The organism is Wukongibacter baidiensis (genome assembly GCF_050888315.1).
Taxonomy (GTDB): Bacteria; Bacillota; Clostridia; order Peptostreptococcales; family Caminicellaceae; genus Wukongibacter; species Wukongibacter baidiensis.
Map to the genome: position 1 here is coordinate 3,402,610 of NZ_CP138202.1, position 230,686 is coordinate 3,633,295.

Consider the following 230,686-nt stretch of genomic DNA (forward strand, 5'->3'; position numbering starts at 1 on the left):
ACTATATGTATATTAGTTTTCATAGACCCATCTTTGTAAACTCTTTATCTAATCCATAGCATTGTATCCATTTAAAATAAGTGCTCCAATAGAACTTCTGATCACTTCTTATCTGGAATATATACAAGAATATCATCTATTTTACAATTTAAGACAGAGCACAAATCATTTATTAAGGCTGTGGAAATACCACTATTGCGCCTCAAACGATGGACAGTATGGCTGCTAAAATTGTGTTTCTTAATTAAAGTGTACGTTGTAACACCTTTCTCCTTCATTGTTTTCCATAAAGGCTCATAGCTAATCATGTACCTACCTCCATAAAAAAAATTGTAAAATTTAGTCAATATGTTGAATATAGTCCATATATGGAGTATAATATAAATAAAGAAAAAAAACAACTGTTTTAGTTTGTAAAACTTTGTTGTTTTAAGTGAAAATGGGGTGGAAAAGTGCAGGATAAAAATAGTTTTTCACAACGGGAAATTAGTAATACAATATATAATCTTCGATTAAAACTAAATAAAACATATTTAACACATGGACATACTGATGAAGTAGTAAGAATAAGTCAAGAATTGGATAGATATATTGTTCTTGTACAGCAACAGCTTAGGACAAAGTCTCTCATAAGCATTTAAAAAAAGGAAAGTCAATTCAATCTATGATTCTCCTGCTTTAATACCTATGAGGTGTTTCTTTATATGCTCTTATTACGTCATAGTTTTATTAGCTCTTATACATATTACTTTAAATCGACTAGTTTGTTTAGTTAGGTTTTCAATCATATGTTCAGCTTCTTCTGAGCTTGCATTGAATTCAATATGTAAAGTAACCAATTCTCCCCTATCAATGTCTAGTATCAAAATAGATTCACACACCATGTTGCAAAAGATTAAAACCTTAGCTTTGTATTACACTCAGCTAAGGTTTTTATTAAACTAGTTTTCAAAAGTGGCAAGAGGTTATTTCTCCCCCACAGTATTGGATTTCTTCTTAGTTCTCTTTAAAATATCGTCTAAAATTGCATAATTAATAGGTACAATAATTAGAGTAACAAATGTTGACAAGGTTAATCCACCTACGATAACTCTTGCTAAAGGTGCCTGCATTTCTGCTCCTTGACCAATACCTATAGCCATCGGTAGCATCCCTAAAACAGTGGTCATTGTTGTCATCAAAATGGGCTTTAATCTAATGGGACCAGCCTTCAATAATGCTTCATTACGGTCATACCCACTATCTCTCAACTGGTTGGTATACTCTATAAGTACAATCGCATTATTAACAACAATACCTACCAGCATTATAAATCCAATTAACCCCACAATGCTCAATGAAGTTCCTGAAACAAACAGTGCAAATACTCCACCAGTCATGGCATAGGGAACCGAAAACATAATGATAAATGGGTAAAAAAAGGATTCGAACTGGGCAGACATAATAAAGTAGATTAACACGATACTTATTATTAAGACTCCTCCTAAGCTAGTAAAAGACTCTTGCATACTTGATACATTACCACCAAATTGATAGCTGTATTCATCTGGCATATTATATTCACTAAGGCTGTTTTCAATGGCCTTTTTTGCGGTGTTAAGATCAATACCGGATAAAGCTGCATCTATAGTAACAACCCTTGTTTGATTTACTCTTTTTATTTCCGATGGTGATTGCTCCTTTGTTATACTTGCGACCTCACTTAAAGGTATTTTCGTACCGTTTGCAGAAGAAATTGGTAAGCTTTTTACAATCTGCAAACTGTTGATTTCACTGTTATCATATATTATCTTTATATCTGCTTCATCGTCATTAATTTTATAACTTGAGGGTGTATTCCCATTAACCACACTTCTGAGTTCGCTTGCTATAGATGATATCGTTAATCCATAGTTTGATGCCCTGTCTCTATTAATTCTAATAACACCTACTTCGCTACCATCTCCTAGAGATGTAGTCACTTCCCTTGTCCCAGGTACATTTTTAACCATCCTTGAAATATCCCTAGAAATTTCCTCTAGCTTATCATAATCATTTCCAGTTACCTGGATTGTAAGTGGCTTGTCACCACCGCCACTTGCCTTCGAACCTAAACTTACAGAATTCACCGAGAATTCTGCTCCTGGTATACCTTTAATAGCTCTTCTGACTTCTTCGACTACTTGATTAACGCTTCGCTCTCTTTCACTTACCTCACCAATATATCCTTCTAAACTAGCGGTATTTTCGTCAACTTCAATATAGAGTTTTTGTATTTCTTCAATATTTTTTAATTTTTGTTCAACCTCTTCAACTATCTTTAAGGTTTCCTCTACTACTATACCATTAGGAAGATTTACATCGACTTTGAAGGTCCCCTCATCCATTTCAGGCATAAATTCCATGCCTAGCTTTGGAAATAATAATAATGTAGTAGCTAAAATGATAAAGGAAATAATAGTAGTTTTAAAACGATGGTTTAATGCGATTTCTAATATTTTTCTATATTTCTTTTCCATAACAACAAATAGGTTATTCCATTTACTAAATATCTTTGAAATAATATTAACTTTATTTTTTTTAGCTCCATTTTTTAATAATTTTGAACACATCATAGGAACAAGTGTTAAAGCAACTAATAGTGAAGCTATAAGGGAAAAAGTAACCGTTAAAGACATATCACGAAAAATTTGTGCTGCAAATCCATCCATAAATACGATTGGAAAGAAAACGGCAATACTTGTTAGGGTGGAAGCAACAATTGCCATTCCAACTTCTGAAACTCCCTTCATAGCTGCCTCTGCAATAGAAAATCCATTTGCTCGATATCTATATATATTTTCTAAAACAACGATAGCATTGTCTACTAACATACCTATACCTAAGGCAAGACCCATGAGAGAAATCATATTAATTCCTACTGTAAAGAAATACATGAAAGCAAAGGTGATGACAATAGATATAGGAATTGCAACCCCTATGATTACAGTACTTCTAAAGTTTTGTAAGAAAATAAATAATATAGCAATTGCCAAGGCTCCACCTATAACACCTGCATTGATTACCGAATCAATAGAAGAATTAATTGTGGTGGAATCATCTTTATTGATAATAATGGACATATCCGGATTTTCTCTTTGTACCCTAGATAATTCCTTATTAATTTTTGAAGCCAGTTCTACCGTATTAGCATCCGATTGCTTTTTTATAGATACAGTAATACAAGGATTTCCATTGGCAAAGGCATAGCTATCGGTATCCTTATATTTTTCTTCTACAGTAGCAATATCCTTGAGCTTAATAACACTAAAGTCAGTATGTACTGGTAGATTTCTTATCTCTTCAAGATCTTCAAATTCACCTTCAACCTTCAAACTTAGTTTTTCTGTTCCTCTTTCGAAATTCCCTATAGGCATACTAATATTTTGTGTCTTTAGCACTTGAATTACATTATTTATACTTAGATCATAACCATATAATTTTTCCTGATTTAAAATAACTTCTATTTCCTTTTCTCGATATCCAACTAAATCTATGGATGCAACACCATCTATTCTTTGCAGAGGTGTTACAATTTTATCTTCGATATCCTTTTTCAGTTCTTCCAAATCACTGCTTTTACTTGCGGCTACTGCAATTCTAATAATTGGTTGGGCATTAGGATCAGCCTTTTTTATAATGGGATTTGAAGCATCATCAGGTAGCTTATTCGATATACTATCAAGCTTCTCTCTAACATCATTTCCCGCGATATCTAAGTCTGTTCCATCTGTAAATTCCAATAGAATTTGAGAATAACCCTCATAGGAATAGGAGGTTAAGTCTTCTAGATTACTTACTGAGCTTACCTCTTTTTCTATAACCTTTGTTACAAGTTCTTCAACTTCTTTAGGACCTGCGCCAGAGTAGGTGGTCTTTACTGATATCTTTGATATACTCATGGGTGGAAATAAATCAACTGACAAAGCCGTAAGACCAACTATCCCGAACAGAATCATTATGATAACCATAGAAATTAATGCTACAGGCCTCTTGATCGATAAATTTGATATTTTCACTTTTTCACCACCCTCTTATTCATCTTCAACAATTTGAATATGATCCTTATCCTCTAGATACTCTTGCCCTTTGATAATGATCGTATCATCTGCATTTATTCCCTTAAGTATTTCTATGTATCTTTCGTTCTCAATACCTGTTTCCACTTCAACCGCATGGGCTAGTCCATCATCTCCAACAATAAAAACAACTTTTTTCCCGTCTTTTTCTATGACTGACTCTGAAGTAACAAGAATAGTATTTTTACTACTTGAAATATTAAAATATACTCGACATAGCATTCCCGGTTGCAGCAATTTATCATTATTATCTATCTTGATCCTTGCTTGATAATTTAAGTTCTTATCATCGGCCGCTGGACTTATGTATTTAAACTCTCCATCAAATGTCTTACCTACAAGAGCATCCACATGAACTTCTATGGCTTCAGAGGTTTTGACTAAATATATACTTTCTTGAGATACCTGAACATCAATAAAAACTTCGTCTAATTGTACAATCTCAAAGGCAGAAGTATTATTTCCAATTATCTCTCCTTCTTGAATCTGTCTTTTATTTACAAGCCCTGTTATGGGGCTTTTTATAATTGTGTCACTCAATTTATTTTTAGCACCCTCCAAAGCAATTTCCAATCGTTCAATATTCAGTTTTGACTGTTTAATTTGTTTTTCTGCTTTCTTATATTCCGTTTCTACCTTTGTAAAATCATTCTGCGAAATAGCTCCGACTTCAAGCAGTGCTTTCTTTTTTTCATATTGATCCTTGCTTTGATCATATGTTGTTTGTTGTAATTCTAAAGCAACCTCAGCAGATTTTATTTGATTTTTTAAATCGGCAATAGAGCTTGCTATATCCCTATCATCAATGACGAACAAAGTATCTCCTGCCTTTACAGGATCTCCCACATCAAAATTTATCTTTGTTACGGTTCCAAAAATTTTATTATTAATACTTAGTTCTGCCTTAGGAATAAGCTTACCCGAGTAGCTCACCCTTTCGGATATATTATCTTGTATCACTTCAGCAATCCTTACGGGAGTGAAGTCTTGATTATTGACCTCAACAGAAGAAATATCCTTTTTTCTATTACTGCAGCCTGAAATAATCAGGAGTAGGCCTATACACAATATAAAGATTCGCTTTCCAACTTTCATTAAAAAAACCTCCATTTTGTAATTTCCTAAATATTATAAAAAAAAACTGTGTCATTTTGATGACACAGTTCAAATTTTAACTATAGATAAATAACATTAAGATTCAAAATAAATTTCAGAAAAAATAATGAACGATTCTACATTTTTTCTTTGAAATTTATTAAACCTTGAAGTTGCTTATCTCTACCTATATTTAATTTCACCCAAAATCTTAAACCACCGTCTATAGCCTCTACTCCATATTCACCATGATGCTTTTCTACAATATTTTTAACAATTGCTAAACCTAATCCACTTCCACTTCTTTTTCTATTTCTCGACTTATCTATTTTGTAAAACCTATCCCAGATCCTTTCAATTTCATCCTTTGGCATAACCTTACTTTTGTTATACACCGATAACAATACCTTCTTATCATGTACTGTTAATGAAACATCAATAAACTCTTCAGTACTGTATACTAATGCGTTCATAATCAGATTTTTTACAACCCTGTCTATTTTGTCCCTATCACCCTCAATTTCTATATCTTCCATAGAAGAGTGAAATCTAATAACTCTATTGTATTTATCAGCAATTGCAATAAGTTTTTTTATGTTAAACTCGATTAAATTGTTTAATATTATTGGCTCAAATACAAGGCTCACAGTATCAGATTCAAGTCTTGATAATTCTAATAGTTCTTCAACCATGTTTTCCATTCTGTTTGATTCTTCATTTATTCCTTGTAAATAGTAGCTCTTATCACCTACCCCATCCATTAGGGCCTCTGAATAGCTTTTTATTATAGTAATAGGAGTTTTAAGTTCATGTGATGCATCGGAAACAAATTGACGACGCATCCTTTCTTGTTCAACCTTTAGATTTATGTCTTCCTTAAGTTTTACATTGGCCTTATTCAACTTGTCAATGGTTTCCCCTAACTTATGGGATAGAAAGTTAAAGGCGTCTCCCAATAATCGTATCTCCTTAGGGCCCTTAACATCAATAGGTTCGTTAAATTTCAAGTCTGTAACCTCTTGAGCTTTTCTAGTAAGCAAGAGTATTGATTTACTTAAGGTGTTTGAAAGAAAATTTATGATTACAAGAGCAATGATGCTGCTTATAGCTAGAATCTTAAAGAGTAATATATTGATGATTTCTATTGCTTCCTTTGTTTTCTTGATACTACTCAAAACTATGAGCTTTTCACCACCTTTAAAAGGGTGTATAGCCAATAAATAATCATTCTTAAGATGTTTTATATTTTCAATAAAATATCCAGATTCCTCCTCTTGCATTACATGACCAAATATCTCATTAAATGTTTTCTCAAAATTCTCTTTGCTAGGATAATTTATATTAGCAGAAAGTGAGAATATAATTTTCTTATTTTCATCTAAGAAAATTACTCCGTTCCCACTATTTAGCATATAATTGGCAAACTCAACACCGACTTTTGCCGGTTTTCCTTCTTGTTGAAAAGTAATATACTTTTTCTCAAGTTCTTCACAATCTTTGATAATACTCTTATATTTTTCCCTATAGTAATACTCATCAGATATGGTTGTCTGAAGGAAAAAAATAGTTAGAATAAAAAGAACGATAAATATACTAAAAGATATGAATATCCACTTTTTCATTCTCCCACCCCAAATCTATAACCGTAACCTCTAATGGCTTCTATGGGAAGGTGTTCATTACCGATTTTCGATCGTAGTCTCTTTATAGTGGTATCTACAGACCTATCTAGTCCTTGAAAATCAATTCCCCAAACGTTGCAAATTATTTGTTCTCTAGATAAGGCTATATTTTTATTATTTATGAAATATATTAGTAAGTCGTATTCTTTAGAGGTAAGATTTATCTCCTCACTAAACTTAAATGCTTTACGAGAAAATAAATCAATCTTAATCGATTTATTAATGAAAACTATTTTTTCATCATTCAAGTGATTAGTCTTATCTATTCTACTAAGCAAGGCAGATATCTTCGCTCGTAATACTTTGGGGCTAAAGGGCTTAGTTACATAGTCATCGGCTCCAAGTTCATAGCCAAGGAGTTCATCATTTTCTTCTGATTTTGCCGTTAACATAACGATGATTACATTAGAATTTTTTCGAATTTCATTGCATATCTCCCAACCATCTTGTCCCGGAAGCATGATATCGAGTATTACTAAATCAATATCTTCTTTTTCTAGTATTTCAAAACCATATATACCCTCATCTGCTTCATAAACTGTAATGTCATCACCTTCAAGATAGTCTTTAATTACTCTTCTTATTCGCTCTTCATCTTCAATGATTAAAACTTTATTTTTCATATATGCCGTGCCCCTTTAAGAGTATGTTTTCCTATGTATATTTTATAAAAAAAGGGGGTTAAAATCAAAGTATGACATAAAATATCCTCCCTCTTTCATGAACATAACTGTTCAGCATATTCTATTGATATTTATGGATATTTTTGCTAAGATTTTTAATAAAGTGATTTCTAAGTATAAAAATTTCATTAGAAATTGCCGAAACCTATAATTGAAGGTGAAAACTAAATATTTACAGGAGAGGGTTTTATGAAAGAAAAAATTCTTGTCGTTGATGATGAACCGAAATTTCGTAAGATCATTAGAATATTCCTCGAAAATGCGGGATATTCAATCAACGAAGCGACAAGTGGCACGGATGCCCTCGATAAGTTTTACAAGTACAATTATTCCCTTGTACTTTTGGATGTAACCATGCCGGAAATGGATGGCTGGCATGTGTGTAGAAGAATAAAGGATGATTCTTCTATTCCAATTATTATGATTACAGCAAGAGAAAAGGAACACGAGAAGTTACTTGGCTTTGAACTGGGAATTGATGATTATATAACAAAGCCTTTCAGTCCTAGTGAAATGGTTGCACGGGTAAAAGCGGTGCTTAGAAGATCTCGCAGTCCTGACAGCCATGAAAAAAGTACTTTGAAAATTGGAGATCTAAAAATTAATAATCTATCAAAAAAGGTGTATCTTGAAGAAAATGAACTTATCCTTACACCAAAGGAATTTGAACTCCTGCGATTTTTAGCTCGAAATCCTAAGATCGCTCATTCAAGAGATCATATTCTAGACAGAGTCTGGGGATATAACTTTATAGGTGACTTAAGAACAGTTGATACCCATATTAAACAACTCCGAACAAAACTTGGAAAATGCAGAAATTATATATCCACTGTCTGGGGATTAGGATACCAATTCATGGTGGAGCGCTGAAATGAAGAGCATAGGAAAGAAGCTTTGGCTGGGTATCACGTCTGTTATACTATTAATACTAGTTGTTATATGGCTTTTTCAGGCAGTTTTTCTTAAGGAGTTCTATATAAAAGAAAGATCAGACACGCTTTTAAAGGAAGGCAAAAAGATTGTTTCACTTTTTCTAGAAAATACAGAGGATGGAAGTATTCCTCAAAGCGTAATAGATGAAATAAATAATTTTGCTTCTTCTCCAATGGATACTAATATTTTAATATTTGATTCAGATAGTAACATATTATTTTCAAATTTTTTTAAGGAGCTAACAATTTTAAGGGAAGTCTATGAAAAAAGATTTTCAGACTTCAATAAAAGCTTAAATATACAGTCAGCAACTTTAATAGATCAGCCTCTTATTCTGGCAAGAATAGATGGAAGTAATATTATATCAAGGAGCTTTATAATTGTAGGAGTACCAATTAAAAAAGATGGAAAAATCATAGGGAATATTCTCCTCATCTCACCTATGGAACGTATTGAAGAGACTGTTGCAATACTCAAAAAACAGCTTTCTGTAATAAGTTTTTTATCTCTTTTAATAGGTACAATTATCGCACTGTTATTCTCAAAATTTTTAACAGTCCCAATACTTAAAATCACTGAGACTTCAGAAAGAATTGCTGAAGGAGATTTAAATGTAGATTTGGATATTGACTCAGAGGATGAACTTGGTACCTTGGGAAAGGCTATAAAGAATATGGCCTTCAAGCTTGGCCAAATAGAAAAACTGCGAGAAGAAGTAATCTCCAATACATCCCATGAGCTCAAAACCCCTATAGCTGTTATAAGCTCCTATGCAGAGCTTATGCAAGTTATGGATATAAGTAAACAGGAAAGAAATGAATATCTCGGAATAATTATTGATGAATCAAAAAGACTTAACAACATGATAGGAGATATACTCTCCCTTTCTGAAATAAAAGCAGGTTATGCAACACCCTTATATTCTAGTTTCAGACTTTCTGAAGTAATAAATGATGTACTAGCTAAGCTTTCTTTTCTTTCTTCAAGAAAAGACTTAAAGCTAATACCTGAGTTAGATGATCCAAATGTTTTAATTTACGCAGATATAGATAAAATATACCAAGTAATCTATAATTTAATAAACAATGCCATAAATCATTCCTTTGAGGGTAGGTCTATTAGAATAAAGACAAAAACTAATATAGAAGAAGTTACTCTTTATATTATAGACACCGGCAAGGGAATCGCACCAGAGGATTTACCATATATTTGGGATAGATTCTATAAAGGTGATACATCAGGTGAAATAAGCAGTACAGGCCTTGGAATGTCTATAGTTAAAAATGTACTTGAAATACACAGTTTTGAATACGGGATAGAAAGCCAAGTAAATAAAGGTACTACTGTCTGGATAAAAATGAATAAAGTATGATATGGATGAAGACTCTGGAGTTATTTCCAGAGTCTCAGATTGTTAACAAGATGTTAGGCTGTTAAGAAACTTGAAGTTCAAGGCGTGCCGAAGCCAAGAGACCGCAGCGTATATAGACATACGTAAGGGTTCTTGGTTGAAGCAACAACGCAGAAATTCAGGTTTGTTAACAGCCTCAGACTCTGGAGTTGTTTCCAGAGTCTTTTAGGTTTGTTTGTCTATCTTAACAGCTGTAACACTTGTTGTGGCTGCTGATTTGCTTGAGAAAGCATTGATTGAGCTGATTGCTGTAAGACATTGTACTTTGTAAATTCCATCATTTCTTTTGCCATGTCTACATCTTTTATTCTTGATTTTGCAGCGGTTAAGTTCTCTGAAGATGTACTTAGGTTATTAATCGTATGCTCTAATCTATTTTGATAAGCTCCAAGTTTTGCTCTTTCGCTAGATACTGACTTTATAGCAGTATCCAGTGATGTAATGGCTTTTTCTGCGCCATCTGCCGTAGTAAGATCAAGATCGTCAACACCAAGAGCATCCGCAGACATATCATTTATACCTATATTCATAGTTTGTCCTGCATTAGCTCCGATCTGCATTGTTAGAGAATCATTTGTAATAGTAATATCTGTATCAGTACCATCTGTTAGATCTGCATTAAAATCAACCTCTACACCTGCAATTTCTATTTCCGATTTATTATAGTCAGTTACAGTTTCTGTAGCAACTGTATTGCCTGCACTATCCTTCAAGGTGAATGTATGATCCCCTTCTACATCAAATGAAACTGTTCCATTACCAGTTATTGCACTATTATCAATATCAATTCCTGCTAAGGTAGTAGTTCCAGCAACACCAGCAGCGACATTATTTTGTGAAGCTATTTCTTCTCCCGTTGAGCTATCTATTAATGTTAATACTTTCATTCCCGAATTATCAGCATCATCTTCTATCTTTAACTGATAACTTCCATATGAAGCATCTGCAGCAGTACCTATTGTTATATTACCGGCAGCTAGTCCTGTCCCTGCATCAAGAATATCAGCAACCTCTTGATTTGCAGTCCCACTAACTTCTAGAGTGTATGATCCAGTTGCTAAATCTGCATTTTCCGTTTGAGCACTATCAATCTTGGCAGTATTGGTACCTCCAACGGTTGCAATACTTGCAGCATTTCCGTTAAGTAGCTTTTTCCTATTGAATTCAGTAGTATCTGCAATTCTATTGATTTCTTCACTAAGCTGATCAATCTCTTGCTGCATAGCCTCTCTATCATCTGCTGTATTTGTATCATTTGATGCCTGTATTGATAGTTCTCTCATTCTTTGAAGGATTGCTTCTGTTTCAGTAAGAGCTCCTTCAGCCGTCTGAACAAGAGAGATACCATCTTGAGCATTTCTTGATGCTTGGTCAAGACCTCTTATTTGTGCACTCATCTTTTCTGATATTGCAAGTCCAGCAGCATCATCTGCTGCACTGTTTATTCTAAAGCCTGAAGATAGCTTTTCTATTGATTTTGCTGCCATACTATTATTCATTGTAAGCTGGTTGTGAGCATTAAGTGCCATAACATTCGTATTTATTCTCATGTAAATCCCTCCGTGAAATATATGTTTTTTAGAATCCTTTCTTCTTAAATGTAAATTTTTGAAACAGGCATCATCCCGGGAAAGTATACTGCCTCTTTACTAAGTAGTAATTGTTTGCTAGTTAGTAACTAGTTCTTATGTTAAGAATAAGGAAAAACATTGGGATAATTATGGTCATATAATGTTAAATATTAAAAGATTGTATTAAATTATGTAATGACTCTTATATATGTAATTACTGTTATTTTCTTTCAAAAACAATAAAAAGATGGTGTCTCATAAAGGTTTCTTATGAGACACCATCTTACAAGTTAATAACAACAATCTGCATGTGTTATTATGTTTAGTATCCACAGCTTTTGCCTACTTTTTTGTCTACAAAGTATCCATAAACCTGCTGCTGTCTTTTCAAATATCCTCCTAGTATAGCTTTTTTCCCGAGATTTACTCTTTTTATGCAAGATCTTAATTCCTCCACCATTTCCTTAGTTCTAGTGTAATTATGAAAATAGCTTAGATATATTTCTTCCGTTTTAGACTTGATTAGTTGGCTAATTTTTAAACTTTTCTCATCGTAATAGACTTCCATATCCATATGGTTAATCTGATTGTTGATCTTATTGATTCTATCTATAAAATTTCCACTTTCATCAATGAGGTTTATTAATTTCTTTGAATTTTTGTGTTTTATGGCTTTTTCCTGCATTATTATATTTTCATAAAGTTTTTCAAGAAAAGTCAGCTTTTGTATAAGCAAATCCCTATATTTTATCTGCTTATTCTCCAATAAAATCACTTCCTATTCAAACATAGACATTATACTCTCAAGCTGTGCGTTCATCTGCTGGATAGCGACTTCCATAGCAGCAAACTGATCGTAATAGTCATTTTCTTTTTCTATCATTTTTTTCTCAAGCTCTGCTATCTCTTCTTCATAATCTTCTATTTGGCTATAATAGAAATTATCGTATTCCGATGAATCTCCGACCATTCCTACCTTTTCAAGAAGTGCACCTTTTTGCCCATTTTCATTTCTGTATATGGATACATTATCTTCCATAATGTCGTACATTCTATAGGCGATACCTTCTTCTTCATATCTAACTTGCCTTTCTTCACCATCTAACGGCCTTACATCCGTTCCTGGATAAGAAGAGGATTCCTGGCAAAATAGACTCATTACAGCCTGAGGATTTTCCTCAATAGACTGCTTAAGTTTCTCTTCATCTACAACCAGCTTGCCATGTTGGTCATAGGATCCCGTAGTTATACCTATCTCGGGAAGAGTTATGGATACGCCTTCTACAGGCTCATATAGCGCTTCTCTCATATCTCTGAGCATATCCTCTATTATGGGATCATTGCTAAGTAGCCCAGTTTGAGCCTTTTCTTCCCAAAGTCTTATTTCTTCTTCGCTCATTTCTGCTTTCTGCTCTGGAGTAAGGGGTGGGTATTCTCTATCATATGGTTCTGATATCTCTCCGTAAAGTGAATCTATAAGCTGATTGTATGCATCTACAAAGCTCACTATGTTTTCATAGATAGCATCTGTATTTAATGATACTGACATATTTACAGGCTCTGTTGTTTCCGTAAGAACAGTATATGTTACGCCTGCCACAGTAAATGTATTATCGCTTCTTGTAAGCCTTTCTCCATCGAGTATTACTACTGCATCTTCTCCTGCTGTGTAATCATTTATCCCTGCGCTACTCATAAAGCTGCTTCCCGATTCCGTTATTTGAATGTTATTCCCTGCTCCTGTCTGGGTAGCAGTAAAAATAAACTTGTCTGAAATTTCATCATACATCATATGGACACCGGCATTTGGATTTGTGTTGATCTCATTCATCATCTGATCTAGGGTAGTATCTTTATCAAATTCAAAGGTTTCATCATTAATTGTAAGGACGACCTGTCCATTTGAATCAAAGTTAAAAGGAGTTTTCATACTCGAAGCTACATCTTCAAGACTATCTGATGTATCAATGCGATTACTTAGAGTAGACCCACTTCCAAATCCTAAGCTATTAAGGGCATCATTATCTGGTGTACTGCTTAGAGTTATGTTATGTACACCGCTGTTAGGAACGGGTTTAAAGGTCAGAGTCCCACTAGTAGTAAGGGCTACTTCTATTTTATTACTTCCGAATGCCTCATCTACAGCAGTTTGCATATCGTTTACATCATTTATTGAATTATCTATAGCAATAGTTTTTGTTGTTCCATCTACATCCATTTGAAAGGTTTGTCCATGGGCTGCGGTAAAATCAGGAGGAGATGTTCCTTCAATCTCCTTGCTTATTCCTGAACTGCTCTGAAGGTTAGCTGCCGTAGCTGTATTCAAAACCTCAAGGCTATGATTTCCTTCTACTGCATCGGGTCCAGCAGATACTTTTACTGCATTTTCATTGCTGGAGGTACAATTGTATATGATATAAGTAGATGGTGACAGCATATTGTTTGAAGGGTTAAGATAATTGAAATATGTGTCTTCAAATCCTTTGACTTCCATTATTACTTCTCTATATGCATCCATCTTCCATTCCATCAGTTGCTTTTCTTGATATGCTTTATCGAGGGGCTGTTTTTCCACTTCCATTAAATCTTTTACCATCTGATCGACATCCATACCCGTTACCATTCCTGTCATACGTGAAGAACTAGTCGTTCCTGATATATACATACTATTCACCATCCTTTACCCTACATTATCCGCAGGCCCTATAACCATATCCATATATGGTCTCTATTCTTAGATTTGGAAGCTTTCTTCTCAATCGTCTTATGAGGTCATCCACAACTCTATCATTTACGTAGCTATTTAATCCCCATATACAGTCTATGATTTGTTCACGAGACAAAGCATGTCCAATATTCTCAGCTAAAAGCCTTAAAAAATCGAATTCCTTTGATGTAAGTTCTATGATCTTGTTGTTCTTTAAAACAACTCTTTGCACTTCATCTATTACATAATTTTGAAAGCTAAACTCCCTCACTTGTCCATTTGTTGAAGGGCTCTCATATATCGACTCAATAATTCTATGAATTTTTATAATCAGCTCTCTTGGCGAAAAAGGTTTTTGAATGAAATCATTTGCTCCCATTTCAAGTCCCAAAACTCTTTCTGAAGTTGAAGAGTTTGCAGACATGAATAGTACAGGGACGTCCTTACTATTTTTCTTGATTTTATGTATAAGGTCATATCCATTCATATCGGGAAGTCTTACGTCAAGAATCCAAAGATGAGGAAATTCGTATATAGCATTTATAGCGTCTCTTCCTTTTACGAAGGATTTTACATTCCATCCCTCATTTTTAAGATACAATGTAAGAACCTTATTAAAATTTATTTCATCCTCTACAACATATACCTTATATGACATCATCATCATCCTTTTCATCATAATTCTATAAAGATATGAGCAAAACGTGATAATAAGCTTTTACCGTTTAAATCTCTAATATAGAGATTTAAGTAAAGACCTTAACTTATACACGTTCAAAACTCCCCAAAATGCTGAGTATTTGTACATATATAAATTAAGTTTTACTATGAAAACCCTATATAATTAATCTTATCAAAAAAGTGTGATTAAAATTTGATGGAACTCTTGTGAATTATGTTTTTTTGTGGGATTTAAAGGTGGACTCTGAGAGGGCTTTAAAGTTTAGAATACATCATTTGATATAGTCCGCAAGGGATGGGAGTATAATCTTAGAACCAGCTGCAAGGGAGGCCTCATATACGGATTGGGCGCTTGCAAGCTCCATTGCGACTTCTGCCATATCTACATCCTCATTCTTGCTCATAAGACCAGTATAAGTTACATACTCTTTACTAAGCCTTTGTTGTGTAAGTTCTACAGATCTCATCTTTGCCCCTAGGTCTGCTCTTGCACTAAGAACTTGATCGAGGTTTTCATCTAAATCATCTAATAGCTGACTCATATCAAGGGGATATGTTTCTACTACTGGCGGAGTCACACTATCATTAATTACCTTATATTCCGTTTCCCCTTCAAGGGCCATCTCTATTTTTTGAAAGGTTTCAAAAATACCATTCACATCATCTCCGAAAACTTCATAGCCTTCAACGTTAATGTCTACCTGCTTGCTTAGCCCTGTATCATACATTATGTCCTGATTTTTTTCAGTATCAGAAAGCATTTGGCCTGAATTGTCATTATAAAATTGCAGGTATTCGTCATCAGGTACGGAGCCGGGTACTGGTCCTCCAAGGCACATGTATTTGCCGTTATACATTAGTTTTTCCCCAACAGAAGTCTCTACTACCTCAAAGGGTGGATCATCTGTATTGTACCCTCCAAAAATATATCTACCTGCATAGGAGTAGTTTCCTATATCAATAAGCTCTTTCTCTAACTGCTCTATTTCAACGGCTATTTTTTCATAGTCCGATTCCGAAAGGCCTCCTTCATTTGCTGCCTGCCCTACAAGTTCCCTTGTTCTAATTATTACATCTCCCATTCCATCTAGAGCTTCTTCTGTAACCTCCATCCATCCCAGAGCATCATCGGCATTTTTTTGATACTGCTCAATCTGAGATACATGGGTACTATACTGCATGGATTTTGCCGCACACACAGGATCATCAGAGGGTTTTTGTATCTTTTTCCCTGTGGCCATTTGAATGTTAAGATCATTCATATATTGAAGGTTTTTATTGATATTCCACATTACATTTTGAGACAGCATGCTATTTGTAACCCTCATATTACTATCCTCCTATCTCATTGATTGTGACTTCATATATCTCTTTCCACACATTTATCATTTTGGAAGCTGCAACATAGGACTGCTGATATTTGACCATATTGACCATCTCTTCATCTATAGAAACACTCGATATAGAAAGTCTATTGTATTCTATCTGTTTCACCATGCTCATTTCATTTTCCATTCTTCTTGTAGCATACTGACTTTCCGTTCCCAGAGTTGTGATGACCGAGTTAATATAATCCTGTGTATTTCCTTGGTTGAATACCTCATCGTCGTTACATACGGCTATCATGTCCTGAATGTTTTCATTGTTGCTTTCTTCTCCAGGTTCAGAAGACGCTGCTATTTTGTTTAAATCATCTTGGACATCTGAAGAAATAGAAATGTTAAGGGCTGTTACTTCTGAATACCTAGAATCCATATCTAAGCCGCTATTCATAAAATCATCCGATGACATATCATCATAGGTAAAAAATCTTATTCCTGTACTCCCATCGAGCCCATATCCACCTGCATGCCCTTCGTAATACTTATTTCCATCGGCGTATATGCCTTCATTAAAAGCCATTGCAAAGGTTCTTGCAAATTGGTCCAGTTCCTCCATATAGTAAGGTATTCCCTTATATTCTCCGTTCTCTCCTGTACCATCCCTTAAATCAAAGTATCCTTTTAGCTCTCCACCTTTAGGCTCAACATCGACTCCAGTGTCTTCCCACCTTATTCCCCAAAGCGGTTCCCCTGTAGAGGATGTATCAGCTTCATAACATTCTAGTTCATTGGTCTGATCATGATTTACAAGATAGTGCCCATTTAAGGTTATCTGAAATTTAAGGTCAGGTTCTCCATTGGGTAGAGTCCCTACCTGAATTTCCTGTGCCTCGACTTCTATTATTTTTGAAAGATCATCTACAAGCAGGGTTCTCTGGTCTCTAAGTTCGTTGGCATTTCCTCCGTTTAACTCTAATTCATATATCTGTTCATTTAAATCGGCTATCTGTTTTGTCAGTGAATTTATCTCACCAACCTTGATTTTTATAGTATTGTTTATTTCCTGCTGAAGGTCTATAAGCTTCTGAGCAGTAGTATTGAGACTATCACAAATAGCCGTTCCTGTTTCAAAAAGAAGAGCCCGTGCAGCCATACTTGTAGGGTCCTTTGAAACTTCTTCAAGGGCAACATAAAAATCATTCATAGCCTTGTTTATACCATAATCTGAAGGCTCCGCGAATATCCCCTCGATTTCTAAGAGTATATTGCTTTTTACTTCCCACTCACCAAGCTGAGAGTTTTCATTCCAGTACTTAGTATCTAAAAACTCATTTCTTACTCTAGTTACAGAGGTTGTATTTGGACCTGTTCCAATCATAATATTTCCGCTCACAATAGGGCTGCCATTTGTCTGATTTGAAACTTGTCTTGAATACCCCGGCGTATTAACATTGCTTATATTATTGTTTGTGGTATATAAGGCGCTTTGGCTCGCATAAAGACCACTTAAGGATATGGACATTCCCGTGAAAGTTGAAGCCATAAAATCTCCTCCTGTTTTACCAAACCTAATAGGATATACCTAATCTATTGATTATAGTGTCTACCATTTCATCTATGGCTTGGAACACCTTGGCATTTGCATTGTATGCCTGCTGATATATAATCATATTGTTCATTTCTTCATCCATAGATACCTGTGAAAGGGCCTGCCTCTGAACCTGTACTTGATTCACAAGGGCTCTTTGATGAGTTGCAAAGGCTGTGGCTTCTTTTCCTGCAGTTCCTACTGATGTCGTAAAGGAAATACAATAATCATCAATGTTCATCTTGGAACCATCATAGTCAAAGTATTCTTCATTTCTAAAGCTCACCATTTCATTTGCAATTGTATTATCTCCAGGCTCACCACTCTTCGATGTAGCTATCTTATTCAAGTCATCAAGTTCTGGATTCACTTGGATATTCCCCATTCCTATAGGCTCACTAGAGTCAATAGCTACAAAGAAGTCTATTCCTGTGCTTCCATCTAGACCATAACCACTTGAATGGATTGTGTTAACTTCAGTTGCCATAGTATATACAAGGTGATCCAGCTCTCTTCTCGCTTGAGAGATTATGCTCTCTGAGCCTTCTACGCAGTCCATTAATCCCTTTAGCCTTCCATCCTTCACTTGGACATCTTTATTGCTGCCTTCCCATTTCACCTGTACATAGCTTCCAGAGGAATCTGAAAATTCTACTTCCATCTTGTTTGCTTTACTACCATTGACAAGGTAGGCTCCACCTATTGTTATATCTATCATTCCATTTGGTTGCTCTACAGTCTCTATATCTGTAAGATATGAAAGCTCATCTATCAAGAGGTTTCTCTGATCCCTGTAATCATTTGCATCTAATCCCTTCGCTTCACATTCCATAATTTTTACATTAAGGTCTGATATATCCTGTGCAATCTGATTGACTTCATCAACTGTAGATGCTACCTGACTGCATATATCCTGTTGAATGTTGGTAAGCTGCTCATCTATCTGATTTACTGTATCAGTAAAAGCAACTCCATATTCCACAACCATTGCCCGTGCAGTTAAACTTTCAGGATTTTTAGAGAGTTCATCCCATGCATGAAAAAAATTATCTATCGAAGATTGTAGTCCATACTCTGAAAAAGTCCCTAAAAGAGACTCTATATCATTTATCACGCCTGCCTGTGCCTCCCAATATCCAAGACTGCTGTTTTCAGTTCTATAGGAGTTATCAAGAAAGGAACTTCTAATTTGTCTTACCTGTTGAATATCTACTCCTGTTCCAATCTTGTAAGAACCTTGGGTACTGGGACTCGTATTGCATGATATTGACTGCTGTCTTGTATATCCTGGAGTGTCTACATTTGATATATTACTGTTCGTGACATATAGAGAACTCTGGCTTGTATAAAGACCACTACTGGGTATCATATAGCTTCCCATAGTTGAGGGCATCTTACCCCTCCCTTCTCTTAAAAATATTTATATATTATCTCTTTAGATTGATAAGCTCCTCTAGCATTTGGTCAACTGTAGTGATAATCCTACTGTTTGCTTGAAACCCTTTTTGCGTTATTATCATTTCTGTAAACTCCTTTGAAATATCTACATTCGACATCTCAAGATATCCTACGTTTAAGGTTCCTGTGCCTTGGGTTCCTGGAGGATATGCCCTAGTAAACTCTCCTGAGTTAGGTGTTGCAACAAAAAGGTTGTTTCCTACTCGTTCTAGTCCTGCAGGATTAGAAAATTCTGCTAGACCTACCATCCCAAGCGGCTGCTGCTTACCATTGGAATATACTCCCATGATGACTCCATCAGGTGACACATAGAAATCCTTAAGTTCTCCAGAAGGATATCCATCAGTTCTAAGAGTTTTAACAGAGCTTTCACCACCATACATAGATATAGATCCAAAATCCATAGTCACAGGAAATGGACCTGTACCAGTACCTGCATCAGGGGTTATTACTACATCTATCTTTGTTTCAAATCCCGCTTCCTCAATGATGTTTCCCTCTCCATCAAATTTTAAATATCCGCTGGCAGTAGGAGTTCCACCATCCGATGGCATTTCCCAATACCATGTGGTTACTGGATTGGCAGGGTCAGTTTCATCTACAAAGCATTTTGTAAAGTTAACATCTACCTCATAGTCATTTCCCAAGTCATCATATACAGTAAAGGGTGTAGTAAAATCCGGCTCAGGTGAAGTAGTTCCTATGTCATCTAAAGCTACTCCCTCTGGAGATTCAGAAGCATCTAAATTTCCATTAAGAACTACATTTTCTGTGGCCTTGGGTGCTATATTGTTCTTGTTGTTGTTATATTCGTCGGAGAAGATATTAATCGGCTCTGGATCTTTATTTGTATTAAATTCATAGCTTCCATCGGGATTGACTTCATACTCCTGCCATCCACATACATATAGTCCATCCGCAGTTACAAGATTTCCATCATTATCTACTCCAAAGTTCCCTGCCCTTGTAAACATATATCCGCCACCTTCATCCTGAACAACGAAGTAGCCTTCTCCATCAATTGCAAAATCCGTAGAATTTCCAGTAAGCTGCATGCTACCTTGTGTGTTGATAGTATTTATGGAGCTTATTCCTACGCCATGACCTAGCTGCATTGGATTTGTTCCTCCACGTCCACTATCACTAGGACCGGTTGCCCCTTGAAGAGTCTGATTATAGACTTCCTTAAAACTCATAGTTTGAGATTTATATCCTACTGTATTCACATTTGCTATATTATTACTAATTACATCCATCTTCATCTGGTGAGCTTGCATGCCAGACACACCTGTATACATCGCACTCGTCATCTTTCAGCACCTACCTTTTTAATAATAAAAACTCGAGGACATCGAGTCCTAATAAAATTTTCTATAAATCATGGGATTTCAAATACGGTTTTGGAGTTATACTTCAGGTGTTTCCTCTCCATCATCGCCTTGATTATCTTCCTTTGGTTCACTGACTTCTATTACATGTTGAGGATCAATCTCTTTTTCATTTACTATAAGATAAGATTTTCCATTTTTATAAACTATGGATTCTACTGTTCCTTCCTCTAAAATCGGAAGCCCTGTGGAGTTATCAATGGTGTTAAATGTCACTGTTTTTCCCATCATAGAAGAAGTCTGCATAGAATTAAGATATCCATTCATAGCCTGCATCTGCTCAAGGGCACTGAATTCAGCAAGTTGAGCTATAAACTCTGTATCATCCATAGGTTCTAATGGATCTTGATATTTAAGTTGGGTCATTAAAAGATTTAGAAATTCCTCTTGTCCCAGTTCATCATTTGCTTTTGGAGGATTCATATTTGTAGGTTGTATAATCATATCTTGACTTGTAGTTGATTGAATCATCATTATCAATCCCTCGTTTCTTCCCTTAATTTTTATGTATATCTTATAAAAGAAGGTTGGGATAATTTTGGGATAAATTTGATAAATAATTTTGAAATGTGAAAAATTATGAAATGAGTAAAAATCCTTAGATAGTTTTATCTAAACCGTGTTATTTGTTTGGAGTTTGTGTCTCTCTCTTTACGGCAAAAAAATAAAAGAGGCTGTCTCATGAAAGTTTCTCATGAGCTCAGCCTCTCGAAAAAGAGAGATTTCTCACTCTCCTCATATATTACTGCTATGCTGTTATTATTATAATCCCGTTAAACCCTTTCAACCAGGTAACTTATTTCTTTATATTTGTAATTTCACAGGCTACAAATCTACCATATTCTTCAAATCCGATATTCTTATAACATTTTATGGCCGGTAGGTTTTCGACCTTTACATTAAGTCCTATATACTTAATTTTCTCTCTTAAATCCTTTATTAAAGCAACAATAGAGTCTCTACCATACCCTCTATTTCTATACTCAGGATGGGTTGTTACATGGGCTACAGCTGCCACCTGTTGTGCTGTTGAGTAGGCGTGTATCCCAGCAAAGCTTACAAGTTTATTATCTACCTCTACTCCAAAGTTATCAGTAAGCTTTATCAAGCTATCGTCTAGCCAGCTATCGGGATAACTCTCTTCAAAGAGTTCCTCTATTCTTTTAAAATCTGCGTAGGTTATAGTTACAGTATTTTTCCTATCAAGACTTTCTATTTTAGAGTAATCATCGATACCCATATTCACATATTCGTAGTACTCTGATATATCCCTTTTATCAAATACTGCCTCCAATGTTTCCTTATCTATATGGGTATAAAATTTAGGTGGTAGGTACCCTTTAATTCTTGAAATAAGTTCTTTATTATAGTTACCTTTTTCAAAACAGGCAGCTATAAGCACAGGTATATCATATGCGGTATAGACCATAGCTATTTCTCTTAAAGTAGAGCCATCGTATAATCCATAACATATTGTGTTAGGCCATTCCCTCTCATCTAAATTATTAAATTGATATATATAGTTGTATCTTGTTCTATTCTTTATAAACTCAAATACTTCATTTTGGTTATGAATTATCTTTACTTTCATTTATATCACCTATTATAGTCATGACATCTTAAAATTTATCACTCTTTAAAATGTCATGAATTTATAAAGAGTTCCAAGTGAATCTTACCTTATACATATCAAAATATCTGATATTTCTAGAGATTTTTGATGTGTATAAATTATAGTTTTGATTGGAATCTCTGTAGTTTTTAGTCGTGTGCGTCCTGTTGAGACTAGGATGTGCAAACCTCATTATTAGATTTCTCACGAAGCTGTCCCTTAACACTCTTATCATGGGTTAAGTATTTCTCCCATAGCTTCTTCAAATGTCCTTCTGTAGCAATAAGCTCCTTAAAAGATCCTCTTTGAACTACCCGTCCGCTATCCATTACTAGCACTGTATCAAACATCTCTAGTAAATGTAGACGGTGAATAGTACAAATCACACCTTTGCCTTTATAATTCTCTAAAATTTGCTCCATAATTAATCTTTCATTAAGGGCATCGACGTTACTAGTAACCTCATCTAGTAATAGTAACCTTTTTGATTTGGAAAAGAATAACCCCCTGGCCAAAGCAATCCTTTGCTTCTCACCACCTGATAGGTTTACTCCCCTTTCCCTTATGTCGGTTTCAAGTCCCTTAGGTAATCTCTCTAAGACTTCACCTAACCGAGCGGCATCTATAACCTTTTTAAGTTCATAGGGGTCAGCCTCCAGTCCAAAGGTTATATTATATAAGATAGTATTTTCAAAAATCTCGGAATCCTGTGATGCTAATATTGCTGTATGGGCTGCCAAATCTAGATTTGAATACTCCTTATTGTCTGCCATTAATTTGACTTTATTCGGCTGATAAAGACCTGCAAGTAAACTCATCAATGTGCTCTTTCCCGAACCACTAAGTCCTACTATAGCTATTTTACTGTCATTAGCAATATCTATGTTAATATCGGAAAGTATCGTTTTTCCTTCGGAGTATTTAAAACTTAATTTCTTAATATGAAGATCATTCCAGTTATAGGCATCTTCTTCATACTTAGGTAGCAACGGCTTCTTTCTTCCCTGTATAATTGGATTAACTGACATCAAAGACGTTTTCCAGCGCAGTGTCTCATAAAAACTGCTAGTGATTTGAAAAAAAGCATCGCTCATCTGCCTAAAATAGTTGACGATCATAACAAGACTTCCAACCATAATAGGTATACCTGACACTTTATGAGCCCACAGGTAATATGATATCACTATTAATTCTGTGACTATCAAACCAAAGGATATTACGAAGCAGCGAGGTTGATTGATCTTAAATTCATTCATATTTTCCTTATAATATCCAATGAATTTTTTATCTAACTCTTTACCCGTCTGCCTTCTAAGTCCCAAGGAAATTATAGTTCTAATATTGCTTACAAAGTCTATTAATCTAGCAGAATAACTGTGAAAATTCTCAGTTTTTCTATGCAGTATTATCTGAATTGCTTTATTCATTTTTTCAACAACAATTAAATTTATAATGGTAAGTACTAAGCTGATTAAGGCAATCTGCCATGATATCCTACTCAAGATTATAATAGGTCCAATGGATAAAACTATATGCTCAATATATTTCCATTGGGCAAAGCCGAAATCTCTTAGGGCTAATCCTGCAACATTGATGCGGTTAACAACCTCACCAGAATGATGATCCATATGCCACTTCATAGGCAAGTTACATACTCTATCATACATATCATTTATAAACCTTTTTTGATTTCTCAGTGCTGTTGTCACTACAAAATACTGCCCTGTACGATGGAAAATTTCAAACTGGAAAAATCCTGCAATGTATACTATCATCCACATTATAGTTGGCTTTAGATCATTAATTCCATTAACCTGAAGCTCATTTATAGCCCTTCCAAAGGCATAGGGTTTTAACAATACCCCTCCAAAGGAAATGGAATGTAGTATATAAAAAAGAATTACCTTCCATCTGTCTTCTCCAGAATACTTCCAAACCTCTTTAAATAAATATATCATCTGTATTCGCCTCCTCTTCAAGTCCTGTCTTTGTAAAGCTTTATCTCACAAGAACTTGTTAAGGCGGAGGTCTAGGTTCTTCAGTATAGAGTGCTTCTAATCTAACTGCATGTCAAGGTTACAATTTGTTAAATTCCTTTTTCATATTTTTTTACCTCCAATTGATTTGTAATATAAGGCTATTATACCAAAAATTATTATATGAGTGATCTATAACTTAACATACTTATTAAATGTCTCGATTATATTTTCAAAATGCTTCTGATCTTCTTCATCAAATCTTGAAAGTATAGGGCTATCTATATCTAAAACTCCCTTTAATTCATTATCTTGAATGATTGGAACTACTATCTCCGATTTAGATGCTGAATCACATGCAATGTGTCCAGGAAAATCATCAACATTTTTCACCACTTGAGTTTTCCTTTCCTTCGCAGCCGTTCCACATACACCTTTACCGATTTCTATATGGGTACACGCTGGCTTTCCTTGAAAAGGTCCGAGTACAAGCTCACCGTTTTTATATAAGTAGAAGCCTGCCCAGTTAATATCATCCAACAAAAGCCATAGCAAGGCAGAGGTATTTGAAAGGTTCGCTAGCCAATCAGGTTCATCGCATATTAAACCTGTAAGTTTTAAGTTTAAATAATCATAAAACTGCTTTTTATCTTTAAATTTTACTTTTTTTATCTCATGCATAGCTCTCAACTCCTAACATTTTTCATTATTATACCCTATAATCTAAGTGCTAACAATGATTTATGCCTTTTTCATAGACTATGGGATTATTATACTTTACAATACTTTATCTCACCATGTTCAGTCATGAATTTCGATTTAATCTCAATAAAATAGATTAAATCATTGAAGTATTGATATAAGACGGCTCTATTTTCAAATTCCTTCCTGGTTTTGGGCAGCTCAGTATTTTGATAATGCTCCTTTAAGGAGTCAGCCTCTGCTAAAAGATGTTCTCCAGTATTACATTCATTTAATTCCTTAGCTAGTTTTTCAGTAAACTTACTTAATAACTTTGCTCTCTCACCAGTAATAAAGGTTCTTTGAAAATGTTTTTGCATATGCATAAGGATTTCATATTGTTGTCTTCTCATCTGAAAATACTTAATAAAATAGCTATTCTCCTTTAATACAAAATTATTATTGAAACTAATAGCATAATCAAGACCCTTAGCTATAATGTAGTCTAACCTTTTCAAAAGATCTTCTTGATCTTCTATGGAACATTGATTTAGTAGCTGCAGCTTCATATTGTTTAAAATACTTTTTATTAGCTCTTCTACTTCTAATTGTATGTCTTTTATTTCTTTTTCTTTGTTAGGTACGTGAAGAGTCATCACCCAAGCTACCATCATCCCAATTAATAGTAGAGCTATCTCATTAAACATAATATCTAGGTTCAAAGTATCAAGATTATAAATATGGCTTACTAAAACTGTACTAACTGTCAGCCCTTCTGTACTTTTTAAGACCGTTAATATTGGTATAAATAGCATCAAGAAAATACCTAACAAAATTAAATCATGTCCACCGGTTCGAACTAAAATAGTTGCTATAATTATTGCAATCACCGATGTTATGAGTCTTTTCACCCCCACCACGTATGTTTGAACTCTTGTATCAAGGATACTAATCATACATATGATACCAGCTGTGGTACTATACTTTAGTCCAATAAAATCCGATATAAGTATGGATAGAACAACACCAATTGCTATTTTTGTTGCTCTGTAGAGTAAATCTCTCATTTAATTTCACCTCAATTTTTTTCTACCCATTTCTCTTTATAGTATTCATTGATTCCCTTTCATCCAAATTTTTCATAAGAAAAGGGATGTCCCATAAAAAAATCCTATGAGTACACCCCCTTAAAGCTTCTCATCATTCTCTCAAATGATCCATACCAATTTTAATAATAACATATATTTAATTTATTAAGCACTGACAATGCGGTTTCTACCCTTTTCCTTAGCTTGATATAATGCTCCATCTGCAAGCTTTATCATTTCTTCTGCAGATTCCTTTTCATAGGTTCTTACTCCACCACTTATAGTAACCCTAGAAGATAGTCCAAAATCCATTTTTTCAACTTCACTGCGGAGCCGTTCACTGAACTTCATTGCATCATCTTTATTGGTGTTTGTAAGAACTATAAGAAATTCCTCGCCTCCATAACGACCTACATAATCGGTTTCGCGACAAATCTCAGTTAACAGCTTTGAAATCTTAATTATTACTTGGTCACCAACTTGATGACCATAGGTGTCATTGATATTCTTAAAATGATCTATATCAGTCATAAGTATACTAACAGGCTGCAAATTTCGTTTTGATCTCTTGATTTCTTGGATTAGTGAATCACATATAGTTTTATGATTAAAGAGATTTGTCATAGAATCCTTTAACGCTAACTCCTCTAAAGTCTTCTGCTCAAGAAAAACCTTTAAACGTAGCCTATATAAAATAATTCCTATCACACAACAAATCATTGTCATTAAAAATGCATCCATTATATAATTTTTAACACTTTGTAGATTAAAAAGCGTTTCTGCTGGAGGATGTGGAACCGACGGCGAATATGGAGCATGACCTCGTGGAAATTGGTCAATCGTAGGCGAGCCTGGCGGATGATTTCTCAAAGGCATATTTCTAAGCTCTCCCATCATGGATGCTTTTTCTAATAGTTTGATTTTAAGATTAAAATATATATAGATTCCAAAGTTCGTAACTAAAGTTACTAATTCACGTCTGTAAAAAAGTGCCGATGTTCCCGTCAATGTAAGTATAAACATTGTAATTGAACCAGTTCTGATTACTTGCTTAAGACTAACAGTCACAGCCCAATATACAAGTATAATGCAGTATAGATCTATAATAATCTGTGTTATCATTCCATTGGTTCGCTTCCTCTTAAATCCTAACCAAAATGAAATTAAAATGGCTATAACATGAAAAACGATTATAAATTCTAAGAATTTACCTCTATCATCTATATGCATATTTACTTCTGTAAGCCTAACTTGTATTTCAAACAATATGTATATAATGCTTATAATTATAATCCTTGTAAAATTTTCTTTCGCAATCCTTCTGTAAAATTCATCTCTAAGATCATTTGAAATTGGAGCAAATGGACTGCTGAACCTTTGAAAAGTGTTATTACTATCTCTTACCTCCATCGTGTCCTCCTCTATTTCTCCGTCTAAATTTTTTTCTTATATAATCATGCTGTACTTTCACAAAGAGTTAGCTTATATGCTGTGAAAAGTAAAGTTAGAATTCCCTTCATATGTCCCATTATAACATTCTATCTCCTCTAAGTTCCAATTGATTTAATAAAGTAGTACTTTATACTTATTGCTTTAAGGATTTGCTTGCTGTAAATTGATTGATCTGTCTCTATATGATAAAATATCCCTAGTTTAAAGAATTATAGGGGTGACTTTTATTGAACGATATACTCTTCGGATATAATATAGTTTTAACAATATTTTTTACCATAGCCCTTACAGGCTTTTATGTTATTTATATGAAAAACAGAAACAGAGGATTTTTGTTTTTATCTTTACTGTATTTGCTGCTGATAATTGATAATTCTATGATTTATATGTCTGAATTTTCATCTAGTTTTGAGTCGTTATATGGAACTAGCAATATAATTTATATAATTATTTACATGGTATATTTCGCAATTATATTAACTACTAGACTAATCATTTCAGAGCTATTTAATGATAAGTTTTCAGTTAGAGAAAAACAGCTTTGTGTGGCGTTGCCTATTGTTTTAGCTATAATAGTTATTTTAGCTCCCTATGAAATTGGTGAAGGATTAATCTACATTTCCTTTTTCATAGCACTTTGCTATATAAGCCTTAGAACCTATAAAAATATTAATAGCAACCCCAATAGGTTTAATGAAAAGATATCAAAAAGATATAGAATTCTTGCAGTAGCTATTATTACATTGAGCATCTTAGCTATTATAGATAGTAGTCTTTATTATATAGATTCTTATATGAATCCTTCTACCAATCCACTTCAAACACCTATGGCAGTAGCACTAGAATATAGGAATATTCCCTTTGACATTATAAAGCTTTTGATTTGCGTACTTGGGATAAAGAATCTATACAGCAGCTTTGAGGGTTTATTTGATAAAAAGAGTATAGATGAAAAGTTAAATGAATTTTGCATAACCTATTCCTTAACCACTAGGCAAAAAGAAATTATAGGATTGGTTATAGATGGGTATTCAAACAAAGAAATTAGTAATACACTTCATATTACAGAAGGAACTGTAAAGACACATATTTATAATATTTTTAAGAAAGCCGATATTTCTAATAGAAATCAAATAATGAAAAAAATAATGAATGATTAAACATTTTAACTCTGGTTTAAGTCTTGGTTAATTCTAAAGTGGAATTTAACCGAGGCTTTTTATTTTTTGTTTAATTTCTATATTTTTCAAATTTATTCCTAAAATTAGCTTTCTTACAATCTAAGCATTTTCAACAGTTTAAGGCCCTATAACTTTAGTTATAGTCGCCTTATATTACTTTTTTACGACTACAAATATTAAAAAGTACTACTGATGACAGATTTTAATGATTACAAATATTTGCTACTTTTAGATTACAAACAAAATTAATACAACAGAGTTGAAAGGAGAAATACAATGTTAAACAAAAATTTTAAATTATTATCATGTTTAGTAATTCTAACTATGCTTCTTTCTATTGGGTGCGCAAATGCAACCATAGATCATAAGGAAGATACTAAAGCAGTAGATGATGGTAAGAGGTATTATTTTCCCCATGAAAATTCAGAACATGAAGGGACTTGGTTGCAGTGGCCCCACGATTATACATATGAAGGTACCAGCGAGGTCTATGACCCCATTTGGATAGAGATGACAAGGGGGCTCGTAAAAGGCGAAAATGTACACCTTATAGTTTATGATGAAAAAGAAAAAGAACGTGTAAAAGCTTTATTGGAAAAAGAAGACATTGATATGACTAAGGTAGATTTCTATGTCTTTCCTACTGATGATGTTTGGGTTAGAGATAATGGGCCTATATTTGCATATGATGAAGAAGATAACCTGGTAATACAAAATTGGCAGTTCAATGGTTGGGGAAACAAAGCTCCCTATGAAAAAGATAATTCTATACCAACTAAGATAAGTGAATCAATTGGAATTCCAAAGGTGGATATTGATATGGTAATGGAGGGTGGAGCCCTTGAACTAGATGGAAATGGAACCGTTATATCTACACTTAGCTGTGTCAACAATGATAACAGAACAGCAAACTTTTCAATTGAAGAGATAGAAGCATATCTCACTAAATATTATGGAGTAACTAATTTTATATGGCTAGATGGAGTAGCCGGTATGGATATTACCGACAATCACATAGATGGGATGATAAAAATCTATGATGATAAAACTATAATTGCTGCACCAGAATTTAATCCAGAATCCCCTGATTTCGAAGAATATGAGGATACTGAAAAATTATTATCGGCTAAGAATATTAATGGTAGACCCTATGACTTTGTATTTCTACCTTCAACTAAGAATAATGTTGTGAAAGTTGATGGAGAATGGATGAAAGGGGCGTATATGAACTTCTATGTAGCCAACGAGGTTGTTCTAGTTCCAAATTATGATGACCCAAATGATAAGGTTGCAAACAAAATTCTTCAGGATATATACACCGATAGAGAAGTAATAGGAATAGATGTAAGAGATCTGTTCGCTGACGGTGGAATGATACATTGTGTTACACAACAGCAGCCTATAGCAAATCCCAAATAAATAAAGAATTATCAACAAGAATATGTAAAGGAGGCTCTGAGTTATATTTCAGCGTCTCCTTTATCTATATTTTACTTTTACATCTTAAAAACTATTAATTGCTGTAAATTTCATCCAAACCCAATGCGAATTCAAACCAAGTATTTTCAACGGTTTAAGATCTACAACTTTAGTTATAGTAGTCATATATTACTTTTTTATGACTCTGAATACTCAAAGTCATACTGATAGCAGATTTTAATTATTATAAATTTTTGTTACTTTCAAATTGTATAGTAGGTCTGATTAAGCAAGATTGAAATTTAAGCAGATCCTATTACTATAACTATAGAAGATTGATGATTGAGTAAATTGCATAATTCTAACTTGGCAGAATTGCATAATAAATATGGTATAGCTCTAGGGATTTTAAGACTATGTATAGTCGTAAGTTTTTTAGGATGGTAATTATGCAATTTGCTCGATTAACAGGAGGGGCAATAAATATGAATGAAAAGAATTTTTTTAGCAAGTTGATATCATTTGCCGTCGATAGATATAAGGTTATCTATCTAATGATATTCTTAATTATTACTTTAGGGGTTTTATCCTATGGACAAATTCCTAAGGAGGTATATCCAGAGATTCGATATCCCTATGCAATTGTGTCAGTAACATATCCAGGGGCCTCTCCGGAAGATGTTGAAAAGCTTATTACAACACAGATTGAGACTGCTGTTTCTGGTGTTGGTGATATAAAGGATATAGATTCTTGGTCTTATTCATCCTATTCAGAAACAATAATCAAATTCAATATGAATACTGATTTATCTGAAAAGCTAAGAAAAATCAATGAGGAAGTAGATAATATAGTAGACAAACTGCCAAGTGGTATTGAAAAACCTACAGTTAGTGAATATGACTTAAGTAAAATGCCAGTACTACAAATAGCAATGAGTGGTGATTTTTCAAAAAGTGATTTAATAGAGTATTCTACCTTGACTGCAAATAGAATTAAAAGGATTCCAGGGGTTAACAAGGTAGAAATATTTGGAAATAGTACTAATGAAGTTCAGATTTTAACAGATCCAGCAAAAATGAGCCAATATACTATAACAGAAGAAATGATTGTAGAAAGCATTAATAGCCGAAATCAAGACGTACCGGCAGGAGAGCACGTGTTAAATCAGAAGAACTACTCAATACGCATAAAAAACAGCCTGAGTACTGCTGAAGAAATTGAAAATATAATTATTAGCAACGTTAATGGTTTTCCTATCTTTGTAAAGAATGTCGCACAGGTTAAATACGGTTATGGGGAAAAAAGCAATTATTCAATAACCCCCATCAACTTTAAAGAGAAGAATGAAAAGTTTGGAGATATAGTTCTATTAAGTGTTTTGAAGGATAAAGGAACCGATACTATCAAAATAAACAATGAAATTAAGAAGACTATAGAAGATTTAAAAGGTACCTTGTTACCGAAAGAGTTAGTTATAAAATATCAGAACGACCTATCTAAATACATAAACAAGAGTATAAAGGATGTATTTGGAAATGCATTTTCAGGTCTTTTGATCGTTGTAATTGTTTTATTCTTCTTCGTAGATCTAAAGGAATCCTTAATAGTTGCTTTTGTAATTCCTTTAAGCTTACTAATAAGTGTATTTATGTTCCAATTTTTCAAAATATCCTTTAACGTTATAAGCCTTTTGGGCTTGATTATTTCAATAGGGATGTTGGTGGATAATGCAATTGTAGTTATTGAGAGTATTCAGGTTATAAAGAAAAAACATGGAAATATCCGTGATACCGTTAAAGAAGCAACATCTATCGTTTCAGCTGCAATTTTTTCTTCAACCTTAACTACTATTAGTGCTTTTATTCCCGTTGCTATGATGGGTGGAGATGAAGGGGCGGCCATTAAACAAATACCAATTGCCGCAACCTTAGCTCTAACAGCTTCTTTTGTATTATCCATTACAGTAACACCGACAATTGCATCACGATTCTTAAAAGTAGATAAAGACAAAGAAAAGCATAATGAGGTTAAAAAATGGATATCTATCGTCTTCGTTGCGCTACTTTCGCTATTTGCTTTTTCAAATGATGGAAAGCTTACATTGCTTTCATATATTTTCACACCTATATTTGTGTGTGCAATTTATTATAAGTTATTTATAGCAAATGGAGAAATCCATGAAAACAAGCTTATTGATAGCTATAGTAAAATGATTAGAAAAATTCTACCTCAAAAAACAAAAAGATGGAGTGTACTCATTATTTCACTTTTTGTGTTTCTTTCAGCTATCTACCTTCTAACTTCTGATTTAATAAAAAAAGAGGGAATGCCTAAAACCGACGCAACTCAATTGAATATAGAAATAAATTTACCCGGAGGTTCAGTGCTCGAAGATACGAGGACTGTAGTTAATAAAATTCATGAGGGAATAAAGTCAAAGGATTATGTAGAGTCCTATATAGCAAGCATTGGTGATAAAAATTATAATCATGCAACTATCTATTTAGAGTTAGTTCATAAAAGTCAAAGAGAACTCCATAGCACAGAAATTGAAGTCGAACTTGCAAGGGAATTTAAAAAAATTCCAAATGCTTTGATCGACGTAACATCTGGTGGAGATGATGAGCAGTCCGCATCCCTAGTAATTAGGCTAATAGGAAAAAATTTAAAGGACTTAAAAGAAGCTCAAAACCTCCTATCAAATGAATTAATATCCACACCAAGTGTGGCACACCTTTGGAGTGATTCTAACAATGGGATTCCACAGCTTATAGTAACCTTTAACCATCAGAAAGCTTCCATGCTAGGGCTTGATACCTCACAGATGAGCATGGTTGTTAGAAATGTAATTAATGGTCAAAAAATTACTGAGCTTATATCAGGTGATAAAAAAATTAATGTTACTTTAAAAGATAATAATATTGGCATTCAAAATATTGAAGATCTAAATAAAATTCACTTTGTAAACTCTGAGGGAATGAAGATTCCCTTTGTAACAGTAGCATCTATAAAGGAAGTTAAAGGCTCTTCAGTTATTATAAGAAAAGATAACGCTAGAGTAATTGACATTAACATTAAATCTAATAAAGATACTGCAATGTCAGAGTTAGTAAGTGATATTAACTCAATATTAGAAAAACATCAAGTTAATATCCCAGGTGGAGTAACTGTCAAGTTTGCTGGTGATTATGAGGATATGACAAATTCATATTCTGACTTGAAAAACAAGTTAATAATAGTCCTCGTGATTATTTTCATTATACTTTTAGTCCAATTTGACTCCTTTACTCAAGCTCTTGTTGTAATATTAGCCGTTCCTATGGCTATAATAGGGGTTGCATATGGTCATTGGATATTCAACATAAAATTTAGTACATTATCCATGCTTGGTATTGTATCCCTAGCTGGCATATCAGTAAACGACTCTATCGTGTTAATAGATACAATAAATCAGAATAGAAAATTTCAAGGAATGGAAAGGTTAGATTCTATAATACGCGCAGGAAAGTCAAGGTTTATTCCAGTCTTGGCAACGAGTGTTACTACTATAGCTGGTGTCCTTCCCCTTGCTTTATATAATGAGGATTACTCACAGATGGCATGGACAATCGTCTTTGGTCTCATGGCCTCAACGATTTTAATATTAATATTGGTTCCAATATTTTTATACCAACTAGAATTATCGTTCGATAGTAGAGCTCCTAGGAATTTATTTAACAAAGTAAAATCTGAATAACGGAGGTGGCTCAATCCTCCGTAATACTTATAAATAAAAATATAGAGGTGTTTAAAATGATAAGTAAAAAGCTTATTTCAATTATTTTGTTTCTAATGATTATTATTACAGGCTGTTCATCTAATATCAATAACGATGAAGACGATACAACAAGTAAAAAAATTGTTCCCGTAGAGGTAGAAAAGGTACAGATAGGAAGTATAGAAGATAAATACTTTACCGTTGGGAGAGTAGAAGCTTTAAATTCAGTTATTGTAACAAGTTCGCTTGAAGGTATGGTTGACCAAATATTTGTAAAACCAGGGGATAAGGTAGATAAAGGACAACTTTTATATCGTATCATAATTGATGAGAACTTTAAGGAAGTAAAACTAAAGTATGAAAGTGCTGCTAAGGAAAAAGAAGCTAGAAATAAGGCTTATCTAGACACCAAGGACCAGTTTGACAAAGTGAATCATTTGTACAAACAAGGCTCCATATCCGAATCTAAATTAAAAGAGATGAAACTTGAATTAGAGCAAAGTAAAATCCAATTGAATATAGCAAAGCGAACCCTTGAAACAGCACTGGAAGTCTATAATATGTCAAAAAATAGATATGAGATTAAGAGTCCAATATCTGGTTACGTTTCAATCTCCCAAGTAAAAACTGGTCAAAATGTGACATCAGAGCAAATCATTAAGATTAATGGGAAAAAGGATAAGGTTGTAATCCTTGGTATACCGGAGGAATACATTGATAAGATAACGCTGGATACTGATGGGAAAATAAAGGTAAACTCAGTTAATAAAGTCTATGATGGTAAAGTCGTTGAGATATCACCAGAGATTGATAAGAGTTCTAGTTTATATCCTATAAAGGTTAGTTTGGAAGGTGGAGAAGGGTTAATTGATGGACTTTACGCAGAAGCAGAGCTCATTCTAAATGTTTTTAATGACCAGATAATGGTTCCTAACAAATCCATTGTTTTTGAAGAAGATCAGCCCTTTGTTTTCAAAGTTAGCAAAAATAACAGGCCCTTAAAAGTAAACATTGATATAGGCATCAGTAAGGGAGAGCGAGTTCAAGTTTTACAAGGATTAAAGAAAGGAGATATCATTCTCGCAAAAGGTCAACATTTTGTAGATCACAATTCATTAATCGAGATAGTTAATAATGAATAGAAACAGCGAAAAAATACTATATTCGAAAGGGGATAATTATTATGACAGAAGATAAGATATCTCTTGGTGTCCTAACCGATGATTGTGATAGATATCTTGGAAGGAAGATTAAGGAAAGAAATAGAACGTTTGATTTTATTAAAGGATTTGCAGTATTTTTTATGGTTATAGTCCACGTATTGTCAACCTATTCTGCTAATAATATTCAAGAGTCTTTTTTTGGTGAGGTTATTGATTTTTTAGGTGGCCCACCAGCAGCTCCTGTTTTTATGTTTTCAATGGGCGTTTTCTATATTCTATCTTCAAAATCAGATAGTTTAAAAGATGGAATCATAAGAGGGTTTAAGCTCCTCTTCTTAGGATGTTTATTGAGCTTTTTAAGATCTGATTTCCTTGTTTTATTAAACAATAATTCCGTTCAAGTAAATTACTGGGATCCCAATATATTATTTAGTATTTGGGAAGTAGATATTCTTCAATTTGCAGGTTGGGCTTATATTTTAATGAGTTTAATTAAGCGCTATTTTAAAAAACCTATCTGGTGGTTGATAATTGCAGTGGGTATTATGGGAGCTAGTCCAATTTTATGGGGTATATCGTCAGATATAAAAATTGTACATTGGATATTCAATTTTTTATGGGGTGAAGGAGATTTAGTATATTTCCCTATATTTCCATGGTTATTTTATCCTTTAATAGGTATGATATTTGGGGTATATATAAAAGCTTGTTCTAATATTGAAGAGCTATTTAAATCCTTCTTTAGATTAGGCTTAGTTTTATTTTTCATTGGTAGTATTGTTATAATAACTGATTATGATTTCCATGTGGGAGATTATTATAAAAGTGGTCCAGGATTGATAATCTGGATAACCGGCTTCGTTTTTATTTGGTTATGGATAAGCAATAAAATTATCCAAAATATAAAAGAAAGTAGATTTTTAAATGTGATTTATTATTGGGGTAAAGAAACTCCATCAATATATTTTATTCACTGGCTCCTAGTCTCATGGGGAATTATAATATTTGGAGAACAACAATACGGATATTTGACAACAATTTTGTTGATAGGATTAATATTGGCAGCATCTCATTTTTTATCAAAAGTATATAAAAGAGTTTAAAGTGAACTTTTTCGGGTGTGAAATTAAATCTGTGCTTTAACTACTATCTCTTGTAAAACTCTAGAATCCGCCAATATATGATTCAGGCAAGTCACTTAATTAGTAATTCTTTATATGATTATTCATCAATTTAAAACATAAAAAAAAGGGGGGTGTCTTATGAGACACACCCTTTATGTTACATTTTCTAGATATTCCTATTCATCTTTTACCTTTAATCATTTTGAATTTCAAACCAAAAAGCTACTCCTTTTTGAGTATTATACACGCCATATTTTATTTTATGAGCATCAAATATGCTTTTGACAATTGAAAGCCCTAGCCCAGTTCCTTCTATATCTCTATTATGTGAAGTATCTACCTTATAAAATCTTTCCCATACTTTTTCAAGTTCTTCATCGGTAAAGGGTTTACAATCATTCTGAATTTCTATCCTTGTTTTACCTTCTAACGATATTCCTTTTATAGTGATTTTTGAATTCTTAACAGCATATTTTACTGCATTGCTAAATAAATTTAAAAAAGCACTACTTACTTTCTCCCTATCAACACAACAAATGCCAAATTCACCTGTTATATTGACTAAGAGTCTATTCTTTGACAATAGTTTTTCAAATGTTTGTACCACATCATTAATTAGAACTAACATATCTGTCTTTTCTTTTTCTATTTTTATATCCATGCTATCATATTTAGAAATCCTAAGCATTTCAAAAATCAATTTGTCCATTTTTCTGATTTCATCAGTAATAACGTCAATGTATTCATCTCTTTCTTCTTCATTTATGTCGTCTTTTATACCTTCTGCGTAACCTTTGATAACACCTAGAGGAGTTTTTAGTTCGTGGGAAGCATTTGCGATAAATTCTTTCCTTGCTTGTTCTTGTTTTACTTCCTTTTCGTAGTCTTCCTTCAATTTTTCATTAGCAACTGTTAACTCTTTCAATGCAGTTTCCAAACTTGAAGAGAGGGTATTAAGGCTATTTGACAGTTTTCCTAGTTCATCTTCTCTTGTTATATCCAACTTTCTATCAAAATTCATTTTTGCCATGTCATCTGCTACGTTTGTTATATTACGGATGGGTTTTGTTACACCTATCGAATAAATAAGAGATATTATAAATGATAGAATCAAAGAGAATATAAAGAAGTAGGGATAGAAGTTTTTAATCACATTAAGGGTCTCACTTATTGGTTGAAGTGACGCATTGACAAAAAATATTGTTTTTATGCCTTCTTCATTGGTGATTCCCTTTGTAAAATCCACTTGTTTTATCCCTGTATGAGGGATTTCACTAATTTTGTATTCAACACCATTAATCTTTTTTGAAACTAATTCAACATAATTCGTCTCTTCTGTTTCTGTAAGGTTTGGAAGCGTAAGGTTATCTTTTATATCTACGATTTTTACATTATTTTTAAAGCTTTTGTATTCACTCTCAGTTGTTTCACCATTTTCTAGCATCACACCATTTACGCTAGTAGGTACAATAACTTCACTGTCTCGTAAGTAGCCTACCAGTTCTATTGTATCGCCTTTATTCAAGTTAATAACCATATAACGTTCTGAAGAAATAAAGAAATCAAAATAGTTGTTTTCACTATCAACCGTTGTGATTAAAACAAAGTTAGATTCATTTTTCTCATGTCCTAATTTCTCGTTTGATTCATTTTTCTCATGGTCTGATTCCTCGTTTGATTCATTATCATTATCCTTTTCATACCTAATAGCCATAGTTACATTGTTTGAAGAAGAGAAAAGGTTCGTTTGTCTATATAATTCTTCCTTATTCCACTTATTTTGACTGTAATCATTAGCAAATTCATTAATGCGTTTTATGGTATTTTCTATTTTTATATTTTCATAAAAGTTATTAAAATAAATATCAAGAGCGAATACTATACCTGTTATCATAACGACAAAAGCAAAAAAAATAGTTGCAAAAAGTTTTAAACTTAGGGATTTTTTCATTCTGTTACCTCAAATTTATACCCTTTACCTACAACGGTACGAATATACTTGGATGCTGTTCCAAGTTTCTTTCTAAGGGTTTTAATATTTGTGTCAACTATCCTTCCGTCACCAAAGTAATCGTATTCCCATATTTCATTTATAAGTACGTCTCTTGAATAAACTCTTCCTTCATTTTGAGCAAGTCTTGATAACAAATCAAATTCTCTAGCCGTTAGAGTCACAGGCTTTTCCTCCACTTTTACACTTAAACATTCAATATCAATGTATAATATTCCTTTACGAATAGTGTTCCTGCTATCCTTTTCATAGGTTCTATTTAGCAGAGCCTTGGCCCTTGCTACAAGCACCTTTGGACTAAAAGGTTTTGTTACATATTCATCAGCCCCGTATTCAAATCCCATGAGTTTGTCAGCTTCTTCACTTCTGGCACTTAAAATAATAATTAAAACTTTAGATTTTTGTCTTAACCTTTTACAAACTGAGAAACCATCAAGTTTCGGTATCATAATATCTAAAAGAACAAGGTTTATATCTTGTGTTTCAAAGATTTCAATAGCCTCTTCACCGTCAAATGCCGAAAAAACAGTGTAATTATCTTTTTTTAAATAGTCACAAATAATTTTGTTCATTCTTTTATCATCTTCTACTACTAAAATATTCATTGTATTTACTCTCCTTTGCAAATAGTAAACTACACCTATTTGTATTATATCAAATGTGTGTAGTTTAGAAAATTTACAATATAGCTTTTAGCGCTCTTTAGTCATTATCTCCTCTATGTGATGATTCATCAGCTTCACCTTCGCCATTATCTTCTCCTGAATCATCGTCATTATCTTCTCTTTCAGATCTACCATCTTCACCTTTTTCTTCTGATCCTTCTTCATGCCTTGAATCTTCTTCTGGACCTTCTTCTCCATCTTCAGAGTCTGATCTTTCTTCTCTTCCTTCATCATCGCCCTCTTCATGAGATTCTTCATTATTTTCCTCTTCGCTGTTACCTTCTTCTGACTCATCGTCATTATCTTCTCTTTCAGATCTACCATCTTCACCTTTTTCTTCTGATCCTTCTTCATGCCTTGAATCTTCTTCTGGACCTTCTTCTCCATCTTCAGAGTCTGATCTTTCTTCTCTTCCTTCATCATCGCCCTCTTCATGAGATTCTTCATTATTTTCCTCTTCGCTGTTACCTTCTTCTGACTCATCGTCATTATCTTCTCTTTCAGATCTACCATCTTCACCTTTTTCTTCTGATCCTTCTTCATGCCTTGAATCTTCTTCTGGACCTTCTTCTCCATCTTCAGAGTCTGATCTTTCTTCTCTTCCTTCATCATCGCCCTCTTCATGAGATTCTTCATTATTTTCCTCTTCGCTGTTACCTTCTTCTGACTCATCGTCATTATCTTCTCTTTCAGATCTACCATCTTCACCTTTTTCTTCTGATCCTTCTTCATGTCTTGAATCTTCTTCTGGGCCTTCTTCTCCATCTTCAGAGTCTGATCTTTCTTCTATTTCTTCATCATTACCCTCTTCATGGGATTCTTCGTTATTTTCGTATTCGCTGTTACCTTCTTCTGAATTATTGTTGTTATTTCTTCTTTCAGATCTACCATCTTCACCTTTTTCTTCTGATCCTTCTTCATGTCTTGAATCTTCTTCTGGGCCTTCTTCTCCATCTTCAGAGTCTGATCCTTCATCATTACCCTCTTCATGGGATTCTTCGTTATTTTCGTATTCGCTGTTACCTTCTTCTGAATCATTGTTATTATTTCTTCTTTCAGATCTACCATCTTCACCTTTTGCTTCTGATCCTTCTTCATGTTTTGAACTTTCTTCCGCGCCTTCTTCTCCATCTTTGAAATCTAATCCTTCTTCTATTTCTTTATCATTGTCATTTTCATGCGATACTTCATTAGCTTCATTTGCGTGGTTACCTTCTACTGCATAAACATCACTATCTTCTCTTTCAGCTTTGCCATCTTCGCCTCTTACTTCTAATCCTTCAATATGTGTTGGATTCATTTCTGGACCTTCTATGCTATCTCTAAAATTTGCATTTGCCAATGCGGCTGTCGTTCCTCCTAGCGCAATTAATCCTACTAGACCTATTATCATTATTTTTTTCATTGTTTTTTCTCCTTTTCATATTAATTTTGTACTAATTATTTTTTTGTTTTAACCAATAGTCATTCTCTATAAAGTCTACTTTAATTAAATTTCATGAGATCTTTTATAACTTACAATCCATCACCTCCGTTTATTAACTTGTTCTCAGTATAATAAACCGATGTGTAGATAATGTGAGTCTGGTTTGTGGGTTAAAAGAAAATGCAAAAGTTTTTAAGTATATCAAATCTCTCTTAACGCTTTTAATCACCACCATAACCGTGTTCACCACTGTCTTCGCTGCTTTCACTTCCTTCACTGCTTTCTCCAATACCATGCTCGCTACCACCAACTTCAGCATGGGGAGTCCATCCATCAAAGGCCTTGGTTGTTGCTTGTAGAATAACATCAACTTTCTCTCCGGGTATGAGGTCTACAGGTTTTGTTGGACCAAGTTCTGTTCCATTTGATAAATGCACTTCAACGCGAACTTTTGTCAAGGTCTTACTAGTAGTATTTTTTACTGTTCCTTTAAATGAGTTACTTTTCTTGTCGTAGTTCATAATCAGTCTAGCACCCTTTCGAACTACATCGTATGTCTCATTCAGGTTAAGTTCATTGCCCGATTCTTCTCCGCCTTCACTTCCTTCGTTGCCTTCTCCATCTTTGCTTCCTTCGTTACCATCTCCACCATTTCTTTCTTCCCTGTCTTCTCTCTCTTCTCTTCCGCCTTCGCCTTCTTTACTCCATCCAGTGCCATTATCTTCTTTTAATTCTTTTTTCTCCTCTGCCGCTTTTATATTACTACTTATTTTTACAGTTCTAGTTTCGTTATCCCAATCAACTAATGCTCCGAAGCTTTCTGCAATAAACCTTGTTGGCACTAGTGTTCTTCCATCTACTATTGTTGCTGGTACGTCCAATTCAATCTGATAGTTATTTACTGTCACAATTTTACTGCCTATTGGTAGCGCAATTGTTATTTTCTCATTACTTACCGTAACCGTTCTTGTTTCTCCATTCCATACAGGCTCTACATCAAGAGCCTCAAAAACTGCCCTCAATGGAACAAGGGTCCTTCCACTTATTATTTTAGGTGATACATCAAACTCTATTAAATTACCATCAACCGAAACTTTTATATCATTTTGTTCATTTGCACTTGCAGTTCCTACCATACTAAATAGACTCACTAATAAGGTAATAACAATAATTAATTTATTTCTTTTCAATTAACCTCAACTCCTTAACACTTTTTATAATCTATCAATCCTACTGTCTCAACGTACCTTATATAGGTATCCCATCCCCATATCGTATATGTCTATGATCAAATTATTGCTATTTTCTAAATCAGATCTTGTATTTGCTTTTAATCACCATCAGAGCCATGTTCACCATCACTCTCGCCGCCTTCACTTTCTTCACTGCTTTCTCCAGCACTATGCTCGCTATCACTAACTTCAGCATGTGGGGTCCATCCATCAAAGGCCTCACTTGTTGCTAGCAGTGTGACATCAACTTTCTCCCCGGGAGTAAGATCTACTGGATTTGTTGGGCCAAGTTCTGTTCCGTTTGATAAGTGCACTTCAACACGAACTTTTGCCAAGGTGTTATCAGTAGTGTTCTCCACTGTTCCCTTGAATGAGTTACTTTTCTTGTCGTAGTTCATAATCAGTCTAGCACCTTTTCTGACTACATCGTATGTCTCATTCAGGTTAAGTTCATTGCCCGATTCTTCACTACCCTCTCCCTTGCTGGTTTCTCCGCCGCTTTCGTCAGTATTAGTATCACTTGAACAGCCGGTGATACCCGCTGCAAACATGGCGCAAATAAGCACCAACACCAGTACGATATTCATATTCAATAGTTTCTTGTTTTCCACCATTGTTGATTTTTTCATATTTTTCCTCCTTTCATTGTGATTTTTGTGATAGTTATTTTTTGTTTATCTTTAACCTACTCTCAATATAACAAACCGATGTGTAGATAATGTGAGTCTAATTTGTGTGTTAAAAGAAAATGGAAGTTTTTAAATATATCAGATCACTTTGTATCTCTTCAATAATAAACACTAAAAATAACTGAAACCTCAATACTGGCCTCAGTCATTTTTTATTACTTACTATGTTAATTTTATCTATCTCGGTGGCTTTTAAGGATTTTTCTTTGGCGTGTTCTCACATACCATATCATATAGCAATTCTTAGTTTTATACTCCTTTTTTAATCTTTTTAACATCATAGTCGTAATTCCGTCTCTTAGAGCATTGCGCGAGAAAACAATTCTCCTAGAAACTGTCGTTACTTATGCTACTGTTAACCACACATAGTGTAGCAACGGCTAATTACTAAAAATTGCTCTCCTTCACTTATGTGTATACTTATCTTTAGTCCGAATTATTTCTTCGAGTACTTCACCATAACTCTGTTCTCAATGACTTCGGCTGTTTTCCATCAATGTCAGTAATCCCATAATTCTCTGCCATTTCTGCTGTTATTAATATTTTCCCTGTATCCTTAATAGCATTGTTATCATTGCCTAAAGCTGCAATGCATCTACCCACAAATTGTGGAGACTCCATTTTACTAGTATCTATGGAATCATTATATTTCGCAAATTCTATCATCCCTTCAGTACTTACCTGTCCCGGATATAATGAGAAAACAGGAACATTATACTCCTTTAATTCATATGCCATGTCAGCCGATAATCTGTCTACAGATGCCTTACATACTCCATATGAAACATTATTTAAGTACCGCCTGCCTCCATAAAATGATATATTGACAATCATTCCGCTTTTTTGTTTTGCCATGATCTCAGCAGCAAATTTACTAGCAACATAGTTTGATCTTACTCCTACAGTATAGTTATCGTCCCATAGTGAAATAGGCTGTTTCCAAAAAGGTTTATCAAAGAAATAATCTTCTAATGCGTGTATTCCACCACCCCAAGCATTGTTTACCAGTATGTCCAGCTTGCCCTGTTCAACCATAACTCGTTTGAAGAGTTCTTCTACTTCCTTATCCTTAGAATGATCACATCTTTGAGCTATACCAAAGCCTCCAAGCGTTGTTACTTCCTCAGCTGTCTTATATATATTCGTTTCCCTTAAAAAGTCAGGTAACATTTCACCTTTTTCTGTACGCCCTGTAACATATACAGTTGCGCCATATTCGGCAAGCCCTAACGCTATCCCCTTTCCGACTCCCCTGCTAGCACCTGTAACAATGGCAACTTTGCCTCTAAGACTAATCATGAAAGCTCGCTCCCTTCTAATAAAATAGCTAATATTGAAATCAACAAAATTTCCTTCTGTTGATATTAATATTAGCTACTTTACATCATGGTTTCATGACTTTTCTTGCTGTTTATTTTGACTTTTTTATAGGTACTAAGATTTGAACATTTCCATCACCTGAATAATCATTACCATATATATTTACCATTCCCACTCCATTAGGGTTAAACTCTATCTCCTTTAACATAATCCATCTATATAAGTCATCAGTAAATGTTTCTCTTATATCAAACATATTGCCATTATATAAAAATTTGGCATACCACCCTTCGGGAACAATACGGGATTGAAATATTGATTCACCACTATGTGTATGGGCTTCCTTACCATAGAATATAGTGTATTTGCCGCTTTCATCTCCATGGCAGTTCACTACCGTATAAAATCTTTCATGGTCTAGATAGTTAACTTTTTCAGATTCCTCTAGAAAAGTAGTTCCAGTTGATTTCATTAACATTTCAAACCTATCCTTATTTAAGTCTACTTCTAAGTACGTCCCTTTTAAGTATAAATCATTTAGATATTCGTAAACCCCTTTTAGTGTCAGAACTCCCTTGTAATTAATGATATCTCGCTCTATAACAATAGCTTTTTCAACTAAATCTATATCAATTTCTCTATCTCTACAGGCAGAAGGCGAAATGCCAAATTGCTTTTTAAACGCCCTACTGAAAACTTCAGGATATTGAAAACCTATGTCATAGGCAATGTCAATTATAGAATTATCACATTTCCTTAATCGGTGATATGCCAATGTGAGTTTTCTCCCTAAAATATACTGCTTGAGGGTTTTTCCAACAACGGTTTTAAACATCCTGTTAAAGTGGAATTCGGATACACAGAATCTACGTGAAATATCTTCAAGGGTAAGCCTTTCATGAATATTTTCTTCTATATACTCAATAGTGTTATTGATTAGGCTAATATATAAATTCATACCCTCTCCTCATTTCTCTGTTTATAAATATTTTATCGCTATTGCTTTATATTAAAAAAAGTCATTATTTCTTCTATTATACCGTGTTTTATATGTTCTAGCCTGAACATAATTTTTAAGTTATCTTACATTCTTATACAGTTTTTTATATCTGTTTAGCACCAATCTGACCTACAATCATATAATATAGCAAAAATAAGGGTGTATGTTATAAATAGCTCTCATTCTTAAAAATATTTTCATAAAAATTTATGTAACTTAACAATATATGAGAGGTGAGTTAAATGAAGAAAAAAACGAAATTAACAGGAACCGTAATTTATCCAAATGATCCTGGCTATGAGCAGGCTCGTATGAACTGGAACCCCTTCACCAATGCCTTTCCCATAGTTTTTGTTTTTGCACACCAAAATGAGGATGTATCAAATGCTGTTAAATGGGCACGTGAAAATGGTGTTCCTATAAGGATGCGTAGTGGAAGACATGCATTAGCAAAGGATTTTTCGCAGGTAGATGGTGGAATAGTTATAGATGTCAGTCAAATGAGGCAGGTTATGTTAGATAAAGTAAATGGAATTGCCACCGTTCAAGCCGGAATACGTGTAGGTGACCTTGTAAGGATGCTTGCAAAAGAAGGGGTTTTAGCACCTTTTGGAGATAGTTCAAGCGTTGGTATAGGTGGAATCAGTACAGGTGGAGGAATCACGGTTGTCCAACGTACAGCGGGACTAATCTCTGATAATATCTTAGCTGCCACCATAGTCGATGCCAATGGAGAGGTTATCAATGTCAGTGAATGTAGTAACCCAGATCTCCTTTGGGCTATACGAGGAGGTGGAGGTGGAAATTTCGGTATTATAACCTCCTATAAATTTAAAGTCCGTGCTGCGCCTTTCCAAGTTGGAATATATCAAATCATCTGGCCATGGGAGCAATTAGAAGAGGTTATCGATACATGGCAGAAATGGGCTCCATCTGTTGACGAAAGATTAGGTTCAATAGTGGAAGTGTATTCGCAAATGAATGGCACACTCCGTTCTCAAGGAATTTTCCTCGGCCCTAAAGAAGAGCTTGAAAAATTATTGGCACCTTTAACAGGTGTTGGAACTCCAATCGAAATATTTATTAAAGAGGTTTCATTACTAGAGGCTATAAATTTTTGGGCACCAAATATGCCACTATCTATCGATCAGAATACTGTATTTTCATCTACTTGGCTACAGCAATGCTTACCTGAAGAAGGGCTCAAATCGATTCGAAGCTTTCTAGAACAAACAACAGGAACCTCCAATTTCTTTTTCCTTAACTCTGGAGGTGCTATGAATCGTATTTCTTCCAGGGAGACTGCTTTCTTCTGGCGAGATACAAGGTATTACACAGAATGGAATGCTAAATGGACCGAAGACTCTGAAACCCAAAGGAATATAGATCTAGTTGAAAACACACGTATAGAACTACAGCCATATACAATAGGATCATATGTCAACGTCCCTGACCTAGGTATTAAAAATTACGGTCAAGAATACTATGGTGACAATTTTGAACGACTTCAGCGTGTCAAAGCAGCATATGACCCAGAGAATGTTTTCAAATTTGCTCAGAGTATCCCTCCTGCTTCTAAATGCTAATAGTAAAAAGGGCTTCCTTAAAGGTTAGCCCTTTTTACTATCTAAGGTATATATACTACAATTTCATCAATCTCTAAATCCTTTGGTATATCATTACTTCTATTATCTTTGACTTTAAATATGATTGTTTCGCCAACGCTTATGTCTTTAACCATTTCCCTAAGTTCACCCATTTCAAGCTTCTTATGACTGGTACTATTAGGTTTTCTTCGAGCTACTATAGTTATTTTATCCAGCTCATACTCTATTTTGTGATTTTGGGTAATCTCTCTTACATCCTTATACATACTTAGAGTAGGTGATACCTCAACTCTAGTAATATGATCTTTTTCAACTTTGCTTACTACTTTACCAATGTAATAGGCTTTTTTATTTCTGTTTTCATGATCTTGATTTATGTTAATAATACTAATTGCACTGCTTACTATGATTATAACAAGCGCCAGTATGATAAATTTATTTTTCATTATTAATCTCCCTTAGGTTGTATAATAACTCTAGTGATACTCAATGTTAGTTTATCATAGTAACATTAATGCTTTCTTTAGTGAATCTTTTAATTAATTCTTCTCGATTAGAGCAACTGGCTTTTTTCAATATGTTTTGCATGTGCTTTTTTACAGTGGTTTCTGCAATGAAGAGTTTTTCACTGATTTCCTTATTACTCAGCCCGACGACAGCAAGATCAAAAACTTCTCGTTCTCTTCTAGTCAAATCCAAGGAAGATTCACTTATTGCAAGTGTTTTATCAATATTGTTACTTACAACTCGACCTAATATATTCATGCCTGGTAAATAAATAAGCAAACAGAATAGCATGGGCTTTAAACAAAGTATGATTTTATTTAAAATGTTTTTATATTCAAGTGAACCACTCAAATAGCTTAGCATCAAAAACAATGACATCAACATCCCTGTAAAAAATAGATTAAATCTGAACTTATCCAAAAGCCTAGGATAGTCAATATTTTCATCCTGTCCAAGCAATATTAAGATCGTAGTGCTTATGAGAATAATAGCAATCATTCGAATGTCTTGTAACTTAAGGAATCTAAAATCCGTTGTCCAACTAATCAGTCCTATGAAAATTACAGTCAACCCTACAGTCATTCCTATGCTATTTATCTTTCCAGTAGTTTTCATTGTTCTCTGTAAATGATCTCCTTAGCAATTTTAGCACTAACCCCATGTTGGACTAAATTGATGACAAAGGCATAAAAAATAGTAAGTATACAAACAGCTATAGACGGCCCTATACTTGATGGATCATCTAAATACTGAAGAATAGATATAAAGCCAGTAATTACCCCTATTACTGAAGAAATATATACCAGCTTAATACACAAATCTACAGCATTCTTACTCGCTTTAAGCTCCTTCAAGGTATACTCAAGGTTTCCAGCTGCAATCTTATACCCACGTATAAAATCCCCAAATGAATCTGCTAAGATTAATATCGGACATGTAAGCAAAATAATTAATACCAAACTTGGTGCATCTACAAATGTAGTAACCCTAGAACTAATAGATATAATTCCTATTAGCGATATCATTAGGAAAATAATAGTCAATGTATGCTTTAACTTACTTTTTCTTTTTCGTTCTGTATTCATATTTTACCCCTTTCGTTGCATTCTTTGTATGTATATTTTGTCATGATAAACTACCATCGATGGATAACACTATCATAGCAAAATACTGTGACAAACGAAAGCTTAATGAAGGAGTATATTGGTAGAATATTGGTAGTAAGAAGGTAGTAATACTTGTAAATACACTAGATACTATCTACAAGATTTATTGCTATACTACTTATTCACTAACAACTAAAGCACCTAAATATCTATTAGACATTTAGGTGCTCTTTGTATAAGTTTTATTAAAGTAGTTCCTACATCACATAATATTTCGCAAAGGTGATACTTCATGATAAAACAAAGATCCTTTACAAGAAGCAGGCCCTTATTTATGATACGGTTTGCCCTTTCCACATGTATCAATCTAGAATAAGTGTTATTAGCTTAGTATGTTCAACTAAGTCTTTTTCTTGCAAGTATTTAATAACAGACTCCAAATATGTCTTATCAGGAATAATAGTTTTTGACAATGATTGAATCAGTTTAAGGGCTAATTCATCATTCATTCCTTTATTATAAGTAGCTAATCCAACTAAGTTGAATTTTAATAATCCGTAGACCACACATAACTTCAAGTATGAATTCCAAATATTATCTAGTTTGAAAAGGTCACTACTATAAATAAAAACATAGTTCACAAGAAAATTCTCTAAAATATAGGATTTTTTATCTAGATAAGGTTTCAGATATTTTTCATAGTTTTTGTTATAGTGCTTTTCCAAGTCCTTTTCCTTAACCCTTCCAAAGACATCCAGGACCTGCATTAGACATTCTATATAACGTTTTGAGAAGAATCTAATGCTGTCGCCTTCTTTAAACTTCATGGAAAGCATAGTATTTAAATGGTTGAACTGCTGTCTGTTTTGAGGCTTGTTTACATTTATGGTAGTTTGAAGTTCTTGAAGATTAATGAGGTCCTTTGTCTCTTTAATCCTTGATAATACTTCCTCATAATTAATATTAGAATAATCAATGCTTTCTACAACTAGATTTAGAAAGTAGCCTACAACTGCCACTCTTTCACTTAACTCAATTGTTCGAGTTTGCAAGAGATCAATAACATCTGTTCTAATCTCTTTTGCAATTTCTAATTGCTTCAAATCTTCAGCCTTAGGTGAAACTACATATATGTCATCAAACTCTACATCATCCATAACTCTCTCAAATTCAATACCCTTCTCATTTAGTAGAGCTAATTCAGCAGCAACAGAACAAGACATTTCTAGTCCGCGTTCTATTACATTCTCTACTAATATACATGCTCGAGGATAGCTCTTGCACGTTTTTGACAAGCTACGCTCTCCCATATTGATGAATATCTCGCAAAGATTATCTTGATTTAAAAAAGGACATACCATTTCGTTATCTAGATTGATGATTGCAAAGTCGTCATCATTTATAGATTTTTCATTTACAGAAAGTCCTGTTTTTACAATCTCCTTAATGATAGGATTTTCACTTTGAGTGTATCTCTCGTAAGTGTTTTTATCAATGATTATTTGCCATCTCTCACAGCAGGTATCATGGCATTTTGTTGGTTCACATTGAAACTTGCTGTAATACTTGGGTTGTAATATTTTGTATTGTTTATCAAAAGTCATATTCTTAAGTAATCTCCTTATCAACTTTTTATTTCATTAGGTTAATTGCGTTCTTAGCTTCGTTTTGGTCAGATTTCTCTTCGAGGAATAATCTCAATAAGTCTCTGTTTTCTCATATTATTATATTGGTCAATACTAGTCAAAACTATTTTATATAAATTGCATTTGAAGGACATGAAACAAGACAAGTTCTGCATTTTATACACCTAGAGTTATCTACTTTGATTACGTCTTCTTTTAAAATCACACTAACAGGGCATGCCTCTATACATTGTTCACAACCATTACACCTGTCGTGATTAATTTTTATTATCATATTTTCTCCACCTCATCTTCAATTACCATAATAGTTATTATATATGTTTCTATCTTAATTACTACAGAAAAGTTAGTACGCCATCGTAACTTATACTAAGTACCTTGGGGATAATATCTACATATGCACTTTCTGAATTGAATGTTTCGCTATTATCTAATTGATCAGTACTTTCATGTTTACTACCAGTGGAGAATACTGTTATCAAGCAGTCATCGAAATGATATCTGAATCCACCATCCACACATTCATGTCCTCTAATTAGAATATCAAATCCAAACCTTTCTCTAAATTCATTAAAATGTTCCTGCGCAAATTGAAATCTTTTTGAATTTTCTCTTAAGTCTCCATCATCTTTATAGGGGTCACTCCACATAATGTCATGACATATATTTTTCCCAACATGATCTACAATTGATTGATCTGTTAAATCTGATAATACTTTTAAATGTTTATAGAATTCAGAACTCCCGTACTTTGGTCTCGGAATGCCTCCATGAACTGCGAGAAGGGTTTGGTATCTATTTTTAATTGCAGCAATATATGATAATGAATTGAAGAAGTCAAGATACCGCTTGAGCAGAGTTGGCTTAAAAAGCTTATTTTTTAAACTTAGTACTTTTAAATAGTGTGGAAAGTACATCTCTTTAGTATCTTCTTCTGGTATTCTGTATGGTAGTGTCAATGATCCATCATCCTCTAAAATACCGCCATCATGGTTGCCACGCAATAAAAAGATATATTCAGGAAACAGGTATTTCAATATCAATATGCGTTCCATAAGCTTTAAATGCACATAACCTCTATCCACATAATCTCCAGTAAATACAAGCCTTATTTTCTGATTGTTAACAACTTTTTTATAGAAGTTTGTTGATTGTAACGCTCTTTTTAAAGATTGGTCGTCTGAATGTAAATCACCTATAAAAACATAATCATAATATTCATTAAACATATATATTTTATGTGCGCTTTTAGCATCATTAATTTCTTCTAAACTTATGTTAAAGCATGTACCCGTTTTCAATATTTCTGCATTTTTATCACAAACTTCATTTTCATGGATATCTATGACTTTTTCAATTAAATACTCATGGAAAAGACTAAAGTCTTTTAAATCCATATGATATAGATCTTCATTTTTTAATAATCGATCTTTAAACCAAAAAGAATCTACTACCTCGTCCAACTTTTTTTCCAAGTCTTCTCCTGAATTATATATTTTATTAATTACATTTTCTTTCACACTCTTCAATAACTCTATTTTGTTTGATATCTGCATATTACCTCCTGATACTTAAGTAAGTTTACTCACTAACGATTTTTTAACATCTATTTTTAGTATATCATTATAGTCCAACTTTTTGATCCCGTGTCCTCATTTTGAAGAGATTTTTACTATCTTTTCTATGCTCCGTTTTTAAGCACCCTTTGACTCCTAAATACATATTATATAACAATAGTTTAATTTAAAGAGGTGTGTATTGTGAGTGAAATAATTAATCCTGAAAAAAAATACCTTTCTGTAGGAGGGAATACTTATTTTAAAGGCTATTGTCCTATTAATGTTTATGCTGCATTCATTGGTCCTAATCCAATAACGTCATTTACTCCCCATGCTTATTTTCCAAGGATTCACCAATCTAGCTTTGTCGGACCCTTTTCAAGCATAATCGGAGCAGTTGAAATAGCGGAAAATGTATTTATAGCTCCAAGCACTTCTATAAGGGCTGATGAGGGATATCCCTTCTACATTGGTAAAAATACAAACTTACAAGATGGAGTAACTCTTCATGGGCTTGAAGATGAACGAATAAATGTAAATGGTAGGCTTTACTCAATATATATTGGAAATAATGTTAGCTGTGCCCACGGTAGTCTTATTCATGGCCCTTGCCATATAGGTGATAACTGTTTTATCGGATTTAAATCTATAGTATTTAACGCTATTCTTAAGAAAGGTGTATACGTATCTTCCGATTGTGTAGTAACTAATGGCGTGACCATACCAGAGAAAAGATTTATACCACCTGGGGCATCAATTGACAGTCAAGAGAAAGCTGATAGCCTAAGTAGAATCCCACCTGATAAAGAGGCCTTTGCAGAAGAGGTTAGTAGAGTTAATTCTGAATTTCCATCGTCCTATTCTCTTTCATTTGGTCGTTATCGCTGCTCCTGTGGTTTAACCTGTGATGGCCCGTTGTGCTCTGATTAGTACCATTATAAAAAAGAGCATATGAGCTGTGTATTGAATTTCAATTTAAACACACAGCTCATATGCTCTAAGTAAATTAAACATAAATTCTAAAAGTCCACCTTAGTGAGTTTAGACTTCTATTACAAGATCTCAATTATTTAGATTGACTCACAAAAAGTTATAACTGAACCATCAATAGTTGTAACATCACAGGTTCTACCACCCCATGGTTGCTCTTTCATTTCTGTAATCTCATTCCAACCATTCTCTTTCACAAAAGAATAAAGCTTATCAATTCCATTAATATTTGTGAACAATATTACCCTTTTGTCCGGCTCCCCATAGAACATATGAAATCCATTAAAACCTGCTATTTTCATATGCACCAGTTCTCCTGGAAAAGGCAAAACACAACCATAAGTTCCAATTCCTTCATCATTTCGGGCATCAACACCTGCATACCATCCTAGGACATCTTCAAACCATTTTGATGTTTTATCCATATCTTTTGTGTAGTAAACTGCACCATTATCTTGTACTGAATATCCTCTCTTACTTAAATCTTTCATTATACTCAACTCGCCTTCCAACATGGATTGAATAGAAATCTTTGCAAATGAGTCCAGTGAACACTGCTTCCGTCGCGCTGCCAAAGGGGTGATTCCATAAAACCTATGAAATGCACGGGCAAATCCCTCCGGTGTGCTATAACCATATTTAAATGCAATGTCTATTATTTTCATATCTGTAGATAGTACTTCCTCTCTCGATAACGAAAGACGCCTATTTCTAATATATTCACCCAATGTACATCCGCTTAATATAGAAAAAAGTTTTTGGAAATGAAAGCTTGACATGTAAGCCTGCTTAGCTATAATACTATGTTCAAGCTCCTCACAAATATTATCTTCTATGTATTCAATGGCTTTTTGGATGTTAATAATGGAATCCATTCACAATCACCTCCTATTCACTCATATTGTAAGGTATTAATGCATAATCCTCTTGATAATTTTTGCCCATATTTGTCATAGAAAATTTAATTATACTATAATCATGTTGAAAATTTAAATGTAGATTGTTTCATTATTCTTTGACCATTTCAATATACGGTGATTTATTCGTCAAATTTTAATACAGCCGTTACTTATGGTACGGTTCACTGTATATATTGCAACAGCGGTTTTTATGAAAAAGGTACTTGCACCATAATTTGTATGCAAAATACTTTTTAGTTCTAACAGTTTTTTAGTAATTCTAGTATATCTTTCGAGTACATATCAATTACTATCCGCGATACTTCTTCTATGGAATATTTATGCCTATTATTAATCCAAAAGCGAATGACGCCTATAAGCCCTGCTGCCATGTATTCAACGTAGATTTTTCTATTGTCTACATTTCTCTCCCCAGTTTTTAATTGTGTAGATTTATCTAGTCCTTCACTCATGTGATTTTTTATCACATTTGTGAATTTTATGGACAAATACGGTATACTCTCATCTCCTAGAATTATTTTATAAAAATCAATATCTTCTTCAATAGTCTTAAAAACCTTTTTAATTAATTCATAGAAATCATCATACCCTAAAGCATCAATTGTATCAATATTACTATTAGCATTCATACTTTCTTTCAATTTACTTAAACACTGCGATGTAAGTTGATCAAGTAAGTCATCTTTATCTAAATAGTGTAGGTAGAAAGTATTCCGATTAATCATTGCTTCTTCCGCTATATCTTGAATAGTGATTTTATTATAGTTTTTCTCCTTAAGCAAATCTAAAAATGCCCTTTTTATAGATTTTTTCGTTCGTACTATCCTTAAATCTGTCTTTTTACCCATAGTTTCCTCCTATTTAATAGTCATTAGTCACCAAAGTGTCTATTATCTATCGTATTGACTTTTATTAACCATTGTATATCATATCTATATTCTATACAATAATTAATATAATTACAAATTAAAGGAGGTTTTAAAAATGACAATAGCAGTTTTCGGTGCAAGTGGTGCTATTGGAAAATTACTCGTGAAAAAAGCACTTAATGATGGTTATAAAGTGAAAGCATATGTGAGAAATCCAAAGAAAATTGATTTTTCTCATCCTAATTTAACAGTGGTAAAAGGTGAACTTAGCGAATATGAGAAGATTGAAGATATTATAAAAGATACAGACGCAGTAATAAGTACATTAGGACCTTCAATGAATCGTAAAGCTAAAGGTTATCCAGTTCGAGATGGTCATGTAAATATTATTAATGCTATGGAGAAACAAAATATATCAAGATTTATAACTCTTGGAACTCCAAGTATTAAGTTTGAAAAAGATAAAAAATCAGCAGCTACAGTGCTCACTGTAATTCTTGGCAGAATATTCATACCAAAACGAGGAATTGAAGAAATGATATTATTAGGAAATACAGTGAAATCCTCAAACTTAGATTGGACGATTGTACGTATTTTATCCCCTGTTAATGATGATACCTCTAGTGATGTAAAAGTTACTTTTGGTGATAAAAAAATCAAATGGAAAATCTCACGTAAGAATATAGCTAGTTTTATGTTGGATCAAGTAAAAAATTCACAATATATTAAATCAATGCCTATTATAGGGAGCTAATATTTATTTAATAGATTTAATTTAACATGGAATTTAAGTGTGTAACTTATAAATTACTTTGAACGTATAAGAATATGCAATGTACAAGATACATTGCTACGTAACAAAGTAAAAATATAATTAGATAAAGAAATTAAAAATCAAGAGGAGATTAATATTATGAGTAAAGAATTAAATTTTATTAAGGAAAATCCTATGGGTTTCTTAGCAACAATAGACGAAAATGGAAAGCCTAGAGTTAGAGGCTTTGGGATTATGATTACCGAGGATAATAGAATACTTTTCGGAACATCAAACAAGAGAAGAACTTTCAGCCAGCTAAAAGTTAATCCTTATGCAGAATGGATAACAAAGTCTAAAAATTCATCAACACTAAGAGTAGGTGGCGATGTAGTTATTGAAGAGGACATGCAAATTAAATTAAACACTATTGAAAATAATCCAGTAATAAAAAACATTTATGCTGGAAGAGAAGATGAATTTGAAATGTTTTATCTTGAAAACGTTGAATATGATTGGTTTGAGATGAAAATGACAATTCCAATGAAATAGGATCCTTAAATATATTTGAAGATTTTAGTAAGTTTAATAAAGAAAGCGATCAAGCTAGATACTTTCTAGTTTGATCGTTTTTTAATTGATATTGATTAGTGGCGTTAATTCCATAGAATTAACCATCGTTACTTATGGTACGGTTCACCCCTGTTAATCCTGAATCCCCTATAAACCTGCTCAAGTAATATCACTTTCATAAGCTGATGTGGGAAGGTCATTGGGGAAAATGACAACTTATAGTTAGCTCTTTTCAGAACACTCTTGGCTAGACCTAGGGAACCTCCAATAATAAATACTAGGTTACTTTTCCCTTGTATCCCTAAGGTGTTTAGCTTCTCTGCAAGTTCTTCCGAGGATATCATTTTTCCCTTTATATCCAAGGCTATTACATAGGCTCCTTCTTTAACGTTTTTAAGTATGCCTTCGCCTTCTTTCTCCTTTATATTCTCCATTTCCGTCTCACTTAGATTTTCTGGAGCCTTTTCATCTGATACTTCGACAAAGTTAAGCTTACAATATCTACTCAGTCTTTTACTGTACTCATTTATTGCGCTTTTTAAGTATTTTTCCTTTATCTTTCCTACTGATATTATTGTTATATTCATTTCTTCACCACTCTTCATTTGTTTTTTTAGTTTCTACTCTTATGATTTTGTGTATTTTATTATTTTTGATATAAAACCTATGGGTGTTACTTTGAAATACGGTATATTCTCCTATTTCTTCTATTTTATAAACATTATCGGTCAAATCAATTAGATCCTTTTCTTTTATCCCTGTGGAGGTTATTTTGCCATCTTGGACAGCTTTTTTAAATAAGCTAAGCATTACTTCTTTATAGTCATCTGGTACAGTACTCTTTTTATCTTTATTACATCTCTTGCAGCTACAAACAAGGTTGTAAATATCATCGGGTCCGCCTTTGCTTTTGGGAAGGTAATGATCTATACTTATCTGTTTAAATTTTAGTCCTTTGTCGCAAAAATAGCATATTCCATCATCCCTCAAATATATGTATCTTTTGTCATTCTTTTTATGTTTCATGATCTCCCCTCTTAATCTCTATATTATAGTTTATATTATACAATTAATTGTCATTAATTTATACTTGAACTAGGACTATCTATAGCAACGATAATTAAATTTATTAATCTTTAAACTAGCATTACTATGTAAAATACTTAAATCCAGGTTTAATACATGTATATATATTTCTTTTATTCGCAAACTATTAGTGCCTGATATAGCTAGTTTAAAATAATTTAAGACTAATTGTTAACATAAATTTATATGTACTAAGTTTGTATGATTCTATTCTAAGTGATATAATGATAGTGGGAATTTATTGCAAAATACCCTATATTTTTTAATGGAGGTCTTCAAATGATGAAACATGTGAGAGTACTATTGACCATAACCATTAGTCTTATGTGCATTTTTGCTATGACTTTCATGGTATATGGGGAAGAAACGGCTCAGGGAGTAATTATAGGGAATGATGTAAACATTAGATCAATGCCAAACACTGAATCGGAGATAGTAGACAAGTTATTACTCGGAAATATTGTAGAGGTTCTATCCAATCAAGGAAGTTGGTATTCTATACGCACTGATTCCAAGATCGAGGGATGGATACTAAATGATCTTATTGTAGTAGATCAAGAAAAAGATCCTATAAAAACAGGTGTAATTACAACGGACAACCTAAATGTTAGAAAAGAGCCTAGTACTGAATCAGATATTTTACATACCCTATCAAAGAAAGCTGAAGTAACTATTATTGCTATTCAAGAAGATTGGTATCAGATATCCATAGGTGAATCTGAAAAGGGATGGTTACATTCAGATTATGTGGAAATAAAGCCTAATTATTCTAGAGGAAGAATTATTGGTGATAATGTAAATGTTAGAAGCGAGAATTCAATTGATTCTGAGATAGTGTGCAAATTAGATTTAGAGGCGTATGTACATATTAAAGGTTATTCTAATGAATGGTATAATGTATTAACCTATGATGGGCAAGAGGGCTGGATACATAAGGACTTTGTTAGTATTGTTTTTGGAAATAATGGTAGCTCTGTGTCAAGAGGGGCTAGCAGAACTTCAATGAAAATCGTTCAGGAAGCTAAGAAGGTATTAGGCGTTCCTTATAAATATGGTTCAAATGGACCTAAAAGCTTCGATTGTTCTGGCTTTACAACCTATGTATTTAAGAAATGTGGTATAGAATTACCTAGGACTTCTAGAGCCCAAGCAAAGGTGGGAAAAAAGGTTAGCAAGAGCGACTTACAAGTTGGTGACTTAGTTTTCTTTGACACCAGTGGAAGTAATAATGGGGCTATAAACCATGTAGGTATCTATATTGGAAGTGGTTCGTTTATCCATGCTTCATCTGGAAAAAAAGCAAAAAAAGTTGTTATTTCTGATATAACTACTGGCTTCTATCAAAGACAATATGTAACTGCAAGAAGAGTTTTTTAATATCTACATAAAAAATAAATCCTAGGATAATTTCCTAGGGTTTATTTTTTAGTCTCAGTTCTCTTATCTAATTGGTTTTACTTTGAAACTTTACTTTAAGCTTTATTCTTTCTCCCTCTCTAACTACTTGTAATGTGGTTTCATCTCCCGGTCTGTATTTATATAGCTCCATAAGTAATTGTTGTACCGAAATTATCTCTATACCACCTAATGAAACTAAAACATCTCCCTTAGTTATCCCTGCTATGTCTGCAGATGAACCGTCATAAACTCTCCATATAAATACTCCGCTATCAACTTCAGGAATATCTCCATAACTAGCTTCTACCTGTTTAACATCATAGGGCCTTATGCCTAAGTATACCTTTTTAAATTCACCCTTTTGGATAAATTCATCTACTATTGGTTTAGCAGTGTTTATCGGTATAGCAAAGCCTAATCCCTCTCCCGATTGAATTTTCGCCGTATTTATTCCTATAACTTCACCTCTGGCATTTAGCAGCGGTCCTCCACTGTTTCCAGGATTTATTGATGCATCTGTTTGAATTAAGCCATCTATACTTTCATATTCACTTACGGGAACACTTCTGTTTAGTCCACTTATTATACCTGATGTTACTGTTCTTTCAAAGGTTAAGCCTAGGGGATTACCTATAGCTATGGCTGTCTCACCAACAATTAGATTATCAGATTCACCTAGATCTGCAACCGGTAGATTTGCAGCCTCAACTTTGATTACCGCTAGGTCTAATAATACATCATTCCACAACACTTCAGCGTCTAGGGTCTCACCATCATTTAATAAGACCTTAACCTCTTCAGCTCGCCCGTTATCTATTACATGGGCGTTTGTAAGAATAAATCCTCTGCTATCTACTATAACACCTGTTCCTAATCCCTCAGCCTTCCTAGAAGAGCCATAGAAAAAATCTCTCTGTATGGATACTGTAGTTATACCAACAACCGAAGGCATAGCCTTCTGGGCAACTGCAGATACTACCTTTAATTCTGTATCTTTTGTTATTATTTCAACCTTTTCGGTGGATTCATAAATATATGGGTATTTTCCAGATAGATATATAGGTGCTATGTAGGCTCCAATCACCCCACCAATCATGGCAGAGATTAAGGAGATAATTATTATAATAAAAAATAGGGTTCTATTTTTTCTTTTTTTATTCCTTTTTGGTCTTTCTGGGTAATGAACTGGTGTATATACTGGAACATAACTCTCCTGTAACTGATCAGAAGGTTCTTCATGATTTGTACCGTGCTGATCTTCTGGTCCTTTGAAGAAATTATCATTGTCATTCATACACATCACTCCTAAAGGGTTTTTCGTATATTATATACCCTTCCGACTCTATTTCTATAGGTCAAATCTAAATTTATATCTAAACCAATCTTTATTTTATTTTCTTCAGCAATATTTTTTACTGTTTCATAGGCTAACTCAGGAAAATTGTTTTCTTTACTAAGATGGGCTAGTAGTACATATTTTACATTTCCATTCTTAACTACTTCCGTTACTATATTTCCTGCAGCCTCGTTGGATAAATGGCCTACATCGCTCAAAATCCTTTTTTTTAGGAACCAAGGATATTTACCGAATTTAACCATTTCGACGTCATGATTTGCTTCAAGCACCAACAGGTCACTATCCTTTATTTCATCAATAATTTCATCGGTCACACAACCCGAATCTGTTGTAATACTGACCTTTGAGTTATCATGAACAAAGGAAAAACCCATAGGATTGCTAGCATCATGGGAAACGTTATAGGGCTTGACCCTTATATCCCCAATGAAAAAGGGATCACAATCTTTAAAAAGCCTAATGTCCTTTCCTTTAACGGAACCTATTTTCTCTTTCATTGCTTCCCATGTTTTTTCATTTACATATAGAGGGATATCGAACTTTCTCATTAAAACCCCTACACTTTTAATATGATCACTATGCTCATGTGTAACAAGTAATCCATTAATTGTGTTTGCATCGATATCTATATTTTGAAGGGCACTAGTTATATATTTTCCAGTAAGACCAGCATCTATTAATAATTTTGTGTCTTCAGTACCTACATATTGACAATTCCCACTACTACCGCTTGCTAAAGAACAGAATTTAAGACTCATTTATATTTTCAACCTTTCTAAAGTATACTTTAACTTAATTATAACAAATACGATCTCCAAATAAAACTCAGGGACATCAAGCCCACTTCATTTTGGGCAAATTTCTCTTGGAGAAATGACCTCAAAGAAATAAAGTAGAAGGGATATTACTTTAATTTATCCTTCTACTTACTCATAGGTTTCTGCTTTTATATCAATATAATCTTGATCTGCTAAACGTATCCTCCAGTATAATGAACCAGTACCTGTACTTTCGTTAATTTCATACCATTTTTCATTTAGAAGTTCATTAAATTCAAAGATATCTAATTTAAATGCAAGTCTTATATCTTCTATTATAAGCTCGCTATCTTCCTTCTCTTTTTTCTCTCTAAGATCATCCGTGGCTAATATTAATGCTTTTGTGACTGGTATAATTTCTTTGTCAAATTTTTTGACGTCTACAGGCTTTAGCCACCTTTTTTCAAACTTAACTACTTCTCCATTTTTTACAGTAAGTTTCATATATCCATGGTCTAATATCAGATCTTCGTATCTTTGCTTATATATAATCTCATAATCTCCATGCTTTTTTTTGGTACTCCAAAGCTCCACATCATTCCCTTGAAATCCATGTTTGCTTATAAAATCTTCAGCAACTTCCTCTGCTTTTTTTTCATCCATCTCAACTGATATAGATGTTTTATTCTTATTTGTATAGCTAATCGACTTGTTGTGGGCAGTAACCTCCACTATTTCATTTCCATTTTGATATCTTATAGCTTCTTCACTAATACTAGTGAACTCTGGAAATTTACTTTTTATCAGCTCCATATCATAGGTTTCGTATTCAACAGTAAGCTGCGGAAGCTTTTTCATTTTTTCCAGTATGTTAGCCTTTATAGTTATATTCTTTTGCCCAAAGAGCTCTCTAACATCATTGATTCTCTTATCACTCACAGTATAGGCATAGTTTCTAATTTCAGAATCCTTTAAAACGTTGTAGCCCAAAAACAGATTCGTAATTAGAAATGCAACTATAAGGATACTTTTAGCCTTCGCCCAGTCCATCGCCACACCTCATCATTTTAAAAATCCTCGACGGTAAAGCCGAGGATAGATTTTAATACTTATTTTGGTTGAGAAGTATATCCAATACCAGTATATAGGTCGAAATAATACACAATATTACCGATTGTAATTTGCCAAACCGGCTTTAACACATTATCGCGAGAATAATAAACTAATCCTATATCTTCTATTAGCTCCTCTATTTTTATATCTTTAATTTCCTCTTCCGTTAATTCTTTTCCAGAAAAGCTTTTGTAGTTATTTTTAATATCATTTGAATTCTTATTTAAAACTTCCAAAATGTTCAATATTCTTTTTTGTGAGTCAATTTCGTCATCAAGCTGCTTCCCTGCTATTTTAACTCTTCTTTTATAGGAAATAACCTGGGTTCCTATGACTTCTACCTCTATTCCTTTATCTTCACCAAAATCTGGAATATAGATAGGTAATCCATGTAGTCTGTAATTAAAGCTAAATCTATAACCTTTTTGACCTTCTTTCTCAATAGGCTCATAACTAGACAGATATGCATTTTCCATAGTAACTGCAAGAGGCCATCCCTTTTTATCATTAACAAATTTAACTGCATACTCTAAACTATCTAAAAAATTCAAATTAACTGCTGCATTTTCTTTGTTTATCTTTTCGGTATATTCTAAAGTCCCATTTCTATTTATTTTTAAGGCTTTCTCTCCATATCCATACATATATATATGAGTACCATCTATTTCTGTAATTTGCTTTACAAAGTCAAAGTTCTTTCCAAAGAATTGATTTGCGTTAGATTTAACCGCTACCTCATCGGTAACATCTATCGGATTTATTGCGTTATAAGAAGGTATAAAAGTCTCATTAAAAATAGGGGCTAACACATCGTTTTGCACATCGGAAATATCTTTTAATGAAAAATAGTACATATAATTCCTATCATCTACATTTTTTTCGATATTTTCAATAAGGCTTCTGATTTCATCATTTATAGCCATACCTGTTAATTTAAAGTATTTATTCTCTTCATCATTTCCAATATATATATTTACTTTCTCTTCATCGATCCCTGGAATAAGTATCGTATTAACTGAATCTCCTGCTTCAGATATTCCATTATCTTTACCACTAAAGGCTCTAGTCAAACTATCTTCTGGAATTTCAAAAGCAAAGTCCATTCTTATGGATTTAAACTTTTTTATCTTTTTCCATTCTTCCAAAGTTACTTCCTGTACCTCATAATCATTTTTCAAATAATCCTTAAGCACAGGCTTAACAGTTTCCCAAATCAACACTTCTTTCTTTTCTTCGGGATTTGTGATATTCCATACTTCGTAGGGTTCAGAATAAAACACCGTATGGTTTCCACCCCCAAAGCTTATAATAAAACTTTGGGGGCTCAATATATCCGTAACATCTATATTTATTTCTTCATCATCATTATTTGCTAAGGAAACAACTCCACCAAGGGGCAAGTGAAACCAAAGCTTCTGTGTAAAGACCACACAAGTTATGAAAAGCACAGCCAACACTACAGACTTGATTTTCTCTTTTCTCATCATCTGTACCCCCAGCTATTATTCATCTCCTAGTAAGAGGTCAGTAATCTTTAAATCTAATAGATTTGGTAAAGAATCCTCTACTTCTTCACTAACTACTTCATCCTTCTTTTTTACCTTTGTAGATTTTACATCAAACTCTATCTCTTCTATTGGTTCTTCTTTTCCATCTTGCTCAAAAACCATTCTATATTTTCCTGATTCAATATTCTTAACATACTTAACATAGTCAGACTCTACCTCATCGCTTGGTTCAATTTCTTCAGGATCAAATAATAGTTCTGCCTCCTCGGCGTCATCCTGCAACTTATATACACTTAAGGTTACAGTATCTTCTCCAATAACCTTAATAGATATCAGCAGATTTTTTTCAGTGATTATCTCCTTATCTGAAATAATCTGAGGACTTATGATCTTAATCTCTGTCTCCTTCTTCTCTTCCGTCTTTTGATCCTCGACCTTTTCATCTAGGACCTGACTTTCCATTTTAAGTTTTTCATCTATATATAGCTTATCCTCGTTATCAGCATAAACAACTACACTAGATGTGCTTAGCACAATTAAAACCAGCGTACCTGTGATTATTTTCTTCAACATTCTCTAGGCCTCCCAGCATATTTCCTCCTTATTATACTACTATTATAAAGGATTTATATTACAATGGTATTACAATGATATTACACTGCATTTAAAATCACTTTACATAGCCATGTCATCCATGGGGATAATTACCATTACTTCCGTTCCTTTGTTAACTTCACTATGAATTTCTATACTTCCATTATGGGCCTCTACAATTTCTTTTGCTATTGATAACCCAAGTCCAGTACCACCTAGTTCTCTGGAGCGTGCCTTGTCTACCCTATAAAATCTTTCAAATATTCTTGGCATATCTTCCTCAGGTATACCCATTCCAGTATCCTTTACTTTAATATATGCATTATTATCTCTATTTTCCAGATAAATCTTTATCGTTCCATCGTTTTCCGTATATTTGATAGCATTACTTACGATATTAATCAAAACCTGTTCAATTCTATCAAAATCAAAATCTGCCATTAGTTTATCATATTCTGTTATAAATTCAAGTGTTTGATTCTTATTTTTTGCAGTTATATGGAGTTTTATAACTATTTGATTTATTAATTTAACTAAATCATTATTTGCTATATTCCATTTAGTCTTTTTATTATCAAAATTGGATAATTGCAGAAGATCTCTAACTAGTCTTGTCATTCTATCGGCTTCACTGTTTACTACTCCTAAAAAGCTTTCAGATATCTCTCGGTCATCAAGCATTCCATCTAGTAGGGTCTCAGTATAACTCTTTATACTTGTAAGTGGTGTTTTGAGTTCATGAGAAACATTGGCTACGAATTCTCTTCTCATGTTCTCTAGTTGTTGCTGCTTGGTAACATCCTTCATTACCAACACTATACCCCCTATTTCATTATTTTCATCCATAAAGGGTGCATAGTCTACATTGTATATAGATTCATCGATGGCTATAGTTTCACTACCTATTAACTCATCCTTATGTTTCGTTATATACTCTAAGGTCAGTTTGTCATTTAGCGTTTCAAATAGTTCGTCATATTTTTTCTCTAGTATTGCTTCTTTAGAGAAGTTTAGCATCTCCATTGCCTTAGGATTTGCATGTATAATCCTACCATTCTTATTTACAGCTATAAGACCATCGGCCATATAATTGAGAATTGTTTCCATCTTACTCTTTTCACTAGAAATTTCTCCTAGGGTTGTTTCAAGCTTGCCCGTTAAAAAGTTGAACATTTCTGCCAGATTTCCAACCTCATCATCAGATTTGACATCTACTCTTTGGTTAAAGTCTCCCTTAGCCATCAGAGCAGCCTTTTTAGTAACATCATTAATTGGCTCCGTTATACTTCTAGCAAGTAGGAAACCAAGTATTATAGTAATTATCAGTGCTAAGCCTGTTGCCTGTGTCATTATAACTCTAGACCTGTTCAAGGTCTCATATATGTCTTTAAGATCTGATCTGAGGTATAGGGCTCCTTCGATCTCACCATTTCTTTTTATTGGAAACACTAAATTTTTTGTAGGGTTTTGCCCCTTTGTATCATCCTCAGCTACTTCCTTTTCTCCCGTTAACACCTCTAGGATAAGCTCATATTGTAATTCATTTGCTGCATTTTCGCCTTTAAATGAACGGTTATCCGTAGCAATTATTTTTAGATCCTTATCGATTATAAAAGCCTCTTCAAAAAGACCTACTGCAAAAATGTTCAGACTGCTTTCCAAGCTCTCCTTTGATTCCTCTAGACTGACATCTTCCGGAATGTTTTGTATTATATTCACTGCTATAGAGTTCAGTCTATCACTTACAACCTCTAGGTTGTATGACTCAAAGCTTTGTACTATAAATACGCCTATAATAGCCATAGCAATAAATACTAGTGCAAAATAGACCGTTATGAATTTCCATCTAATACTTTTAAACATTCTAAATCCTCCTAAAGTAATATCCCACTCCTCGTTTTGTCAGGATATACTTCGGACTACTAGAATCGTCTTCTACTTTTTCGCTTAATCTTCTTACGGTAACATCTACAGTCCTTATATCTCCATAATATTCATAGCCCCACACATCCTTTAGAAGCTGTTCTCTCGTGAAAACCTGATTCTCCTGTGTGGCTAGGAATCTTAGTAATTCAAATTCTCTTAGGGTAAGGTCAATAATTGAATCTCCCTTTTTAACCTCATATTTATCAAGATCTATAGATAGGTTTCCGGAAACTATATTGCTGCCTATACTCTGCTTTTTGTCTACTTCGATTCTTCTTAGGTTAGCCTTTACTCTGGCAATAAGCTCTCTCATCCCAAAAGGCTTTGTTATGTAGTCATCTGCTCCAAGTTCAAGACCTAAGACCTTGTCTACCTCTTCTTCCTTTGCCGTCAGCATTAATATTGGCATATTAAAACTTTCCCTTACTTTTCTACATACCTGAAATCCATCAAGCTTTGGAAGCATTAAATCTAATAGAATTAGATCAGGATGAAATTGATATACCTTTCTAAGAGCTTCTTCTCCATCAAAGGCAACATCAACTTGAAATCCTTCCTTCACTAAATTGAACTTAATAATGTCAGAAATCGGTTTCTCATCGTCGACTACAAGTATCTTTCTATCCACAATTAATCACCTCAGTTAAAAATTAGGGCAAATCGTTATTTTCGAAAAATCGCTCAGGCTAATACCTGAGCAATATAAATAGCTTATTTCTATAATATCTTTAATCACTACCATTGTCTAGAGATTTAAATGTTTAATTTTGAAATTTTATCATTTGTTACCATTCCGAAGGCTCTTTCAAAGGTATATCCATCCTCTAATTTTTCAAGAATTTCTTTTATACTCTCAAACCCATAGGTCTCTACCATATATTTTACCACTCTAAATGATTGAGTATAGGCCACATATTGATCCAGGTTGCTAAAGTTATTATTTAGCTCATCGATTGTATATATTTTTTCCTCTTCTATTTCCTTGCCCCACTCATACTCAGTATAGATATATTCTGAATATAGAGCTAATCCTTCAGTAAACCAAAGGGGATAATTTCCCTTTGTAATATCATCTATAACGAGATGGGTAAATTCATGGACCATAGGTCCTTCGTTCATAAATAATGACTCTATATCCTCACCTTCGGGGCACCATATCTTTGGCGATAAAATTTGGATAGTCGATGCATAGTAGACTCCCATAGGAGGCTTTGACTTTGCAAGATTTGCATTTTCAAGAAGTTCCTCAGAATTCTCATACAAAACAACTATCGTTTTGTCCTTAGGATAATAGTCATATTGTTTGCATATCTCATCGTAATATTCTTCCGATGCTCTTTTAACTAACTCCAAAGTTTCTACATCCTCTGTATTATGTCTAATTATAAAGTGGTCAGTTTCAATTTCCTTATAATCTTCAATGTTCTTAAGCACTGCTTTCTTAGGTATATTTCTGAATAAGACATAGAAATCACCCTTTATGCCAAATACATTAGTAAATATTAGAATGAATACAATACACATACTGATAAACACATAATAAGACTTTCTCATGTGCATCCCCTCCCCCTATATCAATATGTATATGAGGGAACACACAACTATTATACCATGATATTATGTAAACTTTCTTGGTAATTTATTACTTAATCTTGAATGTTACTCCTTTTCCCTTTATTTCCCCAATTGTATCAAGCCTTTTAGAGATTTCAATTATTTTATTTTTTATAAAATCTCCCTTTTTTCCATGAGCTATAATAGGTTCACTTTTGTTCAAAATATATATGGGTAAAGCATGAACTTCCCTTATCTCTCCATATTCTATTAAAACCTCCAAAGCCATTCCCTGCTTATTGTTTTCATCGTTTTGGTCGAATATGTAGTTTCCCATACTGTAGATTATTGGCCTCCCCTTATATATCTCTATGGGCTGAATAACATGGGGATGATGTCCCAAGATTATGTCAACTCCATTTTCTATTAATTTATGTGCTATTTCTTTCTGGGTAGAGTTTATATTATTACTCTCTTCTGTTCCCCAGTGAAGGGATACGACTACGTAATCAACCTTTTCCCTTATTTTCTTAACATCCTCTATAATTGAATCAAGCTTTAGGGGAGCTGTGCCTGATAAGTTATCGGTAGCTACAAATCTTCTTTTATAACTGCTACTATAATAGATGTAGGCAAATTCATCGTATCCTAAAAAAGCAAAGGTCTTTCCTTTAAGTTTCATTACATATGGTTTTCTAGCTTCTTCGATATTTCTTCCAGCCCCTATGTAGGCAATATCATTTTCCTTAAGGATCTTAAAGGTATCAAGGAGGGCCTCGCTGTCATAGTCTAGTATGTGATTGTTTGCCAAGGATACTATATCAAACCCGGAATTTTTTAGAACCTGAGCCATCTCTGGTTTTGCCCTTAGACAGATTCCCTTCCCCGGTAGTTTTCTTCCTCTATTTGAAATAGGTGATTCTAGGTTTCCGAATAATATGTCTGAGCTATTAAAGGTCTCTTTAAGATTCTTATATGCTAGGTCTATACCCTTTTCATGCAGAATCCTTCCAACCCTTCTTCCCACCATAATATCTCCAACGGCGGTTAGTCTTATTGTTTTGTTTTCATAATTTGTTTTTCTCACAAATCCCTTATACTCTTTAAGCTCTTCGATATCCTGTTTAATATCTAGTGCTTCACCGTATCCGATCTTCTTATTCTCTGTTTCTACTGATTTATCGCTATAACATGCAGTCAAAAACATGGTGAGAGTTAACAATATAATTAGAAGTTTCTTAGTCATTTCATTCTCCACCACCCTCTAACCTAGATTTCAAAACCTTATTGAGTATTTATCTCTTACATAGTCAGCAATATCTTAATTTTACTATATTTTTCAATAATTCTGAAATCAAATTTTGAAATATATAATCAGCACCACCCGTAGAATGATATGCCCCCCTTATAGCAGATGGTTTTCGTATATACAAAAAGAGAACTCTTTCCAATAAAAGAGTTCTCTTGGTTACAATCGCTTTAACAATTTAATATTTTACATATTTAGTTGGGTTTACAGGTGTATCATTTATTCTAACCTCAAAGTGTAGATGTGGACCAGTACTGTTTCCAGTGTTCCCACTCTTTGCTATAGTTTGTCCTTTAAACACCTTATCTCCCTTTTTAACAACTAATGCACTATTGTGTGCGTATAAGGTTTTCATGTTTGCACCGTGGTCTATGATTATACATTTACCATATCCACCCTTATAGCCTGAATATATAACTTTGCCTCCATCGGCAGCTGTAACCGGTGTACCTGTTTTAAGTCCTATATCTATTCCTGTATGTCTTCTTCCCCATCTCATACCAAATGGTGAAGTTACAATTCCTCTACTTGTTGGTTTAGCAAATTTTCCAGTTCCTATTCTAGGCGGAGGATCTTTAGTTCCCTTAAGTACAAGCTTTGTAACAGGTTCCTCCGTTATATTCTCTTCTATAATGCTTCTGCTTACTTCTATACCATTTTGTTTAGATATCTCTGCTACAACGTCTCTTTCTCCCTTTTTTCCTGCCTTCTTTACTCTGTATTCACCTTTATATAAAACATTTGTATCTTCATACTCCGTTTCAAAGGCAATATATTCTGTGTATTCTTTTATCTCCTTAGTAACAACCGTTAATAAAGGTTTAGGCACCACTAGGCTAATCTCTTGTCCAATTTGTATTCTCTCAGGCTTGACCTCAGGATTTGCCTTTACAAGACTATCTACACTAATCTTATATTTTTTAGCAATAACCCAAAAGTTCTCACCCTTTTCTATCTTATGAATCTTAGTTTCGTTGGTACCTTTTGTTATATAGTATAGTATATCTTCATATTCATCAACGTCTTGAAGTTCACTTGGCTTTGCAGCTTTTTCTACAATCTTGACATCTTCTTTAAACCCTACATCCTCTATCGATACCTCTTCATCATTTATATATGGCTGGATAATATCGTCAAGTAACACCTCAGCCTCTTCTTTTGTTTGGAATACAGCTAAATCTTCTCCACCAACGTTAACTGCATATGCTGGTATACTTATGGTCAAAATTTCATTCACTGTATCTTCAATATCTGATAATCTATTTGGTGTTCTATGAACTTCGGCTGTATCTGCATTGCTTGCTAGAACAGTACCTTGTACTTCTGTAGCACTTGCCAATTTATTGTAAGCTAATTCCTTAGAATTACCATTAGAAGCAAAAACCATTACAAAAATTAATACACAAACTGAAGATGCAATTAGCAATGTTCTAAGTTTGCTATCATCCTTCACTTTGTTCATCATCTTTAAGATCTCTTTTTTCAGACCATCAGAATTTCCTGAGTTAGTCATATCATTTCTCCCCTAAACACTTTGTTTTTTAACGAGAATTTTCAGAATTTTGTAATATTAATGTAACAATTACTCATATAGTATATCACATTCTTTCTAGGCTTACAATCTTTTCATATTCAGTTGTACTATTCCAATATCAAAGGCCCTATACCTCCTATGTAGTATTAAAAAGGATTTCGCAAAATATATACTTTACTATTATTATAATAATTATTTTTATATAATATGCTTGTTTTACTAATTAAATCCATATTATCCATAGAAAATCGAAAATTATTTATACCTTTTCAAACACTCTATGAATAGTCTAGTTAATCACTTTCCCCCATAAGCCATTTATCAAATACATCCTTTAAATCTTTATCTGATACCATTTCACATACCTTCATAAAATCCTCTGTTGTGGCGTTTTTATATTTGTACTTATCAAAATAGACCTTCAGGGCATCAAAGAAAACATCGTCTCCCATCTCTTCCCTAAGACATTCTAAAAACATTGTTCCCTTACAATATACTAGTGCTTGGTACTCCCTAGAATTTTTAAAGTCTCCTAATGCCTTTAATATGGCTTCATTTTCTTCAAGTTTATTAAAGTTTCTATATAAGTCATATCCTGAAAGTATCATCTTCTTATATACCTTATCTTTCTTTTCCTTGCCATATTTCTTTTCATAATATAATAGTGTAGAATATTCCGTTAAGGCTTCATCAAGCCAGGCCTCTTTAACCTCGTTATTGCCTACTAAGCCATACCACCATTGATGGGCAGTTTCGTGAACTATAACATATTCTAGTATTTCATCGTTTCCCTTATATATTCCCTCATCTATAAAAACCAGCTTCGGGTACTCCATTCCACCCACAAAAAAGTCAGAAGCAGCCACTGAAAAATGCTTATATGGATACTTACCAAAGGTGCTATTAAATATCTCTATAGAATCCTTTGCGGCCTTTAGTGAAAGCTCTGCCGATTCGTCTTCAAAATAATAGCTCCTCACAGAAATGTCCTCCACCTCATCTTCAATAACTTTATATTTATCACTGGCAATCACAGCAAAATCCCTTACCTTTGAAGCTTCAAAGGTCCATCTATACTTTCCACCAATACTTTCCTTCTTTATTAGGTCGCCAGTAGAAGCTACTGAATAGTTTGGAGGCATCATCATTACAACTCTATAGTTGGATACATCACTAAAGAAGGGGTCACCTATAGGATAATATGGCTCTAGGTTCCAGCCAAAATTATCAATTACAGCGGCAATAGGGTACCAATTTCCAAGATTAATTGAGTTTTTACCATACCCGAACCTTCCACATGCCGGTGGGATTTTCAGCATAAAGTCTATATATATCTTAGTTTTCTCTCCAGGCTCAAGCTCTTTATCGAGATTAACCTTCAAAATCGACTTGCCCTTTCCAATTATCAAAGAGCTCAAATCATTCTTCGTAGATTTTACAGAACCTATATTAATATATCCTGATTCAAATCCATCTATGTATGCAAGACCCATTTCATTTTTACTAAAGGGTACGGTTTCTTCATTTCTAAAGACGTTTGGATATATATGAAAGTATATAGCCTTTATATTATTTGGTGATTTATTTATGTAAGTGATCTTTTCAGTACCTTCTATAATCATTTCTTCTTCGTAAAAGGTAGCATCAATCTCATACTCGTTAAGACTTTCTATCTCTGGTATCAATTCGTCGAAAACTATAATACTATTTTTGCTTACTTTATATATGTTTGTAGCTGCAAATATTCCTATTATAATGATTATAAAAAATGTTATAGTTTTTCTGTATTTTATGCCTCTAATCTTGCCAATAATCTTAAATGGAGCCATCCTCATACATTCTCCCCCTCCAAGAGTTATGGTTACATACAATCTATCTCTATTAAAAACTATATGTCTGGAAACGGGCTTTATGTATGGAGATTGACCCAGGTAGGAAAAAATAAGCAGTCTGTTATTTCTTACCTATATAGAATTCACATAATAAAACCTAATTTGAATATATAGAAATAGTCAGTGTTTCAGTGAGTTCTCCATATGTATAAATTGATAGTTTTACTTGAATCTCTATATTACCCTGTCCCTATTAGTTATGATATAATTACATACAAACAGTATTTATTTGGAAGGTGCTTTTATGAGTTTTATTAGAAAAACGACTGATATTGATTTTGGTCAAACGTCAATTGAAAATATCTTCATCAATGACTTTATGCCTATGGCTGACGGAACCTATGTTAAGGTTTATCTTTTGGGCTATAAATATGCAACCGATAGGGACGAGAATATTATTGTAGATAACAATACTATTTCAAAACATCTCAATATACCCCTTGTAGATGTATTAAAGGCCTGGGAGTTCTGGGAAAAGGTAGGTATAATCAAGAAACACTCTAAGGATACCGACGATGAAAATGATTTTGTTGTTGAGTTCTTATCCTTAAGGCAATTATATATTGATAACAACTATGAGCTTAAGAATGCTCCAAAATCTGAAAAGGCTCCAAGTTCTAAGGAACGTGCATGTTCACCGGATGATTTAATAGAAGCAAATAAAATACCAGAAATTAAAAATATGTTTTACCAAATCGATCAACTTATGAGAAGACAGCTAACGGTGAATGAACGAACTATGATTCTCGAATGGATCTATAATTTCAATATGGACTCTGATATTATTATTAAGGCCTTTGAGTACAGTATTGAAAAGAGAAAAGTAAAAAGTATAAGGTATATCGGAGGCATTATAAGAAGCTGGTATGATAACGGCCTAATTAGCATCGATAAGCTAGAGGAGCACTTAGAAAACTCCGGAAGAAAATATATGTATTACGACAAGATCTTCAAGTCCTTAGGCTTTAGCTTTAGACAACCCTCTAAGGCGGAAAAGGAAGTTATGGATATTTGGATCGATGAATGGGAGTTTTCATTAGAAATGATTCTAAAGGCCTGTGAGAACTCTAAAAAGACTTCTAATCCGAGTATAAACTATATTAACAGTATTTTATTAGCTTGGAGAAACGATGGACTTAAAACTCCAGAAGAAGCAGATATCAGAAATGAAGAGCGAAAAGCCTCAAATAACAAAGTGAAAAAATCGACTGGGAAGCCATCCAGTAAGAATAATAAATTTAATAATTTTGAGCAAAGAGCTGTAAAGTACTCAAATGATGAACTTGAGAAAATTCTTGGAATCAAGAAATAAATAAGTTGGAAATGAGTAGGTGTTTCTATGAATAATAAATTTATAAGGCAGATATTGCTGGAATATGAAAAAAGAAGAGATAATGCTGAAAAGGAACTTGAATACAGGCAGGCTGAAGTCTACAAAATAGTTCCTCGTTTAAAAGACATTGACGATGAAATTGCTAGGGTTGGAATAAAACTATCCCGTGCAATACTTCAAAATCCTAATAACTATGAGATAGAAGTTGCAAGAATACGTGAACATACTGAAAGATTGAAGCAAGAAAAGGCTATACTTTTAACCGAAAACAATATCCCACTAAGCTTTTTAGAAATTAATTACACCTGTAGCATATGTGCGGATACTGGGTTTGTTGGTAATGGCATGAAATGTAGTTGTTTTAAACAAAAGTTAATAGACAAGGCCTATGATATGTCAAACATATCCCATTCTCTAGAACATGAAAATTTTCAAACCTTCAACATCGAAGTCTTTTCAAATGATAAGTTTGAAAATGAAGACTTAACACCTAGAGAAAATATGGTTAATATATCAAGTGTTGCAGAAAGTTTTGTTATCAACTTCGATAAAAACAATGCAGAAAATTTACTTTTCTATGGTACTACGGGTCTAGGAAAGACATTCCTATGCAATTGTATCGCTAAGGCCCTTCTAGATAAGGGAAAAATCGTTGTTTATCAAACTGCATTTAAAATTCTAGAAATTTTAGAAGAGTACAAGTTCAATAGAGATAAATCTCCTGAAATAAGGGAGAGCTATAATTTATTATTTGATTGTGACCTTTTAGTTATGGATGACCTAGGAACAGAGCTTACAAATACTTTTACTAATGTAGAATTATTTAATATTATCAATACCAGGTTAATTGCTAATAAGAAGACAATAGTTTCTACTAATAATTCACCCTTAGAAATTGCTGAAAAATATAGTGATAGAATATATTCGAGGATCTTTGGTGAGTTTACTATCTTAAAGTTTTATGGACCGGATTTAAGATGGGAAATGAAAAAATAATGTGTTGAGAGTTCCAAGTAAATCTTGATTTATACATATCAAAATATCCGATGTTTCTTGGGATTTTTGATGTTTATAAATTATAGTTTTGACTGGAGTCTCTATAAGCAAAAGCTCTCAAACGCTTAAGATTTTGAGATCTTTTGTTTAGTTCTTCTTAACTATATCAAATGTCCTAGGACCACAGACAATGGCCGTTTTCATCTGGCAAATTATTCATACAAAAAAATTTGTAGTTTTTTGTTGACAAGCTAAATGATCTGTTGTAATATATATAACTGTGAGCAATACCAATGACCCATTAGCTCAGTCGGTAGAGCACCTGACTTTTAATCAGGGTGTCCCGCGTTCGAGTCGCGGATGGGTCACCAAGTTTAATATCTTGGCCCCTTGGTCAAGCGGTTAAGACACCGCCCTTTCACGGCGGTAACAGGGGTTCGAGTCCCCTAGGGGTCACCAATACGACCTTAATAGGCAAAGCCTATAAGGTTTTTGCTGGTGTAGCTCAATTGGCAGAGCAGCTGACTTGTAATCAGCAGGTTGCGGGTTCGAGTCCCATCACCAGCTCCAATATATAAAAGAGGGATGTATGATAAGGTGCATATGTCTCTTTTTTCATTTTTTGAAATATTAAAGGGTGTATCTCATAAAATGTTTGTTATGAGGCACACCCTTTAGTGACTTAAAAAAAAACGTGACAAAACCCCTGATTTGTCACGTTTTATCTACCAAATAATAAATTACCAAATCCAAATACTACTGCCAAGGTCATCATATCACTAATTTCTTGAAATCCTAATAAGTAGACAATTATATTAATTACAAATATTATTTTGATAACCTTCAATCCTCTGATCTTAAAGTTATTTTTTTCTTCATCGGATAATCTTTTGTTATGATTATCTACAGTTCCAATCTTCACACCCATAATATATCCTACTATATAAATGAGTAGGAGTAAGAAGATATTGAAATTAACATAGTATCTCACAAATAAAGCAACCATTGGTATGATTATACTTAATATAAGACAAGCAAGATTGCTCTTTGTATGATAACCGCCAAAATATCTTCTTATAAAGATAAATGTAACTGTATAAATGACTACCGATGAAAAGGCTGCTAATTCTGGTTTTAACATATTCAAAAATATCGAGATTGCTGCTAAACTAAGGATTAATATTAAGTAGTTCAGTAAAATCTCAACGGAATATATTAATACCAGTTCCTTCTCTTTATCAGATTCACTTATTGAAGCCATATATTTCCCTAGCCTAATGGCCGTATTATGTATCATTTACCAATTACCTTCTTCTCTTCTATCAGCTCTTTTTCTACCACATCGACAAACTTGCTTAAAAACTCTATGTTTTTAGGTCTTGTAGCAAAACCTAATTTGCCAAAAGAATTTTTATCAAGGTTTTGTATGATATTGTTTAGAGACTTTCTTACCGATGATTTTTCTTTATCGTTTTGATTTGTGATAGTTTCATATACCCTACTTTTAGCCTCATCATCATACAAAAGTACCTTTATCATCCTTTGGAAAAAGGATTTTTGCCTTAGGTTACATTTAGCATTTAATATCTCTTCTGTTTTATCATTTACCTTATTATCTCTTAAGAAGTAAATATCTCTTTTTACAGCATTTAAAACCCTATTCAGATCTTCAAATCTCATGGGTTTGCTAACCTTATAATCATAGTACTTCATATGCTCGATAACTTCACTATTATGCAAGAAAGTTATCAATATAACTAAAGGTCTATATTCATCAAAGAGATGTCCAACTAGCTTGTCTCCTTCTAAATAAGGCATAACATGATCGGTTATAATTATGTCAAAATCACAGGTTTTCAATATTTCCTCTTTGGCATGCTTTGGATTATAAAATCCTACGGGGATAATATCTTTATGAAATTCTGTTATATATTCACACAATATATCTACCTGCTCTTTAAAATCATCTATTATAGCTGCTTTAATTTTAATACGATTACCCCCCTTCTCAATTAAAATTTAATGAAACTTTTCTCTATCCCATCAGTTCCCCTATTTTCTTAAAGATTTAGGTATTTCTGGCTCTCCATATCCAGAACAGCAAGCATTGCTTTGTACTGCAGAAGTGGCAAATGCAATTAGGGCTGGTACTAATGCCAACAATACTTTATTAAGCCTTTTCACTCTCCTCCACCTCCTTATAGGGGATTTGTATATCTAATGCAAAGTATCTATCCTTAATAATTTGATACCTTGCATCCTCACCAATGAGTGAAAATTTTATGTTTTCCATATCCAGATCCTGCTCAAGTATTTTTATCAGTTTTCTTTTTTCTATATCGTTTAATAATATTTTAAGGTTAAAACCTATACAGTCTCTTAATTCTAAGGTAACAATTACATTCTCAAAGTTTATTTTCCTTAAAGCCGAATATAGAAGTATCTCTAATATGAAATAAATCTTTTTAAAATTATAGCTTATAAGCCCTAGCCTCTCATCAATATAATAATGAAAATCATTACTCTCTTCCTTCATTTCTTTAAGGATTTCCTCAATCTTTTCAATTTCAATAACATTGATATATGTCTTCATTAGATTCAAGTAATAGTGTATTTCATCCTCTGTACTGTTATATAGGAGAGTCTCAAAGGTCTTTTTAGGACTATTTAAAATTTCCTTATAATTCTCATATAGAATAGTTCTATTTAGTAAAACAATAGTTACTATTATGAATACTATTGTCTCAATAAGAAATATTTGTATGTTAAAAAAGATTTTGTCAACTTTAATATCATATAATTTTATTTTGAAAAAAATTTCAGTATAATTTACACCAAATAAGTAACCACTTACAAGCAATAACGTAATAACATAAAACGTAATTTTCTTTGATTTTGATAGCAGATTCCACTTCAGATTCAGCAATTTGTTTGACTTTAGATTAAACTTTAAGCAAATAAATAGAATTGTCATCTGAAGTATTCGAGTTGGAAAAGAAAATATAAATCTATAGTCAAAATAATCTCCAGAATATTTTACTCTCAGTAAATTGATAATTGGTGTAGGAAAAATTTCACAAAACATTAGAGCAAACATTGATAAATAACCACCTAACAAAGCCTGTCTAATATTAAATTGAAATACAATTTTCAGAACAAGAATAAAATATAACAAAGATATAAAGTTTATTATTATAAAGCTATGTATATTTCTTCTTACAATAGCTATTACTATAGGAAAAATAATTGATACTAAGAGTATTTTTACTATAAATTTCAAATCAAACTCTTTAGACTTGAAAACATTTCCCTTAATTATAACTAAACCCGTTAAACAAATTAAAAGAACCTCGGGAGCACCAACAATCATTGCATCGACCAAACTCATATTATCCATAGGTATCTCCCCTATCTACATAGATTTATATCAGTAATTCTACGAAAATCATTACACTTTTAATAGTGCTTTCCGTGAGCTAGAGATCTTCATCTTTTACCTCAAACTCATGGGGAATTCGTATATCTAACTCAAAATATTTTTCCTTAGTAATTTGATATTCTGACCCTTCATCCACAAGGGAAAACTTTAGGTTCTCCATACCTAGGTCTTGTTCAAACATCTTTACTAATCTTCTTTTTTCTATGTCATTCAGTACTATTTTTAAATTGAATCTTATATCTTCATTTAATTCCAATGTCACTATGGTATTCTCAGTTATTACTTCTCTTAATATTCTATTGTAAAGCAGTTCCAATAACAGGTAGATCTTTTTAAAATTATATCCTGTCAAACCTAGTTTTTTATCAATGTGATAATGAAAGCCTTTTCTGGATTCCTTAATTCTTTTAAGAATTTCTTCTACCCTATCAATTCCTATAACGTTAAGATAATCCTTAGTAATATTTATATAATAATGTATTTCTCCTTCACTACTGTTGTATAATAATGCTTCGAAAGCTTTCTTAGGACTACCTAAAATATCTCTATAATCTTCATATAGCATAGTCCTACTTAATAGAATTAATGCTACTATCATAAATGCTACTGCTTCTACATAGAACACTTGTATATTGAAAAAGATTTTTCTAATATCAATATCATAAAGATTTGCTTTTATAAAAATCTCAGTATAGTTGGCTCCGAATAAATGGTTGGCACCAAATAGTAAGATTATAGAATAAAATGTCATTTTCTTTGACTTAGATAATAGATTCCAACGCAAATTTAACAAGTCATTTGACTTTAAATTAAATCTAAAACAGATATACAAAGCTATTATTTGAAATATTCTAGTTGGAATTGAAAAGATGAATCTATAATCAAAGTAATATCCCGAATATTTTACCCTCATCAGATTGATAATTGGCATAGAAAATATCTCACAAAACATTATAGTGAATACTCCTAAATAGCCGCCTATCAAAGCTTGTCTAATATTAAACTGAAATACAAATTTTAAAACAATAATTGCAAATAATAATGATATAGTGCCTATTATTATAAAATTACTTATATTTCTTCTTATAATAATTAGCATCAAAGGATATATAATTGAAATTAATAATATTTTTATTATAATTTTTAAACTAGCATCTTTAGATTTGAAAATATTTCCCTTAATTATAACTATACTCGTTAAATAAATTAGAAAAACCTCGGGAACACCTACAACCACCGCATCAAATAAGCTCATATTATCCATAGGTCTCTCCCCAATCTCTATATACTCCCATACCTATATTTTACAAAATTCTGCATTTTTCCACAATAAGTTTTCATCGACATTATTTTACATATTTTGCGTGTAATTTCTATATCGGTTTTTTTTACTTTGTTTTCATTTCACTTTTATTCTTTTCTTTCCACTTTGTAGATTCAAGAGCATGCTATGGTGATTAATTGATATTTACTAGTTATCTTAATTTAAAGAAAAAAGCTGTCTCGTAGAAACTACTTTCTACGAGACAGCTTTTTTATAATATTTATAACCCTGCTCTATTTACTATGGTCTCTGCTACATCTTCTGCTGAATTAAATGGAAAATCTGATTCGGTTAAGAGCTTCCCTGCCTCTCCAGCCGTTACTTCAAGTTCTCCTGCTTTACATGTTGTTTCTGCGCCATGTGGAAATGCATTTAGAAGCTCTACTGGAGTATTAATGGGAAAACTTGCACCCTTTAGTGCTCCTATAATTTGACCTTTAATAGTTTCGCGTACATTCATTATTTCTCTCTCCTCTCTGCTTTTATTTATAATAATTTTAATCCATATTCCTCTTCTACGCTGTAAACTATTTTACAAAAAAATAGACTATTTTATCCCCATAGGACAAAATAGTCTATATACTACATCTAAGCTTGACTCAGATATTCCTTTGCTTCTTCAATTAACTCTTTATCTATTAAAAAGAAGTTTTTTTGATTTATAATTATCTTTCCTTCATTCCTTAAGTTCTTTAAAACATTAGAGACCATAACTCTAGAAGCATTTACTAGGTTAGCTATGTCCTGATGACTTAAATTGATATTGATTTTTATTCCTTCAGATGTAATTTGCCCATGCTTCCTTACAAGTCTCCTTAAAATATTGAGAATCCTCCCTCGTACATCATTAAAAGCTAAATTTGCCATCTGCTCTGTATAGCTATTAAGTTTAGTAGTTAGATCTTGTATTACTTTTAGTGCGATATCCGGTTTATTTAAAAGCTTGAAAAAATCACTTCTCAAACAGATACATGCAAATGTATCTTCCAGAGCCTTTGCACTAAAGGTGTGATACACATCTTCAAGTATAGTATTTTCTCCAAAAATATCATCCTGTTGAAGAATATCCAAACCTACTTCTTTTCCATTCTCTGATATCTTGTATAGTAGCACCCTACCAGTTCTTATAAAGTATATAGCATCACATGGAGATCCTTCAGCAAAAAAGCTTTCACCTTTTTTAAAAAATCTTGGTCTTGCTAACCTTACTACTTCTTTCTTTTCATCGTCATTAAGGCAATCAAAAATTTTTAAATCCTTCATACACTTTATCTGTTTTTTCATAGCAATAGCTCCCTAATTATAGTAACATATATATTTTATAAGTTTAATTTTAAGGTATTACTAAATATTTATCAATATTTACTTCCTCATGGTGTATCTAAAACGGCAATAATTTCATACATTATCATTTCTAGAAGCTTTTTAAGAAACTAGCTTAGATGCTTTTAGTTTATGCTAATATATGGTAAAATTGTAATGTTATAACTCGCTCCAATTATTTGAAACAAGCATTAATGCTTAAAAGAATATATAAGGAGGGGCCAACCGTGAACAAAAGGCGCAATTATACCATTATTATTTTAGTCTGTTTCTTACTGTTTTCTAATATCTATACTTTAGGTTTATTAATAAAATCAAACAATTCAACAAATATGTATTTGCAGCATGCTTTTGAATCAAACATATCATCTATTTCATACACAATGATGGATTTAAATGATAAATTTTTTTCCTCACAAGACCAAGAAGAACAGCTAAAAATATTAGATTCTAAGAGTAAAACCCTATTTAGTATTGGCAGAAGAATGCATAACTTGTCTTTTATTGATGTTGATTACTATACATATCAAACTCGTCACTTAGCCAGATATATAGATTTTTTATCAGAAAAAAAGAACATCTCCAAGAGTGATATCAGTACTTTAAAACAACTAATAAATCTTAGTACACAATTAGAAAACGTAAAACTATTTAATACAAAGAAGGGAATATTCTATAACAAAAAATATCCTAGTAACGATGTGAAAAATCTTTTAGATCAAATATATGATATTGTAAAAAAAGAAGCATCTTTCAAAGAATAGCATAAATATTTAAAAATAATTGATAGAATTGTAAAAGGCAGACCCAAAATCATTGCTCATGAAAAAATATGTATTAAATTAGATGTAAACCAAATCAAGGAGATACCATTATGTTGAAAAAATATCTAGTATATTTAATAGTGACAACACTATTGCTTATTGGATGTCAAACTGAGCAACAGAAAAGTTCAATAGAAAAGCCCAGTCTAAGTAAAGAAGAAAACAGAGAGAAAATTATAAAAATTGGATGGGAGTTTTATTATTATGAAGATGAGAATAACACACAACTACCTTATTCTACCGATGTATTTTTTGTACTTCGAGATGTCTCTGAAAAAAAAATAAAAATTGGCAAATATCAAGGAAAAGTTTCAGAAATTAAAGATATTCAAAATAGGGATTTTCCTCCTGATACAATTATCGCTTGCCACTCTTATACTCCTGGAGGCGGAGATGATTTACGTGTTATAAGAGAAGAAGATACACTTTATATACAATGGAGAGAGTTTGTAGAAACATCAGAAGATATTGAAAAACCCGAATTCATAAATCTTAAAGATATTAAATTGAAACCAAATAGTTATATAACAATTTTAAAAAAAGATGAATAAAATAGAAGATAACATAAGTATAAAGGTGACAGTAACTCCGTCTTCTATCATCTTATGATATCTACTAAATTACTATAGAACAAAAAAAATCAAGCTCTGAACAAACAGGATGAAGAAATAAAAATACTGCCCCCACGAAGGCAGTATTTCAACGAGGAATGTTAATCAGATATTAACACACCAATGCTTCCTACTAATATCTTCTGTCAGTTAACTAACAAAGTGATTTACTACAATACATATACAAATTTAATTATCTATATTCTCACTTTCCTTATTATCTCCATGTAAACTCATAAATATATCATATGCTACACTTTCATAAACAGTAGGTTCTTCATAGCATATCTGCTTAAATTCACCTTGATATTTTCCTGAAAATATATTACTTAGACTATATCCATGTGCATAACCAAAAAGGATCATCTCTTCCTTCGGAATAGTTACATCATTCTTTTCAAGATAGCTTCGTGCATCCATATACATTTTATACAATTGGCGATCAAACCCTTCAGACCATTGTTTGTCATAGTATGGTTTCATCATTTTTTTATACTCTTCTTCTCTTTTTTCTATATCTCCTATTTCGTCATCATCGTCAAACATTAAAGCCGCAGGATTTAGTTCAGAACCTTCTGGGATCTCCGGTCTTGGAAAAACAGGAACCAATACAGGTGAATTTAGGTCATATTTAGATGTCTTAGCTACCCATTTTTTAAGCATTATTTTCGCATCTAACAAGTCATCTTTATGATAATATACTTCTCTACCTGAAGCATTAGGCTTTATTATCAAATAATTTTTTCCGGTACAATTCTTCGGAATATATAAAAGATATGGGTAATGAAATGCTTTGTCACGGTCTGCTTGTATTACAGTTATTGTACTATCATCAAAAAGTAAATAATTTAAACTTGTTTGTTCAATAAAAAAATAAGATGAAAATATAGTTATAAGAATATATATACCTATCAATATTGACTGTATCTTATTACTACTTTTCTCCCGTCCGTGTTTTTGGAAATTGTCTTTAATCATATTTAGCTCTTTTTCACCAATAACTCTTCTAGGGATTATTATACTCATATTTGTAGAGTAATAAATTAATAAAACTTCTTTTAAATTTTTAACCTTCACTACATAATTCCATGGAATTATTCTTTTACCATTTTCCTGTAGTACAATCATGCAGTCGTTACTAATCTCTAAATCAACTTCAGTTACAAGAACAGGACTTCTCTTTAATTTTTTTCTCATTCTTAATTCATAAAAAAAATACACGGTTAGCACTCCTGCACATGAGGCTAATAACTGTATTTTAGATGAGCCATTAAAAAGAATAAAGAATATAAGGAGAAATTGTATTACAAAAAGATATGCTATTGTTTTACTTATTCTTTGAGAATACTTTGTAAAACTTAATAACTCCTTATAACTTATTGTATATTTTATATTAAAGGATTTATTTTTTCTCATAAATTATAATCTCCTTATTTCAGCTTTTTTTACAATTTGATCTTTAAAAGAGACTATTTCGTCCTCTGAGGAAAAAGAACTCTTGGGAATGAAAGTAAAAAGCCTATTTAACTTTCCATATAAATATGTATTGTATTTGCCAAAAACTACATATGTAATATCCCCCCAGCTTTTTTGACATTCTAGATTTGTCTGCTTAAGAATTATGCAATTTTCATCAATATATATATTTTTCTCTTCTAAAAGATAAGGATTTTCAAATACAGACTTTCTAATCATCAAAAATTTAATACTATTCGAAAATACATAATAGATTATCAGAGTAGTTGTCAGCAATATTTCTCCTATTCCATTAATATTATTTCCCATTAGAAAATGCACACCAAAAATGCCTAATACAAAGGGAATACTTACGAAAATTATTTGCTTTGCTACAGCTCTATAAAAATACTCATTTAAATCTTTTTTAGTAATCTTAAAATTAATTGATATTTCTTTCAAAGCAATCAATCCTTTTATATTTTATATAGTATATATAATAACATAAAAACATTGCTTTCAAAGTTAGAAGCTTTTTCATCATATAAAACCTCATAGTCTATAGGTAGAATCTCCTTTTTCCTCGCATTCTTCTTGATTAGATCAATTGACTTATTTTTTATAAATGTGTAAATGTATTTTTCAACTTCCTTGTCATCCCTTTGAAATCTTTCCACATCAATATTTTTAAGCAACTCTAAAAAAACTATTGTTATATCTGATTCTCCTTCCTCATAACCAAGCTTCTTACTCCATTTTTTGATATTTGGATGAAATCTTAAATAAATATCTTCTATAGCACATTTATCTCCATTTTGTCCCCTTTTTAATTGATAATATAAAGTCATATATTATATCCCCCTTAGTAGCTATAAATAGCTTTGATTTTCATAAACGAAATTGAATAGAAATTTTATTTTCTACAGAAAAGAATTAGTAAAAGGTATAAAAAAAGAACCCCAAGCAATATAATTCGCTTAACGTTCTTTTGATTTTGTTCATATTTTTACTAAAACAATTTTTATTTTCTATTTGCAATTTTTCAATTTCTACAGTACTGCTATTATATATATTACCATATAATACCATGTTGAATCGGCTGAATGTCGGCAGTTTTGCGGCAGTATCCCGGCAGTCTTAAGACTAAAATATAGAGTTTATCCCCTCAAAGGCTGCCCTATTTAATATTTACATTTAATTTCCAAAATGGTATAATTTCTTAAAACGAATACAACGACATGAGAAATTGGAGAGTCGCATTAATATACCTACAGTATAGTGGGGATATTAAATGCGGCTTTTATTTTTGTCTATACTATTTGGGCTATATAGTAAGATCTAGACAAATACTCACTGTCTTTAAAGGTTCTGAACATATATAAAGTTCTAGATATTTTATGAGCTTAACAGGCAGTTAATTTTCTTAATATTTCGAAATTTATCGATTAGAAGGAGTGATTTCTATATGAAATAGTTAAAAGTAATCTTCTTTATCTCTCAAAATAAGGAAAGAAAGGATGAATATTTTGAAAAACAAGATTTTTACCTTTGGAGCTTGTTCATTACTTATTTTGCAATTATCAGCTTATTTATATGGCCTATCAAACATAGCATTTAAAATACTATTTATTTTCACTAATCTATTTATTATTATCTTACTACTTCAAAAGTCCTACAATCTAAATACAATCACTAAAGAGAAGCAAAGTAAAGTAAACATTGAAGGTATCAATGAAGACAACCAAGTGCAGGAAAGACTATTCTCCGTATCTGAAACCTTAGGCTTTGATATTTACCAGCTATCTTGGTTATCAAAGGATAACATGAATGCCTTTAATAATTTAGTGAAAATATCAGATCAGATAAAGGAATTAAGTGAACAAAATGCGGCTAGTATGGAGGAAACTAATTCAAGTATTAATCAATTGGCTTCAATATCCGAGGAGTTGAATGAAAATATCCATCGGGTTGAAGGACAATCTCTTGAATCATATTCTATGCTGAATGAAAATCTAGAAACAGTTAACAGTATAGGGATTTTTCTAAAGGATTTTAGAGATGTAATTGATATTGCATCGTCTAACAACCTTGAGCTTCAAAATTCTTCTAGCAAGGTCAATCAAATTATCGACTATATAAAGACGATCTCTAAACAAACTAATCTTTTAGCTATAAATGCCTCTATAGAAGCCGCACGGGCAGGTGACTCTGGAAAAGGTTTTTCTGTTATTGCTACTGAAATACGTAACCTATCTAATGAGACAGATAAATCAATTTCTATGATAGATGATATCTTAAATGAAATATTATCAGGAATAGAAAGTTCTAAGAATATAATGGATACCTGCTCAGAAAAGATAAAGAAAATTGAAGACATATCGAAAAAATCTGCTGATGTTATTGAAAAAACAGAACTGATTGTCAAAGATATTAGAAAGTCAGTAGTTCAAGTGAATGAATTATCTGGAATACAAAATAGCTTGGCAAGGGAAATCGATGCCGCAGCAGAATCTGTGACTTCCGCTGTGGAAGAGACCTATAATATTGTATGTGATTCAATAGAAATGATAAATGTTCAGCAAAATAAAAATGATGAGATGAATACATATTTTAGTAAATTAACTGCTGCAACAGAGAGACTTCAAAAAATAACATCCGAACTGAAGAGTGAGAATGAAATAATATTTGGAATTAACCCCTTCACATCCCCTGAAAGCATTAGAAGTATGTACCTTCCGATTTTAGACAGCGTATGTAATACTATAGGATATAAGTCTAGGACTGTTATAGTAGAGGATTATGATGCTCTAAATAAAGGGATAGACGATGGAGTAATAGATATAGGTTGGTTTTCTCCATTTGCCTATGTAAGCGCACGTAAAAAAAGCGGAGTCATACCGATTGCAACTCCTAAGGTTAACGGTAAGACTAATTATAGTGGTTATATTATCGTTAGAAAAGATAGTGGAATTGAAACCTTGTCGGATTTAAGGAATAAGCATTTTGGATATGTTGATGTTAACAGTGCATCGGGATATTTATATGCTAGACACCTCATGAAGTTAAATCATATAGACCCCGACAAGATTTTTTCTAAGACAAGCTTTATGAGAAATCATGATAATGTTATTAAAGGAGTACTGTCGGGAGAGTTAGACGCCGGTGCTACCTATAATGAAGCAATGGACAGCTTAAAGGCAAAGGGGTTACCAACTGAAGACCTTAAAATAATTAAATCTATTGAAAATATACCGAAGGATTCGATTGCAGCAAGTCCTCAGATTCCTATAGATGTTATAAAAAAACTAAGGGTTAGTTTCATAAACTTTAAAGTTAGTAACGATTTGAATACTCCACTTCAGGGGTTTGAAGAAAGTAAAGATGAGAATTATGATGTTGTGAGGGAACTTATGTAATATAGCCCTATAGAAACTACACCTCAAATCATTATTCTGCAAATCACATCCACCAGACACCTTCAGTAGATAATTTGTCTGGGGGATGTGATCTCTGTTACATCTTCTTTTTTAGATATTCTCATACGTCTTAGGTTGCTTTTTCCTAGACTGTCTTTCTATAGCTCCCTGTGGGCATGAATTTACACAGTCTCCACATCTTATGCATTCGGGATTATTTGGTGTTTTATATACCTCGATGTCTATTTTACAGCTTTTCATGCAGACTTTACAATTAGTACATTTTTCGTTATCTATCTTAAGTTTATAAAAACTTATTGGATTAAATACCGAATAAAAAGCCCCTAGTGGACAGATATATCTGCAAAATGGTCTAAATACTACAACTGAAAGCACAATAATAACTATGAGTATAGTCATCTTCCAAATGAATAAGAATCCTAATCCCTCTCTCAAGCTCTCATTAAACAATACTAGAGGTACTCCGCCCTCCAGTGTTCCTGCTGGACATATGTATTTGCAAAAATAGGGATCACTGATTCCAAGCTCGTCTTGAAAGAACAGTGGCAATAAGAATACAAAGACTATCAATATAGCATATTTAAAATATTTTAAAACATTATTTAATCTCTTTGGAACTGTTATTTTTATAAAAGGAATCTTATTAAGTAAGTCTTGAATCAATCCGAAGGGGCAAAGCCATCCACAGATTAATCTCCCAAATAAAACTCCTATTAGTGATACAAAGCCTAATACATACAGTGAAAAGTTATATCTTATACTTCCTATAACTGCCTGAATTGATCCTATAGGACATGAACCCACCGCCCCTGGACAAGAATAACAGTTCAATCCAGGAACACATAATTTTTTCATATTTCCATTATATATTTTTCCTTCAGCGAAACCTTTAAGATATGAATTGGTAACTATGCTCCATAAAAATTGTATTGAGTGGCGAATTTTATTATACTTAACCAATGCCTATACACTCCAAGCAAATATTAATGGCCTTTTTTAGCACTACTTTAACTTCTCCCCTTACGCCCCCTAAAGCTATACAGCATATACTACCAATCAATACCCCATATCTTATAAATTTGTCCTTCATATCCTTCGCTCCTTTTGACAAAAGTCTATAGAGAATTTCACTCCAGCAAGTAAGTTTGCTGAAGTGAAGTGTAAGTTCTACTTATTTAACGAATCAAGAGCTTCCTTGATTATCTCCTTGTATTCTTCTTTAGTCCTTGATCCAGTAATTACTTTGCCCACAATTTTTCCTTCGCTATCAACAAATAGCGAGGTTGGATATCCTGCTATTCCTCCAATTAAATTCGCCTTAATATCTTCATCTGGAATTACATTTATGAAATTTACACCCTTAGTTTCAATGATTTTCTTAGCAGCCACTTCATTATCTTCATCGGGGGTATCTCCTATTATTCCTAAAACGCTAACGCCCTCATTCTGTAGCTCTTCATGGAGCTGTTGAAGATCCGGCATCTCTCTTATACACGGTCCACAGAATGTAGCCCAAATATTTATCATTGTAAGTTTATTCTGCTTAAAGACATCGCTACTAACTACATCATTTCCACCTAGGTCTTTTAAGGTAAACTCGAGTTTTTCAAGGCTGGTAATAGCCTCTTCAGGAGTGATTGGCCTAAATGTATTTGTAGATTTTTTTACATTTTCAATATCATCATATAGAGCTTTATATATTTTTTTAGCTTCATCTGATAAACCTTCATCATTGTAATCATCATAGCCGAAATAAATCACATAACTCTTATATTCAGCTAGCTTTTCATTATATTTGTGATTAGTAAGTTCAGCTATTTTATCATCACCTGGTACTTTTCCTTCTCTGAAGACAACATAGCTAAATAAAGGATTAACTTTAGAAAAGATTTCATCATATCTCTTTCTCTTTTCCTTTTCATCCTTCACATTTTCCTTTACATCGTAATATTCCTTTAGAAGCTCATTTGATATAAAGTCATACTTTATGCCGTTATAAATTGGTTCATTTTCATTTTCTAAATCCCCTATTAAGCTTCTATCTACATTATCATCATAATCCTTCCAAACTCCTGCAGCCTTAAACTCAACTCCCATGTCAGTATACTTCTTATATCCCTGCTCTTTCTTTTCTTCTTCACTTAATGTCTCCTTTGTTCCGCATGCAAAAAACGATAAAGCCAGTAATCCAACAAGCAGTAAAGCTAATACCTTTCTCATAACTTCAATCCTCCATTCTTAAGATTTTTCGGCGCCTTATTTTTCTCTTTTTTACATATATAATTATATATTCTATTTATGGTTTTTATTTCCTTTTTTCTTTCTTAATTTTAAATCCCCTTCAAAAATGTTTGAGCTTCTTAACAAGAACATAGGATTATAGCATATAGCTAGAGGATAAGTTATCAAAATAAATTTCACAAACATTTTTAGTTATATTTGAAAATAAAAAATATTATTTGTTTGCTTTTTGAAATATTTTTAGTTATAATATGATTAAGTTTTTCGACAACAGATGACATTATTTTAGTTTCAAGGAGGGAATTTTCATGAAAAGTTTAGCTTATTTATCAATTAATCAAATGTTTTCTCTCTTAGAATCTGTATTTTAATAAGAAAAGGATATTTTCTTGAGCAACTTTGTTAAATTCATAACAATCAAAAGGAGGATGACGACGGTGGAAAAAGTTACTTTAACCATTGATAATATGAAAGTTGAGGTGCCAAAGGACTATACTGTATTGCAAGCGGCAAAGGCTGCTGGGATTGATATTCCTACGTTATGCTATTTAAAGGACGTTAATGAGGTAGGGTCATGTAGAATATGCTTAGTTGAGATAGAAGGTGCAAGAGCCTTACAGACTTCTTGTGTACATCCAGTATCTGAAGGGATGATTGTAAGAACTAACAATAAAAAGGTAAGGGAAACAAGAAAGGCCACTCTAGAGTTACTTCTTTCAAGTCATGATCGAGAATGCCTGACTTGCTATAGGAATAAAAGTTGTGAACTACAAAAACTATCGGAAGAATTAGGCATTACAGAAATACCTTTTGATCGCAAAAAAATGGAAAAGCTTGTTGATGATAAGTCTGTAGCTATTGTTAGGGATCCAAATAAATGTATTTTATGTGGAAGATGTGTAAACACCTGCAAAAGCCGTCAAAACATGGGGATATTAGATTTTGTAAACAGAGGTTTTGATACTGAGGTTGCACCAGCATTTGAAAGAAGTATGGCTGACACACCATGTATTCATTGCGGACAATGTATAACTGCCTGTCCAGTTGCCGCCTTAAGAGAGAAAAGCGACATGGAAAAAGTTTGGGATGCTATCGATGATACGGATGTTCATGTAGTAGTTCAAACGGCTCCCGCTACAAGAGCTTCTTTAGGAGAAAGCTTTGGCTTGCCTATTGGTACGAGAGTTACTGGAAAAATGGTAGCTGCGTTAAAACGTCTAGGATTTGATAAGGTTTATGATACAAACTTTGGAGCTGATATTACCATTATGGAAGAGGGACACGAACTCTTAGATAGAATTGAAAATGGTAAAACATTACCCCTTATTACGTCTTGTTGTCCAGTTTGGGTTCGTTATTGTGAATTTAATCATCCAGAGTTTATAGACAATCTATCATCTTGTAAATCACCTCATCAAATAATGGGAGCAACAATTAAATCCTATTATGCAGAAAAAAGCAATATAGACCCTAAGAAAATATTTGTAGTCTCAATCATGCCATGTACCTCTAAAAAGGCTGAGATTGTAAGACCAGAAATGCATGTAGATGGGATAAGAGATGTAGATGCTGTACTTACTACAAGGGAATTGGCTAAAATGATTAAGAAAGCTGGAATAAAGTTCCTAGATCTTGAAGATGAGAGATACGATCAAGATTTAGTAGGAGAATATACTGGGGCTGGTGCTATATTCGGTGTTACTGGTGGTGTTATGGAAGCTGCTATTAGAACTGTTGCAGAGGTATTAGAAGGAAAATCTATTGAAACCATTGATTATGAATCAGTAAGAGGATTTGAAGCAATTAAAGAATCAACCCTTATCCTAGGTGGTAAAGAGATAAAGATTGCTGTTGCCCATGGACCGGTAGCCGCAGAGAACCTTTTAGACATGGTAAAATCGGGAGAAAAGGAATATCATTTTATAGAAATTATGGGATGTAGTGGTGGATGTATAAGCGGTGGTGGACAACCCCATGTGGATGCAAAGACCTTAATGGACGTAGATGTAAGAGCCCAGAGAGGACAAGCTTTATACGAAGAGGACGAAAGCAGACAATATAGAAAGTCCCATAAGAGTCCTCAGATTATTAAACTTTATAAAGACTATTTAGGTAAGCCTAATAGTCATAAGGCCCATGAACTATTCCATACCCACTATATAGAAAGAGAAAAATTTCCTATAAACAAGGATTTTGATTGCGAGTAAATGATAAAATATAACTGACTGCAAGGAATTTTCTGAGCAAAAGGTTAATAATTAAAAGAACTGCGGTCATATTACTGACCGCAGTTCTTTTTTATCTATATATGCTATCTCTAACTATTGTTTGGCTTCTCTTTGGTCCAACTGAAACTATCTTAACTGGTATTCCTGTTAATTCTTCGATTCTACTGATATACTTTTTAGCGTTTTCAGGTAGTTCGTCAAATCTTGTAGCCTGAGTTATATCTTCATTCCATCCATCAAGCTCCTCGTAAACCGGCTCGCATTTAGCTAGCGTATTTAGGGAAGCTGGGAAGTGATCTATTATTTTATCACCTAATTTATATCCTGTACAGATTTTTACCTTCTCGAATCCCGTAAGTACATCTAATAACATAAGTGCTATTGAAGTCATTCCATTTATTCTTGCAGAATAGTTTACCATTACAGCATCAAACCATCCACATCTTCTTGCTCTACCTGTAGTAGTTCCAAATTCGTTTCCTGCTATTCTTATTCTGTCTCCTACTTCATTGTCTAGTTCAGTAACGAATGGTCCCATACCTACTCTTGTTGTGTAGGCCTTAGTTATTCCAAGTACTTCTTCTATCATATTTGGTCCAATTCCCGAACCAATTGTAAACCCACCTGAGATAGGGTGTGAACTTGTTACATAGGGATACGTTCCCAAATCTATATCAAGTAGTGTTCCTTGAGCTCCTTCAAACAACACCTTTTTATTATCTTTTACTCCGTTGTATACTATAACTGTAGTATCATCAACATATGGTCTTATTTTATCAGCATATTCTAAATACTTTTCGATGATTGCATCTTTATCTACAGGCTCTCCGCCATAAATCTTTTCAATTAATTGATTCTTCTTTTCTATTTGAGCAGTAACCTTTTCGATAAATACTTCTTTATCCATTAGGTCACATATTCTTATACCTGATCTTTCTACCTTGTCCATGTAGCATGGTCCTATGCCTTTTTTAGTGGTACCAATCTTTTGATCCCCTCTTGCTTCCTCAGCAAGGGCATCTATTACCTTATGGTATGGGAATATTACATGGGCTCTATCACTTATCTTGATGTTTTTAGTACTAACGCCTTGCTTCTCAATAGTTTCTACTTCCTTTAAAAATCCTTCTGGGTCAAATACAACCCCATTCCCAATTACGTTTATTGTTTCTGGATAAAGTATTCCTGAAGGAATTAAATGAAGAGCATACTTTTTATCTCCAACTACAACAGTATGACCTGCATTATTACCACCTTGTCCTCTAACAACTACGTCGGCTTCAGCAGCTAGATAATCTATAACCTTACCTTTTCCTTCATCTCCCCATTGTGCTCCAACAATAACTACAGTTGACATTTCATACACCTTCCTTCAAAACATTAAATCCGAACGTACACACTTTATATTATCAGATATACCTATCATAGTCAATGAATTTACGAATATTAAACTGTAAAATATAATTAAATATTCATAGTGCCTTTGTCTGTAAGATCAGAATAAAATCTTATATAATTATTCTATATGTATTGGAAAAAGAAAGTAGAGACCAGCTACTTTAACTAATCTCTATGTCTGAGCCTATATTCCTTAGGCGTACACTTTTCATTTTTCTTGAAAATATGACTAAAATAACTTATATTGCTAATACCTACCTTTTTGCTAATCATAGCTATCTTTATATTCGTATCAATTAGGTATTCCTTGGCCTTTTCAATACGAATTTTATTAATGTATTCGGTCAGTGAGATCCTATTTTGTTCGTTAAATATTTTGCTTAGATAGTTTGGACTAATATAGAATTTTTCAGCGATAGATTTTAATGTCATATCTAAATAGTAGTTTTCTTTAATATATATGTTAACTTGATCGATTAATCCCTTATCATCCTGTAAAAGGGCTTGTCTCAATATATTAATGGCTTCATCAGTATATTCTATAAGGATCATCTCTAGTCCATTAAAATCATATACTTCCCTAACTAGTCCTTTATACTTTGCCCTAAGTTTAGTCATACTATCCATATCATCTGTTTCTCTGTAAATCGTTCTTGATACAACACCTATTAATTCACTTAGTACCTCTTTAACCGATGATATCTGTATATATTTCCTTTTATAATTCTCAAGGATTTTTCTAATGATTTTAATACTACTCTTTTTATCTAACAGCCTTAGGCCGTCTTCTATCTGGGCTTCTTCTATAAATGGATATTCAATTGCTTTCAAAGGCTTTTCTTTTTCAGATTTATATTTCATAATATTAAATTTTGAACTTACTTCATATTTTAGTAGTTTTTTATTAGCATCATTTAAAGCCTTTTCTAAATTTATGTTTTGCTGCGTTTTTTCTAATATTTCATTATTTTTATCACTAAGTTCATTTTGTATTATACTGTTTTCAATAATTCCACTTATATACTTAGAAGCAACAATCAAGGATTCCTCTAATGCATATAATCTGCTTTTTGGTACCAATGGTAGGTCATTATATGATTTTAATAAATCTCTATAGCTTATGTTATTCTCTTTTGATAATAGATTTATTTTTTCTTCAATATCGTTAGGCCTATTAATTAGTAAATGTCCACCTTTTATATACCCTATAATATCTTCATTAACTAGTATTGGTATCCAAAATACAACTATGTTATTATTACATACGCAAACGTCATCTATCTTTGTGAATGAGCCTTTAGCTATAGGGGTCAGTTCTTCCTTGCAATTATCTAAGTAAGGGCACAGCTTACAGAATGGATTGAGATTTGTGAACTTTGTTATATCCACCTTTTGAGCATCGGTAATCTTAAAGGAGAGCTGTAGTAGATTAGATATTTCTTCCTGTATATCCTCCAGAAGATCAATATCTACGTAATCTAAAATATGCTCTCTACTCAACATCAATGAATTAGTATGAAAATCTACAGGCTTTACCGGTGTGTATATAATCATAAAAATCAGGTCTGAATCCTCGGTGTTAATAACCTCATGGTCGGAATAGGGTGGACAATGAAGCAACATACCCTGACTTATTTTCTTTTCTTCGCCATTAAGCCTATGGGTTCCTGTTCCCTGCAATGTATAAAGTATTTGCTCCTCACCAAGGTGTGAGTGCCTCACATGGGTGGATTTAGGAAATATTTTTACAAGACCTACACTCATTCGCTCTGTATTTGGCCTCTTGGGTTCATGAATCCATATGACTTCGCCCCATTCAAACCTTTGTATTTCCTTACTTTCCTCTGGAAAAATAACAGTTTCCTTCATTTTTAGGCTCACCCTTTATAACTAGTATATTATCCATAATTATATCATATTTTAACTATGGGTATACCTTACGGGTGAGCCTTCAATATTAACACTATTCTATTTTAATACTGCACCTGTGTTAGCCGATGTAACTAGTTTAGCATATCTTGCTAAATATCCTTTCTTTACCTTTGGTTCTGGTTTCACATATTTTGCGCTGCGTTCATCTATTTCTTCCTTGCTTAGTTTCACCTCTAGCACCTTATCAGGAATATCAATCCTTATGATATCTCCATTCTCGATAAGGCCTATTAGGCCACCCTCCATTGCTTCAGGAGATATGTGTCCTATGGCTGCACCTCTAGTGGCACCGGAAAATCTTCCATCTGTAAGGAGAGCTACATCCTTATCGAGGCCCATACCGGCTATTGCCGAGGTAGGCGATAACATCTCTCTCATTCCAGGTCCTCCCTTAGGACCTTCATATCTTATTACTACTACATCTCCCTTTTCTATCTTACCTGCAAATATTGCATTAACTGCTTCTTCCTCTGAATTAAACACCTTGGCTGGTCCCTCATGTTTTAACATCTCATCGGCAACGGCGGATTCCTTAACAACTGCTCCATCAAGGGCAAGATTTCCTCTAAGTATTGCTAATCCACCGGTTTCTCTGTAAGGTGCATCTACTGTTCGTACAACATTTTTATTTCTGATATCGGCTTTTTCTATATTCTCACCTACCTTAAGGCCTGTAACTGTAATTAGCTCCTCATTTATAAGTCCTTTTTTAGTAAGTTCCTTCATTAGAGCAGGTATTCCCCCAGCTAAGTGTAGGTCTTCCATATGATGTTTTCCACTTGGACTTAATTTCGTAAGATAAGGCGTTCTCTCACTTATTTCATCAAATAGATCGAGCGCAAGCTCTATTTCTGCTTCATGAGCTATTGCCGGTAGATGAAGTACCGTATTTGTTGATCCCGCCATGGCCATATCTACTGTAATGGCATTTTTAAAGGCATCTAGGGTTAATACATCTAGAGGCTTTATGTCTTTTTCTATACATTCCATAACCTTCATACCCGCATATTTAGCTAGTCTTATTCTTTCTCCAGAATGGGCCATGGCTGTACCATTGTATGGTAATCCCATACCTAGAACTTCTGTTAAACAGTTCATACTATTTGCGGTAAATAAACCAGAGCATGAGCCGCATCCAGGGCATGCTTTTTTAGCAATATCCTCTAATTCATCTTCAGAAATCTTTCCGCTTTGATAGGTTCCAACCTTCTCTATTATTGTACTAAAGTCAATATCCTCGCCATTATGCTCTCCAGCCCTCATAGGTCCACCGCTTACAACTACGGAAGGAATATTGAGTCTAGCCGCTGCCATTAACATTCCTGGAATAATCTTATCGCAGTTTGGTATTAGAACTAGTCCATCAAATCCATGGGCTAAGGCCATAGCCTCTACTGAATCAGCAATTAGCTCTCTACTCGCTAGAGGATACTTCATACCGTCATGTCCCATTGCTATTCCATCACATATCCCGATAGCAGGGAACTCTATAGGTGTTCCTCCAGCCATTGCTACTCCCATTTTTGCTGCTTCAGCAATTCTATCTAAATGTATATGACCTGCAATAATTTCATTATGGGCATTTACTATACCTATTAGGGGCTTATCTATCTCCTCTCTTGTATATCCCATACCGTAAAATAAGGATCTAGCTGGAGCACCCTTAGCACCGCCTACTATCTTATTGCTCTTCATATTATCTTCCTCCTTATTTGTTTTTATAATTATTAATTATATAGGATATTACTATTAATTATTTACAAGATATGACCTACTCTTTTATTTTTAAACAATATCAAAATATTAATATTTTATATCAATATTTTATTATTTATCTGAAAAAAGCCTTCTATACAGTAAATCCTCTGCATAAAAGGCTTTTTAATCCTGGGCTGATCCCCTTATATGTACTTCCAATTTAAGTTGTTGTGGATAACTAATTATATATCAACAACTTTTCCACAAAACAACCAACTTTATTAACAGTTATTCAAGCTTTTATCCCAATTTCCTTTCAATTAGCGCTTTTTAAGCGTTAAGTTTTATCCACACATCCACAAATAAAAAAGAGTGGATTATCTCCACTCTTTCCGATTATACTTATTATGCTTGTGTTGAAAGATGTTCATTTAAGTCATTAATAAGTACATCTACATCTATACCATGAACTCTCGCAGCATCACCGATGCTTTCCATACTAGCGCCAGCTCAACCAAGGCAGTGTAATCCATGTCTCATGAATATAGTAGCAGTGCTTCTGTCCATTGTTAGAACTTCTGCGATAACAGTATCTTTAGTTACTTTTGCCATTAGTTTACCTCCTCTTTTTTTATGTACATTATACATTATACCACATACCTGTTGTTTAAATGTGTATACAATGTAATAAATATTTTACTTTTATTTTTCTATTCTCTTATGGAAATTTAAGTCAAAACATGTGGAGTTTATATACTTATTCACAGGTATAATTCTATTTATCCACATTATTCACAGGGTTATCAACAGTTCTTTGTTTTCTTTGTGGAAAAGGTATTTTCCTCTTGTTATGTGCATATAATAATAGTTTGTCATTAATTTTCCATCTTTTATTTTGAACTCCTTATTGCTTTGTTCAATCTTTTTCATCATTAATACACCTAGGTTTTGCTCTTCAAATTCATCAAAAACCTCTCTAAATATCTCAAATCCACATTTCTGATAGCATCGAAGGGCCCTTTTATTAAACTTTGCCACCTTTAATATCAATGTTCTCATCCTTAGATTATTAAAGTATAAATCTAAAAATGTGCAAAGGCCATCGGTTCCATAGCCTTCACTTAGTTTGTTAGGGTCAAAGACTATTCCTAGCTCACTCTGCTTCTTAAAAAATTTCATGTTCCTAAGAGAGATATATCCTACAAGATTGTCTTCCATATCTTCAATAGCAAAACATCTTCTTCTAAAATCTCTAGCCTTAATCTTATACCATAAATCCCTTTCTGATTCAGATAGTTCTGGGAAGTTATAATGCAAAAACTCTGGACTCTCATGCTTCCCCCACAATAGCATTCTATCCACATCTTCCCTTTTTAATCTTCTTACTTTAGTTTTATCCCCCACTCTATACATACTCTCCACTCTCCAAAATTTAGATCATTATATTATATTAATAATATTTATTTATAAAGTATGTTTATTAGGACTAGTTCTAAAGATTATTTAGTATTTCCTCTGGCGCAATGTCTTTTTCTAACATTTCACTTATGTCTTTGCTTTCATTTACTGTATTTTTTAAAGCTAACATTTTTCTAATGTCTCTCGTAAGCACCCCACCAGTCAATTTCCCATTATCTATGAAGAGCTTATGCAGGCACTTTGGGCCCTGGATTTTTATATCTCTTTCTGCGTTATCGATCTTTCCAACTGAAAACATCTTTGTATTTCCAATAATCAGAGTCGTAGCCGGCTTTGGCATCTTATACCCTTTTTCGTATCCAGTCATATTCGAAGCTGCTATTTTGCCTTGATTCATTGCTGATGACCATAGAGCCATAACTAGCCCATTAAACTGCGCAATATCTCCTGCTGCATATATATCCTCTAAATTAGTTTTCATATATTTATCTACTATTATTCCTCTTTCCACATTCAAATCTGTGCCTTCTGCTATTTTTATGTTTGATCTAACACCTGTGGAAACTAATATTGCATCACTTTCGATTATTCTTCCATCCTTAAGCTTGATACTCTGTACATTTTTGTGTCCCTGTATTTCCTGTGCGGCTGCATCAAAATAGAAGTTCAAACCCTCTTTTTCTAACTCACCCTGTAGATATCTCCCTAGTTCTTCATCAAGCTGTCTTGGCAGTAGGTGTGGAAAAAATTCTATTATGTTTACCTTTTTACCTGATTCCTTAAGGGCCCACGCAGCTTCTAATCCCAATAGGCCTCCTCCAATAACTGAAACGGTTTCACACTTTTTAAGATATCTCTGTATTTCCTTTAGGTCATTTATGGTTCTCAAGGTAAATACGCCTTCCTTTTCTACACCTGTAATCGGAGGAATAAATGGCGTGCTTCCATTAGATATTAAAAGTTTATCATATTTTATCTTACATTCACTATCGATTATTACTTCCTTAGCTTCTGTATCAATACTGGTAACTCTTGTATTTAATAATACTTCAATATTCCTATCTTTATACCATTTTTCATCATTAATGAGCAAATCCTTTATGGTATAACTTTCCTTATTAATATAATGGGATAGTTTTATCCTATTATATGTTAGATATTCTTCTCCACTTATTATTATAATCCTTCCATCATTATCATTTTTTCTTATTTCCTCTGCAGCAGATAATCCAGCTATCCCATTACCAATAATTACATAAATCACATAGCTTCCCCCTATCTCATATTGTATATCCCACATTATAAATGTACTATTTTTATATGTGGGTTATTCATATCTAGTTTTAAGATACCCCTTTTTTTCTTAAAATAAGCAAAAGCAGCCCTCTTTTTTAGGCTGCTTTCATGCATCTTTAGCTTGTTTTATATGTGCTTTATATGTGCTATAAGAACTTATTGTTCTCTATATTTTTCAAGATTAGCAAACTTGGTGAATGGACCAAGCCATGCTAGCTCCACTGTTCCCGTAGAACCATTACGTTGCTTAGCTATTATAACCTCTCCCATGTTCTTCAGTTCGCTATCGGGATGATAATATTCATCACGATATAGGAACATAACTATATCGGCATCCTGCTCTATGGCACCGGATTCCCTCAAATCAGAAAGGATTGGTCTATGGTCTGCTCTAAGCTCAGGGGCACGTGAGAGCTGAGATAGTGCTATAACTGGACAATCCATCTCTCTAGCTAGTATTTTCAATGCCCTCGAAATTGCAGAAATCTCCTGCTGTCTACTGTCGGATTTAATATGGGACTCCATTAGCTGCAAATAGTCAATCATTATTAAATCCAAGCCATGTTCCATTTTTAGTCTTCTGCACATCGCCCTCATTTCCATTACATTGATACCCGGTATATCACTTATAAATACCTTAGCCTGAGCTAATGGCCCCATAGCATTTGCAAGCTTTGGCCATTCATCCTCAGTCAATTGACCATTTCTAAGTTTTGTGATTTCTATGTGTGATTCAGCACTGAGCATACGCTGTACTAGCTGGTCCTCTGACATCTCAAGGCTGAATATAGCTACAGAAGCTCCCGATCTAATAGCAGCGTTCTGACATACGTTTATGGAAAATGCTGTCTTACCCATGGCAGGTCTTCCAGCTATTAGTATAAGATCTGATTTCTGAAGACCTGAAGTTTTTCTATCAAGATCGTTAAAGCCTGTAGAAAGTCCAGTTATTCCACCCTCGCTACTATAAAGTTCTTCAATTTTATCAAAGGTTTCTAAAAGTACTTCTTTTATAGGTGAAAATCCATCCTTATTTGTGTTTTGAGAAATATCAAATATATTTTTCTCCGCAAGGTCCAGAAGCATATCTGGTTCTTCAGCTTCGTATCCCTTTTCAACTATCTCCGCTGAAGCCTTTATTAGGCGTCTAAGCAGGGCCTTTTCTGCTACGATCTTAGCATAATACTTAGCATTTGATGTTAATACACCGGACGTCGATAGGTCCGACAGATAGGTTGCTCCTCCTAAAGCTTCAAGGGTACCCCTTTGAGATAATTCTTCAGAAAGAGTAACTAAATCTACTGGTTCATCCTTGTTGTATAAATCAATTATAGCTTCATAGATTTCTTTGTGGGCTTCCTTGTAGAAATCCTCATTTTTTAGAACTTCAGTAACAACAATTATAGCTTCCTTATCTAAAATCATTGCCCCCAAAACCGATTGCTCTGCTTCGACATTATGGGGAGGTATTCTTCCAAAGTGTTCCATATTTATCTCCTCTTCTATAAATGTTTCCTAATAGGTACTTATAACAAAGGTAACTTACCTTACCAATCTTTTGTATCACTATTTTTTCAAAGTGAACTCTAAACTCATCTATAGCGCAGACATCATCTTCACTAATACTTTCATTGCTATAGAAAGCTCTATTTATACTATCTATTATATCATTACTCACATCTATCTCTATAAAATTTTTATCGATTATCCTTAAGAATTGCTGTGGAGAATATTTCTCAAAGTCCAGCTCTTCAATAAATGAGTATAGTGATATTATTATATAGTAGTTTTTTACAATATACTTTCTATGGTCAGTTTTAGAAAAGATCCTTTTGTTTCTATAATACAGCAAGAAAAATCTTAAAGCTATAATAAATAATAGGACTATAGGTACCAATTTACGGATATTAGCGATCTCTCCTTTAGCAGTATATCTATAATCGCCTTCTGGGAATGGCATATCCTCTTCTTCCATAAGTCTTTTTAAATCTTCTTTTCTTTGACCAGATAAATCTCGTTTCTCTGAGACTTCATCTTCTAGTAGGTCTTTCTCTATTTCCTTTTCTTCTACCTCAACATGATAAGGCGAAGTAGGTTCAAAGTTTATCCATCCAATATTATCTATATAGGCTTCAACCCATGCGTGGGCCCTCTCTGCCTTTACCTCATAAAGACCATCCTCTCCCGTATCCTCTGGAAGTAGAAATCCTTGTACATATCTTGTCGGTATACCTAAAGTTCTTCCCATCACAGCTAGCGAGGAAGCGTAATAGGTACAATAGCCTTTATTATCCTCAAATAAGAAATAATCAACGAAGTCCTTCCCCTCTGGTATATCCGATACCGTAAGACTATAGGTATAATTTTCTACAAGGTATTTCTCTAATGCCTTTATTTTTTCATAATCACTTTCATAACCCTTAGTTAAATCCATTGCTAAATCAGATATTCTCTTAGGTAAATTATCGGGGAGTTGTAAGTATTTATCCCTTTCTATGGACCTCTCATCTTCTATGTTAACTTCTCCCTTTCGATCCAAGGGCAGTACACTTTTTATCGTATAGGAGCCATCAACTCCTCTAAAAAAGCCTCTTACAAAATACATCTCCAGATCACTATTATAATTTATTTTTCTCTTATCAGCTTCTATTTCTACAGGAAAATATGGTGAGAAAACTGTAGAGGTTAATATGTTGTCAGGGTAAATAGTGACATCTACTATTTCAGAATCTTTCTTGAATCTTATCTTCTCAGTTTCTGGTGAGCTTTTGCGAATCTTTACAAAAGCGCTATTATCACTATACCAGCTATAACCAGTATATATATTATTAACTCTCCCCCTAAGGTATAATAGAGGCATACTGCTTTTCACCCTCATAACTGTCATATCTTTTTTTACAATAGAACCACCTAGCCTGTTTCCTAGTGGTTGATATGGGGTACTGCCAAAAGAAAATTTACTTTGCGATGCTCTTTTATACTCACTTCTAAGCTCAAATATACCTGGGAATATATTAGACATTTTATCATTAATAGTACTAACGGATAAGGTGTTAATAATTAGATTAGAGGTAAAAATCGTAATGATTACCATAATACTTCCAAAGTACATAAGTGATTTATAATTATAGTATTTTAAACTTGAGTTTTCTTTGTCCAATTTATTAATCTTATCATTAAATACTATAGATATATAGTAAAGAATCAGGCCAGCAGCATATAGGTTAAACAGCTTAGATACGCCTTCAGTATACCTAAACCACTGCAATATAAAGAATGTTATGGGGAGAATAAAATATATAAGTCTTTTTTTCTTTATTATTAGAATAGAAAATATTATTGATATAATAGTGAATAGTATGATTAAAAGTGTAACGACAAAGGTATCTGGCCTCTCTGTTGTCTGTCCAGACATATATTTAGCAGCCCATAATGCGAATTCAATGTTTTTTGGAGCTTTAACCCATTTTGAAGTAATTTTTAAGATATCGGCGATGTTTGGATTATTATAGAAAAACATCTCAATCATTTTGTTTGGTAGTAAAGAAAGAAGCGAAAAACTAATTGTACTAAAAAATATGATACGAATTTCTTTGAAATATTTCTTATGGTCTATTATCCCATAAGAAAGAAGCCATATAGCCAGGTTCATTATAAATATTTTAAAGAGAGATATTTCAAAATATAAGGCCTTCATTATAAGAATGTTTAAGGGATAAACCATGAAAAAGCCTAAGATTACTTTGCTTTTTCTTTGTCCTCTAATATCCATGAAGATACCTCCAATACTTTCTTGATATTACTCTGTGGAGTAATTCTATAGGTTTCTATCCCCTTTTTTCTAATATATTCTTCCATCTTTCTTTCTTGGGCTTTTCTGTGCTTATCTTCATTTACTAATATTAGCATAGGGTTAAATTTTCTTTGTCTTAGACTAATCAAGGTCTGAAATATCTTTTCATTAAGTTCACTGGTAAGTATTACAAGAGTAGAGCCATATGATAGTTTTCTGACTTCATTAGATAAAAATTCATAGATTGGAATTTTTCCTTTAGCCTGAAAACCAATAAGTTCCTTTAAAAAACCTTCTAATCTATTTAAATATCTACCCTCAATATAAGTCTTTTCTACGGCTGTAAAAGATAGGGATGTATTTAAGTTGTTTTTTAGACAGTAATTAATTATTGAAGCCCCTGTTTCCACCATCTTTTCTTCTATATCTCCACTACTATCCTTTATAAAGCTGCCTTCATAGGCATCAAGAAATATGTTGATTTTTGTATTGGCAGATAGCTCATACTCTTTAACGTAGGGCGTGCCAAGTCTAGCACTTAGCTTCCAATGGACCTTCTTAACATTGTCTCCCTCTACGTATTCTCTGATATTTTTAATACTGGTGTAGTCCTCGTGTGTATTATAGGGGACTCTAAATGCTCCGAAATACTCAGTTGCTGGCAACTTCATGTTGTTTATATCATGAATAACGGGATATACTATAAGATCGATATTTTTATTAAAAATAATCTCCTTTTCGAAAAGATTTAGGAAATCTTTGATTTTCACATGTAATTCTCCTACTTTGTAATAACCTCTATGTCTGCATATAACTTCCTTTTTTATGTTTATCATCTGAAGTGGACTTAAAAATGCATATTCTACGGGAAATTTCATATCTCCCAGTCTCTTAGATATGTTACATGTAATTTCTGCATGGGCAATTGGCAGTATACCTGTATTATTAAGCTTATACCCTAGGTTTAGTGATTCGCCTACCTTTAAAGTCCTATTACTTACCCAAAAGAAGTGATAGAGATTCTTTTTTCCTTTGTATATGGAGTAATAGGAGTATAGAATCAATATAGAAAGAGTCATGAATATTAGATATAAGAACTTTCCACCGGACAATATTCCAAGGCTTAAACTGGTAAGAAGTAGCCATATAAATTTTTTTCCTTTCTTAGTCATGGATCTTCACCATAGGTGCTTCAGAATTATCAAGTATATCCTGAATTACCCTTCTGCTACTGAAGCCCATATATTTTGCCTCTGGCTTTAGAATAATTCTATGGGCCAATACATCAGCAGCAATATATCTTATATCTTCAGGAGTCACATAGCTTCTTCCCTCCATATAGGCTATGGCCTTTGAAATATTGTAAAGCGCTATAGTTCCCCTTGGACTACAGCCTAGAAGTACGTTTTTATCATTTCTAGTTCTTCTTACAATCTCAGTAATGTATTCTTCTATTTCTTCTTTAACGTAGATCTCTTTTACTTCATTTCTCAATTTCAAAATATTCTCTTTACTTATGACAGGGGATAGGGTTTCTAATTTCTTCTGCATATCTCCCCTTCGCAGTATATTTATTTCTTCATTCTTTGTAGGATATCCAAGGGATACTTTCATAACAAATCTATCAAGCTGTGCCTCGGGAAGAGGAAAGGTTCCTTCATATTCAACTGGGTTTTGTGTTGCTATAACCATAAAAAGGTCGTCCATTGCATAGGTATTGCCGTCTACGGTTATTTGATTCTCCTGCATTACTTCAAGTAAGCTAGATTGAGTCTTTGGTGACGTCCTGTTAATTTCATCGGCCAGTACTATTTGATTATGAATAGGTCCTTTCATAAACTTAAAGCTTCCATCCCCTGCATTGTATATATTTACACCTAATATATCCGACGGTAAAAGGTCTGGAGTGAACTGTATACGACTAAAGGAGCAATCCAAAGTCTTTGCTAATGCTCTTGCAATAGTCGTTTTTCCTACTCCAGGAACATCCTCTAAAAGTATATGTCCTCTACAAAGAAGTGCCGCCATGAGCTTCTTTATAACTTCATCCTTACCTATTATTATTTTTCCTATATTTTCTATAGCTTTATGAATCATATGACCCCTCCTTTTGTTCTGAATTTTGTAAATATTCCTATATTTCTATTATCACATATCTATATAAACTTTTCCTTAACAAAAGTATTAACAATTCGTAATATTTATTACAAAGAAATCCAAAAAATCAAAAGGAGCCAATTTACTAACAACTGGCTTCTTTTTGCTTCTATGTACATAACTTATTTTCACTTTATCTTTCATTACAATCTCTAACTAAGTTTTCAAATTGATCTGGTGGCACAGGTGGACTATAGAAATAGCCTTGAACCATATCACATTTTTCCATGTTAAGATAATCGAGTTGTTCTCTAGTTTCTACCCCTTCTGCTACCACATTTAGCTTTAATTTTTTTGCAATAGCAATGATGGTTGAAACTATTACGGTGTTATTACTATCTATATTTATATCACTTATAAATGATCTATCTATTTTCAATTTGCTTATACACAATTTATTTAGTTGACTTAGGGATGAAAAACCTGTTCCAAAGTCATCTATAGATAGTCTTACTCCTAAATCCCTTAACTTGCTTAAAACAGACAATCTATCCTTAACGTTCTCTATAGAAATGCTCTCGGTTATTTCCAATTCTAAGTACTTTGGATCTAACTCAGTTTCCTTTAATGTCTCCTTCACAATATCTATAAATCCTTCTTGTTCCAGCTGCTTTACCGATATATTTACAGCTATAAAAATCGGATCAAAACCTAGACTTTGCCATTTTTTATTTTGAAGACAAGCTTCTTTTAATACCCATTTTCCTACGGTTCCAATGAAGCCCCTGCTTTCAGCAATAGGAATAAACTTACTTGGTGGTATATATCCATACTTAGGATGTTTCCACCTTATTAGTGCCTCTGCACCAACAATTCTGTCGGTTTGTAAGTCCACTATAGGTTGATAGTAAAGGGAAAACTCACCTCGTTCTTGAGCTTTCCTTAAGGCATTGACTATAATAAATTCTTCTTTAATCTTTTCATGCAAATTCGATGTATAGAACTCATATCTATTGCCACTATATTCCTTGGCTCTATACATTGCAACGTCAGCATTTTTTATTAGGGCTTCAGAATGTTGGCCATTAATAGGATAAAATGCAATTCCTATACTTATGGTGATATAGAACTTATATTCCTTAATATAGATTGGCTTTTCAAATCTGCTCATGATTTTTTTAGTCTTTCTAACAATCTCATGACTATCCTTGATATTAGATGAAAGAACAATAAACTCATCTCCACCGACTCTACCAACTATATCGTCTCTACTTAGGCACTTCTTAATTCTTCTAGAAACTATCCTAAGTACCTTATCACCACTAACATGCCCCAAATTATCATTTATACTTTTAAATCCATCAACATCTATAAACATTATAGCTAGATTCTGCCTATTTTCTTTAGCCTTTTCTATCTCAAGATTAAGCCTATCAACGAAGGAGGATCTATTATATAGTCCAGTAAGACTATCTCTGATGGCAAGGTTTTTTATTTTTCTTTCCCTTAGTTTCTCACCGGTTATATCTCTGTAAATAGCATATATACCTACTTGTTTTCCATCATGTACAATTGGATAACCAAGTATATCTACATCTATTAATCTTCCCTCTTTATTTTTTCTAATAGACTCAACCCTAACAACATCACCGGTCGTAACCTTTTTTGTATTATCACTTGCTTCTTCTCTATGGTCATTGGGTACAATTATGTCATTGATGAAAGCGTCTCTAATTTCATCTATGGAATAACTAAAGAGATCGCTAAAGGCCTTATTAATATCAATAATCTTATCATTGTTATCAAGAATTGCTATGGCTTCAGGAGAGTTTTTAAATAATTCTTGAAAATATGATTTTTGTAGCCTTAGTTCATGCTCTCTCTTTTTCCTATTGCTTATATCACGGGCAATAGAAATTGCAACTTTCTTATTATTAAACATAAAAAGATGGGATTTCGTTTCAAAGGGAATTGTAGTTCCATCCTTGGACATATGTATCATTTCTAGGGTAGAATCTCCCTTTTCACAAAGCTCCTTTGCCATCTTTGTAATATTTCTATAGTTCTCTCCATCAATAGTATCCCTCGGAAGCATTAATAGCAACTCTTCCTTTGTATATCCTAGCTTTTCAAAGGCATAATCGTTAACATCAATAACCCCTGAAGGCATACAATCATCTCGAAGCTCATAAAAAAATATAACATCATTTGCATTATTGAAGAGCTGCTTGAACTTTTTTTCACTTTCCTCAAGACTATTTAAAGCCTCTTGTTTTTCACTAATATCAAAGATTATTGAATACAGCAGCTTTTTATTATTTATGTCTATTGGGCCGCTATACACCTCTACATAACGCAACTCCCCATTAGCTAATCTATGGGGAAAGGTAAAGTGATTTTTATTTTCAAGCTTAGCTTTACTCATTTCTTCAAAAACTTCTTCTTGGCTCAATGTATTTATCTCTGTTATTTTCTTTGTTATAAGTTCACTTCTGCTATATCCATAGAAAGAACAGGCAGCTGGATTTGCATCTACAATTGCTGCCGTTTCAGGATTAATTAATAGCATTACAGCGTGATTATTTTCAAATAAACTCTTATATATTTTTTCTTCTTTAAATAATGATTTACAATAATCATATTTATCACATGTTTGATCTATTGCCATTTTAAAATTTCACCAACCTTTATTAGCAAGGCTTTATCTGTAAAGCTTTAAATTAACTCTGTCTACCTATGCATTTTTGTATCAAAGATGGTTATATAACCTTAAATCCATCGGTCTGTTCTTTTAAATGGTTAGCCATCTTATTCATTTCTTCTATACTTGCGCCAATTTCTTCAAAAGTACTAACTTGTTCCTGTACTTCCATGCTAATCTGCTGTGTAGAGGCTGCACTATTTTGAGTTGTCTCAGAAATCTCATTCATTGCAGCGGTCATTTGATTCACCATTTCCGATTGCTGCACAGCTGAATCAGAAATAGTTTTGATCTTGTTTACCGTTTCTTCTATTAGCTGTAAAATTTTATTGAATTCTGTACTGGTTTCATTAGCCTTTTCAACACTCATCTCTACAAGCTCTTGTTCTTCCTTCATTGTTCTATAGGCTATTCCCGTTTTATCTTCAATTTCATTTATCAATAAAGATATCTTTTCTGCTGATTCTTTACTCTCTTCTGCAAGTTTTCTTACTTCCTCAGCAACTACAGCAAAACCCTTCCCATGATCACCTGCACGGGCTGCCTCAATAGCTGCATTTAATGCCAATAAATTAGTCTGTTCTGAAATACTAGTAATAATTGAGATAATCTCACTAATTTGCTTAGAAGAGTCATTAAGTTCTCCAATAATATCATACATGTTATCGGAAGAATGCTTTACTCTATCAATTGCTGCCACAACATCCCTTAGCTTTTCCGTTCCATGGTTAGTGGTCTTTAGTACCTCTTCACTGTTCTTGGCAACATTTTGCGATTCCTTTGAAACGATCATAGTACCACTAGCTATTTCCTGAACACTTGCAGTTGCCTCCTCAACAATACTTGCATTATTCTGTAGTCCATCAGATATTGTATTGATTTCATTTGCTATGTTTTCTACGCTTTTATTTGCTTGATCTATAGCTAAGGCTAATTCTTCAGTTGATTCCGATAATATATCGGCATCCTGCTTCACACCTGTAACTGTATTCTTTATTTTAGTTACAAATAAATTAAACCATTTCGAAAGAATCCCTAATTCGTCCTTTGTATTTACTTCTAGCCTTTTAGTTAAATCTCCTTCTCCCTCAGCAATATCCTTAAGCATATCATTAGTTTTGTTAATAGGCCTTGTAATTAATATTGAAATATAGAATGTGAGTAATAGAGATATTGCAATTGCGCTAACAATAGTTATCACAACTAACTTTATTTTCCCTTTAACATTATCAATAATAAGTTCAGCAACATGGTGATTTATTTTCTCAATTAATGGATTAACTTTATGTACTACACTTCTATATTCACCAATTAATCCTTCATCTTCTTTTAGTCCAATTTCTTTATCCATAGCAACTACTTTGTTAAACTTGTCAAGATATCTATCCATTAGTATATTTACATCTGACTTAGTTTTCTCATCATAGTTAGAGCTATTTACAACATTTTTAAATTCAGTAACGGTTTTAGTTAATTTCCCAACATATTTTGTATCTTTTCTTAAAAAATAGTCTTTTTCATTCCTTCTAGCCTGCAACATCAGGATTTTTAAGTCCTTATTATCCGGCAGCTCTTCTATTTTCTCTTCAACACTATGGACCATGCTTCTTAAATCCCCAACTAAGCCATAATCCTTAAAACCTCTTAATTTTATCCTATTAACTACTTTTAAAAAATCATCATGATATTCCTGTACTAATGCCGACACTTGATTAAGCTCTTCGGTTACTTCTGGGTTTGCTGAGATAAATTGAGATTTTTTGACCAACTCTATAAATTCAATAAGGGCTTCAAAATCTGATTGGAAATTATCGATATATTTACTTTTTTCCGTTTTAAAAAATTCTAGGTTAGTCACTTCACGTAGTAAAAAATCCTTTTCATTTTTTCTCATTTCAAGTGCACGTTTATATATGCTATCGCTATCCATGATTAACTGAATATCTTCATTAGAAATTTCTCTCATTGTTAAAAAGGAAAGTGATCCTAAAATTATACAGAAAATTATTATTGTTAAAAAACCTATTTGTATTTTTGTTCTAATATTAAAATCTTTAAATCTCCATTTCATGACTTATGCGCTCCCTTCGGCTGTCTTTATAGTAATTGTTTTACTGCAAATATTAGTGAACTCTTATTACTTTGCTACTAGAAACTATTAGACCTCTTATAGGTATTTTCTATAGAGAGTTCCAAGTAAATCTTAATTTATACATGTCAAAATATCCGATGTTTCTGGGGATTTTTGATATGTATAAATTAAAGTTTTGACTGGAATCTCTATAATGATAATCATATAATCTTACCCTTGGTTTTGCTTTAGGTTATGTTTGGACGTATAATCCAGGGGAATACTTATTTTAAAACAGCATCCCTTATCAATATTATTTTTTACTGATATTTCACCTCCTATAGTTTCTATTACCTTTTTAGCAATATATAGACCAAGTCCAACCCCTTTGTATTTCTTTACCGAGCTGTCATCGGCTTGGTAAAACACATTGAAAATCTTGTCCAGTTTCTTTGGATCTATACCAATTCCATAATCCTTTATATAAATATCAATATATTTTTCATCTTCCTTAAGTGTTATCTCAATATCTTCTCCATTGGAAAATTTTATGGCATTGTCTAGGATGTTATCAATCACCTGCCTAAATCTTAATACATCAGTTATTACATAAATATCCTCCTGAGGAATATCTAGCTTTATATTGATATTCTTATTCTGTATAGATAGCTCTCTATCCTTTATTAAACTCCTAGTAAAATATTCCATATTTATCTTCTCCGGATTTAACTTACATTTTGCAGACTCTAGCAATGAAATATCTAACAAATCATCTATCAATAGTCTAAGTCTCTCCGAGCTATTATAAGCTATTTCAACCATATTCCTCTGATTATCGTTTAAGGGGTATTCACTATCCTCAAGCAAATATTCTAGATAGGTCATATTAATATTTAAAGGGGTTTTAAGCTCATGACTTACATTGGCCAAGAGGTTGTTCTTGGTTTGATTAGCTATCTTAAGCTCATCATTTCTTTGATATAATTTTTCTAATGTAGCCATGTGCTGTTCCGATAGAACCTTTAGCCTCTTATTTTTATCCTTTAGCCTTTGTCTTTCAGCAAAAAGCTCTCTTTGTTTCTTCTTCATCTCGTATACTAAAAATATGGTTTTATTATATATGTTTATAATTAGCGCCATAAGATACACTGCAATTGTAGAAAAAGCTGTCATACTTATATTGAGCTTTAGCCATATATCAAATGCTAAGGGTAAAAGAGAATAGGATAGTACGGCCCTGATTACAGAATGAACCGAATAGGCTAATAGAGTTATTTTTATATTAAAGACACTATTGGTTTGCCTTTTTTTATCATACTTATGGAAAAGTGCTCCTACGGCAATTGGTGATATCACTCCCATGATAATTCCTGCCCAAGCTGTATCACCACCTAAATATAAACGATACAGAGTTGGTAAAATACCAGCTATCATACCAGCCTTTAGACCATAGCTGTAACTAGTAAAAAAAATGGGTACACTTCTTATATCTATAATCATCCCATTATATCTATACTTTTCCAATATAACTAAAAGAGATAATATACCGCTTAAAGTTGAGTCAATAAGGACTACAATACTTTTTCTTTGTATCCTTTGACGAAAATATTTATTTATTTCAAGATTTATAAATAAAACTGCTACAAGAACCGCCATATTATGAAAAAATGAGGATATCATTATAGTTCCTCCTCCAAAACAGTATTTTCCCATATAAACAAGATTGCAATATCCGCCAATTTTCGACATATATATTATTATTATATTGTATATCGTAATTTTTTTTCAATCTTTTATGTAAATAAAATATTATGATTTCGTTATTTTCTTTGAAACACCTCTTAGAATTTAGTATTAATAGTCAATAGAAAAGAGCCCCATTTCAATTGACCTGACAAAAAGGGCCCAACAAAGAATATATTAGTTGAGGAAATTACATAATTCTGACTTGGCACAATTGCATAATAAATATGGTATAGCTCTAGGGAGTTTAAGACTATATATAGTAGTAAGTTTTTTAGGATTGTAATTATGCAATTTGCTCAGTTGAGAAAAATCTATTACACTATGAAGATTCAACAGTCCCAAAAACGTTGACTGTTAAATCTCCAGAATGTAAGATGCTTATTGTATTATATATAGATATTTATACCTTGTAGACTTTTATTAGCTCCGATAGAGCTTTTATCATATTTTCGAAGCTTTGTATTGAAGCAGTGATTTCCTCCATTGAAGCTGTCTGTTCCTCTGTTGATGCGCTGATTTCTTCAGTTGACGCTGCCGATTGCTGTGCCACCGCTGAAACATTTTCTATAGATTTTTGAGTGTTATCCTTTGCATCATTAATTTCATTTACGTCTTCATTAACCGAGTTCACTAATTTGATAGATTCATCGATTGCTATTGTAATTTCTTCAAAGACACTCTTTGTATCTGCCATTAAATTATTGGCATTTTCTACTATTACTACAGCACTACTCATATCCGTATTAGTTTTTTCAATTATAATAGTTATTTCGTCTATTATATTTTGTATTTCGTTTGTAGCCTTTGCAGATTCCTCAGCAAGTTTTCTAACTTCCTCAGCCACTACTGCAAAGCCTTTTCCATGCTCTCCTGCTCTTGCAGCCTCTATTGCAGCATTAAGTGCTAGGAGATTAGTCTGTTCAGCAATTGAATTTATAGCTTCTAAGATGCCGCCAATGGATTTTGACTTTTCTGCTAGTTCATTAACACCCTGACCGACCTTCATCGCCGCTTGAGAATTTTTTTCAAATTGTTCCCCTAGCTCTGTTATAGTTGTAATTCCAAGTTCATTCTTCTTCTTCATATTATCGTTATTATCTTCAGTTATTTTGAGTTTTTCCGTAACGTTCTGAATGTTCTCAGCTAGATCATTTGTTACCTCTAAGCTCATACTCGTCTCTTCTGCTAAGTTACTAGCTCCTAATGCGACCTCTTGAATAGTTCTAGCAATTTCTTCACTTGAAATGCTTACGTCTTCACTTGAACTAGATATTCTTTCTGAGAAATCCGTCAATTCACTAACAGTATCCTTTATCTTTATAGTCATTTCCTTCATATTCTCGATCATCTTGTTGAAATTAACTCCAAGTAAACCTATTTCATCCTTTGTTTTCACATCAAATCTTACACTTAAATCTCCAGATCCAGCTTTGTCCATTACAGTAACTAGATTTTTTATTGGCTTTACAGCTAGTTTATCAATAAGCAATGTTACTACTATCAATAAAGCCAGTGTAATAGCCAATAATCCTACAAGAATCTCTTTGGCTAATTTGACGAAGGTTGCCTTCACCTCATCTTCTGGGAAGGTCACGACTACAACTTTATTGCCTATGCTCTTAAATGAAGCGTGTTTTGTTATATCTTCATAGGTATATGCAATTTTTCCTTCTTCTTTCCCAAGAATATCCTTTGACCATTCAAATTCCTTAATGTTTATACCCAGCTGCTCTTTATTTGGATGGGCTATTATTTCGCCATCATTATTGATAACATAGGCATAACCACTCTTTCCTACGCGGATTTTTTCTACAAGGTTCTGAATGTCCATACCCTTCATTAAATCCTCAATAGCCTTAGGCTCTAGTCCAACTTGTACTATCCCAGGCTCATCTATTCTTCCTGCACCTATGTACTGAAATAGCTTTTTATCAGAACCCCTTGGTGTAGGCTCTTGGGCTAGAGTTAACGTGCTATTCTCAAGTATCTTAAGAAATGGTTTTGTCTGATCCGATGTTTTAAAATCAAAACCAAAAAAATCTGGTACAGTACCGTATCTTAATACCCCATCGCCATCTACAACATGTATTTCCTGTACACCAAGCTGCTGTGCCAGTTTCACCATATTTTCAGTTGAAAGCAGCTCTGGATTTTCCTTAATCAATTGAGCTACTGATTTTGTTAGCGCAATGGCTTTTTCATTCAAAGCTTCCTTGGTTATTTCCATCATATTTTCTCTAGATTGCACTGTATTCACAACTGTCGTTAATTCACTACTAAGTTGGGACTCTATCATACTTAATACCAAATTGTTCTTAATACTTCTATAGCTATATGCAACCAAAATTGTCATTAATATTATTACGGTCAGTACTATTGGTATTAGAACCTTGCTTCTTAATTTCATAGTTTTTATCCTCCTGTCTTCATTCCTATGAGTCATGTATAATTGATTTAAAATCCTTGCCATTGACCTATTACTTCTCTATGTAACTTTTCTAATTCTCATATCACCTCCCTAGCTTATACACAGCTTTGATTTAAGATTCCGAAAATTACAACAATATTTATATATAGCAATTATTATGCCATTAAACGACCTTATAAAATATGTAGAGGAATATAGTTGTTATCTAGCTTAGAAAACGAAAAATCAGCGCATATAAATGCACTGATTTAAGATTTTTGTAATTATTACACGATATTTCGAGTAAATGTTACATAACTCTTTATTTTTCTTTTTATAGATATGCAACCTTGAGATTCAAAATAAATTTTTGTGAAAATAATGAGCGCATCTACATTTTTTCACAGAAATTTATTAAACCTTAAAGTTGCTTATCTCTAAGTCTTGCTATAAATGGGTAATGATACTATGAAACAGCAGCCTTTATCTGTATTATTTTCAGCTGATATTTCTCCTCCCATATTTTTTATTATTTTTTGGGCAATATATAACCCTAGTCCGACGCCTTTATATTTCTTTTTAGATGAGTAATCACCTTGATAGAAAGGTTTAAAAACATCTTCTATCTTATTTTCTTCTATACCTATTCCCGCATCACTAATATATATATTAATTTTATTTTCATCTCTTTTTAGTTTTATCTCTATGGTTCCTTCATTTGTAAATTTTACTGAGTTATCTAAAATATTATCTATTACCTGTCTAAGCCTTATCCAGTCAGTTGCTACTTCAATATCCTCCTCAGGAACGCTAAGCTCTATATCAATATTCATATCTTTTATTAACAAAAGTCTATCCTTTACAATATCGCTAAGAAACTTCTTCATATTTACATTAGTATAATTAAGTTTAATACCATTTGATTCAAAAAATGAAATATCTAGTAAGTCACTTATCAAGTACTGAAGCCTTTCTGCATTTTTATATGCAATATCGATCATTTCCCTTTGTTCATCCTTTAAAGGAACTTCCTCTTCTTCTAGTAAATACTCTAAATAACTCATAGTTATATTTAAAGGTGTTCTTAATTCGTGGCTTACATTAGCTATAAAATCACTTTTTACTCTATTGGCCTTCTCTAATTCCTCTGTTTTCTCATACAGATCTTCCAAGGCTTCTATATGCCGGTTTGCCAATGACGTCAACATCCTATTATTCTCTTCTAGTTTTTTTCTTTCTTCAGAGAGCTCCTCAATCACTATATTTTTTGTCATCTCAGCTTCCTTTATATGTGTAATATCTTGCATTATGGCTATACAACTGGCAACATTATTCTCGATATCAAGCACTGGAGCACTTGCCATTAGGATGATCCTTTCTTTACCATTGATATTGTTTCTCACCAGAATCTCCTTATCCTTAATAACCATGTTATTTTTAATAGATTTCCATAAGGGCATTTGATGTGGCTTGATTTCATCACCCTCCATATTTTCAAAGGTATAAACCATGCCAATCGTCTTATTTATTTCTTTTGCAAATTTATTTTTATTATCACCAAGCAACATATCTATAGAGCTATTAGTTAATATTATATCTCCTTTGGTATCTACAACTATAATTCCAACAGGCATAGTATCTATAAGGGCATGTAGAGTATTGTTTGATCGTTTTAAAGCTTCTAACAGCCTATCTATTCTCTTTTGCTTTCGCTTAATCCTTCTAATCAACTCGTTCTTTGCATTGAAATTGTTTATAAATCTTACTATGCAACAAAGTGCGACTAAGGATATACCCGTTAATAAAATATTTAAGTTTATCCATACTAATGGTGATACAGGAAGTAGGCTCCACATCAATATAGCTCTAATTACACTGTAGACTATGTAACTTAATATAACGTTCTTTTTATTTAGTATGCTATATTCACCTATAAATTTATCTCTTTTGTGTGCAATACTTCCTATTATTCCTGGTAAAATAATAGCCACAGCTATTCCTATCCACAGGGTACTTCCTCCTATATAAAACCTGTACAACGATGGTAAAATAGCTGCTATAAGCCCAGCCTTCCATCCAAATCTATAGGAAATAATAAAAATTGGTATACTTCTTAGATCAAATCTCATTCCTTTATAGTTGAAGGATTGAGACATTATTAAAAGTGATGCAAAACCATTCCAAATGGAAATTATATATAATAATAACTTATGATTCATTTCTTTTTTACTAAAATAATCGTTTAAATTATAGGTCACACATATAAATCCTATCATTATCATCATATTACTTAGAAAAATAGGAATCACACTATTTCACCCCTTAATGGGTTTTTTCTTAAATTATACATCTTTTAATATTATTCTTTGCATCAATCTCAACTTTTTCTATAAACCAAGAAGGCAATTCGCATTGATTGGATGTATAAAAGTAAGGTTTAATAAAGTCAGTTCTTGCTTTATATCCGTCCCATTTATTAGGATAGTTCTTTAAAAACATCAAGAAATCCTTTGGTTTTATTTGAAATATTTTTTTGTCTCCAAAACGCCTTCCCTTTATATATCCACTCTTAAGCCACCTATATATTAAATTTGGATCTTTGTTTAATAGATATCCGATATCTCCACTGGTTAAATAGTCTCCATTACTTATTCTTTGAGGTCCTAATTTTAACTCTACAGCTTTTTTCTTTATAGAAATCGAACTTCTATTTAATTTTTGTGCAATTTTTTCCCTAGAGTATTTACCCCAACATTTAATAAGAAACTCTATTTCATCTTCAGTCCATCTTTTAACCGTTTTTGTAAGTCCAAGCCTCATAGCTTTTTTATAAACTGAATCCTTTGTTCTATTTAGTTCCTCAGAAATAATGTCAATATCTTTAAATTCAAAATTATCCACTAAATATTGTATCTCCATTTTACTCCATCTTTGGTAGCTCATTCTTCCAGCCCCTATTATTAGATTTGTATAAATATATTTTAAATACCTAACAAGTTCTATCCTTGTAGCCAGCGATATGAGAAGTTAGGTATATCAATAATTGGTATTATATCTTCATCTTTATTTATAAAACCTATTATCCCATCCTGGTTCTCATTTCCCATAAAATAAACTACATCATCTTCCTGAAACCCCTCAACATATGTAACTTCTGAAACAGCAATGCACTCCAATTGATGTTCACCATCAAAATATATTAATTGCGTAGCATCTATTTCCTGGCTATTTAAGGGGTTGATGTCTTTGATTCTATTAGACCATCTTACTTTCTTCAGTCTATTTGTCTCATTTTCACCTTTGTTAAGTGTCAGTAATACATCAGTACTTTTAGCCGCCACTTTATAATCTTGAGTTTTAAATAAAACTAAATCAGCCATCTTTTCCCTCCAAGTATCTAAATATTATTAATCATGATTTTTTCTTGCAAATACTGTGCCAATTAGCAATTAATTCAAATGTTTTTATTAGCTGTATCGAATGTGTTTTTTAGTAAACATATGTTTCTTTTTGAGTAATCAATGTTTCAAGGCTATTCGAAGTATAGTCATATAAAACATCTATTGCAATTTCTATAATAAAATTGGACATAAAAAAAAGCCTTAAAGATTTTAATTTTATCTAAAGGCTATTTTGGTATGTAATTTTTACATTTTTCTACATAAAATATGTATTTTTTACATCCTCATATATATAAATTACAATAAATTTTCCTTAAAAAATTTTCAATACTTCATTATTTTATAGAGAGTTCCAAGTAAATCTTAATTTGTATATATCAAAATATCCGATGCTTCTGGGAAGTTTTGATGTGTATAAATTAAAGTTTTGACTGGAATCTCTATACATCTAGATTCCAATATCTATGTTATATTTTCGAATTTTATTGTATAGGGTTTTCTTGCTTATACCTAAAATCTCTATAGCTCTATCTTTATTACCTCTGACTTCCTTCATAACATATAATATATGCTGTTTCTCTAGTTCTTCCAAGCTAAGCATATCTTGATTAGATTTATATCTATTATCGTCATTTTTTCCATCGGTCAGCGATAAGTAAAAAGAAATATCTTCCTTGCTAATTTCTTCGTTATTTGATATAGATATTATTCTTTGAATAACATTTTTTAGTTCCCTTACATTCCCAGGCCAACGATGTCTAGTTAAGGCTTCAATGGCCTCACTATCCAGTTTTTTTACACAGGTTACATAGTCTTCTCTAAACTGCTCAATAAAATGGTCTACTAGAATCGGTATGTCTTCTTTTCTTTCTCTTAAAGAGGGTAAATAAATATTGAAGGTATTAATTCTGTAGAATAGGTCTTCACGAAAATTTCCTTTTTTGACCTCCTCTGATATATCTTTATTAGAAGCACATATAAGTCTAAAATCAGAGAATATTTGCTTATTCCCCCCAAGTCGCTCAAAGGTTTTATATTCTAAAACTCTTAACAGTTTAGTCTGCAATTTTTCATCAAGCTCGCTTATTTCATCAAGAAATAAGGTCCCTTCACTAGCTTCCTCAAGTTTTCCTCTCTTAAAGGTCATTGCTCCTGTAAAAGCTCCTTTTTCGTAGCCAAAAAGCTCACTTTCCAATAGTTCTCCTGGGATAGCTGCACAATTTATTTTAATAAGCTTATTATGTTTTCTAATGGAATTATAGTGGATGAAATCAACTATCAATTCCTTACCTGTCCCACTTTCTCCTGTGATTAATATCGGTGCATCACTGTTTGAAAGCTTTAACGCCCTATCTGTACAGTCCCTTAATCTAGGACTTTCTCCAACTATTTTTACACTCTCTGTCTCTAGATTATTATCAACAGAATTATCTCTATCTAATACTCTAAATATTACTTTTCTTATATCTTTAAGCTTAAATGGTTTCGATATGAAATCTATTGCTCCATTTTGAAGAAAAAATTCAGATTTATATCGTTCTGCATAGGCTGTCATAATTACGATCTTAATCTCGGGATGCATTTCCTTAACAATTTTCATTATCTCAATTCCATCCATATTAGGCATTTGAACATCTAAAAGAATAACATCAGGCAATTCCTTCTTCAAAGCCTCAATAACGGAATAAGCGTCATAAAAAGTATCAGCTTCTATATTTTCCTTTTTTAGTACCCTCTGTAATAGGTCGGTGATTTCTTTATGGTCATCGACGATAAAAACCTTGCTCATGTACTTCCCCCTCATCTAAAGAGTTACTATCCTCTACTCTATTTCATACCCATATTATTTGAAATAATAACTCAGAAGTATGGACTCTTCGTTTTGGTCAGATTTTTCCTCGAGATTAATCTTATTAAGGCATTTATTATATATTATAACCACTAATGTGTATGTAGTAAATTAGTTTCAAAATTACTAAGAATATTGATTTTCTATTTTTTTCTTCATTTTTTGATATATTTCGACTTTATTCCTTATTATACTACATCAAAATGACTGGAAAAACATCTATTTTTCATATAATTAACAGGAATTTAACATAAAAAAAACCAGCACACTTTCTTTTGATCCGCTGGTTTTGTTTTTATATTATTGAACTGTAACTTCTACCTTCATTTTTCCTGAAATCTCAGGATACACCTTTACATCTACAAATCTTGATCCCAATTCCTTTATTGGACTATCTAAAACTATTTTTCTCTTATCTATATTTATTTTATGATCCTTTTTTAACTTAGCAGCTATATCCTTAGATGTTATAGATCCAAATAATTTGCCGCCTTCTCCTGCTTTGCTTGTAAATTTAAGAGTTATTTTAGAGATTCTTTCAGCTAATTCTTTAGCTTCCTCAAGCTCCTTATCTTGTCTTTTCTTTTCAGAAGCTTTTTGTGCCTTTAGATTGTTAACGTTCCCAGAAGTTGCTTCCTTTGCAAGTCCCCTTGGTATAAGATAGTTTCTTGCATGACCATCGCTGGCGTTAATGATATCTCCTCTTTTACCTGTTCCTTTAATATCCTTTAATAAGATAACCTTCATTACTTCTCACCTTCCTCTAAATATTCTTCAATTGCATTTATTAGCATATCCTTAGCTTCATAGGTAGTTACATCCTTAAGCTGTGCTCCTGCCACTGTAAGGTGTCCACCGCCTCCTAGTTTTTCTAGAATTCTTTGAACATTTATACTGCCCAATGATCTTCCACTAATAAAGACTGTTCCATCATCTTTAATACCAATTACAAAGGATGTCTTTATTCCTCTTATATTTAAAAGCTCATCTGCTCCTTGTGCAACTACTAGTTGAGGACTTTTAATGTTTTCATCACAGACTGATATAGCTATGCAGCCTTTAATTATCTCGGCATTTCTAACTACATTTGCCTTAGCTATAAAGGTAGTAATATCATCCTTAAACAATTGCCTTACTTCTATGGTATCAGCTCCAGCTCTTCTAAGTAATGAAGCAGCCTCAAAGGTTCTTACTCCCGTCTTGAGTGAAAAATTCTTTGTATCTACGGCTATTCCACCTAGCATGGCTTCTGCTTCTATTTTTTCTAGATTTATCTTCTCATCCATGTATTGAAGTATTTCAGTAACCAACTCGCAGGTTGACGAGGCATAGGGTTCTAGATAGGTTAAGACTGTATTCTCTATAAACTCCGTTCCTCTTCTATGATGATCTATTAAAACAATTCTATCACTATTCTCTATGAGCTGCGGGCATTCAGTAATGCTTGGCCTATGGGTGTCAACAACTACAAGAAGATCTTTTTCTCCAAATATCTCTAAGGCATCATCACAGCTTATAAATCTATATTCTTCCTTATCCTTAAACTTGTCATAAACATTTTGAGTGGCTGCATTTATTTTATCTATAACTATGTAGGCTTCCTTCTCTCTATCCATTGCTGCCCTATAAACTCCTATGGCAGCCCCAAAGCTGTCCATATCTGGAGACTTATGTCCCATTATTATTACTCTATTACTCTGATCAATTAGCTGTCTAAGAGCATGGGCAATAATTCTAGCTTTTACCTTATTTCTTTTTTCTACGGCCTTAGTCTTTCCTCCATAGAACTCGAAGGAGTCTATTTTTCTAACTACGGCTTGATCTCCACCTCTACCTAATGCCAGCTCTAAAGCTGATTCGGCAAATTCCTCAAGTCGGCTCAGGTTTTTTCCTTTAACTCCTACCCCAATACTCAAAGTCGGTGGAATTTTATTTCCTAAATCTATCTCTCTTATGTCGTCCAATATGGTAAATCTTTTCGCTTCCAGATTATCAAGTTTTTTATTTTCAAATACAACAATATATTTATCCTTTTGGTATTTCTTTATCAGTCCATTCATCCTAGATACCCAAAGGTTTATTCTCCTATGTATTTCCGCAGTAACAAGCGGTCTATATTCTTCATCGGTTTCCTTAAGTACGTCATCATAATTATCTACCTGTATAAAGGCCACATTTGGTTTTTCATTATTGTATTTAGTCTTTAAATTATAAAAATTGGTATTTTCTATCCAATAAAGCATTATTATATATCTTTCATCGTGGTCATTATCAAGCTTAACAACATTATGTCGTACACTAAATATTCTTTCCTTTACCTTTACATCTCTTATCTTATCGCTATCTTCTTCTAATAGCTTATTCAGTTCAATTGTAGGTATAATATCTTCAATGTTCTTATCTAAAATATCCTTTTCTTCCATCATCTCAATAAATTTGGAATTGTACCATGATATGCTCCCATCAAATTCTATTATGGTTAAAGGAATAGGTAAGTTGAGCAAGGAGTACCTTGCCACTGAATCTATTTCCGATGACAGATTTTCGATATACTTCTTCCATTTTTCTCTACGTATATAATTGGATTTCCAATTGTGGTAAATTAGATATGCAAGTACAGCTAATCCTGCATACCCTAAGTATATGTTATAGAAAAAAATAACTGTTACGAAGGCAATCGTAATAAAAAGGTATATATTAGTGTCAGGAATTAAGATTTTAAGGAATCTTTTATTATTCATAATTACACTCCAAACCTAGGTTCCTAGTTTTCTGATGTTAAATATAACATCAAATAGGCCCGTAAATAACAAAACTCCATTCGCAATTGGAATAAACAAAATAAATATTAAAATTGTTCTTCTTAAAGCTGTTCCAATACCCTTTTTTTCTATTAAAAAGCTAGCAACTGCCAAACCATGTATGATGAAAATAATTTGGAATAGATATATAATATTTGCATTTAATGCATCAGAATTTACAATATCAAATCTACTGGCCAAATATGTTAATATTACTATCACTAATGCTCCCATCATAAAGTTAGTTGGCAACCTAAAATGTCCAAACTTCTTTGGTTTGTCTATGGTAAAACCTATTCTTCTCAAAATAACTCCTGAAAGAAGGTAGTTTATATATGTAGAAAATACCGATGACATAATGATAGCAGACGGAAAAATAAGTAAATATAAATTTTTCATCTGATCAATCATACTTAGTATTTGTTCTGTTTGTTCAGCATCCATTTTAGACATTTCAATAAGACCTTCATACATTTCTCTTGACTGAACAAATACGCTTTCTATCATCTCAATAGGCCCAGCCCCAAAAATCTTAGGCATTAATGCAAAGGATATTATTACAGATATTATCGAAGCAATACTGCCAAAGAACATCGTTAAGCTAAATGAATACTTTTTCTTTATCATATATCCTATTGTTATAGCTCCGAATCCAGTTGTAACAAAGAACAATATAGCCCTTAATGGATCAGTAAAACTCCCTATCATAAAGGTTGCTACTATAAGGGATAGTATACTGTATTTAAATCCATTTTTAGCTCCTATTATAATAAAAGGAACTGGTAAGAACATTAATAATACATTTACTAATGGTATATATATGCCCGCTAAAGCAAATATAACGGCTATTGCTGTTATCAAAGCTGATTCAACCATAGCACTCGTTTTCTTGCGTGTACTCAAACATATTCACTCCCTATTATAGTCATGGTACCTTAAAACTTAAAATAAATTTTACTGAAATAATGACCGCTTCTACATTTTTTCAGTGAAATTTATTGAGGTGATTTCTCGAAGAGAAATCTGACCAAACCGAAGGTGGTCGTTGCCCCTGGGTTTTAATAATTAAAGTAACATTACTATATAAATAACTATTGCAAAATTTAATTATGTATAAATTACAATAATCCTATTATTTTCTAGCTCTATCGCTTGCTATTTCTATCCATGTGCTTTTTAAGTGATGATAAATCTCCGAACCAACTTTCAACCTTATGATCTTCTAAAACACCCAGCTTAATTTTATCCTGGATCTTCATATCTAAGTTGGTATAGCTTATCCCCAATCTTCTTCCTAGTACGTAGGTAACTAAAATAATATTTGCGAGAATATCAGCAATAGCTTCTTGCCGGCCTTTTATACCCTTAACTAAAATTTCAAATAAGGATGCCAAAGAAGATAATAATTCACTTTTCAGCCATTCTATTATTTTTATATTTTTTGTGATATCTATACCGTTATTATCAAAGGACATTACATCCCCTCCCTACTACATTATAACAAATATGAACGGGATATGTATATTTTATATTAATTTCATAATATTTACTAGTTTATACCCTAAAACAAAGCTTCTTTGAAAATTTTATCAATTTATTACAAAAAAAGAAGCGAATACTCGCTTCTTTTTATATCTTATATTTTATTCACCAGCTGAGAATGGTAATAATGCAACGATTCTTGCTCTTTTGATAGCTCTAGTTAACTGTCTTTGATGATTTGCACAGTTACCAGTTATTCTTCTTGGAAGAATCTTAGCTCTATCAGTTACATATTTTTGTAAGAATTTTGTATCTTTATAATCTATTTGTGAAACTTTGTTTGCACAAAAGCTACAAATCTTTTTTCTTTTTCTTCCTCTTCTCACTACATTTCCCTCCTTGTCCTAGAATGGGACATCGTCATCGTCTTCTATGGCTTGGAAGCCATCAGCGCCGTCATTAAAATCTGGAAATTCAGGGCTTTGATTATTACTTTGTGCTCTATTTCCTTTTCCTGATTCAAGGAATTCTACTCTATCTGCAACGATTTCAGTCGTATATCTTTTTTCTCCAGTGTTTGTTTCATAATTATTATTTTGAACTCGTCCTTGTATGCCAACTAATCTACCTTTTGCTAAGTAATTGGCACAGTTTTCACCTGATTTTCCCCAAACAACTACTCTGAAAAAATCTGCCTCATTGTTCTTCGAAAATTGTCTATTCACAGCTATAGTAAAGGTGGCTACTGCTTTACCGCTTCCCGCTGTAAAACGAAGCTCTGGATCACGGGTAAGCCTTCCAATCATAACTACATTATTCATTAAAATCCCACCTTTTTAAGGACTCTTATTTTTCTTCTAAGTTAACAACGATATATCTAATAACATCATCAGATATTCTGAAATTTCTCTCTAATTCCTTTGGCAAATCTGTATTTGCTTTGAAATTAACTAGTACGTAGTAACCTTCTTTGATTTTGTCAATTTCATAGGCTAATTTCTTGTTTCCCCATTCATTAACCTCTTCAATTTCACCATCTTTTTCGATGATTGTCTTGAATTTTTCAATTAACGCAACTCTTTTTTCTTCTTCAAGATCTGGCTTTAATACGTATAGAGTTTCATACTTTCTCATCGTTTACACCTCCCTATGGTCTTTTGGCCCTACTCAAGCAGAGCAGAGAGAATATGATTCATATTCACAACTTTAGATTATATCACTTTATTTAATTTTATTCAACAAAAACTTTTTCAAAGAGAAAATAAAAGCTGTACCCTAAGGCACAGCTTTGGTTTTCTATATTATTTTTCATTCAATGCTTCTCTAATAACTTCGCCTAGTATTTTAATACCCTCAACGATTCTCTCCTCTGGCATATTTGAGTAATTTATACGCATTGTATTTTCATTACCACCATTAGGAAAGAAGGAACCGCCCGGTACAAAGGCTACATTTCTTTCAAGGGCCTTTGTCATAAGCTCCCTTGCGTTGATGTGCTCAGGTAATACCGCCCAAGTAAATAAACCACCTTCTGGGTGAGTGTACTTAACTTCCTCTGGGAAGTGTTCTTTCATTGTTTCAAGCATAAGGTCACGACGACCTTTATATAATTCTTTGATCTTTTCTATGTGCTTATCTAAATCATAATCTTCTAAGAATGCATTAAGCTCTCTTTGTGACATAGAATTACTTTGTAGATCCGCACCTTGCTTTATTAAAATGTACTTATTTAGTACTTCATCACTTGCACATACCCAGCCTATTCTAAGCCCTGGACAGAAAGTTTTCGAGAAAGTTCCTAGGAATATTACTCTTCCATCTTTGTCCATCGATTTAATTGAAGGTAATCTTTCTCCTTCAAATCTCAATTCTCCATAGGGATTGTCTTCTACTACAGGCAGGTCATATTTATTTGCTATCTCAATAAGTCTTTCGCGTCTTTCTAATGACCATGTTCTTCCCGATGGGTTTTGGAAATCAGGTATAACATATATCATCTTAACATTTTCTGTGATCTCAAGGGCCTTTTCTAGCTCCTCCATAATCATACCATCATCATCGGTAGGTATTTCAAGAAATTTACATTCATATGCTTTAAATGCATTTATAGCTCCTAAGTAGCTTGGACTTTCAACAATTACAACGTCATCTGGGTTTAAAAATATTTTTCCACTAAAATCAAGTCCCTGTTGAGAACCATTTGTTATTAGAATATTGTCCGCCTCTGTATTAACTCCTACAAATTCCATTCTCTTAGCTATCTTTTCTCTAAGTGGTGGAAACCCTTCTGTAGGACTGTACTGAAGAGCCTCTCTTCCATTCTCTTCTAGAACCTTTTGAGACACCTTTTTCATTTCTTCTACAGGAAATAATTCCGGCGCTGGTAATCCACCTGCAAAGGATATAACTTCCGGTCTAATAGTAAGCTTTAATAGTTCACGAATCTCTGAAGCCTTTGTTTTATCCATACGACTTGAATACTTTAATGCCATTGTAAAAAGCACCTCCAAAATATATTAAATATTAGGAAAAGGTTTGCCCGACTAAATACATTATAACATTTTTCTCATTATATTTGCATAATAATTGCAAATTTTTTTGTAAATATTCAAATTTTTTCACAACAATATTCAGCATTTGCTGAAAATTCCAAATTTAGTCTTTGTATTCTCTTCCTATTCTTCCTCTCTCTCAACCTTCTTTATTCTCTTTTCAAGTTTTACCCGTGGTATCCAAATCTGTTTTTCACATTTTATACATTTAATTCTAAAATCCATTCCAGTTCTCACGATCTCAAATTTGTTATTCCCACAAGGATGCTGCTTTCTCGTCTCAATTATATCTCCAACTCTTAGATCCATCGCCATAACTAAACCCTCCTGATATTAAAAACAAAGTCACTCTGAAAATTATCAAGATTGACTTTGCTTATACAACTAATTATATTAAAAAGCAGTTTATATTTTTTTCGTCCTTAAAATTCAATAATTATTAATAAACAATTATAATTATAAACAACAAAAGTGTCAATACCTATAATATTATATGTCACTATTATTATCTATAGTCTGATTATATATTACTCTCTTTGGATAAGGAATTTCTATTCCTTCCTTATCAAATATCTCCTTATATTTCTTTCTCATTATTCTCTCAACGCCCCATTGAGCCATTGGTTTTACCTTAGCTATTGTTGTAATCACAACATCGGATTCTCCAAAGTTCGTAACACCAAGTACTAAAGGACCTTCTATAATATCGTCGCTTTCTTTTTTTATCTCTTCACTTGCTTTATTTAAGACCTCGATGGCCCTTTCTATATTCTCTTCATAGGCGATACTCATATCTACCTTTGCCCTCATATTTCCTCTACATCTATTTGTTACTTTGGAAATGACGCCATTCGGTATTATATGAAGGTCTCCACTAAAATCCCTTATTTTTGTGATTCTAAGTGCCATCTCTTCTACAACACCGGTCTTTCCATCTATTTCAATATAGTCTCCTACTGTAAATTGATCTTCAAATAGTATAAAGAAGCCCGTTATTATATCACGAACAAGGTTTTGAGCCCCAAAACCTATGGCAAGACCACCTATTCCAGCAGCTGCAACTAGCCCCTTTATGTCTATATTTACTTCTGCAAGGATTGGAGTGATTGCAATAAAGTAGATTGTATATCTTGATATACTTTTCAATATTCCCTTTGCTGTACTCATCCTATTGTCATCGATTTTAAGCTTAAACACATCTTTACTATCGATAAATTTCTCTATTAAGGTATTTGTAATAGCTATGGCAATTCTTGCAATAACTAATATTAGTATGATTCTAATTCCTTTTTCCAAGAACTTATAAAGCTTTTCAGGATCTAAGTATCCTGTCATCATTTCCTTAATACTCATAACAGAGTCTGATAATGCCTCTTTCGTATTCATAAACTATTGCCTCCAACTTATCTTTTCAGCCCTTTTCCCATCATCGTTTCTAATTATTTTATACATATCGAGCTTATCACTTTCTAATTTTTGACTAATAAGCTCTTCTTTAATATCCTGTAAGATTTCTCCACCAAACATTATTGACAATCCACAGCTTGCAGTAATCTCCCTTGGGGTAGGAATCGTTTGGATGTTAAACTTTCCCTTTAGTTTTTTCTCAGCCATTATTGCATAATGGGTAGATTCAAAAGCTATTACATAAAATTCTTTTCTCAATCTAACTGCTCGCTCCTTTTATAATCTAATAGTATTTTTTGCTTCATTCATTTTTTCTACTATAGTATACATATTGCTAACTCCGCCCACAATTAATTTATCCTTAAGGTTAAAGTAATCAAGGCATGTACCACAGGAAAGAATCTCCACACCTTCGCTTTCAAGCTTCCTTATATGCTCAATAACCTCTGAGCCCTCTGTAGTAAGTCTAACCCCACTGTTTATAAATAATATGGCCTTTGGAAATGGCTTTGACTCAGTTAATGCATAAAAGTAACCTTTAATAAGAACCTTCCCTAGTTCCTCAGATCCTTCTCCCATAGAATCCTTACCTAGTAGAATTACTAAATCTCTAGTTGTAGGCCTCTGTGCTGGCATAAAGTCATTTTCTAAAATTCCTTTATAAATACTTACATGGTAGTCTCCATTTACTTCTTCAATATTTACATTATAACTTAAACTCTTAGCTAGCTTAGACACATTTTCCTTCGCTATTTGATTATCAACTATTGTTGTTATAGTACCTTCATTTACCTTCTCTATTGCCTTCTTAGTTTCAATTACAGGCATCGGACACTGCATTCCTCTTGCATCTACTTCTAATCTCATATTGTGCTCCTCCTTTTTTGAGGTTATTGTTTATCTTCTATCACTATTATAATACCTAAATTGGTTTTTGAAGGCTCTATTTTTAAAATACTTCTATAAGATTTATCAATACATAACTGCTTTCATATAAAATTTATCTATATATAATACAATAAAGGTCTCACATTCTAGAGATTTGACATCCTGTGTTTCTAAGGATGACAAATTTTCAGAATGTAATAGATTTTTCGTAACTTATCATGAATAATCCAGATTAAAAATTTCCAATCATTTTACTACCGCCATAGCTTATCATGTTCTTAAGCATAAATAACAGAATATTGTAATCATAGAAGACCCTTGCAATCTTTGAGGCCTCTAAAGAATTTACTAAACTACTGTTTGGAAAAATAGAGGCGATTGGAACCATAACAGCTGTAAATATGTATATAATAATTATCCCCTTTAAAGCCCCAAATATAAGCCCTCCAAGCCTATTAAACTGTTTAATAATCGGAAGCTCCGTTATGCTGTTTAAAATACTGCATAGGATACTAAGTATAAGCTTTGCTATGAAGAAAATTATTATTATACACAACAAATCTATTACTATCTTTGCTACCATCTGTGATATATATATATTAATATTGTTCAAAACACCATCACTATACTCTGTAAAAAAATTACTTTGTAAGAATACCGTTTCCAAGGCCTTTGGTAAATTCATCACTTCAAAAATACTTTCATATCCCCCACCTTGAGCCTGTATAGCATCTGCTGACTTAAACTTCATATTTTTTAGTACAAACTCTTGTACTTTGAAAGCCCAATTTGTATTCTCTATAACAAATTTTGATAAATAGGGATAATATAGCTTTGCCACAATACCGGCTACTATATAGCTTGCTATATTGAAAAGTGATAGAACTAGACCTGCCCCTAATCCCCTTATACCATTTATTGTAATAATAATAATGACGCATATATCCATCCAATTCACTGGTTTCACCCCTATCTGACCTAGTAAATTATACATTCGCATTTTGTAATACTTAGGAAATATTATCACTCCACACTTTGGCAACTACCTAGGCGGGTTAATTTAAAGTCATTATCTCTAATCTATCTTTAAATTTAACCAGAAGATTTCTTCTAGATATCCACTTTATATCCTTGATATCTTTATTAATCTTCTTTTCCAAAAGCATGTCTCCATTTTTCCCAAATATATATATTGTTCTATCAGTAAAAGTTGCTATCTTATCATCAACAACATCTAATCCCAGCACTTCTCCTGCAACTGGAGTATCCTTAATAACATTACCAGCTAGGTCCAGTTGTCTAATAGTGTTTCTACTTTTAGTATCTATTATGGTATTTTTTTTACTTACTATATTTAATACAAGTACTCCTTTGTCCGTAAGAATTCCCTTATTTAAAGTTCCATCAAGTCTTTTTTCCCACAAAACATTTCCATCCTCAGCTATCTTCAGTATTTTATTACTTCCTAAAACCAATAGCGTATTATCGTCGGTGAGTAATATCTTATAAATAACATCATTGTCATATTTTTTTCCTGCTAGAACCTTTCCATCAAGAGAATAGAAAATAATATTACTGTAGAATTTGTTCTCTTCAACAGCTAATATTGTAAGGGCTATCTTACTACTGTCTCTGGATAAATCTCCATCAAAGACTGTTCCCTTTGGAATTACAAAGTTTGAAATTATTTCTCCTGCTGGATCAAAAACATAGATTTCTGTTTCAAGCATGACGAAAACGTATCCATCATTATTAATATTTATATCTAGTATCTTCTTATCTATACTCTTTTCTACCTTTATACTTCCTTCATAATCTATAAAATAAATTTCACCTCTTAAAGCTCCAGCTGCTACTATTATATTTCCATTTCCTCTTATAACGGCTTCATCAAGGCTTAATTCTTTCTCCCATACCTTATCTCCCTTTTGGTTATACGTACTTAGTTTATTTTTCTCAAACTTAATAATATGCTCATTACTTATCTCTATATTAACTTTCTTATCATCTTGCTTTCTCTTTGCATATTCAATAATCCCTGTTCTTTTTAAGTTAATACTTTTATTACCAAGCATGTCCTTTAATCCTGCCCCAAGCTTTATGAGTCCAAATGTCAGTCCAATTATTGTTAATAAAAAAATTAGAAACCTAATTTTATTACGCTTTTTTCTTTTTTTAGCCAAGGCTTTCACTCCTTAAAAAACACAGTTTACATCCGACTTTATTATAACATAGAACAATGACATCTGACGACGTTCAATGGTCACCATAGCCTGGAATTCCTTAGTAATCCTTAAGTCCGGATTAAATCTAATAATTTTCTTAATTTGTGTAACTTTTTTGTTAGTCATACGAATAAGTAATGAAGGGGGTAATGGAAAGAATTAATCTATTATGATTTTCAGAAAAAGGGAGGTAATCAACCTTGAATAGTATAAATATAATAAGGCATGTAGCCGAGGAATTAATATTAAAGAACAGAGTCTTCTATGAAGATTCAAAAGGAGTACTTAGACGTGGATAACGATAAATCTTTAATGGAAAGGTTTCAAAGCGGTGACAAAGAAGCCTTTGAGAGATTAATAACTCAATATAGGTGTCAAGCCATCAGCTTTGCTCAGAAGTTTATTCACGATGCATTTATTGCCGAAGACATAGCCCAGGATGCCTTTGCCTACATTTATGTCTATAGAGACCGTTACAACAGTAGGTTTTCCTTTAAGACATACCTTTTCACCATAATAAGAAATCGAAGTATAGATTATCTAAGAAAGAAGAAGGAGCTTACTCTATATGACGATAGCATAGTTACTAGTAAAGAAGATGTAGAAGAAACAATAATAAAAATGGACAGGGCAAGCTGCCTTAATAGAAACATTGATAAATTGAAATCCGACTATAAAGCAGTTATTCATCTTATAGACTACGAAGGCTTCAGTTATAATGAAGCGGCAAAAATTATGGGTAAAAACATGGCTACTATAAAGATATTGATCTATAGAGCTAGAAGGAAGTTGAAATCCTTGATAGAAAAGGAGGGCTATCTCAATGTCTAATCCTAATAATAATGAAAAAAACTTTATAGATGAGGTATGGAAAAAGGCTAGATATTTTGAGTATTTAAAAAAAGAGGAAAAAAAGAAAATTGATCTATTAATGATGAGGAAGAAAAAGCTTAAAAGCCTGCTTGCATTTAGCTTAGGTTTAATCACATTAACAGCAACAACAATATTAGTATCTAACATACTCGATGAAAATCTGTCTATTGCTGCAATATGTATATATATGATGAGCTTTACTCTCTATTATGAATATAATTTTAATTAAAGTGAAAAGAGGTGCAGATATGTTTATAAAACTGATGTACTCTGAAATTAAGAGTCAATTAAAGAGTATTACATTCTATATGTTCTTGATTATAATTACCCTTTATTATATAACTCAATTTAATCCTCCAACGGCCCATGATCCTCTAAAGCCAGTTGCCAGCAACTTAAAGTACACTATGGGCAAAGGGGTTTTAGTTAATGAATCGAACGAAATGAACCTTGCCTTTTATAGGATGAACTATAATCTAGAAAATAATATTTTTGTAAAATACACCTTTGGGATGAAAAACTGGAATGTTCTTAGTAAAGATCAGAAAGAATTTATGATTCGAATAAAGAATAGTATATATGGAGATGAACTGGATAGTGAGAAATATCCTCAAACTCTAATTTCCTACGATGAATTTGAAAAGCTCATAGAGAAATTGGATAAGAGCCTTGGTGGCAATACTGTTTATAGCAAAAAACATAGGAATAGTATGTTTTGGGATGTATTATATGGTTATAAATCCATCAATACCCCTGATGAAAAAATTAAAGCTGGCTACATGGAGATGAGTACCATTGTCACAATGAATGAATATCTAAAACACAGTTCCACATTAAATTCCTATAAGAAGCTCTCTCCTTCTCAAAGCTCTTCTATACAAAGTGCTATGGAAAAAATAAGTCCAAAGGGAATGGACGAAAACCGTAACCTTATAGATCCCGTTAGCTATAGTGAATATGAGAAAATACTCGATGAACTCGATGGAGAGTTAAAGGATACAACTGTATTTTCAAAACAATATAGGCATCTATTATACTCACAAAATAAATCCTATAATGATGCCCTAGAGGAATTTAATGAAATCCTATCTAAGGATAAATTAACTAATGCCTATGGAAGATTATTTTCCGACTATCTAGGCATAAGCGCAGGTCTGTATCCAGTCTTTATCGTAATTGCCACATTTTTAAGGGATAAAAAACGGAAGGTTATAGATCTGATTCACAATAGAGAACTTTCACCTATTACCTATATATTGTCTAGGTATAGTGCAATCTGTATATGTCTATTTGCAGGTTACCTTTTGTTGGCAACCCACTCGACCTACGTATTTTATAGTATAAGCAGACATTATAATTACTTAGTAGATATTGGGGCCTTTTATAAGTATACATTGACATGGATAGCTCCAACAGTGTTATTTACTGTAGCTATTTCTATATTGATATTCACCATTTTAGATAGAGCCTTACCTACTATTGTTATTCAAGCTATATTATGGTTCTCATCGATGGGAACTCTCGGAGGAGATTATGGCTTTAATAGATTTATGGTTAGATTCAATTCTCTAGGGGATTATGAAAATTATATTCTATGGAGGCCAGAGATATTATCTAATAGATTATTTTTCACAATAGTTTCTTTGGTTATTATCTCTATAACTGTATATGTTTATAATCGTCGTATAGCAAAACAAAGTACTGAGACTACGGAAATTCCTAACTAGGATTTCTTAGGATGTCTCATAATGGCGAATTTCTGCGTTATTTGAAATGTTCACCGACTTGGCACGTACATCAGCACTAGCCAAACCGCCTGAATTTCAAAACCTTGAACTTCACTCATTCTGAAACATCCTCGGGCTGAGCTCATAAGAAACCTTTATGAGACAGCCTTTTTTTATACCTAATAATAAGTTATACGCCTATTGACTTATTGGTATATATAGTTTCCATTATGCGTATCAAAAGTTCAATTCCGAGGATTTTTATAGGGTGTTTTTTATTAACTTTTCGTTAAATTTTACTTTTACACTAAAAACATCAGATGGTTTTGTCGAAATTTGTTGTATAAAGTTGCTTAGATGATATGGAAATACTTGGCTAATGTATCTCTATCAAACTTTAAAATTTCTTTCGTAAAGTTTTTTAGCTACGTATATTTTAATCTATATTATTCGAGGAGGTCATTAATATTGAAAAGTTTAAAGCGCAAAATCATAGTGCCCGTATTAGTATGTGCAATAATAGGAATTCTCGCAATCTCAGGAATTGCTTATTTGAAGGCAAGTAAGGTCATAGTCAAAGATATAGAAGAACTAGCCCAGAGCAAAGTCAATAAGCTCGCAATTAGTACTAATGATAAGGTAGAAAAATGGAAATCAAACATTCAACTTTTATCCTCTATAAATGTTGTAAGAGAGCTCAATATTAAAGGTGTAGAGAAATATTTTTCTCGGAATAAAGATATATTTGGAGACTTCAATGATATATTTGTCTGTGACAACGGAGGCAATTTAAAGTCGACCAACGGTAGAAGAGGTAATGTTATGGATAGGTATTATTTCTACAAGGCAAAAAAGGGAGATGTGATTGTATCAAATCCAGTTATATCAAAATCCAATGACAATCCCGTAATCGTAATAGCAGCTCCTATTAGGGATGAAAAAAATAGCATTGTAGGTGTCGTTGGCGGAACTGTGAACCTATCAGCTATAACAGAAATGGTTAATGCTGAAAAGCTTGGAGATACAGGACATGCCTATATGATCGATAAAACGGGATTAGTGATGGCCCATCCTAAGGCTGAGTATATTTTAGAGGAAAACTTTTTAAATAATGATAATCAAGATCTTGTACATATAACCGAGAAAATGATTAATGGAGAGGCTAACATAGAACGCTTGGAACTGGAAGATGCCGACAGTATTATTTCCTACGAGCCCATAGAGCTTACTGGATGGTCCATTGCCATGACAGCCCACTATAATGAAGTGACAAAAACGGTTTCTGACCTTAAGATAGCTATATTGTTTATCGGACTGATAACTATAATTCTAATTGGCATAATAATATTCATATTAATAGACAAAACTATTAAGCCAGTAACCCAGATGGCTCTTATGACGAAGACTGTTGCTCAGGGTAACCTCACAGCTAAGGTTGATATAAGAAGTAAAGATGAGATAGGTGTACTTGCAGGCAATTTCAATAGCATGGTTAAAAGTATGCATGACCTAATCTCTAATATGAGGGATACAAGTACAACGGTTGCATCTACATCAGAACAAATGAGGATATCGACTAGAGAGGCCGGTAAGGTTTCTGAACAAGTAGCAGATACTATATCTGAGCTTGCAAGAGGGGCTACTGAACAGGCGCAATCTACACAGCAAACAAGCTTTTTAGTAGAAGAACTAGTATCCGGTGTATCTCAAATATTGGATAACGCCAACGATTCAGAAGAACTTACTCTTATGGCTACAAAAACTGTAGACGAAGGTATTAGTGCAATTGAATATCAAAAGAGTAAGATGTTAGAGAATAAGAATGCCACTAAGAATGTTTCTAATGAAGTCACTCTCTTATCGGTAAAATCAAAAGAAATAGGTGAAATATCACAGTTAATAGGAGATATAGCTGATCAAACAAACCTCCTTGCCTTAAATGCAGCCATTGAAGCCGCAAGAGCTGGAGAACAGGGTAAAGGTTTTGCAGTTGTTGCTGAAGAAGTAAAAAAGCTAGCCGACGGATCGGGCAGAGCTACTCAAGATATTGCACAGCTCATTAAGGAAATTCAAGGCAGTGTAGACAATGTAGTAGCTGAAATGGGCAAAACAAAAACAATCTCCCATGAACAAGAAAAGGCCGCTGAAAAAACGGCCCTTGCCTTTAATGACATAATGAAGGCGGTTAAAGCTGTATCAGATAATATACGGAAAGTGGTTACAGCCTGCGATGGATTAAATGCAAAATCTAGTATCGTAGGAGAGCATGTAGAGAATATTGCAAGTATAACTGAGGAAAATGCTGCTAGCACAGAGGAAGTAGCGGCATCAACCCATGAGCAAACTGCAGCAATTGAGCAGATTTTATCATCGGCACAGCTGCTTGCACAGGTGTCAAGTGAGCTTCAAAAAGCAATAGAAAAGTTTGAGATTTAGGAATACAAAATCTTTCTTAATATCTAACGGGGATGTATCATAAAAAACCTTTATGATACATCCCCGTCTAAACTTTTTAAATACTTTTATACAACTTCCATCATCATTATAGCTACATCATCATCCAGATTGTTATTCGAGAAATCTACTACATCATCAATGATTTTGCTTATTAAGCTTTTACTGTTTACATCCAGGCTTTCTGAACATATTTCCAATATACGATCTGAATAAATTTCTTTAGAAGTACTTTTTGCCTCACTTATTCCATCTGTATAGAAAAGCACTCTATCTCCACTATTAAGATGTATAGTATGCTCAGTATATTCTACGTCATCAAAAAGATTGCATATTGGAAGCCCCGGTAAAAAGATTTCATGGGCTTCATCGTTGCTAAAGATAATCGGCATACAATTATGTCCACCGTTTACAATTCTAATTGTGGAGGTCTTCTTATTAAATACCCCATAGAGAATAGTTATATAATAGTTATCATCAAGACCTAACTCTTTATATCTAGAATTTAAATAGTTCAGAGTATAACCTGGATCTAGGGCATCTTTTTTAAGACTTTTCAATGTTTGTCTAATAAACATTGTCATCATAGAAGCCGTTACTCCATGTCCAGAAACATCGGCCATATATATTCCTATATTGTCTTCGTCTATATTAATAATGTCAAATACGTCTCCACCCAACATTTCACTTGGAATATATTTCGAATCTATCCTTATCATATCATTATAAATACCATCTTGTGGGATTATTCTTTGTTGTATATACTTTGCAAAATCCAAATCCTTTTTCATTTTAAGATTTTGATCAAGTATAATTTTCTCCATCTTTCTCTTTTCTGTAACATCCCTAAAAACCTCTACCGCACAATATATTTCACCATTTTCATCACGTATTGGAGAGCTTACTACAGAAAATCTTTTGTCACCTACAATTTCCTCTTTTTTAATTATCTTGCCATGCTTTATAGTTGTTTCTGAAATACAAGTTTTGCACTTGCAAGGTTTTCCGAGAGCAGTATAACAGACTTGACCCCTTACATCACCAATCAATTCTCTCATAGGGTCATTAAGAAAAATTATCTTATTATTTTTATCTATAACCCTTACAAGGTCTATCATTCCTGCCAAGATATCTTCGGTAAACCGTTTCTGTCTTTCAAGTTTTTGGGTTAATATCTTTTCCATAGGCCTCTCCCCATTTTATATAGATATTAAGAACGGAAACAACCGTTCTCTTAGTATTTATTCTATATTGATATTTAAATTCCTGTAACTATAGAAAATTTTAATCACTTTATATACTTTTCACAAATTATTCTATATATAATACGATAAACATCTTACATTCTGGAGATTTTACAGCCAGCGTTTTGAGGATTTTAAATTTTCAAAATGTAGTAAATTTTTCGTAGCTTATATAATATATAATACAAACATTATAATATAAACATCGTAAAATTGAAAATTAAATCTATACCCAAATTATAACATATTGAGGGTTTATAAGACTTTAAATTTTATTCTTTATTTTGTATGTCTAATAAAATCTTCCATTAATAATTCCCTCTATATATTTTAAATTATCAAGGTTTAATGAACATATAAATTTAGCTAAATACTCTTCCCATACACTATCTATATATCTTTCTTCTAAGACATACAGTATATCTTCTATATGTTCTCTTCTGCCACCCTCAAACTCATCTCGTAGGAGTATTTTCAATAGCATTGCCAATTCAATATTCTCCATATTAGAGTACAAGGCTAGATACTCATCTCCGAATAGACACTCAGAATTAAGTATGTCTATAAAATCACCTAATGATCCTACACTAGATCTTATAATACTAATCTTATCGGATAATTCACTGGCTTCAAAAACCTTGTTTACAGTCCTTCGAAAACTTTCATCATCCATTCTGTCACCTTCTTGAAATTCTATTCCATTATCCTTCATTTCTTCGTAATTATCTTTTATTATTAAGTACTTAAAATCTCCACAGTACCTTGCATTTAATATCCTCTCCACTAAGAGCTCCTTATATCTCCTGAGATAGTTTCTAACTTCTATATTGCTACAGGATAATTCCTTTAAAATTCTGTAAATAGCTCCTTCAATTATATTCTCTAACTCGTGAAGATGTAGTCTCCCAAGTCTTCCAGTCAAGTAAGAATACTGCTGGTTAGATATTATAAGATTCTTAGCAGATTCTCCGGCCAATAGAGAAAATACTGAATTATTAACTACTATTTCAAAAACATTTATATAAATATCCTTTGGTTTTACACCATGTAATCTACTGTAGAATTCGATTATTTTATTTATCTCAAATATAGAGAAGAGACTACAAAAATGATTCTCTATATCTAAATTGACTAGATAATTCTTAATGTAATATACGCCCCTAATATTCATGTCATCAAAGACCAAGGGATAGTCAATACTGGTCATGGTATCATGGGAATTGAATTTTATTTCATATACTTTGAAGAAGTCAGCTAATGCATTATCTAAGGTATCGTTATAGATTTCTAGTGGTATATCTAGTTTCTTTTCCATTATCTCTTTATACTTCATCTCAGTCTCATTAAGACATTGTTTTACCTGTTCATATCCTCTTAAATATATATCATTTAAATCATCTTTATTAATAATAGCTAAGGCATCCTCCAAACTGCTAAAATCTGCTATATATGCATCAATACAATATAATAGTGATATCAAAATTCGATCTGCTGTTTCCACCCTTACAGAAGAGCTATTACCCTTGGTGTATTCTAATATTAAATCCTTTACTACATCTTGAAGCTGTATTTGAAACCTATTTATAGTACATTCATTTACTAGACCAGCTTTATAGCCTAGTTTTAATAGTGACACAGTATATTGATTAATATCTAGTTCATCTCTGCTTATACTCTTATTTGTTATAATATTATTCATATCTCTACTTCCCCCCAACCACTATCTTTATTCAAGATTTTCCCGTCTAAATTTTGTGGCATACCTCTCCATGTTAATCCATAGTAAATCTAATGACCCTCTACAGTCATTGTTAAAGGTCTCTATCAAAAGTTCTATAAGCACATCGTCACTTAATGTATCATCGGTTTCTCTTTTTACAAAATAAAATATTTCCTGAATCTCAATCAATGTTTCCATATAATCTTCTTGGACAATATAAGAAGAGCCTCTGAAACCTTTCATAAGCTTCCCTAGAACGTCTATTCCCAGCTCTACTAACCCGTAATTAACTAACATGTTATCTCTTTCTTTAATAACTTCTTTAATTTCTAAAATAGTTAATGAATTATGGGTTTTGCTAATATCTTCATTTAGTTCTAGGAATAGTTGTCTCGCTTGGAGGTCATATTGTTTCTTATTTATCAGTTCTAAAAACATATTGCAATCCTCCTTAAATTATTTTTACACAATCACTTGACAAATAGTTTGTTTTGTGGTATGATCAAGAGTGGTAGTTGTTTGAATTTCAGATTAATAATTATACACCACAATTATTTTTTTGTCAATAATTTAAGTATTAAAACAAACCCTCACGGAAAGATTCCATGAGGGTTTTTCTTTTATCCTGCTGCTTATTTTTTTTGATGTATTCATTTTATGATCATAAAAGGGTCTCTACTTAGTCATCTCTTTAGCCAAATAGTATAAAGGCCTTACACCTACACCCGTACCGCCTTTTGAAATATATTCCTTCTCCTTAGCAGCCCATGACGTTCCTGCGATATCCAAGTGAATCCACGGTATATCACCGGCAAATTCTCCAACAAACATACCTGCCGTTATAGTACCAGGACTACCTGCTAAATTGGTTAAATCTGCTTCAGAATGCTTGATTAGCTCTTTGTATTCTTCAAAAATCGGCATTCTCCAAATATTTTCTCCTGCTTTATTAAAGCTCTTATCTATAAGAGTGAAAAATTCATCGTTATTTCCTATACCTACTGTAGCTTCATGGCCTAAGCAGTGAATTGCTGCTCCAGTAAGAGTTGCAATGTCTACTACCTTATCTACTTTTTCATGGGTTACAATATAATGCATTGCATCTATTAGTGTAAGTCTACCCTCTGCATCTGTATTACCAATGAATATCGTCTTACCACCCATTGAACCTATTATATCTCCAGGCTTGTAACTGCCACCGGATATCATATTCTCACATGCAGCTACAACGGCTGTTACATTAACCTTCAATTTGTTTTCCGCAATGGCTGACATTGCACCAATAACGGCTGCAGCACCGCCCATATCACTTTTCATGGTACTCATACTCTTTGTAGGCTTTATAGACAGTCCACCTGAATCATATGTTAATCCTTTGCCAACCAATCCTAGGGTCTCACCTCCAGGATTACCATTGTATCTCATGATAATAAACTTCGGCGGCTCTGTAGAACCCTTAGCAACGGATAAGTAGGCCTCCATCTTTAGTTCTTGAATTTTTTCTAACTCGTAAACTTCTACTTCAAAGTCCTTTTCCTCTCCTAAGCTCTTTACTCTCTTAGCTAAATCCGCTGGTGTTAAAATATTAGCCGGTTCATTAACTAAAATCCTAGCTAGGACAGTACTATTCCCTATACTAATGCCTTCATCAAAACCATTTTTAAACTCTTCATCTATTCCATCAAATAAAAGTGTAACTTCCTCTAAAAGTTCCTTCTTTTTATCAGTCTTATAATCATCGAATTTATAATCCGACATAACTATAGCTTCTGCCGTATTTCTAGCAATTGCGTAGCTGCATTTAAGGCCTTCTGTTACATCATTTAAGTATACTCCTATAGATACTGGCTTCTTTTTCTTTAATGCTTTATATCCTTTACCAACGGCCTTTCTAAGTATATTGCCCGTCAAATCCTCCATTTTACCAAGTCCGATTAACATAACATCTAAACCTACATCACCATTTTGAAAATATAAATTATATATTTCGCCCTTCTTTCCTGAAAATAACTTTTTGCTCTTTAGATGCTTCATTGGCAGTTTGTTATTGCTTAAAAGAGCTAATCCTTCATAGTCTGCTTCGTGGTCTTGAAAATATGGTAGTATAACCCCTTCAACAGAAAGGTTTTTGTCTAAGCTATTATAAGTAATCTTCATGTATTGCCCTCCTCAGATTTTTACTATATATTATCATTATAATATATATAAATTTATTTATATATATTTACCCATAAAATATTTATAGAAACTGAAAATAGGAAGTCAATCCTATCAGAATAATTATTTCCTATTTTAATATCTAGTATCCTAACCTAAGAATATCAGCTCTCAATTACGTTTCTCTAGTAAATATATCTAACATTAATAAATATTAATTATTGATTAATATTTATTTAATATATATATGCTTTATTCAAGGTAGATAGGTTTAAAATAAGGTACGCAAGTACAATTATAGTGGTATTGATATGATTAAGTTAAAAGTAGATTTTCAGGAAGATATGTCTCGAAACTCTGCTAATAGTGGTATAGGCCTTTATGTAGTTAAACAAATTATAGAGAAGCATGGCGAAAATATATATTTAACAAGGGATCCAGACTATAAAACTATATTTGAGATAAGTTTTAATAAGAACCGAGATTTGAGTATATCACCATGATTTATAATGATTAAAAACCTTACATATAGTTTAAAAAAGGAAATAAGCCCTCCTAATAGAGCCTATTTCCTGTTTTGATGCTACACCATTAATATATGCTATTCGCTTCTTCTCGGCGGTCTTGGTCCAAAATATTGATAGAAATAACACTTGATTCGTCCATTGTAAAGCTTACGATTTTTATCGGCTTTTTTTCCAAAGCACTGTTGAAATTCTTCATGGGAGGTAATTACGTAGTAGGACCATGTGTCAAGCTTTGCAAAAACCTTGCCCATTTCCTTATACAATCTTTCTACTTCCTTTTTCTCGCTAAGTCTTTCTCCATAGGGTGGATTACATATAATATATCCATATTTTTTCTTTGAGCTAATCTCACTTACTGGTCTTCTTTGAAAATGGATACAGTCTTCTACCCCTGCTTCTTCTGCATTATTCATAGCTATCTTTGCTATTCTACCATCTATATCATACCCGTAGATCTCTAGCTCTCTATCATATTCCATAGCCTCATAGGCTTCCTTTTTCACCTTTTTCCATAGGTCCTTCGGTATCATATCCCATTCTTCTGATATAAATTTTCTATTGATTCCTGGAGCAATATTCCTTCCTATTAAAGCAGCTTCTATTGCTATAGTACCAGAACCGCAGAAGGGATCTATAAGGACTCTATCTGGTCGCCATCTACTTATTTTTACCATGGCTGCAGCTAAGGTTTCCTTTAACGGCGCTTCACTCCCGACTTCTCTATAGCCCCTTTTGTGAAGCCCTGCACCACTGGTGTCTATTGATACAGTTACCTTATCCTTTAAGATAGAAATCATTATAGGGTATTTACTTCCGCTTTCCTCAAACCAATCCTGCATGTAGATAGACTTCATCTTTTCAACTATAGCTTTCTTAGAGATTGCTTGAATATCCGACAAACTAAAAAGCTTTGATTTTACTGACTTTGCATTAACAGGAAAATTTGCATCTATTCCAAGATAGTTTTCCCAAGGCAATGCCTTAACCTGTTGAAACAACTCTTCAAAGGTTGTAGCAACAAACTCTCCTACCTTTAAATATACTCTATCTGCACATCTAAGCCATAGATTACTTTTACATATGGCTTCTTCGTTCCCTGTAAATGTTACTCTTCCATTCTCCACAGTAACATCCTCGTATCCCAACTCTTTAATTTCCCTTGCAACTACGGCCTCGATTCCAAATGCTGCGGTTGCTATAAGTTCTAACTTTGCCATTTTATCTCTCCTATTATAGTCATGCTACTTTAAAACTTTAAATAAATTTTACTGGAATAATGAACGCTTCTACATTCTTTCAGTGAAATTTATTAATCTCTAGAATAGCATTACTTTAGTTAACTTTTATCCTATGAACTTAATTTTACCCAATCTTCTAGTAAACTTTCAAGCCTTTGTTGCAAATTACATTTTGCATCGTGGATTTTTGCAAGCTTTTCATAGTCATCAGAGTTATGCACTAGCTCTTTATCGATCTCATGTAGCTGCTCTTCTAATCTTTCAATCTCCTCCTCAATTTCCTTAATTCTTTTGTCATTCGCCTTGGTATCTATTGCAGTTTTGCTTTGATTTACATCCTTCTTTTTCTTTACCTTTTTAGTATTCCCCTTCTCCTCGATGATTAGCTTTTCTTTTGATCTTTTTTCCCTATAATAATCGTAATTCCCTACATAGTTAACTAATCTTTTGTTATCTATTTCTACAATTCTATCGGCTATTTTATTTATAAAATATCTGTCATGGGATATAAAAACTATCGTTCCATTAAACAGACTCAATGCCTGCTCCATCATTTCTCTAGAATCAATATCAAGATGGTTTGTTGGTTCATCCAATATTAGCAGATTTATATCTCTTTGCATAAGCTGACATAGTTTAAGTCTTACCTTTTCTCCCCCCGATAGGTTTTTAACTTTTTTAAATACATCATCGGCGTAAAATGAAAACCTTGCTAATATACCCCTAGCCTCGCCTTCTGATACTGGGCAGATCTCTCTAAAAGCCTCTAAAATAGTGTGTTCTTTGTTACTGAATTCAATTTCTTGCTGTAAATAACCTATCTTAGCAGCTGGAGCTATTCTAACTTCTCCTCCGTCTGCGTTGATCTCATTTAATAATATTTTCAAAAGTGTAGATTTTCCACAACCATTTTTCCCTAGAATGGCTACCTTATCACTATATATTACATGAAAATCTAAGTTTTTTAATATAAGTTTATCTCCAAACCCTTTTTCTAGAGCCTTTACTTTGATTACATCCTTACCAGATCTAGAATCTGTGGAAAAGTCGAGCTTCATATTTGTTTTATCCACAATAGGCCTATCTATTTTATCCATCCTTTCAATTCGCTTTTGCATACTTGCTGCTTTTTTAAACATTTTATCATTATCCCCACGGTTTCCCCAATCCCTAAATCTCTTAATTGCTTCCTCCATGGACTTGATCTTCTTTTGCTGCGATTTATAGAGCTCAAGCTGCTGTAAGAACCTTCTTTCCTTTTCCTCAACATAATATGAGTAGTTTCCAAGATAAATATTCGACTTTCCATTCTCAATCTCCACTATCTTTCCAACAACTGCATCTAGGAAATATCTATCATGGGATATAATCAATACGGTTCCCTTATATTCCTTTAAAAACTCCTCAAGCCATTCAACTGAATCTATATCCAAGTGGTTTGTAGGCTCATCTAGCAAAAGTATATTTGGATTTAAAAGTAATATTTTCCCCAACATCACTGTAGTTTTTTCTCCTCCACTCAGTGTATTGAAAAGTCTTTCTTTGAATTCATTATCAATTTTAAGACCAGTACATATCTTGCTTATTTTTTCTTCTATTTCATAGCCACCTTTATTCTCATATTCCATCTGTAAATCTCCATATTTTTTCATTACTCCATCAAGCTTTTCATCTTCTACCTTTGTCATTTCATCCTCAAGGTTTCTTAGCCTTTCCTTAATATCTAATACCTTTTTAAAAGCTTCATTTAAAACATCACCAACTTTATACTGCTCTGGATATTCCGGTATCTGATCTAAATATCCTATGGTGGCACCCTTTCTTATGGCTAGGGTTCCCCCATCATAGTTTTCTAGCTTAGATATTATTTTAAATATCGTAGTTTTTCCACTCCCATTTCGTCCTAGCATACCTACTATATCTCCACTTTGAATTTCAAAGCTAACATCCTCTAGAACCTTATTGGCTCCATAATATTTTTCTATATTTTTCAAACCGATTTCTATCATTTTTTATTCCTCCTATTAGCAATAATAAAGTTCTAAGTTTAAAGGCATTTCATCTTTTAACTCGAATTTAATTTTCCACACGAAAAAAAGGTCTAAGCAAGTAAATCTCCGCTTAGACCTTTTTTGTTTAAATATATATTAATATATATCCTTATAGACATAAAAAACCCAGGAAAGTAACTTCTTACCTGGGTTAATAGACTATTCTTAATTTAGGTAAAGATGATTTACTTAATTTTAGTTGACATAATATTTAATTTTGGACGCACTTCCCCCTTGGTTTAAGAAATTAAATTTCATAGAACGATTAGCTGGGAGTCTATCCAAAATACAATCAACTAAAACTTGAACCTTCACCTTTACACCTCCTTAAAATTATATATTTATATTTTATCATATATTTCTAATAAATTGCAATATTCTTATAATCCAGATTACATATTCAGAAGCCATATAGATAGATTTAGAACCGACGCAAAGGCAACCCATAATATATATGGAACTAAAAGATACCCTGCAACCTTGTCAATTCTATAAAACTTAATTGTAGTGATAAGTATCAATATCAGCAACATAATTATTTCAATGTATGCTAAGCCCCTTAATCCTAATCTGAAGAAAATTATTGACCATAGGAACTTAAATATAAGCTGTAGTCCATAGTAGAAAAGTGCGCTTCTTACATCGGGTCTTTCTATACCATACATCCACACCCTATAACTTGCGATTCCCATAAGTATATACAATATTGTCCAAGCTGGCTGAAAAATTTGAGCTGGTGGTGCAAAACTCGGTTTATTAAGCTGCCCATAGGTCTGAAATGCATCTCTAATAAAATATGAGCTAAGAAATCCCACCAATAATGGAATCATGATACTAATAATAAGTGCAGTCCAATTAATTCTTCCGTTAACTCTAAATAATCTTAACAACTCAATTCCTCCAATACTCATTTATATTAATTAATATTCATATAAATCGAAGGACATGATCAAAACATATTTTTGAATATATAACAGATCTTTGAAATGCTGTAATTTAAGATAGTATATATTAATCAAGATTATTGATATATCTCTATTTTCTTATATATTTTTGAAGGAAATCAGAAACTTTAGTCGAATAAATAATGATGAATGTAGTAACGGAATTCGGCCATATTTAATTAGGGGGATACTATGGAAAATAAAGACAATACAATGCTTTCTGCTTCTATGGAAGAAATCGTAAATAGCTTGCCAGATATAATATCTTCTAAGATCGTTCTTGATGAAAATCAAGAAGTTTTAGAGTTACATGTTTTATCTAGTAATAATAGAAATCCTAAGCAAATATCTAGGGATGTTCAATCGGCACTAGCCGCAAAGTTCGGAAGCTCTATTGACCATAAAAAAATCAGCATTGCTCAAGTAGCCTTTGACCAGAATTCAGATAACGATTTTAGACTAGTAATTGATTCGATTAACTATACTACGGTAGGTAACATTGCTGAGATAAAAGTAGTTCTTCGAAAGGGCGATGCGGTTTATGAAGGTATCGCAAGGGGCGCAAACTCTACTATGAATACCTATAGATTAATAGCTTCAGCTACCCTTGACTGCATACATAATTTACTACATATAGCCAATACATTTGTAGTTGAAGATATAGAAAAGATAAATTTAGCTAAAAGAGAGGTACTTACAATCGCTATTAGCTTTATTACTGCTTATCAAGAAGAACTCTTGGTTGGTTCTGCTATAATAAGAAAAAATGAAAAAGAAAGCATTGTAAAGGCGACACTCGATGCAATAAACAGAAGACTTGTACGATTTAATAATTAGTTATAAATAAACAACATTAAAATTTATTAAACCTTCAATTTGATTATCTTTATAAATATATTCAATATAGTATTTAGGCCGGCATATTAGATCATTTTTTAACCTTATTTTTAATCTTTTTATAGCGAAGCGATGATAGCCTGTAAAATTAGCGTAGCCGCAGAGGAACTTACAAAGGGGGCTATATATCGTGAAAAGATTAATGGTAGCTTTAACGTCTTTATTATCATTAGTTTTAGCTGGTGGTTCAGCTTGGGGTTGGCACTAAGATTTTAAATATGTCGGCTTAAAATATTTAAGGAGCTTTGAGTTATGATTAAACTTAAGAATTATCAACTTTATAGTCATTTTATTATTCTATCTGGTTTAATCAGTATTTTTTTTAGTATCTATTCTTTAAAAAATTCTAGTACCTTTTTCCCTATTATCTTTTTTATTGTGCTTGCAATAACTACAGAGTCATTATCTATTATTATAAGTAATTCAGCATATATTTCTATTGGCTTCGCCATAGGACTTGCTGTACTAATTTCTTTTCATCCACTTACAGCAGCTTTAATAATGTTTATTGGTACTATGTTTTGTATACAAAAAAAGAACGGAAAATATAATCATATTCTCAATTCTTCTTTCTATAAGCGACTTTTTAATGGATGTGCATATGCTATCTCTTATTTGTCTGCAGGATATACCTATAAATTTGGTAACTACTTACTTCCAACTGGAAAAATATCAAGTTTCAGTATTTTAGGTATTATCTTCGCTGTAGGTACTTACGTAGCTGTCAACACATGCATTTACATGATTTTATTCTCACTCATTGAAAGGAGACCTTTTAAGGACTTGTTGCTTTCAAATGTTTGGGTTGTTAAAAACTTATTTGCAATTGCACCATTAGGAATTCTCATGGCAATTGCTTACACAAATTATGGATGGTTTGGAGTCTTGCTATTCTTTGTACCTTTACTTTTAGCCCGCTATTCATTTACCTTATATCTAGATATGAGAAATGTATATTTTGAAACCATAAAGGCTCTTTCAAATGCTATAGATGCAAAGGATCACTATACAAATGGTCATTCCTATAGAGTTGCCCATTATTCTGAAGTAATTGCTAGAAAAATGTGTTTGCCAAATAGTAGGGTAGATATTATAAAAACTGCCGCTTTACTACACGATATTGGTAAGATTGGTATTTCTGATTACATACTAAATAAACCAGGTCATTTGACTGATAATGAGTTTACTCTTATTCAGCAGCACCCCATGATAGGATCTAAGATATTAAATGACGTGGATTTCCTAAGAGAAGTTTCTAGAATTATAAAGCATCATCATGAAAAGTATAATGGAACTGGATACCCTGATGGTCTAGGCGGGGAAGAAATCCCTATAGAATCTTCTATTTTGGCAGTTGCCGATGCATTTGATGCCATGACTTCTAATAGACCTTATAGAAGTGCAATGACCTTTACAGCTGCAACCAATATAATTATTGGTGAAGCAGGGAAACAATTTAATCCAATAGTTGCCAAAGTTTTTAAGGATATAATGGACGAAAATAGGGAGATGCTTATTAATGTTAGCTGAATCAGTAGTCATATCAGTTATTGTGGCTGTTCTTAGAGGAAAGAAGTTTAGAAGCATAGAAAATATAGAAATAAATAAGTTTTGGTTAATTCTACTTTCATTTTCTATAGAATTTATTAGTGTATTGATTATAAAGAATGATATTAGACCCTTATCTCTCTTTTTTTCAAAAAACTATCTGATTATACAAATTCTAGTCTACCTGTTTCTTTTTATTTTTTTCGTTTACAACGTCAAAAGCAAAACTCTAATGATAGTATGTTTCGGAGTATTTCTAAATTTTGTTGTTATAGCTGCAAATAATGGGTTTATGCCTGTAAGTATAGATACAGCTTTAACAAATGGTTTTACAGAAAGTGTAGCTATGCTATCAGAGGGTAAGATCGCAGGTCATGCTGTCCTTATTAAAGGTGAAGCAAACCTTTGGCTTTTAGCAGATATCATTAATATACCTCCACCATATCCTTTTCCTCAAACTATAAGCATAGGGGATATTTTTATGGCCATAGGTACATTTTTATTTATACAGGTAAACATGAAAAAAAAATAATGATTCAAATATTCAATGTGGATAAACTCCACATTTTTTTATTTTATCCACAGACTTATATATATTTCCTGTTACTATGTTGATTATATATATTATTAACCTACATTTCATACCTATTTCCCGTTCTCAATGTATTTCAAAAAATCATTTAAATCTTTTTTAATTTCTTTAGATAAATTATGCCATCTTATTCCCTGTACAGCACCCTCTAGTGCACACAGCATATTAAAACATGCATCTTTGTCTATTCCTCTTATTCTTTTAAAGCTCTCTTTACTCCCTAGAGTAAATAGCTCTTCTTTGGTAATTATATCTATCTGATTTAATTTTTCCTCCAATGTTTTTCCTATATTAGGAAGCTTACTTAGTTGACCCATATCGTGTCTCCTTTTTTAGCATTATAAATTATCCTTCCAATCTAATACTTTTTTAAATAAATGAGGTTGTATCTCATCATAGGTAAGGTTTCTTGGCATATTTTCAAATAGCTTGATCTCTTCAATCTCTAAGTTTGGCAATTTTCCAAGTTCATTAATCACTGAATAAAACAATCTTCCATATGTAGTTTTTTCGTTCCTTGTAACGGAATAATCGCATACGGGTCTTATAGAAAATTTCTTCGCTCCAGTCTCTTCAAATAACTCCCTCTTAGCAGTATCAGTTATATCTTCATTCTCTTCTCTGTGGCCCCCAGGTATTTCCCAGGTATCCCTTTCCCTGTGTCTTACATAAATCCATTCGTTATCATATTCAGCTGCGATTACAGCAAATTTTAATACTTCATCCTCTACTTCTCCAGCTTCATGAAATCCTACATCTATCATACTTTTAGGCCCCTTTACATTTAATTATTCTTTACATTTTCAGCCAGTAGTGGCTCATACATCATAAGTGCATGGTTTTCTGTTACATATTCATCATCTATAAGATTATTTTGTAGATCATATTTTTTTCTATGTATTACATTATGTCTTACATATCCTCCCCAATATTCATGAGTTATAGAGTGCTTCTTCTCATAGACCTCATATCTGTATATGGGTTTTTCCTCCATTCTCCACTGCCCAACAAGGTATTCATCGGTCAGATATATATGAAGTTGATATCTTTCATTGCTATTATTACGTATCTGGAGATCTCTATAATTGTAAACACAAGTGGCTCCACTTCCAAAGGGCTGGGTTCTGTTTGAATCAGGAAAAACATCATAACTATGTCTATACCTTTCTGTTACTATTAATGGTGTATGAAGAGTCATCCAATATATTAGATTCGACAATTGACATAGTCCTCCTCCCACCCCTTCCTTAAAACCTCCATAAAATAGTACCATACCATCAACATATCCTTTTCGTCTTGTAGGATTTCCTATGAGCTTCCAATAGGAAAATGTCTCATTTGGATTAATAATAATCCCATTAACCCTCTCTACTGCTAACCTTAAATTGATAACTTTATTTCTTTGCAGCCACATATCAACATTTTTCAATCTTCTATATAGCGGCGTTTTGTGCTCAAATGCTACTATAGGCAGAAGTTCTTTTGACCTTACCTTTGTATAGTTCTTCTTACTAAAAAACCAATCATAATATCTTCTATAGGTGTAATATAGTTTCCCAAAGTATATTCTTGCCTTTGATCTATTTATAGGCTTGAGATTTGGTATCATATGTATTCTCTTTCCTTTCATATGTCTAACACACAAGGATTATACCATAATTTGTAATATAGTGTAAATAAATACTTAACAAATCATTATATACTAGATATTACATACAATAAAAAGCTGTTTCCGATTTGCTAGAAACAGCTTTTTATTAAGAGTTCTCAGTAGTTCTCAGTATAAATTAATAGTTTTATTGGAATCTCTACATTTATACTTCTTTTTCAGCTCTAGATTTTTTTAACAAATATACTCCTACTATTATGAGAAGTACAGGAAAGCTTGACTGTCTAATAAATCTAAATAGCCTGTGAAAATCATCTCCATAGGAAAAATGATTATAGATGAAACGTCCTAGCTCAGAAAGCCCATTGTTTAGTATAACTACTCCTCCAACGGCAATCAAACCTATACCTAAATGCTTATAGTTTAACTCCTTTACATCTATCATACTAATATCATAGATAAGTTCATCTTTAATGGCTTTACCTTCATTAATATCCCTTCTTATATGTAGACAATCAAAGAAGCTGTAAAACCAGACTATAACATTAAGTATTATAAACCATCCATCAAAATAAAATATATTACCTACAATTATCGGTATAGTAAAAAGCACCATGAGCTGTAGTCCTCTTTTCATTAACCCCAGATACATTTGTCCTGCACCGGGCACCAGCGAAAATATAAAGGCTAAGAAAGAACTATATCTTCTACCATATCTATTCACAGTTCTATCTTCAGTAATACTTATTTCCTTCCTATTAGCTTCAGCCACATGATTTTCTAAGCATTTTGTACAAATTATCTTTTCATCTCTTTTTACGGCACACTCCTTACAAATAAACTCTCCACATTCAAAGCATCTAAAGCTTGCTTCTTTTTTATGATGTACATTACAATTCACACTAAAGACCTCCCTACTATAGAGAGTTCCAAGTAAATCTTAATTTATACATATCAAAATATGCGACACTTCTGGGGATTTTTGATATGTATGAATTAAAGTTTTGACTGGAATCTCTATATTAAATATTAGAATCTAACACAGCTCTATTATTCCTTATTAAATCTAATGCCTTTAAAAAACTTCAATCCTCCAATATTTACTCTTTCATATTTGTTAGTAAAAATGGAATGTATTTCTTTAATATATTTTGCAACTCCACTATTTCTAGTAAAAGAATCCCTATATATATATTTAGACATATCATCTATGCTGTATCCCTGAGACGTATTTAATACAAATATTAGTAGGCCTGCTGCAACAAAGCTTATGCCCCATTTCTTCATCATTATAGTCTTTGTTCTTCTGTAATCCTTCTTGTGTCCTACTTTATCCATTATATTATTAGTAAAGTCTTCAGGAGGTAAAACGATTGGGTGATCTAAAAGCAAATTAAATATTACCTTCATCTCTTCGTATTCGTTCCTACATTCATCACACTCTTCTAAGTGCTTCTCTATCTTATGTACCTCGATATCATTCAACTGCTTTTCATAGTATCTGTCAATCATTTCTATAACTTCTCTACATTCCACCCTATTTCACCTCCAGTTCTTTTCTCTAAAAGCTTATCTCTTAACATCCGTCTAGCTCTATACAATCTAGTTTCAACGGTTTTTTCAGGAATATCCAGTACCTTCGCTATCTCCTTATAGGAGAGTTCGTTAAAGTGATACATTATTATTACCGATTTATAAATGTCAGGTAGTTTATATATAACCTTATGTACCTCTCTTTGTTTCTCATCACTTATCACTATATCCTCTGGGGAACCGTCCTTTGATTTTATTTCAACCCCTGATAAACTCCCCTGGCTAATATCTTCATTTAACTTAAACTTTTGTCTTTTCTTTTTTCTATTGTAATCTATACATATATTAGTGGCGATTTTATATATCCAAGTTGAAGGACTAGCCTCAAATCTAAATGTTCCTATATTATTAAATATTTTTATAAATATCTCCTGCGATAAATCCTGTGCTTCATTATAATCATTGGTAAATTTATAGGACAGGGCAAAAATCCTGTTTTTGTAGACGTCTACAAGTCTACTAAACATCTCAGAATTTCCCCTTTTTATCTCCCTGATTATGTCATTTTCATTCAATCAAATCACCACCGTGTCTAACCCAATCCTTTTAATTCTCTATTCTTATATCCCCATTTTCTGCTTTGATATTTATTATTGTATCTTTCTTTCCTATACTCCCATTAATACTTTCTTCGTTATTGCTTGTGTTTACCTTTAAGTCAAAATCGTTATTTATCCGTCCATGTCTTGTAAATACGTAAAAACTACCCTCTTGGTTTTTAGGTAACCTTATATCAATTCTGCCATGTTCATTTTCTACTTTAAGTTTGTCACTTATTACTTTATCACTTTCAAAAACTATTTCATCATTTCTATTTTGAAGTTCTATAGATTTATTAGCATTAGACAATTTTATCCTTCCGTGTTCATTTCTTATTCTAACATTCCCTTTTATATTTTTTACCCCTATCTTTTCATGTCTTCCATTTACCTTTATATCTCCTCCTACTTCATTTATATCTATTTTACAAAACTCACTTTCAACAACTAGATTTCCCACTATTTTTTCTACCTCTATAGGCTGATGAGAATTATCAATCTCTACATTCCCCTTAACAGTACTGACACTAACATCTCCATGTTCATTTATTATATTAAGATCTTTCTCAATATTTTTTGCAGAAATATTCCCATGTCTATTTTGAACAACAGTCTTTCCATTTATGTTTATTATCTCGACCTCACCATGGGCATCTTTAATATCTAGATCACCCTTTAGATTGTCAGCAAAAATATTTCCATGTTCATTATAAATTGTAGCCGAGCCTTCACTGTCCATTAAGCTTATATCCCCATGTTCATTAGTAATATCTACATCTATCCCAGGAGGTATTGTTATATCCAAGTCTACTTCTACACCTCCTATTTTATTATCTCTAGTATACTTTTCTCTTTGGTTTATTAGCTTAATAGAATCACCGCCATCATTTATAACATCTAAAAGGTTCTCAGCTATCCTCTGAGCTTCCTCTTCTTCATAGTTATGTCTTATGGTTGCTGACATGCTAACTTTTATATCCTTCTCTATACCTTGCTTTACATTAACATAGCCGAAACCATTAATGACCTTAAGCTTATTTTTATCCTTTACATCGATTGTCATATCTTTATTTACATTAGTTTCTTTCTTATATGATATAGGTATAAAATTTCCATTAATAGTTAGGTCTAGTGGAATTTTCTGAATCAAAGATAATATAAAGGACATAAATACTATCACCAGTATAAAGAAAATGCTTTTGCCACTTATACACAATTTAGTTTTCGTTTCATCCTTCCCCAAAATAGCCTTACTAAAAACAATTTCTAATCCAAGTAAGATTATCACGGAAGGCCAAAATATTGACAAAACATAATGTATATTTACATCAGTGAAATTATTAAGTAGAAATAGTCCTCCCAATAGTATTAGAGTAATGGCGAGGGTAAATATACCTATCTTCCTCTCCTTCATTGCACTCCTCCTTCTGTTTCTTAATCTGTATAAAACTCACTTATAAATCTACAGAATGTAGTAGATTCTTTGAAGCTTATATATTAATTTTGACGGCACTTATTTTTAAATCCCTTCAAAAAAACAAAAAAATTTATAAACTTTATCTTAAGATAAAGTCTATAAATTTATCTTTACTCTTTTTTTATAAAATTCAATACATACATTGCCATATAAATCAAAAATATAAATACTCCAAACATCAATGTAAACTTTAGTGACTCTATATTTATACTCTCAAGTATCATCTTTAATAGCCCCACTGGATTAGATATGATTTCCCAGCTGTTGAGGCGTAGAAACCTTCCCAAATATATAGCAAAACCGCTCAAAATGGAAACTATAAAAACAAATATCCATCCTACAGTTTTTCTATATTTTTCTTCTATCATTTTATGTACTATATATAAAGAAATATGGCCTATTATATATCCAGTAAAAACAAACAGCATAACAAGAATAAAGTCATACCAAATTATAAAGCTTGAATTAAAACCAAGTGTATAGTCTAATGGAGCATAGTAGTTATAATTACTTAAATGTATAATATCAGTTACAATATATGGAGCATTTGGATAGAATATTAGCCAAATGAATCCTAAGACCAATAGGGTTATTATCTTTTTCACACTATATTTTTTAGATGCATTTATATAGCTCATTATCAGTGACACCATAAATGGGACCCACGCTAAAAATAGATTCCATATTAAGAACGCAAAGGTTATTTTTCCTTGTCTAAATATCCTAAAAGCTATCATTATAAAACCAATTATAGAAATAAGTATCAAAGTACTTATTATCTTTTTATATTCTCCAATTATACTTTTTTCACCAATCATATTATCTCCTTTTACCTAGATTGTACATAGTTTTTTATCACACCTCAAAGCTTATCTCATATATTATAGTGACCAAAATGAAGGGAGGTTATTTTATGCCGAAACAATGTAATGCCCCTGTTCAGGAGCACAATCATGAGTTTGAAGGAAGTGTTATCTTAGGAAACCCTCCAGATAGTCCTGAATTAGTTCACAATCATCGTTTCGCTGGAGTTACAGGACCAGTTATTCCAACAGAAGATAGTCACGTTCACATAATAAGTACTACTTCTGATTTCTTCTTCAATCATTTTCATGATGTTGAAGTAGTAACTGGACCAGTTATTCCCGTTCGCGATCAAGATGGTAATGTTATTGGTCATGTTCATGGAGCATCAGGAACTACATCATGTAATTTCTTCCACAACCATGATTTTAGAGTTGCAACTCTTATTCAGAATCCAATAGGGCCACGATCAATGCCATATAAATAAATATAAATCTTAAAGGAGGCAGTTATTCTCTAGCTGTCTCTTTCTTTGGATTCAGCTCTTTTCTCCTTATTTTTTCCTTAATATAAATGATTGATAATATGGCTTATCCTTACCCATTGGTATAGTATCAAATTCGATTATCTTAAAATCATTCTTTACTATTTCTTTAATTTCATCATCCTCATAGAAAGCAAAGAATCTCTTAGGGTTATAGAAATCCGCTTCCCATATTCCTTCTGATTTATGACCTCCATATAGTCCGAAGTAGAAAATTCCATCAGGCTTAAGCACTCTATTTATATTTTTTAAAACCTTTCCTATGCTATTTTTAGGAACATGTAATAATGTATTCATAGACCAAGCAGCATCAAAGGTCTCATTTCCAAAAACCAGATTATAGAAATCCATGATATAGGCCTTAAGATTTCTATCCTTACAAAGTCTAACCATTTCCTTGGAAATATCTATACAAGTAACATCTATATCGTTGTCCTTAAATACTTCAGCCTGTTTCCCAGCTCCAGCTCCAAGGTCTAATAGATTTACCTTTTCTTCTTTTCTCATATAACTTAGAAATTTATTTATTTCAGATATCTTCCATGTCTGAATTTCACTTTTTTCTCTATAGTCTGCCTTGTGATTATAGCTAAGGCTCAAATTGCTCTTTATTCCCTCATCGCTTAATATCATTTCAAATTCTATTTCATGGAGAATAGGAATATTATCATAACCAAACAAAGGAATCTCTGGCTTGATTTTTCTTGCCCTAACTATAGAATTTAGGTATAGTCCACTAATATTGAATCCTCTTTTTTGATAAAACTTAATAGCCCTTGTATTATCATTAGTAGTTATAAGCCATAGACGGCTACATCCTAACGCTTCACTTCTCTCAATTACTTTACTTATTAATTTACTTCCTATCCCTTTGTTTCCTATCCAACTATCAAGGGATACTATTTCACACTCATTATCCTTAATATTATACGTTATAAGCCCTATTATCTTATTATCCTCCATCATTACATATCCTGGTAGTTTATCTATATAATGAACTTGGCCCCTAGATATCATAACTGGAGATCCCCAGTTTTCTTTAATCAGTTCTCCTATTTCTTTACTCAAACCCTCATCTATTTCTCTTATATGATACATACTTTTCTCCTTTAAGCTTTATAATCTACTTTCTCAAACTGTTCTCATCTTCAAGTTTACACAGCCTTTTTTCCATTGCCTCGATCTGTATTTTTGCTATTTTATTCATATTCTCTAAATCTTTAATTTTCATTGGGTATTTATATACAATACAATAAACCATATAAAAGAATAACATCAGAAATAATATTTCCATAAAAAATATACTCCTTCAAACTTTAGAAATTTTTTCAAAAGATGTTGTTAAAATAAACTTAACTGCTCCGATTTATCTCCTTCATATTTATTCATTCTAGTCTTAATATCATACTTACTACAAAGCTCTTTAAACTTACCCATAAGCTCATCAGCATTATTTGTAGAACAGCCATATTGATTTCCATATTTGCCCTCATATTTTTTTCTAACCTCTGGAAATAACTTATCTAACTGTTTATAGTAGTGTGCTCTCTGCCGATCCCTCAAAGTCATACCAAAACCAGGTATTATATACTTTGCTCCATGGGATGCTGCATTTTCAACAATGTCTCTTATGTTATCCTCATTGTCTTCTATAAATGGAAGTATTGGCATCATAGTTAGTCCTGTATATACTCCAGCATCAGCTAGGATTTTCATAGCCTTAAAACGATCAGATGACCTAGGAGCTCCAGGCTCAATTTTTTTAGCCAAATTATCATCGCTAGTAGTAATTGTAAAGGAAACAGCTCCATATATACGATTTATATCCTGTAAAATATCTTTATCACGTACTACCAAGTCACTTTTTGTTATCATATGAACTGGAAAATGATAGCCGGCTATAACCTTTAAAGCTTTTCTAGTCAACTTAAACTCCTTCTCGAGTGGTATGTATGGATCACTCATAGACCCCGTTCCGACGGTTCCCTTCTCTCTTTTAGATTGAAGCTCCTTCTTAAGCAGCTCTACAGCGTTTATCTTGACATGTATTACTTCGAAGTTATCTATCTGATAGCATTGACTCCTTGAATCGCAATAGATACAGCTATGCTGGCAGCCTCTATATATATTCATATTGTACTTTATCCCAAACCAAGGATCTGGATATTTTGAATTGGATAGGATTTTCTTTGCCCTTATTTCCTTTATCATGGCATAATCTTCTCCTTTTTCAAGATTACTATCTCAGATTATTTTCTTTTTATCCAATGTATCTTTCCAGCCTTTACAAAACCTGTCTTTAGGGCTAGATTCATTGACTTATAGTTGTCCTCTTCTATATGCACAAAGGAAATCTCATTAATACTTCTTAAATTCTCTATCATACTTATTGTAAGGTCATATCCGTATCCCTTTTTTCTATACTCCGGCAATACATTTAAAAAGCCTATTGCTCCATCATCATGGGTCATGAGCCACGCAATGAGTTTTTCACCTTCATATATCCCAAGGGCTACTCCATTCTCTATTCTATGGGTTATATATTCAATACTTGTATATTCCTTATACTTCGAACCTCGAAAAATGTACTCTGCATCCTTTGGCTTTAATTTTCTTATGTCATGCTTACATTTTGGGAGCTCCTTATCATCTGGAAATACAAGCTTCATACATGATAGCTTCCAGTCTATCTCTCTATTTTCTAAAATAAGTGGCAGCATCCAATCCTCTGTAATTACAAAAAATTCATCTTCTTCACATCTCATAAGTAAAGTTTTTAATTCCTCCTCCGATGAGCTGCTTAGATAAACCCAGTTTTCATCGCTCTTTCCCTTTACTACTACCGAATCCTTAAACCTTTCCATATAATGAATTGGATAACTCTCTATAAAGTTAATCATATTAATATTTTTTATTTTATCTTCTTGTAAAAAGCCTATTATATCTTCTTTTGTAGCCATCTTTCTTCCTACCCTTCAAGAAATATTTATTTTAATCCAATATCTATTAGTTTCATATTTTTTTCTTCTAAGATATACTCCATATAATTCTCATCATGCTTAGCTACTCTTATAGATATATCATCATCTATGATATTAAAATCTACGATTTCCAAGCGTTCCTTAGGCAGTGTTTTATCGAAGCTCCCGGCCTCTAAAATTAAATCTAATGTTTTGTTTTCAATATCATATAAATATAGGTCACCACCTAGAGTTACTGTTCCATAGCCGAATCCAACAACGGTTAATATATACCTATCATCTAACCACTTAGCTACTTTTACAGTATTCTGGTCTCCAATATCTTCTCTCTTTATTACCTTTATACTTTTTTTAGGGTCTTCCTCTTCTATATCCATATCATATATATATAACTCTCCAATAGCTTCCCATTCATAGGGTGTTATATAGGCAATTCTCCTTTTATTTGGTGATATATCTGGAATCGAAGTGGAAGCTAATGCAATCAGTTCTAGTTTATCATCCTTCTTAATAATCAGCGGATCAGAGTTATATTTAGCAATATTATTGTTTTGTATTTTATGATAATAGAGAGTTACTTCTTTGTCTTTATAATTAAATTTCTCTTTATTTAGGTTGGAATTCTTAATCGTCTCCTGAAGATTTACCACCTCAACAAATATATTCAACTTCTCCTTTTCTGGATTCATATTAAAACCTGTGCTAAATACCATATCTAGGTTTTTGGCAGACTTGGTTCTGTAATAGCGAACATACCCTTTCTTTGTCGGTCTTCCCGACCTATCAAACTCAATATTTTCCTCATCAAAGGAACCATGTGCACTACTTTCTGTATAGTCTGTTTCATTGTTCAAGGAGTAAATATAGTCATAATATACATCATTAAAGGCTGAAAATAATAGACCTATGTTACTAACATTACTATACATCCCGTCATTATCTATAAAGAATTGACTTTCCAATAAGTCTCGTCTTATTGATGAACTATACCAGCTTGAACCTATTAAATTTTCATCCTTTATCTCATTTTTATAAACTGAAAAGTCTATAGCTGCTTCTCCATCCAGTCTTTTAAAGTAATCCTCTTCATTTACATTAAATCTAGCACTATCTATTATAATAATATATTTATCATTATCTATTGTAAAAGTAGTGTTTTGAATCGTTGGTTTAAATAATTCCTGTATTTGATTGTCAATTTCTTTAATTTTCACCTTTTTTTCTTCCTTTTGATTAATGTAATGGGCAGATCCCATTAGGGCTAAAATTATTATTATTATAAATATTTTCTTTTTCATAAAACTCCTCCATATATACACTCTATATAAACATTTTTATATAAGACTAATATTTCTATTCTTTTCATGTTTTTCCTTTTATTATTTTTTTCAATTTTATTAGAATTTAATTAAAAAATGCCTATTTTCATTTACTTTCATACTAACTTGGAATATATTAAATTATAAGATTAGATTTTGAGGTGAAATTATGAGTCTTATTGGAAATTTATTATGGTTAGTTTTAGGTGGAATTATAGTTGCTATCCTTTGGGCCCTTGCAGGCTTGATTCTTTGCATAACAGTCGTAGGAATCCCCTTTGGCCTACAGTGCTTTAAGATAGCTGGGTTGGTTTTATGTCCCTTTGGTAAAGACGTTGATGTAGGTAATTTCGGTCTGTTTGGCGGAATAGGCAATATTATCTGGATACTGGTTTTAGGATGGGAACTATTTTTAGCCCATCTGGTATTTGCAGGAATATGTGCAATATCAATAGTAGGTATCCCCTTTGCCGTTCAACATCTTAAGCTAGCGAAACTAGCATTAGTACCTTTTGGTACAAATATAGATTAACATTAGAAAAACTCTATGGTATTTCCTCTCCTTAAAATAAAAGGATTTGAGGTTCTCCATAGAGTTAAATATTTTACTATTATAACTACAGATTATCTATCAAAACCTAAAAAACCGCTGTTTTCTTTTACTTATAAGGTGTTTATCAATTTCTTCACATACTGCTAATATGACCTCAAAATCAGTAAACGCCTTGAAAGCAAAACTACTTGTATTTTTATAATAGTCAAGATAAGTCTGAGATGTAGTTGAAACCCCTATTTTAAATTAATCTTTAAAGAATAGTAGAATTTTTCTGTACTTCCATGGAATGTACTGGTATAATTTTCTTGTGGAAATTATATACATAAGTGTATTTAAATGACTAATTCTATTGCTGAAATTATAGATTTGTATAAAAAATTTTTATGAGTTATTGGGAAAAGAAATAGAAAAACAAAATACATTCGAAGGGATTGATAAAATGAAAAGACTTGTGTTGTTACTAGTAATTTTATTTAGTTTAACTGGGTTAGTTGGATGTATTAATAAAAATGCAACTGTTTCTCCAGATATAGATATTTCTCAAACAGCTACTTCTAGTGATCCTAAATCTGAAACGGATAAGTCTATTATTCCTAATAATACATCTAAACCATTTGTAGGACGTATAAATTTGGATAGTGAAGCTGAAAAATCTTTCTATGGAACTTGGAAAGTTGAGAAACTTTTAGGATTTGCCAATTCATATAATGATGCTTCCGAATATCCAACAGGGCAAAAAATTATTGGTGATAAAATTATAATCAACAAAGCCTTTTTTTCATCGAAAGGACTTAAAAACTATAATGCTTATCAATATGAACTAAAAAATCCATTATATAGTATTAAAGCAATATGTTATAACTCAGACTCCTTTTATAGATTATTTAAAATAGATCTCCCAGGTTTAAATATAAATGATGAAGTAAAACATATAGGCATAGTTGATTCTTCTAGCAAACTTGGTATACCTGTAAGTTTTTTTATTGTTAATAATGATAGACTTATCTTGTTATTAGAGGCAACATGTTTTGAACTAAAAAAAGTCACTGATTAGATGAATTAAGGTTATGTAATAAATTTTGTAATAATAGAACAGAAAATCTCCAAGAATTCAATGATAGCCTGTATAGCTATCCCGAAAATCTTTGTGCCGCATGTCTTTAAAACAAGAACTCAGCAAAGTTTTCAATCTTTCATAAATAATCTGGGTTTATATATTCTTTTCCTATCATTTCATAAAATTATTCAATCTCAAGTCCCATAACATAAACATCATGAAATCTTCCTTTATGATAAAAAAATCTTGAAATAGTGCCTTCCATTATAAATCCTAAATTTTCATAGAGATTGACTGCCCTGATATTCTCTGATTTAACCTTCAAATTTATCTTCTTAATTATTCCACTTTCTCTTGCCCACTCGATTAAATATCTAATCATTATCCCACCGAGGCCCAGTCCCCAATATCTTTTTAAAACACTAACACCAAATTCTCCATAATGTTCTACCCTAGGCCTATTACCTCCAGAAAATGTCAAGCATCCTATTACCTTTCCCCTATGTTCTGCAATTAGAAATAGGCCATTAGCTAAGGTTTTACAACTTTCAATAAATGCAGCCTCTTCTTCTACTGTAGTATTAAACTCTCCTTTACCAAAGCTAAGATTATCGCTTTCGCCGGCAACTCTCTGTATATATTCAATAACTCTTCTCGCATCCTCACCCTTACCTTCTCTGAGAGTTACAAATATCCCATTTTTCAATCTATACTTTTTCATAGCATTCTCCCCTATTTCTCCCTAATAATATAAATGCGCAACCTAAGCCCGGATTATTACACCCTTTGGGTTACACATATATATCTCTACTGTTTAATTATAATGCTATATCTTTATAATTATTACTTTTATAAATTACAATCTATAATTTCTTATATATTATACAAGAAACATAGGCCAATTTTGTTGATAACAATCCTAGTATAATCCCTCCTAGTATATCTGTAGGATAATGCACCATTAAATATAATCTAGAAAAGGCTATCATGGAGGCCAATAACACCAAAGGAATTACTATCCTTTTATCATCAATCATCTTTGCATATACCATAGCCGCTGCAAAGGAGGATGCCGTGTGTCCCGATGGAAAAGAGTATGATGTTGGTTTTGAAATTAATAAATCTATATTCGGTATTTCCATAAATGGTCTTGGCCTAGCAACAATATTCTTTATTAGTCCTTCTCCCAAAATTACAACTATCAATAAAGAACATATTGCAAGGATGCCAGCTTTTCTATATTTCTTATTCAGTATAAAAATGATAGAAATTATAATCCAAATAACACCCCAATTCCCAAGTTTAGTTATAAAGGGCATAATCTTATCTAGAAGTGGATTATGCATATATGTCTGAATAAATTCTAATATCCATTTATCTATACTTAAAATAATATCTAACATATTTATTACCACTGCTCCTTAGTATATTTGCTTTATATATATACTCAACAATCTTTCTACCTCTTCTTTTTCCTCTGGCTTAACCTTCCATACTACCTTGATATCTTTATTTGAAAGTAGTCTTTCTCTATTTAATATAAACTCCAGTCTTTCATATTGTCTGTATACTTTATTCTTTTCACCTAATTTTTTTATATGCTTTTTTCTTCCTGCTATCCAATTATAGCCTTTGATTTCTTTCCATCCCACAATACCATCAATGGTAGTTATGCCATCACTTCGTATTTCTCCGCTTTTATATGCTCTAAAAAGATGGATAATGGATATAAGAATCCAAACAATACTTGCGGGAATCCAGAAAATACTAATAGGCTTCTCATAATCTGCTCCCCAGATAGAAATTATTTCTTTTATACCTATCCACCCATATAATATCAGCAAAGCAATATATACCACAATGTTTCCATTTATAGGCACTGATTTGACCTTAAAAAGTAGCTTTTCCGAAGGATATTTTCTTTTTATATCATTATAGGCCACATATCCAATTAACATCAAAAATATTATAAACAGCCAGCCGTATAAGCCCATATATCCTCTACTCCTTTAATTTTAAAAATCAGTTATACACATAGGTTTTTTATCCGTTAAAAATATATTATTTATTATATTCATATACTTTTCATCGGATATTCTAGCAAGACCATATTCGGCTAGTTTTTTAAAGCTTATAGCCCCCATAATCAAGGATGAAAAATCTGAAACCTTAATCTCAACCTCTACTTCATAATCTTCACTATTACAAATAGTCGCTTTTCCATCCTTAAACTCTACTACTGTACTACCATCGTTCTCTTTAACGAAATCATCTATGACAGTTAGTTTAAGACTACAGCTTTGATTATTGAAGTTATGAGAATTTAAATCTTTAAATAGTTTTCTAACATCAAGAACCCTATACATAAGCCCTATGGCAGATACACCGAACTCGTTTTTTATTGAATTAAAGGCTTCATACTCCCCATTCTCCGGATTATTAACGAGATAGTGTATATGTTCATCTGGAGTATTTATAATAATTCTTTCAAATTGATCGGCCTGAAAATGTAGGAATGTACATAGCTCTAAAAGAACCTCATGATTTTCATAAATAAGTTCATGTATAACCATATCGTTCTTAAGAAGATGTTTAGTCTTATAAGAAAAGTTTATATATCCTAATACCCTTCCATCCTTTTTATATCCTACAATTTTTCTATCCTTTCTAAACAACCTTTCCAAACATGGCTCCGTCTTTTCCATCATTCCATTGTTCTTTTCTAAAAAGCTATTGTAACAATCTAAAATATCATCCTTACTCTCTTCATTTAGGTATGTTATATGTTTCTTTGAGCTGTCCTTTGGAAAATATTTTGGCTCTATCTTGTACTGCCTACGCTCTACACCATAACCAAATCCCATATTCTTATAAAAATCTACTCTAAAGGGATATAGTGCCGCCATACTCATGCCCTTTTCTCTAAAATACTTGCAGGCAAATTCCATAAGCTCTTTAGCAACTTTCTCTTTCTTATGAACTAAGTCGACTGCCACGCAACCTATACCTCCAACTGCTGCCTTCGTTGATAATAGCTTCATTTTATAGTCAATTAGTCTCATGCCTCCATGCAGTTTTTCTTCTCTACATAATCCAAATAAATCATCATCCTCAAGTTCATTTACTACTATAGGAAAAAATTCTCTATATGCCTTACGCATCTGTTCTAATGTCCCAAAACCACAATATGCATTGGCGGAAATTTCTACAAAATCCTCGATATCCTTCTCTGTTAATTTTCTAATTGTACTCATACTACTCCCCCCAATTTAAAAATGTCCATTATCTTATATCAAAAAAATATCAATCCTTAGCTTACTTTACATCTCGCATTACAATATTTCTCCAAAGATTATTAATCTCCTGTAAATTATTACATTTAATGATAAAATATTAAAATAGCCTATACCTTAACTACAAATAAAGTTAAGATATAGGCTGTTTTACAATGTCTTTATTTACTACAACTCTTTATTACCTTTATTACCTCATCAATACCATTCCCTGCCTTATTAGAGCTCATAGCCTTAATATAGCTATCCCTACCTTCGTATACCTTATCTATACCTTGTAAAATCGACTCTTTATCTAATTCCTCCTCCATGATAACATGGCTAAGGCCTTGCTTTTTAAATGAGCCAGCATTTAATATCTGATCTCCACGACTTGCTTTTTTAGATAATGGAATTAATATATTTGGCTTTCTAAGGGCGAGTATTTCATAAAGTGCTGTTGCTCCTGCTCTAGAGATAATTAGATCCGCCATGGCAAATAGATCAGCCAATTCTTCCCTTACGTACTCAAATTGTTTATATCCCTTCATTCCTTCGTAATTCTTATCTATGTTTCCTTTTCCGCATAAATGGCAGACTTGGAACCTATTTAAAATTGACTTTAATGAGCCTCTAATCGTCTTATTTATCACCTGTGAACCTAAACTTCCTCCTATAATAAGGATTACAGGCTTATCATTGTCAAACCCACAGATTTTTTTTCCTGCTAATTTTTCTCCAGCAAACAAACTTGCACGAACGGGTATACCAGTAAGTACACTCTTCTCCTTTGAGATATACTTTTCTGTCTCTGGAAAGGTATAACATATCTTTCTAGCAAATGGAAGAGCTATCTTATTTGCCAATCCAGGAGTCATATCAGATTCGTGGATTACTATAGGCGTTCTATTCATCCATGCAGCCCATACAACCGGTGATGAAACAAATCCACCCTTACTAAAAACAATATTAGGTTTTAGCTTATTAATTATTGCTAAGGATTGCATTAAGCCTTGGGTAATTTTAAAAGTATCTGTAAAATTCTTCATATCAAAATATCTTCTAAGCTTTCCAGCATTAACTATATGATAAGGAATTCCTTCCTTTTCAATCAATTTTCGCTCTATACCATTTTCCGTACCTATATACTGTATATCATATCCTAACTCCTTTAGCCTCGGTATAAGGGCAATGTTTGGAGTAACATGTCCAGCTGTTCCTCCACCAGTCATTACTATACGTTTCATAAAATAACACCTCATCTATCCTACTTTTATAATTCCTTTAATCTTTAATATAGACGTAATTATTCCTCAATATAAATTATATTATATAAAAATACTATTTGTTACTCAAATCGAGGGTAAAGCTTGTCTTAATCCAATTGTCGAAACCTATTAATAATTTTCCCATCAATTTCCACAGTATCCTCAAACATATTCTTTGGCCTAGCCCACGTTTTATTACTTTCTATTCCTTTGTATATAACTAAGACTTCTTCTGTTTCTGTGTGGGTTGCAATATTTGTAATCTTATAAAGACCACCTTTATAGTGTTCATACTTCTTTCCAACTATAGCTTTTGTTTCAATCAATGTAGTTCCTCCTTAATTCTATTACATTTAATATTATACGTTATAACTTTAACTTAATCTAATTTATTAAATCTTAAAGTTACTTACCTTTAACTTCAATTTTTATCTGAACAAATTGCATAATTACCATCTAAAAAAACTTTCTACTATATATGGTCTTAAAAACCCTAAGGCTATATCACCAAAATATGCTCTATTTTAAAGAATTAAATTAAGGATGATATTCGCATATGCAATTCTGCCAAGTTAGAATTATGCAATTGCCTCATCTATTTAAACAATAGTAACCCTACATTATTTCTCTATAAGTTCTATTTACCCTTCATTTCTATCATTAATTTGGCCGTAATCAAAGTTTTTTACTACGTCCAATAAAAAAATTTCTTGAAAATCAGTCACAAAGTTTGGACAGCTGAATATGATGTAACTGGAAATAGGGAAAAGCATTTTTTCTTTTTCCAAAAATATAAGAAGGAGTAGATTTTATGTCTAACGATGCTTTCGGTCAAACTACTGATGTAAGTGCAACTCAATTAGATAATGGATCTTGCGGACGTTGTGTAAAGGTTAAGGGCAATACATTAGAAAACTGTGAGAATAATCCTGTCGATATAAATCCAATTACAACTGGTGTAGTAGCGAAGATACCTGTTGTTTTAGCAGAACTTACTGTTCAAGTTAATGTTAGTTCATTCATTAAGCTTCCTGAACCTGCACTTGAAATCAAGGACATTAAGAAAAGACTTAAGATAACTCAATGTAGACTTTTACAGAACACCAATATACTATTTATTAAGGGCTTTGTTCGTAAGAATATAGACTATTCTACAAGAGATTGTTCTAATTACGAAGGTGTATGTGGAGACCTTCGTCATTGTACCGTAGATGTACCATTTGAATGTACAACAGCAGTAGAGTTTAATGGAACGGACCCAGCAGACATAGTATTTAATACTAAATCTCAGTTTGAATACTTCAAAAAAGATGACTTACCTGGAGATTTCCCTGAAAAGGAAAAACTACTATCCGGTGACTTCTCAGAATTCAATCAGATAACTACAGAATATCTAAATGAACTTCCATTCTGCGAAATAATTAGTTCTAGAATTGTTGAATTTGATGAATTTTTAAATCGTAAGCCTATTTATGAACCATCTCCATTTGAGGAAAGAGAGTTTAAAAAGATAGAAGAGAAAATGGTTATATATATCACTCTTAAGATTTTACAAAAGCGTCAAGTAGAAATTGGTTCTGTATAGTTTAGAAAAAGATTTTAATCCTTTAAGATTATCTAGATTTTTCTAGATAATCTTAGGTTATTAATGTCATTAATAGAGTAGTAGGCTTTGAGCAAAAGTCCAAGTCACATGTATATTGGACTTTTCTCATGAGCCTAAGTTTTTCCTAGTTTATGTATTTTTTCTATTCAACTCCGTGAACTAATGTTTTGCTATTTTCATATTTTATATTATATAGAAAATTTGTATTTTACTTTATATGAATACTCTAGTTTAAAGAAGGAGGTGACTAAATTGACTACTAAGAATTGTTGTGAAGGACTCTGTGTTGAGACTAAGTGCAATCTATTAAACAACTGTACAAATATCCCTACAGAATCAAATACAGTAGCATCTGGTGTTGTATCAGATATTCCTGTATTGCTTGCTACACATGTAATAGAATTTTATTTGGGCTCTTTGATAAAATTACCCGATAAAGTAAATAGCATTGATTCAATAGAAAACAAGATTGTTATTACAGATTGTAGATTGTTGGAAGGTGCCAATGTTCTGTTCATTAAAGGTCTTGTCCGTAAGAACATTTATTACTCTTCAAGCAATAACTCTAAGAATGCAAAAATATGTGGTAATTCAAAACATTGTTTAGCATGTGTCCCCTTTGAGTGCACAACAAATGTAGAGTTAAATGGTTCTACAACTTTAGCTGATGTTAATTATGTTTCCTCTAGCATAAAACCTAGTAAAAAGAATAGTGAATTAATTTTTACTAATGGAGATGATTCATTAAAATGGACTACATTATCCCATCTTAATAAGATATCAGAAGAATTCTTTAATAAAAAAAGCTTCTGCGAATTAGTTAAGAGCGTTATTGCCGAACAATGTAAATACATATATAAAAAGACGTACTTTACACCGTCTGAAGCTTTTGCCATAAGCGAAATTATTGAACTAGATGATAATATGTCTGTAAGACTTGAAATTCAAATATTACAAAACCAAGAGGTATATATAAAACCATGTTGCTTAGGTACAGGAGGTCCTCTTCTTTGTAGCAATAAATGTAATTTAATCCCTGAAGGCAATATTGAAGGTAAGTCTAATGTAGATAATAACACTATATACACCGATAAAAATAATTCGTCAGACAAATCCAGCCATGATAACAATACTAGTTCTACTCTTACCCCTCGTGAATTTTTATCTATAGCTGTATCTATTCTTATACTTAATAGTATAGATCCGGATTCTATTTATGAAATATTTGAAGATCATTCTCAATAAAAAGAGGCTGTCTCATAAGTCAATTCTATGAGCACAGCCTCATTCTGATACACCTCTATCTTTATTGGCCTACCTTTAAAACACTAACATCCCCAAAACAACTATAAGCATTATAGCAAGTATAAATACCGCATACATTAAACTATTCAAATTGCGTCTTAGAACTGTTATTACATCCATAAAGGTTACAAATTCTTTGCTTTGATTTACGTTTGTAAATCTTTTTGTAAAGTCCTCGGGTTTCTTAATCTTTAAGTCTGCTATAGCCATTGTAGGTTTTTTAATCTTTAAGTCCGCTATAGCTATTGTAGGCTTCTTTACTTTAATTCTACTTAATGATTTTAAACTATTAGTTAGATACATTACTAGGTTAATTATACCTCTATCGATTACTTTAAATATTACTGAGCTAGATCTATATAGAAATCTTCCAACGGGTATATAAATATGCCTTTCTAAGTTAATCCATTTTAAAGAAGGATTAAAGTATATTGGTCGACCATTTTCTCTTCTTCTTAGATAATTCCTTATAAATCCAAAGTATATTATAGATCCATAGCCTATAGTAAACATTGAACTCTTAATGTTCTTAAAATCATAAAAGTGAGGCTTTACTTCACCATGTGCTTTAAATACCTCCATGGTTCCTTCAAGTACTTTCAACATAACATTAGGTCTAAGCCCTATAAATATTACTACAACACTTAATATCACCATTGGAACTATTGCTCTTTTCTTTAGATGATGCTTATACTGCCCTTTATACTCTTCACTTTCTTCCATAAATACGGTAATAAATATTTTAAGTAAATAAGCTACTGTAAAGCTGCTACTTATAGTAAATATTACTTCAGCTATATCAAACCATCTAGTTTTGTACATGTGATGAGCCTCTGACAAGGCTTCATGTAAAAGAGTTTTACTAATGAATCCATTAAAGCCAGGCATTCCTATTATCGCAAACAACCCTATTAAGAATAACACTTTAAGTATGGTTTTATGTTTTCCAAAGCCTCTTATAGCATTTATACTAAGTTCATGTAATATCATATATATTACTCCTGCACATAGGAATAATAGTACCTTAAATAGGGCGTGATTGAATATATGATATAGCGTTGCATAAACTGCTATGGCATTATGATCCTTTAAAAGCCCTATAAGACCAAGACCAACTAAAATGTAACCTACTTGACTCATGCTGCTATAGGCGAGGATTCTTTTAATATTCCTCTGAAACATCGCTAAAAATCCGCCTAGAAACATATTTATAAAACCAAGGATAATAATCACTGTAGAAAGGGGAATATCTCCCTTCATAATAATAGCTACTACTATTATTATCCCGAAAATACCGGTCTTAACTAATATTCCTGATAAAACAGCACTTGCAGGTGTTGGTGCTGCTGGGTGGGCCTTTGGAAGCCATACATGTAGCGGCACTATACTTGCCTTTACTCCAAATCCTATTATTAATAATGCAGAAATTAGATATTTTATATTCCCTAGATTCTTCATCGAATGGGATAATAAACTTATATCAACGGTGCCCAGATAGTCATACATTAGGAATAATCCCATAAGTAGCACTAGCCCACCTATTATTGCCATAGAAATATATGACTTTCCTGCGTCGTGAGCATACTCATCTTCATCGTGGATTACAAGTACATATGATGTAAATGACATTATCTCAAAAAATGTAAAAAGATTAATTAGATTTTCCGATAGAAATATTCCTATGGTACTTCCAAGGGTAAGCATAAAAAATGCATAGTATCTATTTCTTTTTTTATACTTTATTAGATATTGGGCTGAATATATAGTGGTCAAAAACCATATAAAGGCCGTGACCCAAACAAATATATATCTAAAAATATCCAGTTTTAAGGATAGTCCTGTCCCCATTATATCGGGAATAAACAGATCGACTGGCTCTACCTGAATCTCTTTGAACATTAAACTAACAATTAATAGTTCCACTGCTGTTAACAGGATATTAAATGTATCTCTATATTTTTCACTCTTTCTACCTATTAACCAGCCTATTAGCGAACCAATCATAGGCAAAAGCAAAATAACTAAAAGCATACTCTTATAAATCATTTTACTCCTCCCCTCATTACACTATTCCTCTAACAATCTCTTGAATGAAATGAAGCACTATATTTGGAAAAAGCCCTAAAGCAATAACTATTCCTGTTAATGTTATTATTGGTACAAGCATAGGTAAAGGCGGTTCCTTTTTTACTATGGTTTTTTCTTCACCAGGAAAGAAGGCCGTAATTACTATTGGTAATAAATATCCTGCCGTCAGAAGAGCACTGAGGAGTAATATTACCACAAATAAGACCTTGTTCTCTGAAAGTCCTCCTATTGCTAGATACCATTTACTTACAAATCCATTTGTTGGAGGTATCCCTATTAAGGATATAGATGATATAGCAAAGCACCACATTGTTATTGGCATTTCCCTACCTATCCCCTTTATCTCATGGATATACTTCTTTCCAGTCATAAAGTAGATTGCTCCAACACAGAAAAACAATGTTATCTTTATTACTGCATGATTAACTAGATGTAATAGTCCGCCTGTTAGTGCTTCTTGATTAAGTAGCACTATTCCTAGCAGTATATATCCAAGCTGACTTACCGTAGAATAGGCCAACCTCTTTTTCAAGTTATCCTGATGCAATGCAAGTAACGATCCCATTAATATAGTTAGTATAACCAGTATACTTATAAAGTAATTTCCTCGAATTTTATAGAGGACATCTGCTCCAAATATAAAATAACTTAGCCTAATTAGTGCAAATATCCCAGACTTTACAACAGCCACTGCATGTAGTAATGAACTAACTGGAGTTGGAGCTACCATTGCAGCAGGAAGCCATGAATGAAGAGGAACCAGTGCTGCCTTTACTCCAAATCCAATAAACATTATCATATATATTGCTAGCATTAAGTTCTTACTGTCTAAATTAAAACTCTGAAGCACTCCATACTCCATAAATGTTAGACTATTTGTTAAGCTAAACAGAAGTATCATCCCAAGCAGTGCTAAGGTAGCCCCTCCAAAGGAATATATGAGATATTTCCTGCCTGTCCTTAATGCTTCCTTGCTACCATTGTGTATTACAAGTGGAAATGTAGCCAAGGTTAAATACTCATAGAAGATATACAAGGTAAATAGGTTTCCTGAAAATGCTATACCCACTGTCACACCCAGTGTCAGCATAAAGTATAAAAAGAATCTTTTTTCCTTGCCTTCATGGGTCATATATGTGAAGGAATAGAATGCTGTAAATATCCATAATGTTGATGCTAATAACCCAAATAGAATTCCTAGCTTATCAAGCTTAAAGTATATATCTAAAAGATTATTTATCTTAATAAGGTGAAATTCCATAGGCCTATTTATGAATAACAGAGTAGCCATAAATACAAGATTTAATGCCACTGTAATCCCTATATATATATTCCTTTTCTTATCGTTATTAAATTTTATAATCCCCATAGCAAGTGCCGCTATTTGAGGAAACAATATTGGAACAAGTATCAAAGAGTTTTTCAAACCTTTTTACCTCCACAAGTTGTATTATAGGAACGCCTTCCCTATAAAATCAATTATTCTATTGGATGCAATTCCTAAGTATAATGCACCCATAACTAAAATCAATATCGGTAATAGCTCTTTTATTGATTTTTCCTTAGCTCTTGATACTTTTCCCTTTAGATTCTCTTCACCGAAAAAGCCATTAATAACTATTGGGAAATAGTATAAAGCATTTAACAAACTACTTAGAAGTATTACTATTACAAATATGCTCTTTCCACCTTCAATACTAGCTATTGCAAAATTAAATTTACTTATAAAGCCCGGTAGAATAGGTATACCCACCATAGACAGCGCTCCAAGAGTAAATATTCCAAGGGTTATAGGCATTTCTTTACCTATTCCCTTAAGCCCTGAAAGCTTTTTCTGACCAGTTTTTTCAATCATCGAACCTACAACTAAGAACAATGCAGACTTTACAAAAGCATGATTCAATATATGAAAAACAGAGGCTACTAGTCCAAGGGTATTACCAAGCCCTATTCCAAAGAATACGTACCCCATTTGTGCTACACTCGAATATGCTACTACTCTCTTTATATCTTTTTGTAGTATTGCTGATACCGAACCAAATATCATACCCAAGCTACCAAGTATCAAGACAATGAATAACAACACTTTAAATTCATTGATTATCTCTAAACCAAACATCCTATATAAAATCTTTATATATAAAATTACATATGCCTTAAGAACTAACCCTGAAAGAATAGCACTTGAGCTGGCAGGTGCACTTGAATGGGCATCTGGAAGCCACACGTGCATAGGAAACATTGCACTCTTTATTCCAAGTCCTACTGTAAATAAGCCAAGGGCTATTAATACACTATTTTTATATGACATGAACACCTTAACAATCTCTTCGTTAATAAAGGTCATGTTTAGATTTCCAGTTATTGAATATACAAAGGCAATTGCCATTAGCACTAGACCCGATCCCAAACTGCTCAATATCAAATATTTAAGTGCTGCCTTTATATTCTCCTTCTTATCCTTTATTACTACTATTCCGCAGGCCGCTATGGTGCTTATTTCTATGAAAACAAAGGCGTTAAACAAATCATTTGTATATACTATACCGATAAGTGCTCCTACTAATACATTACATAGAGTATAGTATAATGGTATCTTTCCATCCTTTACTTCCTTTTCGATATTATAAGTAGAATACCAGAGTATTAAAAATGCTATAGTCGTGAATAATAGCGACATTATAGCCTCTAAGATTCCTATATTCAGCTCTATTCCCCAAGGAGAATCAAAGTGGCCTACTCTATATAAGAACGATCCGTTCCCATTTACATGAACTAATATTATTAATGATAGAATCGCTGAAATTCCCATTGTAATAAGACTAAAAGGTTTAACAAATTCCTTCTTCTTAATTAGCGGCATAGCAAATGAACCAATAAATAAAATCAACATAATTACAAGAGGAAGATTTTTAACTATATCCACTTTATTCACCCCTTATCTTCATAATTTCGTCTAGTTCTACAGTTCCATACTTCTCATGAAGCTTAACAGTTAAGGCTAAAGCAAAGGCTGTTATACTAACAGCTACTACTATTCCTGTAAGCATAAGTGCAGATGGTACTGGGTTAACGTATCCTCCTACCCCTTTATGAACTCCTCTTATTATCGGGGCTTCCTTTCCATGTATATAACCCTTTGATATGAAAAATAGAAATATTGCAGTATCCATTATATTCATTCCAATAATTTTCTTTATTAGATTACTGTGTAGTAATAGGGTAACAAAGCCTACTCCAAACAATATAATTGATGCCGTTTCAAAATAATTAACTAATAATTTTTCCATAGGCTATACTTCTCCTTCATAAAACAAACTAAATAAAATGTATATAGTAACTGTCACAACTATTCCTACAGCGATATTGAGCGGAAGAAGATACCCTCCTGATAATACATCTCCAGGATTTCCAAGGGGCAACTGAGGTGCATGTATGTGTGCTCCACCTGTTATGAAGGAATATCCTTTTAATACCCCGTAGAATATTAAAGATCCACAAATCAATTTCATAAGCCTTTCATAGCCAAGCTTCTCTCTTACAGTTTCCTGCCCAAATATAATCCTGCTTAAAATCAAGCTCGCACCTATGACAGTTCCACCGGCAAAACCACCTCCCGGTGATAGATGACCGAAAAAGATAATATATACACCAAATACCTGAATGAAAGGTATTATGATTTTCCCTATTTCAACTAAAATTATGTTGCTCATTTTAAACACCCCTATTTTACTAACACTCTTCTTCCTTATCATTTTTCAGTACAATTAGAACAGCAATTACTCCAGTGAATAATACCGTTGCCTCACCAAATGTATCAAATGCTCTATAGTCTAAGATAATCCCAGTAACTATATTTAGTGCCCCAGTATCCTCTACTGCTTTCTCTATATATCTCTCAGATACATAATTGTTTACGGGTTTATTCTCTTTGCCATGGCTTGGAAGTTCGCTTACTCCCATTAAAAGCATTGCTATAATCATTAAAGTTAAAATAATTGAAGCTAACTTCTTCATCTATTTGTCACCTCTAATTCTCTTTAATGTAAGTACAAATAAAAGAGTCGTTATTCCTGCACCTACTGCTGCTTCAGTTATAGCTAAATCCGGCGCATTAAGCTGCTGCCATAAAATTGCCATAACAAGGCTGTATACCATGAATACTATGATGGCACCAAGTAAATTTTTTATTGCAGATACTGCGATAGATGAACCTATCAAAAATACAAGCATCAATATACTAAATAACTTCATTATCTTTCACTCCGTTAATTTTTTTTCCTATCTCCCCGATAGCTGGCCTTTGCAATTAAATGGGTCGCTGTAGGTGCTGTTATCCATAAAAAAACTATTGTTAGTAGAATTTTTAAACTTGAAAAATTCCAACCACCATACAATATTAGTGCAAATAAACATAATATTGCCCCTAATGTATCACACTTTGCCGCACTATGGGCTCTAGTATATATATCTGGAAGTCTTAATAATCCTATAGTTCCAACCAGTAGGAAAAACAGTCCTCCTGTTAGAGAAATCCATATAAGTATCACCCTCATAGACCTTACCTCCTATTACCTTCTATATTTTTTGAAATAACAATAGAAGCTATAAAACTAATAAGTGCATACACAAGTACAACATCTAAAAAATATGATTCTTTTAATATATAGGAGATTATAGACATAAGTACCACTGTCTTTGTGCCAATAACGTTTATGGCTATAAGTCTATCTGCAGGACTAGGTCCTTTTACAGCTCTAATAGTACATAATATAATTGTTAAAGATAAAAACACCGTAGAAAAAATCAGTAATCCATCTATCATTATCATTGCTCCTCTATCTTTAAAAGTAAATCCTCAAACTTCGATTCCACAACATCATTGATTTGATCCTTTGTAATACAATGAACTGTAAACTCATCATTAGTTACCTCTATAGTCAAGGTTCCAGGAGTAAGTGTAATAGAATTTGCTAAAATCGTTTTTGACAAATCACTTTTTAGCCTCGTTTTAAAGGTTATAACACTTGGGCTAATATCCAACTTCTTAGCTAGTACTATCTTTGCTACTTGAAAGCTTGCTATTATGACTTCTTTTATTAGTAAAATTACATAGCGAGTAAGTAGTTTGAATTTTTCGAATTGTAGTAAACGTTTTCCCTTGTAACCTTCCTTTTTATTTTCAAGATTATATAGACTTATTGCTCCAGTAACAATTATTCCAATTGTTATAACTTGAAAGTCTATCTTTTCTGCTAGAATAATCCAAAATAGAAAATATAACATTAAGCTTTTGAAAAAATATACCTTTCTATCCATTTCTACCTCCATATTTAAAGACATAGAAATTCCAGTAAAGACTTTAATTTATACTACTTCAAAACTTCCAGAAATGCTGAGTATTTATGTAAGTATAAATTTCGTTTTACTAGAAATTTTCCACATACTATTATATTTTTCTTCTTAAATATTTCTAATCATTACCGATGCAATTTTCGTGCCAGTTTATATTATTGTTTTCTGTATGACTTAATTTTACTTACTATAAATTTATTTCACACGAAAAAAAAGAGGATTGCTAATTCTTAACAATCCTCTTTTCTATAAATGTGTTTTGTTTTGATACACTTCGCTATAAATAGCAAGTCCTTTTGTGTTTCATTTTAAAACACGTGATCTATTTTAGAACATATTCTAACTCATATTTATATATTTTCCTATACAACGAACTCCTACTAATACCTAAAATTCTAGATGCCAAGGCTATATTTCCCTCAACTTCTCTGATGGTTTTTTCTATCGTGATCTTTTCAACATCTTCTAAAGAAAGAAGCTTGTCACTTATACCTAATGATTTTGTAAGATTACTTGGTTTCATATAGTTTGGTAGATGTTTGTAACTTAGAACATCATCCTTTTCTATTATATTTATTACATGCTGCATTACATTCTGAAGCTCTCTTACGTTGCCAGGCCAATTATAGCTGGTCATCCCTCTATAAAAACTATCATTTATATCTTTTATTTCTTTATTCATTTTATCAGTATATTTATTTATAAAATAATCTATAAATAGCTTTATATCTTCCTTTCTTTCCCTTAGTGGAGGAATTTTGATAGGCATAACATTCAACCTATAATATAGGTCCTGTCTAAAGTTTCCAAGCTCAAATTCTCTTTCTAAATCCTTATGAGTTGCAGCTATAACCCTAACATCTACTGGAATTACTTCATGTCCGCCTACCCTAACTACCTGTCTTGTTTCCAGTACTCTTAAGAGATTTGTTTGGGCATCTAATGGCATATCTCCTATCTCATCTAAAAATATAGTTCCTCCATCGGCAAGTTCAAACTTTCCTGGATGACCTCCTCTTTTTGCTCCTGTAAATGCCCCTTCAACATATCCAAATAATTCACTTGCTACAAGCTCTCTAGGAATAGCTCCACAATTTAGAAATATAAATGGTTTATCTCTCCTCGAGCTAGTATTATGTATAGATTGTGCAAATAATTCTTTACCAGTACCACTTTCTCCTTGAAGCAATACCGTGGTACTATGCCTTGCACATTTTTTTGCTAATTTTATAGCATCTTTAATAGTTTCACTATTCCCTAAAATATCGCTAAATGAAAATCTTGCTTCCGCTCCTACTATTTTATTTATAAGATTATGTATAACCTTTGCTTCTTTAAAGGTTATAACTACTCCCTCAAGTTTACTTGTAATATGATCGTAAATTGGGGTTATAGTAGCTATACATAATATTTTTTTTCTCTTGTTTAGACTAAAACTAATCTCCTCTTCTTCATACTTTCTGCCTCTTTTTACTGCTCTAACTATTCTGTTCCTGTATTCCTTACACAATATAGTATTTATACTCTTTCCCATAATATCCTCTTCTTTTAAGGATAAAAGCTTTCTTGCAAATAAATTTATATCCGTTACTATTCCCTCATTATTTACACATATTAGACCCTCAGATATTGAATCCATTATTGCATAAAAGTGATCATTAGCAATTTTCAATTGCTTATTTATCAGTTCGAGCTGAAGCTCGTTTTCAATAGCCTCAGCTGCCGCCACAACCATTCCTAATGTATGAGGATGAACCTTTTCACATGGTCCCGTCATACTGAGAATTCCCAATATTTCTTCCTTATCGTTCCTAATGGGACAAGCTGAAGAACTCCAACCATGATATTGTTTACAAAAATGCTCTGCTCCAATTATTTGAACTGGATTTCCTGTATAAAGTGCTGTACCAATAGCATTAGTTCCAATTACTTCTTCCTTTACATTACAACCCCTATATATATTTAAACTTCCATATTTTAATCCTAACTCCTTATCTCCAATACATTCAAGTACATATCCATCTTTATCCGTCAATCTAACCAATAGGCCAGAGCTTCCAACGATCTTGTATAAACTATTCATAAAGGGCTTAGCTCTTTTTAACAGATTCATAAACTCTTCATATCTCTTATCTATTTCCTCTTCACTGAGTTCCACCTCTACCTTTTCTGTAAAAGGGTCAACTCCGTGGTCTCTACTTCTTGACCATGAATCAGCAACAAAATCATTTAAAGAATGTTTTCTAAGCTTCCCATCTGTAACAAACTGCTGCCAAGCATCATAAACCCGTTGATTTTTATTTAATAACTCTACTGTAGGCAATAGTCACACCTCCTACTCTCCTAATTTGTTGGTTTTATCTTACTATAAATTGATTAGTTCATCAATCAAAAAATTTACTCATATATGTTAATCAAAAGTCATATCTATTATACAAACAGTATTTTCATGTATTTTTTTCTTCATGCGGGGAAAACTTTTTGTAAACCCAGATTACCCATAAAAAGTTTGAAAAGGCATCAAGTCGAATTTTAAATTTTTTGTGAATAATTCAGGGGAAAACAACAATAAACAATGTATTATAGCATTTATATCCATTACATTGTGTAGATTAAGGAAGGTGTTTTGTCTTGAACTTGACTTCAAATCTTTCAAAAAATACTATCAATATTAAAAGTCCTCTTGCCACTTCAAATTTTTCAAACATGTTTTTGTCACACTTAAAGGACTTTTATACTAATGACCATGATGAAATTATTATATTATGTATTGGTACAGATAGATCAACCGGTGATTCCCTAGGTCCTTTAACTGGATATAAAATGAAAAAAGTTTTATCTAGATTTGAGAATGTCCACGTTTATGGTACATTGGATGACCCTGTTCATGCTAAAAACTTAGAAGACCACATAAATAAAATACAATCATCACATAAAAAGCCATTTATAGTGGCTATAGATGCATGTCTTGGGAAAGTGGACAGGGTTGGTTACCTTACTGTTTGCGATGGTCCTATAAAGCCAGGGGCAGGCGTCAAGAAAAATCTTCCACCAGTTGGAGATATACATATAACCGGTATAGTTAATCTAGGAGGATTTATGGAGTACATAGTCCTGCAAAATACTAGGCTTAGCTTAGTTATGAATATGGCAGAGACTATTTCCAGTGCAGTCTACTTTGGTCTTTGGAAATTTCAAAAGCAAAATAAAAAAGAAAACGAGCAGTTTAACTTAAGTTAGCTGCTCTTCTTTTTGAGGTTATTTCTCAAAGAGAAATTTGATTAAAATGAAGGAGTTTGATGCCCCTTAGTTTTTATTTAAAACAACGATGTATAGCTTCTATTCTCTATCATACTCACTATCTCATCTGGGGTTTTCTCTTTTATATCTACTATAAATGCCCCATTGGTCATGTCTATAACATTATCAAACATATTTAGATAGCTTAAAGATCCCTCGTCGCTATTGTATAGTATTGTATCTACATATCCTTCATATGAACCATCTACTACATTATAACCCCTTTCAACAAGCCCCTCTTTAATATGGCTTGGAACGTTGTTAAGTACTATATTCTTTTTCATTAAGAAAACACCTCCTAAAATTATTTTTTCTAGGGGGTGCATAAATTATTCAAGATTTACTTAACTTCTGGAACAATTACATCTAAAGCCGCTTTTTCTACCTTAATCTCAGCAGGTATAGTTCCAATTATATCACCATCAACGTTTAACAATAGTGATTCATCTCCATATATCTTAATTTCTTTTCCGCTAAATGTTTCTACCTCTTTAATTTTTACATGATTGCCTTTAAATACCGTAAGAAAAAGTGATGCAAATTTTGCTTTTGACATTTTGTTAACCAAGCAAATATCTAATACTCCATCCTCTAAGTCAGCTTTAGGATTTATTTTCATACCGCCACCATAATATTTTCCATTACCCACGGCTATAAGTTCAATATTTCTTTTAATTACACTTTCATCAATCTGTACTTCTATCTCTTTGCTTTTATATCCTATAAGGGTCTTTAAAACTCCTAATAAATATGCCGACGTCCCTGAAATATATTTTTTTATACCTTCCGTTTCCCTGACTATTTCTGCATCTATTCCAACACTTGAGCAATTTAAGAAATACCTGTCATTAACCTTTCCAACATCTATTCTTTTTGTCCTTGCATACATAATTGTTTCAAGCATTTCATCATAATCTCTTGGCATCTTTATCATTCTAGCAAAATCATTACCCGTTCCCGCTGGCAGTATTCCAAGTATTACCTTTTTATCTCTAATACCGTTTACTACCTCATAAGTAGTTCCATCTCCGCCGACGGAAATTATATAATTAAAGCCCCTTTGTATTCCTTCCTCAGCTAGTTTCTCCGCTTCTCCTTTTTTCTCAGTTATGCTTATCTCATAATCTATTTTTTCTCTATCAAAGCTTTCTTTTATTTTAGGAATCAGCTCCAATGTTCTTCCTTTTCCTGCAACCGGATTCACTATAAAAAGATATTTCTTCATAATATCCTCTCTTATAGATAGTTCCTAATAAATCTCAATCCAGATTAGTTTATATATATGCAAATAATCAAAATTTCCTATGAAATTTTGGATATGTATAGACTAACATTTCTACTAGGACTTCTATATTCCAGATTATTTATTTTTCTTTAGTAGTTAACTCTCATAGCTATTAAAATAGAAACTTCAAATACTAAAGGGGATATTAATATTTCATTTTAGTGATTTCAATGAATCTGTTTTCTCCCTTAAAACATATAGAAAAACAGGTTCATTGCATGAACGAAAATGAAATATTAATATCCCCTCGCTTGAAGAATTAAATAGACGGTTTAACTAATATCTTATTCCATTTCATCACATATTTTCTTTATCGCTGCTATAGCATCTTCAACATCTTTTCTTTTATTGAAGTATCCAATACTAAACCTTACCGTCCCCTGCTCAAATGTACCTAAGGTCTTATGTGCCAATGGTGCGCAGTGTAATCCAGATCTTACTGCTATATCAAAGGCTTGATCTAGTATATAGCTAACCTCAGATGAATCTAAGTCTCCAATATTAAGAGAAATTACTGAAGCCTGCTTTTTAGAATCCTTAGATCCATAGATTTTTACCTGTTTAATTGTTTTCAGTTCATTTAACATATACTCTGTCAATTCTTCTTCATGCTTTCTAATCTTCTCTATACCTGTTTCAAGAATAAACTTTATTCCTGCACCCATAGCTACTATTCCTGGGGTGTTTGGCGTTCCGCTTTCATATCTATCTGGAACTATCTCAGGTTGTAATAGGGATTCCGACTTGCTGCCAGTTCCCCCCTCTTTCATTTGCCTTAGTTCAATTCCTTCTCTAATATATAATGCCCCCGTTCCCTGTGGCCCCATTAAACCTTTATGGCCTGGGAAGGCTAGCAAATCAATATTCATACTTTTTACGTCTATATCATAGACACCTGCAGTTTGAGCTGCGTCCACAAGTAAAAGTATGTCATTCTCCTTAGCTAATTTCCCAATTTTTTCTATAGGCATTATTGTCCCTGTTACGTTTGAAGCATGAGTAATAGCAATTAGTCTAGTGTTTTTCTTTATTGCTTTTTTAATGTCCTCAACCTTAATAAAACCTTCTTTAGAGCAATCAACAACAGTATTTTCTACTCCTATTTCCTCTAGTGTTTTGATTGGTCTTATAAGTGAGTTATGCTCCATACTTGAAGTTATTACATGATCTCCCTTTTTAAGTACCCCTTTTATTGCCAAATTTAATGAGTCCGTAGCGTTACTCGTGAAAATTATCTGCATAGGATTATCAATATTAAGCAGTCTACATATCAGCTCTCTTGTTTCATATATTGACCTACCAGCCTTTAAAGCTAATTTATGTCCAGATCTTCCTGGATTAGCACCATATTCTCTTAAGCATTTATCAACAGCCTTATATACTTCTTCCGGTTTAGGAAAAGATGTAGCCGCATTATCTAAATAAATCACTTTATCACTTCCCTTTTCTTAGTTCTATAAATATATTTTTCCTTCCATAACTAATACTGCTTCCCCGCCTACTTTTATAATAAGATCATTATCGTCTTTTGTGACTTCAACAACTATTTGGCTAGGTCTATCCATAAAATATCCTTGTTCACATATAAAATCTACTTTTTCACATATATCTATTATATCATTTTTTATAAGATATGCAGCCAAAGCTCCATTCGATGTTCCCGTAGCAGCTTCTTCATTAATACCGTATGCTGGAGCAAAATTTCTACATGATATTAATACTGGATCCCCATAATCCTTTATGGTAAAAGCATGAACCCCTACAACCTCATGGTCTTTGCTATATTTAGATAGCTTGCTAAAATCGGGATTTATTTTTTTTAGTATCTCAAGATTTTTTACAGGTAAGATAATATCTGGAAGCCCTGTTGAGAAAGCCATAGGTGTGGTATCACATCCATCTAGTCCAATTTCATCACTATTTATTCCCATAATACTCGCTATTTCATCTACTTCTTCAAGCTTAAAAACATATTTAGGCTTTGCTTGTGTCATCATCACCCTTGACACATTTCCACTATTAAAATGTATTTCAACTGGTAGTATTCCCGCTAAAGTCTTTTGTCTTACAATAATTTTATTCTTATTGGTTTTTAATATACCTTTTTTAGCCATTACAGAAAATGTTCCTATAGTTGCATGTCCGCAAAGATCTACTTCTTCAGTTGGCGTAAAAAAACGAACTTCATAGTCATATTCTTTTGTATCAGACTTTTTAACAAAGGCAGTTTCCGATAAAGCCATCTCCCTCGCTATTTTGAGCATTTGATTTTTACTTAAATTATCGGCATTTAATACAACTGCCGCAGGATTTCCTCCAAAAGCCTCATTTGTAAAGGCATCTACTTGATAAAATACTTTTTCCATTTCTATTTTCTTCTCCTTTAAAATATATTAATGTTTCACGTGAAACATCCTTAGAGTTGATTATTCATCAAAGTTTTGCATTGCTCATGAATGTCTTAAATAATATTTAAACCTATGTGGCCTCCTTATATTAAGGTTCCTCATAGGTTCAAAAGACCTCAGAAGTACAGGCCTCTATTCGTTTAAATATATTTCATATCAAATGTTACTTATTAAGAAATTCTACAATTCTTTCTAAATCGTCATCACTATAATATTCTATCTCAATCTTGCCCTTTTTCTTTCCCTTTACTATATTAACCTTAGTTCCAAGCAGCTCCTTTAATCTGTCTTCAACATAAATTAAACTGCTATCCTTTGTTTTTCTAGGTACCTTATTAATTTTTTTAGAATTATCAAGGATCTGGCTAACTAATTTTTCTGTTTCCCTAACAGTTAGATTATCATTAATTATTCTTAAGGCAGTTTTTCTTTGTACATCTATATTATCTATTCTTAGAAGTGCTCTTCCATGTCCACCAAATATTTTACTATCTATGATCATCTGCATTACTTCATCATTTAAGTTTAATAGCCTTAATGTATTAGCTATATATGGTCTGCTTTTTCCTACTATCTTTCCAATCTTATCCTGAGTCATCTTAAATTCTTCATTAAGTCTTTTATAAGCTAAAGCCTCTTCGATTTCATTAAGATCTTCTCTTTGAAGATTTTCTATTAAGGATAATTCCATTAATTTTTCACTGTCCAAATCCTTTATTATGCATGGTATCTCTTTTATATCTGCATTTTTTGCCGCACGCCATCTTCTCTCACCTGCAACAATTTCATATCCATTCTTAATGGTTCTAACTATAATAGGTTGAATAATACCATGGCTTACTATTGATTCCTCTAAATCTTTAATCTTCTCTTTGTCAAAATACTTTCTCGGTTGGTTAGTATTTGGCTTAATCTTATCTATATTTATCATTGAAACTATTCTATCAGTTCCTTTATTGTCTTTTAAAACTTCCTCCTCTAGTTTTTGAGGAATAAGAGCATTTAATCCCTTGCCAAGCCCTCTTTTAGCTTTAGCCAATTAAATCACATCCTCTTCTAATTCTAAAAATTCTTCAGCGAGCTCACTATATGCTTCAGCTCCTTTGGACTTTGGATCATATTCTATTACAGGCATCCCATGACTGGGAGCTTCTGCTAACCTAACATTTCTTGGTATGATTGTACTATACACTTTGCCTTTAAAAAATCGTTTAACTTCATCAACTACTTGAATAGATAGATTTGTTCTACCGTCAAACATGCTCAGAACTACACCCTGAATTTCTAATGAAGGGTTTAAATTCTTTTTTATTAATTGTATAGTATTCATAAGCTGACTTACACCTTCTAGGGCATAATATTCACACTGTATAGGAATTATTACACTATCAACTCCCGTTAATGAGTTAATAGTTAATAGCCCAAGCGAAGGTGGACAATCTACAAAAATATAGTCGTAATCATTCCTAATTTCATCAATAATTCTAGTAAATCTAAATTCTCTTTGCTTCATACCCGTAAGTTCTATCTCTGCTCCCGCCAATTGAACATTGGAAGGAATAATATCTATATTTTCGTACTTAGTTTTAGTAATACAGTTTCTTACTTCTTCATCCCCCAACAATGCATCATAAATATCGTATTCCGTACTATTCTTATCTATCCCAAAACCACTAGTTGTATTCCCTTGAGGATCAATATCTATTATAAGAACTTTTTTACCTTTCATAGCAATGCAAGCACTTAAGTTTACATTAGTAGTAGTCTTCCCTACTCCACCTTTTTGGTTAAACAAGGCTATTGCTTTCCCCATCTTAATCACTCCCTTTTAGTTTCAGAGGAAATCGCATAATTCTTAATTATTTCATAAATTCAAGGAAAATAATAAGTCTCAATCATATTTTCTTCACTATAAAAAACTCTATATCTCTAAATATATATCTTCTTCTCTTTACAGACTATTCCTTCTTTAAATTTATATATTTTTAAAAAAATTATCCGTGATTATATATATTTCAAGTTATTTAATGGAGAGAGCCTTTTATAAATATCTCTGAAGAATACTTTAGTCTAAACTTATATAAATTAAGTTTTGCTGTGAAAGCTCTATATAGGGATTTAAGTAAAGACTTTAATTTATAAATTTCCAAACCGCCTAAAACCATTGAGTATTTGTACATGTATAAACTAAGTTTTACTATGTAGACCCTATATTATTACCTTTTTCATAAAGTTTTGTACATATTTTTCATTTTAATAAATAAAAATAAGTATAATTGACTTTCTATAGAGGTTTAGGGAAAGCTATTAATTAGCTTTAAGATATGAACTCTATATAGATATATTACTCTGAAATTTAACAAATGAAAGTAGACTCTAGGGTTTTCTTCATCGTGATGTGGATAAACTTAAAATTTACTATTTCTCCATTAATAAGAAGTAAAAATCTAAAGAATTTACTAATTCACATGTGGATAAGTATATTAAAAAATTTTTTATCAATATTCACAAGAAGAACTTTTTTAAAACATATAACGGAAATATATTTATCCACAGTTCTATCGAGATTATAGTTTCCTATGTGTTAGAAAAGATGTCTTCAAATTTGTACGACTACAGGAGGAACTTTCATGTGGAGAATAATACTAACTTCCTTTTGGATGGTTTTTATCGCTGAATTAGGAGATAAGACACAGCTTCAAACAATGTTGCTAGCAACTCAGACAAAATCTATCTGGGGCGTTTTTATTGGAGCATCTCTAGCCCTTGTTCTCAGCGCATTATTAGGTGTTTTAGCAAGTACATATATAACAAAGTTGATTCCACCCCATTATCTTAAATTTGCAGCCGGTAGTGCTTTTATAATTATAGGTGTACTGACCCTGCTAGGTAAAGTTTAAAATATCTTATGTGAAATAGTATCAAACCCCTTCGTTTTGGTCAGATTTTTCTTCGAGAAGCGACCTCAATAAAAAAAATCATAGCCTAAGCTATGACTGGGGCTGTTAACAAGATGAGTCATAGCCTAGGCTATGACTCTATTATTTCTTTTTTGGTATTTTTACAACTACTTCTATGTAATCGCCTTTATCAGCCTGACTGTATTTTGCATCTAGCCCCGTGTCTCTAATGGCATTATAGGCATTTTTTAAAGTATTTAAGTATATTCTAAAATTCAAAGAACTTTTAATCGACTGTCTTCTTTCCTGCTCTTCAGGTGCATTTATCTCTTCAAGCTTATCTTTAATAAGCCTCTCAGTCTTTTTAACATTTAAGTCTTTTTTAATTACTATTTCCAATATTTCTTTCTGAGTTTCCTCATTAGGTAACTTCAATAAGGCTCTTCCGTGTCTTTCAGTCAAGCTATTCTCTATCAGCATGCCTTTTATTTCACTAGGTAATTTCAAGATTCTTAGCTTATTTGCTATAGTAGATTGATTTTTTCCAACCTTTTCAGCCAGTTCCTGTTGTGTAAATCCATGTTCACTAACTAATCTATAATATCCCTCTGCTTCTTCTATAAAATTAAGATCATCTCTTTGAAGATTTTCAATTAGTGCTACCACAGCACTATCTTCATCACTCATTTCAATGATTATTGCTGGGATTACATCGAGTCCCGCTAATTTTGAAGCTCTTAAACGTCGTTCTCCAGCAACTAATTCATATTCTTCTTCGTTACCTAATCTTACACTGATAGGTTGAATTACACCATATGATTTTATAGACGAACAAAGCTCTTCAAGGCTTTCTTGGCTAAAAAATTTCCTAGGCTGATATGGATTTGGCTTGATACTTTCAATAGATAAATATGTAACCTTATTTTTCAAACTAACATTTTCCATTGTACACGTCCCCTTATTAATAATACTGCCTATTATTTAGTTCGTCATAAAGCTCTTACTTCCTGCTTATTTTTTTATTAATTTACTAAATTTTATGTGTGTGAAGCCTATATAGGTTCATAAATCTAAGTTAGAGGCTTCTTCGTAGGAGTTCCAGCTTTTCTTGGATATTTACTAGGCATTGGTTTTGTCTTTTTTATAATTACCAGGTTATGTCCAGCATCACTAAAAGGTAAATTAACATTCAAAGTATCTACTATCTCACCGCCTAAAATACTTAAGGCCTTTTTTGCCTTGCCAATCTCGTCCTGAGCCTTTGGCCCTTTAAGAGCAATAAAGTATCCATTTACTTTAACAAAGGGTAGGCAGTATTCGCATAAAACAGATAATTCGGCTACAGCCCTGGCAACAGCAATGTCGTACTTTTCTCTATAGTCCTTATCCCTTCCATAATCCTCTGCTCTACCATGTAAAAACTCCACCTGACTAAGCTCTAGCTCATCACATACCGTTTGCAGGTACTTAATTCTTTTATTAAGAGAATCTAATAAAGTAAGATCTATATTTTCGTTAAAAACCTTCAGAGGGATTCCTGGAAACCCCGCACCTGTTCCAACATCAATGATTTTGGAATCGTTTCTTACAACCCCGGTTAACATACATGCTAAGGAGTCTAAGAAATGCTTTATCATAATCTCCTTATCCTCTGTAATGCCCGTTAGATTTATTTTTTTGTTCCACTCAATTAGCAGATCCTTATATTTTATAAATCTATCTATCATTCTCTCATCAATATCTAAGCCCAATTCTTGGCCACCCTGCTTTAAAATATCTTTATTATTCATTTTCAGTCCCCCTCTTTCTTCTTTGTTGCTCTAGGAAGACAAGCAGTACGGATATATCGGCAGGAGAGACTCCAGAAATCCTAGAAGCCTGACCAACAGAAAGAGGCTTTATTTCATCTAACTTTTGTCTTGCTTCTATTCTGAGTCCTTCTATCTTGCTGTAATCAATATCCGGTGATAGCTTCTTACTCTCAAGTTTCTTAAACTGATCTATTTGTCTTAGCTGCTTTGTAATATACCCCTCATACTTGATTTGTACATTACATTGCTCTGCTACATTTCTTTTTATACTTTCCGGCCTATTTATGTCAATTTCCTTTAGCATTCCGTAGTCTAGCTCTGGTCTCTTTAAAAGATCATATAGAGATATACTACTCTTAATCTGTGAACTATTATTACTTTCTAGAAACTCATTAGCTTCACTTGGCTTAACCATTGTACTTTTAAGTCTATCCATTTCCTCTTCAATATCTGCTTTTCTTTCGAGGTAATTCTTGTATCGTTCTTCACTGGCTAATCCAATTTTATATCCCTTTTCTGTCAATCTAAGATCAGCATTATCTTGCCTTAGTACTAGCCTATACTCTGCCCTAGATGTCATCATTCTATAGGGTTCATTTGTGCCCTTAGTAACAAGATCATCTATTAAAACTCCAATATATGCCTCTGATCTATCTAATATAAATGGTTCTTCACCTTTAATCTTTAAAGCAGCATTTATTCCTGCAATTAATCCCTGGGCAGCAGCTTCTTCATAGCCCGATGAACCGTTAAATTGACCTGCAGAAAATAAATTTTCAATATTTTTAAATTCAAGGGATAATTTTAACTCCGTTGGATCTATACAATCGTATTCAATGGCATAAGCAGGTCTCATGATTTTCACATTCTCAAGTCCCGGTATAGTACTTAAAAAAGCTATTTGAACATCCTCCGGTAAGCTTGTAGACATCCCCTGAACATACATTTCGTTTGTATTTAAACCCTCTGGCTCTATAAATAATTGATGCCTATTTTTATCAGCAAATCTTACTATTTTATCTTCAATAGATGGACAATATCTTGGTCCAGTCCCCTCAATTTGTCCACCATACATAGCTGATCTATGTAGGTTTTTGTATATAATTCTATGGGTTTCCCCATTAGTATAAGTAAGCCAACAAGAAATCTGATCCATGCTTAATTCATCATTCATAAATGAAAAAGGTACTATTACATCGTCACCCGGTTGCTCTTCCATTTGAGTGAAATCTAAGGTCTTCATGTCTACTCTAGCTGGAGTTCCCGTTTTAAATCTTGTGAGCTTAATTCCAAGATTTTTTAAACTCCCAGTCAGCTCTAAGGATGGAGCTAATCCGTTTGGACCACTTTGGAAGCTTGATTGTCCTATGAAAATCTTTCCACCTAAATATGTTCCAGTTGCTAAGATAACAGCCTTACTATAATATATAGATCCAGCCCTAAGTACTACACCCTTTACTCTATTATCTTCGGAGAGTATCTCAACAACTTCCCCCTGCTTTATATCTAAATTCTCTACATTTTCTAGAGTTTTCTTCATTTCCGTATGATATAAATGCTTATCGGCCTGTGCCCTTAAAGAATGTACAGCTGGACCCTTAGCAGTATTTAACATTCTACTTTGAATAAATGCCTTATCTATATTAAGGCCCATTTCACCGCCTAAAGCATCTATTTCTCTAACTAAATGGCCCTTTCCCGTTCCTCCTATAGAAGGATTACAAGGCATCATTGCAATTGAATCAAGATTAATAGATAATAATAAAGTTTTTTGTCCCATTCTTGCACCGGCAAGTGCAGCTTCACAACCGGCATGTCCCGCTCCAATAACTATGACATCATATGTACCGGCTTCAAATCTTTCAGTCATAAATTCAACCTCCGTGATTAAAATTAGGGCTATGGCGTCCCTCATTTTTACAGCTATGTGACCCCAAAATTTCATATACGAAAGTAGGCTCTGAGGTTTCCTTTTTGCGATTTTTATAACACATAGGAAATTATAATCCTTTTAATCTATATATTTTTATAATTTCCGTTATGTGTTTCATCAAAGTCTTCCTTTTAAGTCTTTATGTAAGACTTTGATTTGAACCTGTTTTCACCTATACTCTATAATTTAAAACAGATTTATAGCATGAGCTAAAAGGATTCTCAGTGACTACTTGAGTTAGTTAAACCTCACTATCACACATCTATAGTTCATTTTCGTTAATCTATATTACTTTCCTAAACAGAAATTAGCGAATATCTTATCAATAACGTCGTCATCAACGGTATCTCCCGTTACTTCACCTAAGGCATCATAACAATCCTTAATATCAACTTCTAATAAATCAAAAGGCAAATTCTGTTTTATAGCATCAACACCTTCATCGATACTTTTTAGGGCCTTTTCTAGGGAAGCTTTATGTCTTACATTAGTAACGAAATAATTACTTGCAGACTTAACTTGTCCACCATAAACCATCTTAACTATTTCGTCTTCTATATCCATAAGACCCTTTTCTTCAATAATAGAAGATCTAATTATTTTCTTCTCCTTTAAAAGGTCCTGAAGTTCCTCTTCACTAATCTTCATAGGTAGATCAGTTTTATTTAAAATGATTATTGCCTTTCTTTCCTCAATAAGCTCGATTATTTCCTTATCTTCCTTTGTTAATTCCTCTGAAGCATCTAAAACCAAAATTATTAGATCAGCTTTATTGAAAAATTCCTTACTTCTCTCTACACCAATCTTTTCAACTAAATCTTCGGTTTCCCTAATCCCAGCGGTATCAACGATCTTAAGGGGTATCCCCTTTACGCTAAGGTTTTCTTCAATAACATCTCTAGTCGTTCCTGGAATATCCGTAACTATAGCCCTTGATTCTCTAAGAAGAGCATTTAATAGCGAAGATTTTCCTACATTTGGTTTCCCTATGATAACAGTATTTAATCCTTCTCTAATAATTTTGCCCGTTTCTGAGGTTTTTAGCAGTCCTTCAATGTTTTCCTTTATAGTTAGGGAATTGGTTAATAGCTCTGGGTATGTTATTTCTTGAATATCTTCCTCAGTATAATCAATGCTAACATGTAGATGAGCTAAGGTCTCAACAATAATATCTCTTACTTCCTTAACCTTCTTAGACAGAGTCCCTTCAAGTTGATTTAAAGCTACATCAAATCCCTTATCAGTTTTTGCACTTATTAAATCCATAACTGCTTCTGCCTGAGCTAAATCTATTCTTCCATTCAAAAAAGCTCTCTTAGTAAATTCTCCAGGTTCAGCCATCTGGGCTCCACTTTTTAGGATAAGCTCTAATATATTTCGCGTTGGAACTATTCCACCGTGACAATTTATTTCTACTATATCTTCCTTAGTATATGTATGTGGTGCCTTCATGTAAACCGCAAGAACTTCATCTAATACCTTATCTTTTTTCTTATCTATAATATGTCCATATACCATTTTTCTCTGAGAAAATTCCTTTATGCTAATACCCTTTTTAGATTGAAATATACTATCTAAGATATCTACAGCACTTGGTCCGCTTATTCTAATTATACTTATACCTGCTTCACCGGGCGCGGTGGCAATGGCAGTAATAGTATCGTCTATCATTAAAACACCCCATTCTATCTATGGTATTTTTTTATAATACATAGGAATTTATATACTTTTTTATTATTCCAATTTTAACATAAAAAAATCAAAACTCAAGGATACAGATCTGTGAGTCAGAAACTTGATAAACTAAAATAGAGTCTGAGATTTCCTTTTGGCTATTTGAGTTTAGTTAAACTTCTCATTCACACATCTCTATAGCTAAGCCACCCATAACAATAAAACCCAGTATGAATACTGGGTTTTTAAATGATTTCATAGCTATCTACTTTAAAAATATAACTACTTTTCTATTTGGTTCATCTCCTTGACTCTTTGTACCTACATGAGGATTATTCTGAAGTGCTGAGTGAATAATTCTTCTTTCATATGGGTTCATTGGGTCAAGTGTGATACTCTTTCTAAACTTTTTAACCTTATAGGCTAATTTATTTGCAAGTTTAATTAATGTTTGTTCTCTCTTTTTTCTATAGTTCTCAGTATCCAGTACTACTCTAATATAATTTGCATCCCCACTGTTAACTACTAAGCTAACAAGGTATTGAAGAGCATCAAGAGTTTGTCCTCTCCTACCAATTAAAAGCGCTACATCCTTACCAACTATTTCAATATGTAGATTACTTCCCTTCAGCTCTGTTTTAAGTACAGCAGGAATTTTCATGGAATCTAACACTTTTTCTAAAAATTCCGTAGCTTTTTCACCGGGATTATCCTTAAGAGTTACTTTAACCTTAGCAAGCTTGTTTCCAAATAACCCCAAGAAACCTTTACTAGGTTCTTCCAGCACTTCAACTTCCACTCTATCTCTAGTAGTGTTTAGTTCACTTAGTGCACTACTTATTGCTTCGGCAATAGTTTTATCAGTCTTTTCTACAAACTTCATACTATTATTTCTCCTCCTTAAGCACATCGCTCTTAGGTAAGAAGAACTGTTGTGCCATTTGGAATAAGTTGCTTATAACCCAATATAGAGTAAGTCCCGCTGGGAAGCTTCTACCCCACATTAATATCATAACAGGTAAAAGTAAGTTCATGGTTTTTAAAGCTTGAGGCTGGTCACTTTGATTAGCAGTATTCATCGTATTCATTGATATGTATGTACTAATTGCAGCTATAATTGGTAATATACCAGGCACTGCAAAATTTCCTACCATAAATACATCAGGCTTAACTAAATCCTGTAGCCATAGAAAGGGAACACCTGTAGCTTGTGCAGCAAGTGCTTCATTGCCCTTGAAAACGAATTCAACAGGATTTCTTAGGGCTCCAAACAACCCAAAAAGAATAGGCATTTGAATAAGTAAAGGTAAGCATCCACCTAAAGGATTTATCTTATACTCTTTGTATAGTTCCATTGTTTTAACATTTAACGTCTCTTTATCATTCTTATACTTGTTTTGAAGCTTCTTTAATTCAGGTTGCAACTTTTGCATTTCCTTTGTCTGTTTAAGTTGATTAAGTGTAAGCGGTAACAGGGCTACCTTAACTATCACCGTAAACAAGATTATTGCTATAGCGTAATTGTTAACTAAATTGTAAATGAAAAACAGTAATGAACCTAATGGTTTTGATATCAACGTTTTACCCCCTATCGCTACTATAATAATTCTTTTGTCTTAATGCATTTTAATCCCAGATTATACATAGAAAATTCAAAATTTTTTAGACATTTTTAAACTTTCTATGAATAATCTGGGGTTATTTATCATTTCAAAGGGTCATAACCTCCTGGGTGAAAAGGATGACACTTCAATATTCGAATTAAACTCAATTTGAAACCCTTAAAAGCTCCATATTTATTAATTGCATCTAGTGCATACTGCGAACAGGTCGGATAAAATCTACAGCTTGGTTTCTTAAGGGGCGATATATACCTTCTATATCCTATTATTAAACCAACTAATATTCTTTTCACAGCTACACCCATTTCACTAATTCATATTTTTTACAGCTTTTTTTATCACTCTTTTCATAGATTTCTCTACCTCGTGATAGACTGCATCTTTTATGCGGGCTCTAGCAATAAAAACTATATCGTAACCACCCTTAACATCTTTACTAAGGCTTCTAAAGCCTTCTTTCATTAATCTTCTGGCTCTATTTCTTGTAACACTTTTTCCAACCTTTTTACTAGCTGTAAATCCAACTCTTGTTATATCCATATTGTTTTTTAAATAACATATAACAATATACTTGTCAGCAATTGACTTTCCCTTATTATATACATTTTTAAAATCTGTATTTTTTTTTAGTCTTTCTATGTCAGACATTAGATTGCCTCCACAAGCCTTCTTAATTACAGAAAAAGGCCACTATCAGCGGCCTTAAGCAGTCAATCTCTTTCTTCCTCTTCTTCTACGTTTCTTAAGTACATTCTTTCCAGCCTTAGAACTCATTCTCTTTCTAAAACCATGTTCCTTTTTTCTTTGTCTCTTCTTAGGTTGATACGTTCTTTTCAAGTTCTACACCTCCTTCGAGCTCTGCATGAGTATTTATATTCAAAATAGTTACATTCACAATGTAAAAGTCCGCTAAATAATTATACCTTTATAAGCAATTCGTGTCAAGGAATTTATTAAATTGAAAAAAATACCTCTACTAACTATGAATTATGCAACTTTTACTATTTAATTTTTCATGCTTAAGAAGTGAACTTGAATAAACTACTTACTTAAATTTGTTAAGGCTTCTCATATTCTTTTCAGTCCTTAATTAATCGAGTAAATTGCATAATTAACTCAATAAAAACTAAGATTTTATAGCATATGTGGAAAAATTATTCACAAATATTATTTATTGTGGATAATTTATTCTTTTTAATTGAATAACTATCGTATATTTGATATTATTAGATAGACCCTGTTGATAAGTGGATAATTATTTAAAATAGTGTGAATTATACACAATTTGTGGATAAACTTGTGTATAACATTAACTTTATTAACATAAAGTACTTCAAATCATTTATTTACCTTGTTAATAACTTTAATTTGATTTTGTAGATAATGTTAATTATATATATTTATATTTTTCATTAAATTTTTTTCCACAAATAATTAAAATTTAATGTTAATTATTTTTTTAACTAATTTTTTCACTTACAATTCATATTATCAACATTTTCTGTGGATTTATTGTGGATTACTACAAAAATTTTATCCATTTTATTATATAATTATAAATCTACATTCTTATTTTTCCTACTTTTTTTAATTTTAATCATTACTAAGTATTTTAATTTAAAATTTTTTATAATACATAGGAAATTATAGAACTAATATTTCCTTTATATAATATGTAGTAATTTTTTTTACATTAATTGTACGGCTTGTTCAATTATTTTTATGCTTGATTTATCATTTTAATTACATTTTTAGCTTTATTTTTCATTTTTATTTAGAAAAAAATTAGGAGGATTATGTAATATGAGTTTTAACCTTCATGAAATCTGGGATCAAACCTTGAAACTGATTAAAACTGAATTAACTGAGGTTAGCTACAACACATGGTTAAAATCATTAGAACCTATATCCATAACGGGTAAGAGAATTATATTAGGTGTTCCTAATGATTTTAATAAGGGGATATTAGAAACCAGATATATGACTCTTATAACTAATGCAATAAAACAAATAACTTCTCAGGATTTTAAGATAGAATTTATAATTCCTGGTAGTGATGATTTTAATAATTTAACTAAGAACAACGATAATAAGGAAGTTAATTTTTTTGAGTCACCTAATCTCAACCCTAAATATGTATTTGATACCTTTGTTATAGGTAACAGCAATAGGTTTGCCCACGCAGCTTCACTAGCTGTAGCAGAAACTCCTGCTAAAGCCTACAATCCCCTCTTTATCTACGGAGGCGTAGGACTAGGTAAAACCCATTTAATGCATGCTATTGGACATTATACCCTTGGTCAAAATCCAAATACTAAGGTAGTATACGTATCATCTGAAAAATTTACTAACGAATTGATTAACTCAATTAAGGATGATAAAAATGTAGAGTTTAGAAACAAATATAGAACTGTAGACGTTCTTTTAATAGATGATATTCAATTTATCGCTGGTAAAGAAAGGACTCAAGAAGAGTTCTTCCATACATTTAATGCCCTATATGAAGCTAATAAGCAGCTAATTATATCAAGTGATAGACCTCCAAAGGAGATACCTACCTTAGAAGACAGGCTTAGATCTAGGTTTGAGTGGGGACTTATAACAGATATACAGGCCCCTGATTTTGAGACAAGAATTGCAATACTTAGAAAAAAGGCTGAATTAGAAAATATAGATATTGAAAATGAGGTTCTTCATTTTATAGCTAAAAAGATTAAGTCAAACATCCGTGAGTTAGAGGGAGCTTTAATAAGAATATCAGCCTATTCATCCTTAACAAATAAGGATGTTTCCATCGACTTAGCAAATGAAGCTCTTAAGGATATAATATCATCTTCAAAGCCTAAGCAGATTACAATCTCGTATATTAAAGATATTGTGGCTCAAAACCATAATGTTAAAGTTGAAGACTTAAATTCAAAAAGAAGGACAAGATCAATAACATACCCAAGACAAATAGCAATGTATATATGTAGAGAACTTACGGATCTATCTCTACCTAAAATAGGTGAAGAATTCGGCGGACGTGATCATACAACCGTAATCCATGCTTATGATAAGATAAGCAAGGATATAAAAGCAGACAATGATTTTAAGAATAGAATAGAAAAAATAGTAAAAGAAATTCAAGGTGAAGAATAAATTTGCTTATTTTTTAGATAGTATTTCAAAAGCAAATTTAATCAACAGATTTTTGTTTAAAAGAATTGCATAACCTGTTGATAACTTTCAAGGGATATAATACAATATTTTCTGTGGATAAACAGTTTTTTATACAGTTTTTATTAACAAGCTTTTTAACAGCTCTATCTTTTTGTATATCTTGCTCATAATGCCTTATCCACAAACTAACAGGCCCTACTACTATTACTAACTATTTTTAATATATTTATTTTATTCTTCATCAAAGGAGGTTTTCCACAATGAAAATTATATGTTCACAGAAACAGCTATCTTCAGCAGTAAATATAGTTCAAAAAGCTGTATCTACTAAAACAACTTTACCAATATTAAAAGGGATCCTTTTAGAGGCAAAAGATGATCAACTTAAGTTGGTTGGTAACGATTTAGATATAGGTATTGAAAACTATATTGAAACAAAAATTATAAGAGAAGGTTCAATAGTAATATCATCGAGATTATTTGGAGATATTATAAGAAAGCTTCCCAATTCAGATATAGAGTTAGAAGTAGATAGTCAAAATAATGTTTTTATAAGATGTGAAAATTCGGATTTCAAATTAGTTGGGCAACCGGCTATGGAATTTCCAGAATTACCCTTCGTTGAAGAAGAAAATACCTATGTTATAGGTCAAGACTTATTTAAAAACATGATTAGACAAACTATTTTCGCAACATCACAGGACGAAACTAGACCTATACTAACTGGTTCTTTAATTGAAATTGGAAATAGAAATATATCAATGGTCGCAATAGACGGATATAGATTGGCTCTTAGAAAAGCATATTTAAACTCAGATATCGAAAATAAAGCAGTTATTCCGAGTAAAACCTTAAACGAGATAAATAGAATATTAGGAAATGAATCAGAAGGAGAAATACACATATCCTTTACTGATAAACATATATTGTTTACTATTGATGAAATAAGAATCATTTCTAGATTACTTGAAGGTGAATTTATAAATTATGATCAAATTATACCAAAGGAATTTAAATCAAAGGCTAAGGTAAGTACTAAAAATTTACTTGATAGTATAGAAAGAGCATCACTTTTAGCTAAAGAAGGAAAAAATAATCTGATTAAGTTTTCTATAAAAGATGAGATTATGAATGTCAGCTCAAATGTTGAAATAGGAAGTGTTAATGAAGAGGTTAGTATTGAGTTAGAAGGAGAAGATATAGATATAGGCTTTAATTCAAAATATCTATTAGAAGCTCTAAAAGTTATAGATAGTGAAGAAATATACTTAGAATTCACTACAGGTGTAAGTCCGTGTATAATGAAACCAACGGATAATGATAACTATATCTATTTATTACTACCTGTTAGATTATCAAAGTAATATAAAAAAATGATTTAAAGTATATTAGATACTCTTTTAGAGAGAGTTCCAAGTAAATCTTAATTTATACATATAAAAATATCCAATGTTTCTGTGGATTTTTGATATGTATAAATTAAAGTTTTGACTGGAATCTCTATAGAGGATATATTTTAATCAAAACTTGGTTATTCTCAAAGATAGAACAAGTCCTCATAGTAAATGGAGGACTTAAATTTTGTTTTATACAGTTCATAGTACAAATTATCTAATTACAAAATCACGTAATTAATATAAAATAGGTATTGACCTGTAATATAACCTAAGGAGGTAAGATTTTGGAAAAAATCTTTATTGAAACTGAATTTATAAGGATAGATCAGCTTTTAAAGTTTGCCAATATTGTAGGTTCAGGTGGAGAAGCAAAAATTATAATAAAAGAAGGTTTGGTTAAAGTTAACGGAGAAATAGTTTTGCAAAGAGGAAAGAAAATAAAGCATGAAGATATAGTTGAAATTGAGGATATGCAAATTAAAGTATTAAAAAAATAGAGGTGCTCTATGTGTTTATTAGCAAATTGAAGATAGTTAACTTTAGAAACTATAGTAGTTTAGATATAAATCTTCATGAAAAGCTTAATATTTTCATAGGTAATAACGCCCAAGGAAAAACAAATATATTGGAAGCTATATATTTAACAGGTTTTGGTAAATCCTTTAGAACAAATAAAGATAAAGAGCTCATAAATATAGATAGTGATATGGCTTATGTAAAAGTTGAGGGGACAAAGAGACATAGCGAAGTTTCCGTAGAGTTTAGATTATGGAATAATAAGAAAAAGCAAATAAAAACGAATGGATTAAGCTTAACTAAGCTCTCAGAATTACTTGGAAACATCTACATAGTTATTTTTTCTCCCGAGGATTTAAAACTTATAAAGGGTGGCCCATCTGAAAGAAGAAGATTTATAGATAGAGAAATTTCACATATAAATAGAAAATACTATTATGATATAATGTCCTACAATAAAGTATTGCTTCAGAGGAATAATTTATTGAAAAATATATCCTATAATAGAAAATTACTAAAAACTATTGATATTTGGGATGAGAAATTGGTAGAATATGGGACGGGAGTTATATTTAAAAGAATGGAGTTTATAAATAGATTAAACTCTTTAAGTAGGCTAATGCATAGAAAAATTACAGATGGTAGAGAAAATTTAGAAATAAAGTATTTAAGTAATATAGATATTGATAATAAATCTAGTCATGACGAAGTTTATAAAAATTTCAAGAAGAAACTAGAAAAAAAGATTGAGATTGACATAAAGAGGGGTTTTACAACGGTAGGACCACATAAAGATGATCTTGGAGTGTATATAGAAGATAAGGATATAAGAATATTTGGTTCACAGGGCCAGCAGAGAACCGCTGCGTTGTCCCTTAAGTTATCTGAAATAGAGATAATTAAAGGTGAGGTAGGAGAATATCCGATCCTTCTACTTGATGATGTAATGTCTGAATTAGATATAAACAGACAAAACTTCCTAATAAAAAGTTTAAAAAATGTTCAAACCTTTATAACAATAACCGAGATACCAGAGCTTATGATTCCTATTGTTAATGAGGGAAATATTTTTAAAATATCGAATGGTAATATTATCAAAGATGATGTTTTAAATTAGTATTTATAAGTACGTTCTATATAGTAAAATAAAAACTCAGAGGGCATTGACCCCTCTTCGTTTTGGTCAGATTTTCCTAGAAAAAATGACCTACAATAAAAGCCCAAAAAAGTTTATATATATAGTCAGGAGGAAAACAAATGGCTGAAAAAGTTACTCAAGAGTATAATGCTCAGCAGATTCAAGTATTAGAAGGTCTCGAGGCTGTTAGAAAAAGACCTGGAATGTACATTGGTACAACTGGACCTAGAGGACTTCATCACTTAGTAGAAGAGATAGTTGATAACAGTGTTGATGAAGCTTTAGCTGGTTATTGTAAGAATATTGAGATTGCCATAAATGAAGATGGTTCAATAAGTGTATCAGATGACGGTAGAGGAATGCCCGTTGATTTACATCCTAAAATGAATAAGCCAGCTGTAGAGGTTATTCATACAGTACTACATGCAGGTGGTAAATTTGGTGGAGGAGGCTATAAGGTTTCCGGTGGGCTTCACGGTGTTGGTGCATCTGTTGTAAATGCTTTGTCAGAGTGGTTTGAAGTTGAAGTAAAAAGAGATGGTAAGATATATAAGCAAAGATATGAGAGAGGTAAAACTATAACTGAACTTGAAGTTATTGGGAAATCAGATATAACTGGAACTACCAGTAGATTTAAGCCTGATAACGAAATATTTGAAGAGACAACCTTTAAATTTGAAACCCTTGAACACAGACTTAGAGAACTAGCTTTTTTAAATAAAGGTATAAGAATAATTCTTGAAGATAAAAGAGCTGAACAAGAAAAAAGGTCAGAGTTTTACTATGAAGGCGGAATTAAGGAATTCGTTAAACATCTAAATAAGAATAGGAATGAAATACATCCTAACGTTATTTATAATGAGGGTGAAAAGGATGGTACTGTAATAGAAATAGCCCTACAATACACCGATGCATATTCAGAAAATATATTTACCTTTGCCAATAATATTAATACCCATGAGGGTGGTACCCATCTAAGTGGATTTAAAAGTGCTCTTACGAGAGTGATAAATGATTATGCTAGAAAAAATAATTTTCTAAAGGAAAAAGATAGTAATTTCCAAGGTGAAGATATTAGAGAAGGTATGACAGCAATAATATCTGTCAAATTGACGGAGCCCCAATTCGAAGGTCAAACTAAGACAAAGCTTGGAAATAGTGAAATAAGAGGTATTTCAGAATCTATATCTTCTGAAACTATTGCCACTTTTTTAGAAGAAAATCCTTCAGATGCTAAGATTATTATTGATAAATGTACTAGATCTGCAAAGGCTAGAGAAGCAGCTAAAAAAGCAAGGGAGCTTACAAGAAGAAAGGGTGCATTAGATGGTATGACCCTTCCAGGAAAGCTTGCAGACTGTTCAGAAAGAGACCCTTCTAAATGTGAAGTATTCCTAGTCGAGGGAGATTCGGCGGGTGGTTCTGCTAAACAGGGGAGAGATAGAAGCATTCAAGCTATTTTACCACTGAGAGGTAAAATAATGAATGTTGAGAAGGCGAGTCTTGTTAAAATCCTTAACTATAACGAAATAAGAGCTATGATTACGGCCTTTGGATGCGGTATAGGAGACGAATTCGATGCAAGTAAACTAAGATACCATAAGATCGTTATAATGACCGATGCCGATGTTGATGGGGCCCATATTAGGACTCTTCTATTAACATTCTTCTTTAGATATATGAGACCTCTTATAGAGGAAGGATATGTATATATAGCCCAACCACCACTTTACAAGGTTAAAAAGGGTAGAGCTGAACATTATGTTTATAATGATAGAGAATTAGAGAAATTATTAGCTGAGATAGGAAGAAAAGGTATATCCTTACAAAGATATAAGGGTCTTGGAGAAATGAATCCTGAACAGCTTTGGGATACAACAATGGATCCTGAGAGGAGAACAATAATTAGAGTAACTGTAGATGATGCAATTTTAGCCGATGAAGTATTTACAACTTTAATGGGTGATAAGGTTGCACCACGTAGAGAATTTATAGAGTCAAATGCAAGATATGTAAGTAATCTAGATATATAAAGGAGGGGGATTTAGATGGAGGAAAACAAAGGAAATATTATACAAATAGATATTTCAGATGAAATGAAAAAATCCTATATAGATTATGCTATGAGTGTAATTGTAAGTAGAGCCCTTCCAGACGTAAGGGACGGACTTAAACCAGTTCATAGAAGAATATTGTATGCAATGGATGAGTTAGGTTTAGCTCCAGAAAAAGCCCATAGAAAATCAGCTCGTATTGTCGGGGATACCATGGGTAAGTACCATCCCCATGGAGATAGTTCTATATATAATGCTATGGTAAGGCTTGCTCAAGACTTTTCTACTAGATATATGCTGGTAAATGGACATGGGAACTTTGGTTCTATTGATGGTGATGGAGCCGCAGCAATGAGATATACTGAGGCAAAGCTTACTAAGCTTTCTGTAGAAATGCTTAGAGATATAGACAAGGAGACTGTAGATTACACACCTAACTTTGATGAAACCCTAAAGGAACCTTCAGTTCTACCGAGTAGATATCCTAACCTACTTGTAAATGGTTCTAATGGTATAGCAGTAGGTATGGCTACATCTATACCTCCTCATAATCTAGGAGAAGTTATTGATGCAGCTGTTAAGATGATAGATGATCCTGATGTAGGTATAGAGGATATAATTAGTATAGTTAAGGGCCCTGACTTCCCTACCGGGGCAATAATAATGGGCAAGGAAGCTATAAAGGATGCCTATAGAAGTGGTAGAGGGAAGGTAACAGTAAGATCAAAGGTTGATATTGAAGATATAGGTAAAGGCAAGAGTGCAATAATAGTTAATGAGATTCCTTATCAGGTAAATAAATCTAAAATGATTGAAGGAATAGCAGATCTAGTAAGAAATAAGAAGATTGAAGGAATAACCGACCTTAGGGACGAAAGTGATAGAAATGGTATAAGGGTTGTTATTGAACTTAAGAAGGATGTTAATGCTAATGTAGTTCTAAATAAATTATATAAGCATTCACAACTGCAAACAACATTTAGCATAAACATGATAGCCCTTGTTGATGGGCAACCAAAGGTTTTAAACCTTTACCAAATGCTAAGTTACTACTTAAAGCATCAGAAAGAAGTTGTAACAAGAAGAACTCAGTATGATCTTAAAAAGGCTGAAGCTAGGGCTCATATCTTAGAAGGTTTAAAGATAGCACTTGATAATATAGATGCCATAATAAGCCTGATAAGAGGATCTAAAAATGTTGCAGAGGCTAAAGAAGGCTTAATGAAGAACTTTAACCTGTCTGAAATTCAAGCACAGGCAATACTTGATATGAGACTTCAAAAGCTTACAGGTCTTGAAAGAGACAAGATTGATGCAGAATACGAAGAATTAATTATGACTATAACTAGATTAAGAGAAATCCTTTCAAATGAAAGACTTCTTATGAATATTATTAAAGATGAATTAATTGAAATAAGAGAAAAATATAGTGATGAAAGAAGAACAAATATATCTTTTAATGAAGATGATATAGATATAGAAGACCTAATAGATGAAGAAGATGTATTTATTACATTAACTCATCTAGGATATATTAAAAGGGTACCTGCTACAACCTACAGCAGTCAAAGAAGGGGTGGCAAAGGGGTATCTGGTCTTTCAACAAAGGAAGAGGATTTCGTTGAAAACATATTTATTACATCTACCCATAACTATATACTATTCTTCACTAATTTTGGAAAGGTTCATAGACTAAAGGCCTATGAAATTCCCGAAGCAAAGAGACAGGCTAAGGGTACAAATATTGTAAATCTTTTATATTTAGAACCTAATGAAAAGATTACCGCAATAATCCCTATTAAAGAATTCTCTGAAGGCGATTATTTAGTTATGGCAACTAAATATGGAATGATTAAGAAATCAGAATTATCCCAATTCAATACTTCAAGGAAAGCTGGACTAATTGCTATGGGTATTAAGGATGGAGATGAGCTCATAAGTGTTAAATTAACCGATGGAAATAAAGAGCTTATTCTAGTAACTGTAGATGCTATGTCAATTAGATTCAGTGAAAATGATGTAAGAAACATGGGAAGAGCAGCAAGGGGAGTTAAAGCTATTAGCCTAAATGAAAATGATTATGTAGTTGAGATGGGGCTAGTAGATGAAGGAACTGATCTATTAGTAGTTAGTGAAAATGGCTATGGAAAAAGAACTTCACTAGAAGAGTATAGAATCCAGACTAGGGGCGGTAAAGGAATCAAAACCTATAGCATAAGTAAGAAAACCGGTAGACTAGTAGGTTCTAAAATTGTTAATGATAATGATGAGATAATGATTATAAATACTTCAGGTATTGTAATAAGACTTGAAGTTAAAGGAATATCAAGATTTGGTAGAAGCACTAGGGGAGTAACCTTAATGAGAATTAAGGAAGATGATAGCGTAGTTTCTATAGCAAAGGTAGCAGAAAATATTGAAGAAGAACAGATAACAAAAGCATAATAAAAAGTGAGATATACATTGAGTATATCTCACTTTTTTTATGTTATTTAATATATTATGAAAGGTTTATTTTATAAGTGAAAAGTAAGTATGAGTATATATATGGGGTAGTCAAAAATGTAAAAATAGCTAGATCTATAAAGGCAAAGAATGAATATGATTTAATCAAATGTCTTCTATGCTTACTACTTTCTAAGAACATCTTAAGGCAATATAATGCGATTAAAGTTCCTAGAGCTAATAAAAAATATAAGCTTAATGGATTCTTTAAGAAGCTAGGTAAAAAGTTATAAACCTCAGAATTACTTAAAATATATCTAGTTGAAAAGGAAGCCTTTAAAGCTGAATGAAGTACTAGAATAATAATAAACATTTTTGTAGAATAGTTTTCTATTAATCTTAGATTTACTACTGAAACTATAAATATAAATAATATAATTGGTACAAATATATTCATAACTGATATTAAAGATATAAAGGCAGTAGGGACTAGACTTGTAAAGGTAGCCATAAATAAATCAGTCATCTCTCTGCCAGTTAATTTTTTTGAGGCATTAATTACGTCACCGTTATCACTTGACAGTAAAATTTGTTTATCCTTTCCATTAATATCAGTAGATACCAAGTAGTTATGACCATTTAAGGTAAAATAATATGGATTTAAAGATGTAGAGTTAGTTTTAGTTAAGAGCTTTTGATCTACTAAATTACCTTTATCATCTAATGTATACTTAATTAAATTAATTGTTTCCGTATCTTTACCTTTAATTATATTTCCCGATGCTATAAAGGTTAGACTATTTTTTTCATTTTTTAAAATTTGAGGACTAGGAATTAAGCTATTTGTTAAACTATCTATATTTAATGTGTTTTTTGAGAAACTTGAAGGATCATCGGGTGAAAACTTAAAATGGTGTAAGGTATTGACTGCAAATCTATTATCCGTTACAGAAGCCAATATATTTATAGTATCATTGATCAGCCCTATATCAACACGATTTAAAGACATCTTTGTAGAGTTTCCGAGGCTAGTTAACTTATGCCTAGTGAGATTATTACTCTTTAAATTATAGGTTAGGTAATTAAGGAATTTATCTCCAATATTCGTTTTTTCATATAAAACTATATGATACAATTCATTATTTAGATCTTTAGTGACTTCATATCTTTCAGCCTTTATATTTTCAATTGTTTCAATTTTACCTGAGGAATCGATTAAATTAAAGCTATTGTCATCCGAATACATAAATAAATCATTTTCTACTATAAAATCCTTGATCTGCGTTGCGATTATTTTGTTTGAAATAATTTCTTTAGTATTAGCATTCAGTTCATACTCTTTAAGCTCTTTATTTTCTAAGATATATAAAGCAATAATATCGCCTTTTAATATTCCTCTGATTTTCCTAACTGACTTTGTATTTAAATCTAGAGTTCCCTTTAAAGTAACAACTCCTATATCGTTTGTCTCTAAATAGTTAATAGTATTATTCTCAAACCAAAGTGTCAAAAAAGCATTTTTATCAATAAGAGGTAATGAAAAGATATTATTATTTGACATGGTATTACTAATACTATCAACCTTGAATTCAGTTAATGAGAGATTTCTACTCCAATTTTCTGAAGGCAACTCTAGTTCATTTTCATAAACTACTCCAAAATATGTTAAATAAAGAAGTAGAAGAGTAAATAGAAATATGAACTTCCAGTTTTTCATAAGTTTTAGCATGAATATTCCCCCCCTGTAAAAATCAAAATATAGTAAGATTTAAAAATCTACAATCATTGAAAAAACTAATCACCACCTTAAGTATATATGTATAGCTCAAAAAAATAGATATAATTAAATTATATAGAAAAATTTTACAACAGCAAACAAGAATAAGCAATTTGTTAAAATCATGTAATAAAAGAACATGTAACAATAAAATTCAAAGTTCAACATATTTTGATAAAGTAGCAATATATGATATTATTAATTTAATATGTATAATTTTAAAAATAAAAGTTTAATAAGAGTTTAATTGGGTAACTATAAAATAGTTTTTGTAAGGAGGTTTTTTTGTGTCTTTAAACATTAAAAAGGGTTTTGATAATGAAAAAAATCTATGGAACGTTGAATTAATGGGTGAAGTTGATATTTATACTGCAAGTAATTTAAAGGAAACATTGATTGACTTGCTAGAAGAAAAAGAAACAGATATAAGTATCGACTGTAAAGCCTTAGATTATATCGATAGCACTGGTCTAGGCGTTTTAATAGGTATTTTAAAAAGATTAAAAAATGTTGAAAAAAATATTATTATTACAAATCCAAAATCAAATATATCTAAACTTCTTAAAATAACTGGTTTAGACAAAATATTTATTATGGAGTAATCTAAAGTTAGGAAGGTGAAATTTTTTGATGACTGGGAAATGCGGAAATAGTGGTGAAGGTTTAAACAAGGAAAACGTTTGTATATCGTTACCTAGCAAACCAGAGTATGTAAGTGTTGCAAGGATGACTTCATCAGTTATAGCAAATAAGATAGGTTTTAATATTGAAGACATAGAAGATATAAAAGTAGCAGTAGGTGAAGCTTGTAATAACGCTGTACTCCATGGCTGTGGATGTAATAGCAACTTTAATGTAGAATTCACTATTAGTGGTGATAGTGTTATAATTGAAGTTAAGGATGAAGGTAGAGGTTTTGAGGTGGAAAAGTGCCCTGTTCCTGATATGTGTAACCCAAAGGAAGGCGGCCTTGGAATATTTATTATTAAATCCTTAATGGATAAGGTCGAGGTAGAATCTTCTCCTGAAAAAGGTACTATCATAAGAATGATTAAGTATCTAAATGAAGAAGACGAAGCTTATAATTAAGGGGATGAGAATATATGAAGAGCGCTACAAATAAAGCAAAGGCATACCAACTAGAATCCCTGAAGCATATAGATCATAAGGAATTGTTTAGAATATATAAAGAAACAAAGGATATAGAAATTAGAAATGAGCTCATTAATAGATATTTATATATACCGGAGATTCTATCTAAAAAATATATAAACAAAGGAATAGACTATGAAGATATATTCCAAGTTGCATCCCTTGGTCTCATCTATGCTATTGAAAGATTTGATATAGATAGAGGGTTCGAATTTTCCAGCTTTGCTACGCCTACCATTATCGGTGAAATAAAGAAATATTTTAGAGATAAAGGATGGGCCATAAGAGTTCCAAGAAGAATTCAAGAACTATCTAAAAAAGTCAATGATGTCAAAGTAAAGCTTCAACAAAACCTCCAAAGGGTACCAAAGGTAAAGGATATAGCTGAGTACTTAGCCGTTACAGAAGAAGCAGTTTTAGAAGCTATGGAGGCTAGCCAGGTTTATACACCTAAATCTCTTGATGTGAGTTATGATAATAACGGAGACGACAAAGAAGTACAACTTAAAGATATTATCGGAGAAGATGACAAGAGCTTCGATAAATTTGAGAATATGGACTTTATACAAAAATGTATGGAGAAATTTAATGAAGCAGAGGTTAAAATAGTTGAAGATAGATTTTTTAATAATATGACACAGGTCGATGTTGCCGCTAGATTAGGCGTCTCACAGATGACGGTTTCAAGGATGGAAAAGAAGATTATCAGTAAATTTAGAAATGAATTTAATAAATTGAATGAATTGTAGAGAGTTGACAGTTTTATCAAAATTGTCAGCTTTTTTTATAATATATAGGCAATTATAAACCTAATAAAGCTATGGATAATTTTATAATTTCCGTTATGTATTTCAACAAAGTCTACTTTGAGAATCTTCATCAAAGACTTTGTTTTTATTTAAGTCTAGGATAAAAAAACTTTTCTAAAGCGTTAACATTAATAAATAGTAAATTGTAGAAAAAAAGAGGAAAAAATAAATAAATGTCGAATAATAAACTAAATCGTATAATTGTTTACTAAAATACATGTATTATTATTTTTTTTTAATAAGTCAAAAATATTACATTTACTAATTACGAAAGGAAGTGTGAATAAGCGTAGGATTCAAAAACAGCAAACACAGCATAATCCCCTCCCGGTTGGGCAGTAAAATTATTACTAGCTAAGAGTTTTAATTAAAACTCTTATTGTAATAAAGATTAGCTATACTAAAATAAAAAGATGAGGTGGTTATCATGAAAAGCTTAAAGCAAAAGATTTTAATTCCTGTTTTGATTGTCGCAATATTAGGGATTTTTAGTCTGTCGTTTGTAGCCTATATGGAAGCTAGAAAAATGCTTATTAGTGATGTAGAAGAAATCTCGAAAAATAAGGTTGAAAAACTTGTGATTTCTGCTGATGATTCAATTAAGGTGTGGAAAGAAAAGATTGATGTACTTTCTACAATAGGCGTAGTAAAAGATACAGATTATAAGGGGTTAAAAAAATATACTACCCAAAATAGTAATATGTTTAAAGAGTTTGAAGCTATAATAATAAGTGGTAGAGATGGAAAATTTCTAAGTACTAGTGGACAGGGTGGAAATATTAGCGATAGGGCTTATTTTCCAAAGGTAATGAAGGGTGAGAGTATTGTATCTCAGCCAGTTATTTCAAAGGCTACTGGAAGACCTATTGTTGTTATTGCAGCCCCTATAAAAGATGATAATGGAAAGGTTATAGGTCTTATAGGAGGAACAGTAAATCTATCGATCATAACGGATATTGTTAACGCAGAAAAGTTAGGTGAAACAGGCTATGCATATATGATTAATAATAATGGTATAGTAATGGCCCATCCAAATAGTGAATTGATTTTGAAACAAAGCTTTTTAGAAAGTGAAAGTGAGAGCTTGGTTAAAATAACAGAAAAGATGATATCTGGAGAAGTTGGAACAGATAGCTATATGTACGAGGGAAAAGAAAAAATAGCAGCCTACGCCCCACTAAAATCCACTGGATGGTCTATAGCGATGTCAGCTTATTATTATGAGCTAACAGAAAGCATAGATAAATTTAGAGCTTTAATAATGACGATTGGAGCAATAACTGTAATTTTAATAGTATTAGTTATATACTTATTAGTTAATAGATCAATCAAACCATTAATTAAGATGACTGCTGTTACGAAGGATGTTGCGGCAGGAAACCTTAATGTAAAAGTTGATGTAAAAAGCAAAGACGAAGTAGGTATCCTAGCAAATAATTTTAATGAAATGATAAGTAATATGAGAAGCTTGATAGGTGAAATGAATGAGATGGGAAGGACTGTTGCTTCGGCTTCACAGCAAATGCTGGCTTCATCTGAAGAAGCTAGTAAAGTATCTGAGCAAGTAGCTACAACCATATCTGAACTGGCTGAAGGATCTAGTGAACAGGCTAAATCAACGCAAGAAGGTAGCAGTATGGTAAATGAATTAATAAATGGGATTTCAGTGATATCTGATAATGCCGTTAATTCTCAAAGAGCAACAGGAGATGCAATGGAAACTGTTGATGAAGGTATGAAAATACTAGAGCATCAAAAGAGTAAAATGCTAGAGAGTATGGAGGCGTCTCAGTCTGTTGCCATGGAAATCTCTACTTTATCTGAAAAATCTCAAAAAATAGGTCAGATAGTGGAATTAATAAGCAGTATCGCTGAACAAACTAATCTGTTGGCCCTTAATGCCGCAATCGAAGCTGCTAGAGCCGGAGAACAAGGAAAGGGATTTGCTGTTGTAGCTGAAGAGGTAAGAAAACTGGCAGAACAGTCAAGTATAGCAACTCAAGATATAGGAGGCTTAATAAGTGAAATAAAGACCGGAGTAGATAAAGCTGTTAAAGAAATGGATAAAGCTAAAGTTATAGTTGATGAGCAAAATAATGCTACTGAGAAAACTACAAGTGCATTTAGAAGTATCCTTGAAGCAGTTGAAGCAGTAACCACAAATATTGAGGAAGTTACAAAGGCTTCAGAACTATTAAATAGCAATTCAGTTTCAGTTGGTGAGGCTATTGAAAACGTAGCTAGTATAACAGAGGAAAATGCGGCGGGAACTGAAGAAGTTGCAGCTTCTACTGAGGAACAGAGTGCTACAATACATGAAATATCTACTTCTGCTGGGCAGCTAGCTGATTTATCTAGTAAGCTCCAAAGTATAATACATAGGTTTAAGATATAATATAAAAAAGTGGTATCTCAGAAGAATGAATTTCATTCTGAGACACCACTTTTTATCTTAAAATGTAACAAATCCCATCTTTTTCTTGACTCTATCTAAAATTTCATTAGATACTTCGTTAGCTCTCTTAGCTCCTTCTTTTAAAACCCTTTCAACTTCACCGGACTTCAGGATTTCTTCGTATCTAGTTTGAATAGGCTCTAAAGCAGAAACCACTACTTCAACTAAATCTTTTTTAAAAGCGCCATAACCCATGCCTTTATACTTACCTTCGATTTCATCTAAAGAGATTCCACTTAGAATGTTGTATATGGTCATGAGGTTACTAACTCCAGGCTTATTTTCTACATCAAACCTTACTTCGCTTTCACTATCGGTAACTGCCTTCATAATACTTTTTTTAATTTTTGAAGGACTGTCTAAAAGGTTTATCTTACTATGCTTGTTTTCATTACTCTTACTCATCTTATTTGTAGCATCATCAAGAGACATTATTCTTGCACCAAACTTAGCAATTAAAGGATCTGGTATAACAAAGGTTTCTCCATACTTATTATTAAATCTTATAGCAATATCACGACATAATTCAAGATGTTGCTTCTGATCATTACCTACAGGTACATAATGTGTATCATAAAGTAATATGTCAGCGGCCATAAGAACAGGATAAGTAAATAGACCAGTTGTAACCGTGTCCTTACCCAGACTTTTTTCCTTAAACTGAGTCATTCTATTTAATTCTCCCATATAGCTATTACATTGTAGAAGCCATGAAAGTTCAGCATGGGCTGGTACATGGGATTGAATAAATAAAGTAACCTTACTTGGGTCCAAGCCAACTGCCATATAAAGTGCGGCTAATTGTAATGAGTTTTCATATAACTCCTTAGGATCTTGAGGTACTGTAACGGAATGTAAATCCACTATGCAAAAGAAACAATCCATATCGTTTTGCAATTCAACAAAACGTTTAATAGCACCTATGTAATTTCCTATATGAATTTGAGATGTTGGTTGAACACCAGAAAAAACTCTTTTCATAGGAATACCTCCACTTCAAAATATAATTAATATGAAATTATTAGTAATAATATATTAATGTTTATAATATATTAAATAGCAATAATATACAAGTTAAATAGAAATAATTTAAATACAGAATTATAGACAAGATTAAAGAAAAATTCATACTATAAACATGTTTTCCCTATGGGAAATTAATATACCAAAAAAAAACAAAAGATGTTTATTGTAGAAGAAAATCTAAAGCGTTTTTATAGTAGGAGAGAAATAAAATATTAACTGTAACTATTGTAATAAGTAACTTATATCATTTATAAAAGAAGGTTTATTCATATTTTTTCACTTTAAAAAGTTAGACGTAAAAATACATTTGTACATCAAAGAAAAACAATTCGTATTGACAAAAATGTTACAACAAATTAAAATATTTATTACAACTACGTAACAAAATATTCATATGAACAAAAATTAGGTTCAGTTTTTTTTTGTGCCACAGTTAAAAAAATTGTGGAATGTTTAAAAAAATTAAGAGGGGGAGTTATTAAAATGAGAAAGGTAGCATTGTTTCTAGTTTTAGTAATGATTATTTCAACACTTGCAGTTGGTTGCGTACAGAAAGCAGAAGCACCGGCTGAACAATCTGGAGGAGAAGAAAGTGAAGTAATCAAGATAGGTGTATTTGAACCATTAACTGGTGCTAATGCAGCAGGTGGAGCACTAGAAAAGGAAGGTCTTGAATTAGCTCATGAATTATATCCTGAGGTTTTAGGAAAGAAAGTTGAATTAGTATTTGTTGACAATAAGTCAGATAAGGTTGAAGCAGCAAATGCAGCAACAAAGCTTATAGATCAAGATAAGGTTTCAGTTATAATCGGTAGCTGGGGAAGTGGATTCTCTATCTCAGCTGGTGAGGTTATAAAGAAGTCTGACAGAAAAGTAGCAGCAATCGGAACATCTTGTACAAACCCATTGGTTACAAAGGGAAATGATTATTACTTTAGAGTATGCTTTATAGATTCTTTCCAAGGAAATGTTATGGCAAACTATGCATACAATGAAGTTGGAGCCAAAAAGGTAGCCTTTATTATTGAAAAGACAAATGATTATGCAGTTGGATTAGCTAAATTCTTTGAGGATACATTTAAGGAATTAAGTGGTGATGAAGAATCAATTGTATCTAAAGCTTATTATAATACTGGTGACCAAGACTTTACTGCTCAATTAACAAGTATTAAGGAATCAGGAGCAGAAGCAATATTTGCCCCTGGTAACTTTACTGAATCAGCACTTGTAACAAAGCAGGCTAAAGAACTTGGACTTGATCTTCCAATACTTGGTGGAGATACTTGGGAAACTCCAGAGTTCATAGAAATTGCAGGGGATGCTGCAGAAGGCGTTGTATTCTCAACATTCTTCGATGCTAATGCTAAACTTACAGATAATACTACAAAGTTCTTAGAAGCTTATAAAGCAAAATACGATAAAGAACCAGCAGCTGTTACAGCACTAGCATTTGATGCGTACTTACTTGCAATTGATGCAATTGAAAAAGCTAACAGCACTGACCCTGTAGCTATAAGAGATGCTCTTGCAGCAACTAAGGATTTCCCAGGAGCCGCGGGTGTTGTTACTCTTGATGAAAATGGTGATGCTGTTAAATCTGCAGTAATTAAGACCGTTAAAGATGGAAAGTTTACTTATCTTACAATTGTTGAACCAATGAAAAAATAGTAATATAAATGAAATATATATTTGTAAAGCAATATTGTAGACTTCCCCATGGGAAGTCTACATTGTTATTATAAAATTATTTGAATATTCAAAATAAATTAGCAAAGAATCTTATAGAAAATAAGATATGGGGGAAAAAATATGAGTTTTAGTATTTTTCTACAGCACTTGGTCAATGGAATTTCCCTTGGTAGTTTATATGCACTTTTAGCTATAGGCTATACAATGGTATATGGAATTTTAAGACTGATAAATTTTGCCCATGGAGATGTTTTTATGTTAGGAACATATATAGCATTTTACGCTATAACATCTTTCCTACTCCCATGGTGGGCAGCATTTTTAATAGCAATAGTTTTAACATGTATATTCGGGATCATATTAGAAAGAGCTGCGTATAGACCTCTTCGAGATTCCCCAAGAATCTCAGTAATGATATCTGCCATTGGGGCATCCTTTCTTATAGAAAACTTAGCTATAGTTATATTCGGTGGAAGACCAAAGGCATTTCCTATAGCACCTATATTTTCAAAAATATTAAAATTTGGTGGCGTTTCTGTTGCAAGCGTTTCACTTCTAATACCAGTTATAACTGCCATAGCATTATATATATTAAACTATATAGTTAATCATACAAAGGTTGGGATGGCTATGAGAGCCGTTTCTAAGGATTATGAGGCAGCTAGACTTATGGGAATCGACGTCAACTCCATAATATCCTTTACCTTTGGAACTGGATCAGCCCTTGCAGCAATCGGTGGTATTATGTGGGGCTTAAAGTATCCGCAACTTATACCCCTTATGGGACTTATGCCAGGACTTAAATGCTTTATAGCCGCCGTTGTTGGAGGTATAGGTAATATACGTGGGGCTGTTATAGGAGGATTCATATTAGGACTAGGTGAGATAATGATAGTTGCATTCTCACCAGCATTGTCAGGATATAGAGATGCCTTTGCATTTGTCCTTTTAATAATAATACTACTAGTTAAACCTTCTGGTTTAATGGGACAAAATACAGTGGAGAAGGTGTAGAATATGAAGACGAAGAATATTTTGACACTAATTTCAATTGTAGCTTTTATAGGACTTCTATTAGTACTTAATGTTACACTTGGATCATATAAAATGAGAATTTTTAACCTGTGTGGTATTTATGTAATACTAGCACTTAGTATGAATCTTATTAACGGTTTTGTTGGACTTTTCTCCTTAGGTCATGCAGGATTTATGGCAGTAGGAGCATATACATGTGCACTGCTTACTATGTCCGCTGAAAATAAGGAAATGAACTTTTTCTTAGAGCCTATAGTACCATGGCTTAAAAATGTACAACTACCATTTCCTATAGCTTTAATAATAGCTGGAATTATGGCAGCAATAGCTGGAGCACTAATTGGAGCGCCCGTATTGAAATTAAAAGACGATTACTTAGCAATTGCTACCCTAGGTTTTGGTGAAATTATTAGGGTAATATTCACAAATACTCAAAGATTAACAAATGGGCCTTTAGGTATAAAAGGGCTTTCTACTATAGGGATAACAGGTCACCGCTTTGAGATTGTAATATGGACTTGGGGTGTGGCACTGGTTACCATAATATTTATGGCTCTCCTTATAAATAGTAGTTATGGTAGGGCATTTAAAGCCATCAGAGAAGATGAAATAGCTGCTGAAGCCATGGGAATAAACCTTTTTAAGCATAAAATGATGGCATTTGTTATTGGGTCATTTTTTGCAGGTATCGGTGGAGCCTTACTGGGTCATCTAATGGGAACCATAGACCCACTTATGTTCAGGTTCTTATTAACCTTTAATATAGTTCTTATTGTTGTTTTAGGAGGTATAGGAAGTATTACTGGAAGTGTGATAGCATCTGTAGTAATAACTATATCGATGGAGGTATTAAGGGTACTTGATGCAGATTTAAAAATAGGTGGATATATAGTAAAGGGTATACCTGGAATGCGTATGGTTGTTTTCTCAGCCCTGCTTATGTTGGTTATACTTTTCTATCAAAGAGGACTTATGGGAACCAACGAATTTACTTGGGATTGGATATTAAATAGAAAAAAGAAAACAGTTAAATCTTAATTAAGATAATGTTATTACTATGAAATCACCTCAATTTAAAAGGAAGTGAAAACGTGACTGTTTTAAGAGCAGATAAGATAACTATGAGATTTGGTGGGATTACTGCCGTTTCAGAATTTGATATGAGTATAGATAAGAATGAGATTATTGGACTAATAGGACCAAATGGAGCCGGAAAGACTACTAGTTTCAATATGATAACAGGAGTTTATACCCCTACTGAGGGAAGAATATATTTTGAGGATAAAGACATAACAGGAATGAAAACCCATGAAATAACTAAGCTGGGGATTGCTAGGACATTTCAAAACATAAGACTTTTTAAAGAACTGACGGTGCTTGATAATGTTTTGATTGCAAATCATATGAGACTTGGATCAAACTTATTTTCTGCAGTAGTTAAGACAAAGGACTATAGAGATAGAGAGAAAAGGATAATGGAAAAATCTATTTCATTACTGAAGGATGTAGGACTTGATGATCTTATGCATGAAAAATCTTCTTCACTTCCCTACGGTAAACAAAGAAGACTTGAGATAGCAAGGGCTCTTGCTACAGATCCAAAACTCCTTATATTAGATGAGCCTGCAGCGGGAATGAATCCTCAAGAATCATTGGAATTGATGGATTTTATTAGAGAGATTAGAGATCGATTTGATCTTACTATATTAATGATAGAACATCACATGCAGGTTGTTATGGGAGTTTGTGAGAGAATCTATGTACTTGACTACGGAGTAATGATAGCTGATGGAACACCTACTGAAGTACAAAATAATCCTAAGGTTATAGAAGCTTATTTAGGGGTGGAATAATGTTAAAAATAAGAGACTTAAATGTGCATTATGGTGGAATACATGCTTTAAAAGGAATTAGTATAGATGTTCCTGAAAATAAAATAGTTACCTTAATAGGAGCTAATGGGGCAGGAAAAAGCACGACCCTTAGAAGTACTATAGGAATTGTTAAAAGCTCTAGTGGAAGCATAGAATACAATGGCGAAGAGATTGCAAACAAAAGAACTAAGGATATAGTTTCAAAGGGTATAGTTTTGGTACCGGAAGGAAGAAGGGTTTTTCCAAACCTTACGGTTGAAGAAAATCTGATCTTAGGTGCTTATATTAGAAAAGATAAAAAAGAAATTAAGAAGGATATGGAATGGGTTTATGAGCTTTTTCCAAGATTAAAGGAGAGACTATGGCAAAAAGCTGGTACTATGTCTGGTGGGGAGCAGCAGATGCTTGCAGTAGGAAGAGCCCTAATGACAAAGCCTAAACTACTCATGATGGATGAACCTTCACTGGGTCTTGCACCACTTATAGTAAAAGATATATTTGATATAATAAAGGAAATCCATAGACAGGGAGTTACTATACTCCTAATAGAACAAAATGCTAAGGCGGCCTTAGAAGTTGCCGACTATGGATATGTACTTGAGACTGGGTCAATAGTACTTCAAGGAGAAGGTATGGAACTACTCAGTAATGATGAAGTTCAAAAAGCATATCTTGGAGAATAAAATTAAAGGATATAATAAATTTAAAACCTATGAGATGGTAATAAGTCTTATAGGTTTTAATATTTAGAAATTTGTAGTTGAGAAGTTAGACTAACTCAAGTAGTCACTGAGAATCCTTTTGGTTCATGCTATGAACCTGTTTTGAATTGAAGAATGAAGGTTAAAACAGGTTCACAAAAATCGCCAAAAGGAAACCTCAGAGTCTACTTTCGTTTATCAAGTTTTTGAGTTACACATATATATAATCTATAATGATTGTAAAACCTAGACTTTTATATGTTATGATTTTTTATATTAATATGTATAATAATATATAGTAGTATAGTAGCTTAAAAAAAGAGGTGTATAATATGCTTAAGGAAAAAGAATATGAGATAGTAAAAAAAGCTTGTATTGAAGATAGCGAAGAAGCTGTAGTTTTTGGTGAGGGGAATCTAGATGCTAAGATAGTACTAGTTGGAGAGGCCCCAGGATCAAAGGAGGTAGAACTTAAAAGACCATTTGTAGGACAGGCAGGGAAGAATCTAGATGAGTTTTTAGAAGTAGTAGAGCTGAGTAGAGAAGATATATACATAACTAATGTTGTTAAAATAAGACCCCATAAAATAAATGAAAAGACAGGAAGAAAAGTAAATAGACCTCCAAATAAAAAGGAAATAGAGAAATATTCTAAATATCTATTAGAAGAACTCAATATAATCAAGCCAAAACTAATTGTAACATTGGGAAATGTACCATTAAAGACCTTAACTGCTAAGAAAGATATTAAAGTAAGTGAAGCACATGGCAGTGTAATTGACACAGAAGAGAAGATGATATTTCCTTTATATCACCCTGCAGCAGTTATTTATAATAGAAAACTTAAATCTGTATACGTAGAAGACCTTGTTAAACTCAGAGATTATATTGATGGAAATATAAGGTAGGAAATTAACTATGAAAAGTGTTTGACAAAGCAAGTGAATGGTGTTAAGATATTACTTGTCGCTCAAGACAAACAACTTCAAAGTTTAATAAATTTTAAATGTCAATGTTGTTTAACTAGAGCAAAAAGTCAAAAAAGTTTTGAATAAAAACTGCTTGACAAGGCAATACTAGTGTGATACTATTAAAAGGTCGGTGCGAGCCGACAGTGAATAGTACTTTGGACATTGAAAACTAAACAGTGTAAGGAATTAAACCTTAGTTTGATATAATTCAAGCTAAAGAAGTAATAAACGCCAGATTTTTTTTAAGAGTTTGATCCTGGCTCAGGATGAACGCTGGCGGCGTGCTTAACACATGCAAGTCGAGCGAGAAGGCTATGACTGATTCTTCGGATGAAGGATTAGCTGGAAAGCGGCGGACGGGTGAGTAACGCGTGGGTAACCTGCCTTGTACAGAGGGATAGCCACTGGAAACGGTGATTAATACCTCATAAAACTATAGCGTCGCATGGCGCATTAGTCAAAACTCAGGTGGTACAAGATGGACCCGCGTCTGATTAGCTAGTTGGTGGGGTAAAGGCCTACCAAGGCGACGATCAGTAGCCGACCTGAGAGGGTGATCGGCCACACTGGAACTGAGACACGGTCCAGACTCCTACGGGAGGCAGCAGTGGGGAATATTGCACAATGGGCGAAAGCCTGATGCAGCAACGCCGCGTGAGTGAAGAAGGCTTTCGGGTCGTAAAACTCTGTCCTAAGGGAAGAATAATGACGGTACCTTAGGAGGAAGCCCCGGCTAACTACGTGCCAGCAGCCGCGGTAATACGTAGGGGGCAAGCGTTATCCGGAATCACTGGGCGTAAAGGGTGCGTAGGCGGCCAAATAAGCCAGAGGTGAAAGGCTACGGCTCAACCGTAGTAAGCCTTTGGAACTGTATGGCTTGAGTGCAGGAGAGGAGAGTGGAATTCCTAGTGTAGCGGTGAAATGCGTAGATATTAGGAGGAACACCAGTGGCGAAGGCGACTCTCTGGACTGCAACTGACGCTGAGGCACGAAAGCGTGGGGAGCGAACAGGATTAGATACCCTGGTAGTCCACGCCGTAAACGATGAGTGCTAGGTGTCGGGGGTTCACACCCTCGGTGCCGGAGTTAACGCATTAAGCACTCCGCCTGGGGAGTACGGTCGCAAGACTGAAACTCAAAGGAATTGACGGGGACCCGCACAAGTAGCGGAGCATGTGGTTTAATTCGAAGCAACGCGAAGAACCTTACCAGGACTTGACATCCCTGTGACCGGTACTTAATCGTACCTTTCCCTTCGGGGACAGAGGAGACAGGTGGTGCATGGTTGTCGTCAGCTCGTGTCGTGAGATGTTGGGTTAAGTCCCGCAACGAGCGCAACCCTTGTCTTTAGTTGCCAGCAGGTTAAGCTGGGCACTCTAGAGAGACTGCCGGTGACAAACCGGAGGAAGGTGGGGATGACGTCAAATCATCATGCCCCTTATGTTCTGGGCTACACACGTGCTACAATGGCTGGTACAACGGGAAGCGAATGAGTAATCTGGAGCGAATCCCAAAAAGCCAGTCCCAGTTCGGATTGTGGGCTGCAACTCGCCCACATGAAGTTGGAGTTACTAGTAATCGCGGATCAGAATGTCGCGGTGAATGCGTTCCCGGGTCTTGTACACACCGCCCGTCACACCATGGGAGTTGGGGGCACCCGAAGTCAGCTATCTAACTTTTTAAGAGGAAGCTGCCGAAGGTGAAATCAATGACTGGGGTGAAGTCGTAACAAGGTAGCCGTATCGGAAGGTGCGGCTGGATCACCTCCTTTCTAAGGAGAAAACCTTACACTGTTTAGTTTTGAATGTCTAAGGACATTCAATTTAAATATACAACAAAATTATGGGGGCGTAGCTCAGTTGGGAGAGCACCTGCCTTGCAAGCAGGGGGTCAGGAGTTCAAATCTCCTCGTCTCCACCATGAATGTTTGAATGCTATTAAGTTAAAGCACTCAAACATAATTTTGTTCTTTGAAAACTGAACAATGGAGAGAAACAGAATTGCTATAAAAGCAATTTCACTGGTCAAGTTATTAAGGGCATAGGGTGAATGCCTTGGCACCAGGAGCCGACGAAGGACGTGGTAAGCTGCGATAAGTCTCGGGTAGCTGCAAGCAAGCTTTGATCCGGGAATTTCCGAATGGGGAAACCCATCTAAGTAAACCTTAGATACCTTCTGCTGAATACATAGGCAGTTGGAGGCAACCAGGGGAACTGAAACATCTAAGTACCCTGAGGAAGAGAAAGAAAAATCGATTCCCTCAGTAGCGGCGAGCGAAAGGGGAAGAGCCCAAACCTAGAGCTACGGCTTTAGGGGTTGTGGATAGAGCCATAAAGAGGAAGGTATTCTAACCGAAGAGGTCTGGAAAGGCCCACCGCAGAAGGTGAAAGTCCTGTAGGTGAAAGAAGAAGATCCTTGGCACTACTCCAGAGTACCACGAGGCACGTGAAACCTTGTGGGAAGCTGGGAGGACCACCTCCCAAGGCTAAATACTACCTGGTGACCGATAGAGGATAGTACCGTGAGGGAAAGGTGAAAAGAACCCCGGGAGGGGAGTGAAATAGAACCTGAAACCCTATGTCTACAAGCAGTGGAAGTTCTTTATATGAACGACCATGTACTTTTTGTAGAACGGGCCAACGAGTTACGGTATGCAGCAAGGTTAAGGACCTTTGGTCTGGAGCCGCAGCGAAAGCGAGTCTTAACTGGGCGAATTTAGTTGCATGCCGTAGACCCGAAACCGGGTGACCTATCCATGGGCAGGATGAAGCGAAAGTAAAATTTCGTGGAGGTCCGAACCGTTTAGCGTTGAAAAGCTATCGGATGACCTGTGGATAGCGGAGAAATTCCAATCGAACTCGGAGATAGCTGGTTCTCCCCGAAATAGCTTTAGGGCTAGCCTCAGATTTAGAGAAACGGAGGTAGAGCACTGAATGGCCTAGGGGGCTTCACCGCCTACCGAAGCCTATCAAACTCCGAATGCCGTATTCTTTTATCTGGGAGTCAGACTGCGGGTGATAAGATTCGTAGTCGAGAGGGAAACAGCCCAGACCATCAGCTAAGGTCCCTAAATACAGATTAAGTGGGAAAGGATGTGGAGCTGCTTAGACAACTAGGATGTTGGCTTAGAAGCAGCCACTCATTTAAAGAGTGCGTAATAGCTCACTAGTCGAGTGGCTCTGCGCCGAAAATTACCGGGGCTCAAATCTGTTACCGAAGCTATGGCTTGCCGTATGGCAGGGGTAGGGGAGCATTGTATATCGGCTGAAGCTGTACCGTAAGGAGCAGTGGACTTTATACAAGAGAGAATGTTGGCATAAGTAGCGAGAGGTAGGTGAGAATCCTACCCGCCGAAAACCTAAGGTTTCCTGAGGAAGGCTCGTCCGCTCAGGGTAAGTCGGGACCTAAGCCGAGGACGAAAGTCGTAGGCGATGGACAACAGGTGAAGATTCCTGTACCACCACTTTATCGTTTGAGGAATGGAGGGACGCAGGAGGATAGGCAAAGCCCACGGTTGGTTGAGTGGGTTCAAGCCCGTAGGGAGCAGAGATAGGCAAATCCGTCTTTGCAATCCTGAAAGGTGATGAGGAGCGAAAAATAAGTAGCGAACTTGCTGATTCCACACTGACAAGAAAAGCTTCTACCGAGATAAAAGGTGCCCGTACCGTAAACCGACACAGGTAGGTGAGGAGAGAATCCTAAGGCGAGCGAGATAACTACTGTTAAGGAACTCGGCAAAATGACCCCGTAACTTAGGGAGAAGGGGTGCCACGTTAGGGTGAATAGCCCGAGGTGGCCGCAGAGAATAGGCCCAAGCGACTGTTTAGCAAAAACACAGGTCTCTGCTAAATCGAAAGATGATGTATAGGGGCTGACGCCTGCCCGGTGCTGGAAGGTTAAGGGAAGTGGTTAGCGTATGCGAAGCTGTGAACCGAAGCCCCAGTAAACGGCGGCCGTAACTATAACGGTCCTAAGGTAGCGAAATTCCTTGTCGGGTAAGTTCCGACCCGCACGAAAGGCGTAACGATTTGGGCACTGTCTCAACAGTAGGCTCGGTGAAATTGTAGTACCGGTAAAGATGCCGGTTACCCGCAGCAGGACGGAAAGACCCCGTGGAGCTTTACTGTAGCTTGGCACTGGATTTTGGTATTGCATGTACAGGATAGGTGGGAGACTTAGAAGCATGGACGCCAGTTTGTGCGGAGTCGTTGTTGGGATACCACTCTTGTAATACTGAAGTTCTAACCAGAGACCGTGATCCGGTCTTGGGACACTGTCAGGTGGGCAGTTTGACTGGGGCGGTCGCCTCCCAAAAAGTAACGGAGGCGCCCAAAGGTTCCCTCAGCGCGGTTGGAAATCGCGCGAAGAGTGCAAAGGCAGAAGGGAGCTTGATTGCGAGACATACAGGTCGAGCAAGGACGAAAGTCGGGCTTAGTGATCCGGTGGTTCCGAGTGGAAGGGCCATCGCTCAACGGATAAAAGCTACCCCGGGGATAACAGGCTTATCTCCCCCAAGAGTCCACATCGACGGGGAGGTTTGGCACCTCGATGTCGGCTCGTCTCATCCTGGGGCTGTAGTAGGTCCCAAGGGTTGGGCTGTTCGCCCATTAAAGAGGCACGCGAGCTGGGTTCAGAACGTCGTGAGACAGTTCGGTCCCTATCCGCTGTGGGCGCAGGAAATTTGAGAGGAGCTGTCCTTAGTACGAGAGGACCGGGATGGACGTACCTCTGGTGCATCAGTTGTTCCGCCAGGAGCACCGCTGAGTAGCTATGTACGGAAGGGATAAGCGCTGAAGGCATCTAAGCGCGAAGCCCACCTTAAGATAAGATTTCCCATCCATTTATGGATTAAGACCCCAGAAAGACTATCTGGTTGATAGGCCTAAGGTGTAAGGGCAGTAATGTCTTTAGCTGATAGGTACTAATAGGTCGAGGACTTGACCATACTTTCCATTGTTCAGTTTTGAGAGAATAAAGTAAATTTATTATCTCTAACTTAATAGCACCGAAGATGATTTATCTTGGGTCAAAAATTAATGAAATTTATTTGCCTAGCGGCAAAAAATCTGGTGACAATAGCGAAGAGGATACACCTGTTCCCATATCGAACACAGAAGTTAAGCTCTTCAGCGCTGATGGTACTTGGCGGGCAGCCGCCTGGGAGAGTAAGTCGTTGCCGGTTTAGAATAAAAATCAGAAGGAAAAAACTTCTGATTTTTTTATTTTTTTGGAACCATTTATCAAAGAAAAGTATGAAACTAGTTTATATGGTAAAAATTAAAAAAAGTATTGACAGGACAAATACAGATCTATATAATAAGTAGAAATATATAAAAACAGCTATATGTATAAATTAAATTATTTGAGAGTGTACCTAGGGTTCCGGCTATATCTAATTAGATAATCTAAAGCGTCTGGTCCGAGCGGTACAGGCAAAAAAAGCTACACTTCTAGGAAAAAAGCCTGGAGGATGAGTCTCATTTTATGGACTCGTTCTCTGGGCTTTTATAATTTAACCCGGGTTAAAGGCTGATAATATAGGGGGTGATATTTTAAGACTCTGAATATAAATTAAAAGGGGATGGGGGATATGGAGATTGCTAAAAACATTAGAACTTACAAGCTTTATTCAGCTTTTACAGAATTATTAATACTAGGGCCAATAATAGTTTTATATTATATAGCTAAAGGGCTATCCTTTACTGAGATAATGATTCTTCAATCAATTGGTGCAGTAGCAGTAGTATTATTTGAGGTACCAACTGGCGCTGTAGCCGATAAAATAGGAAGAAGGTATAGTATAGTACTCGGAGCATTACTTTGGGGCCTAAGTTTATTCATCTATACTATAGGAAAAAGCTTCTATTCATTTGCTGTTGGGGAAATTATTTTTAGTTTAGGTGGAGCATTTAAATCTGGAGCAGATACTGCTTTAATATATGACTCTCTAAAAGAACTAAAGAGAGAAAATGAGTTTCAGAGGATAGAAGGATCTGCAAGATCATTAATATTTTACACACAAGGTATAGGCGCAATTATTGCAGGATTTATCTATGAAGTAAATATTCATCTACCTATGATTGTATCAATAGGATTTATGATTATAACAGCAATTATAGCAATGAATTTCAAAGAGCCTCATATAGAGGGTAAAGAAGGTAGATTTGGAGCAAATTATTTTACTCAGATAAAGGAAAGTGGAAGGTATATATTGGGACATGAAAAAATAAAAGCCATAATACTATACTCGATGATATTCTTTATATTTTTCAGAGCGGGATTTTGGTATTATCAACCATACATGGAAAGTGTAGATATACCAGTAAAATACTTTGGACTTATATTTTTTATGTTCAATATAGTTGCAGCATTAGCTTCCAATAGATGCTATAAAATAATGGAGTTTACAAAGCCAAAAACACTAACCTTTATGTCAGGTTTGTTAATAGTTTCCTTTATACTATTAGGATTTATAAAGGTCTGGATTGGAGTATTGGCCATATTGCTTCAGCAAGTGGCTAGGGGTCTTTATAGACCAGTTACAAGGAAGTACATGAATAAGCATATACCTTCCGATAAAAGAGCAACGATACTATCCTTTCATAGCTTAGCAGTAAACCTAGCAGTAGCTGCTACACTACCATTTATGGGGATACTAAAGGATAATGTAAATATATATACAACCCATATTGTATTAGCTGTGGTTATGATTATTATGACCTATATGTCTAAAAAATATATGGATAAGAGATTAGGGGTAAAGGAAAAACAAGTAGAGAGAGGTGATATATATGAACCTAATTAAAAAAATATGGCCCTATAGAGGACTACCAAGAGAAATATATATATTATTTTTTGCACGTATAGTGAATAGTATAGGGGGATTTGTGTTTCCATTTTTAACTATGTTTCTTACTTCAAATCTAGGATTAGGAGAAAAAAGAGCTGGTTTTTATGTTATGCTTTCATCCTTTGCCTTTGCATTTGGGTCACTATTTGGTGGTAAGATCGCCGATGTAGTAGGCAGAAAGAATACATTTATAATTTTTCAAGGGGTTGCAGCTATTTGCTTTATACCTTGTGGTTTTTTAGGAAATTCAATGATTATTCCTTGGTTAGTAATATTATCTACATTCTTTATTGGGGGAGCACGTCCAGCTACAAGTGCAATGCTTATAGATGTGACTACTCCTGAAAATAGAAAGGAAGCCTTTTCTCTTCTATATTTAGGTATGAATATTGGATTAGCCGTAGGTCCATTAATTGCAGGATTCTTATTATATAGAAATTATATTAAGTTTTTATTTTTAGGGGATGCAGCTACAACCTTCATAGCCCTTATACTAATAGGAATATACATTAAAGATACTATGCCATCGGATGAAGAGATAAGGGAAAGCCAAGACTCTTCAAGCGAAGAAAGGGCAGAAGAGGGTAACATAGTATCGGTACTATTAAAGAGACCTATGCTTTTAACCTTTGCAATAATTTCAATTATTATTTCATTTGTGTACTCCCAATTTACCTTTAGCATACCAATACAGACAAATGAACTCTTTGGTGAGATTGGGAAAAAATATTTTGGTATAATAATGACTACAAATGCATTGACGGTGACCTTATTAACTGTGTTTGTGACAAATGCCACAAAAAGAATTAAACCAATATTAAATATGGTAATATCAGCTATATTTTATGCAATAGGATTTGGGATGATATTCTATATCAATAATTTAAGCTTGCTAGTTGTATCAACGGTAATCTGGACTATTGGTGAAATAATAGGGCATACAAACTCAGGTGTATATATAGCTAATCATACACCAATATCCCATAGGGGAAGATTTAATGCTATATTACCCATGATTTCTGGGGCTGGATATTCTATAGGGCCTATGATTATGGGAGGTGTTATCGAAAATAGCGGAGTAAAAGTAGTTTGGCCAGTAGTATTTATACTATCAATAGTCTCAGCTACTTTAATGTATGGATTATACTTAATAGAGAAAAAAAAGAAGGTCAGAGAAGCTGTTTTAAACTAAATTATTGAAAGTCTATTTATAAGATACTCCTCTATACTTTAATAGGGGGGTATCTTTTTATGATATTTCTAGAAAAAAATCGAATAAAAGATAAAGATTCTGTACTCTAAGTTCTTTATAGTGTATTTTTCCAAAAAAATAAATTAATAACATTGATAAAATTTGATTTTAAGTGTAAAATAGAATTAGATATTTAGATAATTATCTAAATATCTAATTTGAATATAGTTATAAAGGATGTGATAGATTGAATAAGACCTTTAAAGCATTATCGGATCCGACCAGAAGAAAAATTTTAAAATTACTTAGGGAAGAGGATTTGACTGCAGGACAGATAGCTGATGAGTTTAATATAAGTAAACCATCAATAAGCCATCATCTTAATATATTGAAAAACGCAGAGTTAGTACTTTGGGAAAAAAATGGTCAAAATATATATTATTCATTGAATTCTACTGCAGTTCAAGATATTATGAATTGGTTTTTCGACTTTTTAGAAAGGGGAGAAGAAGATGAAGATAAATAAGATATTAGTATTTTTAATGATTATATCTATATTAGGGACCATATTTGTATATAGCAGCTTACCAGAAAGAATTCCTGGGCACTTTAACTTTAAGGGTGAAGTAGATAGATACGATGATAAAATCTCAGTATTTTTTACAGCTTTATTACCTTTAGCAATATATTTATTAATGTTATTTTTACCTAAAATAGATCCAAAAAGGAAATCATATCAAAAGCATAAAAAAGCATACGATATATCAAAAACTATAATGGTAATATTTATGGTTATGCTGCATTGGGTAATTATTCTATATTCATTAGGATTTAATATTGATGTAGGGATAATTGTACGAGTAGGCGTTGGAATACTATTTATAGTGCTTGGAAACTTTATGAGTCAGATAAGACATAACTACTTTTTTGGAATAAAAACCCCATGGACCCTTTCAAATGAAACTGTTTGGAAAAAGACTCATAGGGTTGGAGCTTTTTCATTTATAGTTGCTGGGCTAATAATGATAGCCTCATCCCCATTTAGTGGAATTATGGCTCAAGCCTCATTAATAACAGCAATAGCTGTTGCTGCCTTGTACCCAATAGTATACTCATATATAGTATATAGAAAGATAAGCAAGGAATAAAAAGCTCTTAAAAAAATGGATCACAATGAAATTAACCCAATATTTTCCTTGTTTCATGTGAAACATTTTTCTACAATAAAGATAGAAATGAGTAGAAATTTGTAAAAACATGCAGAAATAAATAGGATTTGAAGTTATTTAAGTTTATAAGAAATATCTATCGATTATAAAAAGGGCTCTATGAGAATACTTACAAGTATTCTCATAGAGCCTTGGTTTGTACCTAGTACTAAAATAGACTAGTCTTCCTGGTTTTCCACGAAAACTTTTCCTTTTTCAATCATAAGAAGTACACTATTAGAAGAGGTTGACCCCTTAGATACTTTTGCTTCTATACAGCTTTTAATTTCTACTTTATCATTTATGTCATCCTTAAAAAAGGAGGAAAAGCTTTTAAATTCTTCAGAGGATAAATCCTCGATATTTTTATTATTTTCTATGCAGTAAAGAACCATCTTACCGACAACCTCATGGGCACTTCTAAAGGGGAAACCCTTCTTTACCAAGTAATCGGCCACATCGGTTGCATTCATAAATCCAGCCTTAGTTGCGGCCTTCATATTAGACTTTTTAACTTTCATAGTAGAGATCATTTCAGTGAATATCTCTAGACAAGGCTTAATATTCTCTACAGTATCAAAAAGAAGTGGTTTATCCTCCTGCATATCCTTGTTATATGCAAGGGGAAGAGATTTCATTATTGTTAATATATTAAACAAATTACCATAGACTCTTCCAGTTTTTCCTCTGATGAGTTCAGCCACATCCGGATTTTTCTTTTGTGGCATTATTGAACTTCCAGTACTAAAGCTATCATCCATCTCAATAAAATCAAATTCACTCGAACTCCAAATAATTAATTCTTCACAAAACCTACTTAGATGCATCATTACTATAGAAGTATCACTTAAAAACTCGATTACAAAATCTCTATCGCTAACTGCATCTAAGGAGTTGTCACAAATATTTTTGAAACCAAGTTCCATTGCTATGAAATCTCTATCAGTATCATAGGTAGTGCCAGCTAAGGCACCAGCACCTAGTGGTAGAAAGTCCATTCTATCAAGACAATCATTAAGTCTTAAATAGTCCCTTTTAAACATTTGAAAATATGCCATTAAATGATAGGCAAAGGTTATTGGTTGCGCTCTTTGAAGATGAGTGTAGCCAGGCATAATAGTATCCACATGCTTTTCACTTAAATTAATCAAATTAATCAACAAATTTTTTAATAATCCACAGATATGTGATATTTCATCCTTAAGATAGAGGCGGATATCCACAGCCACTTGATCGTTTCTGCTTCTTGCAGTATGAAGTTTCTTTCCAACATCGCCTATTTTATCAGTAAGGATTTTTTCGATATTCATATGAATATCCTCATATTCTACTTTAAAATCTACAAGACCAGCTTCTATATCATCTAATATTTCATTAAGAGCATTAATTATTTGAGTACTTTCATCTTCGGATATAATGCTACACTTACCAAGCATTTTAGCGTGGGATATACTTCCCATAATATCGTGCTTATAAAGTTTTTTGTCAAAGTATATTGAAGCATTAAACTCATCTACAAGTTTTGCAGTAGATTTTGAAAATCTTCCACCCCAGAGTTTCATATAGCCTGTTTCTCCTTTTGCTCTTTATCCTTTTTCATAAGGGCACGTATAGTAAGTGGAAGGGCAAATAGGTTTATAAAGCCCTCAGCATCCTTTTGATTATATACATCATCTTCTCCGAAGGTTACGAATTCTTCATTATATAAAGAATAAGGCGATTTTGTTCCGACAGCTTTGCATGTTCCTTTATAAAGCTTCATTTTAACAGTACCAGTTACTACTTCCTGAGTACTATCAACGAATTTATCAATGGACTCCTTGAGAGTAGTATACCAAAGACCATCGTAAACAAGTTGAGCATACTTTTCAGAAGCTGTTTTCTTAAAGCTAAGGGTAGCTCGATCTAGAACAAGCTTTTCAAGAGCCTTATGTGCACTATAGAGTATAGTTCCACCAGGAGTCTCATAAACACCACGGGACTTCATGCCTACAAGTCTATTTTCAACAATGTCTATTATTCCAACACCATTTGATCCACCAACCTCATTTAGCTTATATATCATATCAGCCGGTGAATACTTTACACCATCAATAGATACAGGAATACCTTGTTCAAACTCAATATCAATATAAGTAGGTTTATTAGGAGCATCACTAGGATTTACTGTCATTAGATAGATATCTTCCTCATGCTCATTCCAAGGATCTTCAAGATTGCCACCCTCATGACTTAAGTGCCAAAGATTTTGGTCGCGACTATATATTTTTTCCTTTGTAACAGGAACAGGGATATTATGCTTTACAGCATAGTCAATACAATCTTCTCTCGATTTTAGATTCCATTCACGCCAAGGCGCAATTATCTTTATATATGGATTTAAAGCCTTTATAGTGACCTCAAAACGTACTTGGTCATTCCCTTTACCTGTTGCACCATGGGCTATAGCTATAGCGCCTTCTTTTTCAGCAATTTCAACTAACTTCTTTGCAATAAGTGGTCTAGCAAAGGAAGTTCCTAATAAATATTCGTCTTCATAAACGGCACCAGCTTTTAAGGTAGGGAAAATATAATCTGTTACGAATTCCTCTTTAACATCTAGGACATAGACCTTAGATGCTCCTGTGGCTAGAGCCTTATTTTTTACTGCTAAAAAGTCTTCTTCTTGCCCAACATCTACACAAACAGCAATAACTTCAAGATTATGCTCTATTTCCAACCATTTCAAAATTACAGATGTATCTAAACCGCCAGAATATGCCAAAACAACTTTATTTTTATTCATAAATATACCTCCTGATGTATGATTATGAATATATTATAACAAAAAATATGAAAAATTCAATAAAAATATAAAAAAAAATTTATAAATATACATTAAATGTGTAATCGTTGATTAGTATTTGAAAATTTTAGAAATATTCTAACATTGACAAATCCGTATTTATAATGTAAAATTACGGTGATATAATAGGATACATAGCCTGTTGAGCGTGAGGCTTAAATATATTGGAGGTCAATATGGATAACTTGTTTAATGAAAAGAAGGGAAATAAATCGCTAACTTCTATGATTTTCGAGAAGATAAGAGAAGATATTCTAATTGGAAAGTATGTCAGCGGAGAGAAGATAGTAGAAGCAAAGCTTGCAGACGAGTTTGGTGTTAGTAGAACACCTGTTAGAGAAGCTTTAAAGCAGTTAGAATTGGACGGTCTTGTTGATAATATTCCAAATAGAGGCGTTATGGTTAAGGGTATATCCAAGCAAGATATTGATGATATCTTTACAATAAGGATTGCTATAGAAGGTATTGCAGTAAAATGGGCAATAGAAAGAATGGATGACGGAGACCTAGAAAAGTTAAAAGAAATATTTGAGCTTATGGAGTTCTATACCTTTAAAAAGGATTTGGACAAAATTGCTGAGCTTAATACAAAGTTCCATGAAGTTATCTATAATGCCACTAAAAGTAGATATCTTGAGCATGTGTTAAAGGACTTCCAATTTTTCATGAAGACTACAAGATATAAATCATTGAGATCTCCAGGGCGACTAGATAGTGCTTTAGATGAACATAGGGAAGTACTAGAAGCCTTTGTACAAAAAGATATAGACAGAGCTGTAAATGCTATACTAAAACATGTAAACAACTCAAGAGATAATGCAAAAAGAATTGGTGGGCTACCTAAATAGGTAGTCCTTTATTCATCGATACTATTTTTCTATTTTATTGAAAGGAGGTTAGTAAAGTGATAACTGATGAAAGAAGAAGAAAACTGTTAGATATTTTAAATAGTAAGGATGAACCTATTACAGGTACGGATCTGTCAAAAAGATTTAACATAAGCAGACAAGTTATAGTTCAAGACATAGCTGTTTTGAGGGCACAAGGAATGAATATTATGGCAACATCAAATGGCTATTATATACCCCAAATAAATGAAGATAAAAGAAATATAAAAACAGTTATATGTAATCATAGTGGATATGAATCTATAGAAGATGAGCTTAGAATCATGATCGATATGGGTGCAAAGGTATTAGATGTAATAGTTGATCATCCAGTTTATGGTGAAATAAGATGTCCCTTAATGATAAATAGTAGATATGATTTAGAAAAGTTTATAAAGAAGGTAAAGGATGTAAAGGCAGAACCCTTAGCTTCTTTAACCGATGGTGAGCATATTCATACTATAGAAGTTCCATGCGATGAAGTTTACTATATTATAAAAGAAAAGCTAGATGAAGCAGGTATTTTAGTTAAGGATTGATAGACAGGTCTTTTTTATATATAATAGTGACAAGACAGATGTAAATACAAGTTTGATAATTAAAAAAGATTCCCTTAGAGATATCTAAGAAATACAAGTTTATTTAGGATTATACGTAGAAAAGTCAAAACTCTACTGTATCCTCTAAAACTTCCCATGAATAATTTGGGGTATACAATTATAATTATGAAGAATACTATTTTGAATGACATTACGGAAGGAGAATGAAACAATGGAAGAGCAAGTGATTATAGGAGAAATAAAGAAACTAAAGGAAGAAAAAAATGCAGTTATATTAGCCCATAATTATCAGATACCAGAAATACAAGATATAGCAGACTATGTTGGAGACTCACTAGGGCTAAGTAGAAAGGCGGCAGAGACTGAAGCCGATATCATAGTTTTTTGTGGAGTACACTTTATGGCAGAAAGTGCAAAATTACTTTCTCCAAATAAAAAAGTCCTTCTACCAGTTCTAGATGCAGGATGTCCAATGGCAGATATGATAGATGCTGAGCAACTTAAGGTATTTAAAAAGGAATATCCAGATGTGTCTGTGGTTTGTTATGTAAATTCTTCAGCCGAAGTTAAGGCTGAAAGTGATATATGTATAACATCTTCTAATGCGTTAAAGATAGTTAAGTCATTAGAAAACGATAAGATATTATTTGTTCCAGATCAAAATCTTGGTAATTATATTTCAAAAATGGTTCCTGAAAAAGAGATAATATCTTGGGAAGGATTTTGTATTACTCACCATAGGGTCAGACCTAGTGAAGTAGATATGGTTAGAAAACATAAAGGTGAAACAAAGATTTTAGTTCATCCTGAGTGTACACCTGCTGTTGTACAAAAGGCTGACTTTGTAGGGAGTACATCCCAGATAATTGAATATGTTAGAAATTCTGATGATAAGGAATTTGTAATAGGTACAGAGATGGGAATACTTCATACCTTAAGAAAAGAAAACCCTAAAAAGAAATTTCACCTACTTTCACCTGCTTTAGTATGTTATAACATGAAAAAGACTAGTCTAGAGGATGTATACAAAGCACTTAAAGATGAAAAGAACGAAATTGATGTTGAGAAGACAGTAAGAGATAGGGCATACAAATCTCTTGAGAAGATGCTAGAACTTTCTTAAATATAATTATGAACATGAATAATTAGGATTAAAGACTCGGAAAATGAAGAAGATTCCTTCTTAAAATCTTGAGTCTTTCTTTATAACCCTAAAGGAGTATATTTCTATGATAAAGAGATATTTATCAGAGTTTAATCTAGATAAAATAAGAAAAAGATTTTGTGATGTAGTAATAGTAGGTACAGGAATAGCCGG

Annotated in this window: 205 protein-coding genes, 4 tRNA genes and 3 rRNA genes (1 of these 212 cut by a window edge); 65 read left to right on the forward strand and 147 right to left on the reverse strand. The window is 33.0% G+C overall.

The features are described from left to right. Positions 1-101: 101 nt before the first annotated feature. Positions 102-308, reverse strand: a complete 207-nt coding sequence (locus R9X47_RS15320; RefSeq protein ID WP_432661927.1) for a helix-turn-helix domain-containing protein — start codon at positions 306-308, stop codon at positions 102-104. Positions 309-452: 144 nt separating this feature from the next. On the opposite strand from R9X47_RS15320, the gene R9X47_RS15325 reads away from it, so the two are divergent. Continuing rightward, a complete protein-coding gene (locus R9X47_RS15325; protein ID WP_432661928.1) occupies positions 453-641 on the forward strand; it encodes a Spo0E family sporulation regulatory protein-aspartic acid phosphatase in 189 nt (62 codons plus the stop codon). A gap of 324 nt (positions 642-965) precedes the next feature. Here R9X47_RS15325 and R9X47_RS15330 read toward each other — a convergent pair whose 3' ends face one another. From R9X47_RS15330 to R9X47_RS15345, 4 genes are all read right to left on the reverse strand, one after another. Then, on the reverse strand, positions 966-4,037 hold the full coding sequence (locus tag R9X47_RS15330; RefSeq protein ID WP_432661929.1) for an efflux RND transporter permease subunit: 3,072 nt from the start codon (positions 4,035-4,037) through the stop codon (positions 966-968). Positions 4,038-4,052: 15 nt separating this feature from the next. After that, positions 4,053-5,192, reverse strand: coding sequence for an efflux RND transporter periplasmic adaptor subunit (locus R9X47_RS15335; RefSeq protein WP_432661930.1), 1,140 nt, complete (start codon positions 5,190-5,192; stop codon positions 4,053-4,055). Positions 5,193-5,329: 137 nt separating this feature from the next. Beyond that, positions 5,330-6,814 carry a sensor histidine kinase gene (locus R9X47_RS15340; protein ID WP_432661931.1) on the reverse strand — a complete coding sequence of 495 codons (1,485 nt, stop codon included), beginning with the start codon at positions 6,812-6,814 and terminating at the stop codon, positions 5,330-5,332. Then, entirely contained in the window at positions 6,811-7,497 is a 687-nt protein-coding gene (locus R9X47_RS15345; protein ID WP_432661932.1) for a response regulator transcription factor, read from the reverse strand. The genes R9X47_RS15340 and R9X47_RS15345 overlap by 4 nt, the downstream gene beginning before the upstream one ends. A 249-nt stretch (positions 7,498-7,746) precedes the next feature. Here R9X47_RS15345 and R9X47_RS15350 point away from each other — a divergent pair, with 249 nt between their 5' ends. After that, a complete protein-coding gene (locus R9X47_RS15350; RefSeq protein ID WP_432661933.1) occupies positions 7,747-8,427 on the forward strand; it encodes a response regulator transcription factor in 681 nt (226 codons plus the stop codon). A 1-nt stretch (position 8,428) separates the two neighbouring features. Then, entirely contained in the window at positions 8,429-9,862 is a 1,434-nt protein-coding gene (locus tag R9X47_RS15355) for a sensor histidine kinase (RefSeq protein WP_432661934.1), read from the forward strand. A gap of 218 nt (positions 9,863-10,080) precedes the next feature. Here R9X47_RS15355 and R9X47_RS15360 read toward each other — a convergent pair whose 3' ends face one another. The 14 genes from R9X47_RS15360 to R9X47_RS15425 all read right to left on the reverse strand — a co-directional run bounded on the left by R9X47_RS15360 (position 10,081) and on the right by R9X47_RS15425 (position 27,383). Continuing rightward, positions 10,081-11,451, reverse strand: coding sequence for a flagellin (locus tag R9X47_RS15360; protein ID WP_432661935.1), 1,371 nt, complete (start codon positions 11,449-11,451; stop codon positions 10,081-10,083). 343 nt (positions 11,452-11,794) lie between these two features. After that, positions 11,795-12,238: a hypothetical protein gene (locus R9X47_RS15365; RefSeq protein WP_432661936.1), complete on the reverse strand. Its 444-nt coding sequence runs from the start codon at positions 12,236-12,238 to the stop codon at positions 11,795-11,797. A 12-nt stretch (positions 12,239-12,250) separates the two neighbouring features. After that, positions 12,251-14,137, reverse strand: coding sequence for a flagellar filament capping protein FliD (gene fliD, locus R9X47_RS15370; protein ID WP_432661937.1), 1,887 nt, complete (start codon positions 14,135-14,137; stop codon positions 12,251-12,253). A 25-nt stretch (positions 14,138-14,162) separates the two neighbouring features. Beyond that, a complete protein-coding gene (locus R9X47_RS15375) occupies positions 14,163-14,837 on the reverse strand; it encodes a response regulator transcription factor (RefSeq protein WP_432661938.1) in 675 nt (224 codons plus the stop codon). Between the two features lie 295 nt (positions 14,838-15,132). After that, positions 15,133-16,188: a flagellar hook-associated protein FlgL gene (gene flgL / locus R9X47_RS15380; RefSeq protein ID WP_432661939.1), complete on the reverse strand. Its 1,056-nt coding sequence runs from the start codon at positions 16,186-16,188 to the stop codon at positions 15,133-15,135. Positions 16,189-16,192: 4 nt separating this feature from the next. After that, on the reverse strand, positions 16,193-17,725 hold the full coding sequence (gene flgK / locus R9X47_RS15385; RefSeq protein ID WP_432661940.1) for a flagellar hook-associated protein FlgK: 1,533 nt from the start codon (positions 17,723-17,725) through the stop codon (positions 16,193-16,195). Between the two features lie 25 nt (positions 17,726-17,750). Then, complete coding sequence (flgK, locus tag R9X47_RS15390) at positions 17,751-19,163, reverse strand: flagellar hook-associated protein FlgK (protein WP_432661941.1); 1,413 nt, start codon at positions 19,161-19,163, stop codon at positions 17,751-17,753. 34 nt (positions 19,164-19,197) lie between these two features. Continuing rightward, entirely contained in the window at positions 19,198-20,538 is a 1,341-nt protein-coding gene (locus R9X47_RS15395; protein WP_432661942.1) for a flagellar hook protein FlgE, read from the reverse strand. Between the two features lie 96 nt (positions 20,539-20,634). Then, positions 20,635-21,090: a flagellar hook capping FlgD N-terminal domain-containing protein gene (locus tag R9X47_RS15400; RefSeq protein WP_432661943.1), complete on the reverse strand. Its 456-nt coding sequence runs from the start codon at positions 21,088-21,090 to the stop codon at positions 20,635-20,637. A 322-nt stretch (positions 21,091-21,412) separates the two neighbouring features. After that, positions 21,413-22,207 carry a GNAT family N-acetyltransferase gene (locus R9X47_RS15405; RefSeq protein ID WP_432661944.1) on the reverse strand — a complete coding sequence of 265 codons (795 nt, stop codon included), beginning with the start codon at positions 22,205-22,207 and terminating at the stop codon, positions 21,413-21,415. Between the two features lie 194 nt (positions 22,208-22,401). Continuing rightward, on the reverse strand, positions 22,402-24,186 hold the full coding sequence (locus R9X47_RS15410) for an ABC transporter ATP-binding protein (RefSeq protein ID WP_432661945.1): 1,785 nt from the start codon (positions 24,184-24,186) through the stop codon (positions 22,402-22,404). Positions 24,187-24,396: 210 nt separating this feature from the next. Continuing rightward, on the reverse strand, positions 24,397-24,885 hold the full coding sequence (locus tag R9X47_RS15415; RefSeq protein WP_432661946.1) for a GAF domain-containing protein: 489 nt from the start codon (positions 24,883-24,885) through the stop codon (positions 24,397-24,399). A gap of 89 nt (positions 24,886-24,974) precedes the next feature. After that, positions 24,975-25,952 carry an aromatic acid exporter family protein gene (locus tag R9X47_RS15420; protein WP_432661947.1) on the reverse strand — a complete coding sequence of 326 codons (978 nt, stop codon included), beginning with the start codon at positions 25,950-25,952 and terminating at the stop codon, positions 24,975-24,977. Positions 25,953-26,138: 186 nt separating this feature from the next. Continuing rightward, a complete protein-coding gene (locus R9X47_RS15425) occupies positions 26,139-27,383 on the reverse strand; it encodes a GGDEF domain-containing protein (RefSeq protein WP_432661948.1) in 1,245 nt (414 codons plus the stop codon). A gap of 269 nt (positions 27,384-27,652) precedes the next feature. On the opposite strand from R9X47_RS15425, the gene R9X47_RS15430 reads away from it, so the two are divergent. The 5 genes from R9X47_RS15430 to R9X47_RS15450 all read left to right on the forward strand — a co-directional run bounded on the left by R9X47_RS15430 (position 27,653) and on the right by R9X47_RS15450 (position 36,049). Then, positions 27,653-28,585 carry a response regulator transcription factor gene (locus R9X47_RS15430; protein ID WP_432661949.1) on the forward strand — a complete coding sequence of 311 codons (933 nt, stop codon included), beginning with the start codon at positions 27,653-27,655 and terminating at the stop codon, positions 28,583-28,585. Between the two features lie 297 nt (positions 28,586-28,882). Then, complete coding sequence (locus R9X47_RS15435) at positions 28,883-30,025, forward strand: agmatine deiminase family protein (RefSeq protein ID WP_432661950.1); 1,143 nt, start codon at positions 28,883-28,885, stop codon at positions 30,023-30,025. Between the two features lie 485 nt (positions 30,026-30,510). Beyond that, complete coding sequence (locus tag R9X47_RS15440) at positions 30,511-33,762, forward strand: efflux RND transporter permease subunit (protein ID WP_432661951.1); 3,252 nt, start codon at positions 30,511-30,513, stop codon at positions 33,760-33,762. Positions 33,763-33,818: 56 nt separating this feature from the next. Next, the gene (locus tag R9X47_RS15445; RefSeq protein ID WP_432661952.1) at positions 33,819-34,925 is read left to right on the forward strand and encodes an efflux RND transporter periplasmic adaptor subunit; all 1,107 of its coding nucleotides are present in this window, start codon (positions 33,819-33,821) and stop codon (positions 34,923-34,925) included. A gap of 41 nt (positions 34,926-34,966) precedes the next feature. Beyond that, positions 34,967-36,049, forward strand: a complete 1,083-nt coding sequence (locus R9X47_RS15450; protein WP_432661953.1) for a heparan-alpha-glucosaminide N-acetyltransferase domain-containing protein — start codon at positions 34,967-34,969, stop codon at positions 36,047-36,049. Between the two features lie 214 nt (positions 36,050-36,263). Here the strand turns inward: R9X47_RS15450 and R9X47_RS15455 are convergent, their stop codons facing one another. The 7 genes from R9X47_RS15455 to R9X47_RS15485 all read right to left on the reverse strand — a co-directional run bounded on the left by R9X47_RS15455 (position 36,264) and on the right by R9X47_RS15485 (position 44,371). Beyond that, on the reverse strand, positions 36,264-38,021 hold the full coding sequence (locus tag R9X47_RS15455) for a sensor histidine kinase (RefSeq protein WP_432661954.1): 1,758 nt from the start codon (positions 38,019-38,021) through the stop codon (positions 36,264-36,266). Beyond that, positions 38,018-38,686, reverse strand: a complete 669-nt coding sequence (locus R9X47_RS15460; RefSeq protein ID WP_432661955.1) for a response regulator transcription factor — start codon at positions 38,684-38,686, stop codon at positions 38,018-38,020. The genes R9X47_RS15455 and R9X47_RS15460 overlap by 4 nt, the downstream gene beginning before the upstream one ends. Before the next feature lie 97 nt (positions 38,687-38,783). Further along, positions 38,784-40,151 carry a hypothetical protein gene (locus R9X47_RS15465; RefSeq protein ID WP_432661956.1) on the reverse strand — a complete coding sequence of 456 codons (1,368 nt, stop codon included), beginning with the start codon at positions 40,149-40,151 and terminating at the stop codon, positions 38,784-38,786. A 242-nt stretch (positions 40,152-40,393) separates the two neighbouring features. After that, positions 40,394-41,362 (reverse strand): copper amine oxidase N-terminal domain-containing protein, encoded by a 969-nt coding sequence (locus R9X47_RS15470; protein WP_432661957.1) that lies wholly within the window; start codon positions 41,360-41,362, stop codon positions 40,394-40,396. 140 nt (positions 41,363-41,502) lie between these two features. Continuing rightward, positions 41,503-41,970 (reverse strand): FxLYD domain-containing protein, encoded by a 468-nt coding sequence (locus R9X47_RS15475; RefSeq protein ID WP_432661958.1) that lies wholly within the window; start codon positions 41,968-41,970, stop codon positions 41,503-41,505. A 576-nt stretch (positions 41,971-42,546) separates the two neighbouring features. After that, positions 42,547-43,392, reverse strand: a complete 846-nt coding sequence (locus R9X47_RS15480; protein WP_432661959.1) for an SDR family NAD(P)-dependent oxidoreductase — start codon at positions 43,390-43,392, stop codon at positions 42,547-42,549. A gap of 112 nt (positions 43,393-43,504) precedes the next feature. Beyond that, on the reverse strand, positions 43,505-44,371 hold the full coding sequence (locus R9X47_RS15485) for an AraC family transcriptional regulator (protein ID WP_432661960.1): 867 nt from the start codon (positions 44,369-44,371) through the stop codon (positions 43,505-43,507). Positions 44,372-44,655: 284 nt separating this feature from the next. Here R9X47_RS15485 and R9X47_RS15490 point away from each other — a divergent pair, with 284 nt between their 5' ends. Next, a complete protein-coding gene (locus tag R9X47_RS15490; protein ID WP_432661961.1) occupies positions 44,656-45,999 on the forward strand; it encodes an FAD-binding oxidoreductase in 1,344 nt (447 codons plus the stop codon). A 41-nt stretch (positions 46,000-46,040) separates the two neighbouring features. On the opposite strand, the gene R9X47_RS15495 is transcribed toward R9X47_RS15490, so the two are convergent. From R9X47_RS15495 to R9X47_RS15520, 6 genes are all read right to left on the reverse strand, one after another. Next, on the reverse strand, positions 46,041-46,466 hold the full coding sequence (locus tag R9X47_RS15495) for a hypothetical protein (protein ID WP_432661962.1): 426 nt from the start codon (positions 46,464-46,466) through the stop codon (positions 46,041-46,043). Positions 46,467-46,512: 46 nt separating this feature from the next. Continuing rightward, positions 46,513-47,142, reverse strand: coding sequence for a response regulator transcription factor (locus R9X47_RS15500; RefSeq protein ID WP_432661963.1), 630 nt, complete (start codon positions 47,140-47,142; stop codon positions 46,513-46,515). After that, positions 47,139-47,612 carry a hypothetical protein gene (locus R9X47_RS15505; protein ID WP_432661964.1) on the reverse strand — a complete coding sequence of 158 codons (474 nt, stop codon included), beginning with the start codon at positions 47,610-47,612 and terminating at the stop codon, positions 47,139-47,141. The genes R9X47_RS15500 and R9X47_RS15505 overlap by 4 nt, the downstream gene beginning before the upstream one ends. A 383-nt stretch (positions 47,613-47,995) precedes the next feature. Further along, on the reverse strand, positions 47,996-49,237 hold the full coding sequence (gene fliB, locus R9X47_RS15510) for a flagellin lysine-N-methylase (RefSeq protein WP_432661965.1): 1,242 nt from the start codon (positions 49,235-49,237) through the stop codon (positions 47,996-47,998). A gap of 145 nt (positions 49,238-49,382) precedes the next feature. Next, positions 49,383-49,553 (reverse strand): 4Fe-4S binding protein, encoded by a 171-nt coding sequence (locus R9X47_RS15515; protein WP_432661966.1) that lies wholly within the window; start codon positions 49,551-49,553, stop codon positions 49,383-49,385. A gap of 61 nt (positions 49,554-49,614) precedes the next feature. After that, positions 49,615-50,835: a metallophosphoesterase family protein gene (locus R9X47_RS15520; RefSeq protein WP_432661967.1), complete on the reverse strand. Its 1,221-nt coding sequence runs from the start codon at positions 50,833-50,835 to the stop codon at positions 49,615-49,617. Positions 50,836-51,039: 204 nt separating this feature from the next. Here R9X47_RS15520 and R9X47_RS15525 point away from each other — a divergent pair, with 204 nt between their 5' ends. Then, complete coding sequence (locus R9X47_RS15525; protein WP_432661968.1) at positions 51,040-51,768, forward strand: DapH/DapD/GlmU-related protein; 729 nt, start codon at positions 51,040-51,042, stop codon at positions 51,766-51,768. Between the two features lie 140 nt (positions 51,769-51,908). Here R9X47_RS15525 and R9X47_RS15530 read toward each other — a convergent pair whose 3' ends face one another. After that, the gene (locus R9X47_RS15530) at positions 51,909-52,703 is read right to left on the reverse strand and encodes a helix-turn-helix domain-containing protein (RefSeq protein ID WP_432661969.1); all 795 of its coding nucleotides are present in this window, start codon (positions 52,701-52,703) and stop codon (positions 51,909-51,911) included. Positions 52,704-52,987: 284 nt separating this feature from the next. Further along, a complete protein-coding gene (locus tag R9X47_RS15535; protein ID WP_432661970.1) occupies positions 52,988-53,596 on the reverse strand; it encodes a TetR/AcrR family transcriptional regulator in 609 nt (202 codons plus the stop codon). 136 nt (positions 53,597-53,732) lie between these two features. Between R9X47_RS15535 and R9X47_RS15540 the strand changes: the two genes are divergently transcribed. Together R9X47_RS15540 and R9X47_RS15545 are read left to right on the forward strand one after the other, a co-directional pair. Continuing rightward, a complete protein-coding gene (locus R9X47_RS15540; RefSeq protein WP_432661971.1) occupies positions 53,733-54,371 on the forward strand; it encodes an NAD(P)-dependent oxidoreductase in 639 nt (212 codons plus the stop codon). Positions 54,372-54,530: 159 nt separating this feature from the next. Further along, entirely contained in the window at positions 54,531-54,923 is a 393-nt protein-coding gene (locus tag R9X47_RS15545; RefSeq protein WP_432661972.1) for a pyridoxamine 5'-phosphate oxidase family protein, read from the forward strand. A gap of 128 nt (positions 54,924-55,051) precedes the next feature. On the opposite strand, the gene rlmH is transcribed toward R9X47_RS15545, so the two are convergent. Together rlmH and R9X47_RS15555 are read right to left on the reverse strand one after the other, a co-directional pair. After that, positions 55,052-55,531: a 23S rRNA (pseudouridine(1915)-N(3))-methyltransferase RlmH gene (rlmH, locus tag R9X47_RS15550; protein WP_432661973.1), complete on the reverse strand. Its 480-nt coding sequence runs from the start codon at positions 55,529-55,531 to the stop codon at positions 55,052-55,054. A gap of 4 nt (positions 55,532-55,535) precedes the next feature. Next, positions 55,536-55,970, reverse strand: a complete 435-nt coding sequence (locus R9X47_RS15555) for an HNH endonuclease (protein WP_432661974.1) — start codon at positions 55,968-55,970, stop codon at positions 55,536-55,538. A gap of 339 nt (positions 55,971-56,309) precedes the next feature. On the opposite strand from R9X47_RS15555, the gene R9X47_RS15560 reads away from it, so the two are divergent. Further along, positions 56,310-57,407: an SH3 domain-containing protein gene (locus tag R9X47_RS15560; RefSeq protein ID WP_432661975.1), complete on the forward strand. Its 1,098-nt coding sequence runs from the start codon at positions 56,310-56,312 to the stop codon at positions 57,405-57,407. Positions 57,408-57,474: 67 nt separating this feature from the next. Here the strand turns inward: R9X47_RS15560 and htrA are convergent, their stop codons facing one another. The 11 genes from htrA to R9X47_RS15615 all read right to left on the reverse strand — a co-directional run bounded on the left by htrA (position 57,475) and on the right by R9X47_RS15615 (position 70,916). Further along, positions 57,475-58,722, reverse strand: coding sequence for a serine protease HtrA (htrA, locus tag R9X47_RS15565; protein ID WP_432661976.1), 1,248 nt, complete (start codon positions 58,720-58,722; stop codon positions 57,475-57,477). A gap of 11 nt (positions 58,723-58,733) precedes the next feature. After that, positions 58,734-59,543 carry an MBL fold metallo-hydrolase gene (locus R9X47_RS15570; protein WP_432661977.1) on the reverse strand — a complete coding sequence of 270 codons (810 nt, stop codon included), beginning with the start codon at positions 59,541-59,543 and terminating at the stop codon, positions 58,734-58,736. Between the two features lie 168 nt (positions 59,544-59,711). After that, positions 59,712-60,593 carry a two-component system regulatory protein YycI gene (gene yycI, locus R9X47_RS15575; RefSeq protein WP_432661978.1) on the reverse strand — a complete coding sequence of 294 codons (882 nt, stop codon included), beginning with the start codon at positions 60,591-60,593 and terminating at the stop codon, positions 59,712-59,714. A 59-nt stretch (positions 60,594-60,652) separates the two neighbouring features. Further along, the gene (locus R9X47_RS15580) at positions 60,653-62,143 is read right to left on the reverse strand and encodes a hypothetical protein (protein ID WP_432661979.1); all 1,491 of its coding nucleotides are present in this window, start codon (positions 62,141-62,143) and stop codon (positions 60,653-60,655) included. Between the two features lie 15 nt (positions 62,144-62,158). Next, positions 62,159-62,737: a hypothetical protein gene (locus R9X47_RS15585; RefSeq protein ID WP_432661980.1), complete on the reverse strand. Its 579-nt coding sequence runs from the start codon at positions 62,735-62,737 to the stop codon at positions 62,159-62,161. A gap of 102 nt (positions 62,738-62,839) precedes the next feature. Beyond that, entirely contained in the window at positions 62,840-64,621 is a 1,782-nt protein-coding gene (locus R9X47_RS15590) for an ATP-binding protein (RefSeq protein ID WP_432661981.1), read from the reverse strand. Position 64,622: 1 nt separating this feature from the next. Next, positions 64,623-65,312: a response regulator YycF gene (yycF, locus tag R9X47_RS15595; RefSeq protein WP_432661982.1), complete on the reverse strand. Its 690-nt coding sequence runs from the start codon at positions 65,310-65,312 to the stop codon at positions 64,623-64,625. Between the two features lie 125 nt (positions 65,313-65,437). After that, positions 65,438-66,238, reverse strand: coding sequence for a peptidase MA family metallohydrolase (locus R9X47_RS15600; protein WP_432661983.1), 801 nt, complete (start codon positions 66,236-66,238; stop codon positions 65,438-65,440). A gap of 88 nt (positions 66,239-66,326) precedes the next feature. After that, positions 66,327-67,484, reverse strand: a complete 1,158-nt coding sequence (locus tag R9X47_RS15605) for a CapA family protein (RefSeq protein WP_432661984.1) — start codon at positions 67,482-67,484, stop codon at positions 66,327-66,329. A 241-nt stretch (positions 67,485-67,725) separates the two neighbouring features. After that, the gene (locus R9X47_RS15610; RefSeq protein WP_432661985.1) at positions 67,726-69,060 is read right to left on the reverse strand and encodes a peptidoglycan DD-metalloendopeptidase family protein; all 1,335 of its coding nucleotides are present in this window, start codon (positions 69,058-69,060) and stop codon (positions 67,726-67,728) included. Between the two features lie 314 nt (positions 69,061-69,374). Beyond that, positions 69,375-70,916 (reverse strand): M1 family metallopeptidase, encoded by a 1,542-nt coding sequence (locus R9X47_RS15615; RefSeq protein WP_432661986.1) that lies wholly within the window; start codon positions 70,914-70,916, stop codon positions 69,375-69,377. A gap of 301 nt (positions 70,917-71,217) precedes the next feature. Between R9X47_RS15615 and R9X47_RS15620 the strand changes: the two genes are divergently transcribed. The 5 genes from R9X47_RS15620 (at position 71,218) to R9X47_RS15640 (ending at position 73,872) form a co-directional block, all read left to right on the forward strand. Beyond that, positions 71,218-72,285 (forward strand): DnaD domain-containing protein, encoded by a 1,068-nt coding sequence (locus R9X47_RS15620; protein WP_432661987.1) that lies wholly within the window; start codon positions 71,218-71,220, stop codon positions 72,283-72,285. A 27-nt stretch (positions 72,286-72,312) separates the two neighbouring features. Next, positions 72,313-73,302 (forward strand): ATP-binding protein, encoded by a 990-nt coding sequence (locus R9X47_RS15625; protein ID WP_432661988.1) that lies wholly within the window; start codon positions 72,313-72,315, stop codon positions 73,300-73,302. Positions 73,303-73,597: 295 nt separating this feature from the next. Continuing rightward, positions 73,598-73,673, forward strand: a tRNA-Lys gene (locus R9X47_RS15630). A 13-nt stretch (positions 73,674-73,686) separates the two neighbouring features. Beyond that, positions 73,687-73,761, forward strand: a tRNA-Glu gene (locus tag R9X47_RS15635). A gap of 35 nt (positions 73,762-73,796) precedes the next feature. Next, a tRNA-Thr gene (locus R9X47_RS15640) sits at positions 73,797-73,872 on the forward strand. A gap of 151 nt (positions 73,873-74,023) precedes the next feature. Here the strand turns inward: R9X47_RS15640 and R9X47_RS15645 are convergent. The 7 genes from R9X47_RS15645 to R9X47_RS15675 form a co-directional block, all read right to left on the reverse strand. Then, positions 74,024-74,599, reverse strand: a complete 576-nt coding sequence (locus tag R9X47_RS15645) for an accessory gene regulator B family protein (protein WP_432661989.1) — start codon at positions 74,597-74,599, stop codon at positions 74,024-74,026. Continuing rightward, positions 74,596-75,243: a hypothetical protein gene (locus R9X47_RS15650; protein WP_432661990.1), complete on the reverse strand. Its 648-nt coding sequence runs from the start codon at positions 75,241-75,243 to the stop codon at positions 74,596-74,598. The genes R9X47_RS15645 and R9X47_RS15650 overlap by 4 nt, the downstream gene beginning before the upstream one ends. Before the next feature lie 111 nt (positions 75,244-75,354). Then, a complete protein-coding gene (locus tag R9X47_RS15655; protein WP_432661991.1) occupies positions 75,355-75,486 on the reverse strand; it encodes a cyclic lactone autoinducer peptide in 132 nt (43 codons plus the stop codon). Next, complete coding sequence (locus R9X47_RS15660) at positions 75,473-76,699, reverse strand: hypothetical protein (RefSeq protein ID WP_432661992.1); 1,227 nt, start codon at positions 76,697-76,699, stop codon at positions 75,473-75,475. Before R9X47_RS15660 ends, R9X47_RS15655 begins: the two co-directional genes overlap by 14 nt. A 79-nt stretch (positions 76,700-76,778) precedes the next feature. Beyond that, positions 76,779-78,005 (reverse strand): hypothetical protein, encoded by a 1,227-nt coding sequence (locus R9X47_RS15665; protein ID WP_432661993.1) that lies wholly within the window; start codon positions 78,003-78,005, stop codon positions 76,779-76,781. A 280-nt stretch (positions 78,006-78,285) separates the two neighbouring features. Further along, a complete protein-coding gene (locus R9X47_RS15670) occupies positions 78,286-78,525 on the reverse strand; it encodes an MTH865 family protein (RefSeq protein ID WP_432661994.1) in 240 nt (79 codons plus the stop codon). A 128-nt stretch (positions 78,526-78,653) separates the two neighbouring features. Next, the gene (locus R9X47_RS15675) at positions 78,654-79,349 is read right to left on the reverse strand and encodes a Crp/Fnr family transcriptional regulator (RefSeq protein WP_432661995.1); all 696 of its coding nucleotides are present in this window, start codon (positions 79,347-79,349) and stop codon (positions 78,654-78,656) included. Between the two features lie 266 nt (positions 79,350-79,615). On the opposite strand from R9X47_RS15675, the gene R9X47_RS15680 reads away from it, so the two are divergent. Together R9X47_RS15680 and R9X47_RS15685 are read left to right on the forward strand one after the other, a co-directional pair. Next, positions 79,616-80,152, forward strand: a complete 537-nt coding sequence (locus R9X47_RS15680; RefSeq protein WP_432661996.1) for a hypothetical protein — start codon at positions 79,616-79,618, stop codon at positions 80,150-80,152. Positions 80,153-80,262: 110 nt separating this feature from the next. Next, complete coding sequence (locus tag R9X47_RS15685) at positions 80,263-80,763, forward strand: hypothetical protein (RefSeq protein ID WP_432661997.1); 501 nt, start codon at positions 80,263-80,265, stop codon at positions 80,761-80,763. Positions 80,764-81,012: 249 nt separating this feature from the next. Here R9X47_RS15685 and R9X47_RS15690 read toward each other — a convergent pair whose 3' ends face one another. The 3 genes from R9X47_RS15690 to R9X47_RS15700 are packed head-to-tail and all read right to left on the reverse strand — an operon-like array spanning position 81,013 to position 83,126. Continuing rightward, complete coding sequence (locus tag R9X47_RS15690) at positions 81,013-82,239, reverse strand: YcxB family protein (protein ID WP_432661998.1); 1,227 nt, start codon at positions 82,237-82,239, stop codon at positions 81,013-81,015. A gap of 3 nt (positions 82,240-82,242) precedes the next feature. Continuing rightward, positions 82,243-82,740, reverse strand: coding sequence for a hypothetical protein (locus R9X47_RS15695; protein WP_432661999.1), 498 nt, complete (start codon positions 82,738-82,740; stop codon positions 82,243-82,245). A gap of 14 nt (positions 82,741-82,754) precedes the next feature. Beyond that, positions 82,755-83,126, reverse strand: coding sequence for a hypothetical protein (locus R9X47_RS15700; protein ID WP_432662000.1), 372 nt, complete (start codon positions 83,124-83,126; stop codon positions 82,755-82,757). A gap of 678 nt (positions 83,127-83,804) precedes the next feature. Here R9X47_RS15700 and phnD point away from each other — a divergent pair. Beyond that, entirely contained in the window at positions 83,805-85,694 is a 1,890-nt protein-coding gene (phnD, locus tag R9X47_RS15705; protein WP_432662001.1) for a phosphate/phosphite/phosphonate ABC transporter substrate-binding protein, read from the forward strand. 111 nt (positions 85,695-85,805) lie between these two features. Here the strand turns inward: phnD and R9X47_RS15710 are convergent, their stop codons facing one another. From R9X47_RS15710 to R9X47_RS15720, 3 genes are all read right to left on the reverse strand, one after another. After that, positions 85,806-86,675, reverse strand: coding sequence for a 4Fe-4S binding protein (locus tag R9X47_RS15710; RefSeq protein ID WP_432662002.1), 870 nt, complete (start codon positions 86,673-86,675; stop codon positions 85,806-85,808). Beyond that, positions 86,668-86,805, reverse strand: a complete 138-nt coding sequence (locus R9X47_RS15715; protein ID WP_432662003.1) for a CD1871A family CXXC motif-containing protein — start codon at positions 86,803-86,805, stop codon at positions 86,668-86,670. The genes R9X47_RS15710 and R9X47_RS15715 overlap by 8 nt, the downstream gene beginning before the upstream one ends. A gap of 77 nt (positions 86,806-86,882) precedes the next feature. Continuing rightward, positions 86,883-87,935: a TlpA family protein disulfide reductase gene (locus tag R9X47_RS15720; RefSeq protein ID WP_432662004.1), complete on the reverse strand. Its 1,053-nt coding sequence runs from the start codon at positions 87,933-87,935 to the stop codon at positions 86,883-86,885. 458 nt (positions 87,936-88,393) lie between these two features. On the opposite strand from R9X47_RS15720, the gene R9X47_RS15725 reads away from it, so the two are divergent. Then, positions 88,394-90,163: an NADH-dependent [FeFe] hydrogenase, group A6 gene (locus tag R9X47_RS15725; RefSeq protein ID WP_432662005.1), complete on the forward strand. Its 1,770-nt coding sequence runs from the start codon at positions 88,394-88,396 to the stop codon at positions 90,161-90,163. A 91-nt stretch (positions 90,164-90,254) separates the two neighbouring features. Here R9X47_RS15725 and R9X47_RS15730 read toward each other — a convergent pair whose 3' ends face one another. From R9X47_RS15730 to R9X47_RS15880, 31 genes are all read right to left on the reverse strand, one after another. Next, a complete protein-coding gene (locus R9X47_RS15730) occupies positions 90,255-91,541 on the reverse strand; it encodes an adenylosuccinate synthase (RefSeq protein WP_432662006.1) in 1,287 nt (428 codons plus the stop codon). 206 nt (positions 91,542-91,747) lie between these two features. Next, on the reverse strand, positions 91,748-93,451 hold the full coding sequence (locus R9X47_RS15735; protein WP_432662007.1) for a PocR ligand-binding domain-containing protein: 1,704 nt from the start codon (positions 93,449-93,451) through the stop codon (positions 91,748-91,750). Between the two features lie 99 nt (positions 93,452-93,550). Further along, positions 93,551-95,209 carry a dihydroxy-acid dehydratase gene (ilvD, locus tag R9X47_RS15740; RefSeq protein WP_432662008.1) on the reverse strand — a complete coding sequence of 553 codons (1,659 nt, stop codon included), beginning with the start codon at positions 95,207-95,209 and terminating at the stop codon, positions 93,551-93,553. A 795-nt stretch (positions 95,210-96,004) separates the two neighbouring features. Next, positions 96,005-96,625 (reverse strand): GNAT family N-acetyltransferase, encoded by a 621-nt coding sequence (locus R9X47_RS15745; RefSeq protein WP_432662009.1) that lies wholly within the window; start codon positions 96,623-96,625, stop codon positions 96,005-96,007. A 79-nt stretch (positions 96,626-96,704) separates the two neighbouring features. Beyond that, positions 96,705-97,895, reverse strand: coding sequence for an NAD(P)/FAD-dependent oxidoreductase (locus R9X47_RS15750; RefSeq protein ID WP_432662010.1), 1,191 nt, complete (start codon positions 97,893-97,895; stop codon positions 96,705-96,707). A 188-nt stretch (positions 97,896-98,083) separates the two neighbouring features. Beyond that, positions 98,084-99,421 carry a replicative DNA helicase gene (dnaB, locus tag R9X47_RS15755; RefSeq protein ID WP_432667642.1) on the reverse strand — a complete coding sequence of 446 codons (1,338 nt, stop codon included), beginning with the start codon at positions 99,419-99,421 and terminating at the stop codon, positions 98,084-98,086. Next, positions 99,384-101,699: a transglutaminase domain-containing protein gene (locus R9X47_RS15760; RefSeq protein WP_432662011.1), complete on the reverse strand. Its 2,316-nt coding sequence runs from the start codon at positions 101,697-101,699 to the stop codon at positions 99,384-99,386. Before R9X47_RS15760 ends, dnaB begins: the two co-directional genes overlap by 38 nt. Continuing rightward, positions 101,666-102,892, reverse strand: a complete 1,227-nt coding sequence (locus R9X47_RS15765) for a DUF58 domain-containing protein (protein ID WP_432662012.1) — start codon at positions 102,890-102,892, stop codon at positions 101,666-101,668. The genes R9X47_RS15760 and R9X47_RS15765 overlap by 34 nt, the downstream gene beginning before the upstream one ends. Next, on the reverse strand, positions 102,885-103,817 hold the full coding sequence (locus R9X47_RS15770) for an AAA family ATPase (RefSeq protein WP_432662013.1): 933 nt from the start codon (positions 103,815-103,817) through the stop codon (positions 102,885-102,887). The genes R9X47_RS15765 and R9X47_RS15770 overlap by 8 nt, the downstream gene beginning before the upstream one ends. 193 nt (positions 103,818-104,010) lie before the next feature. Next, positions 104,011-106,485, reverse strand: coding sequence for a sensor domain-containing protein (locus R9X47_RS15775; protein WP_432662014.1), 2,475 nt, complete (start codon positions 106,483-106,485; stop codon positions 104,011-104,013). A 91-nt stretch (positions 106,486-106,576) separates the two neighbouring features. Then, entirely contained in the window at positions 106,577-108,589 is a 2,013-nt protein-coding gene (locus tag R9X47_RS15780) for a methyl-accepting chemotaxis protein (RefSeq protein WP_432662015.1), read from the reverse strand. Positions 108,590-108,820: 231 nt separating this feature from the next. Then, positions 108,821-110,269, reverse strand: a complete 1,449-nt coding sequence (locus R9X47_RS15785; RefSeq protein WP_432662016.1) for an ATP-binding protein — start codon at positions 110,267-110,269, stop codon at positions 108,821-108,823. 466 nt (positions 110,270-110,735) lie between these two features. Further along, positions 110,736-112,742 carry a methyl-accepting chemotaxis protein gene (locus R9X47_RS15790; protein ID WP_432662017.1) on the reverse strand — a complete coding sequence of 669 codons (2,007 nt, stop codon included), beginning with the start codon at positions 112,740-112,742 and terminating at the stop codon, positions 110,736-110,738. Positions 112,743-113,179: 437 nt separating this feature from the next. Continuing rightward, positions 113,180-115,051 (reverse strand): ATP-binding protein, encoded by a 1,872-nt coding sequence (locus R9X47_RS15795; protein ID WP_432662018.1) that lies wholly within the window; start codon positions 115,049-115,051, stop codon positions 113,180-113,182. Between the two features lie 28 nt (positions 115,052-115,079). Then, a complete protein-coding gene (locus tag R9X47_RS15800) occupies positions 115,080-115,685 on the reverse strand; it encodes a hypothetical protein (RefSeq protein ID WP_432662019.1) in 606 nt (201 codons plus the stop codon). Positions 115,686-115,741: 56 nt separating this feature from the next. Further along, complete coding sequence (locus R9X47_RS15805; protein ID WP_432662020.1) at positions 115,742-116,122, reverse strand: hypothetical protein; 381 nt, start codon at positions 116,120-116,122, stop codon at positions 115,742-115,744. A gap of 469 nt (positions 116,123-116,591) precedes the next feature. After that, positions 116,592-117,932 carry a sigma-54-dependent transcriptional regulator gene (locus tag R9X47_RS15810; RefSeq protein ID WP_432662021.1) on the reverse strand — a complete coding sequence of 447 codons (1,341 nt, stop codon included), beginning with the start codon at positions 117,930-117,932 and terminating at the stop codon, positions 116,592-116,594. A gap of 360 nt (positions 117,933-118,292) precedes the next feature. Then, positions 118,293-118,739 (reverse strand): 50S ribosomal protein L9, encoded by a 447-nt coding sequence (rplI, locus tag R9X47_RS15815; RefSeq protein WP_432662022.1) that lies wholly within the window; start codon positions 118,737-118,739, stop codon positions 118,293-118,295. Beyond that, positions 118,739-120,733, reverse strand: a complete 1,995-nt coding sequence (locus R9X47_RS15820) for a DHH family phosphoesterase (RefSeq protein WP_432662023.1) — start codon at positions 120,731-120,733, stop codon at positions 118,739-118,741. Before R9X47_RS15820 ends, rplI begins: the two co-directional genes overlap by 1 nt. Before the next feature lie 15 nt (positions 120,734-120,748). Further along, complete coding sequence (locus R9X47_RS15825; protein ID WP_432662024.1) at positions 120,749-121,696, reverse strand: YybS family protein; 948 nt, start codon at positions 121,694-121,696, stop codon at positions 120,749-120,751. A gap of 242 nt (positions 121,697-121,938) precedes the next feature. Beyond that, positions 121,939-122,268 carry a MazG-like family protein gene (locus R9X47_RS15830; RefSeq protein ID WP_432662025.1) on the reverse strand — a complete coding sequence of 110 codons (330 nt, stop codon included), beginning with the start codon at positions 122,266-122,268 and terminating at the stop codon, positions 121,939-121,941. Between the two features lie 168 nt (positions 122,269-122,436). Next, positions 122,437-122,661 (reverse strand): 30S ribosomal protein S18, encoded by a 225-nt coding sequence (gene rpsR, locus R9X47_RS15835; protein ID WP_432662026.1) that lies wholly within the window; start codon positions 122,659-122,661, stop codon positions 122,437-122,439. An 18-nt stretch (positions 122,662-122,679) separates the two neighbouring features. Continuing rightward, positions 122,680-123,096: a single-stranded DNA-binding protein gene (locus R9X47_RS15840; RefSeq protein WP_432662027.1), complete on the reverse strand. Its 417-nt coding sequence runs from the start codon at positions 123,094-123,096 to the stop codon at positions 122,680-122,682. Between the two features lie 25 nt (positions 123,097-123,121). Next, complete coding sequence (gene rpsF / locus R9X47_RS15845; protein WP_432662028.1) at positions 123,122-123,409, reverse strand: 30S ribosomal protein S6; 288 nt, start codon at positions 123,407-123,409, stop codon at positions 123,122-123,124. Between the two features lie 167 nt (positions 123,410-123,576). Beyond that, complete coding sequence (locus R9X47_RS15850) at positions 123,577-124,767, reverse strand: PLP-dependent aminotransferase family protein (RefSeq protein ID WP_432662029.1); 1,191 nt, start codon at positions 124,765-124,767, stop codon at positions 123,577-123,579. A 183-nt stretch (positions 124,768-124,950) separates the two neighbouring features. Then, entirely contained in the window at positions 124,951-125,142 is a 192-nt protein-coding gene (locus R9X47_RS15855) for a DUF951 domain-containing protein (protein WP_432662030.1), read from the reverse strand. 174 nt (positions 125,143-125,316) lie between these two features. After that, positions 125,317-126,213: a mechanosensitive ion channel family protein gene (locus R9X47_RS15860; RefSeq protein ID WP_432662031.1), complete on the reverse strand. Its 897-nt coding sequence runs from the start codon at positions 126,211-126,213 to the stop codon at positions 125,317-125,319. A gap of 3 nt (positions 126,214-126,216) precedes the next feature. Next, positions 126,217-126,492 (reverse strand): DUF3343 domain-containing protein, encoded by a 276-nt coding sequence (locus tag R9X47_RS15865; protein ID WP_432662032.1) that lies wholly within the window; start codon positions 126,490-126,492, stop codon positions 126,217-126,219. Positions 126,493-126,510: 18 nt separating this feature from the next. Continuing rightward, positions 126,511-127,101: a sulfurtransferase-like selenium metabolism protein YedF gene (yedF, locus tag R9X47_RS15870; RefSeq protein WP_432662033.1), complete on the reverse strand. Its 591-nt coding sequence runs from the start codon at positions 127,099-127,101 to the stop codon at positions 126,511-126,513. 253 nt (positions 127,102-127,354) lie between these two features. Then, positions 127,355-128,071, reverse strand: coding sequence for a CvpA family protein (locus R9X47_RS15875; RefSeq protein WP_432667643.1), 717 nt, complete (start codon positions 128,069-128,071; stop codon positions 127,355-127,357). 106 nt (positions 128,072-128,177) lie between these two features. Beyond that, on the reverse strand, positions 128,178-129,305 hold the full coding sequence (locus R9X47_RS15880) for a DUF5711 family protein (RefSeq protein ID WP_432662034.1): 1,128 nt from the start codon (positions 129,303-129,305) through the stop codon (positions 128,178-128,180). 333 nt (positions 129,306-129,638) lie between these two features. Between R9X47_RS15880 and R9X47_RS15885 the strand changes: the two genes are divergently transcribed. From R9X47_RS15885 to R9X47_RS15900, 4 genes are all read left to right on the forward strand, one after another. Further along, on the forward strand, positions 129,639-130,178 hold the full coding sequence (locus R9X47_RS15885; RefSeq protein WP_432662035.1) for an RNA polymerase sigma factor: 540 nt from the start codon (positions 129,639-129,641) through the stop codon (positions 130,176-130,178). After that, complete coding sequence (locus R9X47_RS15890; protein ID WP_432662036.1) at positions 130,171-130,449, forward strand: hypothetical protein; 279 nt, start codon at positions 130,171-130,173, stop codon at positions 130,447-130,449. The genes R9X47_RS15885 and R9X47_RS15890 overlap by 8 nt, the downstream gene beginning before the upstream one ends. A gap of 19 nt (positions 130,450-130,468) precedes the next feature. Beyond that, positions 130,469-131,947 (forward strand): hypothetical protein, encoded by a 1,479-nt coding sequence (locus R9X47_RS15895; RefSeq protein ID WP_432662037.1) that lies wholly within the window; start codon positions 130,469-130,471, stop codon positions 131,945-131,947. Positions 131,948-132,415: 468 nt separating this feature from the next. Then, complete coding sequence (locus tag R9X47_RS15900) at positions 132,416-134,383, forward strand: methyl-accepting chemotaxis protein (RefSeq protein WP_432662038.1); 1,968 nt, start codon at positions 132,416-132,418, stop codon at positions 134,381-134,383. A gap of 86 nt (positions 134,384-134,469) precedes the next feature. On the opposite strand, the gene R9X47_RS15905 is transcribed toward R9X47_RS15900, so the two are convergent. The 4 genes from R9X47_RS15905 to R9X47_RS15920 all read right to left on the reverse strand — a co-directional run bounded on the left by R9X47_RS15905 (position 134,470) and on the right by R9X47_RS15920 (position 139,522). Continuing rightward, entirely contained in the window at positions 134,470-135,585 is a 1,116-nt protein-coding gene (locus R9X47_RS15905) for a SpoIIE family protein phosphatase (protein WP_432662039.1), read from the reverse strand. Between the two features lie 352 nt (positions 135,586-135,937). Next, the gene (locus R9X47_RS15910) at positions 135,938-137,344 is read right to left on the reverse strand and encodes a DUF6179 domain-containing protein (RefSeq protein ID WP_432662040.1); all 1,407 of its coding nucleotides are present in this window, start codon (positions 137,342-137,344) and stop codon (positions 135,938-135,940) included. Between the two features lie 27 nt (positions 137,345-137,371). Beyond that, complete coding sequence (locus R9X47_RS15915; RefSeq protein WP_432662041.1) at positions 137,372-137,803, reverse strand: DUF6323 family protein; 432 nt, start codon at positions 137,801-137,803, stop codon at positions 137,372-137,374. 237 nt (positions 137,804-138,040) lie between these two features. Beyond that, the gene (locus tag R9X47_RS15920) at positions 138,041-139,522 is read right to left on the reverse strand and encodes a leucyl aminopeptidase (protein WP_432662042.1); all 1,482 of its coding nucleotides are present in this window, start codon (positions 139,520-139,522) and stop codon (positions 138,041-138,043) included. Between the two features lie 311 nt (positions 139,523-139,833). Between R9X47_RS15920 and R9X47_RS15925 the strand changes: the two genes are divergently transcribed. Next, positions 139,834-140,025 (forward strand): ATP-binding protein, encoded by a 192-nt coding sequence (locus R9X47_RS15925; RefSeq protein WP_432662043.1) that lies wholly within the window; start codon positions 139,834-139,836, stop codon positions 140,023-140,025. Positions 140,026-140,123: 98 nt separating this feature from the next. Here R9X47_RS15925 and R9X47_RS15930 read toward each other — a convergent pair whose 3' ends face one another. The 3 genes from R9X47_RS15930 to R9X47_RS15940 all read right to left on the reverse strand — a co-directional run bounded on the left by R9X47_RS15930 (position 140,124) and on the right by R9X47_RS15940 (position 144,228). Next, positions 140,124-141,266 (reverse strand): THUMP domain-containing class I SAM-dependent RNA methyltransferase, encoded by a 1,143-nt coding sequence (locus tag R9X47_RS15930; RefSeq protein ID WP_432662044.1) that lies wholly within the window; start codon positions 141,264-141,266, stop codon positions 140,124-140,126. Between the two features lie 131 nt (positions 141,267-141,397). Continuing rightward, positions 141,398-143,296 carry a ribosomal protection-like ABC-F family protein gene (gene abc-f / locus R9X47_RS15935; protein ID WP_432662045.1) on the reverse strand — a complete coding sequence of 633 codons (1,899 nt, stop codon included), beginning with the start codon at positions 143,294-143,296 and terminating at the stop codon, positions 141,398-141,400. Between the two features lie 434 nt (positions 143,297-143,730). Next, a complete protein-coding gene (locus R9X47_RS15940) occupies positions 143,731-144,228 on the reverse strand; it encodes a TspO/MBR family protein (RefSeq protein ID WP_432662046.1) in 498 nt (165 codons plus the stop codon). Positions 144,229-144,474: 246 nt separating this feature from the next. Here R9X47_RS15940 and R9X47_RS15945 point away from each other — a divergent pair, with 246 nt between their 5' ends. The 3 genes from R9X47_RS15945 (at position 144,475) to R9X47_RS15955 (ending at position 147,259) form a co-directional block, all read left to right on the forward strand. Next, positions 144,475-145,119, forward strand: coding sequence for a hypothetical protein (locus R9X47_RS15945; RefSeq protein ID WP_432662047.1), 645 nt, complete (start codon positions 144,475-144,477; stop codon positions 145,117-145,119). A gap of 312 nt (positions 145,120-145,431) precedes the next feature. Continuing rightward, positions 145,432-146,709: an HD-GYP domain-containing protein gene (locus tag R9X47_RS15950; RefSeq protein ID WP_432662048.1), complete on the forward strand. Its 1,278-nt coding sequence runs from the start codon at positions 145,432-145,434 to the stop codon at positions 146,707-146,709. Then, positions 146,699-147,259 (forward strand): DUF5317 domain-containing protein, encoded by a 561-nt coding sequence (locus R9X47_RS15955; protein WP_432662049.1) that lies wholly within the window; start codon positions 146,699-146,701, stop codon positions 147,257-147,259. Before R9X47_RS15950 ends, R9X47_RS15955 begins: the two co-directional genes overlap by 11 nt. 113 nt (positions 147,260-147,372) lie before the next feature. Here the strand turns inward: R9X47_RS15955 and R9X47_RS15960 are convergent, their stop codons facing one another. The 8 genes from R9X47_RS15960 to R9X47_RS15995 form a co-directional block, all read right to left on the reverse strand. Then, positions 147,373-147,636 (reverse strand): TfoX/Sxy family protein, encoded by a 264-nt coding sequence (locus R9X47_RS15960; RefSeq protein ID WP_432662050.1) that lies wholly within the window; start codon positions 147,634-147,636, stop codon positions 147,373-147,375. 21 nt (positions 147,637-147,657) lie between these two features. Further along, positions 147,658-148,083 (reverse strand): NUDIX hydrolase, encoded by a 426-nt coding sequence (locus tag R9X47_RS15965; RefSeq protein ID WP_432662051.1) that lies wholly within the window; start codon positions 148,081-148,083, stop codon positions 147,658-147,660. A gap of 20 nt (positions 148,084-148,103) precedes the next feature. After that, a complete protein-coding gene (locus tag R9X47_RS15970) occupies positions 148,104-148,949 on the reverse strand; it encodes a VanW family protein (protein ID WP_432662052.1) in 846 nt (281 codons plus the stop codon). 184 nt (positions 148,950-149,133) lie between these two features. Beyond that, entirely contained in the window at positions 149,134-149,829 is a 696-nt protein-coding gene (locus tag R9X47_RS15975) for a B-box zinc finger protein (RefSeq protein ID WP_432662053.1), read from the reverse strand. A gap of 149 nt (positions 149,830-149,978) precedes the next feature. After that, on the reverse strand, positions 149,979-150,464 hold the full coding sequence (locus R9X47_RS15980; protein ID WP_432662054.1) for an anti-sigma factor family protein: 486 nt from the start codon (positions 150,462-150,464) through the stop codon (positions 149,979-149,981). Further along, positions 150,443-150,988, reverse strand: a complete 546-nt coding sequence (locus R9X47_RS15985; RefSeq protein ID WP_432662055.1) for an RNA polymerase sigma factor — start codon at positions 150,986-150,988, stop codon at positions 150,443-150,445. The genes R9X47_RS15980 and R9X47_RS15985 overlap by 22 nt, the downstream gene beginning before the upstream one ends. A gap of 79 nt (positions 150,989-151,067) precedes the next feature. Continuing rightward, a complete protein-coding gene (locus R9X47_RS15990; protein ID WP_432662056.1) occupies positions 151,068-152,474 on the reverse strand; it encodes a LiaI-LiaF-like domain-containing protein in 1,407 nt (468 codons plus the stop codon). 173 nt (positions 152,475-152,647) lie between these two features. Then, positions 152,648-153,355 (reverse strand): DUF1361 domain-containing protein, encoded by a 708-nt coding sequence (locus R9X47_RS15995; RefSeq protein WP_432662057.1) that lies wholly within the window; start codon positions 153,353-153,355, stop codon positions 152,648-152,650. Between the two features lie 95 nt (positions 153,356-153,450). Between R9X47_RS15995 and R9X47_RS16000 the strand changes: the two genes are divergently transcribed. Next, complete coding sequence (locus R9X47_RS16000; protein ID WP_432662058.1) at positions 153,451-153,828, forward strand: YmaF family protein; 378 nt, start codon at positions 153,451-153,453, stop codon at positions 153,826-153,828. Positions 153,829-153,894: 66 nt separating this feature from the next. On the opposite strand, the gene R9X47_RS16005 is transcribed toward R9X47_RS16000, so the two are convergent. From R9X47_RS16005 to R9X47_RS16025, 5 genes are read right to left on the reverse strand one after another with little or no spacing between them, the layout of a single operon-like run. Further along, complete coding sequence (locus R9X47_RS16005; RefSeq protein ID WP_432662059.1) at positions 153,895-154,983, reverse strand: GNAT family N-acetyltransferase; 1,089 nt, start codon at positions 154,981-154,983, stop codon at positions 153,895-153,897. Positions 154,984-155,008: 25 nt separating this feature from the next. Then, entirely contained in the window at positions 155,009-155,179 is a 171-nt protein-coding gene (locus tag R9X47_RS16010) for a hypothetical protein (protein ID WP_432662060.1), read from the reverse strand. Between the two features lie 47 nt (positions 155,180-155,226). Next, positions 155,227-156,096 (reverse strand): SPL family radical SAM protein, encoded by an 870-nt coding sequence (locus tag R9X47_RS16015; protein WP_432662061.1) that lies wholly within the window; start codon positions 156,094-156,096, stop codon positions 155,227-155,229. Positions 156,097-156,134: 38 nt separating this feature from the next. Continuing rightward, complete coding sequence (locus R9X47_RS16020) at positions 156,135-156,845, reverse strand: GNAT family N-acetyltransferase (protein ID WP_432662062.1); 711 nt, start codon at positions 156,843-156,845, stop codon at positions 156,135-156,137. Positions 156,846-156,871: 26 nt separating this feature from the next. Then, positions 156,872-158,164, reverse strand: a complete 1,293-nt coding sequence (locus tag R9X47_RS16025; RefSeq protein ID WP_432662063.1) for a DUF4652 domain-containing protein — start codon at positions 158,162-158,164, stop codon at positions 156,872-156,874. A 190-nt stretch (positions 158,165-158,354) separates the two neighbouring features. On the opposite strand from R9X47_RS16025, the gene R9X47_RS16030 reads away from it, so the two are divergent. Both R9X47_RS16030 and R9X47_RS16035 read left to right on the forward strand, forming a co-directional pair. After that, positions 158,355-158,717 (forward strand): YccF domain-containing protein, encoded by a 363-nt coding sequence (locus R9X47_RS16030; protein WP_432662064.1) that lies wholly within the window; start codon positions 158,355-158,357, stop codon positions 158,715-158,717. Positions 158,718-159,132: 415 nt separating this feature from the next. Next, positions 159,133-159,795, forward strand: a complete 663-nt coding sequence (locus R9X47_RS16035; protein ID WP_432662065.1) for a hypothetical protein — start codon at positions 159,133-159,135, stop codon at positions 159,793-159,795. A gap of 187 nt (positions 159,796-159,982) precedes the next feature. On the opposite strand, the gene R9X47_RS16040 is transcribed toward R9X47_RS16035, so the two are convergent. The 6 genes from R9X47_RS16040 to R9X47_RS16065 all read right to left on the reverse strand — a co-directional run bounded on the left by R9X47_RS16040 (position 159,983) and on the right by R9X47_RS16065 (position 164,664). After that, complete coding sequence (locus R9X47_RS16040; protein ID WP_432662066.1) at positions 159,983-160,519, reverse strand: GNAT family N-acetyltransferase; 537 nt, start codon at positions 160,517-160,519, stop codon at positions 159,983-159,985. Between the two features lie 142 nt (positions 160,520-160,661). Continuing rightward, complete coding sequence (locus R9X47_RS16045; protein WP_432662067.1) at positions 160,662-161,201, reverse strand: phosphatase PAP2 family protein; 540 nt, start codon at positions 161,199-161,201, stop codon at positions 160,662-160,664. A gap of 18 nt (positions 161,202-161,219) precedes the next feature. Further along, the gene (locus R9X47_RS16050) at positions 161,220-161,792 is read right to left on the reverse strand and encodes a hypothetical protein (RefSeq protein WP_432662068.1); all 573 of its coding nucleotides are present in this window, start codon (positions 161,790-161,792) and stop codon (positions 161,220-161,222) included. A gap of 21 nt (positions 161,793-161,813) precedes the next feature. Further along, positions 161,814-163,052: a GNAT family N-acetyltransferase gene (locus R9X47_RS16055; protein ID WP_432662069.1), complete on the reverse strand. Its 1,239-nt coding sequence runs from the start codon at positions 163,050-163,052 to the stop codon at positions 161,814-161,816. Positions 163,053-163,252: 200 nt separating this feature from the next. Next, entirely contained in the window at positions 163,253-164,317 is a 1,065-nt protein-coding gene (locus tag R9X47_RS16060; RefSeq protein ID WP_432662070.1) for an undecaprenyldiphospho-muramoylpentapeptide beta-N-acetylglucosaminyltransferase, read from the reverse strand. 128 nt (positions 164,318-164,445) lie between these two features. Then, positions 164,446-164,664 (reverse strand): DUF1653 domain-containing protein, encoded by a 219-nt coding sequence (locus R9X47_RS16065; protein WP_432662071.1) that lies wholly within the window; start codon positions 164,662-164,664, stop codon positions 164,446-164,448. Positions 164,665-165,149: 485 nt separating this feature from the next. On the opposite strand from R9X47_RS16065, the gene R9X47_RS16070 reads away from it, so the two are divergent. After that, on the forward strand, positions 165,150-165,923 hold the full coding sequence (locus tag R9X47_RS16070; protein ID WP_432662072.1) for a CsxC family protein: 774 nt from the start codon (positions 165,150-165,152) through the stop codon (positions 165,921-165,923). A 273-nt stretch (positions 165,924-166,196) separates the two neighbouring features. Further along, a complete protein-coding gene (locus R9X47_RS16075) occupies positions 166,197-167,189 on the forward strand; it encodes a hypothetical protein (protein WP_432662073.1) in 993 nt (330 codons plus the stop codon). A 75-nt stretch (positions 167,190-167,264) separates the two neighbouring features. Here the strand turns inward: R9X47_RS16075 and R9X47_RS16080 are convergent, their stop codons facing one another. The 11 genes from R9X47_RS16080 to R9X47_RS16130 all read right to left on the reverse strand — a co-directional run bounded on the left by R9X47_RS16080 (position 167,265) and on the right by R9X47_RS16130 (position 177,015). Then, positions 167,265-169,295, reverse strand: coding sequence for a complex I subunit 5 family protein (locus tag R9X47_RS16080; RefSeq protein ID WP_432662074.1), 2,031 nt, complete (start codon positions 169,293-169,295; stop codon positions 167,265-167,267). Between the two features lie 16 nt (positions 169,296-169,311). Further along, positions 169,312-170,763, reverse strand: coding sequence for a monovalent cation/H+ antiporter subunit D family protein (locus R9X47_RS16085; RefSeq protein ID WP_432662075.1), 1,452 nt, complete (start codon positions 170,761-170,763; stop codon positions 169,312-169,314). Between the two features lie 24 nt (positions 170,764-170,787). Beyond that, complete coding sequence (locus R9X47_RS16090; RefSeq protein ID WP_432662076.1) at positions 170,788-172,263, reverse strand: complex I subunit 5 family protein; 1,476 nt, start codon at positions 172,261-172,263, stop codon at positions 170,788-170,790. A 1-nt stretch (position 172,264) separates the two neighbouring features. Beyond that, a complete protein-coding gene (locus tag R9X47_RS16095; protein ID WP_432662077.1) occupies positions 172,265-172,627 on the reverse strand; it encodes a sodium:proton antiporter in 363 nt (120 codons plus the stop codon). A 3-nt stretch (positions 172,628-172,630) separates the two neighbouring features. Further along, positions 172,631-173,050: an MnhB domain-containing protein gene (locus tag R9X47_RS16100; RefSeq protein WP_432662078.1), complete on the reverse strand. Its 420-nt coding sequence runs from the start codon at positions 173,048-173,050 to the stop codon at positions 172,631-172,633. 19 nt (positions 173,051-173,069) lie between these two features. Then, on the reverse strand, positions 173,070-173,354 hold the full coding sequence (gene mbhE / locus R9X47_RS16105; RefSeq protein WP_432662079.1) for a hydrogen gas-evolving membrane-bound hydrogenase subunit E: 285 nt from the start codon (positions 173,352-173,354) through the stop codon (positions 173,070-173,072). Further along, positions 173,355-173,591, reverse strand: coding sequence for a hydrogenase subunit MbhD domain-containing protein (locus R9X47_RS16110; protein WP_432662080.1), 237 nt, complete (start codon positions 173,589-173,591; stop codon positions 173,355-173,357). A gap of 14 nt (positions 173,592-173,605) precedes the next feature. Beyond that, a complete protein-coding gene (gene mnhG / locus R9X47_RS16115; protein WP_432662081.1) occupies positions 173,606-173,893 on the reverse strand; it encodes a monovalent cation/H(+) antiporter subunit G in 288 nt (95 codons plus the stop codon). Positions 173,894-173,898: 5 nt separating this feature from the next. Beyond that, entirely contained in the window at positions 173,899-174,162 is a 264-nt protein-coding gene (locus R9X47_RS16120) for a monovalent cation/H+ antiporter complex subunit F (RefSeq protein ID WP_432662082.1), read from the reverse strand. Positions 174,163-174,164: 2 nt separating this feature from the next. Then, positions 174,165-174,656, reverse strand: a complete 492-nt coding sequence (locus R9X47_RS16125) for a Na+/H+ antiporter subunit E (protein WP_432662083.1) — start codon at positions 174,654-174,656, stop codon at positions 174,165-174,167. Between the two features lie 358 nt (positions 174,657-175,014). Beyond that, positions 175,015-177,015: a sigma-54-dependent Fis family transcriptional regulator gene (locus R9X47_RS16130; protein ID WP_432662084.1), complete on the reverse strand. Its 2,001-nt coding sequence runs from the start codon at positions 177,013-177,015 to the stop codon at positions 175,015-175,017. A 308-nt stretch (positions 177,016-177,323) separates the two neighbouring features. Between R9X47_RS16130 and yyaC the strand changes: the two genes are divergently transcribed. Then, positions 177,324-177,932 (forward strand): spore protease YyaC, encoded by a 609-nt coding sequence (gene yyaC / locus R9X47_RS16135; protein ID WP_432662085.1) that lies wholly within the window; start codon positions 177,324-177,326, stop codon positions 177,930-177,932. Positions 177,933-178,009: 77 nt separating this feature from the next. On the opposite strand, the gene R9X47_RS16140 is transcribed toward yyaC, so the two are convergent. The 6 genes from R9X47_RS16140 to R9X47_RS16165 all read right to left on the reverse strand — a co-directional run bounded on the left by R9X47_RS16140 (position 178,010) and on the right by R9X47_RS16165 (position 183,498). Next, positions 178,010-178,276 (reverse strand): YkuS family protein, encoded by a 267-nt coding sequence (locus R9X47_RS16140; RefSeq protein ID WP_432662086.1) that lies wholly within the window; start codon positions 178,274-178,276, stop codon positions 178,010-178,012. A 56-nt stretch (positions 178,277-178,332) separates the two neighbouring features. Beyond that, entirely contained in the window at positions 178,333-179,217 is an 885-nt protein-coding gene (locus R9X47_RS16145) for a diacylglycerol/lipid kinase family protein (protein WP_432662087.1), read from the reverse strand. A 344-nt stretch (positions 179,218-179,561) separates the two neighbouring features. Beyond that, positions 179,562-180,707 carry an aminotransferase class V-fold PLP-dependent enzyme gene (locus R9X47_RS16150; RefSeq protein WP_432662088.1) on the reverse strand — a complete coding sequence of 382 codons (1,146 nt, stop codon included), beginning with the start codon at positions 180,705-180,707 and terminating at the stop codon, positions 179,562-179,564. A 24-nt stretch (positions 180,708-180,731) separates the two neighbouring features. Further along, positions 180,732-181,643 (reverse strand): PhzF family phenazine biosynthesis protein, encoded by a 912-nt coding sequence (locus tag R9X47_RS16155; RefSeq protein ID WP_432662089.1) that lies wholly within the window; start codon positions 181,641-181,643, stop codon positions 180,732-180,734. Between the two features lie 205 nt (positions 181,644-181,848). Further along, on the reverse strand, positions 181,849-182,724 hold the full coding sequence (locus tag R9X47_RS16160; protein WP_432662090.1) for a ParB/RepB/Spo0J family partition protein: 876 nt from the start codon (positions 182,722-182,724) through the stop codon (positions 181,849-181,851). Next, a complete protein-coding gene (locus tag R9X47_RS16165; protein WP_432662091.1) occupies positions 182,725-183,498 on the reverse strand; it encodes a ParA family protein in 774 nt (257 codons plus the stop codon). A gap of 817 nt (positions 183,499-184,315) precedes the next feature. Between R9X47_RS16165 and R9X47_RS16170 the strand changes: the two genes are divergently transcribed. Then, complete coding sequence (locus R9X47_RS16170; protein WP_432662092.1) at positions 184,316-184,585, forward strand: TMEM165/GDT1 family protein; 270 nt, start codon at positions 184,316-184,318, stop codon at positions 184,583-184,585. Between the two features lie 141 nt (positions 184,586-184,726). Here R9X47_RS16170 and noc read toward each other — a convergent pair whose 3' ends face one another. The 9 genes from noc to rpmH form a co-directional block, all read right to left on the reverse strand. Continuing rightward, a complete protein-coding gene (noc, locus tag R9X47_RS16175) occupies positions 184,727-185,530 on the reverse strand; it encodes a nucleoid occlusion protein (protein WP_432662093.1) in 804 nt (267 codons plus the stop codon). Positions 185,531-185,655: 125 nt separating this feature from the next. Next, positions 185,656-186,375, reverse strand: a complete 720-nt coding sequence (rsmG, locus tag R9X47_RS16180; RefSeq protein WP_432662094.1) for a 16S rRNA (guanine(527)-N(7))-methyltransferase RsmG — start codon at positions 186,373-186,375, stop codon at positions 185,656-185,658. Further along, positions 186,368-188,266, reverse strand: coding sequence for a tRNA uridine-5-carboxymethylaminomethyl(34) synthesis enzyme MnmG (gene mnmG / locus R9X47_RS16185; RefSeq protein ID WP_432662095.1), 1,899 nt, complete (start codon positions 188,264-188,266; stop codon positions 186,368-186,370). The genes rsmG and mnmG overlap by 8 nt, the downstream gene beginning before the upstream one ends. 351 nt (positions 188,267-188,617) lie before the next feature. Continuing rightward, positions 188,618-190,000 carry a tRNA uridine-5-carboxymethylaminomethyl(34) synthesis GTPase MnmE gene (mnmE, locus tag R9X47_RS16190; protein ID WP_432662096.1) on the reverse strand — a complete coding sequence of 461 codons (1,383 nt, stop codon included), beginning with the start codon at positions 189,998-190,000 and terminating at the stop codon, positions 188,618-188,620. 268 nt (positions 190,001-190,268) lie between these two features. Next, on the reverse strand, positions 190,269-190,886 hold the full coding sequence (jag, locus tag R9X47_RS16195) for an RNA-binding cell elongation regulator Jag/EloR (RefSeq protein WP_432662097.1): 618 nt from the start codon (positions 190,884-190,886) through the stop codon (positions 190,269-190,271). A gap of 4 nt (positions 190,887-190,890) precedes the next feature. Beyond that, positions 190,891-191,580, reverse strand: coding sequence for a YidC/Oxa1 family membrane protein insertase (locus R9X47_RS16200; protein ID WP_432662098.1), 690 nt, complete (start codon positions 191,578-191,580; stop codon positions 190,891-190,893). 128 nt (positions 191,581-191,708) lie between these two features. After that, the gene (gene yidD / locus R9X47_RS16205) at positions 191,709-191,930 is read right to left on the reverse strand and encodes a membrane protein insertion efficiency factor YidD (RefSeq protein ID WP_432662099.1); all 222 of its coding nucleotides are present in this window, start codon (positions 191,928-191,930) and stop codon (positions 191,709-191,711) included. Between the two features lie 4 nt (positions 191,931-191,934). After that, positions 191,935-192,273: a ribonuclease P protein component gene (gene rnpA, locus R9X47_RS16210; RefSeq protein WP_432662100.1), complete on the reverse strand. Its 339-nt coding sequence runs from the start codon at positions 192,271-192,273 to the stop codon at positions 191,935-191,937. 54 nt (positions 192,274-192,327) lie between these two features. Further along, entirely contained in the window at positions 192,328-192,462 is a 135-nt protein-coding gene (rpmH, locus tag R9X47_RS16215) for a 50S ribosomal protein L34 (protein ID WP_432662101.1), read from the reverse strand. 966 nt (positions 192,463-193,428) lie between these two features. Between rpmH and dnaA the strand changes: the two genes are divergently transcribed. From dnaA to gyrA, 6 genes are all read left to right on the forward strand, one after another. Next, entirely contained in the window at positions 193,429-194,766 is a 1,338-nt protein-coding gene (gene dnaA / locus R9X47_RS16220; protein ID WP_432662102.1) for a chromosomal replication initiator protein DnaA, read from the forward strand. A 281-nt stretch (positions 194,767-195,047) separates the two neighbouring features. Then, positions 195,048-196,151: a DNA polymerase III subunit beta gene (dnaN, locus tag R9X47_RS16225; protein ID WP_432662103.1), complete on the forward strand. Its 1,104-nt coding sequence runs from the start codon at positions 195,048-195,050 to the stop codon at positions 196,149-196,151. Between the two features lie 317 nt (positions 196,152-196,468). Beyond that, positions 196,469-196,681 (forward strand): RNA-binding S4 domain-containing protein, encoded by a 213-nt coding sequence (locus R9X47_RS16230; protein WP_432662104.1) that lies wholly within the window; start codon positions 196,469-196,471, stop codon positions 196,679-196,681. A gap of 11 nt (positions 196,682-196,692) precedes the next feature. Then, entirely contained in the window at positions 196,693-197,817 is a 1,125-nt protein-coding gene (recF, locus tag R9X47_RS16235) for a DNA replication/repair protein RecF (protein ID WP_432662105.1), read from the forward strand. 140 nt (positions 197,818-197,957) lie between these two features. Then, entirely contained in the window at positions 197,958-199,871 is a 1,914-nt protein-coding gene (gene gyrB, locus R9X47_RS16240) for a DNA topoisomerase (ATP-hydrolyzing) subunit B (RefSeq protein WP_432662106.1), read from the forward strand. A 15-nt stretch (positions 199,872-199,886) separates the two neighbouring features. Beyond that, positions 199,887-202,337, forward strand: a complete 2,451-nt coding sequence (gyrA, locus tag R9X47_RS16245; RefSeq protein WP_432662107.1) for a DNA gyrase subunit A — start codon at positions 199,887-199,889, stop codon at positions 202,335-202,337. Positions 202,338-202,392: 55 nt separating this feature from the next. Here the strand turns inward: gyrA and R9X47_RS16250 are convergent, their stop codons facing one another. Next, complete coding sequence (locus tag R9X47_RS16250; RefSeq protein ID WP_432662108.1) at positions 202,393-204,066, reverse strand: hypothetical protein; 1,674 nt, start codon at positions 204,064-204,066, stop codon at positions 202,393-202,395. 335 nt (positions 204,067-204,401) lie between these two features. Between R9X47_RS16250 and R9X47_RS16255 the strand changes: the two genes are divergently transcribed. The 4 genes from R9X47_RS16255 (at position 204,402) to R9X47_RS16270 (ending at position 208,470) form a co-directional block, all read left to right on the forward strand. Further along, entirely contained in the window at positions 204,402-204,716 is a 315-nt protein-coding gene (locus R9X47_RS16255; protein ID WP_432662109.1) for an STAS domain-containing protein, read from the forward strand. A 28-nt stretch (positions 204,717-204,744) separates the two neighbouring features. Then, entirely contained in the window at positions 204,745-205,203 is a 459-nt protein-coding gene (locus R9X47_RS16260) for an ATP-binding protein (RefSeq protein WP_432662110.1), read from the forward strand. 14 nt (positions 205,204-205,217) lie between these two features. Next, positions 205,218-206,015: a SigB/SigF/SigG family RNA polymerase sigma factor gene (locus R9X47_RS16265; protein WP_432662111.1), complete on the forward strand. Its 798-nt coding sequence runs from the start codon at positions 205,218-205,220 to the stop codon at positions 206,013-206,015. A gap of 487 nt (positions 206,016-206,502) precedes the next feature. Further along, on the forward strand, positions 206,503-208,470 hold the full coding sequence (locus R9X47_RS16270) for a methyl-accepting chemotaxis protein (protein ID WP_432662112.1): 1,968 nt from the start codon (positions 206,503-206,505) through the stop codon (positions 208,468-208,470). A gap of 57 nt (positions 208,471-208,527) precedes the next feature. Here R9X47_RS16270 and trpS read toward each other — a convergent pair whose 3' ends face one another. Continuing rightward, entirely contained in the window at positions 208,528-209,511 is a 984-nt protein-coding gene (gene trpS, locus R9X47_RS16275; protein WP_432662113.1) for a tryptophan--tRNA ligase, read from the reverse strand. Positions 209,512-210,039: 528 nt separating this feature from the next. On the opposite strand from trpS, the gene R9X47_RS16280 reads away from it, so the two are divergent. The 14 genes from R9X47_RS16280 to R9X47_RS16345 all read left to right on the forward strand — a co-directional run bounded on the left by R9X47_RS16280 (position 210,040) and on the right by R9X47_RS16345 (position 225,016). After that, positions 210,040-211,224, forward strand: a complete 1,185-nt coding sequence (locus R9X47_RS16280) for an ABC transporter substrate-binding protein (protein ID WP_432662114.1) — start codon at positions 210,040-210,042, stop codon at positions 211,222-211,224. Between the two features lie 141 nt (positions 211,225-211,365). Next, positions 211,366-212,259 (forward strand): branched-chain amino acid ABC transporter permease, encoded by an 894-nt coding sequence (locus tag R9X47_RS16285; protein WP_432662115.1) that lies wholly within the window; start codon positions 211,366-211,368, stop codon positions 212,257-212,259. Between the two features lie 3 nt (positions 212,260-212,262). After that, the gene (locus tag R9X47_RS16290) at positions 212,263-213,318 is read left to right on the forward strand and encodes a branched-chain amino acid ABC transporter permease (protein WP_432662116.1); all 1,056 of its coding nucleotides are present in this window, start codon (positions 212,263-212,265) and stop codon (positions 213,316-213,318) included. Positions 213,319-213,371: 53 nt separating this feature from the next. Then, entirely contained in the window at positions 213,372-214,133 is a 762-nt protein-coding gene (locus R9X47_RS16295) for an ABC transporter ATP-binding protein (protein ID WP_432662117.1), read from the forward strand. Next, on the forward strand, positions 214,133-214,837 hold the full coding sequence (locus R9X47_RS16300) for an ABC transporter ATP-binding protein (RefSeq protein WP_432662118.1): 705 nt from the start codon (positions 214,133-214,135) through the stop codon (positions 214,835-214,837). Before R9X47_RS16295 ends, R9X47_RS16300 begins: the two co-directional genes overlap by 1 nt. 350 nt (positions 214,838-215,187) lie before the next feature. Beyond that, positions 215,188-215,763, forward strand: coding sequence for a uracil-DNA glycosylase (locus R9X47_RS16305; RefSeq protein WP_432662119.1), 576 nt, complete (start codon positions 215,188-215,190; stop codon positions 215,761-215,763). Between the two features lie 301 nt (positions 215,764-216,064). Next, positions 216,065-217,597, forward strand: a 16S ribosomal RNA gene (locus R9X47_RS16310). A gap of 73 nt (positions 217,598-217,670) precedes the next feature. Continuing rightward, positions 217,671-217,746, forward strand: a tRNA-Ala gene (locus R9X47_RS16315). 102 nt (positions 217,747-217,848) lie between these two features. Beyond that, positions 217,849-220,771: ribosomal RNA gene (locus R9X47_RS16320) — 23S ribosomal RNA — on the forward strand. Between the two features lie 120 nt (positions 220,772-220,891). Next, a 5S ribosomal RNA gene (gene rrf, locus R9X47_RS16325) occupies positions 220,892-221,008 on the forward strand. The 16S, 23S and 5S rRNA genes sit together here with 1 tRNA gene alongside, the layout of an rRNA operon. 408 nt (positions 221,009-221,416) lie before the next feature. Then, entirely contained in the window at positions 221,417-222,631 is a 1,215-nt protein-coding gene (locus R9X47_RS16330) for an MFS transporter (protein ID WP_432662120.1), read from the forward strand. 82 nt (positions 222,632-222,713) lie between these two features. Beyond that, a complete protein-coding gene (locus R9X47_RS16335) occupies positions 222,714-223,868 on the forward strand; it encodes an MFS transporter (protein ID WP_432662121.1) in 1,155 nt (384 codons plus the stop codon). Positions 223,869-224,115: 247 nt separating this feature from the next. Beyond that, positions 224,116-224,394, forward strand: coding sequence for an autorepressor SdpR family transcription factor (locus tag R9X47_RS16340; RefSeq protein ID WP_432662122.1), 279 nt, complete (start codon positions 224,116-224,118; stop codon positions 224,392-224,394). Then, positions 224,381-225,016 carry an SdpI family protein gene (locus tag R9X47_RS16345; RefSeq protein ID WP_432662123.1) on the forward strand — a complete coding sequence of 212 codons (636 nt, stop codon included), beginning with the start codon at positions 224,381-224,383 and terminating at the stop codon, positions 225,014-225,016. The genes R9X47_RS16340 and R9X47_RS16345 overlap by 14 nt, the downstream gene beginning before the upstream one ends. A gap of 239 nt (positions 225,017-225,255) precedes the next feature. Here R9X47_RS16345 and argH read toward each other — a convergent pair whose 3' ends face one another. After that, on the reverse strand, positions 225,256-226,638 hold the full coding sequence (gene argH, locus R9X47_RS16350) for an argininosuccinate lyase (RefSeq protein WP_432662124.1): 1,383 nt from the start codon (positions 226,636-226,638) through the stop codon (positions 225,256-225,258). Further along, positions 226,635-227,861 (reverse strand): argininosuccinate synthase, encoded by a 1,227-nt coding sequence (locus tag R9X47_RS16355; RefSeq protein WP_432662125.1) that lies wholly within the window; start codon positions 227,859-227,861, stop codon positions 226,635-226,637. Before R9X47_RS16355 ends, argH begins: the two co-directional genes overlap by 4 nt. Before the next feature lie 236 nt (positions 227,862-228,097). Between R9X47_RS16355 and R9X47_RS16360 the strand changes: the two genes are divergently transcribed. The 4 genes from R9X47_RS16360 to nadB all read left to right on the forward strand — a co-directional run. Further along, positions 228,098-228,769 carry a GntR family transcriptional regulator gene (locus R9X47_RS16360; protein ID WP_432662126.1) on the forward strand — a complete coding sequence of 224 codons (672 nt, stop codon included), beginning with the start codon at positions 228,098-228,100 and terminating at the stop codon, positions 228,767-228,769. A 56-nt stretch (positions 228,770-228,825) separates the two neighbouring features. Beyond that, positions 228,826-229,347 (forward strand): transcription repressor NadR, encoded by a 522-nt coding sequence (locus R9X47_RS16365; protein ID WP_432662127.1) that lies wholly within the window; start codon positions 228,826-228,828, stop codon positions 229,345-229,347. 232 nt (positions 229,348-229,579) lie between these two features. After that, the gene (gene nadA / locus R9X47_RS16370) at positions 229,580-230,491 is read left to right on the forward strand and encodes a quinolinate synthase NadA (protein WP_432662128.1); all 912 of its coding nucleotides are present in this window, start codon (positions 229,580-229,582) and stop codon (positions 230,489-230,491) included. 106 nt (positions 230,492-230,597) lie between these two features. Next, on the forward strand, positions 230,598-230,686 hold the 5' portion of the coding sequence (gene nadB / locus R9X47_RS16375) for an L-aspartate oxidase (RefSeq protein ID WP_432662129.1). It continues 1,468 nt past the right edge of the window; the window shows 89 of its 1,557 coding nt (coding positions 1-89); the start codon lies at positions 230,598-230,600; the stop codon falls past the right edge of the window.

Bases quoted from the DNA above. Each gene is read 5' to 3' on its own strand.
- R9X47_RS15930 (WP_432662044.1), bottom strand. From the start codon at position 141,266: ATGGCAAAGTTAGAACTTATAGCAACCGCAGCATTTGGAATCGAGGCC.
- mbhE (WP_432662079.1), bottom strand. From the start codon at position 173,354: ATGAAGAAGTTAGCTTCAATTATTTTAACTTTAATGATTATAGCAATG.
- R9X47_RS15400 (WP_432661943.1), bottom strand. From the start codon at position 21,090: ATGATGATTCAATCAACTACAAGTCAAGATATGATTATACAACCTACA.
- R9X47_RS15950 (WP_432662048.1), top strand. From the start codon at position 145,432: ATGATTAAACTTAAGAATTATCAACTTTATAGTCATTTTATTATTCTA.
- R9X47_RS16015 (WP_432662061.1), bottom strand. From the start codon at position 156,096: ATGATAAAGGAAATAAGGGCAAAGAAAATCCTATCCAATTCAAAATAT.
- R9X47_RS16055 (WP_432662069.1), bottom strand. From the start codon at position 163,052: ATGAGTACAATTAGAAAATTAACAGAGAAGGATATCGAGGATTTTGTA.
- R9X47_RS16080 (WP_432662074.1), bottom strand. From the start codon at position 169,295: ATGATTTATAAGAGTATGCTTTTAGTTATTTTGCTTTTGCCTATGATT.
- R9X47_RS15585 (WP_432661980.1), bottom strand. From the start codon at position 62,737: ATGTTGAAGAAAATAATCACAGGTACGCTGGTTTTAATTGTGCTAAGC.
- R9X47_RS15490 (WP_432661961.1), top strand. From the start codon at position 44,656: ATGAAGAAAAAAACGAAATTAACAGGAACCGTAATTTATCCAAATGAT.
- R9X47_RS16125 (WP_432662083.1), bottom strand. From the start codon at position 174,656: ATGGATAGAAAGGTATATTTTTTCAAAAGCTTAATGTTATATTTTCTA.
- R9X47_RS15445 (WP_432661952.1), top strand. From the start codon at position 33,819: ATGATAAGTAAAAAGCTTATTTCAATTATTTTGTTTCTAATGATTATT.
- R9X47_RS15340 (WP_432661931.1), bottom strand. From the start codon at position 6,814: ATGAAAAAGTGGATATTCATATCTTTTAGTATATTTATCGTTCTTTTT.
- R9X47_RS15345 (WP_432661932.1), bottom strand. From the start codon at position 7,497: ATGAAAAATAAAGTTTTAATCATTGAAGATGAAGAGCGAATAAGAAGA.
- R9X47_RS15780 (WP_432662015.1), bottom strand. From the start codon at position 108,589: ATGAAATGGAGATTTAAAGATTTTAATATTAGAACAAAAATACAAATA.
- R9X47_RS15435 (WP_432661950.1), top strand. From the start codon at position 28,883: ATGTTAAACAAAAATTTTAAATTATTATCATGTTTAGTAATTCTAACT.
- R9X47_RS15925 (WP_432662043.1), top strand. From the start codon at position 139,834: ATGATTAAGTTAAAAGTAGATTTTCAGGAAGATATGTCTCGAAACTCT.
- R9X47_RS15700 (WP_432662000.1), bottom strand. From the start codon at position 83,126: ATGACTTTATATTATCAATTAAAAAGGGGACAAAATGGAGATAAATGT.
- R9X47_RS15645 (WP_432661989.1), bottom strand. From the start codon at position 74,599: ATGATACATAATACGGCCATTAGGCTAGGGAAATATATGGCTTCAATA.
- flgL (WP_432661939.1), bottom strand. From the start codon at position 16,188: ATGAGGGTTACAAATAGCATGCTGTCTCAAAATGTAATGTGGAATATC.
- R9X47_RS16155 (WP_432662089.1), bottom strand. From the start codon at position 181,643: ATGGAAAAAGTATTTTATCAAGTAGATGCCTTTACAAATGAGGCTTTT.
- R9X47_RS15405 (WP_432661944.1), bottom strand. From the start codon at position 22,207: ATGAAAGTAAAGATAATTCATAACCAAAATGAAGTATTTGAGTTTATA.
- R9X47_RS15515 (WP_432661966.1), bottom strand. From the start codon at position 49,553: ATGATAATAAAAATTAATCACGACAGGTGTAATGGTTGTGAACAATGT.
- yedF (WP_432662033.1), bottom strand. From the start codon at position 127,101: ATGAGATTAGAAGTAGATGCAAGAGGAATGCAGTGTCCGATGCCTGTA.
- R9X47_RS15785 (WP_432662016.1), bottom strand. From the start codon at position 110,269: ATGATATCCTCATTTTTTCATAATATGGCGGTTCTTGTAGCAGTTTTA.
- R9X47_RS15850 (WP_432662029.1), bottom strand. From the start codon at position 124,767: ATGGCATTAAAGTATTCAAGTCGTATGGATAAAACAAAGGCTTCAGAG.
- R9X47_RS15945 (WP_432662047.1), top strand. From the start codon at position 144,475: ATGGAAAATAAAGACAATACAATGCTTTCTGCTTCTATGGAAGAAATC.
- R9X47_RS15420 (WP_432661947.1), bottom strand. From the start codon at position 25,952: ATGAGAGATTTACTCTACAGAGCAACAAAAATAGCAATTGGTGTTGTT.
- R9X47_RS16260 (WP_432662110.1), top strand. From the start codon at position 204,745: ATGACTGGGAAATGCGGAAATAGTGGTGAAGGTTTAAACAAGGAAAAC.
- R9X47_RS15860 (WP_432662031.1), bottom strand. From the start codon at position 126,213: ATGAATACGAAAGAGGCATTATCAGACTCTGTTATGAGTATTAAGGAA.
- R9X47_RS15920 (WP_432662042.1), bottom strand. From the start codon at position 139,522: ATGAAGATTACTTATAATAGCTTAGACAAAAACCTTTCTGTTGAAGGG.
- R9X47_RS15610 (WP_432661985.1), bottom strand. From the start codon at position 69,060: ATGACTAACTCAGGAAATTCTGATGGTCTGAAAAAAGAGATCTTAAAG.
- flgK (WP_432661940.1), bottom strand. From the start codon at position 17,725: ATGGCTTCAACTTTCACGGGAATGTCCATATCCTTAAGTGGTCTTTAT.
- R9X47_RS15320 (WP_432661927.1), bottom strand. From the start codon at position 308: ATGATTAGCTATGAGCCTTTATGGAAAACAATGAAGGAGAAAGGTGTT.
- R9X47_RS15995 (WP_432662057.1), bottom strand. From the start codon at position 153,355: ATGATTGGTGAAAAAAGTATAATTGGAGAATATAAAAAGATAATAAGT.
- R9X47_RS15520 (WP_432661967.1), bottom strand. From the start codon at position 50,835: ATGCAGATATCAAACAAAATAGAGTTATTGAAGAGTGTGAAAGAAAAT.
- R9X47_RS15730 (WP_432662006.1), bottom strand. From the start codon at position 91,541: ATGTCAACTGTAGTTATTGTTGGAGCACAATGGGGAGATGAAGGAAAA.
- nadA (WP_432662128.1), top strand. From the start codon at position 229,580: ATGGAAGAGCAAGTGATTATAGGAGAAATAAAGAAACTAAAGGAAGAA.
- htrA (WP_432661976.1), bottom strand. From the start codon at position 58,722: ATGAATGACAATGATAATTTCTTCAAAGGACCAGAAGATCAGCACGGT.
- R9X47_RS15760 (WP_432662011.1), bottom strand. From the start codon at position 101,699: ATGGATATTAGAGGACAAAGAAAAAGCAAAGTAATCTTAGGCTTTTTC.
- R9X47_RS16290 (WP_432662116.1), top strand. From the start codon at position 212,263: ATGAAGACGAAGAATATTTTGACACTAATTTCAATTGTAGCTTTTATA.
- R9X47_RS16265 (WP_432662111.1), top strand. From the start codon at position 205,218: ATGAAGAGCGCTACAAATAAAGCAAAGGCATACCAACTAGAATCCCTG.
- R9X47_RS15830 (WP_432662025.1), bottom strand. From the start codon at position 122,268: ATGTCCTTTGATAATAACGGTATAGATATCACAAAAAATATAAAAATA.
- R9X47_RS15665 (WP_432661993.1), bottom strand. From the start codon at position 78,005: ATGGATAATATGAGCTTATTTGATGCGGTGGTTGTAGGTGTTCCCGAG.
- dnaA (WP_432662102.1), top strand. From the start codon at position 193,429: ATGAGTTTTAACCTTCATGAAATCTGGGATCAAACCTTGAAACTGATT.
- R9X47_RS15460 (WP_432661955.1), bottom strand. From the start codon at position 38,686: ATGAATATTTTAGTAGTAGAAGATGATAAAAGAATGAACAAAATTATT.
- noc (WP_432662093.1), bottom strand. From the start codon at position 185,530: ATGGAAAATGTTAGTTTGAAAAATAAGGTTACATATTTATCTATTGAA.
- R9X47_RS16250 (WP_432662108.1), bottom strand. From the start codon at position 204,066: ATGCTAAAACTTATGAAAAACTGGAAGTTCATATTTCTATTTACTCTT.
- R9X47_RS16330 (WP_432662120.1), top strand. From the start codon at position 221,417: ATGGAGATTGCTAAAAACATTAGAACTTACAAGCTTTATTCAGCTTTT.
- R9X47_RS15965 (WP_432662051.1), bottom strand. From the start codon at position 148,083: ATGATAGATGTAGGATTTCATGAAGCTGGAGAAGTAGAGGATGAAGTA.
- R9X47_RS15960 (WP_432662050.1), bottom strand. From the start codon at position 147,636: ATGGGTCAACTAAGTAAGCTTCCTAATATAGGAAAAACATTGGAGGAA.
- R9X47_RS16005 (WP_432662059.1), bottom strand. From the start codon at position 154,983: ATGTATCATATAAGAGAAATAGATGAGGGTTTGAGTAAAGAAATAGGA.
- R9X47_RS16285 (WP_432662115.1), top strand. From the start codon at position 211,366: ATGAGTTTTAGTATTTTTCTACAGCACTTGGTCAATGGAATTTCCCTT.
- R9X47_RS15660 (WP_432661992.1), bottom strand. From the start codon at position 76,699: ATGGATAATATGAGTTTGGTCGATGCAATGATTGTTGGTGCTCCCGAG.
- R9X47_RS15840 (WP_432662027.1), bottom strand. From the start codon at position 123,096: ATGAATAATGTAGTTATGATTGGAAGGCTTACCCGTGATCCAGAGCTT.
- R9X47_RS16050 (WP_432662068.1), bottom strand. From the start codon at position 161,792: ATGGGCTTATACGGCTGGCTGTTTATAATATTTTTGATGTTAATTGGA.
- abc-f (WP_432662045.1), bottom strand. From the start codon at position 143,296: ATGATAGAAATCGGTTTGAAAAATATAGAAAAATATTATGGAGCCAAT.
- R9X47_RS15745 (WP_432662009.1), bottom strand. From the start codon at position 96,625: ATGTATAGAGTGGGGGATAAAACTAAAGTAAGAAGATTAAAAAGGGAA.
- R9X47_RS15790 (WP_432662017.1), bottom strand. From the start codon at position 112,742: ATGAAATTAAGAAGCAAGGTTCTAATACCAATAGTACTGACCGTAATA.
- R9X47_RS16355 (WP_432662125.1), bottom strand. From the start codon at position 227,861: ATGAATAAAAATAAAGTTGTTTTGGCATATTCTGGCGGTTTAGATACA.
- yidD (WP_432662099.1), bottom strand. From the start codon at position 191,930: ATGGGTGTAGCTGTGAAAAGAATATTAGTTGGTTTAATAATAGGATAT.
- R9X47_RS16270 (WP_432662112.1), top strand. From the start codon at position 206,503: ATGAAAAGCTTAAAGCAAAAGATTTTAATTCCTGTTTTGATTGTCGCA.
- R9X47_RS16025 (WP_432662063.1), bottom strand. From the start codon at position 158,164: ATGAAAAAGAAAATATTTATAATAATAATAATTTTAGCCCTAATGGGA.
- R9X47_RS16095 (WP_432662077.1), bottom strand. From the start codon at position 172,627: ATGGAAAAATTATTAGTTAATTATTTTGAAACGGCATCAATTATATTG.
- R9X47_RS15690 (WP_432661998.1), bottom strand. From the start codon at position 82,239: ATGAGAAAAAATAAATCCTTTAATATAAAATATACAATAAGTTATAAG.
- R9X47_RS15805 (WP_432662020.1), bottom strand. From the start codon at position 116,122: ATGGCTGATTTAGTTTTATTTAAAACTCAAGATTATAAAGTGGCGGCT.
- R9X47_RS15425 (WP_432661948.1), bottom strand. From the start codon at position 27,383: ATGGAGGTAAGAGATAGTAATAACACTTTTCAAAGGTTCAGCAGTCCA.
- mnmE (WP_432662096.1), bottom strand. From the start codon at position 190,000: ATGATAGACGATACTATTACTGCCATTGCCACCGCGCCCGGTGAAGCA.
- fliD (WP_432661937.1), bottom strand. From the start codon at position 14,137: ATGTATATATCAGGAACGACTAGTTCTTCACGTATGACAGGAATGGTA.
- R9X47_RS15985 (WP_432662055.1), bottom strand. From the start codon at position 150,988: ATGTTTAGTAGACTTGTAGACGTCTACAAAAACAGGATTTTTGCCCTG.
- R9X47_RS16300 (WP_432662118.1), top strand. From the start codon at position 214,133: ATGTTAAAAATAAGAGACTTAAATGTGCATTATGGTGGAATACATGCT.
- R9X47_RS15890 (WP_432662036.1), top strand. From the start codon at position 130,171: ATGTCTAATCCTAATAATAATGAAAAAAACTTTATAGATGAGGTATGG.
- rpsF (WP_432662028.1), bottom strand. From the start codon at position 123,409: ATGAGAAAGTATGAAACTCTATACGTATTAAAGCCAGATCTTGAAGAA.
- R9X47_RS15395 (WP_432661942.1), bottom strand. From the start codon at position 20,538: ATGACGAGTGCGATGTATACAGGTGTGTCTGGCATGCAAGCTCACCAG.
- R9X47_RS15410 (WP_432661945.1), bottom strand. From the start codon at position 24,186: ATGATATATTTATTTAAAGAGGTTTGGAAGTATTCTGGAGAAGACAGA.
- R9X47_RS16110 (WP_432662080.1), bottom strand. From the start codon at position 173,591: ATGAAGTTATTTAGTATATTGATGCTTGTATTTTTGATAGGTTCATCT.
- R9X47_RS15530 (WP_432661969.1), bottom strand. From the start codon at position 52,703: ATGGATTCCATTATTAACATCCAAAAAGCCATTGAATACATAGAAGAT.
- R9X47_RS15905 (WP_432662039.1), bottom strand. From the start codon at position 135,585: ATGGAAAAGATATTAACCCAAAAACTTGAAAGACAGAAACGGTTTACC.
- gyrB (WP_432662106.1), top strand. From the start codon at position 197,958: ATGGCTGAAAAAGTTACTCAAGAGTATAATGCTCAGCAGATTCAAGTA.
- R9X47_RS15355 (WP_432661934.1), top strand. From the start codon at position 8,429: ATGAAGAGCATAGGAAAGAAGCTTTGGCTGGGTATCACGTCTGTTATA.
- R9X47_RS15955 (WP_432662049.1), top strand. From the start codon at position 146,699: ATGTTAGCTGAATCAGTAGTCATATCAGTTATTGTGGCTGTTCTTAGA.
- argH (WP_432662124.1), bottom strand. From the start codon at position 226,638: ATGAAACTCTGGGGTGGAAGATTTTCAAAATCTACTGCAAAACTTGTA.
- R9X47_RS15895 (WP_432662037.1), top strand. From the start codon at position 130,469: ATGTTTATAAAACTGATGTACTCTGAAATTAAGAGTCAATTAAAGAGT.
- R9X47_RS16060 (WP_432662070.1), bottom strand. From the start codon at position 164,317: ATGAAACGTATAGTAATGACTGGTGGAGGAACAGCTGGACATGTTACT.
- R9X47_RS15465 (WP_432661956.1), bottom strand. From the start codon at position 40,151: ATGAAAAAAATAATGATAATAGGTCTAGTAGGATTAATTGCGCTAGGA.
- R9X47_RS16165 (WP_432662091.1), bottom strand. From the start codon at position 183,498: ATGGGGAAAGCAATAGCCTTGTTTAACCAAAAAGGTGGAGTAGGGAAG.
- rlmH (WP_432661973.1), bottom strand. From the start codon at position 55,531: ATGAATATAACAATAATATCAGTAGGAAAGATAAAGGAAAAATACTTA.
- flgK (WP_432661941.1), bottom strand. From the start codon at position 19,163: ATGCCCTCAACTATGGGAAGCTATATGATACCCAGTAGTGGTCTTTAT.
- R9X47_RS15720 (WP_432662004.1), bottom strand. From the start codon at position 87,935: ATGAGAAAGGTATTAGCTTTACTGCTTGTTGGATTACTGGCTTTATCG.
- R9X47_RS16305 (WP_432662119.1), top strand. From the start codon at position 215,188: ATGCTTAAGGAAAAAGAATATGAGATAGTAAAAAAAGCTTGTATTGAA.
- R9X47_RS15675 (WP_432661995.1), bottom strand. From the start codon at position 79,349: ATGAAAAAACAGATAAAGTGTATGAAGGATTTAAAAATTTTTGATTGC.
- R9X47_RS16020 (WP_432662062.1), bottom strand. From the start codon at position 156,845: ATGGCTACAAAAGAAGATATAATAGGCTTTTTACAAGAAGATAAAATA.
- R9X47_RS15350 (WP_432661933.1), top strand. From the start codon at position 7,747: ATGAAAGAAAAAATTCTTGTCGTTGATGATGAACCGAAATTTCGTAAG.
- R9X47_RS15990 (WP_432662056.1), bottom strand. From the start codon at position 152,474: ATGAAGGAGAGGAAGATAGGTATATTTACCCTCGCCATTACTCTAATA.
- R9X47_RS15545 (WP_432661972.1), top strand. From the start codon at position 54,531: ATGAGTAAAGAATTAAATTTTATTAAGGAAAATCCTATGGGTTTCTTA.
- yycI (WP_432661978.1), bottom strand. From the start codon at position 60,593: ATGGACTGGGCGAAGGCTAAAAGTATCCTTATAGTTGCATTTCTAATT.
- R9X47_RS15775 (WP_432662014.1), bottom strand. From the start codon at position 106,485: ATGGCAATAGATCAAACATGTGATAAATATGATTATTGTAAATCATTA.
- R9X47_RS15455 (WP_432661954.1), bottom strand. From the start codon at position 38,021: ATGAAAAAATCCCTAAGTTTAAAACTTTTTGCAACTATTTTTTTTGCT.
- rnpA (WP_432662100.1), bottom strand. From the start codon at position 192,273: ATGTCTGACATAGAAAGACTAAAAAAAAATACAGATTTTAAAAATGTA.
- gyrA (WP_432662107.1), top strand. From the start codon at position 199,887: ATGGAGGAAAACAAAGGAAATATTATACAAATAGATATTTCAGATGAA.
- R9X47_RS15590 (WP_432661981.1), bottom strand. From the start codon at position 64,621: ATGTTTAAAAGTATTAGATGGAAATTCATAACGGTCTATTTTGCACTA.
- dnaN (WP_432662103.1), top strand. From the start codon at position 195,048: ATGAAAATTATATGTTCACAGAAACAGCTATCTTCAGCAGTAAATATA.
- trpS (WP_432662113.1), bottom strand. From the start codon at position 209,511: ATGAAAAGAGTTTTTTCTGGTGTTCAACCAACATCTCAAATTCATATA.
- R9X47_RS15540 (WP_432661971.1), top strand. From the start codon at position 53,733: ATGACAATAGCAGTTTTCGGTGCAAGTGGTGCTATTGGAAAATTACTC.
- rsmG (WP_432662094.1), bottom strand. From the start codon at position 186,375: ATGAATAATAAAGATATTTTAAAGCAGGGTGGCCAAGAATTGGGCTTA.
- R9X47_RS15615 (WP_432661986.1), bottom strand. From the start codon at position 70,916: ATGAGGATGGCTCCATTTAAGATTATTGGCAAGATTAGAGGCATAAAA.
- R9X47_RS15855 (WP_432662030.1), bottom strand. From the start codon at position 125,142: ATGGCGATGGATCTAAGAGTTGGAGATATAATTGAGACGAGAAAGCAG.
- R9X47_RS15485 (WP_432661960.1), bottom strand. From the start codon at position 44,371: ATGAATTTATATATTAGCCTAATCAATAACACTATTGAGTATATAGAA.
- R9X47_RS16010 (WP_432662060.1), bottom strand. From the start codon at position 155,179: ATGGAAATATTATTTCTGATGTTATTCTTTTATATGGTTTATTGTATT.
- R9X47_RS15910 (WP_432662040.1), bottom strand. From the start codon at position 137,344: ATGAATAATATTATAACAAATAAGAGTATAAGCAGAGATGAACTAGAT.
- R9X47_RS15360 (WP_432661935.1), bottom strand. From the start codon at position 11,451: ATGAGAATAAATACGAATGTTATGGCACTTAATGCTCACAACCAGCTT.
- R9X47_RS16170 (WP_432662092.1), top strand. From the start codon at position 184,316: ATGTGGAGAATAATACTAACTTCCTTTTGGATGGTTTTTATCGCTGAA.
- R9X47_RS15535 (WP_432661970.1), bottom strand. From the start codon at position 53,596: ATGGGTAAAAAGACAGATTTAAGGATAGTACGAACGAAAAAATCTATA.
- R9X47_RS15765 (WP_432662012.1), bottom strand. From the start codon at position 102,892: ATGACTAAGAAAGGAAAAAAATTTATATGGCTACTTCTTACCAGTTTA.
- R9X47_RS15570 (WP_432661977.1), bottom strand. From the start codon at position 59,543: ATGAGTCTTAAATTCTGTTCTTTAGCAAGCGGTAGTAGTGGGAATTGT.
- R9X47_RS16360 (WP_432662126.1), top strand. From the start codon at position 228,098: ATGGATAACTTGTTTAATGAAAAGAAGGGAAATAAATCGCTAACTTCT.
- R9X47_RS15820 (WP_432662023.1), bottom strand. From the start codon at position 120,733: ATGAATAATAAAAGATTCCTTAAAATCTTAATTCCTGACACTAATATA.
- R9X47_RS15375 (WP_432661938.1), bottom strand. From the start codon at position 14,837: ATGTCATATAAGGTATATGTTGTAGAGGATGAAATAAATTTTAATAAG.
- mnmG (WP_432662095.1), bottom strand. From the start codon at position 188,266: ATGACTGAAAGATTTGAAGCCGGTACATATGATGTCATAGTTATTGGA.
- R9X47_RS15605 (WP_432661984.1), bottom strand. From the start codon at position 67,484: ATGACTAAGAAACTTCTAATTATATTGTTAACTCTCACCATGTTTTTG.
- R9X47_RS15335 (WP_432661930.1), bottom strand. From the start codon at position 5,192: ATGAAAGTTGGAAAGCGAATCTTTATATTGTGTATAGGCCTACTCCTG.
- R9X47_RS15560 (WP_432661975.1), top strand. From the start codon at position 56,310: ATGATGAAACATGTGAGAGTACTATTGACCATAACCATTAGTCTTATG.
- mnhG (WP_432662081.1), bottom strand. From the start codon at position 173,893: ATGAGGGTGATACTTATATGGATTTCTCTAACAGGAGGACTGTTTTTC.
- R9X47_RS16280 (WP_432662114.1), top strand. From the start codon at position 210,040: ATGAGAAAGGTAGCATTGTTTCTAGTTTTAGTAATGATTATTTCAACA.
- R9X47_RS15415 (WP_432661946.1), bottom strand. From the start codon at position 24,885: ATGCATGAGATAAAAAAAGTAAAATTTAAAGATAAAAAGCAGTTTTAT.
- R9X47_RS16145 (WP_432662087.1), bottom strand. From the start codon at position 179,217: ATGAAGAAATATCTTTTTATAGTGAATCCGGTTGCAGGAAAAGGAAGA.
- R9X47_RS15580 (WP_432661979.1), bottom strand. From the start codon at position 62,143: ATGATGAGAAAAGAGAAAATCAAGTCTGTAGTGTTGGCTGTGCTTTTC.
- R9X47_RS16040 (WP_432662066.1), bottom strand. From the start codon at position 160,519: ATGAAAAAGTATAGATTGAAAAATGGGATATTTGTAACTCTCAGAGAA.
- R9X47_RS15625 (WP_432661988.1), top strand. From the start codon at position 72,313: ATGAATAATAAATTTATAAGGCAGATATTGCTGGAATATGAAAAAAGA.
- R9X47_RS16100 (WP_432662078.1), bottom strand. From the start codon at position 173,050: ATGAGCAACATAATTTTAGTTGAAATAGGGAAAATCATAATACCTTTC.
- R9X47_RS15440 (WP_432661951.1), top strand. From the start codon at position 30,511: ATGAATGAAAAGAATTTTTTTAGCAAGTTGATATCATTTGCCGTCGAT.
- R9X47_RS16120 (WP_432662082.1), bottom strand. From the start codon at position 174,162: ATGATAGATGGATTACTGATTTTTTCTACGGTGTTTTTATCTTTAACA.
- R9X47_RS15670 (WP_432661994.1), bottom strand. From the start codon at position 78,525: ATGAATGTACGCGAAACTATTAAAGGTCAAATTATAGGAGCACTAAAG.
- rplI (WP_432662022.1), bottom strand. From the start codon at position 118,739: ATGAAGGTTATCTTATTAAAGGATATTAAAGGAACAGGTAAAAGAGGA.
- R9X47_RS15810 (WP_432662021.1), bottom strand. From the start codon at position 117,932: ATGAGCAAGGTTTTTATCGTCGATGACCATAAAGAAATCACCGACCTA.
- R9X47_RS15735 (WP_432662007.1), bottom strand. From the start codon at position 93,451: ATGAAGGAAACTGTTATTTTTCCAGAGGAAAGTAAGGAAATACAAAGG.
- R9X47_RS15875 (WP_432667643.1), bottom strand. From the start codon at position 128,071: ATGGATATATGCGTCATTATTATTATTACAATAAATGGTATAAGGGGA.
- R9X47_RS16000 (WP_432662058.1), top strand. From the start codon at position 153,451: ATGCCGAAACAATGTAATGCCCCTGTTCAGGAGCACAATCATGAGTTT.
- R9X47_RS15620 (WP_432661987.1), top strand. From the start codon at position 71,218: ATGAGTTTTATTAGAAAAACGACTGATATTGATTTTGGTCAAACGTCA.
- ilvD (WP_432662008.1), bottom strand. From the start codon at position 95,209: ATGAAGAGCAATAAGATAGTAGGCGGTGCTAAGGGTGCTCCAGCTAGA.
- R9X47_RS15600 (WP_432661983.1), bottom strand. From the start codon at position 66,238: ATGAGAAAGTCTTATTATGTGTTTATCAGTATGTGTATTGTATTCATT.
- R9X47_RS15915 (WP_432662041.1), bottom strand. From the start codon at position 137,803: ATGTTTTTAGAACTGATAAATAAGAAACAATATGACCTCCAAGCGAGA.
- R9X47_RS15480 (WP_432661959.1), bottom strand. From the start codon at position 43,392: ATGATTAGTCTTAGAGGCAAAGTTGCCATTGTTACAGGTGCTAGCAGG.
- R9X47_RS16030 (WP_432662064.1), top strand. From the start codon at position 158,355: ATGAGTCTTATTGGAAATTTATTATGGTTAGTTTTAGGTGGAATTATA.
- R9X47_RS15505 (WP_432661964.1), bottom strand. From the start codon at position 47,612: ATGAATACAGAACGAAAAAGAAAAAGTAAGTTAAAGCATACATTGACT.
- R9X47_RS16045 (WP_432662067.1), bottom strand. From the start codon at position 161,201: ATGTTAGATATTATTTTAAGTATAGATAAATGGATATTAGAATTTATT.
- jag (WP_432662097.1), bottom strand. From the start codon at position 190,886: ATGAAGTTTGTAGAAAAGACTGATAAAACTATTGCCGAAGCAATAAGT.
- R9X47_RS16140 (WP_432662086.1), bottom strand. From the start codon at position 178,276: ATGAAAAAGAATATAGTACTTAACAACGTTCCAAGCCATATTAAAGAG.
- R9X47_RS15800 (WP_432662019.1), bottom strand. From the start codon at position 115,685: ATGAGCTACCAAAGATGGAGTAAAATGGAGATACAATATTTAGTGGAT.
- R9X47_RS15970 (WP_432662052.1), bottom strand. From the start codon at position 148,949: ATGAAAGGAAAGAGAATACATATGATACCAAATCTCAAGCCTATAAAT.
- R9X47_RS15685 (WP_432661997.1), top strand. From the start codon at position 80,263: ATGTTGAAAAAATATCTAGTATATTTAATAGTGACAACACTATTGCTT.
- R9X47_RS15555 (WP_432661974.1), bottom strand. From the start codon at position 55,970: ATGAAACATAAAAAGAATGACAAAAGATACATATATTTGAGGGATGAT.
- R9X47_RS15495 (WP_432661962.1), bottom strand. From the start codon at position 46,466: ATGAAAAATAAATTTATCATACTGGCGCTTGTTATAATCATAGTAAGC.
- fliB (WP_432661965.1), bottom strand. From the start codon at position 49,237: ATGACTTTTGATAAACAATACAAAATATTACAACCCAAGTATTACAGC.
- R9X47_RS15500 (WP_432661963.1), bottom strand. From the start codon at position 47,142: ATGAAAACTACTGGAAAGATAAATAGCATAGGAATGACTGTAGGGTTG.
- R9X47_RS16345 (WP_432662123.1), top strand. From the start codon at position 224,381: ATGAAGATAAATAAGATATTAGTATTTTTAATGATTATATCTATATTA.
- R9X47_RS15450 (WP_432661953.1), top strand. From the start codon at position 34,967: ATGACAGAAGATAAGATATCTCTTGGTGTCCTAACCGATGATTGTGAT.
- R9X47_RS16070 (WP_432662072.1), top strand. From the start codon at position 165,150: ATGTCTAACGATGCTTTCGGTCAAACTACTGATGTAAGTGCAACTCAA.
- R9X47_RS15715 (WP_432662003.1), bottom strand. From the start codon at position 86,805: ATGAAGGACAAATTTATAAGATATGGGGTATTGATTGGTAGTATATGC.
- R9X47_RS15770 (WP_432662013.1), bottom strand. From the start codon at position 103,817: ATGATTCATAAAGCTATAGAAAATATAGGAAAAATAATAATAGGTAAG.